Source organism: Amycolatopsis sp. 2-15 (assembly GCF_030285625.1).
Classification (GTDB): Bacteria; Actinomycetota; Actinomycetes; order Mycobacteriales; family Pseudonocardiaceae; genus Amycolatopsis; species Amycolatopsis carbonis.
In genome coordinates this window covers 1,277,003-1,501,916 of sequence record NZ_CP127294.1, presented here as the reverse complement: position 1 = coordinate 1,501,916, position 224,914 = coordinate 1,277,003, and the positions used below count along the sequence as shown (strand labels likewise).

221 protein-coding genes, 4 tRNA genes and 2 pseudogenes (2 of these 227 cut by a window edge) are annotated in these 224,914 nt (G+C 69.8%); 122 read left to right on the top strand and 105 right to left on the bottom strand.

The genetic code is table 11. The features are described from left to right. Nucleotides 1-603 carry the 5' portion of a hypothetical protein gene (locus tag QRX50_RS07465; protein ID WP_285971224.1) on the bottom strand. 588 nt of this gene lie to the left of the window's left edge, so 603 of the gene's 1,191 nt are visible here — the first part of the coding sequence; the start codon lies at nt 601-603; its stop codon lies beyond the left edge, outside the window. A 135-nt stretch (nt 604-738) separates the two neighbouring features. Further along, complete coding sequence (locus QRX50_RS07460) at nt 739-2,052, bottom strand: hypothetical protein (RefSeq protein WP_285971223.1); 1,314 nt, start codon at nt 2,050-2,052, stop codon at nt 739-741. A 154-nt stretch (nt 2,053-2,206) separates the two neighbouring features. Here QRX50_RS07460 and QRX50_RS07455 point away from each other — a divergent pair, with 154 nt between their 5' ends. From QRX50_RS07455 to QRX50_RS07440, 4 genes are all read left to right on the top strand, one after another. Beyond that, nucleotides 2,207-2,506: a hypothetical protein gene (locus QRX50_RS07455; protein ID WP_285971222.1), complete on the top strand. Its 300-nt coding sequence runs from the start codon at nt 2,207-2,209 to the stop codon at nt 2,504-2,506. 88 nt (nt 2,507-2,594) lie between these two features. Further along, the gene (locus tag QRX50_RS07450; RefSeq protein WP_285971221.1) at nt 2,595-3,254 is read left to right on the top strand and encodes a hypothetical protein; all 660 of its coding nucleotides are present in this window, start codon (nt 2,595-2,597) and stop codon (nt 3,252-3,254) included. A gap of 181 nt (nt 3,255-3,435) precedes the next feature. Continuing rightward, nucleotides 3,436-3,978 (top strand): DUF2716 domain-containing protein, encoded by a 543-nt coding sequence (locus QRX50_RS07445; RefSeq protein WP_285971220.1) that lies wholly within the window; start codon nt 3,436-3,438, stop codon nt 3,976-3,978. Nucleotides 3,979-4,063: 85 nt separating this feature from the next. Then, a complete protein-coding gene (locus QRX50_RS07440; RefSeq protein WP_285971219.1) occupies nt 4,064-4,465 on the top strand; it encodes an immunity 7 family protein in 402 nt (133 codons plus the stop codon). Nucleotides 4,466-4,568: 103 nt separating this feature from the next. Here the strand turns inward: QRX50_RS07440 and QRX50_RS07435 are convergent, their stop codons facing one another. After that, nucleotides 4,569-6,041: a phosphocholine-specific phospholipase C gene (locus QRX50_RS07435; RefSeq protein ID WP_285971218.1), complete on the bottom strand. Its 1,473-nt coding sequence runs from the start codon at nt 6,039-6,041 to the stop codon at nt 4,569-4,571. A gap of 1,133 nt (nt 6,042-7,174) precedes the next feature. After that, nucleotides 7,175-7,247, bottom strand: a tRNA-Gly gene (locus QRX50_RS07430). A 219-nt stretch (nt 7,248-7,466) separates the two neighbouring features. Here QRX50_RS07430 and QRX50_RS07425 point away from each other — a divergent pair. The 11 genes from QRX50_RS07425 (at nt 7,467) to QRX50_RS07375 (ending at nt 18,547) form a co-directional block, all read left to right on the top strand. After that, a complete protein-coding gene (locus QRX50_RS07425; RefSeq protein WP_285971217.1) occupies nt 7,467-9,083 on the top strand; it encodes a sigma-70 family RNA polymerase sigma factor in 1,617 nt (538 codons plus the stop codon). Nucleotides 9,084-9,191: 108 nt separating this feature from the next. Further along, nucleotides 9,192-9,632 carry a DUF983 domain-containing protein gene (locus QRX50_RS07420; protein WP_220245532.1) on the top strand — a complete coding sequence of 147 codons (441 nt, stop codon included), beginning with the start codon at nt 9,192-9,194 and terminating at the stop codon, nt 9,630-9,632. Nucleotides 9,633-9,674: 42 nt separating this feature from the next. Further along, on the top strand, nt 9,675-10,535 hold the full coding sequence (locus QRX50_RS07415; RefSeq protein WP_285971216.1) for an Fpg/Nei family DNA glycosylase: 861 nt from the start codon (nt 9,675-9,677) through the stop codon (nt 10,533-10,535). A 213-nt stretch (nt 10,536-10,748) separates the two neighbouring features. Beyond that, entirely contained in the window at nt 10,749-12,050 is a 1,302-nt protein-coding gene (locus QRX50_RS07410; RefSeq protein WP_285971215.1) for a sensor histidine kinase, read from the top strand. Nucleotides 12,051-12,068: 18 nt separating this feature from the next. Beyond that, entirely contained in the window at nt 12,069-12,914 is an 846-nt protein-coding gene (locus QRX50_RS07405) for a S49 family peptidase (RefSeq protein WP_285971214.1), read from the top strand. A gap of 173 nt (nt 12,915-13,087) precedes the next feature. Then, the gene (locus QRX50_RS07400; RefSeq protein ID WP_285971213.1) at nt 13,088-13,921 is read left to right on the top strand and encodes a LytR/AlgR family response regulator transcription factor; all 834 of its coding nucleotides are present in this window, start codon (nt 13,088-13,090) and stop codon (nt 13,919-13,921) included. Between the two features lie 10 nt (nt 13,922-13,931). Beyond that, a complete protein-coding gene (locus tag QRX50_RS07395) occupies nt 13,932-14,432 on the top strand; it encodes a hypothetical protein (RefSeq protein WP_220245537.1) in 501 nt (166 codons plus the stop codon). A 69-nt stretch (nt 14,433-14,501) separates the two neighbouring features. Beyond that, the gene (locus QRX50_RS07390) at nt 14,502-16,289 is read left to right on the top strand and encodes a sodium/solute symporter (protein WP_285971212.1); all 1,788 of its coding nucleotides are present in this window, start codon (nt 14,502-14,504) and stop codon (nt 16,287-16,289) included. A 109-nt stretch (nt 16,290-16,398) separates the two neighbouring features. Beyond that, entirely contained in the window at nt 16,399-16,716 is a 318-nt protein-coding gene (locus tag QRX50_RS07385; protein WP_285971211.1) for a DUF485 domain-containing protein, read from the top strand. A 50-nt stretch (nt 16,717-16,766) separates the two neighbouring features. Continuing rightward, complete coding sequence (locus tag QRX50_RS07380) at nt 16,767-17,117, top strand: rhodanese-like domain-containing protein (RefSeq protein ID WP_285971210.1); 351 nt, start codon at nt 16,767-16,769, stop codon at nt 17,115-17,117. A gap of 497 nt (nt 17,118-17,614) precedes the next feature. Continuing rightward, a complete protein-coding gene (locus QRX50_RS07375; RefSeq protein ID WP_285974388.1) occupies nt 17,615-18,547 on the top strand; it encodes a DUF4328 domain-containing protein in 933 nt (310 codons plus the stop codon). A 317-nt stretch (nt 18,548-18,864) separates the two neighbouring features. On the opposite strand, the gene QRX50_RS07370 is transcribed toward QRX50_RS07375, so the two are convergent. Continuing rightward, nucleotides 18,865-19,458: a TetR/AcrR family transcriptional regulator gene (locus QRX50_RS07370; RefSeq protein ID WP_285971209.1), complete on the bottom strand. Its 594-nt coding sequence runs from the start codon at nt 19,456-19,458 to the stop codon at nt 18,865-18,867. Nucleotides 19,459-19,558: 100 nt separating this feature from the next. Here QRX50_RS07370 and mca point away from each other — a divergent pair, with 100 nt between their 5' ends. Next, complete coding sequence (gene mca / locus QRX50_RS07365) at nt 19,559-20,356, top strand: mycothiol conjugate amidase Mca (protein ID WP_285971208.1); 798 nt, start codon at nt 19,559-19,561, stop codon at nt 20,354-20,356. Between the two features lie 40 nt (nt 20,357-20,396). Here mca and QRX50_RS07360 read toward each other — a convergent pair whose 3' ends face one another. Next, nucleotides 20,397-21,551 carry a cytochrome P450 gene (locus tag QRX50_RS07360; protein WP_285971207.1) on the bottom strand — a complete coding sequence of 385 codons (1,155 nt, stop codon included), beginning with the start codon at nt 21,549-21,551 and terminating at the stop codon, nt 20,397-20,399. Between the two features lie 178 nt (nt 21,552-21,729). On the opposite strand from QRX50_RS07360, the gene QRX50_RS07355 reads away from it, so the two are divergent. The 4 genes from QRX50_RS07355 to QRX50_RS07340 all read left to right on the top strand — a co-directional run bounded on the left by QRX50_RS07355 (nt 21,730) and on the right by QRX50_RS07340 (nt 24,596). Then, a complete protein-coding gene (locus QRX50_RS07355) occupies nt 21,730-22,605 on the top strand; it encodes a DUF5926 family protein (protein ID WP_285971206.1) in 876 nt (291 codons plus the stop codon). 122 nt (nt 22,606-22,727) lie between these two features. Next, nucleotides 22,728-23,090: a DUF952 domain-containing protein gene (locus QRX50_RS07350; protein ID WP_285971205.1), complete on the top strand. Its 363-nt coding sequence runs from the start codon at nt 22,728-22,730 to the stop codon at nt 23,088-23,090. Nucleotides 23,091-23,202: 112 nt separating this feature from the next. Next, nucleotides 23,203-23,772 carry a SigE family RNA polymerase sigma factor gene (locus tag QRX50_RS07345; protein WP_434533326.1) on the top strand — a complete coding sequence of 190 codons (570 nt, stop codon included), beginning with the start codon at nt 23,203-23,205 and terminating at the stop codon, nt 23,770-23,772. Next, the gene (locus QRX50_RS07340; protein ID WP_285971203.1) at nt 23,769-24,596 is read left to right on the top strand and encodes a hypothetical protein; all 828 of its coding nucleotides are present in this window, start codon (nt 23,769-23,771) and stop codon (nt 24,594-24,596) included. The genes QRX50_RS07345 and QRX50_RS07340 overlap by 4 nt, the downstream gene beginning before the upstream one ends. 246 nt (nt 24,597-24,842) lie before the next feature. Here the strand turns inward: QRX50_RS07340 and QRX50_RS07335 are convergent, their stop codons facing one another. The 3 genes from QRX50_RS07335 to QRX50_RS07325 form a co-directional block, all read right to left on the bottom strand. Beyond that, nucleotides 24,843-25,394, bottom strand: coding sequence for a ferritin (locus QRX50_RS07335; protein WP_285971202.1), 552 nt, complete (start codon nt 25,392-25,394; stop codon nt 24,843-24,845). 150 nt (nt 25,395-25,544) lie between these two features. Beyond that, on the bottom strand, nt 25,545-26,729 hold the full coding sequence (locus tag QRX50_RS07330) for an arginine deiminase (RefSeq protein ID WP_285974387.1): 1,185 nt from the start codon (nt 26,727-26,729) through the stop codon (nt 25,545-25,547). Nucleotides 26,730-26,780: 51 nt separating this feature from the next. Then, the gene (locus QRX50_RS07325; RefSeq protein ID WP_285971201.1) at nt 26,781-27,605 is read right to left on the bottom strand and encodes a CPBP family intramembrane glutamic endopeptidase; all 825 of its coding nucleotides are present in this window, start codon (nt 27,603-27,605) and stop codon (nt 26,781-26,783) included. A gap of 22 nt (nt 27,606-27,627) precedes the next feature. Between QRX50_RS07325 and QRX50_RS07320 the strand changes: the two genes are divergently transcribed. After that, entirely contained in the window at nt 27,628-28,095 is a 468-nt protein-coding gene (locus QRX50_RS07320; RefSeq protein ID WP_285971200.1) for a PPOX class F420-dependent oxidoreductase, read from the top strand. Nucleotides 28,096-28,221: 126 nt separating this feature from the next. Here the strand turns inward: QRX50_RS07320 and QRX50_RS07315 are convergent, their stop codons facing one another. After that, nucleotides 28,222-29,022, bottom strand: a complete 801-nt coding sequence (locus QRX50_RS07315) for a DUF2470 domain-containing protein (RefSeq protein WP_285971199.1) — start codon at nt 29,020-29,022, stop codon at nt 28,222-28,224. A 121-nt stretch (nt 29,023-29,143) separates the two neighbouring features. Here QRX50_RS07315 and QRX50_RS07310 point away from each other — a divergent pair, with 121 nt between their 5' ends. Both QRX50_RS07310 and QRX50_RS07305 read left to right on the top strand, forming a co-directional pair. Next, entirely contained in the window at nt 29,144-30,187 is a 1,044-nt protein-coding gene (locus QRX50_RS07310) for a hypothetical protein (RefSeq protein ID WP_285971198.1), read from the top strand. Continuing rightward, a complete protein-coding gene (locus QRX50_RS07305) occupies nt 30,184-31,185 on the top strand; it encodes a hypothetical protein (protein WP_285971197.1) in 1,002 nt (333 codons plus the stop codon). The genes QRX50_RS07310 and QRX50_RS07305 overlap by 4 nt, the downstream gene beginning before the upstream one ends. Here QRX50_RS07305 and QRX50_RS07300 read toward each other — a convergent pair. Beyond that, nucleotides 31,146-32,318 (bottom strand): homogentisate 1,2-dioxygenase, encoded by a 1,173-nt coding sequence (locus QRX50_RS07300; RefSeq protein ID WP_285971196.1) that lies wholly within the window; start codon nt 32,316-32,318, stop codon nt 31,146-31,148. The genes QRX50_RS07305 and QRX50_RS07300 overlap by 40 nt on opposite strands. Before the next feature lie 85 nt (nt 32,319-32,403). Between QRX50_RS07300 and QRX50_RS07295 the strand changes: the two genes are divergently transcribed. The 3 genes from QRX50_RS07295 (at nt 32,404) to QRX50_RS07285 (ending at nt 34,353) form a co-directional block, all read left to right on the top strand. Beyond that, complete coding sequence (locus QRX50_RS07295; protein WP_285974386.1) at nt 32,404-33,258, top strand: hypothetical protein; 855 nt, start codon at nt 32,404-32,406, stop codon at nt 33,256-33,258. Further along, nucleotides 33,255-33,893 carry an IclR family transcriptional regulator gene (locus QRX50_RS07290; protein ID WP_285971195.1) on the top strand — a complete coding sequence of 213 codons (639 nt, stop codon included), beginning with the start codon at nt 33,255-33,257 and terminating at the stop codon, nt 33,891-33,893. Before QRX50_RS07295 ends, QRX50_RS07290 begins: the two co-directional genes overlap by 4 nt. 79 nt (nt 33,894-33,972) lie before the next feature. Next, nucleotides 33,973-34,353, top strand: a complete 381-nt coding sequence (locus QRX50_RS07285) for a DUF6188 family protein (RefSeq protein ID WP_285971194.1) — start codon at nt 33,973-33,975, stop codon at nt 34,351-34,353. Here the strand turns inward: QRX50_RS07285 and QRX50_RS07280 are convergent. Next, a complete protein-coding gene (locus QRX50_RS07280) occupies nt 34,350-35,006 on the bottom strand; it encodes a DUF998 domain-containing protein (protein WP_285971193.1) in 657 nt (218 codons plus the stop codon). The two genes, QRX50_RS07285 and QRX50_RS07280, sit on opposite strands and share 4 nt — an antisense overlap. A 128-nt stretch (nt 35,007-35,134) precedes the next feature. After that, on the bottom strand, nt 35,135-35,734 hold the full coding sequence (locus QRX50_RS07275) for a TMEM165/GDT1 family protein (protein ID WP_285971192.1): 600 nt from the start codon (nt 35,732-35,734) through the stop codon (nt 35,135-35,137). 172 nt (nt 35,735-35,906) lie between these two features. Here QRX50_RS07275 and cutA point away from each other — a divergent pair, with 172 nt between their 5' ends. The 5 genes from cutA to QRX50_RS07250 all read left to right on the top strand — a co-directional run bounded on the left by cutA (nt 35,907) and on the right by QRX50_RS07250 (nt 43,743). Next, nucleotides 35,907-36,227, top strand: coding sequence for a divalent-cation tolerance protein CutA (cutA, locus tag QRX50_RS07270; RefSeq protein WP_285971191.1), 321 nt, complete (start codon nt 35,907-35,909; stop codon nt 36,225-36,227). Between the two features lie 138 nt (nt 36,228-36,365). Further along, nucleotides 36,366-37,862, top strand: a complete 1,497-nt coding sequence (locus QRX50_RS07265) for a cytochrome ubiquinol oxidase subunit I (RefSeq protein WP_285971190.1) — start codon at nt 36,366-36,368, stop codon at nt 37,860-37,862. A gap of 129 nt (nt 37,863-37,991) precedes the next feature. Then, on the top strand, nt 37,992-38,999 hold the full coding sequence (gene cydB, locus QRX50_RS07260) for a cytochrome d ubiquinol oxidase subunit II (RefSeq protein ID WP_285971189.1): 1,008 nt from the start codon (nt 37,992-37,994) through the stop codon (nt 38,997-38,999). Further along, nucleotides 38,996-42,547 (top strand): thiol reductant ABC exporter subunit CydC, encoded by a 3,552-nt coding sequence (gene cydC, locus QRX50_RS07255; protein WP_285971188.1) that lies wholly within the window; start codon nt 38,996-38,998, stop codon nt 42,545-42,547. The genes cydB and cydC overlap by 4 nt, the downstream gene beginning before the upstream one ends. A 53-nt stretch (nt 42,548-42,600) precedes the next feature. Beyond that, nucleotides 42,601-43,743, top strand: coding sequence for a GAF domain-containing sensor histidine kinase (locus QRX50_RS07250; protein WP_285971187.1), 1,143 nt, complete (start codon nt 42,601-42,603; stop codon nt 43,741-43,743). A gap of 462 nt (nt 43,744-44,205) precedes the next feature. Here QRX50_RS07250 and QRX50_RS07245 read toward each other — a convergent pair whose 3' ends face one another. Both QRX50_RS07245 and QRX50_RS07240 read right to left on the bottom strand, forming a co-directional pair. Next, nucleotides 44,206-44,943, bottom strand: coding sequence for a hypothetical protein (locus QRX50_RS07245; RefSeq protein ID WP_285971186.1), 738 nt, complete (start codon nt 44,941-44,943; stop codon nt 44,206-44,208). A 249-nt stretch (nt 44,944-45,192) separates the two neighbouring features. Then, nucleotides 45,193-45,447: a hypothetical protein gene (locus QRX50_RS07240; RefSeq protein ID WP_285971185.1), complete on the bottom strand. Its 255-nt coding sequence runs from the start codon at nt 45,445-45,447 to the stop codon at nt 45,193-45,195. A 109-nt stretch (nt 45,448-45,556) separates the two neighbouring features. Between QRX50_RS07240 and QRX50_RS07235 the strand changes: the two genes are divergently transcribed. After that, nucleotides 45,557-46,330 carry a hypothetical protein gene (locus QRX50_RS07235; protein WP_285971184.1) on the top strand — a complete coding sequence of 258 codons (774 nt, stop codon included), beginning with the start codon at nt 45,557-45,559 and terminating at the stop codon, nt 46,328-46,330. On the opposite strand, the gene QRX50_RS07230 is transcribed toward QRX50_RS07235, so the two are convergent. The 3 genes from QRX50_RS07230 to QRX50_RS07220 form a co-directional block, all read right to left on the bottom strand. Then, a complete protein-coding gene (locus QRX50_RS07230; RefSeq protein WP_285971183.1) occupies nt 46,293-47,786 on the bottom strand; it encodes a hypothetical protein in 1,494 nt (497 codons plus the stop codon). The two genes, QRX50_RS07235 and QRX50_RS07230, sit on opposite strands and share 38 nt — an antisense overlap. A 104-nt stretch (nt 47,787-47,890) precedes the next feature. Beyond that, complete coding sequence (locus tag QRX50_RS07225) at nt 47,891-49,096, bottom strand: IS110 family RNA-guided transposase (protein ID WP_285966028.1); 1,206 nt, start codon at nt 49,094-49,096, stop codon at nt 47,891-47,893. 249 nt (nt 49,097-49,345) lie between these two features. After that, complete coding sequence (locus QRX50_RS07220) at nt 49,346-49,972, bottom strand: response regulator (RefSeq protein ID WP_285971182.1); 627 nt, start codon at nt 49,970-49,972, stop codon at nt 49,346-49,348. A gap of 64 nt (nt 49,973-50,036) precedes the next feature. Here QRX50_RS07220 and QRX50_RS07215 point away from each other — a divergent pair, with 64 nt between their 5' ends. The 4 genes from QRX50_RS07215 to QRX50_RS07200 all read left to right on the top strand — a co-directional run bounded on the left by QRX50_RS07215 (nt 50,037) and on the right by QRX50_RS07200 (nt 55,692). Beyond that, on the top strand, nt 50,037-50,414 hold the full coding sequence (locus tag QRX50_RS07215) for a hypothetical protein (RefSeq protein ID WP_285971181.1): 378 nt from the start codon (nt 50,037-50,039) through the stop codon (nt 50,412-50,414). Beyond that, nucleotides 50,414-50,554 carry a hypothetical protein gene (locus QRX50_RS07210; RefSeq protein ID WP_285971180.1) on the top strand — a complete coding sequence of 47 codons (141 nt, stop codon included), beginning with the start codon at nt 50,414-50,416 and terminating at the stop codon, nt 50,552-50,554. The genes QRX50_RS07215 and QRX50_RS07210 overlap by 1 nt, the downstream gene beginning before the upstream one ends. A 246-nt stretch (nt 50,555-50,800) precedes the next feature. Next, complete coding sequence (locus tag QRX50_RS07205) at nt 50,801-54,838, top strand: PDDEXK-like endonuclease domain-containing protein (RefSeq protein ID WP_285971179.1); 4,038 nt, start codon at nt 50,801-50,803, stop codon at nt 54,836-54,838. Then, a complete protein-coding gene (locus QRX50_RS07200; RefSeq protein ID WP_285971178.1) occupies nt 54,838-55,692 on the top strand; it encodes a hypothetical protein in 855 nt (284 codons plus the stop codon). The genes QRX50_RS07205 and QRX50_RS07200 overlap by 1 nt, the downstream gene beginning before the upstream one ends. 51 nt (nt 55,693-55,743) lie before the next feature. Here QRX50_RS07200 and QRX50_RS07195 read toward each other — a convergent pair whose 3' ends face one another. Next, nucleotides 55,744-56,550 carry a thermonuclease family protein gene (locus QRX50_RS07195; RefSeq protein WP_285971177.1) on the bottom strand — a complete coding sequence of 269 codons (807 nt, stop codon included), beginning with the start codon at nt 56,548-56,550 and terminating at the stop codon, nt 55,744-55,746. A 220-nt stretch (nt 56,551-56,770) separates the two neighbouring features. On the opposite strand from QRX50_RS07195, the gene QRX50_RS07190 reads away from it, so the two are divergent. Continuing rightward, nucleotides 56,771-58,348: a 3'-5' exonuclease gene (locus tag QRX50_RS07190; RefSeq protein WP_285971176.1), complete on the top strand. Its 1,578-nt coding sequence runs from the start codon at nt 56,771-56,773 to the stop codon at nt 58,346-58,348. Between the two features lie 8 nt (nt 58,349-58,356). On the opposite strand, the gene QRX50_RS07185 is transcribed toward QRX50_RS07190, so the two are convergent. From QRX50_RS07185 to QRX50_RS07165, 5 genes are all read right to left on the bottom strand, one after another. Then, nucleotides 58,357-59,337, bottom strand: coding sequence for a hypothetical protein (locus tag QRX50_RS07185; RefSeq protein WP_285971175.1), 981 nt, complete (start codon nt 59,335-59,337; stop codon nt 58,357-58,359). A 1-nt stretch (nt 59,338) separates the two neighbouring features. Then, nucleotides 59,339-61,351, bottom strand: coding sequence for a hypothetical protein (locus tag QRX50_RS07180; protein ID WP_285971174.1), 2,013 nt, complete (start codon nt 61,349-61,351; stop codon nt 59,339-59,341). Continuing rightward, nucleotides 61,348-62,109 carry a hypothetical protein gene (locus QRX50_RS07175; protein WP_285971173.1) on the bottom strand — a complete coding sequence of 254 codons (762 nt, stop codon included), beginning with the start codon at nt 62,107-62,109 and terminating at the stop codon, nt 61,348-61,350. The genes QRX50_RS07180 and QRX50_RS07175 overlap by 4 nt, the downstream gene beginning before the upstream one ends. 96 nt (nt 62,110-62,205) lie before the next feature. Continuing rightward, nucleotides 62,206-62,880: a Crp/Fnr family transcriptional regulator gene (locus QRX50_RS07170; RefSeq protein WP_285971172.1), complete on the bottom strand. Its 675-nt coding sequence runs from the start codon at nt 62,878-62,880 to the stop codon at nt 62,206-62,208. A gap of 67 nt (nt 62,881-62,947) precedes the next feature. Continuing rightward, nucleotides 62,948-63,268: a nucleotide pyrophosphohydrolase gene (locus tag QRX50_RS07165; RefSeq protein ID WP_285971171.1), complete on the bottom strand. Its 321-nt coding sequence runs from the start codon at nt 63,266-63,268 to the stop codon at nt 62,948-62,950. A 123-nt stretch (nt 63,269-63,391) separates the two neighbouring features. On the opposite strand from QRX50_RS07165, the gene QRX50_RS07160 reads away from it, so the two are divergent. The 3 genes from QRX50_RS07160 (at nt 63,392) to QRX50_RS07150 (ending at nt 67,688) form a co-directional block, all read left to right on the top strand. Further along, complete coding sequence (locus QRX50_RS07160; protein ID WP_285971170.1) at nt 63,392-64,360, top strand: nitrate- and nitrite sensing domain-containing protein; 969 nt, start codon at nt 63,392-63,394, stop codon at nt 64,358-64,360. Between the two features lie 319 nt (nt 64,361-64,679). Continuing rightward, on the top strand, nt 64,680-65,969 hold the full coding sequence (locus QRX50_RS07155; protein WP_353074100.1) for a DUF6880 family protein: 1,290 nt from the start codon (nt 64,680-64,682) through the stop codon (nt 65,967-65,969). 150 nt (nt 65,970-66,119) lie between these two features. Beyond that, the gene (locus QRX50_RS07150; protein ID WP_285971169.1) at nt 66,120-67,688 is read left to right on the top strand and encodes a hypothetical protein; all 1,569 of its coding nucleotides are present in this window, start codon (nt 66,120-66,122) and stop codon (nt 67,686-67,688) included. Between the two features lie 292 nt (nt 67,689-67,980). Here the strand turns inward: QRX50_RS07150 and QRX50_RS07145 are convergent, their stop codons facing one another. The 3 genes from QRX50_RS07145 to QRX50_RS07135 form a co-directional block, all read right to left on the bottom strand. Further along, entirely contained in the window at nt 67,981-68,163 is a 183-nt protein-coding gene (locus QRX50_RS07145; RefSeq protein ID WP_285971168.1) for a hypothetical protein, read from the bottom strand. 192 nt (nt 68,164-68,355) lie between these two features. After that, entirely contained in the window at nt 68,356-69,288 is a 933-nt protein-coding gene (gene coaA / locus QRX50_RS07140) for a type I pantothenate kinase (protein WP_285971167.1), read from the bottom strand. Nucleotides 69,289-69,427: 139 nt separating this feature from the next. Beyond that, nucleotides 69,428-70,060: a macro domain-containing protein gene (locus QRX50_RS07135; RefSeq protein ID WP_285971166.1), complete on the bottom strand. Its 633-nt coding sequence runs from the start codon at nt 70,058-70,060 to the stop codon at nt 69,428-69,430. Between the two features lie 98 nt (nt 70,061-70,158). On the opposite strand from QRX50_RS07135, the gene pheA reads away from it, so the two are divergent. Beyond that, on the top strand, nt 70,159-71,064 hold the full coding sequence (gene pheA, locus QRX50_RS07130) for a prephenate dehydratase (RefSeq protein WP_285971165.1): 906 nt from the start codon (nt 70,159-70,161) through the stop codon (nt 71,062-71,064). Continuing rightward, complete coding sequence (locus QRX50_RS07125; protein ID WP_285971164.1) at nt 71,061-71,678, top strand: histidine phosphatase family protein; 618 nt, start codon at nt 71,061-71,063, stop codon at nt 71,676-71,678. The genes pheA and QRX50_RS07125 overlap by 4 nt, the downstream gene beginning before the upstream one ends. Before the next feature lie 77 nt (nt 71,679-71,755). On the opposite strand, the gene tenA is transcribed toward QRX50_RS07125, so the two are convergent. Continuing rightward, nucleotides 71,756-72,769, bottom strand: coding sequence for a thiaminase II (gene tenA / locus QRX50_RS49435; protein WP_353074099.1), 1,014 nt, complete (start codon nt 72,767-72,769; stop codon nt 71,756-71,758). Between tenA and QRX50_RS07115 the strand changes: the two genes are divergently transcribed. Continuing rightward, complete coding sequence (locus QRX50_RS07115; RefSeq protein WP_353074098.1) at nt 72,762-73,193, top strand: DUF4232 domain-containing protein; 432 nt, start codon at nt 72,762-72,764, stop codon at nt 73,191-73,193. The genes tenA and QRX50_RS07115 overlap by 8 nt on opposite strands. Nucleotides 73,194-73,197: 4 nt before the next feature. Here the strand turns inward: QRX50_RS07115 and QRX50_RS07110 are convergent, their stop codons facing one another. From QRX50_RS07110 to QRX50_RS07100, 3 genes are all read right to left on the bottom strand, one after another. Next, complete coding sequence (locus QRX50_RS07110) at nt 73,198-73,692, bottom strand: hypothetical protein (RefSeq protein ID WP_285971161.1); 495 nt, start codon at nt 73,690-73,692, stop codon at nt 73,198-73,200. A gap of 127 nt (nt 73,693-73,819) precedes the next feature. Next, nucleotides 73,820-74,170, bottom strand: coding sequence for a metallopeptidase family protein (locus QRX50_RS07105; RefSeq protein ID WP_285971160.1), 351 nt, complete (start codon nt 74,168-74,170; stop codon nt 73,820-73,822). A gap of 1 nt (nt 74,171) precedes the next feature. Then, entirely contained in the window at nt 74,172-75,173 is a 1,002-nt protein-coding gene (locus QRX50_RS07100; protein ID WP_285971159.1) for a septum formation family protein, read from the bottom strand. Between the two features lie 167 nt (nt 75,174-75,340). On the opposite strand from QRX50_RS07100, the gene QRX50_RS07095 reads away from it, so the two are divergent. From QRX50_RS07095 to QRX50_RS07080, 4 genes are read left to right on the top strand one after another with little or no spacing between them, the layout of a single operon-like run. Next, nucleotides 75,341-75,901: a hypothetical protein gene (locus QRX50_RS07095; RefSeq protein WP_285974384.1), complete on the top strand. Its 561-nt coding sequence runs from the start codon at nt 75,341-75,343 to the stop codon at nt 75,899-75,901. Continuing rightward, a complete protein-coding gene (locus tag QRX50_RS07090) occupies nt 75,902-77,068 on the top strand; it encodes a glutathionylspermidine synthase family protein (RefSeq protein WP_285971158.1) in 1,167 nt (388 codons plus the stop codon). Between the two features lie 55 nt (nt 77,069-77,123). Next, nucleotides 77,124-77,576, top strand: a complete 453-nt coding sequence (locus tag QRX50_RS07085; RefSeq protein WP_285971157.1) for a DUF350 domain-containing protein — start codon at nt 77,124-77,126, stop codon at nt 77,574-77,576. 38 nt (nt 77,577-77,614) lie between these two features. Further along, complete coding sequence (locus tag QRX50_RS07080; RefSeq protein WP_285971156.1) at nt 77,615-78,520, top strand: haloalkane dehalogenase; 906 nt, start codon at nt 77,615-77,617, stop codon at nt 78,518-78,520. 96 nt (nt 78,521-78,616) lie between these two features. Here QRX50_RS07080 and QRX50_RS07075 read toward each other — a convergent pair whose 3' ends face one another. Beyond that, complete coding sequence (locus QRX50_RS07075) at nt 78,617-79,909, bottom strand: aspartate aminotransferase family protein (protein WP_285971155.1); 1,293 nt, start codon at nt 79,907-79,909, stop codon at nt 78,617-78,619. Between the two features lie 166 nt (nt 79,910-80,075). Between QRX50_RS07075 and serS the strand changes: the two genes are divergently transcribed. Together serS and QRX50_RS07065 are read left to right on the top strand one after the other, a co-directional pair. Next, entirely contained in the window at nt 80,076-81,347 is a 1,272-nt protein-coding gene (serS, locus tag QRX50_RS07070; protein ID WP_285971154.1) for a serine--tRNA ligase, read from the top strand. Between the two features lie 115 nt (nt 81,348-81,462). Further along, nucleotides 81,463-82,470, top strand: a complete 1,008-nt coding sequence (locus tag QRX50_RS07065; RefSeq protein ID WP_285971153.1) for a DUF3558 family protein — start codon at nt 81,463-81,465, stop codon at nt 82,468-82,470. Between the two features lie 22 nt (nt 82,471-82,492). Here QRX50_RS07065 and QRX50_RS07060 read toward each other — a convergent pair whose 3' ends face one another. The 4 genes from QRX50_RS07060 to QRX50_RS07045 all read right to left on the bottom strand — a co-directional run bounded on the left by QRX50_RS07060 (nt 82,493) and on the right by QRX50_RS07045 (nt 90,566). Further along, nucleotides 82,493-84,181 carry a hypothetical protein gene (locus QRX50_RS07060; RefSeq protein ID WP_285971152.1) on the bottom strand — a complete coding sequence of 563 codons (1,689 nt, stop codon included), beginning with the start codon at nt 84,179-84,181 and terminating at the stop codon, nt 82,493-82,495. A gap of 109 nt (nt 84,182-84,290) precedes the next feature. Continuing rightward, entirely contained in the window at nt 84,291-85,475 is a 1,185-nt protein-coding gene (gene lhgO / locus QRX50_RS07055; protein WP_285971151.1) for an L-2-hydroxyglutarate oxidase, read from the bottom strand. Nucleotides 85,476-85,611: 136 nt separating this feature from the next. Further along, nucleotides 85,612-87,141 (bottom strand): MFS transporter, encoded by a 1,530-nt coding sequence (locus tag QRX50_RS07050; RefSeq protein ID WP_353074097.1) that lies wholly within the window; start codon nt 87,139-87,141, stop codon nt 85,612-85,614. 311 nt (nt 87,142-87,452) lie between these two features. Continuing rightward, nucleotides 87,453-90,566, bottom strand: coding sequence for an AfsR/SARP family transcriptional regulator (locus tag QRX50_RS07045; protein ID WP_285971150.1), 3,114 nt, complete (start codon nt 90,564-90,566; stop codon nt 87,453-87,455). 135 nt (nt 90,567-90,701) lie between these two features. On the opposite strand from QRX50_RS07045, the gene QRX50_RS07040 reads away from it, so the two are divergent. The 7 genes from QRX50_RS07040 to QRX50_RS07010 all read left to right on the top strand — a co-directional run bounded on the left by QRX50_RS07040 (nt 90,702) and on the right by QRX50_RS07010 (nt 96,736). Then, entirely contained in the window at nt 90,702-91,847 is a 1,146-nt protein-coding gene (locus QRX50_RS07040) for a DegT/DnrJ/EryC1/StrS family aminotransferase (protein ID WP_285971149.1), read from the top strand. A gap of 54 nt (nt 91,848-91,901) precedes the next feature. After that, nucleotides 91,902-92,831: an NAD-dependent epimerase/dehydratase family protein gene (locus QRX50_RS07035; protein ID WP_285971148.1), complete on the top strand. Its 930-nt coding sequence runs from the start codon at nt 91,902-91,904 to the stop codon at nt 92,829-92,831. A 146-nt stretch (nt 92,832-92,977) separates the two neighbouring features. Beyond that, nucleotides 92,978-94,174, top strand: a complete 1,197-nt coding sequence (locus QRX50_RS07030; protein WP_285974382.1) for a glycosyltransferase family 4 protein — start codon at nt 92,978-92,980, stop codon at nt 94,172-94,174. Continuing rightward, entirely contained in the window at nt 94,161-94,775 is a 615-nt protein-coding gene (locus QRX50_RS07025) for an acyltransferase (RefSeq protein WP_285971147.1), read from the top strand. The genes QRX50_RS07030 and QRX50_RS07025 overlap by 14 nt, the downstream gene beginning before the upstream one ends. Nucleotides 94,776-94,848: 73 nt before the next feature. After that, nucleotides 94,849-95,424, top strand: a complete 576-nt coding sequence (locus tag QRX50_RS07020) for a Uma2 family endonuclease (RefSeq protein ID WP_285971146.1) — start codon at nt 94,849-94,851, stop codon at nt 95,422-95,424. 59 nt (nt 95,425-95,483) lie between these two features. After that, nucleotides 95,484-95,993 carry a SigE family RNA polymerase sigma factor gene (locus QRX50_RS07015; RefSeq protein WP_285974381.1) on the top strand — a complete coding sequence of 170 codons (510 nt, stop codon included), beginning with the start codon at nt 95,484-95,486 and terminating at the stop codon, nt 95,991-95,993. Further along, complete coding sequence (locus QRX50_RS07010; protein ID WP_285971145.1) at nt 95,990-96,736, top strand: hypothetical protein; 747 nt, start codon at nt 95,990-95,992, stop codon at nt 96,734-96,736. Before QRX50_RS07015 ends, QRX50_RS07010 begins: the two co-directional genes overlap by 4 nt. Here the strand turns inward: QRX50_RS07010 and QRX50_RS07005 are convergent, their stop codons facing one another. Both QRX50_RS07005 and QRX50_RS07000 read right to left on the bottom strand, forming a co-directional pair. Further along, on the bottom strand, nt 96,737-97,693 hold the full coding sequence (locus QRX50_RS07005) for a Gfo/Idh/MocA family protein (RefSeq protein WP_285971144.1): 957 nt from the start codon (nt 97,691-97,693) through the stop codon (nt 96,737-96,739). Beyond that, complete coding sequence (locus QRX50_RS07000) at nt 97,690-98,793, bottom strand: DegT/DnrJ/EryC1/StrS family aminotransferase (RefSeq protein WP_285971143.1); 1,104 nt, start codon at nt 98,791-98,793, stop codon at nt 97,690-97,692. The genes QRX50_RS07005 and QRX50_RS07000 overlap by 4 nt, the downstream gene beginning before the upstream one ends. A gap of 200 nt (nt 98,794-98,993) precedes the next feature. Between QRX50_RS07000 and QRX50_RS06995 the strand changes: the two genes are divergently transcribed. Genes QRX50_RS06995 through QRX50_RS06965 form a run of 7 tightly spaced genes read left to right on the top strand, consistent with a single transcriptional unit; the run spans nt 98,994 to nt 105,455 of the window. After that, a complete protein-coding gene (locus QRX50_RS06995) occupies nt 98,994-99,713 on the top strand; it encodes an acyl-ACP--UDP-N-acetylglucosamine O-acyltransferase family protein (protein WP_285971142.1) in 720 nt (239 codons plus the stop codon). Nucleotides 99,714-99,723: 10 nt separating this feature from the next. Continuing rightward, entirely contained in the window at nt 99,724-99,996 is a 273-nt protein-coding gene (locus tag QRX50_RS06990; RefSeq protein WP_285971141.1) for an acyl carrier protein, read from the top strand. Further along, nucleotides 99,989-100,720 carry an SDR family NAD(P)-dependent oxidoreductase gene (locus QRX50_RS06985; RefSeq protein WP_285971140.1) on the top strand — a complete coding sequence of 244 codons (732 nt, stop codon included), beginning with the start codon at nt 99,989-99,991 and terminating at the stop codon, nt 100,718-100,720. The genes QRX50_RS06990 and QRX50_RS06985 overlap by 8 nt, the downstream gene beginning before the upstream one ends. Beyond that, a complete protein-coding gene (locus QRX50_RS06980; protein ID WP_285971139.1) occupies nt 100,717-102,126 on the top strand; it encodes an AMP-binding protein in 1,410 nt (469 codons plus the stop codon). The genes QRX50_RS06985 and QRX50_RS06980 overlap by 4 nt, the downstream gene beginning before the upstream one ends. Continuing rightward, complete coding sequence (locus QRX50_RS06975) at nt 102,123-103,175, top strand: LuxE/PaaK family acyltransferase (RefSeq protein WP_285971138.1); 1,053 nt, start codon at nt 102,123-102,125, stop codon at nt 103,173-103,175. The genes QRX50_RS06980 and QRX50_RS06975 overlap by 4 nt, the downstream gene beginning before the upstream one ends. Continuing rightward, nucleotides 103,172-104,416, top strand: a complete 1,245-nt coding sequence (locus QRX50_RS06970; protein WP_285971137.1) for an acyl-CoA reductase — start codon at nt 103,172-103,174, stop codon at nt 104,414-104,416. The genes QRX50_RS06975 and QRX50_RS06970 overlap by 4 nt, the downstream gene beginning before the upstream one ends. 43 nt (nt 104,417-104,459) lie before the next feature. Further along, nucleotides 104,460-105,455 carry a lysylphosphatidylglycerol synthase transmembrane domain-containing protein gene (locus QRX50_RS06965; protein WP_285971136.1) on the top strand — a complete coding sequence of 332 codons (996 nt, stop codon included), beginning with the start codon at nt 104,460-104,462 and terminating at the stop codon, nt 105,453-105,455. 13 nt (nt 105,456-105,468) lie between these two features. Here the strand turns inward: QRX50_RS06965 and QRX50_RS06960 are convergent, their stop codons facing one another. Then, nucleotides 105,469-107,397 carry a DUF6541 family protein gene (locus tag QRX50_RS06960; protein ID WP_285971135.1) on the bottom strand — a complete coding sequence of 643 codons (1,929 nt, stop codon included), beginning with the start codon at nt 107,395-107,397 and terminating at the stop codon, nt 105,469-105,471. Between the two features lie 303 nt (nt 107,398-107,700). On the opposite strand from QRX50_RS06960, the gene QRX50_RS06955 reads away from it, so the two are divergent. Then, nucleotides 107,701-109,239 (top strand): hypothetical protein, encoded by a 1,539-nt coding sequence (locus QRX50_RS06955; RefSeq protein WP_285974380.1) that lies wholly within the window; start codon nt 107,701-107,703, stop codon nt 109,237-109,239. Between the two features lie 2 nt (nt 109,240-109,241). Beyond that, nucleotides 109,242-110,627: a glycan biosynthesis hexose transferase WsfD gene (gene wsfD, locus QRX50_RS06950; RefSeq protein ID WP_434533325.1), complete on the top strand. Its 1,386-nt coding sequence runs from the start codon at nt 109,242-109,244 to the stop codon at nt 110,625-110,627. On the opposite strand, the gene QRX50_RS06945 is transcribed toward wsfD, so the two are convergent. Further along, entirely contained in the window at nt 110,569-111,831 is a 1,263-nt protein-coding gene (locus QRX50_RS06945; RefSeq protein WP_285971133.1) for a hypothetical protein, read from the bottom strand. The genes wsfD and QRX50_RS06945 overlap by 59 nt on opposite strands. A 125-nt stretch (nt 111,832-111,956) precedes the next feature. On the opposite strand from QRX50_RS06945, the gene QRX50_RS06940 reads away from it, so the two are divergent. Beyond that, a complete protein-coding gene (locus QRX50_RS06940; protein WP_285971132.1) occupies nt 111,957-112,697 on the top strand; it encodes a lysophospholipid acyltransferase family protein in 741 nt (246 codons plus the stop codon). A gap of 762 nt (nt 112,698-113,459) precedes the next feature. On the opposite strand, the gene QRX50_RS06935 is transcribed toward QRX50_RS06940, so the two are convergent. Continuing rightward, nucleotides 113,460-114,245, bottom strand: a complete 786-nt coding sequence (locus QRX50_RS06935; protein ID WP_285974379.1) for an HAD family hydrolase — start codon at nt 114,243-114,245, stop codon at nt 113,460-113,462. Between the two features lie 93 nt (nt 114,246-114,338). Here QRX50_RS06935 and QRX50_RS06930 point away from each other — a divergent pair, with 93 nt between their 5' ends. Further along, complete coding sequence (locus QRX50_RS06930) at nt 114,339-115,226, top strand: LLM class flavin-dependent oxidoreductase (RefSeq protein ID WP_285971131.1); 888 nt, start codon at nt 114,339-114,341, stop codon at nt 115,224-115,226. 199 nt (nt 115,227-115,425) lie between these two features. On the opposite strand, the gene QRX50_RS06925 is transcribed toward QRX50_RS06930, so the two are convergent. Then, nucleotides 115,426-117,438 (bottom strand): DUF6541 family protein, encoded by a 2,013-nt coding sequence (locus QRX50_RS06925; RefSeq protein ID WP_285971130.1) that lies wholly within the window; start codon nt 117,436-117,438, stop codon nt 115,426-115,428. An 88-nt stretch (nt 117,439-117,526) separates the two neighbouring features. On the opposite strand from QRX50_RS06925, the gene glf reads away from it, so the two are divergent. The 4 genes from glf to QRX50_RS06905 all read left to right on the top strand — a co-directional run bounded on the left by glf (nt 117,527) and on the right by QRX50_RS06905 (nt 122,535). Continuing rightward, entirely contained in the window at nt 117,527-118,750 is a 1,224-nt protein-coding gene (gene glf / locus QRX50_RS06920) for a UDP-galactopyranose mutase (protein ID WP_285971129.1), read from the top strand. Further along, a complete protein-coding gene (locus tag QRX50_RS06915) occupies nt 118,743-119,303 on the top strand; it encodes a phosphatase PAP2 family protein (protein WP_285971128.1) in 561 nt (186 codons plus the stop codon). Before glf ends, QRX50_RS06915 begins: the two co-directional genes overlap by 8 nt. Before the next feature lie 68 nt (nt 119,304-119,371). Further along, a complete protein-coding gene (locus QRX50_RS06910) occupies nt 119,372-120,349 on the top strand; it encodes a decaprenyl-phosphate phosphoribosyltransferase (RefSeq protein ID WP_434533324.1) in 978 nt (325 codons plus the stop codon). An 800-nt stretch (nt 120,350-121,149) separates the two neighbouring features. Continuing rightward, nucleotides 121,150-122,535, top strand: a complete 1,386-nt coding sequence (locus QRX50_RS06905; protein WP_285971126.1) for a hypothetical protein — start codon at nt 121,150-121,152, stop codon at nt 122,533-122,535. Here QRX50_RS06905 and QRX50_RS06900 read toward each other — a convergent pair. The 10 genes from QRX50_RS06900 to dprE1 all read right to left on the bottom strand — a co-directional run bounded on the left by QRX50_RS06900 (nt 122,532) and on the right by dprE1 (nt 131,541). Then, entirely contained in the window at nt 122,532-124,016 is a 1,485-nt protein-coding gene (locus QRX50_RS06900; RefSeq protein ID WP_285971125.1) for a YncE family protein, read from the bottom strand. The two genes, QRX50_RS06905 and QRX50_RS06900, sit on opposite strands and share 4 nt — an antisense overlap. A gap of 23 nt (nt 124,017-124,039) precedes the next feature. Beyond that, the gene (locus tag QRX50_RS06895) at nt 124,040-124,648 is read right to left on the bottom strand and encodes a hypothetical protein (RefSeq protein ID WP_285971124.1); all 609 of its coding nucleotides are present in this window, start codon (nt 124,646-124,648) and stop codon (nt 124,040-124,042) included. Next, nucleotides 124,645-125,181: a sigma-70 family RNA polymerase sigma factor gene (locus QRX50_RS06890; protein ID WP_285971123.1), complete on the bottom strand. Its 537-nt coding sequence runs from the start codon at nt 125,179-125,181 to the stop codon at nt 124,645-124,647. The genes QRX50_RS06895 and QRX50_RS06890 overlap by 4 nt, the downstream gene beginning before the upstream one ends. A gap of 99 nt (nt 125,182-125,280) precedes the next feature. Continuing rightward, on the bottom strand, nt 125,281-125,916 hold the full coding sequence (locus tag QRX50_RS06885; protein WP_285971122.1) for a VC0807 family protein: 636 nt from the start codon (nt 125,914-125,916) through the stop codon (nt 125,281-125,283). A gap of 81 nt (nt 125,917-125,997) precedes the next feature. Further along, nucleotides 125,998-126,594 (bottom strand): hypothetical protein, encoded by a 597-nt coding sequence (locus QRX50_RS06880; protein WP_285971121.1) that lies wholly within the window; start codon nt 126,592-126,594, stop codon nt 125,998-126,000. Further along, nucleotides 126,594-127,298 carry a hypothetical protein gene (locus tag QRX50_RS06875; RefSeq protein ID WP_285971120.1) on the bottom strand — a complete coding sequence of 235 codons (705 nt, stop codon included), beginning with the start codon at nt 127,296-127,298 and terminating at the stop codon, nt 126,594-126,596. Before QRX50_RS06875 ends, QRX50_RS06880 begins: the two co-directional genes overlap by 1 nt. Then, complete coding sequence (locus QRX50_RS06870) at nt 127,295-128,818, bottom strand: WXG100 family type VII secretion target (RefSeq protein WP_285971119.1); 1,524 nt, start codon at nt 128,816-128,818, stop codon at nt 127,295-127,297. The genes QRX50_RS06875 and QRX50_RS06870 overlap by 4 nt, the downstream gene beginning before the upstream one ends. Nucleotides 128,819-128,820: 2 nt before the next feature. Further along, a complete protein-coding gene (locus tag QRX50_RS06865) occupies nt 128,821-129,342 on the bottom strand; it encodes a YbaB/EbfC family nucleoid-associated protein (RefSeq protein WP_285971118.1) in 522 nt (173 codons plus the stop codon). Nucleotides 129,343-129,415: 73 nt separating this feature from the next. Continuing rightward, complete coding sequence (gene dprE2 / locus QRX50_RS06860) at nt 129,416-130,171, bottom strand: decaprenylphospho-beta-D-erythro-pentofuranosid-2-ulose 2-reductase (protein WP_285971117.1); 756 nt, start codon at nt 130,169-130,171, stop codon at nt 129,416-129,418. Beyond that, entirely contained in the window at nt 130,168-131,541 is a 1,374-nt protein-coding gene (gene dprE1 / locus QRX50_RS06855) for a decaprenylphosphoryl-beta-D-ribose oxidase (protein WP_285971116.1), read from the bottom strand. The genes dprE2 and dprE1 overlap by 4 nt, the downstream gene beginning before the upstream one ends. A gap of 155 nt (nt 131,542-131,696) precedes the next feature. Here dprE1 and QRX50_RS06850 point away from each other — a divergent pair, with 155 nt between their 5' ends. The 3 genes from QRX50_RS06850 (at nt 131,697) to QRX50_RS06840 (ending at nt 135,183) form a co-directional block, all read left to right on the top strand. Then, nucleotides 131,697-132,164, top strand: a complete 468-nt coding sequence (locus QRX50_RS06850) for a GtrA family protein (protein ID WP_285971115.1) — start codon at nt 131,697-131,699, stop codon at nt 132,162-132,164. Between the two features lie 5 nt (nt 132,165-132,169). Next, nucleotides 132,170-134,080, top strand: a complete 1,911-nt coding sequence (locus QRX50_RS06845) for a glycosyltransferase (protein ID WP_285971114.1) — start codon at nt 132,170-132,172, stop codon at nt 134,078-134,080. Nucleotides 134,081-134,169: 89 nt separating this feature from the next. After that, nucleotides 134,170-135,183, top strand: coding sequence for an acyl-CoA dehydrogenase family protein (locus QRX50_RS06840; RefSeq protein ID WP_285971113.1), 1,014 nt, complete (start codon nt 134,170-134,172; stop codon nt 135,181-135,183). On the opposite strand, the gene QRX50_RS06835 is transcribed toward QRX50_RS06840, so the two are convergent. The 6 genes and pseudogenes from QRX50_RS06835 to QRX50_RS06810 form a co-directional block, all read right to left on the bottom strand. Next, on the bottom strand, nt 135,180-136,376 hold the full coding sequence (locus QRX50_RS06835; RefSeq protein ID WP_285971112.1) for a cytochrome P450: 1,197 nt from the start codon (nt 136,374-136,376) through the stop codon (nt 135,180-135,182). The two genes, QRX50_RS06840 and QRX50_RS06835, sit on opposite strands and share 4 nt — an antisense overlap. A gap of 17 nt (nt 136,377-136,393) precedes the next feature. Further along, nucleotides 136,394-137,197, bottom strand: coding sequence for an ABC transporter permease (locus tag QRX50_RS06830; RefSeq protein WP_285971111.1), 804 nt, complete (start codon nt 137,195-137,197; stop codon nt 136,394-136,396). After that, nucleotides 137,194-138,153, bottom strand: coding sequence for an ATP-binding cassette domain-containing protein (locus QRX50_RS06825; RefSeq protein WP_285971110.1), 960 nt, complete (start codon nt 138,151-138,153; stop codon nt 137,194-137,196). The genes QRX50_RS06830 and QRX50_RS06825 overlap by 4 nt, the downstream gene beginning before the upstream one ends. Before the next feature lie 27 nt (nt 138,154-138,180). Continuing rightward, entirely contained in the window at nt 138,181-139,023 is an 843-nt protein-coding gene (locus tag QRX50_RS06820; protein WP_285971109.1) for a DUF4097 family beta strand repeat-containing protein, read from the bottom strand. Nucleotides 139,024-139,098: 75 nt separating this feature from the next. Continuing rightward, complete coding sequence (locus tag QRX50_RS06815; RefSeq protein ID WP_285971108.1) at nt 139,099-139,626, bottom strand: ribbon-helix-helix protein, CopG family; 528 nt, start codon at nt 139,624-139,626, stop codon at nt 139,099-139,101. Between the two features lie 164 nt (nt 139,627-139,790). Then, nucleotides 139,791-140,032: pseudogene (locus QRX50_RS06810) on the bottom strand (hypothetical protein). 135 nt (nt 140,033-140,167) lie between these two features. Between QRX50_RS06810 and QRX50_RS06805 the strand changes: the two are divergent. From QRX50_RS06805 to QRX50_RS06795, 3 genes are read left to right on the top strand one after another with little or no spacing between them, the layout of a single operon-like run. Then, nucleotides 140,168-140,899 (top strand): ESX secretion-associated protein EspG, encoded by a 732-nt coding sequence (locus QRX50_RS06805; RefSeq protein ID WP_285971107.1) that lies wholly within the window; start codon nt 140,168-140,170, stop codon nt 140,897-140,899. 32 nt (nt 140,900-140,931) lie between these two features. Then, nucleotides 140,932-141,360, top strand: coding sequence for a hypothetical protein (locus QRX50_RS06800; protein ID WP_285971106.1), 429 nt, complete (start codon nt 140,932-140,934; stop codon nt 141,358-141,360). Further along, nucleotides 141,357-142,466 (top strand): hypothetical protein, encoded by a 1,110-nt coding sequence (locus QRX50_RS06795; RefSeq protein ID WP_285971105.1) that lies wholly within the window; start codon nt 141,357-141,359, stop codon nt 142,464-142,466. Before QRX50_RS06800 ends, QRX50_RS06795 begins: the two co-directional genes overlap by 4 nt. A gap of 57 nt (nt 142,467-142,523) precedes the next feature. On the opposite strand, the gene glfT1 is transcribed toward QRX50_RS06795, so the two are convergent. Genes glfT1 through wzm form a run of 3 tightly spaced genes read right to left on the bottom strand, consistent with a single transcriptional unit; the run spans nt 142,524 to nt 145,204 of the window. After that, complete coding sequence (gene glfT1, locus QRX50_RS06790) at nt 142,524-143,432, bottom strand: galactofuranosyltransferase GlfT1 (protein ID WP_285974378.1); 909 nt, start codon at nt 143,430-143,432, stop codon at nt 142,524-142,526. Next, a complete protein-coding gene (wzt, locus tag QRX50_RS06785; RefSeq protein ID WP_285971104.1) occupies nt 143,432-144,247 on the bottom strand; it encodes a galactan export ABC transporter ATP-binding subunit Wzt/RfbE in 816 nt (271 codons plus the stop codon). Before wzt ends, glfT1 begins: the two co-directional genes overlap by 1 nt. Nucleotides 144,248-144,250: 3 nt before the next feature. Next, complete coding sequence (gene wzm, locus QRX50_RS06780; protein ID WP_285971103.1) at nt 144,251-145,204, bottom strand: galactan export ABC transporter permease subunit Wzm/RfbD; 954 nt, start codon at nt 145,202-145,204, stop codon at nt 144,251-144,253. 144 nt (nt 145,205-145,348) lie between these two features. Here wzm and QRX50_RS06775 point away from each other — a divergent pair, with 144 nt between their 5' ends. Genes QRX50_RS06775 through QRX50_RS06755 form a run of 5 tightly spaced genes read left to right on the top strand, consistent with a single transcriptional unit; the run spans nt 145,349 to nt 148,531 of the window. Beyond that, nucleotides 145,349-145,978, top strand: coding sequence for a hypothetical protein (locus QRX50_RS06775; RefSeq protein WP_285974377.1), 630 nt, complete (start codon nt 145,349-145,351; stop codon nt 145,976-145,978). A 34-nt stretch (nt 145,979-146,012) separates the two neighbouring features. Beyond that, nucleotides 146,013-146,459: a hypothetical protein gene (locus tag QRX50_RS06770; protein WP_285971102.1), complete on the top strand. Its 447-nt coding sequence runs from the start codon at nt 146,013-146,015 to the stop codon at nt 146,457-146,459. Continuing rightward, nucleotides 146,456-146,917 (top strand): GNAT family N-acetyltransferase, encoded by a 462-nt coding sequence (locus QRX50_RS06765; protein ID WP_285971101.1) that lies wholly within the window; start codon nt 146,456-146,458, stop codon nt 146,915-146,917. The genes QRX50_RS06770 and QRX50_RS06765 overlap by 4 nt, the downstream gene beginning before the upstream one ends. Nucleotides 146,918-146,949: 32 nt before the next feature. After that, entirely contained in the window at nt 146,950-147,999 is a 1,050-nt protein-coding gene (gene pseI / locus QRX50_RS06760; protein ID WP_285971100.1) for a pseudaminic acid synthase, read from the top strand. A 10-nt stretch (nt 148,000-148,009) separates the two neighbouring features. Beyond that, nucleotides 148,010-148,531: a DUF4345 domain-containing protein gene (locus QRX50_RS06755; RefSeq protein ID WP_285971099.1), complete on the top strand. Its 522-nt coding sequence runs from the start codon at nt 148,010-148,012 to the stop codon at nt 148,529-148,531. 172 nt (nt 148,532-148,703) lie between these two features. On the opposite strand, the gene QRX50_RS06750 is transcribed toward QRX50_RS06755, so the two are convergent. Together QRX50_RS06750 and pseB are read right to left on the bottom strand one after the other, a co-directional pair. Continuing rightward, complete coding sequence (locus QRX50_RS06750) at nt 148,704-149,840, bottom strand: DegT/DnrJ/EryC1/StrS family aminotransferase (RefSeq protein WP_285971098.1); 1,137 nt, start codon at nt 149,838-149,840, stop codon at nt 148,704-148,706. Next, a complete protein-coding gene (gene pseB, locus QRX50_RS06745; protein WP_285971097.1) occupies nt 149,833-150,816 on the bottom strand; it encodes a UDP-N-acetylglucosamine 4,6-dehydratase (inverting) in 984 nt (327 codons plus the stop codon). The genes QRX50_RS06750 and pseB overlap by 8 nt, the downstream gene beginning before the upstream one ends. A gap of 53 nt (nt 150,817-150,869) precedes the next feature. On the opposite strand from pseB, the gene QRX50_RS06740 reads away from it, so the two are divergent. Genes QRX50_RS06740 through QRX50_RS06725 form a run of 4 tightly spaced genes read left to right on the top strand, consistent with a single transcriptional unit; the run spans nt 150,870 to nt 154,067 of the window. Further along, complete coding sequence (locus QRX50_RS06740) at nt 150,870-151,616, top strand: cytidylyltransferase domain-containing protein (RefSeq protein ID WP_434533244.1); 747 nt, start codon at nt 150,870-150,872, stop codon at nt 151,614-151,616. Beyond that, nucleotides 151,613-152,584, top strand: coding sequence for a spore coat protein (locus tag QRX50_RS06735; RefSeq protein WP_285971095.1), 972 nt, complete (start codon nt 151,613-151,615; stop codon nt 152,582-152,584). The genes QRX50_RS06740 and QRX50_RS06735 overlap by 4 nt, the downstream gene beginning before the upstream one ends. A 13-nt stretch (nt 152,585-152,597) precedes the next feature. Further along, nucleotides 152,598-152,885, top strand: a complete 288-nt coding sequence (locus tag QRX50_RS06730) for a zinc ribbon-containing protein (protein ID WP_285971094.1) — start codon at nt 152,598-152,600, stop codon at nt 152,883-152,885. A gap of 39 nt (nt 152,886-152,924) precedes the next feature. Next, nucleotides 152,925-154,067, top strand: a complete 1,143-nt coding sequence (locus QRX50_RS06725) for an epoxide hydrolase family protein (RefSeq protein ID WP_285971093.1) — start codon at nt 152,925-152,927, stop codon at nt 154,065-154,067. 121 nt (nt 154,068-154,188) lie between these two features. On the opposite strand, the gene QRX50_RS06720 is transcribed toward QRX50_RS06725, so the two are convergent. After that, entirely contained in the window at nt 154,189-154,764 is a 576-nt protein-coding gene (locus QRX50_RS06720) for a bacterial proteasome activator family protein (RefSeq protein ID WP_285971092.1), read from the bottom strand. A 90-nt stretch (nt 154,765-154,854) separates the two neighbouring features. On the opposite strand from QRX50_RS06720, the gene QRX50_RS06715 reads away from it, so the two are divergent. Further along, the gene (locus QRX50_RS06715; protein WP_220245647.1) at nt 154,855-156,054 is read left to right on the top strand and encodes a cysteine desulfurase-like protein; all 1,200 of its coding nucleotides are present in this window, start codon (nt 154,855-154,857) and stop codon (nt 156,052-156,054) included. Between the two features lie 27 nt (nt 156,055-156,081). Here QRX50_RS06715 and QRX50_RS06710 read toward each other — a convergent pair whose 3' ends face one another. Further along, nucleotides 156,082-157,059 carry an NAD(P)H-quinone oxidoreductase gene (locus QRX50_RS06710; protein ID WP_285971091.1) on the bottom strand — a complete coding sequence of 326 codons (978 nt, stop codon included), beginning with the start codon at nt 157,057-157,059 and terminating at the stop codon, nt 156,082-156,084. Between the two features lie 84 nt (nt 157,060-157,143). Between QRX50_RS06710 and QRX50_RS06705 the strand changes: the two genes are divergently transcribed. Beyond that, nucleotides 157,144-158,640: a M28 family metallopeptidase gene (locus QRX50_RS06705; protein ID WP_285971090.1), complete on the top strand. Its 1,497-nt coding sequence runs from the start codon at nt 157,144-157,146 to the stop codon at nt 158,638-158,640. Between the two features lie 64 nt (nt 158,641-158,704). Here the strand turns inward: QRX50_RS06705 and ypfJ are convergent, their stop codons facing one another. Further along, nucleotides 158,705-159,637 (bottom strand): KPN_02809 family neutral zinc metallopeptidase, encoded by a 933-nt coding sequence (ypfJ, locus tag QRX50_RS06700; protein ID WP_285971089.1) that lies wholly within the window; start codon nt 159,635-159,637, stop codon nt 158,705-158,707. 575 nt (nt 159,638-160,212) lie between these two features. Here ypfJ and QRX50_RS06695 point away from each other — a divergent pair. Then, nucleotides 160,213-160,743 carry a MarR family winged helix-turn-helix transcriptional regulator gene (locus QRX50_RS06695; RefSeq protein WP_285971088.1) on the top strand — a complete coding sequence of 177 codons (531 nt, stop codon included), beginning with the start codon at nt 160,213-160,215 and terminating at the stop codon, nt 160,741-160,743. After that, a tRNA-Ser gene (locus QRX50_RS06690) sits at nt 160,707-160,791 on the top strand. The genes QRX50_RS06695 and QRX50_RS06690 overlap by 37 nt, the downstream gene beginning before the upstream one ends. Here the strand turns inward: QRX50_RS06690 and QRX50_RS06685 are convergent. Together QRX50_RS06685 and QRX50_RS06680 are read right to left on the bottom strand one after the other, a co-directional pair. Next, nucleotides 160,762-161,835, bottom strand: coding sequence for an alpha/beta hydrolase family protein (locus QRX50_RS06685; RefSeq protein WP_285971087.1), 1,074 nt, complete (start codon nt 161,833-161,835; stop codon nt 160,762-160,764). The genes QRX50_RS06690 and QRX50_RS06685 overlap by 30 nt on opposite strands. Nucleotides 161,836-161,961: 126 nt before the next feature. Further along, a complete protein-coding gene (locus QRX50_RS06680; protein WP_285971086.1) occupies nt 161,962-162,243 on the bottom strand; it encodes a DUF2277 domain-containing protein in 282 nt (93 codons plus the stop codon). Between the two features lie 74 nt (nt 162,244-162,317). Here QRX50_RS06680 and QRX50_RS06675 point away from each other — a divergent pair, with 74 nt between their 5' ends. Next, a complete protein-coding gene (locus tag QRX50_RS06675; RefSeq protein ID WP_285971085.1) occupies nt 162,318-163,277 on the top strand; it encodes an Ldh family oxidoreductase in 960 nt (319 codons plus the stop codon). On the opposite strand, the gene QRX50_RS06670 is transcribed toward QRX50_RS06675, so the two are convergent. Continuing rightward, nucleotides 163,274-163,501 (bottom strand): RNA-binding S4 domain-containing protein, encoded by a 228-nt coding sequence (locus QRX50_RS06670; RefSeq protein WP_285971084.1) that lies wholly within the window; start codon nt 163,499-163,501, stop codon nt 163,274-163,276. The two genes, QRX50_RS06675 and QRX50_RS06670, sit on opposite strands and share 4 nt — an antisense overlap. Nucleotides 163,502-163,526: 25 nt before the next feature. Continuing rightward, nucleotides 163,527-164,279: a trypsin-like serine peptidase gene (locus tag QRX50_RS06665; RefSeq protein WP_285971083.1), complete on the bottom strand. Its 753-nt coding sequence runs from the start codon at nt 164,277-164,279 to the stop codon at nt 163,527-163,529. A 68-nt stretch (nt 164,280-164,347) separates the two neighbouring features. On the opposite strand from QRX50_RS06665, the gene QRX50_RS06660 reads away from it, so the two are divergent. Further along, complete coding sequence (locus QRX50_RS06660) at nt 164,348-165,181, top strand: SDR family NAD(P)-dependent oxidoreductase (RefSeq protein ID WP_285974376.1); 834 nt, start codon at nt 164,348-164,350, stop codon at nt 165,179-165,181. A 138-nt stretch (nt 165,182-165,319) separates the two neighbouring features. Then, entirely contained in the window at nt 165,320-166,006 is a 687-nt protein-coding gene (locus QRX50_RS06655; RefSeq protein ID WP_285971082.1) for a hypothetical protein, read from the top strand. A gap of 28 nt (nt 166,007-166,034) precedes the next feature. Here the strand turns inward: QRX50_RS06655 and QRX50_RS06650 are convergent, their stop codons facing one another. Genes QRX50_RS06650 through QRX50_RS06640 form a run of 3 tightly spaced genes read right to left on the bottom strand, consistent with a single transcriptional unit; the run spans nt 166,035 to nt 168,297 of the window. After that, on the bottom strand, nt 166,035-166,691 hold the full coding sequence (locus QRX50_RS06650) for a response regulator (RefSeq protein WP_285971081.1): 657 nt from the start codon (nt 166,689-166,691) through the stop codon (nt 166,035-166,037). Further along, on the bottom strand, nt 166,688-167,704 hold the full coding sequence (locus tag QRX50_RS06645; protein WP_285971080.1) for a sensor histidine kinase: 1,017 nt from the start codon (nt 167,702-167,704) through the stop codon (nt 166,688-166,690). The genes QRX50_RS06650 and QRX50_RS06645 overlap by 4 nt, the downstream gene beginning before the upstream one ends. An 8-nt stretch (nt 167,705-167,712) precedes the next feature. Beyond that, nucleotides 167,713-168,297: a sensor histidine kinase gene (locus QRX50_RS06640; protein ID WP_285971079.1), complete on the bottom strand. Its 585-nt coding sequence runs from the start codon at nt 168,295-168,297 to the stop codon at nt 167,713-167,715. A gap of 154 nt (nt 168,298-168,451) precedes the next feature. On the opposite strand from QRX50_RS06640, the gene QRX50_RS06635 reads away from it, so the two are divergent. The 4 genes from QRX50_RS06635 to QRX50_RS06620 all read left to right on the top strand — a co-directional run bounded on the left by QRX50_RS06635 (nt 168,452) and on the right by QRX50_RS06620 (nt 172,153). Beyond that, the gene (locus tag QRX50_RS06635; protein ID WP_285971078.1) at nt 168,452-169,258 is read left to right on the top strand and encodes an ABC transporter ATP-binding protein; all 807 of its coding nucleotides are present in this window, start codon (nt 168,452-168,454) and stop codon (nt 169,256-169,258) included. 52 nt (nt 169,259-169,310) lie between these two features. Further along, nucleotides 169,311-170,132 (top strand): ABC transporter permease, encoded by an 822-nt coding sequence (locus tag QRX50_RS06630; protein WP_434533323.1) that lies wholly within the window; start codon nt 169,311-169,313, stop codon nt 170,130-170,132. Next, nucleotides 170,132-171,184, top strand: coding sequence for an ABC transporter substrate-binding protein (locus QRX50_RS06625; protein WP_285971076.1), 1,053 nt, complete (start codon nt 170,132-170,134; stop codon nt 171,182-171,184). Before QRX50_RS06630 ends, QRX50_RS06625 begins: the two co-directional genes overlap by 1 nt. A 246-nt stretch (nt 171,185-171,430) precedes the next feature. Then, nucleotides 171,431-172,153, top strand: a complete 723-nt coding sequence (locus QRX50_RS06620; RefSeq protein WP_285971075.1) for a G1 family glutamic endopeptidase — start codon at nt 171,431-171,433, stop codon at nt 172,151-172,153. Nucleotides 172,154-172,192: 39 nt separating this feature from the next. Here the strand turns inward: QRX50_RS06620 and QRX50_RS06615 are convergent, their stop codons facing one another. The 4 genes from QRX50_RS06615 to QRX50_RS06600 all read right to left on the bottom strand — a co-directional run bounded on the left by QRX50_RS06615 (nt 172,193) and on the right by QRX50_RS06600 (nt 176,904). Continuing rightward, nucleotides 172,193-172,501, bottom strand: a complete 309-nt coding sequence (locus QRX50_RS06615; protein WP_285971074.1) for an antibiotic biosynthesis monooxygenase family protein — start codon at nt 172,499-172,501, stop codon at nt 172,193-172,195. A 42-nt stretch (nt 172,502-172,543) separates the two neighbouring features. Continuing rightward, entirely contained in the window at nt 172,544-173,149 is a 606-nt protein-coding gene (locus tag QRX50_RS06610; protein ID WP_285974375.1) for a DUF1345 domain-containing protein, read from the bottom strand. Between the two features lie 353 nt (nt 173,150-173,502). After that, entirely contained in the window at nt 173,503-174,012 is a 510-nt protein-coding gene (locus QRX50_RS06605; protein ID WP_285971073.1) for an O-acetyl-ADP-ribose deacetylase, read from the bottom strand. 12 nt (nt 174,013-174,024) lie between these two features. Further along, nucleotides 174,025-176,904 (bottom strand): AAA family ATPase, encoded by a 2,880-nt coding sequence (locus QRX50_RS06600; protein ID WP_285971072.1) that lies wholly within the window; start codon nt 176,902-176,904, stop codon nt 174,025-174,027. Nucleotides 176,905-177,350: 446 nt separating this feature from the next. Between QRX50_RS06600 and QRX50_RS06595 the strand changes: the two genes are divergently transcribed. Continuing rightward, on the top strand, nt 177,351-178,454 hold the full coding sequence (locus QRX50_RS06595) for a S1 family peptidase (RefSeq protein WP_285971071.1): 1,104 nt from the start codon (nt 177,351-177,353) through the stop codon (nt 178,452-178,454). Nucleotides 178,455-178,545: 91 nt separating this feature from the next. Here the strand turns inward: QRX50_RS06595 and QRX50_RS06590 are convergent, their stop codons facing one another. Together QRX50_RS06590 and QRX50_RS06585 are read right to left on the bottom strand one after the other, a co-directional pair. Continuing rightward, nucleotides 178,546-178,950 carry an SsgA family sporulation/cell division regulator gene (locus tag QRX50_RS06590; protein ID WP_285971070.1) on the bottom strand — a complete coding sequence of 135 codons (405 nt, stop codon included), beginning with the start codon at nt 178,948-178,950 and terminating at the stop codon, nt 178,546-178,548. 264 nt (nt 178,951-179,214) lie between these two features. After that, nucleotides 179,215-179,685, bottom strand: a complete 471-nt coding sequence (locus QRX50_RS06585) for an Lrp/AsnC family transcriptional regulator (RefSeq protein ID WP_285971069.1) — start codon at nt 179,683-179,685, stop codon at nt 179,215-179,217. A 215-nt stretch (nt 179,686-179,900) separates the two neighbouring features. On the opposite strand from QRX50_RS06585, the gene QRX50_RS06580 reads away from it, so the two are divergent. Together QRX50_RS06580 and QRX50_RS06575 are read left to right on the top strand one after the other, a co-directional pair. Next, nucleotides 179,901-180,899, top strand: coding sequence for a beta-ketoacyl-ACP synthase III (locus tag QRX50_RS06580; RefSeq protein ID WP_491700784.1), 999 nt, complete (start codon nt 179,901-179,903; stop codon nt 180,897-180,899). Nucleotides 180,900-181,126: 227 nt separating this feature from the next. Next, entirely contained in the window at nt 181,127-181,699 is a 573-nt protein-coding gene (locus tag QRX50_RS06575) for a hypothetical protein (RefSeq protein WP_285971068.1), read from the top strand. Nucleotides 181,700-181,775: 76 nt separating this feature from the next. Here QRX50_RS06575 and QRX50_RS06570 read toward each other — a convergent pair whose 3' ends face one another. Then, nucleotides 181,776-183,254, bottom strand: a complete 1,479-nt coding sequence (locus QRX50_RS06570; protein WP_285971067.1) for an adenylate/guanylate cyclase domain-containing protein — start codon at nt 183,252-183,254, stop codon at nt 181,776-181,778. A gap of 82 nt (nt 183,255-183,336) precedes the next feature. On the opposite strand from QRX50_RS06570, the gene QRX50_RS06565 reads away from it, so the two are divergent. After that, nucleotides 183,337-183,825: an FBP domain-containing protein gene (locus QRX50_RS06565; protein WP_285971066.1), complete on the top strand. Its 489-nt coding sequence runs from the start codon at nt 183,337-183,339 to the stop codon at nt 183,823-183,825. 404 nt (nt 183,826-184,229) lie between these two features. On the opposite strand, the gene QRX50_RS06560 is transcribed toward QRX50_RS06565, so the two are convergent. Further along, entirely contained in the window at nt 184,230-184,874 is a 645-nt protein-coding gene (locus QRX50_RS06560; protein ID WP_285974373.1) for a FadR/GntR family transcriptional regulator, read from the bottom strand. A gap of 119 nt (nt 184,875-184,993) precedes the next feature. Between QRX50_RS06560 and QRX50_RS06555 the strand changes: the two genes are divergently transcribed. Beyond that, nucleotides 184,994-185,332 (top strand): VOC family protein, encoded by a 339-nt coding sequence (locus QRX50_RS06555; protein ID WP_285971065.1) that lies wholly within the window; start codon nt 184,994-184,996, stop codon nt 185,330-185,332. 208 nt (nt 185,333-185,540) lie between these two features. Here the strand turns inward: QRX50_RS06555 and QRX50_RS06550 are convergent, their stop codons facing one another. Next, complete coding sequence (locus tag QRX50_RS06550; protein ID WP_285971064.1) at nt 185,541-186,437, bottom strand: SDR family NAD(P)-dependent oxidoreductase; 897 nt, start codon at nt 186,435-186,437, stop codon at nt 185,541-185,543. 78 nt (nt 186,438-186,515) lie between these two features. Here QRX50_RS06550 and QRX50_RS06545 point away from each other — a divergent pair, with 78 nt between their 5' ends. Then, nucleotides 186,516-187,160, top strand: coding sequence for a TetR/AcrR family transcriptional regulator (locus QRX50_RS06545; protein WP_285971063.1), 645 nt, complete (start codon nt 186,516-186,518; stop codon nt 187,158-187,160). On the opposite strand, the gene QRX50_RS06540 is transcribed toward QRX50_RS06545, so the two are convergent. The 4 genes from QRX50_RS06540 to QRX50_RS06525 are packed head-to-tail and all read right to left on the bottom strand — an operon-like array spanning nt 187,157 to nt 190,414. Continuing rightward, entirely contained in the window at nt 187,157-187,921 is a 765-nt protein-coding gene (locus QRX50_RS06540) for an ESX secretion-associated protein EspG (RefSeq protein WP_285971062.1), read from the bottom strand. The two genes, QRX50_RS06545 and QRX50_RS06540, sit on opposite strands and share 4 nt — an antisense overlap. A gap of 8 nt (nt 187,922-187,929) precedes the next feature. After that, nucleotides 187,930-189,321, bottom strand: coding sequence for a hypothetical protein (locus QRX50_RS06535; RefSeq protein ID WP_285971061.1), 1,392 nt, complete (start codon nt 189,319-189,321; stop codon nt 187,930-187,932). Then, on the bottom strand, nt 189,321-189,944 hold the full coding sequence (locus QRX50_RS06530; RefSeq protein ID WP_285971060.1) for a DUF3558 domain-containing protein: 624 nt from the start codon (nt 189,942-189,944) through the stop codon (nt 189,321-189,323). Before QRX50_RS06530 ends, QRX50_RS06535 begins: the two co-directional genes overlap by 1 nt. Next, nucleotides 189,941-190,414, bottom strand: coding sequence for a hypothetical protein (locus QRX50_RS06525; protein WP_285971059.1), 474 nt, complete (start codon nt 190,412-190,414; stop codon nt 189,941-189,943). The genes QRX50_RS06530 and QRX50_RS06525 overlap by 4 nt, the downstream gene beginning before the upstream one ends. A gap of 276 nt (nt 190,415-190,690) precedes the next feature. Here QRX50_RS06525 and QRX50_RS06520 point away from each other — a divergent pair. Beyond that, nucleotides 190,691-191,451: pseudogene (locus tag QRX50_RS06520) on the top strand (sulfite exporter TauE/SafE family protein). Here QRX50_RS06520 and QRX50_RS06515 read toward each other — a convergent pair. The 3 genes from QRX50_RS06515 to hisC form a co-directional block, all read right to left on the bottom strand. Beyond that, nucleotides 191,437-191,616: a DUF397 domain-containing protein gene (locus QRX50_RS06515; protein WP_285971058.1), complete on the bottom strand. Its 180-nt coding sequence runs from the start codon at nt 191,614-191,616 to the stop codon at nt 191,437-191,439. The pseudogene QRX50_RS06520 and the gene QRX50_RS06515 sit on opposite strands and share 15 nt — an antisense overlap. Then, on the bottom strand, nt 191,603-192,415 hold the full coding sequence (locus QRX50_RS06510; RefSeq protein ID WP_285971057.1) for a helix-turn-helix domain-containing protein: 813 nt from the start codon (nt 192,413-192,415) through the stop codon (nt 191,603-191,605). The genes QRX50_RS06515 and QRX50_RS06510 overlap by 14 nt, the downstream gene beginning before the upstream one ends. A gap of 165 nt (nt 192,416-192,580) precedes the next feature. Then, a complete protein-coding gene (hisC, locus tag QRX50_RS06505) occupies nt 192,581-193,636 on the bottom strand; it encodes a histidinol-phosphate transaminase (protein WP_285971056.1) in 1,056 nt (351 codons plus the stop codon). Nucleotides 193,637-193,740: 104 nt separating this feature from the next. Here hisC and QRX50_RS06500 point away from each other — a divergent pair, with 104 nt between their 5' ends. The 5 genes from QRX50_RS06500 to QRX50_RS06480 all read left to right on the top strand — a co-directional run bounded on the left by QRX50_RS06500 (nt 193,741) and on the right by QRX50_RS06480 (nt 198,438). Further along, nucleotides 193,741-194,373 (top strand): dienelactone hydrolase family protein, encoded by a 633-nt coding sequence (locus QRX50_RS06500; RefSeq protein ID WP_285971055.1) that lies wholly within the window; start codon nt 193,741-193,743, stop codon nt 194,371-194,373. 40 nt (nt 194,374-194,413) lie between these two features. Next, nucleotides 194,414-196,405, top strand: a complete 1,992-nt coding sequence (locus QRX50_RS06495; RefSeq protein ID WP_285971054.1) for an acetoacetate--CoA ligase — start codon at nt 194,414-194,416, stop codon at nt 196,403-196,405. A gap of 42 nt (nt 196,406-196,447) precedes the next feature. Then, entirely contained in the window at nt 196,448-198,157 is a 1,710-nt protein-coding gene (locus tag QRX50_RS06490; RefSeq protein ID WP_285971053.1) for a phosphatidylglycerol lysyltransferase domain-containing protein, read from the top strand. 75 nt (nt 198,158-198,232) lie between these two features. Then, nucleotides 198,233-198,322 (top strand) — tRNA-Ser (locus QRX50_RS06485). A 42-nt stretch (nt 198,323-198,364) separates the two neighbouring features. Further along, nucleotides 198,365-198,438 (top strand) — tRNA-Arg (locus tag QRX50_RS06480). A gap of 190 nt (nt 198,439-198,628) precedes the next feature. Here the strand turns inward: QRX50_RS06480 and QRX50_RS06475 are convergent. The 3 genes from QRX50_RS06475 to hxlA form a co-directional block, all read right to left on the bottom strand. Then, a complete protein-coding gene (locus QRX50_RS06475) occupies nt 198,629-199,249 on the bottom strand; it encodes a GPR1/FUN34/YaaH family transporter (RefSeq protein WP_285971052.1) in 621 nt (206 codons plus the stop codon). 504 nt (nt 199,250-199,753) lie between these two features. Beyond that, nucleotides 199,754-200,047 (bottom strand): hypothetical protein, encoded by a 294-nt coding sequence (locus tag QRX50_RS06470; protein WP_285971051.1) that lies wholly within the window; start codon nt 200,045-200,047, stop codon nt 199,754-199,756. Nucleotides 200,048-200,087: 40 nt separating this feature from the next. Continuing rightward, a complete protein-coding gene (gene hxlA, locus QRX50_RS06465; protein WP_285971050.1) occupies nt 200,088-200,717 on the bottom strand; it encodes a 3-hexulose-6-phosphate synthase in 630 nt (209 codons plus the stop codon). A gap of 612 nt (nt 200,718-201,329) precedes the next feature. On the opposite strand from hxlA, the gene pqqB reads away from it, so the two are divergent. The 10 genes from pqqB (at nt 201,330) to QRX50_RS06415 (ending at nt 212,069) form a co-directional block, all read left to right on the top strand. Further along, nucleotides 201,330-202,262: a pyrroloquinoline quinone biosynthesis protein PqqB gene (pqqB, locus tag QRX50_RS06460; RefSeq protein ID WP_285971049.1), complete on the top strand. Its 933-nt coding sequence runs from the start codon at nt 201,330-201,332 to the stop codon at nt 202,260-202,262. Then, nucleotides 202,259-202,954, top strand: a complete 696-nt coding sequence (gene pqqC / locus QRX50_RS06455) for a pyrroloquinoline-quinone synthase PqqC (RefSeq protein WP_285971048.1) — start codon at nt 202,259-202,261, stop codon at nt 202,952-202,954. The genes pqqB and pqqC overlap by 4 nt, the downstream gene beginning before the upstream one ends. Further along, nucleotides 202,954-203,229 (top strand): pyrroloquinoline quinone biosynthesis peptide chaperone PqqD, encoded by a 276-nt coding sequence (gene pqqD / locus QRX50_RS06450; protein ID WP_285971047.1) that lies wholly within the window; start codon nt 202,954-202,956, stop codon nt 203,227-203,229. The genes pqqC and pqqD overlap by 1 nt, the downstream gene beginning before the upstream one ends. Next, nucleotides 203,226-204,350 carry a pyrroloquinoline quinone biosynthesis protein PqqE gene (gene pqqE, locus QRX50_RS06445; protein ID WP_285971046.1) on the top strand — a complete coding sequence of 375 codons (1,125 nt, stop codon included), beginning with the start codon at nt 203,226-203,228 and terminating at the stop codon, nt 204,348-204,350. The genes pqqD and pqqE overlap by 4 nt, the downstream gene beginning before the upstream one ends. A 3-nt stretch (nt 204,351-204,353) precedes the next feature. Beyond that, entirely contained in the window at nt 204,354-205,724 is a 1,371-nt protein-coding gene (locus tag QRX50_RS06440; protein ID WP_285971045.1) for a M1 family metallopeptidase, read from the top strand. Between the two features lie 16 nt (nt 205,725-205,740). After that, nucleotides 205,741-206,268, top strand: coding sequence for an ERAP1-like C-terminal domain-containing protein (locus QRX50_RS06435; RefSeq protein WP_285971044.1), 528 nt, complete (start codon nt 205,741-205,743; stop codon nt 206,266-206,268). Continuing rightward, the gene (locus tag QRX50_RS06430) at nt 206,199-207,350 is read left to right on the top strand and encodes a CoA transferase (RefSeq protein ID WP_285971043.1); all 1,152 of its coding nucleotides are present in this window, start codon (nt 206,199-206,201) and stop codon (nt 207,348-207,350) included. Before QRX50_RS06435 ends, QRX50_RS06430 begins: the two co-directional genes overlap by 70 nt. Continuing rightward, the gene (locus tag QRX50_RS06425) at nt 207,350-209,428 is read left to right on the top strand and encodes an acetate--CoA ligase family protein (protein WP_285971042.1); all 2,079 of its coding nucleotides are present in this window, start codon (nt 207,350-207,352) and stop codon (nt 209,426-209,428) included. The genes QRX50_RS06430 and QRX50_RS06425 overlap by 1 nt, the downstream gene beginning before the upstream one ends. Before the next feature lie 113 nt (nt 209,429-209,541). Next, complete coding sequence (locus QRX50_RS06420) at nt 209,542-210,876, top strand: MFS transporter (RefSeq protein ID WP_285971041.1); 1,335 nt, start codon at nt 209,542-209,544, stop codon at nt 210,874-210,876. Continuing rightward, complete coding sequence (locus tag QRX50_RS06415; RefSeq protein ID WP_285971040.1) at nt 210,873-212,069, top strand: acyl-CoA dehydrogenase family protein; 1,197 nt, start codon at nt 210,873-210,875, stop codon at nt 212,067-212,069. The genes QRX50_RS06420 and QRX50_RS06415 overlap by 4 nt, the downstream gene beginning before the upstream one ends. 54 nt (nt 212,070-212,123) lie before the next feature. Here QRX50_RS06415 and QRX50_RS06410 read toward each other — a convergent pair whose 3' ends face one another. Both QRX50_RS06410 and QRX50_RS06405 read right to left on the bottom strand, forming a co-directional pair. Beyond that, nucleotides 212,124-212,834: a flavin reductase family protein gene (locus tag QRX50_RS06410; RefSeq protein WP_285971039.1), complete on the bottom strand. Its 711-nt coding sequence runs from the start codon at nt 212,832-212,834 to the stop codon at nt 212,124-212,126. Further along, on the bottom strand, nt 212,831-213,679 hold the full coding sequence (locus tag QRX50_RS06405; protein ID WP_285971038.1) for an MBL fold metallo-hydrolase: 849 nt from the start codon (nt 213,677-213,679) through the stop codon (nt 212,831-212,833). The genes QRX50_RS06410 and QRX50_RS06405 overlap by 4 nt, the downstream gene beginning before the upstream one ends. Nucleotides 213,680-213,844: 165 nt before the next feature. Here QRX50_RS06405 and QRX50_RS06400 point away from each other — a divergent pair, with 165 nt between their 5' ends. Beyond that, nucleotides 213,845-214,453 carry an MBL fold metallo-hydrolase gene (locus tag QRX50_RS06400; protein ID WP_285971037.1) on the top strand — a complete coding sequence of 203 codons (609 nt, stop codon included), beginning with the start codon at nt 213,845-213,847 and terminating at the stop codon, nt 214,451-214,453. Nucleotides 214,454-214,471: 18 nt separating this feature from the next. On the opposite strand, the gene QRX50_RS06395 is transcribed toward QRX50_RS06400, so the two are convergent. From QRX50_RS06395 to QRX50_RS06370, 6 genes are all read right to left on the bottom strand, one after another. Next, nucleotides 214,472-214,726 carry a YciI family protein gene (locus QRX50_RS06395; protein ID WP_285971036.1) on the bottom strand — a complete coding sequence of 85 codons (255 nt, stop codon included), beginning with the start codon at nt 214,724-214,726 and terminating at the stop codon, nt 214,472-214,474. A 13-nt stretch (nt 214,727-214,739) separates the two neighbouring features. Then, entirely contained in the window at nt 214,740-214,847 is a 108-nt protein-coding gene (locus tag QRX50_RS06390) for a CGNR zinc finger domain-containing protein (protein ID WP_285971035.1), read from the bottom strand. Between the two features lie 447 nt (nt 214,848-215,294). Then, nucleotides 215,295-215,942, bottom strand: coding sequence for a hypothetical protein (locus tag QRX50_RS06385; RefSeq protein WP_285971034.1), 648 nt, complete (start codon nt 215,940-215,942; stop codon nt 215,295-215,297). Next, nucleotides 215,939-216,475, bottom strand: coding sequence for a sigma-70 family RNA polymerase sigma factor (locus QRX50_RS06380; RefSeq protein ID WP_285971033.1), 537 nt, complete (start codon nt 216,473-216,475; stop codon nt 215,939-215,941). Before QRX50_RS06380 ends, QRX50_RS06385 begins: the two co-directional genes overlap by 4 nt. 74 nt (nt 216,476-216,549) lie before the next feature. Continuing rightward, nucleotides 216,550-216,720, bottom strand: a complete 171-nt coding sequence (locus QRX50_RS06375) for a TrmO family methyltransferase domain-containing protein (protein WP_285971032.1) — start codon at nt 216,718-216,720, stop codon at nt 216,550-216,552. A 384-nt stretch (nt 216,721-217,104) separates the two neighbouring features. Then, the gene (locus QRX50_RS06370; protein ID WP_285971031.1) at nt 217,105-218,115 is read right to left on the bottom strand and encodes a carbon-nitrogen hydrolase family protein; all 1,011 of its coding nucleotides are present in this window, start codon (nt 218,113-218,115) and stop codon (nt 217,105-217,107) included. 153 nt (nt 218,116-218,268) lie between these two features. On the opposite strand from QRX50_RS06370, the gene QRX50_RS06365 reads away from it, so the two are divergent. Together QRX50_RS06365 and hypF are read left to right on the top strand one after the other, a co-directional pair. Continuing rightward, nucleotides 218,269-219,198, top strand: coding sequence for an AraC-like ligand-binding domain-containing protein (locus tag QRX50_RS06365; RefSeq protein WP_285971030.1), 930 nt, complete (start codon nt 218,269-218,271; stop codon nt 219,196-219,198). Between the two features lie 4 nt (nt 219,199-219,202). After that, nucleotides 219,203-221,455 (top strand): carbamoyltransferase HypF, encoded by a 2,253-nt coding sequence (hypF, locus tag QRX50_RS06360; RefSeq protein ID WP_285971029.1) that lies wholly within the window; start codon nt 219,203-219,205, stop codon nt 221,453-221,455. Here the strand turns inward: hypF and hypB are convergent. The 5 genes in view from hypB to QRX50_RS06335 are tightly spaced (at most 8 nt apart) and all read right to left on the bottom strand, a layout consistent with a single transcriptional unit that may run on beyond the window. Beyond that, the gene (hypB, locus tag QRX50_RS06355) at nt 221,385-222,113 is read right to left on the bottom strand and encodes a hydrogenase nickel incorporation protein HypB (RefSeq protein WP_434533243.1); all 729 of its coding nucleotides are present in this window, start codon (nt 222,111-222,113) and stop codon (nt 221,385-221,387) included. The genes hypF and hypB overlap by 71 nt on opposite strands. Nucleotide 222,114: 1 nt before the next feature. After that, a complete protein-coding gene (locus QRX50_RS06350) occupies nt 222,115-222,444 on the bottom strand; it encodes a hydrogenase maturation nickel metallochaperone HypA/HybF (protein WP_285971027.1) in 330 nt (109 codons plus the stop codon). Beyond that, nucleotides 222,444-223,520 carry a hydrogenase expression/formation protein HypE gene (gene hypE / locus QRX50_RS06345; protein ID WP_285971026.1) on the bottom strand — a complete coding sequence of 359 codons (1,077 nt, stop codon included), beginning with the start codon at nt 223,518-223,520 and terminating at the stop codon, nt 222,444-222,446. Before hypE ends, QRX50_RS06350 begins: the two co-directional genes overlap by 1 nt. Further along, entirely contained in the window at nt 223,517-224,644 is a 1,128-nt protein-coding gene (gene hypD, locus QRX50_RS06340) for a hydrogenase formation protein HypD (RefSeq protein ID WP_285971025.1), read from the bottom strand. The genes hypE and hypD overlap by 4 nt, the downstream gene beginning before the upstream one ends. 8 nt (nt 224,645-224,652) lie before the next feature. After that, nucleotides 224,653-224,914, bottom strand: partial view of a HypC/HybG/HupF family hydrogenase formation chaperone gene (locus QRX50_RS06335; protein WP_220245723.1) — the 3' portion only. 11 nt of this gene lie beyond the right edge of the window; only the last 262 of its 273 coding nucleotides appear in the window; the start codon falls outside the window, past its right edge; its stop codon occupies nt 224,653-224,655.

Below are 224,914 nucleotides of genomic sequence, written 5' to 3'. Positions count from 1 at the left end.
CACGACCACGGCGCCGACGATCGCGCCGACCTTCTTGCCGTTGCCCGACTTGGGCTTGTCGGCGAAGAACTCGGGGCCTTGTCGGAAGGAGTCGTTTCCGGTGGGGCCGAGCGGCGGCAGGTCGCCACCGCCCCACGGCGGGCTCTGGTCACCCTCGGGCGCGTTCCACGGCTGCTGCTGCGGGAAACCGCCGGCCGGGGAAGCCGGCTGCTGGAACCCACCGGGCGGGGAGTACTGCGCCTGCGGCGGCTGCTGCTGGGGCTGCACGTACTCGGTGCGCGCGGGGTCGGCGTGCTGCTGCATCTGCCAGGACTGCACGGCCTGGGTGCGCTCCGCGCTCGGGTCACCGGCGGGCTGCTGCGGCGCGGCCGGGGGCTGCTGCTGCGGGGCCGGCTGCTGCTGGGGCATGCCCTGCGGCGGGCTGACCGGCGTGATGATCTGCGTCGAGTCCGCGCTCGGGGCGGCCTGCTGCGGCGCCGGCTGATCCTGCTGGCCGACGGCCGAGGACAGCACCTGGTCGCGCCGAATCCGGTAGTCGTCCGCGGACAGTCGCCCTGACGCGAGCTCCTCGTCCAGCCGCCGCAGCTCCTCCTGCCAGGACACCAGGGCCCCCCTTATCTGTCGGCAAGGCGACGATCAGTGCGCCACCGCGACCCGATGTGTGTGACGACGTGGACATTGTGCACGGCTGTGACCCCGCGCGACCCCGCGGGTCGACTTCCGTGGCCGGGGCTCGCGTCAGCGGGCGGGCAGGGCCGCCGCGACCTTCGTGCGGATCTGTTCGATCCGCGACCGGAGCACCACCGCGTCGTCCGTGAGCGGCTGCGACACGCCGATGCCGATCGCCACCGGACCGGAGGTGTACCAGAACGCGAGCACGCGTCCGGCCGGGCTGCTGCCGGAGTAGAGCAGGTCCGTCGGCGCGGGTCCGAGCGGTGTGCTGCCGAAGCCACCGGCCGTGAGGTTCTGCTTCAGCCCCTTCACGAGCTGCGCGGCCTGCACGGGCGAGGGCGTCGGCACGGCGAGCAGGATCGTGCCGTTGTCGGTGTGCGTGGTGTCGGCGTACGCGTGGTAGACGAGCTCGGTCGCGGTGGCGCCCTTCATCAGGTCCGCGTCGGCCTGCGACACGACCTTCAGCTGCACGGCCTTGTCCGGCGACATCGTCGAGTTGTCGGGGCTCGGCCTGCCGGCCAGCGCCGGCAGCTTGTCCTCCAGCGCGGCCGACGGGTCCTGGCCGCCGGTGGCCGAGGGAACCGGCGGCGGCGAGACGGTGTCGGTGCTGTCACTCTGGTCCGGCCGGTTGCCGATGTACCAGATCCCGCCGACGACCAGCGCCAGCACGACCAGCACTCCGAGCGACAGGAACAGCCACGTCGGCTTCTTCTTGCGCGGCGGCGCTTCCTCCCAGAGGCGGCGCAGCTCGGGCGTTTGCTGCCGGCCCAGGTCACCCGTGTCGCCGCTGACGGGCAGGTAGCCGGTCGGTCTCGTGTCGGCCGGGCTCGGCGCGGTCGCGAACGACGGCTCACCGTCCTTCGGGCTCCACCGCGGCTTCCGGGTCAGCGACGACCGCGGCGGCCGCTGCGGCTTGGCCTTCTTCTTGTCCTGCTTGTCCGGCTCGGGCTGCGGCTCCGCGGGCACCGGCTCGGTGACCTGCTGCTGGACGGGGTGCCAGACCGGCTGGGGCTGGGGTTGCTGAGTCTGGGGTTGCTGGGTTTGGGGTTGCTGCGGCTGGATCGCCGGATTGGCGCTGGCCCACGTGTTCGCCGTACTCGGAGTGGCCGGCGCGATCGGCGTGGTCGGTGCCCAGCCCGGCTGGGGTTGCTTCCACGAAACCGGCTCGGCGTTCCACGTCCCCGCGGCCGGGCTCGGCTCCGTGACCTGGGCCGGGAGCTCACCCGCGCCCGCCCGCAACGGCGACGCCACCGGCGAGGCCGCGCCCCCACCCGACGCCTCCGCGAGCAGCTCCTCGCGCCGGTGTCGGTGCTCGGCGTGCCCGATCCGGCCCGCGGCCAGGTCGGAGTCCAGCCGCCGAAGCTCTTCCTGCCAGCTCATCGCCATCCCTCTGCCACTGGTCGGGGCCGTAGTTTTTCATGCACCCGGACCTGCGGGGGTACCGGTTTGTCGACTCGTGATCGATTCGTCGGCGAGATCATTTCGCGCCAGTCGCGTGGCGTCCAGGGTCCAGGGCTGTCCGTAGGATCGGTGTATGTCCTCGAACCGCGGTGAGGTCCCCGCCGACACCGCGACAGTGCGCTGGGAACGGCTCGGCGAAACGCTGGGCGCGATGGTGCGCGGTGAGACGCCGGTCGGCGCCGCCAGCCGCAGCGTGCGCGAGCAGTCGGAACGGCTCGGGTCACCCGAGGTCTTGCGCGACCTCCAGCGGTGGATCGCGATGCTCGACTCCTGGATTCCCACCGATGTCACCCCCGTCAGCTTCTGCGAGGACCAGATCCTGCAGCAGGCCCGTGAACTTCTCGCCGGAACCTGGCCGCCCGTCACCCGTTGAGCGGCAAAAACTGTCGTACACATGTTCTAAAATTGGCCGTGTCCAGGGGAGATGCCGCTCGCCAGTTTGTCACGCACTGTGTAACGCAATGCGTGACGGGGGCGGCATCGGCGAAGAGTTCGGACCGGAAGGCGGCTGTCCCATGGCCTACATCACCCTGCCCACGTTCGTCGGCTACAGCGCGAGCACGGGTCCCACGCGGTCGTCGTTCGTGCGGCGCCAGCGGCGGCTGTACGAGGACCCGGCGCGGGCGGCGTTCAACTACTACCGGCGGGCGGCCAACGCGGTGCGGGCCGGGCGCGCGGCGCGGCAGGACGAGGTGGCGATGCGTTCGCTGGTCCACCACGCCGACGACCGCACGCGGCCGCACTACTCGGCCATCGCCGAGGGCTGGTTGCGCTACCTGGGCCGGCGCGACCCGAAGCTGATCGAGGTCGGGCGGGCGCGCGTGCCACTGGGGGAGCTGGAAGTGGGCCTCAGCCCGCAGCTGGGCCTGCGCAAGAGCAACGGCCGGCGCTACGCGACTTGGCTCTACTTCAAGGAGGAACCGCTCACTCGCGACGTCGCGCAGCTCGCGCTGTGGCTGCTCACCCAGGGCATGTCCGATCTCCTGCCGGGCGGAGAGGCGCTGGTCGTCGACGTGCGGCGCGCGAAGGAGTTCACGCTCACGGCGCGCGACCGCGAGCGGCTGCGGCCGTGGGCGTTCAGCGAGGCGTCGGCGTTCATGACCCTGTGGGAAGCCGCGTGAGGTGACGGTCGGTGACCGGGCGCTCCGGCTGCGCTCGGTCACCGATCCCCAGGCCACGGGCCCGGGACACACCCACTCGGGTGACGCATTTGGCACTGGGCGGCTGTGGACTGGACAATCTCGCCCCCGGACACGAAGCTTTCGTCAGTTTTGAGCCGGCCGATGACTTCGAGGTCGATAAGTGAACGCAGCAGCCTGGGAGCCGCTCTCCAGAGTGGCCGACGAGCCCGCCTGGTACTGGGTCTACAACAAGCTCGGCTTCTGGCCGAGCACCTTCGCGCACGACTGGCCCGGCTTCCGCGAGCCCGCGCCGTCGCGCACGTGGGACCTGTCGGCGGGTGACTTCGACCGCGCGTCGGCGGAGTTCCGGCTGGGGCCGTACGCGGTGGAGGAGCCCGACGTCGCGCGGATCGTGCTGGCGGCGCTGAAGGAGAGCGTGCGCCAGGATGAGTGGCTGTGGGTGCTGCACTGGCAGCACCAGTCGTTCAAGTTCTGGCCGCACCGCATGCTCGAGGGCGCGGCGTGGCCGGTGCCCGTGTTCCCGCGCGGCGACTACCACCTGTTCCTCGCCGAGGACTTCAGCTTCGGCACGCTCGGGCACCCGTGGGAACGCACGTTGTGCGCGTTCGGCGATCGGCTGCTGCCTGCCGTGGAGAAGCACGGTGAGGGTGTGCTGACCAAGGTCCTGCGCCGCGACGGCCGCCCGAGCGCCCTGGCGCGCTGACCGCCCGTCCCGCCTGGGGAACCGCCCGTCGCGGCGGGCCGACCGGCGCATCGGCGCAGCTTGTGGCGCTGCTACCGTTCGCGACGTGTACGAATACCACGGCTGGGTGACCATCGCCGCGACCACGAGCGGCGACGACGACGCTGCTCTGCTGGAGCGCCTCGTCGATCGTGTCCACCGAGCCGTGCGTGACGCCGGCACGCTGGACCTCGTCGACCTCCGCTGGAGCGCGGGCATGCCGATGCTGCACCTCGGCGGTCTGGACAAGCACGGCGGCGCGATCGCGCCCGAGCTGCTGGAGACGTTCACGCGCGTCGGTGAGCTGGCGCCCGGCTCCTACGGGCTGCTGCACGTGTGGGACGACCAGGATCCCGACCACGACAACGAGTTCCGCGTGTTCCGCATGGCGCGCGGGGTCGTCTGCGAGCACGCCGACGCGCACTTGACGCCGGTCGCCCCGACCGTGCTGGACGTCTACGAGCTGTAGGACTGTGCTGTAGCTAAAACGGCACGAACGGCCCCTTCGCGCTTGTGGCACAAAGGGGCCGTTCGCTTTTTCTGCCCGCGGGAGGGCGTCGTGGAGACAGGCGTCAGTGGTGGTGCTGCCCCGTCTGCGGGCGGCTGCCTGGCTCCTGGCGCGGCGGCTTCTGGTCCGTGCCCGGGAACACCGGGGCGGGCAGGTTCGCGGCCTCGTAGCGCGACAGCGTGAGCGGGCCCGAGGTGTCGGGCAGCGTCGGCGGCTGCGCCTTGTGGTCGTTGAAGCGGAACGCCGAGGTCAGGTCACCGAAGGTCTTGCGGCGCCAGTCGGAGATGTTCGTCTCGCGCACGCCGGTGACCTGCTCGAGGAACTGCAGCGTCGACGTGTGGTCGAACGGCTCGCTGCACACCCAGCCACCCGCGGTCCACGGCGAGATCACGATCGCCGGCACGCGGTAGCCCGCGCCGACCGCGAGGCCGTTGCCCTTGGTGCCGCCGTGCGAGGTGCCGTTGACGAACTCGTGCGGGGTGCCGGCGGGCGGCATCGGCGGGACGACGTGGTCGAACAGGCCGTCGTTCTCGTCGTAGTTGAGGATGAACACGGTCTTGGCCCACACGTCCGGGTTGGACGCGATGGCGTCGATCTTCGAGGCGACGAACGCCGCGCCCTCGGCGGGCGTGTAGTTCGGGTGCTCCGAGGCCGTGGAGGTGCAGATGATCCACGAGACGGTGGGCAGCTTGTCGTTGCGCGCGTCGTACTCGAACTGGCCCTCGGGGCGGTGGGTCAGGCCGTTGACGGCGAGCGGCGAGTCGGCCGGCGCGTTCTTGAAGTTGGCGAAGTTCTCGAGCATGTTGCAGCCGTAGGTGTCGCTCTGCTCGTAGACCTTCCAGCTCACGCCCGCGGCCTGGAGGCGCTCCGCGTACGTGGTCCAGGTGTAGCCGCCGGCGGGGGCGGTGTTGTCGAGGATGGGGCCGCCGTTCTCGCCGTCGGGGTCGACGGTGCCGGTCATCCACATCATGCGGTTGGGCCACGTCGGGCCGAGCACCGAGCAGAAGTAGCTGTCGCACACGGTGAACGACTCGGCGAGCGCGAACTGGAACGGCAGGTCGGCGCGCGTGTGGTAGCCCATCACGTACGGGCCGTTCTTGCCGTCGGCCTTGCGGTGGGCGGGGAGCCAGTTGTCCATCTTGCCGCCGTTGAGGGCGTCGTGCTGGACCTGCCAGGCGTGGGAGGTCGAGGGGATCTTCTGGGCGTTGGTGGCGTGCGTGTCGAGGTGGAACGGCAGTGCGTAGCCGGCGGGGTTCTCGGCGTCGGGCTGGTAGAACACGGACTTGCCGTTCGGCAGCTTCGCCGCGTGCGGGTCGCCGAACCCGCGGACGCCGCGCATGGTGCCGAAGTAGTGGTCGAACGACCGGTTTTCCTGCATCAGCAGCACAACGTGCTCGATGTCCTTGATCGAGCCGTGCTTGGGCGCCCCCTGGGCGAGCGCTTTCTGCACACTCGGCGGCAACAACGTGGCGGCCGCCGCGGCGGCGGCCGCCCCGGCGGTGGATCCGAGAAGACGGCGACGAGTCAGTTCGGTCATGGGTGACACCCTGCAGCTACGCCGTCACCCAAAAAGGTGGTTATCTGGGAACGAGTGACTAACACATGATGAAAACAACTTCCGAACCGGTCTTACGGGCCGAGTCACCACTTTGGCTGGTAGACAAGTTACGCCGCACGGCGGATTGCTTCGGCCTGCCCCACGGCCTTGCCTCCCGCTAGCCCGGCGCTAACCCCCCGCTTGCCTTCGACCGCGCCGTCCGGCTCGCGTTTCGGTGTTGCGGGGTCGCCTGAGTGGGTGGTTTGCGGGTGCCGCTGGGACGCACCCCGATCATCGATTGTCACGGACGGTCAAAGCTGCGGATCGAGGAGCTGGGAGGGGTCTGGGCGGTCCCACGCCCTACGTTGTCGGCCGTCTGCCGCCTGGGTGGAGTCGCCGCCCCTTGGCCGGATGGTCGGCCGCTGTGCTCGACCTCCGCGCGTGCCCGCCGGTCTACGACCTCACCCGCGCCCCGCAAGCCGGCGGCGCAGCTGTCTCACCACTCAACTCGCCGGCGCAGCGCGCCTCGCCCCGGTAACTGGGCGGCGCAGCTGTCTCACCACTCAACTCGCCGGCGCAGCGCGCCTCGCCCCGGTAACTGGGCGGCGCAGCTGTCTCACCACTCAACTCGCCGGCGCAGCGCGCCTCGCCCCGGTAACTGGGCGGCGCAGCTGTCTCACCACTCAACTCGCCGGCGCAGCGCGCCTCGCCCCCGGTAACTGGGCGGCGCAGCTGTCTCACCACTCAACTCGCCGGCGCAGCGCGCCTCGCCCCCGGTAACTGGGCGGCGCAGCTGTCTCACCACTCAACTCGCCGGCGCAGCGCGCCTCGCCCCGGTAACTGGGCGGCGCAGCTGTCTCACCACTCAACTCGCCGGCGCAGCGCGCCTCGCCCCGGTCACTGGGCGGCGCAGGTCTCTCACCACTCAACTCACCCGCGCAACACATCTCACCCGCACCTAAACAACGCATCTGTCCCACCACGAGCACTGCGCCCCGCGCAGTAGCTCCCCAACCCAGCCATGCAGGAATGGTCACCGATGGCACCGTGGGGGTCCGGGGGCTCGGCCCCCGGGAGATATGGCGAGGGCCACCGGGTCTGCGCATTCCGCAGACACAGTGGCCCCTGGACCGAGCGGATGACGGGATTCGAACCCGCGACCCTCACCTTGGCAAGGTGATGCGCTACCAGCTGCGCTACATCCGCGTTGACCGCTTGTTGCTCGGTGTTGGCGTAACTCTATACCGGGGGGTGAGAGCCACTTTCGGGGGGTCCGTCTTGGCCCGGCCCGGCCTGTGACGTGCTTCGACTCGGTGCTTCGTTGTCACATCGGGCGTACAAGGGGTGACGACGGGCATTTCGCTCCGTATGGTGTCCCCATTCGACCGAGTGGTGAGTCCTTCGGGGGAGGAGGTGCCTTGCCGGATGACCGAGCTGGGCACGGCGCCGCCACCAGCGGCCTCGGAATCCGACGAGCGGGCACTTCTTCAGCGGCTCCGCAATGGGGAAGACGCCGCGTTCGGGGAGCTGTTCGAGCTCCACGCCGCGGCGGTGCGCAGATTGGCGCAGAGCCTCGCGTCGGACAGTTCCGAGGCCGAGGACATCACGGCGGAGACGTTCTTCCGGGTTCTGCAGGCGCTGCGGCGCGGCGCGGGCCCGCGTGACTACGTCCGCGCGTATCTGCTGACCGTCGCCCGCCGGGTGTCGTGGGAGTGGCACGGGGCGCGCCGCGACGTGCCGGTGACCGACGACGAGCTGACGTTCCGTGCCGGCGCGGGTGCCGACACCAACGCGCGCACCGCCGAGCACACGCTGATCACCACGGCGTTCACCAGCTTGCCCGAGCGCTGGCGCACGGTGTTGTGGCAGACCGAGGTCGAGGGCGAGCAGCCGGCCATGGTCGCGCCGCATTTCGGGCTTTCGGCCAACGCGACGGCGGCGCTCGCCCGCCGCGCTCGCCAAGGTCTCAGGGCGGCCTACCTGCAGGCGCATCTTTCGGTGAACCGTGGGCCGGAGACGTGCCGCTCGGTCGTCGAGAAGATGGGCGGCTTCACTGCCGGCAGCGTCACGGGTGCCGAAGCCGAGCGGATCAAGGCGCACCTGCTGGGGTGCGCTTCGTGTCGCGCGACGCAGGACGAGCTGCGCGACGTCTGTTCTTCGCTGCGGGCGCACGCCGAGGTGATCGTGGTCGCGGTGCCCGCGCTGGTGGGCATCGGCAAAACAACGGGTGTGGTCACCGCCGTGAAGAGCGTGCTGTTCGGCTCGAAGGTGAAGGTGGGCCTTGCGCTCGCGTCGACGGCCGCCGCGGGCGTCGCCGGGTTCACGACCGGTCCGCTCGTGTTCGGTTCGCACCCGGTGCAGGACGTCGGGCTCCAGGGTGGCGCGCCGGAGCTGGCGTTGCAGCCGCCCGCGCCGCCGGCTCAGCAGCCGCCGCCGCAGGTGCAGCACCCCCCGCGCGTGGTGACCGGCCAGTTGCACGGCGCGGCGCGGCCGCAGCACCCGTCGACCCACACCATTGGCTCGCACCTGGGCACCAACGACGTGCCGAAGTTCCCGGGCGGGCCCGTCGCCGGAGCCGGTGCCGGTGCCGGGCAGCCGTCCGACGGTTCGGCGCGGGACGACCTGCCGGCAGGTGGCCCGTCGCAGTCCCCGATGTCGAGCGAGAACTCCACGGACTCGCGCGCGGACACCGAGCCGGACCTGACGTCGTCGGGCGACCCGTGCGACGACCCGACGATCGACGGCCCGTACAGCACCACGCGGACCTCGTACCCGCCGTCGTTCGTGCCGCCGCCGTCGTTCACCTACGTGCCGCCGCCCGAGACCTACCTGCCGCCGACGGTCACGACCACGCCGACGCCGGGCGACACCGTTCCGGAGAAGCCCGGTTCGAGCGCGAAGTCCACGCCGACCAAGTCCACGCAGTCCGAATCGGAGTCCCTCACGCGGTCCGACACCGATACGGCGTCCCAGGACTCGGGAGACGTGACCCCCTCGGATGTCACCGGTTCGGCCGATTCCGATTCACCGCCGGCTCCCTGAGCAGCGAAAACCGGGCAAACCTCACGCCACGCTCCGTGACCACCTCGCGCTGACAGGCGCCGTCACGGTAGCGTTGACCGACTCGAGCGTCGCCCGGGAGGCAACAGGATGAACCGGCTGGTGCGCGGCGAAGACGGCCGCGACTGGGTGGTCCGAGCCCAGATGGAGTGGCGTGCGCCCGCCACCGCGGACGATTTCGAACACGACGTGGCCGGCAGCTACACGCCGGGCATCGCCATGCTCCTGGTCACCGCGTTCCTGGCCGTGGTGCTCGTGATCTGGACGCCGGACCAGGTGCGCGTGCCGGCGTGGGTGTTCCTCGCGATCCTGCTGGTGCTGCTGTTCTTCCCGTTGCGCTGGATCCTGCGGCGGCCGTGGACGGTCGTGGCCGAGACCGAGGGCGACGTGGCGGGCGATCGGCCCTCGGAGCGCTGGGTCGGCACGATCCGGGGCATGTTCACGGTGTCGGGCGAGGTCAAGCGGATCACGAAGACGATCCAGAAGCACTCGCTGCCCGATTTCGACGGTCCCCTGCACCCGGTCGAATAACGGCACCTGGCCGATTCGGGCAGCACGAGCAAGACTGGTGCCATGCCCGAGCTGCCCGAGGTCGAAGCACTGGCCCACCACCTGCGCGAACACGCCGTGGGCTCCACGGTGTTCCGGCTCGACGTCGCCTCGCTCAGCGTCCTGAAGACGGCCGTGCCGCCCTACACCGAGCTGCACGGCCGCGAAATCACCGGCGCCACCCGCCACGGTAAGCACCTCGACGTGGTCCTCGGTGACCTGCACCTCGTCGTCCACTTGGCGCGCGCCGGCTGGCTGCGCTGGTACGACCAGCTTTCGCCGACGCCGTTGAAGCCCGGCAAGGGCCCGATCTCGCTGCGCGTGCACCTCAACGCAGCGGCCGGCCCGGGCTTCGACCTCACCGAGGCCGGCACGAAGAAGGGCCTCGCCGTCTGGATCGTCCACGACCCGAGCGAGATCCCGAGCGTCGCCCGCCTGGGGCCGGACGCGTTGTCGCTCGACGCGTCGCAGCTGCGCGAGCTGTTCGCCGGGAAGGGCACGCGGCTCAAGTGGGCGCTCACCGACCAGTCGCTCATCGCCGGCATCGGCAACGCCTACTCCGACGAGATCATGCACAAGGCCAAGCTTTCGCCCTACGCCACCGTCGGCAAGCTCGACGAGGGCGCGCTGGAGACGCTGGCCGCCGCCATCCACGACATCGAGTCCGACGCCGTGCAGCGCTCCGTCGGCCAGAAAGCCGCGATGCTCAAGGGCGAGAAGCGCTCGGGCCTGCGCGTGCACGCCCGCACCGGCCTGCCCTGCCCGGTCTGCGGCGACACCATCCGCGAGATCTCCTTCGCCGACAAGTCCTTCCAGTACTGCCCCACCTGCCAGACGGGCGGCAAACCCCTGGCCGACCGCCGGATGTCGCGGCTGCTCAAGTAACACCGGGCCCCGGCTTCGCGAACCCCCGCACGACGGGTCCGTTCGCGCCGGGAGAGCGCTGGGCCGAACGGGAAAAAACCAGGCCGTCGTCCGTCGCAGGGAGTGACCATGCGGCCTTGGCACGCCGCTCGGTAGGGTTCAGCCACCCTCGGTCGTCACAACTGGACAGAAAGTGGGGAGCAAGCCTTGCACCCGGTCGGTCGAGCGCAGAGCATGGACGTCGTGTCCGCCTTCCCCCTCGCGCAGGTCGTCCCGTGGACGCTGGCCGGTGTGCTCGCGGTCATCGTTCTCGTGCTGCTCTTCAAGGTGCGCCGGCCCAAAGGCGTGATCCAGGACGCCGTGCTGCAGGCCGTGCACCGGATGTCGAAGGCCACGCCGAACCTGCGCGCCGGCCTCGACGAGGAGGCCGCCAACCGCATGACGGCCGAGCTGCTCGAAGTGCTCGACTGCCTCGCCGTGGGGATCACCGACAGTGAGGGCACGCTCCTGTCCTGGGCCGGCGAGGCCACCGACCACTACCTCGACCTCGTCGACGACATCGGCACCGCGCTGCGCAAGCACCGCCGCGCCGTCGCCGACCACAACAAGATGCCGTGCAACCACCGCGGCACCTGCAAGATGAAAACCGCTGCCATCGTGCCGATCCTGGTCGAGGGCACGGCGGAGGCCACGCTGATCGTCGTCGGGCGCACGCGCGGCAAGCTCGTGCAGATGGCCGAGGCCGTGGCGCAGTTCGTCTGCACGCAGTTCGAGCTGGCCCGCCTCGAGGAGTCGCGCAACCAGCTGAACCAGGCCGAGATCAAGGCCCTGCGCGCGCAGATCTCGCCGCACTTCGTCTACAACGCGCTGAACACGATCTCCGCCCTCATCCGCACGGACCCCGAAGAGGCGCGCGAGCTGCTTCAGGACTTCGCCGACTTCACGCGCTACTCGTTCCGCACCTCCGGCATGTACACCACGCTGGCCGAGGAGCTGCGCAACATCGACCGCTACCTCACGATCGAGAACGCCAGCTTCGGCGGCCGCCTCGAGGTGCGCATGAAGATCGCGCCCGAGGTGCTGAGCGTGGTCGTGCCGTTCCTGATCATCCAGCCGCTGGTGGAGAACGCGGTGAAACACGGCCTGGCCAGCAAGCCCAGCGGCGGCTGCGTCACCGTGATCGCGCAGGACTACGGCACCGAGGCCCTGATCAGCGTCGAGGACGACGGCATCGGCATGGACCCGCGCGCGCTCACCGACCTGAAGAACGCGCACCGCACCGGCGCACACGTCGGCCTCGGCAACATCAACCAGCGCATGCGCCAGGTGTTTGGCGAGGACTACGCGCTCACCGTCGACACCGCGCCCGGCGCGGGCATGAAGGTGACGCTGCGGGTGCCGAAGTTCAAGCTCGGCGTGCGGCCGAACATGCCCGACTACTCGGCCGACGTGCCGTCGCAGGGCGGGCCCGAGGACGACGAGGTCGAGCACAACGGTGTGAACGGATCGCGTTCGGGCATGCTGCCCGCCCACTGACATGGCTAGCCTGGCGGCATGAGCGTTACCGAAAAGCTGACGTCCCGCCTGCCCGTGCTCGGCGACCGCGTCGAGCGCAAGGACGTGGTCGCAGTGGTGAAGCTGCACGGCGTGATCACGCCTTCGCCTTCGCCGCTGGCGCGCGGCTCGATCAACCTGGCGACCGTCGAGTCGGCGCTGACCAGGGCGTTCGGCCACGACCGGCTCAAGGCGGTGGCGTTGCTGATCAACTCGCCGGGCGGCGCGCCGACGCAGTCGGGCCTGGTCGCGGAGCGCATCCGCCAGCTGGCCGACGAGAAGAACGTGCCCGTGCTGGCCTTCGCCGAGGACGTCGCGGCGTCCGGCGGCTACTGGCTCGCGTGCGCGGCCGACGAGATCTTCGCCCACCGCACGTCGATGGTCGGCTCCATCGGCGTGATCAGCGGCGGCTTCGGGTTCACCGGCCTGCTGGAGCGCTTCGGCATCGAGCGCCGGCTGCACACGGCGGGCGCGAACAAGTCGCGGCTCGACCCGTTCAGCCCGGAGAAGCCCGAGGACGTCGAGTGGCTCAAGAAGATGCACAGCCAGCTCCACGAGCTGTTCGTCGACTGGGTCAAGGAGCGCCGCGGCGGCCGGCTCACCGACACCGACGACCTGTTCACCGGTGACGTCTGGCTCGGGCAGAAGGCGATGGACCTCGGGCTGATCGACGGTCTCGGCTCGCTGCGCCAGATCGTCACCGAGCGGTATCCGGACGCCGAGATCTTCGTAGCGGAGCCGAAGAAGCCGCTGCTGGCCCGGCTCGGGATCGGCGCGCCCGCGGCGGCGAGCGCGGTGCTCGACGCGGTGACCACCAAGGCCGCGTGGGCCCGCTTCGGTTTGTGACCGCCGGACACCCGTGCGGCGTCCGGTACTCGCCCGGTTGGCCGTACCGACGTGCCACGCTGTCCCGCGCCGTGCCGCGCCCGTGACCAGGAATGGGGCAAAGGGGGCGTCGGCTTTCCCCGACGGGCGGATGAGCGGGACGGGGCTGGACATTGCACTCGGCAATCGGCAGGATGCGACTCACTGTGAGTGCTCATGAAGACACCCGGAAACTCATCGTCCTGGCAGTGGACGACGAGGTCAACGGCCTTGACGAACTGATTCACGGCCTGAAGAACAACCCGCACATCCACCGCGTCTTCAAGGCGCTGGACGCCTCCGACGCGCTGCGGTTGTTCTCCCACGACGACCCCGAGCTGGTCGCCCGGCGCGCCCAGGGTCTGCCGACGGTCGACGCCGTGTTCGCCGACATCGACATGCCCGGCCTGTCCGGTATGGAGATGTCGCGCGTGATCGCGGCGATGAACCCGTCGCCGATCCTGGTGTTCGTCACGGGCCACGCCGAGGAAGCGGTGAACGCGTTCGACCTCGGTGCCGTCGACTACGTGCTCAAGCCGTTTCAGCGGGACCGCCTCGACCGGGCCGTCTCGCGCGTGCGCGAGAAGCTGGCCGCGGCCGCGTCGCCGCCGCCAGGGCAGCGCGCGGGGGAGCCGGTGAAGAACGACGACGAGGTGATTCCCGTCGAGCTCGCCGGCACCACCAAGCTCATCCCGCGTTCGTCGGTGCGCTGGGTGGAGGCCCAGGGCGACTACGCGCGGCTGTTCACCACCGAGGGCAGCCACCTGGTGCGCATCCCGCTGGCCCAGCTCGAGGAACGCTGGGAGAAGGCCGGTTTCGTGCGCATCCACCGCTCGTTTCTGGTCGCGTTGCCGCTGATCACGGAGCTGCGGATGGGCCAGGGCGGCTACCAGGTCGTGATCGGCAACGAGGAGAAGGTGCTGCCGGTCAGTCGCCGGCACACGCGGGCGCTGAAGGACCGGCTCGTCGGCTCCGGCCGCGGCGGCTGAGCCCGTGTCCGTGCCCGACGACCCGTACCACCGCCTGGCCAACGGGGTCCGCGAACCGGACCCGACGCTGGGCCGCGTGCCCGAGGACAGCGCGGTCGTGGAGCCGGTGCCGCCGGCGCCCGAACCGCTGCGCCCGGCCGAGCCCGCGCACGAGAAGCCGAAGCGCCAGCGCGTGGTCCTGGCCGACCCGCGCCAGTCGGCGGGCCGGATGCGGGCGCGCGTCGAGCTGGAGGAGCAGACCAGCTGGGGCAAGCTGCTGGTCCGCGACCTGGTGAAGGTGCAGCTGCGCACGGCCGTGCTGCTCGCGTTGCTCGTGCTGCTGGTGCTCGGCGCGATGCCGGTGCTGTTCTACCTGCTGCCCGCCGTCGCGCGGTTCACGGTGATCGGCATCCCGATCCCGTGGCTCGTGCTCGGGCTGCTGCCGTTCCCGTTCCTGTTCGCGGTGGGCCTTTGGTACAACCGGCTCGCCGAGCGTCACGAGCGCGACTTCGTGGACATGATCGAAAACTGACCGCCGCGGACGGGAAAGCCCCGGTGGCGGGGCATCACCGGCCCGCGGGCTCGTGCGAGGATTCCAGCCGTGCAGCTGAACCCGTGGGCGTTGACCGGCATCGTGCTGGTCGCCCTCGCGACGTACTACCTCGGGTACCGCTCGTCGCGTTCGGCCACCAGCACACACGATTTCCTCGTCGCCAGGCGAACGGTCCGTTCGCGCCGCAACGCCGCGGCCATCTCGGGTGAGTACCTGTCGGCGGCGTCGTTCCTCGGCGTCGCGGGCATCGTGCTCAAGGAAGGCGCCGACGCCACCTGGTATCCGATCGGCTTCACCGCCGGTTACCTCGCGCTGATGCTGTTCGTCGCCGCGCCGCTGCGCCGCTCGGGTGCGTACACGCTGCCGGACTTCGTGGAGATGCGCCTCGGTTCGCTGGGGCTGCGCCGCTTCGCGACGGCGTTCGTGGTGTTCATCGGCATCCTCTACATGGTCCCGCAGCTGCAGGGTGCGGGGCTCACGCTCGCGTCGGTCCTGCCCGTGCCCGCGTGGGTGGGCGCGGTCGTGGTCACGGTGCTGGTCGGGATCAACGTGATCGCCGGCGGCATGCGCGCGATCACGGTGGTCCAGGCCTTCCAGTACTGGCTCAAGCTGTTCGCGATCTCCGTGCCGACTTTCGTGCTGTGCATGGTGTTCTTCTCCGGCGGCGGCCCCGGCGGCGTGCGCTCGCTCGGCTCGCCGGCCCCGCCCGTGTTCACCCAGGACACCACGGTTTCGGTCCAGACCGACGTGACGGTGAAGGTCACCACCGAGACCTACTTCTACGCCGACGGCCGCATCGACGGCGGCCCCGCCCGCGGTGTGGCGCGCTGGTCGCCGCTGATCCCGCACACGGTCGAGAAGGGCACCACGCTCAAGTTCGCCGCGGGCACGCCGGTGCCGGTGATCAGCGACGCGCCGGCGACCAACGACGCGTGGCTGCACCCCGCGTCCGGCAAGATCACCGACCTGCTGCAGACGTATTCGCTGATCTTCGCGCTGTTCCTCGGCACCATGGGCCTGCCCCACGTGCTGGTGCGCTTCTACACCAACCCCGACGGCAAGGCCGCGCGCCGCACGACCGTCCACGTGCTGTTGCTGCTGGGACTGTTCTACCTGTTCCCGACGATGCTGGGCGCGCTGTCGCGGATGTACGTGCCGCAGCTGCTCGTCACCGGCAACACCGACGCGGCCGTGCTGATGCTGCCGTCGGCGATGGTGCCGGGCGTGGCGGGCCAGATCCTCGCGGCGATCGTGGCGGCGGGCGCGTTCGCGGCGTTCCTGTCGAGCTCGTCGGGGCTGCTGGTGAGCGTGGCCGGCGTGGTGTCCACGGACCTGCTTCCGGGGCGGGTCAAGGACTTCAGGGTGGGTACGGCCATCGTCGCGCTGTGTCCGCTCGGCCTCGCGTTCCTGCTGCGCACGGAGGACATCTCGCTGTCGATCGGGCTGACGTTCGCGTTGGCGGCCTCGACGTTCAGCCCGCTGCTGCTGCTCGGCATCTGGTGGCGCAAGCTCAGCTGGCCGGGCGCGCTGGCGGGCATGCTGGTCGGCGGCGGGCTGGTGCTGGCCGCGCTGGGCGTCGACATCGCGGCGGGCTACGCGAGCTTCGAAGCGCCTTGGTACACGAGCCAGCCGGGCCTGATCTCGGTGCCGGCGGCGTTCCTCACGACGTACGTGGTCAGTCGCCTGACCCGCTACGGGCGCCCGGAGCTGGTCAACGACATCATGCTGCGCCTGCACGCCCCCGACCCGCTCGGCCTCATGCGGGACCGGGCCGTCGCGCGGTTCGGCCAGGCGGAGGACAAGGCGCGCGCCGGGCGGGGCCGGCACCGCAAGTAGGTCACTCGCGGTTACTCCGTAATCACCCGATTCGACGAGGTCGCATCAGCCTTTCCGGGGCGCAAGATCTTCGTGTCGGTTGTGTGGGTGTTTGTCGGGAAGGGGCGCCGTGGAACGCACCGAAGCGGACGTCGACTGGGAGCACGTGCAGGCGACGCCCGAGTTCCAGCAGCTGCGCCGGCGCCGGCGCCGGTTCGTGTTCCCGATGTCGGCGGCATTCCTGGCCTGGTACCTGCTCTACGTGCTCCTGGCCGACTACGCGCACGCGTTCATGAGCGCGCGCCTGTGGGGCAACATCACCGTGGGCCTGGTGCTGGGCCTGGCGCAGTTCCTCACGACGCTCGTCATCACCGCGCTGTATGTGCGCTTCGCGAACCGCAAGCTGGATCCCCTGGCCGCGGAGCTGCGCGCCGAGTACGGGGGCTAGCGTCTGGTTCCTCACACGCGTACAACGCCTGGACATGGGAGCATGGAACTGTGGTGAGCCCCGCTGAACTGCCGACCGCCGAGGTCCGTGACCTGCCGAAGGACGGCGTCCCCCTGCTCGACGTCCGCGAGGACGACGAGTGGGCCGCCGGCCACGCGCCCGGCGCCGTCCACATCCCGCTCGGCGAGCTGCCCGCGCGCGTCGACGAGCTTTCCGAGCTCCCCGACGACCAGCCCGTCTACGTCATCTGCCGCAGCGGCGGCCGCTCCGCCCGCGCCACCGCCTGGCTGAACGCCAGCGGCTGGGACGCGGTCAACGTCGCCGGCGGTATGGGCGCATGGGCCCGCGAGAGCCGCCCCATGGTGAGCGAAAACGCGGGCGCCGAACCCGAGGTCATCTGACGGATGCCGCCAGCCCAGCCCCCCGTCCCCCGGGACCCGCGCACCCCACGGGCCCCCAGGGCGGCGCGGGCTGGCCCCAGTACCCGCCTTGGCCGGGTGAGTCGTCCCCTGACGGCTGGGTGCCGGGCTTCGGTGCGCCGGCGGCTGATGGTGGTGGTTCACCGTCGGGCGCCTCGGATCCGCGCGCGGGGGCGCCTGGCTTTGGTGCTCCGTCGGCCGGTGTTCCTGGTTCACCGGGCGCCTCGGCCCCGGACTTCGCCTCGCACGCCGGGGTGCCTTACTCCGCGCCCGGCGGCGCTGGTCCTGCTTCTTCGCACACGGCCCATGCCGGCGGGTACTCGCCGGCGGGCAGCTACCCAGCTGCTCCTGGCGCCTACCCGACCGCGGCTGGCCAGCACCCTGGATTCACCGCACCCGCACAGCAAGCCGGTGCCCAGCCGCAGTACCCGCCGTTCGCTGCCGCGGCCCGGCCGTTCACCGCGGCCCCCCAGGGCCAGGTGCAGCGAACCGCGCCGGAGCATCCGTCGCACCCGAGGCAACGTCCTCGCCTGAAGTGGGTCGCCTCGCCCCCACCCGGCTCGGTCACGCGCCGGCGCGCGGTGGCGACCACGCCGTACACCGGCCCTCCGTCCTATCCCGCCCCGCCGCGCTGGGGCTTCCCGAACCTCGTCTGGCGCCGCCCGACGACCGTGCCCGGCACCGCGTCCGGCGCGGTGCGCGCGATCGACCGCATCCCGGTCCTGGCGCAGAGCCTCAACACCATCCTGTGGACGTTCGTGTTCCTCGCGCTCGCCGCCGCAGGCTCCGAGATCTGGCGCTACGTCCTGCTGGTGCAGAGCCGCGACTCCGCGCTGAGCACGTCGGTGGTCGGCTTCTCCGACGCGTTCGTGGTCACCGTCGGCCTGCTCACCACCATTCTTTCGCTGCTCCCGGCGGGCCTGGCCGTGTGGTGGCTGCTCGTCGCCCGCCACGCCGCCGCCGACGAGGCCGGCGTCGAGCCCGCGCGGCCGGTGTGGCAGGTGCTCGTGGGCGTGCTGGTGCCGGTGGCGAACCTGCCCATGGCGCTGTCCGTGGTGGGCGAACTGGAACACGCCGTGCTCCGCCGCCCCCGCGACGAACGCCCCCGGCCCTCCCGCCTCGTCCTCATCTGGTGGGCCACCTGGCTGGCCAACTGGGTGCTCCTCGCGGTCACGATCATCTGGCGCCTGCGCCCGGGCGTCCAGGCGATGGCGGACAGCGTCGTCCTCGTCGCCCTCACCGACCTCACGGCCGCCGCCCTCGCGATCGCCACGGCCCTCGTCATCCGCCGCTTCTCCGAACTCCTGATGCCCATCGCCCCCGGCCGCCTGCGCACCCTTCGCGTCCTCAAGATCGACGGCGCCCCCGAACCGGAGCTGCGCAACGCCCGCCCGGTCGGCGCTGCCCGCTGAGCCTCGCTGGGGCTCAGCCTCAGTGCGGGGGTTCGCTGCTGCGGTTGCTGACAGACCACCGGCGCTGCTCGCTGAACCTCAACTTCGGCTGTGCCGAGCTGCGCGGAGGCAGGCCTTCGCGGCCGCGTTGAGCACGCATCGTTTGCCAGTGCTCCCGAGCCAAAATCATGCGGTCCGGCCGATCGGCGCTGCCCGGCCGAGTCGCCGCCGAGCGCGGGGCCGAGCTGCGCGGAGGCCGTCGAGCGCCTCGCCGGCCCGGTCGTCAGCGCTCCTGATCCCCGGCCCCGCCGGTTCCGGTCGGGGCTGCTCGCTGAGCCTCAGCCCAGCGCCGGTTCGAGCTGCCCGAACGCCTTCGCCGCCGCGTCGCGCACCTTGGGGACCAGGTCGTCGTCGCCGGCGTAGGTGAGGTTCCAGGTCTCGTCGAAGAGCAGGCGCAGCACTGAAGTCAGGTGGGCCGCCGCCGCGCGCGCGAGGATTTCGTCGCCGGGGGTCTCGGGCTCCAGCAGGGCGGTGACGAGCTGCTGCTCCCGGTCGAGGTGCATCTGCGTGAGCGCGGCCATCAGCGTCACGCTGCCCCGCACCATCCCGACGAACTCGATCCCCGCGAACCCCAGCAGCGCACTTCGCTCGTCGAGGGCCGCGAAGTACCCGTCGCGCACGGCCGCGAACGGTGTGCTCGAAGGCGCCTGCTGCACGAGCTTCGCCGGCCAGTCGACGAAGTCGTCGCGGATGTCGAAGACCAGGTCTTCCTTGCGTCCGAAGTGGTTGGTCACGGTCATCTTCGCGACGCGCGCGGCCTCCGCGACCTCGGCGATCGTCACCCCCTCGAACCCTCGCGCGATGAACAGCCGTGTCGCCGCGTGCGAGATGTTCTGCCTGGTCTCGAGTTTCTTCTGCTCCCTGAGGCTCACCCGGGCAGCATACTAGGTCCGACCTAAGTTTGTGCTTGACCCAATGAGTCGCCTGTACCTAATCTTAGGTCCGACCTAACCAACTCGGAAAGGGACCTCGATGACCCTGCGCCTGCTCGCCGTCCACGCCCACCCCGACGACGAATCCAGCAAGGGCGCCGCCACGCTCGCCCGCTACGCCGCCGAGGGCGTCGACGTCCTCGTGGCCACCTGCACCGGCGGCGAACGCGGCGATGTGCTCAACCCGGCGCTGGACACCCCGGCCATCCACCGGGACCTGCCCGCCATCCGCAGACGCGAGATGGCCGCCGCCGCGGAGATTCTCCGGGTGCGCCAGCAGTTCCTTGGCTACGTCGACTCCGGTCTCGAGCAGCCGCTACCCGAAGGCTGCTTCGCAAAACTGTCCATTGAGGACGCCGCCAAGCCCCTCGAAGACCTGCTCCGCGAATTCCGTCCACAGGTCGTGATCACCTACGACGAGACCGGCGGTTATCCACACCCCGACCACATCCGCACCCACGAAGTCACCCGCGCCGCCTTCGCCGCGACCGACGACGGCACTCCGCGCAAGCTCTACTACCAAGCCACCCTCAGCCGCGCGTGGTTCCAGGCCATGCACGACGCCACCCTCGCCGCCGGCCTCGAGTCACAGATGGGTCCGGTTCTCGACGAGCTCCCGCCCGACCGCCTCCGCGCCACGACCAGAATCCGCTGCGAGCAGTACTTCGACACCCGCGACCGCGCCCTCAAAGCCCACGCCACCCAGGCCGACCCGGCCCACCCGTTTTTCCACCACTCCCGCGACGTCGAACGCGCCGCCTGGCCCTGGGAGGAGTACCACCTCGTCGGCAACACCCCGGACACCCACGAAGCCGACCTCTTCGCCGGCCTCCTCTGACCGGCCGGCCCAACCCGACGGCCGACCTGCCAAGAACCGATCAAACCGTCACCGGCAACGTCCTCAACCCCCTGATCACGAACTCCGGCCGCCTCTCCGGCTCCGCCGCCAGCCGCAACCCCGGCAGCCGCGTGGAAAGCGCCGACAACGCCGCCGCGATCTCCACCCGAGCCAGCGGCGCCCCCACGCAGTAATGGATCCCCATCCCGAAACCGAGGTGCGCGTTGGGCGAGCGCCCGATGTCCAGCACGTCCGGCGATTCGAACACCCGAGGATCCCGCGCCGCCGCGCCCAGCAGCGCGCCGATCTTCGCGCCCTTCACGACGCGATACCCGGCGATCTCCACGTCCTCCGTCGCCGTGCGCTCGAACAGCTGCAGCGGCGCGTCGAACCGGATCAGTTCTTCCACAGCCGAGTCGAGCAAACTCGGGTCCGACCCAAGTCGTTCCCACTCGGATCGGTAGGTCAGCAGCGCGAGCACGCCGTTGCCGATCACGTTCACCGTCGCCTCGTGCCCCGCCATCAGGAGCAGCACGGCCGTGGCCACGACTTCGTCCGGCGTGAGCTCGCTGGCCACCAGGTCGGCGACGATCCCGCCCGGCGTCCCGCTGACCACCGAGCGCAGGTATGAGACGAAGTCGGCCGCGGCCTGCTCGGCGGCGTCGCGGCCGGCTTCGGGCAGGCCGAACTCGTACATCTTCACGATGGCGTTGCTCCACGCCACCAGCCGCGGCCCGTCCTCGACCGGAATGCCGAGCAGCTCCGCGATCACCGCCACCGGCAACGGCTGCGCGAGGTGTTCCAGCAGGTCAGCGCTGCCGTCGGCCTCGATCTTGCCCGCCAGTGTGTCCACCATGGACGAAGCGAGCCGCGCGACCATCGGCCGCAGCCGCTGCACGTGGCCGCGCCCGAACTCGCCCGCGATCACGCGCCGCAGCCGCGTGTGGGCGGGCGGTTCGTTCTCCAGCAGCGAGTTGCGGTGCAGCAGGTTGAACGACGCGAACCGCTCGAGCGGCTGCGCGTCCGTCCAGATCCGGCCCAGCCCGCGGTGGCGCAGCACGGCGGCCGACGCGGCGTGCGAAACCGTGATCGCCAGGTCGAGCCCGTCGTGGTGGTGCACCTCGCCCTCGGCGCGCAGCGCGGCGAACGCGGGGTACGGGTCGGCGAGGAAGGCGGGATCGGAAGCGTCGAACACGAGCCGACTCTACTGTGCCGATTGTTACCAATCCGACCACAGTCACGGCCGAATGGCTTCGTAGCAACGGTTACGTGCCGCGTGGGGATCGGCCTACTTTTGGCCGGATTAGTAACCCGGGCGCCCCTCGCGGCCCCCGCTTCGATAGCGTCTGGCGTCGAGCTCTGAGGAGGCTGAAGTGGGTAAGGGCGCGCGGAAGAAGGGTCCCAAGCCGGACCGCAAACCGAAGGTGCGCGACGTTTTCGTCGGGCAGCCCTTCGAAGGTCTGGCCGCGGAGCCGGAGCTGATCGCGTTGCGCGAGTTCGTGCCGTCGGCCACGGCGAAGCTCACGCTCGCCGACGGCGGTGACGTCACCCTCGGCACCGTGCTGCCCATGGCGGCCGCGGCGTTCGTCCGTTCCGACGGGCAGCGCTACCTCGGCCTGCAGGTGCAGACGCGGTCGTCGGACATCAGCCGCGACCTCGGCCGGTCGCTGCGCTGGGTGCTCGACGCGAAGCCGGGTGACGTCCTGTCCGTGCCGGACACGACCACGCCGACCGACCCGGACGAGCACAACCGCCTGCAGGACCTGCTCGCGCCCGCCGCCGAGCTGGAGCTCACGCTCCACAGCGACTTCGGCTGGTGGCTGCCCGAGGACGCGGACGCGAGCGGCGACGTCGCGGTGTCCCTCGAGCGCGCGAACGCCGCCATCATGCCCACCGAGCGCCTCGGCGCCGGTGCGTACTGGGTGCTCGCCGGCGAGAAGGCGCACCTGCGCTGGGTCCGTCCCGAACCGGAGAACCTGCTGCTGCAAGCGCTTGCGCGCCTGTCCGCGGCCGGCACGCTGGGCCTCGGTGAGGGCACGCGGTACGCGGGTTCGTTCCGCGCCCACGGCCTGCTCGTCCCGGTGTGGGATCTCGACCCCGAGGCGCACGCGCGGGAATGGGCCGAGCCCAAGGACCAGCTCGGTGCCCGGCTCGAGGAGGCGCTGAAGTCGCTCGACGCCGAGCCGCTCAACGCCGCCGAGCGCCGCGCCCGCGACGGCCTCATCGGCCGCCAGCTCACGATTCGCTAGTGAACAACGCTGTGGAAGTTCGACACCGAACTTCCACAGCGTTGATCGCAGCGCCGAAGTCACACCCGCTCACCGGGTAAACCCGTACCTCGACGCACCTTCGCGGTGGCACGATCGTCGGGGTGATCCTGCACATCTGCACCCGCGACGAGTGGGCCGCCGTCTCCGAAGACGCCGAGTACCGCGCGCCTTCGCTCGCCGAAATCGGGTTCATCCACTGCTCCGACCCCGGCACCGTCAGCGTGCCCGCGAACGCCGTCTACCCCGGCCGCACCGACCTCGTGCTGCTCGAGATCGACCCGTCGCGGGTCGACGCGCGCGTGGTCTGGGAAGCCGGCGCGCCGCCGCACCCCGACGGGATCCTCTTCCCGCACATCTACGGGCCGCTCCCGCGAAACGCTGTGGTCGCGGTACACGATTTCCCAGCAGGCGCGGACGGTTCGTTGAAGCTGCCAGTGTCACTCTCCGTGCGCGGAAACGCGTGAACTTTCACGAAAAGTAGTCGTGAGAGCTGGACAACCTGCGGGGGCTGCCATGCGTGTGGGGGATGACGAGGACGCGATGCGCGGCGATCTCATCCGGGGAGGGGGCGATTTGGTGACGGCAGCGGCACCTGTCATCTCGGGGGGAGAATCGACGTGGGTCGCGGGCGCGCGGGTGGCGGCCGAGCCCAGGGTGTTCGCCGAGTTCGGTGACTTCGTCGCGGCCAGCCTGCCCGGCTTGCTGCGCTACGGCCACGCGCTCACCGGCAACCCGCACGACGCCGCGGACCTGGTGCAGACCGTGCTCGAGAAGATCGGCTCACGCTGGTCCTACGTCCAGCAGAAGACGGGCGACCCGCTCGCGTACGTGCGGCGCTCGATGGCCAACGCGCACGTCAGCCGGTGGAGACGCACGCGCCGGGAGAACCTCGTCGCGGACCTGCCGGACACGAGCCTGTGCGCGCCGGACGACCCGTTCGAGCACGAGCCGCTGTGGCAGGCGCTGCGAAATCTGCCGCCGAGGCAACGCGCGGTGGTGGTGCTGCGTTACTACGAAGGACTGTCCGAGGCTGAGATCGCGGAAGCGCTCGGCGTCAGCCAGGGGACGGTGAAGAGCCAGGCCAGCAAGGCCATCGCTTCGTTGCGGACGAAGCTGAAGCACGGAGAAGGGAGCGAAGCGGGTTGAACGTCTCCGAGGACGAGCTCGAACAGCGGCTGCGCGCGCTCTTTTCCGACGACCGGCTCGGCGTCGCACCGCCGGCCGACGCGGCTCCGGCGATCATGGCCGGCGCGCGACGGCGTCGGCAGCGGCGCAAGGTGCTGATGTCGGCGTCCGGGGCGGTGTGCGCGCTCGCGCTGGTGTCGGGCGGGCTGGTGGTGTTCAAGTTCCAGGCCACGACCGGCACGGCCGACCTGACGGCCTCGCGGTTGACGGTGTCGAACGTGTCCGCTCCGCCGCCCGTCGCGCCGGTTGCTTCGGCATCGCCGCCGGCCGCTGAAGATCCGCCGGTCGCCCCGCCGGTCGCACCGTCGCACGTCTCGTCCGCTCCGCCGAAGCGGCATTCACCACCGCCCGCGACGCGGGGTGACGCGCCGGCGGAGGTCACGAAGGGACCGTTGCTGACGGCGGACGGTCTCGGGGTCCTGAAGCTCGGGATGACCGAGGAGCAGCTGGCCGATTCGGGCCTGACGTTGACGGCGGTCAAGGAATCGGCCGGCTGCACGTACTACGACGTCGCCGGCGAGGGCGTCTCCGCCGCGACCGCCGTGGTTTCGCCGGACGCCGGCGTGGTGGTCGTCAAGCCGGACGGCGCCGCCCACACGCCGGAGGGCGTCGGTGAGGGCTCGGCGAGGGAAGACGTGACCGCCGCGTACCCGGGAACATCCCAGGCCTCCGACGAGCTGGTGGCCCCGACCGGCGACGAGGGCGCCTACCACTTCACCCTCGCCGACGACGGCTCCGTCTCGAGCCTCGACGTCCGCTCCGCCAACCAGACCTGCGCCGGCTGAGCCCGGCGCCGACCGAGGAACCCGGGCTGTCCACAGGGGGAGAGCCCGGGTTCCTTTTTGTCCGGGGTCCTGTGGATGAGCGGGCGACTGGCCAGGTCCGACCTGGCGACGCTCAAGCACGCCCCCAGGTGGTCGGGAGCCCACAAACGACGGAGCCCGGGTTGTCCACAAGGGGACAACCCGGGCTCCGCGATGGCTGGCCTGATGGTGACAGCGCCCGCTGGCTTACCGGTTGGACCGGCAGTCTTACAGGGCGCCGCCCGCGATGGGGGGCATGCCGGCGTCGGCGGCGGACGTGCCGACGGACTCGCGGTGGAGGAACTTCTCGATCTCGTACACGTTGTCACCCGCGCGGCGCGCGACGGTGAGCAGCGTGGACATCTGGGAGATCTCCTCGACCTGCTCCTTGAGGAACCACTGCGTGAACTGCTCGCTGATGTAGTCCTCTTCGGCCCGCGCGGCCTTCGCCAGCGCGGAGATGTCGGCGGCGACCTCCTTCTCCTGCTCCAGCGCGAGCTCGAGGAGCTCGATCGCGGCGGAGAACTCGTTGCGGACGTCCTTGACGCCCGGCACCTCCACGTGGTGGTCGCGGTCGAGCATGTACTGCACGAGCGCCATCGCGTGGTTCCGCTCTTCCACCGACTGCTTGTAGAAGTGCTTTGCGAGCTGTGGCAGGTCCTCGTTGTCGAACCAGACCGCCAGCGCGATGTACTGCTGGGACGCGTGGAACTCGTTGTGGATCTGCGCCTGCAGCAGTTCGTAGAACTTCGAGCGCGGTTCTTTCTTCGTGAGGGCCATGCCAATGACAGTACGACAAATCTCGATTAATTTCCAGTTTTACCTGGTGATCTCCACCCTATTAGGGTTACCATTCCTAAAGAAATCTTCCCTTATTTTGGTTAGCCTTCCCTTAAAAGATTCCGCAATTTAGGGAAGGCTAACTTCGCTTTATATCGTGTCTCGTACGATCGGGCACGACATGCAGCGCGGGCCGCCGCGACCCGAACCCAGCTCGGATCCGGCGATGGCCAGTACCTCGATCCCGGCGTCGGCCAGGCGTTCGTTCGTCTCGAAGTTGCGCTCGTATCCGACGACGACGCCGGGGGCCAGCGCGAGGGTGTTGTTGCCGTCGTCCCATTGCTCGCGTTCGGCGGTCACCGGGTCGAGCCCGGTGTCGATCACGCGCAGGCGGTCGATGCCCATCGCCTCGGCGGCGGCGCTCAGGAACGGGGCCGGCCCCGCGACTTTCACTCCGCCGTCGCCGGTCGGACGCACGGTGAACGCGGTGAGCGAATCGCGTGCGAGCGGGTACATCACGACGGCGTCGGCTGCGACCATCGTGCACACCGTGTCCAGGTGCATCGTCGCGCGGGACTGCTCGATGGGCACGGCGAGCACGGTGTGCGCGAGGCCGTCGGCGAACACCGAGCGGGCGAGCGACTCCGCGCCCGCCGGCGTGGTGCGCTCGCCGACGCCGATGGCCAGCACGCCCGGGGCCAGCAGCATCACGTCGCCGCCCTCGATGGGCGCGGAGTGAGCGCCGTACGCGCGCGCCGCGTGGCGGAAGCGCGGGTGGTAGGCGTACACGAGGTCGAGCACGGCCGTTTCGCGCCGCCGCGCGGGCATGGTCAGCGACGAGATCGCCACGCGGTCGCCGATCCACGCCGACGAGTCGCGCGTGAACAGCAGGTTCGGCAGCGGGTCGACGGCGAACTCGTGCGGGTCGCGCATCATCCGCACCAGCGACGAGCCCTCCGACGACGGCAGCTCCTCGAACGTCATGCCCGCCATGAGGACTTCGGCGAGCGTGCTCGCGTCGACGCCGCTCAGGTGCGAGCGCAGCGAATCCGCGAGGTCGGCACCGAGGCGCAGTTCATCCACAGCCGCGTGGACGCCCGCGGTGTGCGCGCGTTGGTCCTCCAGCGCCGTGCGCAAGGTGTCCGCCAGCAGGAGCACTTCGACGCCGCGGCCGCGAAGCACTTCCGCGAACGCGTCGTGCTCTTGCTGGGCCCGGTCCACCCACGGGATGGAGTCGAAGAGGAGCTGGTCGTTGTTGCGGGGCGTCAGCCTTTTGAGCTCGTTTCCCGGCCGGTGCAGGAGAACTGCACGAAGGGGTCCGACTTCGCTGTCCACCCTGGGCGGTGCCGTCACGTCGTTCACGAGGTCGAGCCTAATGAGCGCGCGTCAGGGGAGCCAGGAAAGATGACCTTTCAGGAGTGAATATCCGACGAAAGACACCACGTCAAAAAGGGTGTGCGCGGCGACCAGTGGCCACAGCCGGTTGGTGCGCTGCCAGAGGCGGCCGAACACCAGGCCCATCACGAAGTTGCCGACGAACCCGCCGAACCCCTGGTACAGGTGGTACGAGCCGCGGAGCACCGCGGCGCCGACGAGCGAATTGTTCTCGCGCACCCCGAGCTGGCGCAGCCGCGTGAGCAGGTAGCCGATCACGAGCACCTCTTCGGCGAACGCGTTGCCGAACGCCGAGAGCGTGAGCGCGATCGGGCGCCACCACGTGTCGCCCAATGTGGACGGTTGCACCGCGAGGCTGAAGCCGAGGTGGTAGGAGAGGAAGTACAGGCCCAGCCCGGGAATCCCGATCACGGCGGCGAGGCCGAGGGTGATCAGTGCGTCGGACCCGGGGGAGCGGCGGTCGAGGCCGATGTCGCGGATCTTGAGGCCGGCGCGCCACAGCAGGTACAGGCCGAGCCCACCCCAGCCGACGAGCTGCAGGGCGTTGAGCAGCTGCTGCAGCAGGTCGAGCAGGCTGGCGGCGGCCTGCGGGACGTTGAGCTGCACTTGTTGCTGCGCCAGTGGGACCGGGCGCAACAGGGAGTCCACAAGGGACAGGAGGCTGTGCGCGCCGGAGAGGCCGAGCGTGATGCCGAACACGAGCACCAGCTCGAACTTGACGGCCCGGCGCTCCTTCTCGTCCACGATCGGGGCGGGCGAATCGGGCGGAAGGGGCAGCAGCCAGGACCTGATGCCCGATCGCTCTGTCGTGCTCATGAGCGCACGCTACCTTCGGGGTATGCCTCGGACTATCGCCACCAACACGAAGGTCGACCGCGACGCGCTGGTCGAGTTCCTCAAGCCCCGCCACCACGCGATCCTCGTCACCACCCGCGCCGACGGGCGGCCCCAGCTCTCCCCGAACACGTGCGGCGTCGACGCGGAGGGGCGGATCGTGATCGCGACCTACCCGAAGCGGGCGAAGGTCGCGAACCTCCGCCGGGATTCGAAGGTGTCCGTCTGCGTGCTGTCCGACGAGTGGAACGGCCCCTGGGTCCAGGTCGACGGCACCGCCGAGGTCCTCGACCTGCCCGACTCCGTCGAGCCGCTCGTCGACTACTTCCGCAGCATCTCCGGCGAACACCCTGACTGGGACGAGTACCGCGAAGCCATGCGGAAGCAGGGCAAGAGCCTCATCCGCATCACCATCGACCGCTGGGGTCCCATCGCCACGGGCGGCTTCCCGCCGGAACTGGCGGACGACTGAGGTTTCGCGCTTGCCGCGACCGGGCCGGCTCCACTGAGGTGGGGCCGGCCTTCGTCGTGTGCAGGCCCGGGTTGGCGCGCTCGCCGGCCGGGGGATGGCCGACGAACCATCCCTGCGGGGTGGGCCTCAGTCGGAGCGGTGCTGCTGGCGGAGAAACGGGCAGCCGACCAGCCGGCGGAGCTCGGCGGCCAGCTTGGGCGGGCTGTCGATCGACTGGGAGAACGCCAGGCGCACGTCGTGGTCGCCGGTGTCGGACTCGACGCGCAGGCGCAGGCCGTAGCGGTCGAGGCCGAGCGGGCGGATGCGCCCGTGCTGCAGGCCCGGCGGCAGGTGCTGCGCGAGCTGTTCCACGACGTCCGAGTGGTCGCTCTCCAGGTGCCGCAGCCACTCGGCCTCGTAGCTGTGGAACGGATCCGGCGGCGCCGCGCTGAACATGTGCGGCCGCAGCGAGTGCGTGCCCTCCGCGTCGGCCAGGACGAGGGACGCAGGGGTCAGGCGCAGGAGCGTCAGGCCGTGGCCGACGTCCAGGAGCCGCTCGTCCGGCCGCTGCTCGGCGATCGACACGGCGCGGGCGCGCGCCGAAACCGCCGAGAGCGGCCGGAGCCACCCGGTTATCCACAGCAGGCCGCGGATGGGTTCACGCAGCTCCACCGGGGCGTGGTCGGCGAGCTCGACCATGACGGCGAGCTCGCCGCGCTGAGTCTGCCGCGACGTGCGCACCATCGGGTGCTCGTCGGGCAGAAGGATGCTGACGCTGCCGCTGTGGTGCACGTGGTGCAGCACGGGCACCACGCGCTCGGCCTCGCAATCGGCGCGCTCGACGGTCGGCATGATCGTCGCCGGTCCGTTGCGCGTCGCGATCGTCTTGGCCCGCTCGGCGGGGTTCGGCGCGGGCGGGCGTCGGACGGATGTCGGGGCCTCGGTCACGGGTCACCTCCTACTTAGGTGAGCCTAACCTGAGTCCGGCCGAGAAGGGAAGACCCGATCCGTAACGCACCACGCACGAGTGGCGAATAGCCGGTGATCCATACCGCCAGCTGGGGAGAATATGGCCGACAAAACGGACACCATCCGCGTCTGGGAACCCGACCCGAAGATGCCCGCCGCACAGTTGAGGGTCCGCAAGATCCACAAGGCGCAGGGGATCGCCCTGCTCGGCGTCCTGTTGATCGGCGGCGGTATCGCCCTTTTCTTCGCACACGTCGGCCCCGCCGTACCACTGCTCCTGATCTACCTGGGTCTCGCCATCGCGGTGCAGTGGGGGCGAGGTGCCGTTGCCGCACTCGGCTGGGCCTTGAAATGGCGCTGGCACACCGATCTCGCCCTCGAGCAGGTCGCCATCCCGGCGGACGGCCTCGTCGCCCGCCGCAAAACGGTCGCCGTGCGGCTCCCCGATGGCCGGTGGCTGCGCGCTCGCCCCGGCGCCGGTGTGCAGGCGCAGCTCGCCGGGCAGCGAAGCCTGTGGCTCGCGCGCAGCGGCGACCAGGCGCTGGCCATCGTGGCGGGCCACCCTTCGGCGTGGCTGGCGCGCATCCACGACGAGCCCCCGTCCGGCGCGCGCGAGCTCCGCGTGCTCTCGCGTGAGCAGGTCCCGCCCTGCCAAGATCCCGTCCTCAATGCGGACCGCGATGCCCGCGTCCGCGGTGCCTGGCTGATCGTCGCGGTGTCACTCGGCGCCTGTGCCCTCGCCGTCTGGGCCGTCCTTGAGATCCTCGCGAACCGCAGCGACGGCGGGACCGCCGCTTTTGTCCAGACGCTGGTCCTCGCCCCGATCGCGGGCGGGGCGATCATCGCCTTCCTCCACGCACTCGGCAGCGGTATCGACGCACTCGGGCTCGCGAAGGCCCACCGAGCAGACACCTGGACCGAGCTCGCGGTGACCCGGAGCGAGGCGCAGCTGCCCGACGGCCGCACCGTCCGCATCAGACTGTCGAAACAGCCGGCGTCCCTCGCGCTCAACGTCACCGCGGCCCGAACGCTGTGGACGTTCGGCCCGGCCAAACCCGGCAACGTACGCGTCGGGGTGCCCGGCTACCCCGTCTCGGGCCGAGCGCGGTTGAAAATCGTCGACGCTCGAGCAGGAGCGCAGTGAACAGCTGGCTTCCCGACCCCGCCGTCCCGGCCGCGCAGCTGCCGTTCTTCGGCTCGGTGGCGGGCACTGCCCGCCGCCGGTTCCTCAAACGTCTGGTGGCCCGCCTTGCGATCGCGGCCGGCCTGGTGGCGCTGATCGCCGCCGACGGACGCGTTGACGTCGCGGACCTCGTGCTGCTCGTGTACTACGTCGGCACGGTCCTTGCGCTCGGCGGCCGTACGCTGCGCTACAAACGGCTGTTCGACCGCATGTTCGCGACACCGTTCGAAACCGTCGACGCCACCGAGAAAACCACAGCCGGACGACGGTTCGCGGTCAGGCTTGCCGACGGACGCTGGGCGCACTTCAAGCTGGGCCGGTACGCGACCGACCTGCTTTCGCGGTGCCGGTATCTCCACGTGCTCCGGATCGGCGACCACGCGGTCGTACTCGTGCCCGGCGTCGGATGGCGCCCGGGCCGGGTCCGCGACCTGCCCCTGTCCACGGCACTCCCGCTCGCGGTCCCCGCGACGCAACCCGACCCCCGGCCGATGCGGACGCTGAGGCGGCGCAGGGCACGCTTCACCGCCGCCTGGTACGTCGGCCTCGGCGCCCTGTTCGTCTGGGCACGCCTGAGCCTGCCGCGCGGCGACCAGTCGGCGTGGGGCACTGTCGCGGGGTTCCTGGTCGCCGTCGCCGCGCTGTTCGCGGTCAGGGCGGTGCGGCGCGCGGTGCGTCGCGCGCCGGTCATCGGCGAATGGACCCAGCTCGACGTCACGTCCGAGCCCGTCATCACCCGTACCCGCCGCGGCTTCAGCCTCGACGGCCACGCGCTTCACCCCGACGGCACCACAGCCGTCTTCCGCATCCCCAGCACGAGTCTTCTCACCGCCCTCGACATCGCCGCCACGAGGAAGCTGTGGGTGGCCGGTCGGCGCGCCGGTCTACCCGGCCACGTCTGGACCGGCCTCGTCCGGTTTCACGCCCCCGGCCCCCTCCCCGACCACGACCACGCATAACCCTCATCCTCCGAAGCGACCGCCGCCTCCCCGAGCTCCAGCGGCGCGAACGTATCCACCATCACCGCCGTCTCGTCGAAGAACTCCGCGCCGATCGAGGCCTCGGCGGCGCCCGGCTGGGGGCCGTGCGTGAAGCCCGACGGGTGCAGCGACAGGGAGCCGATGCCGATGCCCGAGCCGCGGCGGGCTTCGTAGTTGCCGCGGACGTAGAACATGAGCTCGTCGGAGTCGACGTTCGCGTGGTTGTACGGCACGGAGATCGAGTCCTCGTGGTAGTCGACCTTGCGGGGGCAGAAGGAGCACACCACGAAGTTCGGCCCCTCGAACGTCTGGTGCACGGGCGGGGGCTGGTGCACGCGGCCGGTGATGGGCTCGAAGTCGTCGATGTTGAACGCCCACGGGTACAGGCAGCCGTCCCAGCCGACGACGTCGAAGGGGTGCGTCGCGTAGGTGTAGCGGGTCAGGCCGGCGCGGTGGCGCACGAGCACGTCGACGTCGGAACCATCCACGAGCAGTGGCGCGACCGGTCCCCGGACGTCGCGCTCGCAGTACGGCGAGTGCTCCAGGAACTGCCCCTTCGTCGACAGATAGCGCTTCGGCGGGCCGATGTGCCCGCGGGCCTCCAGCACGTACAGGCGGACCTCGCCGCGCGGCACCACGCGGTAGGTGCACGACGTCGGGATCACCACGTAGTCGCCGTCCGAGACCTCCAGCGCCCCGTAGATCGTCTCGAAGACAGCCGAGCCGCCCTGGACGTAGAACAGCTCGTCGCCCGCCGCGTTGCGGTACAGGGGCGAGGGGGCCGTCGCGACGACGAAGCCGATGGTCACGTCGGCGTTGCCGAAGAGCCGTCGCCGGTCGGTCACGGCGTCGGCGGAGGCGCCGAACTTCAGCTCCGGCGTCTTGAAGTGCCGTGGCTTCAGCGGGTGGTTGGGCACGAGGGTGCCGCGGTCGTCGGGCACGGCCACCGCGTCGACGATCGCCGTCGGCAGGCCGCGGTGGTACAGCAGCGCCGAGTCGGCGGAGAAGCCCTCGACGCCCATCAGCTCCTCGGCGTAGAGGCCGCCGTCGGGCTTGCGGAAGGCGGTGTGCCGCTTGTGGGGGACCTCGCCTACTCGCCGGTAGAAGGGCATGGCTGACTCCTCCGGAGGTGTCCGCAGAACGAACGATTTTGTCCTGTTGTCGTACGCTACTAGCGTGTCATTCGTGTCAAGCGCTGTGGAACTCACGCCCCCCGGCCCCCGTGGAATTCCTCCCCTGTTCGCGCGGCTCGTCGACGACTCGGCGCTCTTTCCGCCCGCGGACGGGGCCATGCCCGAAGCGCTGCGAGCGCACTACGAGTCCAGGGCGGGTGAACACGCCGGTGTACTGGGCGTTTTCCTCTGCCAGGCCTCCCGGCTGCCGGAGCTGATCACCGAGTTGATCAAGATCAAGCCGAAGGAGCCGCTGCCCCTGTCACTGATCATCGACACCGGGCTCGGCGGCGTGCCCAAGGCCATCTCGATCGTCGAGTCGCGCAGCGAGCTGCTGTCGCTGCGGATGGTCGAGATGCCGGCGCCGTCGGACGTCGACGAGGTGTGGCTGGAGCGCGTCTCGGAGTTCGTGCCCGAGGACGTGATCCGCGTGGTCGAGCCGCGCCGCGGCGTCGGCTGGCTCGACGGCGTGCGCAAGGTGATCGAGCACGGCAGCTGGCCGAAGATCCGCTGCGGCGGCCCGGCGGAGGAGAACTTCCCCAGCGTCGACGAGGTCGCCGACTTCCTGTCGGTGGTCAGCGGCGCGCCCGGCGCGTCGTTCAAGGCCACCAACAGCCTGCACCGCGCCGTCCGCCACACCGATCCGGAGACGGGCTTCACGCACCACGGGTTCCTGAACCTGATCGTCGCGTCGGCGCGCTGCCTCTCGGGCGGCGACGTCCGCGAGGCGCTGGAGTCCACCGACGGCAAGGCGCTGGCCGACGAGGCCCGCGCGTTGTCCGAGCCGGCCGCCAAGGCCGTGCGGGAGCTCTTCGCGTCGTACGCGGCGGCGTCGTTCGCCGAGCCGGTGGCCGACCTGGGTGAGCTCGAGCTGCTGTGAGCAGGGAGGGGTCGCTGACCCTCGACCGCGGCCTGGCGCTGCTGCAGGCGGTGGCCGACGCGGGCGAGGAGGCGGCGACCATCTCCGAGCTGGCGGTGACGATCGGCGCGAGCCGCGCGGCCGTCTACCGGCTGCTGGTGCCGCTCTCCGAACGCGGCCTGATCTGGCGGGACGGCACGAAGGTGCGCCTCGGCGTCGGTCTGCTGCGGCTGGCGGGGCAGGTGCTGCCGCAGCTGCGCGAGGCCGCGCGGCCGGTGCTGCGCGAGCTGGCGGAGAAGGTCGGGGCCACGGCGCACCTCACCGTGGCGCAGGGCGATCAGGCGCAGGCCGTGGCGGTGGTGGAGCCGTCGTGGACGAGCTACCACGTGGCGTACCGCGTGGGCAGCCGTCATCCGCTCAGCGCGGGCGCGGCGGGCCGGGCGATGGCGCTGCGGCCCGGGGGCGACGGCTGGGTCGCGTCCACGGGCGAGCTGGAGGCCGGTGCGTCCGGTGTGGCCGCGCCGGTGCGCGGGGTGCCGGGGCTGCGGGCGAGCGTCGGGGTGGTGTCGCTGGAGCCGTTGGACGCGGCCGCGGTGGGTCCCCAGGTCGTCGCGGCGGCCGGAAAGCTGACCGAGGTGCTCCGAACCGACGCGTAGTGCGGCGTGGCGTGCTGGAATATGGTCTCGTGGCGCAAAGGGGACGGCATGCCGAGGAGCCGTCGCGGAGGTGCCCCAGGTGAACGTTCCGAGTGAGCTCGTCGGTTGCGAGGTGCGCCGGACGTCGTTCGACTACCAGGTGCGCCTCTCGCTGGTCGACCAGCCGGACCCGGCCGACGAGCCGAGGGTGGACGCCGAGCTGGTGCTCGAGACGTCGTTCGTGCTGCGAGACGTGGAGGGCGTGAGCCACGAGCTGGAGCCCGGCAGCGGTGCGGCCCTGGCGCCGGTGCTCGCGCTGTTCGGGCAACGCGTGACGGAGGTGGCGGTGCCCGAGGGGGGCACGCTGGCAGTGGTCTTCGACGGCGGCGCCGAGCTGCGCGTGGGGCCGGACCGGCAGTACGAGTCCTGGTGGCTCACCGGCCACGGCGTCGAGCCGATCCTGGTGGGCCCGGACGCCTAGCGGCGCGCGGCCGCCAGCAGCGGTCGCACCATGGTGAGCAGCAGAGCCAGGTCCACGCAGAACAGCAGCCGCTCGAACAGCCCCAGCGTCACTTCCTGCGCGGGGCCGGTGATGAGCGTGAAGACGAAGCCGCCGAGCACGATCAGCACGCTGGCGAAGCTCGCGACGGCCAGGCCGCGGATCGTGGTGCGCCGCGGTTCCCAAGGACATTTCGGCGCGCCGCGGCGGGTGAGCAGCCAAGCGGCGGCCGGCAGGGCGAGGAACGCGGTGAGGGCGGCCGCGTTGTGGAGCTGGCCGTCTAACGTGCGGGCCTGGCCGTCGGGGTCGACGGGGACGGTCGCGCAGATCGTGAGGCCCGCGCACCACACGCCGAGCAGCACGACGACCGCGGGCGAGCGCCGGGCCTTCACGAGCCCGGCCAGCAGCGCCACGGAACCGAGCGCCAGCGCCAGGCACATCGCGCTGAACAGCGGCGCGGCCGAGCGGCCGCCGAGGTGGCCGTAGACGTACTCCGACAGCGTCTGCCACACCGGGCTGACCTGCGCCGACAGTCGCAGGTGCAGGTCAGCCGCGATGGCCACCGCGAGCGCCATGCCGGCCAGCGCGAGCCGGCCGTGCACGGGGGACACGGCGGCGGGCACGGCCTTCGGCATGGGTGGACTCCTCGGTGGTCATGGCGAAGGGCAAGGCTTCCCGCGTCATCGCGGGTTCACCTTGCCCTCATCCACTGGTTCCGAAGAGGCTACCTCGTGTTCCTGTGAAGTCTCTGTGGTCAACTCGCTCAGAAGGCGAGCTGGACCAGGGCGAACGCGGCGAATCCGGCGAACAGGAACCCCGCCGTGCGCTGGATGAGCTTCGGCCGGATGCGGCTGCGGATCTTCGCGCCGACGAACACCGCGAGCCCCGCGACGGAGACCAGCGCGACGAACGCGCCCAGTCCGACCGCGAACGGGTTGCCGAGCCGCGCGACGAGCCCCGCCGTCGCCAGCTGCGACGCGTCGCCCCACTCGGCGGCGAAGAGCACGCCGAACGACGTCAGCGCGGAGCGCAGGAAGGACTTCGGCGCCGCGCCGAGACGTGCGGCGTCGTCGGCCGCTTCGTCGGCTTCGCTGAATCCTTCGCGCAGGAGCATGAAGGCGCCGATACCGAACATCGCGGCCACGAGCAGGGAAACCACGGTTTCCGGAAGAAGGGTGAGCACACTGCCGAACGCGACGGCTATAACACACTGGATCGCGAATGCCACGCACACCCCGGCGAATACCGGCCACGCGCGGAAACGCGTGGTCAGCACCAGCGTTGCGACCAGGGTCTTGTCGGGCAGTTCCACTGCCAGGACCAGGCCGAACGCGCTGATGAGAGTGATGAGTGCGGGAGACATGAGCTGGTGGACACCCCTTTCACTTCAACGATAAAGGAGGTGTTCAGAAAGCTGCAAGTTGATGGGTTTTGCGAATTGCCCGGTGAGGTTTGTTGAATAGCTTTCGCCGGGACTCCTGAATATAGTTTTCGGTGTGCCGAATTCTGTTTTGGGGATGCGGTACGGTGCGGTCATGCCTGCTGACCACGTGGTCGTGTCCACCACTGTCGACAAAGAAGCGACCGCTCGGAACATCGCCACGAGCGCCGTCGAGGCGCGGCTCGCTGCCTGCGCCCAGATTGTGGGGCCGATCACGAGCGTGTACCGCTGGGAGGGCAAGGTGCGCACCGACTACGAGTGGCGCGTCGAGTGCAAGACGGCGGCCGACCGCGCGGGCGCGCTGGAGGAGTTCCTGAACGTGCGCCACACCTACGCCCTGCCGGAGATCGTGGTGACCCCGATCGTCGGCGGGAGCCCGCGGTACCTGTCGTGGGTGGTGGAGCAGACCCGGTAGGTCCCTTTCGGGTACACAGTGGACGGATGGGCCCGGAACGCCTGACGTGGGCGTTTCCCGGGTTCAGGACGTTGGTCCCTCGTTTTTCGGGACGTGTTGAACTGGTTGGTGCCGCGCCGGCGGAGTTAGCTCGGATACGTGGACGTCCTTGAGCTCGCGCGGTGGCAGTTCGGCATCACCACCGTGTACCACTTCCTGATGGTCCCGCTGACCATCGGACTTTCGGTGCTCGTCGCGGGGATGCAGACCGCCTGGGTGCGTACGGGCAACGAGCGCTACTTCAAGATGACCAAGTTCTGGGGGAAGCTCCTCCTGGTCAACTTCGCCATGGGCGTGGTGACCGGGATCGTGCAGGAGTTCCAGTTCGGGATGACCTGGAGCGCCTACTCCCGCTTCGTCGGCGACGTGTTCGGCGCGCCGCTGGCGATGGAGGGGCTCGTCGCGTTCTTCGTGGAGTCGACCTTCCTCGGCCTGTGGATCTTCGGCTGGGACCGGCTGCCGAAACGCGTGCACCTGGCGTGCGCCTGGGCGTTCGCCCTGGCGACGATGGCCTCGGCCTACTTCATCCTGGCCGCGAACTCGTGGATGCAGCACCCGGTCGGGGTGGAGTTCGTGAACGGCAAGCCGACGATGAACTCGATCTTCGCGGTGCTGGGCAACAACACGGCGCTGGCGGCGATCCCGCACACGCTGGCCGGGGCGTTCTCGGTGGCGGCTGCGTTCCTCGTCGGGGTGGCAGGCTGGCACCTGTGGCGGCGCCGTTCGGCTTCGGACTCGGACGCCGGCGTGCACCGGGACGTCTGGCGGGCGTCGCTGCGGCTCGGTGCCTGGGTCGGGATCGCCGCGTTCGCGGTGCTGGCCATCACGGGTGACACGCAGGGCAAGCTGATGTTCCAGCAGCAGCCGATGAAGATGGCGTCGGCGGAAGCGTTGTGCCACACGGAGAAGCCGGCGAGCTTCTCGATCCTGGCGATCGGCGACGTCGCGGGGGCCAACTGCGAGGACGTGAAGACGTTCACCGTGCCGGCGCTGCTCTCGTTCCTCGCGCACAACGACTTTTCCACCGAGGTGCCGGGGGTGGAAAACCTGATCGGCCAGTACCAGGCGAAGTACGGCACCAACTACCCGAACGACCCCGACCTGGGGCCGCTGGCGGGCAAGCCGATCGATTACGTGCCCAACCTGCCGGTGACCTACTGGGGATTCCGCGCCATGATCGGCTTCGGCGCGATCGGGGCGGGGATCGGTCTGCTGGCCCTGTGGCTCACGCGCCGCGGCCGGATCCCGAGTGGGCGCTTGTTCCCGTTGCTGCTGGTCGCGGGCATCGCGACGCCGTTCATCGGCAACAGCGCGGGCTGGATCTTCACGGAGATGGGGCGTCAGCCGTTCGTGGTGGCGCCGAACCCGACGGGCGTCGAGGGCATGTGGATGTTCACGGCGCAGGCGGTGTCGAAGCTGTCGGTCGGTGAGGTGTGGACGTCGCTGATCTCGCTCACGGTGCTCTACCTGGGGTTGGGCGTGGTGGAGCTGTTCCTGATGCGCAAGTACGTGCGCGGTGGGATCGAAGGGGTTCTGCCGCCGCCTGCGCACGGTGGGGAGGCGGGTTCGGATGACAAGTTGTCGTTCGCTTACTGAGCCGGTGGTGGGTGCTTCGGCGGGTTGGACCCAGAGTGTTCGCCCGATCACCCACGAGAGTTACCCACAGCTGATCTGTGGACAACTCGATGGGTTGTGGATAACTCAGGGCGATCTTGGGGATGAGTCATGACGCTGCAGCTGGTGTGGTTCGGGATCATCGCGCTGTTCTGGCTCGGGTACCTGTTCCTCGAGGGCTTCGACTTCGGTGTCGGGATGCTGCTGCCCGTGCTCGGGCGCGACAACACCGAGCGGCGCGTCATGGTCAACACCATCGGGCCGGTGTGGGACGGCAACGAGGTGTGGCTGATCGTCGCGGCCGGCGCCACGTTCGCGGCGTTCCCCGATTGGTACGCGACGCTGTTCTCGGGCGCCTACCTGCCGTTGCTGCTCGTGCTGCTGGCGTTGATCGGCCGCGGGGTCGCGTTCGAGTACCGCGGCAAGGTCGACTCCGAGCGCTGGCGGCGTACGTGGGACCGCGTGCTCATGGTCGGCTCGTGGATCCCGCCGCTTGGCGTCGGGCTGCTGCTCGCGACGACCGTGCTCGGCCTGCCGCTCGACACCACCGGCAACCGCGTCGGCTCACCGTTCGAGGCCGTGCGGTGGGACACCCTGCTGGGCGCGCTCGCCGTGGTCGGGTTCTCGCTGGTGCACGGGGCGGCGTTCCTGGCGCTGAAGACGTCGGGCGCGGTGCGGGAACGGGCGCGCGCGCTGGCGTTGCGGCTGCTGCCGGTGGCGCTGCTGCCGATGGTCGCGTTCCTCATCGTGGTGCAGGTGCGCGCGGGGCAGGTGTGGACGTTGGTCGCGCTTGTGGTCAGCGTGGTTGCCGCAATCGTCGCGTGGCTGCGGCTGCGCGCCGACCGTGACGGGCAGGCGTTCGCCGCGCTGGGCGTGGTGATCGCGGCCGCCGCGGTGACGATGTTCGGGGCGCTGTACCCGAACGTGCTGCCGTCGACGGGCGACCCGGCCAACTCGCTGACGATCGCGCAGGCCGCCGCGAGCCCGTACGCGCTGAAGGTGATCACGTGGGTCGCGGCGTTCGGCGCGCCGGCTGTGCTCGTCTACCAAGGTTGGACCTACTGGGTTTTCCGCAAGCGCATCGGCGTCCAGCACATCCCGGCGGTGCACGCACCGTGATCACGCTTCCCGGCCGCACCACCCTTTCCGCCCCGAGGTCCACAGTGGACCAGGTGCGGCCGGGCAAGGGGCCGCTCGGCGCGCTCTCGGCTCTCGGGCCGGCCGCGCGCCGGGCGCTGCTCCTCGTGGCGGTGCTCTCGTTCATCAACGCGGTTTTCCTTGTGGCGCAAGCTTTTCTTTTGGCCGACGTACTCGCGTCTATCGTCTCCACGGGGATCGGGGGCCGCACCGCCCAGCTGGCCGCTCTGTTCGCGCTCGTCGCGGGCAGGGCGCTCGCCGGCTGGGCGGTGCGGGTGGTCTCCGCGCGCGCCGCGGCGACGGCGCAGCAGGACCTGCGCGCCCGCGTCGTCTCCCACAGCCTGCGGCTCGGCCCGGAGTGGCTGGCCCGCCGCGGCGACGGCTCGTTGACGGAGCTGGTCACCCGCGGCTTGGACGCGCTCGACGCCTACTTCCGCGAATACCTGCCCGCCTTGGTGACGGCCGCGGTGGTCCCCCTTGCGGCGGGCGCGGCGATCCTGTGGATGGATTGGCCGTCGGCGGTGATCGTGCTGGTGACCGTCCCGCTGCTGCCGGTTTTCGCGGTGCTGGTCGGCAAGTTCACGGCCGACCGCGTGGCCGGCGCGACGGACGCCGTGCACCGGATGTCGGGCCTCCTGCTGGAACTGGTGCGCGCTCTGCCGGTGCTCACGGCGTTCCGCCGCGCCGACGCGCAGTCGGCCACCGTGGCCCGCGTCTCGGACCGCCACCGCCGTGCGACTTTGAAGACTTTGCGGGTCGCGTTCTCTTCGGCTTTCGTGCTCGAACTGGTCGCCACGTTGTCCGTGGCGCTGGTCGCCGTCGTGATCGGCGTGCGGCTGGTCTCCGGCTCGTTGCCCCTGGCCATCGGGCTGGGCGTGCTGATCCTGGTCCCCGAGTGCTACCAGCCGTTGCGCGCGGTGGGCGCGGCCTTCCACGCGAGCGAAGACGGCGTCGAGGCGGTCCGCCGCGTCACCGACGTCCTCGCCGAGCCGGCCTCGCACTTCGGCACGCGCCTCCCGCCCCGTGGACAACTCACCGTGTCCAACCTGAGCATCGCCCGCCGCGGCGGCTTCGCCCCCGATGGCTCCTCGTTCTCCGCCCGCCGCGGCCAAACGACCTGGCTCCGCGCCCCCAGCGGCGGCGGCAAATCCACCACCCTCGCCGCCCTCCTCGGCTTCCTCCCGACCTACGACGGCACCATCACCCTCGGCGACGTCCCCCTCGCTTCGGTGGACATCGATCGCTGGCGTGCGGATGTGGCGTGGGTGCCGCAGTCGCCGGTGTTCAGCGGTGGGACGGTTCGCGAGGAGGTGTCGGGCTCGGCTGCTGTTGCTTCGGTCGCCGGCTCGGGCACGGCTGGCCGCAGGCCCGCGACCGCGGCTTCCGGCCTGGCCTCGGCCGGCTCCGACGGTGTCGACGAGACCGATGCAGTCGGGACTGCCTCTGCTGCCTTCAACCTGCCTGTGGGTGACTTCGTTGCCGACTCGGGTGGGTTTGGCTCTGGTGCCGTCGGCGCGGTCGGCGTTCGAGAGGGCGTCGCCGGTGAGGCGGATGTTGTCGAGGAGGTGCTGGCGGAGCTGGGGTTGTCGGGGTCGGGGGAGCGGCCCGTCGGGCAGCTGTCGTTGGGGCAGCGGCAGCGGGTGGCTGTCGCGCGGGCGTTGGTGAAGGTGCGGGCGGGCGCTTGGCTGCTGTTGCTCGACGAGCCGACGGCCCACCTCGACGAGGTCAACGCGCGGCGCGTCATGGGCGCCGTCGAGCGGGCCGTGGCAGGTGGGGCGGCGGCGATCATCGCGGCGCACGAGCGGTCGGCGGCGGTGGCGGTGGTGGATGAGAAGCCGTTGTCCGGCAAGACTTCAGCCGACACCGTGGGGGCTGGGCGGCCGTTGCCGTGGCGGTTCCTGCTTGACCGTCGGCTGTTTTCCGGAGCCGTGCTCGGTGCGGTGGCGCTGTTGGCGGGCGTCGCGCTGACGGCGACGTCGGGGTGGCTGATCGCGAAGGCGTCGTTGCAGCCGCCGATCCTGACGTTGACCGTCGCGGTGGTGGGGGTTCGCGCGTTCGGGCTCGGGCGCGCGGCGCTGCGCTACGCCGAACGTCTCGTCACGCACGACGCCGCGTTCCGCATCGCCGGGCGGCTGCGCGTTCGGCTGTGGGACTCGCTGGTCCGCCTCGGCCCGGCGCGCGCTTTGGCGGCCGGCGAGGGGCAGCGTCGGCTGGTCACCGATGTCGACACCGTCCGCGATCTGCTGCCGCGGGTGGTCTCGCCGCCGGTCGTCGTCGGGCTCGTCGCGGCGGGTGCGATCGCGGTGCAGACGGTCGTTCTTCCGTCCGCTGGCCTGCTTCTCGCCGCTGCCGTGGTGGTCAGTCTCGCGGCACCCCGGCTCGCGCTCCTGACCGAGCGCCACGCGACGGCTGCCCTCGCCGCCGGACGCCGCGACGTCGCCGCGCGGGTCCTCGTGCTCTTCACCTCCGCGGCCGAGCTCATCGCTTACGGCACCGCGCCCGCGCGCCGCCGTTCGCTGCTCGCGATCGACGCACAGCTGACCGCCACCACCCGTCGTCAAGCCTTCGGCGCCGGTGCGGCTGATGCCCTGATCGTCCTCGCCACGGGCATCGCCGCCGTGGGTAGCACGCTTCTCGCCGCGCCGGCTGTCGCGTCCGGCCAAATGGCGGGCGTCATGGCTCCGCTGCTGGCGCTGGTCCCCTTGGCCCTCGCCGAAGTTCTCTCCCTGCTGCCCCCGGCGGCCACCCACTGGGACCCGCTCCGCGCTGCCCGTGTCCGTCTGGGTGACCTCGACTCCGCTGCCGGAGCAGAGCCGGCGCTGCCTGGCGAAGCGGCGCCGGTGGCGCGACTTGCCAAGGGGCACGAGCGCGCAGCGGAGCCCGAACCGGGACCGAGCGCCGTGCGGCTTCGTGGCGCCGACCTGGGCTGGCCCGGCGGCGAAACCGTGCTCACCGACGTCACCCTCGACATCGAGCCCGGAACCTACGTCGCCGTCGTGGGCCCGAGCGGGGCGGGAAAGTCGACGCTGGTGGCGGCGTTGCTGGGGTTCCTGGAGCCCCGCGTGGGGGAGGTCGCGGTGCCCGGGCGGGTGTCGTGGGCGCCGCAGGAGGCGATGCTGGTGTCGACGAGCGTGGCGGAGAACCTGCGCCTCGCGGACCCCCGGGCGACCGACGACGACGTTCGCCGGGTGCTCGACCTCGCGCAGCTGCCGGAGCTCGACGCGGCGACCGTCCTCGACAGCGCCGGCACCGGGCTTTCCGGTGGCCAGGCCCAGCGCGTCGCACTGGCGCGGGCGTTGCTGGCGGCGCCGACGGCCGACCTCGTGCTGCTCGACGAGCCCACCGCGCACCTCGACGAACGGACCGCTCGCGCCCTGCGCGCCACGTTGCGTACCGAGCTCGCCGGCCGCACCGTCGTGCACGTCACCCACAGCCTCGACGAGCAGCTCGACGCCGACGTCGTGCTGGAGGTCCGCGGCGGCCAGGTGCTCGAACGGCAAGCGGTACCAGCCGCGAGGGGTGATTGGTGACGGTCACGATTCCGGGTCCGGGCCGCAAGCACGCGCTAGGGTCGGTGTTGCTCATGGACCCGACACTTGCCGCGCGGGCGTTGTCCGCTGCCACCGAGATCACCAGCACCGCGTTGTCCGGGGACGACCCGGAGGCCGTGCTGGACACCGTCGTGATCCGCGCCGCCGAGCTGGCCGACGCCGACCTCGGGCTGGCCATGGTCAGTGCCGACGACGGACACGTCGTGGTGGAGGCCGCCGTCGACCCGGGCGGCGCCGGCCGCGCGCTGCAGGGCCTGACCTTGCCCGCCGATTCCGCCGCCGGCCGCGTCGCGCGTGGCGGCGAGCCGGTGGTCAGCGACAACTTCGTCGTCGACCCGCGCACCGCACCCTTCGTGCCCGACGAACTCCGCGGCTTCGGCCCCTTCGCCGCCGCGCCGTTCGGCTCCGGCGGCCGGGTCCTCGGCGCGCTCACGGTCTACCGCCTGCAGGGCCGCGAGCCGTTCTCCGCGGGGACCGTCGAGATGCTCGTGGCGTTCGCCGCGCAGGCAGGCGTCGTGCTCGCACTCGCCGAGGGCGCCAACGCCCGCCACCGCGTGACGCTCTACCAAGAGCGCGAACGCATCGCCCGCGAGCTGCACGACGTGATCGTGCAGCGCCTCTACGGCGCCGGCATGCAGCTCGACCGCGTGCGCCGCAACATGCGCAAGCGCTTCGCCCAAGCCGACGGCGCGCGGCTGTCCGATGCCATCGACCAGCTCGACCAGACCATCGAGGAAATCCGCGGCACCGTGCGAGCCCTGCGCTCACCCGAACCACGCCACGACACCGGCACACCGACCGACCTCGCCGAGTCGGCCCGCGGCGAAGTCCGCATCGCCGGCGAACTCCTCGGCTACCCGCCGACCCTCGAGCTCTCCGGCGAGTTCGCCGACATCCCCGCCGCAAGCGCCGACCACATCCGCGCGGCACTGCGCGAAGCACTGTCCAATGTGGTCCGCCACTCCGGCGCGAGCGAGACGCGCGTGTCGCTGACCCGCGACCGCGACGGTGTGAAACTCCGTGTGCGCGACAACGGATCCGGTGTACCCCAAGGCGTCGCCACCCGGGGCCTGCGTCACCTCGCCGAACGTGCCGACACCGCCGGCGGGAAGTTCTTCATCAACTCCTCACCGAGCCTCGGCACACTCGTCGCCTTCGATCTCCCTCTGGACTAGTCGCACGTGCGCGACCGTCACCCACAGCGCGTTGATCCGGCTTCAGCCTTCACGCGTCATGTGAGCCGCTCCTTCCTCTCCGACGGGCACGTACGGCTTCCCGTTCGACATCGACCAACACCCCAGAACTACGAGTCGCTGCTCGCTTTCACCTGGTGACGAGTCTACCGGGAAATCGAACACCCATTCGACTCACGATGGGGTGAATCCGAAAGGTCCTTGCCGAATTCCCCGTGGCCGACCGTGATCTCACACGCGCGAGAAACCTCCGAACGGCCTAGCCGGTTTCCGAGTGGCGGTACCCAGCGATCACCGGAAAATCGAGGTCACCGGTTCTGTCGGCGGTGGCTGTTAGGGTCGCCATGATCAGTCCCAGGGGGTCGCTTCAGGTGGGAAGCCGTGGCGGCGGAGGTCGTCAAAGCGATGGCTGTGGCCGCGCTCGGTGGGGTGAAACAGTTGGTGTCACGCAAACTCGAACAACGCCGCAGCGCCGCCGACGTGGAGGCGATCCTGGGCGACAAAGCCCGCGCCGCAACGGCGATCGCCGAGCTGCTCACGACCGATCCCGAATTCGCCGAACAGCTCGAATCGCTGTTGCCCCGGTCGAAGGGAACCGGCAGCAGCAGCGACTTTCCCGCGTCGGCCGAACCATTTGTCGACCGCGACAGCGAACGCGCGCTCGTCGCCGGCCCCGGCGCCCGCCTCGTCACCGGGCCGCGCGGCGCGGGCAAAACGGCGCTGCTGAGCCGGCTCGCCGTCGATCTGCGCTCGCACCTCCCGAAACAGATCTACGTCGATCTCGCCGATTACCGGTCCGGTTCGCTGGTGCGCCGCACCGAGGTGGCCGCGCGAGTGGTGCGAGCGCTCGACGTCGACAACGACCTGACCGCCACCGAGACACCTCAGCTCTGGGAGCAGTACCGCTCCGTCACCGTCCGCCACCGTTTCCTGCTCGCCCTCGACAACGCCGAAGCGGCCACCGACCTCCACGGCCTCATCCCGCCGTCGCCGCACAGCGTCGTTCTCGTAACCGCGATCAAGGCCGGCGACGACCTCCGCAAGGAGTTCGCGGCCCCGCCGATCGAGGTCGGCCGGCTCGCGCGGCAAGACGCGCTCGCCCTGCTGAGCCGCCTCTCCCACCCGAGTGTGATCGCCGCCGAACCCGGCGCGGCCGAGGAACTCGTGGACCTGTGCGACCACATGCCCTTCGCGATCCGGCTCGCTGCCTTCCGCGTCACGCGGCGCATGCAGCGCGGTCCCGGCGCTGTCGCGTCGGTGCTGGAAGGATTCCGGGCCACGGGCAAGCTCGGCGGCGAGGACGTGATCGCCGAGGCCTTCGAAGAGTCGTTCGCGGAGCTGACTCCCGACGCGGCCGAGCTGTGCCGCCTCCTCGCGGCGCGCCCCGGACCCGACTTCACGACGGCCGGCGCGGCCGCGGTCTTCGGCCGCTCACCCGAAGACGCCCTCGACGAGCTGGCCGACGCCGGTTTCCTCACGCGCACAGGCACTTCCCGGCAGCGGCTGTACAACCTGATCCGCGAAGGAGCCCGCCGCCGAGGCTCGGCCGAGGTGGCTGTCGAACGCGCGCTCGAGTTCCACTGCGACCAAGCGGTGGCCGCGGACCTGCACAACGGCAAGGATCGCCTCCGGCTGTACGCGCCGGCGGCCGGCGGCCGAAGCGAACGCGAACTTCGAAGGCTGCAAGCCACTCGACTGGGTCGAAGACGCCCGCGAGACCTACGGCGCCCTCGCCCGGGAGGCCTACCTGCGCGAGCGCGACGTCGAGCTGGGCCAGATCTGCGGGGCGCTCGAAGTGCTCATGCTCAACCGCGGGTACCACCGGCTGTTCGCCGACATCAACAACTGGGGCATCCGCGGCGCGCGCCGGCTCGGCGACCGGCCGTTGCTCAGCCGCGTGCTGAGCCAGCAGGGCCGCACCCACCTGCTGATGCACGAGTTCACCACGGCGAAGCCGTTCCTCGACGAGGCACTGACGTTGGCGCGCGAGCTCGCGTTGCCCGGTCTGCTGTCGTCGGTTTTGGAGTTCTGCGGCCGGTTCCGCGATGAAGAACCCCGGCAGTACCCGCAGCAGGCACCAGGGCTGATGACTGAGGCGGTGACGCTGCTGGACGAAGCGATCCGCATCGACCGCGCCGCGGGGCCGGAAGCCGCACGGAGCCTGGGCATCCATACCCGGATGCTGGCCAACGTCCTCGTCGGGCTCGCGCGATGGGACCAGGTTTTCGCGCTGCTCGGCGAATCGGCGCAGCACACCGCCGACGACCGCAACCGTTCTCGGATCCTGCTGGTCAAGGCAAAGGCGGAGACCGGACTGGGCTATTTCGACGCCGCCGCCGGCACCCTGGGCCAGGCTTGGCAGCTCGCGGACACCTCGGGCGCAACTCGATACGCGACCGAGTTCGACGCCGCGTTCGCCACCCTCGCCGAGGCCCGCGGCGACCTGCCGGCCGCGCTCGAAGCGTGGCGACGGGCGTGGCAGGTCTACTTCACCGCCGGGCACCCACGGCATGCGGAGTTCGCGGCGAAGTTCAGTGCCGTCGAAGAGCGGATACGGCGGCGCCGTTGAGATCACCGGCGAACGGCCGGCCCGTCGTGAGCCGCACGTAGGCGAAAGCGCTCAGCAGCACGGGATCCGCGTCGGCCGTCAGCTCGTGCGTCTCGCCGGTCGAGTCGCGCACGACGCAGCCGCCGTCGATCGGCGCGGCCGCCAGCCGAGCGGCGGGCCAGTGGTCGAGCAGGCCGGCGAGTCGTTCGGGCTCGTCCGCGTAGACGACGGTGGCGGCGTCGAGTTCCCGCCGCTCGGCGTTGTCGGCGTGGGCGAGCACGTGGCGGTACTCGAGGTCCGGCGACTTCTCCGCGACGAGCGGGAACCGGACGAGCTCACCTGACGCGTCGACGCCGGCCACGAACGCGGCAGCGGGCGAGGTCAGTGGTTCAGGATCCGCGACGGGCGGGAAAACCGGGTCGTCGGGCGGGTTCAGGCCGAGCAGCGCATAGAGCAGGCCGGCGAGCAGTGCCGCGCCTGAATCTTCGACGGCTTCCTCGAGGATCGGCGCGTGTGAGCCGGGCCGGTGGCGAGCGATCGCGCCGTCGATCTGGTCGCGCAGGCCGAGCTCGGTCACGAGTTTGGGCACGCTTCGCGCGAGGGCGGCGAGCGGCGAATCCGTGACCGTCGTCGGTGATCCCGGTGTCGTGAGCAGCACTGGTTTGTCGACGGCGGCCGCGTACAGAGCCGCGGATCCTTCGTCGGACAACACACAATCCGCGGCGAGCACGGCCGCCTGCCAGCCGTGGTCGGGCGGGACGAGCGCGAGCCCCGCGGCGATGGCCGGCCGCAGCCACGTCTGTACTTGCCATGGCCCGTACGCCGCCCACACCCCCGGGTGCAACGTCAGCACGACGCGGTAGCCGTCGAACGGCAGGCACCCCAGCAGCTCGACGGGCAGCTCCGGACGACGGCCGAACAGGGAGTGCTTGCCCCAGGTCGACGCGAGCGTCACGACCGTGCGGCCGCCCGCGTCGAGCGCCCTGCGGTAGCGAGAGGTGCGGTGCCGGCTCATCGCCATGCGGTCGAGGCACGGGTCGCCGATGACCACGGCCCGTTCGGCAGCGGGCGGGCACGACCGGATCAGCTGCGCGCGCTGGCTTTCGTGCGACAGCGCGATGGCCGCCGGCACCACCTCACCGTGGCGGACCAGCTTTTCCGGGTCGAGGCCGGACGTGACGCGGCTGCCCGGGTAGTACTTCTGGTAGCCGATTCCGTGGGGCACCAGCAAAATCGGGGCGTCGAGCTCGGTCAGCGCGTCGTTCTCGCTGGCCGTGATCGCGAGGTCGAACCGCGTTGCCGTGGCCTGCTCCCAGCCGATGACAGGCGGCCCGAGCCGACGCAGCGCTTCCGGTACGCCGGCGGAGAGGATGCCCGGCCGTCGCTCGTCGTGGGTGAAGACGAGCTGGATCCGCCGGTCGCCGCCGAACAATGAGACGACGCCGAGCAGCCGCGTGAGCGTGGTCAGGGTGCGCACGACCACGAGCACCTTGCGGTCGAACTCCGTGGTCAGCCAGCGGTCGTACGCCGGATCGGCGGGGACCTTCGGCCAAAACGACGGGGGGTGTCCCTATGTGGTTGTCAAGCCGCGGTTGTGGTGGGAGCGGGTTCGGGGTGGCGGTAGTGGGTGCCGTTGCGCAGCATGGCGTAGAGGACGTCGCAGCGGCGGCGGGCCAGGCAGATGAGTGCTGCGTTGTGTTTCTTGCCCTCGGCGCGTTTGCGGTCGTAGTAGGTCCTGCTGGTCGGGTCTGCCAGGGCGGCGAACGCGGCGAGGAAAAAGGCGCGTTTGAGCTTGCGGTTGCCGGTTCGCGCGGGATGTTCGCCCTTGATCGAAGACCCAGAACTGCGGGTGACAGGGGCGATGCCCGCGTAGGCGGCCAAGTGCCCGGAGGACTTGAAGTTCGAGGCGTCACCGATCTCCAGCAGGATGCGGGCTGCGGTCCTGACCCCGATGCCGGGCATCGAGATCAGGACCCCGGCAAGAGGGTGCGCATCGAGTATCCCCTCGACCTGCTCGGCGACGGCTTTGCGTTGCTGAAGCACGGTTTTCAGGCTGTCCGCGAGCCGGGGCAGCACGGTGTCTGCGGCTGCGGTGCCTGGAACGGTGACGGGTTGCTCGTCGAGAGCGGTCATGATTGCGTCGACGAGTGCGTCGCCCATGCGGGGTGCGTGGACTTTGGCGATCGCGGCGAGTTTGCGGCGGCCCGCTTTGGCGATGCCGGCCGGTCCGCCGCAGCGGGAGAGGAGTTCCAGAACGGCCGGGTGGCTGATCCGTGGTCCGATGGCGCGTTCGAGGGCGGGGTGGATACCGGTGAGCAGACCACGGATCCGGTTGGCGATGCGGGTGGCCTCGCCGGCCAGGTCGTCATCGAACCCGACCAGCACATCCAGCTCGGCCAAGGCGTCGTCGCCGACGTCGACCGGCCGCAGCGTGTGCGGCAGCGAGCGAGCAGCATCGGCGATGACGAACGCGTCCCGGGCATCGGTCTTCGCCCGGCCCGGGTAGAGATCGGCAATGCGGCGCATCGCCAGTCCGGGCAGGTAGGCCACCTGATGCCCTGCCGCGCGTGCGACCGCGACCGGCAGCGCCCCGATCGTGGCCGGCTGGTCCACCACGACCAGCAGCGTTCCGTGCTGGGCGAGCTTGGCGAACAGCGCCCGCAGCTTCGGTTCGGTGTTGGGCAGCGGCCCGTCATGCAGCCGCTTCCCGTCCGGGTCCAGGCCGACCGCGTGGTGGCCACCTTTGCCGACATCCAGGCCGAGGAACACCCCGAAACTGCTGCTCATCCACCATGCCGTTCGTTCGCCGCGACGTGGTCACCGGTCTGGCATCGATGGCCGGCACCCACGTTACGACGAGACCTACCCTGCGGCGGCCGTGTCCCTATCAGCGGTCCCTCGATGCCACCAGGCCCGGTGACACCACCCCCCGGATCATGCCTACGACTGGGGGCGTCAGTCATGCCGAACCCGGCGACCACAACTCCCTGATCGAGAGCCACGAAAAAAGGTAACGGGGGTATGCGTTTTCGGGCATCACTTGCCGCGGCGGGCGATCCAGGCGGCGGCTTGGGTGCGGCGTTGCATGCCGAGCTTGGCGAGGACCGAGGTGACGTAGTTCTTGACCGTTTTTTCGGCCAGGAACAGGCGTTCGGCGATTTCGCGGTTGGACATGCCCTGGCCGATGAGCTCCAGCACGTCGCGTTCGCGGTCAGTGAGGGCGGCGAGGTCGTCGGTGGGCGGGTGGCGGAGTTTGTCGAGCACGCGGGCCGTGGAGACGGGGTCGAGCAGGGAGTGACCGGCGGCGACCTCGCGGACGGCGTTGACCACGTCCTGGCCGCGCACCTGCTTGAGCAGGTAGCCCGACGCGCCCGCCATGATCGCGCCGACCATGGCTTCCTCGTCGTCGAACGCGGTGAGCATGAGGCAGGCCGGCGGGTTGGGCTTGGAGCGCAGCTCACGGCACAGGGTGATGCCGTCGCCGTCGCCGAGGCGGACGTCGACCACCGCGACGTCCGGCTCCACGTGCATCGCGACGGCCAGCGCCTCCTCGACACCCCCGGCCTCGGCGACCACCTCGATGTCCGCCTCGTCGCCCAGCAGGTCGCGCAGGCCACGGCGGACCAGTTCGTGGTCGTCGACGAGCAGCACCTGGATCGGCATACCCCGAGGTTACGGCGTCGCGCGGCCGGTCGCCGGTGCTGGTGCCGGAGGACACGTCGGCGGCGTGGCGGCGGTGCGGCGGAGACGCGGCGGAAAATCGCCGGATGCACCCGATCAGGTTGCCGCAGGAAATCGCACGGAATTGATCCGTAACGGTTCCGGCGGCACGGCGATATGCCCGGCATCGCTTCGCCGAACTCTTCGGGAGGTTTTCCTGTTGACTCTCTTTCGCCGGGTCGCCGCTACGTTCGCCCTGGTCGGGTGGCTCTTCACGGTCGGGCCCGCCGCAGCGCAGGCGGAACCGGAAAATCCGGCGGGCGCAATTCCGGAAACGTCGATATCCGAATCCAGCGGCTATCCGTTCCTGGTCGCCGCCGGCGCTTTGCTCGCGGCCGCTGCCTCCGGCGGCATGGTCTTCTACCTGCGCCGCCGGCCGGCCTGATGCGGATCGTCGTGGTCGCGGCCCTGGCGGTGACCGTCGCGGCTCTGCTCCTGGTCGCGTTCCTGCGCCCGCCGGAGCCGGTGCCGATGCAGCAGGTGGTGACGACGAGCAAGCCGTCGATTAGCAGTGGGTCTACATAACTCGTTGTCCCGCAGACAAAGTTGCCCGATCGAGACGAAAAGCAGCCGAATGGGTGGTTCACCGCCGGCACCCGACACGAATCCCCGCGCCAACGCGATCTTCCTGTCCGGTGACGGACGATGGCACGCCCACGGGCCTCTTCCGCCGGGCCTGATCTTCTGCCATTCTGTACGGCTCGTCGCAGAACGTCGGGCCCTGTGCCACAACAGGTCCGAAGAACCGTTCTGCTGAGGAGACGAAGCGGTATGACCGCTCAGATCGACCCGCAACGGCTTGAGCTGGTCGCGGCGCAGGCCGACAAGTGGCGAAACCGGCTGATCGACGTCAGCCACAACAACACGATGGTCGTCTTCAAGAACACGAAGACGGGCAGCCTCAACCTGGCGACCGCCGACCCGGAAGCGCTCACCACCGTGACGGGTGGTGGCAAACTCACCCTGCGGGCGCTGTTCCCCGATCCCGAGCGCCACCGGGCTGCCTGCGGCAGTGCGCAGAGCCTGGCCCGCCGGATCCTGCTGTTCGAGGAAGAGCAGGGCGTGGAGGTCGGCCGGATCGCGATGGGCTTTGTGGTTACGGATCCCCAGCAGCACAAGGGGTCCAAGCCCGTGCCGACGTTGCGCGCTCCGCTGCTGCTGCGGCCGATGACGCTCAAGCCGCGAACCTCGGCGGAGAGCGACTTCACCGTCGAGCCCGGCGAGGACGTCGAGATCAATCCGGTGCTGCTGTACGTCCTCGACGAGCACTACGGCATCACCATCCCGGAGAATTTCGCGGCGCACGTGGAAAACGTGCTCACCTCAGGTGCTGGGCACGCGGAGCAGGTCGAAGCCGTGTTCGGCGAGCTCGCCGCCGTGGCCGCCGCGCAGAACGTGAAGCTCACGCTGCAGAACGAGGTCGTGCTCGGCACGTTCAACTACGTCAAGCTCCCCATGGTCGAGGACCTCGCGAACGCCACTGAGCTGCTGGCGAGCCACGACCTCGTCGCCGCGATCGCCGGTTACCAGCCGGCCGCGGCCGAGCTCGCCGGCGAGGCGTCCGGGTTCGCGCCGCCGCCCGTGGACCAGCTCCAGCCCACCGAGGAGTTCCTGGTGCAGGACGCGGACTCGTCGCAACACCGCGCGATCATGACCGCGCTGGCCGGGCAGCACCTGTTCATCGAAGGTCCGCCGGGCACCGGCAAGAGCCAGACGATCGCCAACATCATCGCCGGGGCGGCCGCGATCGGGAAGAAGGTGCTATTCGTCGCCGAGAAGCGCGCGGCGATCGAAGCGGTGCTCAACCGCCTGGCCGACGTACAGCTCGGCGGCCTCGTCCTCGACCTGCACCAGCAGAAGATCAGCAAGCGCGACGTCGCCAAGCAGCTTTCGGACAGCCTCGAAGCTGTCACGAAGCAGCCGCCGGTCGTTGCCGAGCCGCTGCACGGCCGCCTTTCCGGCGCTCGACAGCGGTTGCTGGACCAGTCGCGCGAACTGCACGCGGTGCGCGAGCCGTGGGGACTGAGCGCGTACGAGGTCCGTGACCGGCTGCTTTCCCTTCCGCTCGGCGATCGTCTGCCTGGCGCGTTCCGCGGCGCTCAGCTGCACGCCCTCAACGCCACCGTGGTCCGGAAGCTCGAACAGGAGCTGCGCGACTTCGTCGAGCTGGGCGGTCCGCGCCTGGTACGCCGGGAAACCCCGTGGTGCAACGCCGAAGTCCGCACGACGGACGACGCTCGGCGGGTGCTGGCCGAGCTCGACCAGCTGGCCGACAAGACGCTCAAGCGCGGGCAGGATGGCATGCACGCGCTGCTGAGCCAGACCGGGCTCATGCCGCCGCGCGACATCGCGGGCTGGCAGGACGTGCTTGAGCTGCTGGACCAGGTTTCGTCAAGCGTGCAAGCCTTCGGCCCGGACATCTTCGGCACCCATCTCGACGCGTTCTGCTACGCGACGGCCGATCGCGGCACCCGCGCCCGTTACCCGCAACAGCTGCCGTGGAAGCAGCGGCGCGAGCTCGTCAAGCAGATCCGCGGGATGTCCACGCAACACGTCACGAAGAAGCCCCAGCTGCACGCGCAGCTCATGCGCATCGCCGGGCAACGCGACCAGTGGCAGGCACTTGGAGGCCGGCACACGCAGCCCGCGCACGTCACGGGCTTGGACCAGATGATGAAGGACTACGCCGAGCTGCGTCGTCAGCTCGCCGCGGTGGCGCTCTCGGCCCGGCGTCCGGACTTGGAGAACGGGCCGGCGCCCCAGATCGAGCAGCGCCTGGGTGAACTGCGCGCCGACCAGGACACATTGTTCAGGATGCCAACGTTGATCGCCCTGCAGGGCCGGTTCCGGCAACTCGGGCTGGGCCGGCTCGTGGAGGAGATCGCGGCCCGGAAGCTGGACGCGGACGGCGCTTGGGTCGCGTTCACCCGCATCTGGCTGGCTTCCATCGAAGACGAGCTGAAGCTGACCGTGCCGGAGCTCGCGCAGTTCGTTGCCGAGCGGCAGACGCGCGCGGCCGAGGAGTTCCGAACCCAGGATGTCGAGCACCGCGCGACCTCGGCCGCGCGGGTGCGCCGGGCAGTGGCTCGCCAGGTCAAGGAGGCGAAGGAGCAGCACCCGGAGCAGGCGAGTGTGCTGAAGAAGCAGGCGAGCCTGAAGACCCGGCACATGCCGACTCGCAAGCTGGTGGAGCAGGCGTCGGACGTGTTGCTCGCGCTGCGGCCGTGCTGGGCGATGTCGCCGCTGGTCGTGAGCCGGATGTTGCCGGCTGCGAGGCTGTTCGACCTGGTCGTGTTCGACGAGGCGAGCCAGATCCGCCCGCACGACGCCATCACGTCGATCATGCGCGGCCACCGGCTGGTGGTCGCCGGCGACGAGAAGCAGCTGCCGCCGTCGGCGTTCTTCGATCGCGCCGTGACCGACGACGAAGAGGATGAAGAAGACTTCTCCGGTGAGCTCTCGGACTTCGAGTCCATCCTGACGGCGCTGCGGCCCGTGGTGCCCAACACCGAGATGCTGAGCTGGCACTACCGCAGCGCCGACGAGCGACTGATCTCGTTCTCCAACCGCGAGATCTACCGCAACGGCCTGGTCACCTTCCCCGGCGCCCACCAGGAAAGCCCGGTAACGCTGGAGGTCGTGCACGGCGAAGCGTCGCCGGGGCAGAACGGCTCGGCGCCTGCCGAGGTCGCCCGCGTGGTCGAGTTGGTGCTGGAGCACGCACGGCTTCGCCCCGACGAGAGCCTCGGCGTGATCACGCCCGGCATGAAGCACCAGGCACGGGTCGAGCGGGCGCTGCGCGAAGCCCGGCGGGTCCACCCTGAGCTGGAGGACTTCTCCTCAGGCGAGGTCGAGCTCGGCCGGCGGTTCTTCGTAAAGAACCTGGAGAACGTGCAGGGCGACGAGCGCGACGCGATCATCCTCAGCGTCGGCGTTGCCCGCGACGCGGCGGGGAAGATCAACTACACGGCGTTCGGCATCCTCAACCAGCAGGGCAGCGAGCGACGGCTGAACGTCGCGGTCACGCGTGCGAAGCGGCGGATGACGGTGGTTGCGTCCTTCACCGCCGCAGATCTGCGGCCGTCCGAACGTGTGACGGGGACGGAGCTGTTGCGCCGCTACCTCGAGTTCGTCGAGCGGCGAAGTTCGATCGACGCGGTCGGCCGGCAGGTCGCCTCCGAGCTGAACGGCTTCGAGCGAGCCATCGACGTCGCGCTGAAAGGCCGCGGCGTGCCGGTGTACGCCCAGTGGGGTTTCTCCGACTACCGGATCGACTTCGCGCTCGCGCACCGTGACGACCCAGGCCGCATGGTGCTCGCCGTCGAGGCCGACGGGCACAAGTACCACAGTTCGCACAGCGCGCGGGACCGCGACCGGCTTCGGCAGACGCACCTCGAGACGCTCGGCTGGCGGTTCCACCGGCTGTGGTCGTCGGCGTGGTTCGCGGACCCCGTCGGGGAGACGGACAGGATCGTGGCGGCGTGGGAGAAGGCGATGGCCGACGCGGATGCCGAGCCCGCAGCCGTTGAGCGGATCGTGCCGGCGGCACCGGCTGTCGCCGCTGTTCCGGTGACGCGGGGCCCGAGGCCCGATGTGCCGCGGGGCTTGAAGATCAAGGAGTACACCGAACGGCAGCTCATCGGGATCTGCTACTGGCTGATGAGCGACGGGCTCCTGCTCGATCGCGACGACCGGCTCCAGCAGGCCATGACCGAGCTGGGGTTCTTCAAGCGCGGCTCCGTAATCGTCGAGCGCTTGAGCCGGGCGATCGAGATCGCCCAGCAGCTCGCAGACAAGGAGGAGAACTGATGTTCCCGCTGGACTCCAAGACCGTCGAACGGCTCGCCGAGGTGGTCGTGGACATGGGCGGCCCGTACGAGCGCAAGGGTTACCGGCTCGCCGAGCTGCTGGCCGCCGCGGGCTGGGCCGATCCGCCTGAGTACGACGGCTCGCCGCGCATCCCGTGGCTGACCGAGCAGCTCGAGGAGCGCCGGGAGAACCGCGCGGACGTCGAGCGGTTCCTGTGCCGCGTGTGCGATCCGATCGAATACGACGAGGGTGCGGTGATCGCGGACGAGTTCCGCGCGATCGTCAACGAGAAGCTGGCGCCGGAGGGCCTGGTGGTGACGGTGGTGTCCGGCCGTCCCGTGGTCGGGCGCCTGGGCCCCGACGGGAAGCAGCCGACGTTCTCCGAGCCCGCCGACTTCCGCCGCCGGCTGGAGAAGCTGCTGGCCGATCCGGTGACCATCGACATGCTGATGGGGCGGCTGGAGGAGACCCGGATCTGCGAGAGCGGCGGGGCTTACACGATGGCGGTGATCGGGATCGGGAGCATCGTCGAGGGGCTGTTGCTGCAGCTGCTGCTGGAGCGTGATGAGGAGCTGCGGGAGAAGGGGTTCCCGAACCCTCGCGATCCGGGGCGGCGTAACAAACCGGATCGAGTCACACTGCAGCAGATGATCGACATCGCCCACGGCAAGGACTGGATTCAACTCGACGCGACCAAGTTCGTGCACACCGTTCGCGATTTTCGTAACTTCGTGCACCCGCGTAAGGAATTGGCGGAGCAGCCGAGGTTCGACCAGGACAGTGTCATGTTGTGCTGGGCGCCGGTACACGCCTTGCTCAACGATCTTGAGGAAAACGTTCCGACGATTTCCTGACATGCGAACAAGTGCGCGGACGGCCTCAGCCATCCGCGCACTTCATCGTGTCTATTCGCAGGCGACGCCGTCGCCGTCTCGGTCGAGCTTTCGGCTGTATCCGGGGTCGCCGACGTGCAGCGGCGTGACGCCCGCAGCCCTGGCTTCGGTGCAATTCTGGTAGTAGGCCGACGAGGTATCCGGCTCTTCAACGGGCGGCGGGTCTTCGTGCGTGCGAGGCGGCGCCGGAGCTTCCTTTTGTTTTGTCGCCGGCGGTGCCGGCGGGGCGGGAGCCTGAGGCGTCGGGGCGTCGATCGCGCCCTTGCACGGCGCCGCCCACAGGCCCGTGGCTGCCTGGCGCGCGGTTGTTTCCGCTGCTTGCAGGGCTGTTGACGTCGCGTCGACGGCGAACTTGGCGTAGCCGTTCTGCACCGCGGCCGTCGCGTAGTCGGAGCCGTCCGCGAGGGCGAGCGCGACGCCGGTGGTTGTGTCCGTGGTCAGCTTGACCGCGGCACCGGCGAGCTTACTGGTCGCCCAGGTCAGCGTTTCCGTTGCGTAGCAGTTGCTCCCGGTCGCCACGGTGACGCCGAGGACGTGCACGGTCCGGTGGGTGCCGTCGCTGGCCGCGAGCTCGACGGTGGCACCGTCCACGACCTTGTCCACGGTGTACGTGACGGGCGGCGGCGTAGAGGTGGTGGGCGTGGCCGGCGTGGTTGTTGTGGGGGCCGCGGGTGCCGCGACAGGCTGCGTCGGCGTTTCGGGGGCCTTGCCGAAAATGGCGCCCAGGACAAACAGAACAACGAAGACGCCGAGCGTGACCATCAGCCACTTCGGAAAACGCTTCCGGGGGCGCGCGGCAGGCGCCGGGGTGGGATGCATTCGGGAATTCCTCGATCCTGGCTGCGATGTGCTGACTGGTTCTCGTCGGAAAACCCGTCGGCGTTACGCCCGTGACGCGCAACTGACCATCATCACCTGAACGGCCCCGAGTTGATATCACGAAATTGTCACGAATTCGGGAATTCGGGAAAAGGCTGTCACGATCAACTGCGCGTGAGCGATCCTCCGCGGAACCCTCCCAGAAGAAAGTGCGGACTCGATGGTCGACTTGATCGAATTCCTGCCGCTCACCCGCAGTGGACGGCTGTCCGGTCGTGGGGTCGATTTCACGGCGATCGACGTGAAGACCACCGGCCTGCGCACAGGCCGGATCGTCGAGCTGGGAGCGGTACGAGTGCGGGGTGATGGCGTCGTGCTGGGGGAGCTGGCGACGCTGATCGACCCCGGCCGGTCGCTACCGGCGAGTTGGAGCGGGCCGCACCGGATCACCGCCGGAGACCTGGCCGGTGCGCCGTCGTTCGCGGACGTCCTCGGGCCGCTGCTGGACCTGTGCCGTGGCGCGGTGGTGGTGGCGCACGACTTGCCGCTGGTACAAGGATTTCTCGCCGAGGAGGTGGCCCGCGTGGGCGTGCGGCTGCCGGCGCTCCCGGGCGTCTCGACGGCGATCGCGGCGCAGGAAGCGCTGCGGCTGCCGAACTACCGGCTGGCCACGATCGCGCGGGCGCTCGGTATCGGTGACTTCGCGCCGTACCTCGCGTCGGCGTCGGCTCGCGCGTGCGCCCAGGTGGTGTCGGCGCTCGTCGGCACGCACGGGCTGCGGTTCGCCGCGCCGCCTCGGTATCCCGAGCTCCCGCGCTATGCCCCGGGCGGGCGCATCCTCCGTCGCCCGGACGTCGAGGTGGCCGAGCGCGGCTGGATGTCCGGCGTCGTCGACCGGGTCGTGACCTCGCCGTCGACCGCGGACTCCGCCGGCGCGGCGTACCTGGATCTGCTGGCCGAGGCTGTCGCCGACGAGTACCTGTCCGGCGAAGAGGTGTGGGCGCTCGCCGGGCTGGCTGCCGAAGCCGGCCTGCCGGAGCCCGACGTCCGGCACATCCACGCCGAGTTCGTCTCGGCGCTGCGCGCGGTCGCGGAGGCCGACGGCGTGGTGACCGTCGACGAGGACCGCGCCCTTCGCCAGGTCGCCACGGCGCTCGACGTCCCCGGTGTCCTCGCCGACCTCCGCCCGACCACCACCGACCGCAAGGCCCCACGCGTGCTGGTACTCGGCACCACCGCCGAGGCCGACCAGCTTCGTGCCCGCGTGCTCGACGAGGGCGTGCAACTCGCCAAGAAGCTCACGGCGACCGTCACCCACCTCGCGTACGACGCGAGTGTGCCGCCGACCGAGCCCCGCCTGACCCGGGCGGCGGACCTGGGTGCCGAGGTCGTCGACGTCGCCACGGCTCCGGTGGCCCTTGGCTTCGACCGGCCTCCTTCGACGCCGTCTCCCACTCACGAGGTACCGGCGCCGCCCGCTGCGCGGTATGAGCCAGCGCCGGACTGGCCCGTCGAGGAAGATTCGTTTGCCGCGCCACCGCAGCCGACTCGGCAGTTCGCTCCGGCCCTGCCGTCCGTGCCGGCACACTCCGCGCCGAAGCCAGCCGGACGCCTGTCCGCAGTCGTCGGCGGCCGCGCGATGATGGCCGTCGGTTTGCTGCTCATGCTCATCACCGTGATCAGCCTGTTCGGCGGCCTGGCGCTGGGCGGTGGGTTCTTCTTCGGTGTGCTTGGCGTCGGCCTACTTGTGGGTGGCTGGTACGTAACCGAAACCGGCAAAGCTGCCACGGCCGCTTGATCCGAGGGTCAGTAGGTTGTCGATCCGTTGGTTCTCGGCCCCGACCCATTTCGGCCTTCGTGGGTGAGCGTCTCCTCCAGGGATTCCCGCAACCGGGCGAGCTCACTTTCCCGTCCCCGCGACGTGACGGTGTTCAACCAGTCCATCCGCATTTCGTGCAGATCGAAGTCGTCAGCTTCGCTCATCAGCCGACTGACCGCGTTGCGGAACGGGTCGTCAATGCCAGGCAGGGTGCGGCCGATGGGGATGTCGTGGGTGTGAATGTAGTTGAGGACTTGCTGGACCTTTTCCTTGTCCTGGCTCAGCATCATGGCCAACAGGCTGACTTTTCCGGAGTCGATCACTTCACCGTAGAAGCTGATGCGCTCTTGGTCCATGGCCCGCTGCTCGCGATCGACGATCCGAGCGCGGCGGATGGTCTCGAGCGCGTGCCGATGCAGTGCGCCCATTCCGTTGAGATGAAAGAGGGTGTCGCCCTTTCCCCAGGAGATCGGTCCCTCGCGGAGCGCGACCATCGGTGCGAGCGTGCGGTCCGCGACTTCGGCCAGCTGCTCGACGTCTTCGAGGGCTGTTCGCAGGACGATCGGGCGCAGCTTGTCTTCGACGGCGTTGCGGATGGCATCGAAGTGATCGAACTTCGGCTGCCGGATCAGCGCGACAGGGTCGGTGACCTGCCAGGACACTGAGACTGTGCCGTCGATGATGCCGCCCTCCTTCTCAGTCTCGAAAACGCTCGAGAAAGTCATGCTGTTCGACGAAACGCCCACCTCGTACAGGTTCTTGATGTGCTTCGCCATGCTCAGACCCAACTTCTGCACGCCCGTGGTCGTGCCGAGGTGAAGGTTGGAACTCGCCCACATCCCATCATGGAGTTGGGCTACCAGCACGGTGTTGCGCTTCTTCCGGGATTGATGGCGCAAGATCGCGCCGAAGTGCCGCGGGTGCCGGCGAACATCATGCCAGGACTGGTAGGGCGTCTCGGCGTCCATGTCAAATATCCTTCAATGTCAGGGCGAGCTGCCGAGCCAGATGTTTGGAGCCTTCTTCGTTCCGTTCGATATATTTGCGCAGGTCGTAGCCGAGTCTGCGCATGAGACTCGGATCGCCGGTGAGCAGGATCCTCAACAGCGCTTGGTTCGCCACGGTGTGTGGACCACTGCTGGACCATGAGGACCAGGCTGCGAGATGTTTGATCACGGCGGGCCGGTAGGACGTGTTGGTCATCAACGCTGCGAAGATCATCCGAATCGCCGACTCTTCGCGGGACGCGAAAGTCACGGGCGCCTGGTTGAGCGACAACGCGTCGATGGAACACTTGTACGCCATGGCCCTGGCCTGGGCGCCACCGCCGGCGAGCCAGAAGGCGAGACTGCTCAGAACCAGGCTGCGGTTGCTCGGTTCCTGGAGGAGCTCTCGGACAGCGGGTGGGATCAGAGCCCGCAGACGTGAATCGCAGTTCTTGGTCAATCTGCCCAGCTGCTTCATGGCGAACTCGGGGTAGGCCTTCCCGAACTCGGCCCGGCAGGCGATGGCAACTGCGTGCCGGTAGCGGGTGCGGGCGGTGGGTCTCGCCCACCAGTTGAGGTGGTCCTTGACGGTCTGGACATAGCTGGCGTTGGTGCACAGTGCACCGAGCGTGATTGCCGCGATCTGGTGGTGGTGTCCCGATCCGTAGGTTTCCAACCACGGACGAACCCATTGCAACGGTCCAGGTTCCGCCGACGCGGCGATCAATTTGCCGAAGCGGGTGAACACCTCACGCTGGGCGTCCGAATCCTCCGGCAATTCTTCGGATAATCCTCCGAGCCATTCGTGCAGCAAAGGACGGATGCGATCGAACTCCTTCCATGCGTAACGGAGGAGCCGCATGCCCCAGCCGGGGCGGGTGAAGCGCACCCGTTCGGGGTTCGTGAGACCGTCGTCGGCACCGAGTCGTGGCGATATGGTGGCGTGGACGTTGTTCAGTTGTTCTTCCCGGGTACGTTCGAATAGGTCCGGTGGCGTATAGGGCCAGATCTCCTTGTTCTCGGGGTTGGTGAGGACATCTTCGAGCTTTTTCGCGGCTGACGCGATTTCGTTGTACGGGCACCCTTCCAACAGGGCGACGGTGATGCCCAAGGCCCTGGTTGCCGTGTTGGTGTTCTCGGTGAACCAGTCTTGAACGTCGTGGTCTTTATTCCGGTAGAGGGTCTGCGCGACCTCGTCGAACGAGTACTGTCCCGCCTCGACTTCCGCAAGGAGACGCGCGACCTCCGCGCCGCGCCGAGGTTTGCTATATCCCGGCAGCACTTCAGAGAGCTTGATCTGAGTCAGTAGTTCGTGGCAGCGCTCGGGCGATATGCCCTTGGCCTTCAGATGCGCGTGCGCGACGTCGGAAGTAGGCGGTGGACTCAGCTCAGTGACATACTCCTGCACCGTTTTCAGGCTCACATCGCTGTTGAAAGCGACGACGAGGTAAGCATCCATCGCGCGCAGAGTGTGCTCGAGCTGGCCGAGAGTGCGTTCTCCGTCGGGGTCCGCCCAGCCGGTGCCGGTGTGGTCGTCCCACAGGTAGCCGACGAGGCCGGATCGGCGTTTGACTGAGGAGACGAAGTCTTTGAGCGAACGCGCGGGGTCGAGCCGCTGGAGGGTGCCGACGTTGCGGTCGATGAGGAGCCGGACTCCGGCCAGCGACCTCCCACTGGATCGTCCACTGAGCACCACGAGCCGGCGCTTTCGGAGGATCAGGGCAGCTCGGCTGAACCGTTCCGGATGGCAGAAAGCCCTGGTCGCGTGGGTGATCAGATCGTCCGTCACGGGGCCTTCGACGAGATTGGCCCTGACCTCCTTCTCAGGCGCGAACTGGTTGATCACGGTGCCGTTGTTGTCGCCGCCCACCGAGGTGCCTGTGACCGAGAGTTGTTCGGGGCCGTCCTGCAACGGGGCAGACTGCTGCTCGTCCGGCTCGGCGGTGGGGTCGGTCGCCTTCTCGCCCGCCGGCGCGATCTCTGGCGCGACCGTCACCGCTGGCCGCCGGGGTACCCGATGTTGGAGGTGATCGACCCGCTGTTGTTTCCGCCAATAGCAACGCCGTAAACCGATCCGCCGATGTGCTGCGAGCTCGTCCCGGACGGGATTTCGCCCTGAGGCCGGGTGGCTGCGGGTGCGGCAGTCGGCGACGGGTCGATTTCGGGTAACGCGTCGGGGTCGAGGCCGGGGGCCCAGACCCAGCAGTGGGCGCTGAACTCCTTGTTCTCGACCTCAAGCCGGGCGAAGTCGTGCGGCGTCAGCTTTTTGGTATGCCTGCCTTTGACAGCATCGCGGTAGGCCTGGTCCGAGATGATCAGGGCGGCGGTGACCGCGAGTCGTGCGTTGAGGGCCTTCACCAACGCTTTGAACTCCTTGGCGTCGAGTAGCCGGGCGAGGTCGATCGTCGGGCGTTGGAAGTGTTCGCGGTCGGAGACCACGACGGGGCCGGAGTGTGCGGCGAGCCGCACCTGGATCGTCGGCAGGTGACGGCGGTTGTGGTTGTAGAGCAAGCAGTGCAGCTCGTACGCGGTGTCGATGAGGGCCGGCAGGTCGGGCTCGGAGAACGCGGACAGCGAGCCGTCGCCGGTGCCCGAGTAGTTCCGCTGCGTGGCAAGGTCGATCCCGGCCTTGTCCAAGGCGGCCTCGACCAGCTCCTTGGCGTCGCTGCGGAGGGTTTCGAGCTGATCGTCTTCGACGCTGGAGGATCCGATCACGTCGTATCCGAAGACGGCCTTCGAGCTGGGCATAACCATGGTGTCTCCCCTTCCCGGTTTCCGGTCCCGAGAGTTTTCGGCACCACCGGGGCGCGTGACTACCGTCCAGCAGGTAGACAGCGGGAACAAACCGTGCTAATTGTCGCCGCTTCCCAAGGCCCGCAAGCGAGGGAGATCACTCAAGACGAAACGCAGCCGGCCGGTTCGCAGAGCACCGTTGGCGGTCAACGCGGCCAGCGCTTCGTCGACCGACTTGGGTGATGCGCCGACGGTCTGGGCCAGTTCGCGGCGCGAGAACCCGCTGATTGTCACCTGACCGCCGGCGTGAGTGCCGAACGACTCCGCCCATGCCAGCAGGGTGCGCACGACCCGGCCCAGTACGTCGACGGAAAGGTAGGACAGCCGTTCACGCTCGGCTCTGCGCAGGCGCAGCCGGACCGCTGTCAGGATGTAGCGCATGGCCTCGGGATGGCGAGCCACGAACGCCCGAAAGGCGAGGCCGGAGATCTCTGTGACGGCACCGGCGGTCCGGCCGCGCCCCGAGGCGGACCGAGGCGTTTGCTCCAGCGCGCTTACCTCACACAACAGGTGGCCACGGCCGTAGATGCCGAGGATCAGCTCGGTGCCGACGTTCGCCGTCGCGTACACGGTGATCAGGCCGGATTCGATGAGGAGCACGTTTCCGGGCGCGCTGTCCTCCATGAAGAGCAGCTCGCCGGCGTCGAACTCGCGGTGTACCCCGACCTGTCTGAACTCGTCGAGGGTGGTCTGCCCGATCCAGGTCGAAAACGCCGGAGGGGAACCGTCCACTTGACCAGTTTCTCCCAGGTCGGAATGCGGCGGTATCAACCAAAGGTTGGGTGTGTGTGACGGCGCGTCAGCGCTGCATGGGCGGGAAGCGGGTCTCATTGCGGTCGACCTTCGCGTTGCCCACTTCGAGGAGGTCGATGTCGAGGGAGTCGGCCAGTTGGATCAGGTAAAGGAGGACGTCGGCGATTTCGTCGCGGACGTTGGTGGTCAGGGTGGAATCGGAGCGGTATTCGCGGGCTTCTTCGGGCGTGAGCCACTGGAAGAGGGAGATGAGCTCGCCGACTTCGCCGGAGAGGGCCATGACGAGGTTCTTCGGGTGGTGGAACGGTTCCCAGCCGCGGGCGGAGGCGAAGTCGCGGAGGCGTTGGGTGAGCGCGTCGAGAGTCACGGGAGATTGCGTACCACGGGGGTCACGGTGGGCTAACGGCCGTATGGCGGACTTTCGTTGACCCTGGCGCCGCGGTCTCCCTAGCGTGGTTGGCCGGGTTGGGGAAAAGCGGAAGGAACGGCCGTGGAGTACCTGCGCAGCCGCGTGGTCCTGATCGCGTTCGTGCCCGGTGCGGCGCTGGTGCTGGTGGCGTTGGTGATCGGGATTTTCCTGGTGCAGCAGGCGAATCACGTGCGCGGGCTGGCGGACGAGACGGCGCGGGCGTCGAACGACGTGACGCGGACCGCGGTCGGGTTGCAGGAGTGGCGCGGCAACGCGCTGCTCGCGGGCGACCGGCTGGCTGAGTACACGAGTTACACGCAGCGTATCGACGACGCGATTGCCAGCCTGCGCGAACTCACCCGGGCGGCGCCGGACGCGGAGACGGCCTACCAGCAGAACACGGCCGTGGACCTGCTGGCGGCGACGGAAGGGTTGTACCGAGCGGATTCTCTCGCGCTGGCGGGGTTGGATGAGACTACGCGGCGGCTGTTCACGGACGCCGTGGGCGCGTACCGGACGACACTGACGAGCGCGGCGGGCAGGCTCACGCAGAGTGACCGGGCGCGGTACGAAGCGCTCGTTCGCGGGGAGGACTGGAGCACGCTGACGGCGGTCGAGAACGCCTTCGCGGACGCGGCGCCGCTGCCGGTCGCCCTACCGACGTGGCGCGCGGCGACGGCGGTGGCAGGGCGTGGGCTGGGAGAGCTCTTCGCTCAGCAGAACAACTTCGCGGTGCAGATGACGATTGATCACGCTCACCGCACCTTGGGCGGGGCGCTCGCCGGAGGGGTGGCGATCGTGGTGTTCGCCGGCGTGGTGATGGCGGTGGCGGTTCGGCTCGCCGATCGACTCACGGACCCAGGGCGGTTGGCGCTGGTGGCGCGGAAGGATGCAGCGCTGGGGTCGGCCGAGGTGCAGGAAGAGACAGGGCTGCGGCGGAACACGGTGGCGCAGCAATCCCCGGAGACCGGGCGAGCGACGGACCTGCGGCAACGCTCAGCGCCGCGGCACCGGGCCGCGGCAGCACGCAGCGGCGCGACGACTCGCTGAGCTGAGGCAGGACATAGACCTGCGGCCGCGGCGTGGGACCAACCCCGCGGCGGGAGGCGCGAGGCGCGAGCGCACCGTGGGTTGGTTGGGGACCGGTCGCGACGGCCCCCAACCAACCCACGAGACGCCACCTCGTCGAGCCCCACGCACCAGCCCGCCACAGCCCCAACCGGCCAGAACCACAGGTCACCCCCGGTGCGTGGTTAGGCCGGAAAGAGCACGCAGTTGGCCCACACGCGCGGCGAACGGCATGGGGCAGACTGGTGCGCGTGAGTGCTCCCCGGATCTGCGGCCCTACCTGCGTACGTTGGACGCGGAAATGTTGGTGGACCTGCTGTACGCCCAGGCGCGGCGTGACCCTGAGTTACGGCATTCGCTGGAATTGCGGTGCGCCACTCAATCGGGTGAGGTGGCGGAGGCGCATCGGCTGTTGGATACGGCGGTGCAGGACGGCAATGTCGAGTACACGGCCAAGGTGGGCGCCGTGCTGGACACGCTGGAGCGGTTGCTCGATGCGGGCAGCCCGGCGGATCTGGCGCCGCTCGCGCGGCGGACGGTGGATGACATCGGCGAGGTGCTGGAGCAGTCCGGGGATCCCTCCGGTGACCTCGGGGACAAGCTGGACTTCGCCGTCGAGCTGTATGCGCGGGCGTGTGCGGCGCGGCCGCCGGACCCCGAGCAGTTGGCCGAGTGGCTGCTGGAAGTGGAGTTCGACGGGCCGGGGAGGCCGGCGATCGCGCTGGCGGATTTCGCCGAGGCGCTGGGGGAAAAGGGACTTGAGCGGGTCAAGTCTACTGTGGACGAAATACTGAAAGCCGGGCCGACGGGGTATCGCCGGGACGTCGCGGAGCGTCTGCTGGAGGAGCTCGCCGAGGTGCGCGGGGACGTGGACGCGCTGGTTGCAATCCTCTCCGCCAAGCCGCCGCGGGTGGATGTGAGCCTGAAGATCGTGCGGGTGCTGCGGGCGGCCGGGCGGCACAGCGAGGCCATCGCGCACGCGGCCCGTGCGCTGACGCCGCACAAGACGCAAGCCTCGAGGCCCGAGCCTGAAGACGAGACGGTCGCCTTGCGGCGCAAGGAGTTCGACGAGGCGCCGGGCAACGTCACGTACACGGCGTTGCGCGAGGCGGCTGTCGAAGCTGGTGTGTGGTCGGTGCAGCGCGTCGCGGCCCTCGCGCGGCTGAGGGAGCGCGCGGCCGACAGCGAGGAAGGCGCCGAAGAGCTCGCCCGGGCGCTGCTCGCCGAGGAGCGGCCCGACGAGGCGTGGCGCGCGTGCGTGCGGTTCGGCGGGTCGCTGGCGCTGCGCGTGGAGCTGGCGGCGTCGCGCGAGGTCGCGCACCCGGCCGAGACGATCCCGGTCTACCGCAGCCAGATCGAGCACCTCATCGAGCAGAAGGACCCGCAGGCCTACCGTGAAGCGGCGAAGCACCTGAAGAAGCTGCGCACGCTGCACAAACGCGCCGGCACGGCGGAGGAGTTCACCGGGTACCTGGCCGACTTGGTGAGCGTTCACCGGCGCAAGACGCGCCTGATCGCGGAAGTGCGCGCGGCGCGGATCGCGTTGCCGAAACCGCGTAACCTTCCGGCTTCTGGCTCGTTGACCAGCTGAAACACCTCGCACGTAGCTCTTTTCCGCGACGTCGCGGTGGTCCCTCTTCGCAGCCGGCTCCCTGGCCGGTCGCGGATACCGCGCCCGGGGCCACCGCGGCCGCGCGTCCCGCGGATCCGCGCCCGCACCAGCGATGCAACGATGTTCCGCATGAGTCCGGTGAGCCGCGCCCGCAAGAAGACCCCCCAGCCCGCCACGCCCAGCGTGAACGGCCTGTTCAAGGACGTCCTCCGGGACTTCTCCGCCGTCGCGGCGGAGCCCGGCCCGTTCGACGTCGAGCTCCTCGCCTCCGAGGTGCTCGGGCAGTGGTGGGACCTCACGATCGAGGGCGAGCCCGAGGGTGGCGAGCAGCTGGGCCTGGAGCTCATCGCGTTCGCGCAGCGCAAGATCACGCCCGGCGCCGCGGCGCTGCTGGCCGCGCTGAAGGTGCTGGCCGAGACCGACGAGGAGCGCACGGCGGCCGCCGAGGCGCTCGCCGTGGTGCTCTCCCGCGGCATCCCCGAGCCCGAGTGGGCCGGTGAGGTCGGCCGCGTGACAGTCGGTGAGATCTGGCGGACCGGCGACGTCTACGGCGACGAGTCCTCACTGCTCTGCACGTTCTCCCGCGGCGACGCGACGCTCGGCCTGCTGGCGCTGCTCGACTTCACCGAGCTCGGCCGCGTCCGCGACCTCGTGGTGATCGACGAGCCGCACGAGGTCCTCGCGGAGATGCGCACGCAGATCACCGACGATGGTGAGCTCGTGGTGCTCGAGAAGGTCGAGCCGGCCGACGCGCACCGCCTGCTACTCGACGGCATCGCCGCCACCGACGGCATGGACGAGCCCGACGTCGGCGAGGACTACACGCGCTTCCACGCCGTGGCGATGGCGTGGCTGCGGGCGTTGCCGGAGCCGTCGGCCGGTCGCGGTGTGGAGGAGTGGCCGGACGCGCGGCGCGACGCGATCGTGGACGAGTTCCTCGCGGAGATTTCGTTCGCCGATGTCGAGGCGGCGCGGTCGGTGGCGCGGCTGCTGGTGGACCACGGGTGCCGGACGGAGCCGGCGGATCCGCTGCGCGTCGGGCCGGAGAAGCTGGCGCGGTTCCTGGAGTCGTTGCTGGGTGGGGAGTACGAGGTCGAGGACGAGGATCTCGTGCCGCCGGTGGTGCTGGCGTGGGCTTCGTGGGCTGCGGGTCGGGGTGGGTTGTCGGAGGTTGCCTCGGCTGCGCTTGTCGAGGATGTGAAGGAGTATCTGGCGGAGTATCTGTCCGATGAAGATGAGTCCGAAGAGGATGAGGTTTCGGATTATCTGGATGGGACGGAGTCCGCTGAAGAAGTCTTGGGGGTTGTGGAGCGGCGACGGTTTGCGGTGCCGGAGTTGTCCACGGTGATCGGGGATGAGGAGTTGACGGATTTGGACCCGTCGGATCCCGAGCAGCGGCGGATGCTGGTAATCGGTGGGCATCCGGAGTATCACGAATCGTTGGCGAATGACGAGTTCGATGGTGCTGACGGGTTGAGGCTGGCGTTGGAGACGTCGGTGGTGGATCAGCTTTGGGAGGACTCGCCGGAAGAGGTCTGGGTGGCGGCTCAGAAGCTGATCGAGAAGGGGTTGACGAGGGAAGAGGTGCTGGGGGAGCTGGTGGCTGTGCTGGAGGGGCAGCTGGAAGAGGCTGAGGATGAGGATCGGTTGGATTATGATTTGGAAGGGTATCGGGAGGCGTTGACTGCGGTTGAGTGATCGCAGGCGGCTCGATCCCAGGTGAGTTGGGCGGCTCGGCGCGCGGAGCGCACCATTGCGCCGGGATGGTGAGTGGGGGCACCCCGATTTTTTAGTGTCACTACGGGCTGGACTATTTGTCAAGGCAGGAAAGAGTACCTTGACAAATAGTCCAGACCGCGTGGAAGGCGAGGTGCAGGGCCGGGTCTGGGTGCACTGGTGAGTGTGTGGATCTGGTGCGGTTGTGTGGGTGATGGAAAGACAAAAGCAGCATAAAAGAATGCCCCGGCCGGTGTGGCTGGGGCATTGTTGTTTATGCCGTTGGGGTGTGGCCTGGGACCGCGGGGACAGGGACGGTGGCGGCTGCGGTGGCGGCCTTGCGGCGGCGTTCGCGCCAGGCTTCGTCCAGGTCGACCAGGAAGGTGCTGGCGGCCATGGCGACGAAGAGGGCCAGCCCGAGTACTGCGCCGACCCACGTGAGGACGATTGAGAACACCGGGGCCTCCTTCCCAGGTCAGTTGCGAATTTCCCTTCTGTTCAGGGTCGCTTTCACGAGGCTCGCCCGGTATCGGCCAACTGGTTACGAAGCCGCCCCCCGAACTGGCCGATCGGCCGAGGTCGGGGGGCGGAGGGTGAGGATGTGGGGCTGGTGAGGGCTATGTGGGTGAAAGAGCGGTCGAACACACCGTCAGAGCTTGCGCAGGCGCACGCGGTTGATGGAGTGGTCGGCGTCCTTGCGCAGCACCAGCGTGGCCCGCGGGCGCGTCGGTTTGATGTTCTCCATGAGGTTCGGTTCGTTGATCGTGGTCCACAGATGCCGGGCTTCTTCGCGGGCCTCGTCGTCGTCCAGGCCGGCGAAGTGGTGGAAGTGCGAAGCCGGGTCGGAGAACGCGGTGTGGCGGAGCTTGAGGAAGCGCTCGACGTACCAGCGTTCGATGTCGTCGGTGTGCGCGTCGACGTAGATGGAGAAGTCGAACAGGTCCGACACGGTGAGGCGGGGGCCGGGCTGCAGGACGTTCAGGCCCTCGATGATGAGGATGTCCGGGCGCTCCACGACCTGTTCCTCGCCGGGCAGGATGTCGTACGCGAGGTGCGAGTACACGGGCGCCGACACGTGCTCGGCGCCGGACTTCACCTCGGTGACGAAGCGCAGCAGGGCGCGCCGGTCGTAGCTCTCCGGGAAGCCCTTGCGGTGCATGATGCCGCGGCGGGTCAGCTCGTCGCGGGAGTACAGGAACCCGTCGGTGGTCACGAGGTCCACGCGCGGGTGGTCGGGCCAGCGGGCGAGCAGCGTGCGCAGGATGCGGGCCGTGGTCGACTTGCCGACCGCGACGCTGCCGGCGACGCCGATCACGTACGGCACCTTCGTGCTGACGCACTCTTCGCCGAGGAACGTGGTGGTGGCCTCGTACAGCTGTTGCCGGGCTTTCACCTGCAGGTTGATCAGCCGCGAGAGCGGCAGGTAGACGTCGGCCACCTCGGCCAGGTCGATCTGCTCACCGAGACCCCGCAGCCGAACCAGCTCATCGGCGGTCAGGGGCAGTGGAGTCGAGCTGCGCAGCTCGCGCCACTGTTCCCGGTGAAGCTCGACGTAGGGACTGAGTTCACGGACCCGTGGCATCGCACACTCCTCGGCCGTCGCCTGCGCTGGCTCCGTACTGGGCACTACCTTGCGAGTAACGCTCCATCAACGGTAGGGCCTACCGCGCGTGAACGCGCTGTGATGTGCTGCACGCGGTCCGAACCGTTGCCCACCACGATCACCGAGGGTTACGGCGACGGCCGAAAACTTCCTCCCACGCCGCGGCCACCTGGCGCGCGCACGTGGCCGGGTCGACGCCGCCGACGCCGGTGCCCAAGCCGGGCATCGCGATGGTGTCCACGACCTCGCGCACGGGCCCTTCCTCGAGCATCCCGTGCTGCCACTGCAGGAACACCGCGCGCGCCGCGAGGTACGGGTGCACGGTGTCCGCGGGCAGGCGTTCGCCGGGCTCGCGCATGGTCGGCGCGCTGATCAGCCACGCCGGTTCGGCCTCGCCCGTGGGCACGATCACTGCCTCGCCGATGGGCAGCTCTCCGCCGTACGAAGCCAAGACCGCACTGCGCACGCTCTGCTCCACGCCCGGGAACGCGCGCGCGTAAACGGCGTCGATCCCGCCGCGCATCCAGCCGTAGGAGTTGGCGGGGCTCACCACGGCCTGGGCGACGACGTCCAGCACCGAACCGCGGTGCACCCGGACCGAGGCGGCCTCGGTTTCGAGGCGGCCGAGGGCGTGGGTCCACGCGGCGGCGAGCGGTTCATCGACGGCGCACAACACGAGTTCCGGCGTCCGGGACGAAACCGGCGGGCCGATGTCCTCGCGCCCGGTGTGTGTGCCCGATTCGGCGGTCACGGTTCAAGCATGGCAAAAAAAGCCACCCGGCGTAACCATTTGGCGTACCGGCTGTCCGAGTGAAAACCGACACGTGTGCGGTAAGTAGCCTGGCGGTCGTGTTGCGGATCGCGTATTTCGGCCCTCAGGGCACGTTCACCGAACAGGCCGCCCGTGCGCTCGCGCCGGGCGAGGACCTGACTCCCTACGAGACCGTCCGGATGGCGCTCACGGCCGTCCGCGAAGGCGCCGCCGACGCGGCGTGCGTACCGATCGAGAACTCCGTGGAGGGCGTCGTACCGACGACGCTCGACGGGCTCAGCGACGGAGACCCCCTGGTCGCCGTCGCGGAGACCATCCTGCCCATCCACTTCAGCGTCCTGACTCGTCCCGGTGGCGGCGAGATCCGCACCGTCGCGAGCCACCCGCACGCGCTCGCGCAGGTGCGTGAGTGGCTCGAGGCGAACCTGCCCGGCGCGACCGTGGTGGCGTCCTCGTCCACGGCGTCGGCCGCTGTCGGCGTGGTCGAGGGCACCTACGACGCGGCCGTGTCCGCGCCGGTCGCCATCGAGCACTACGCGCTGGAGGAGCTGGCCACGGGCGTCGCCGACGTCCACGACGCGCAGACGCGCTTCCTGCTGGTCCGTCGCCCCGGCGAGCTGCCCGAGCCGACGGGCGCCGACCGTACGTCGATCGTCGCGGCGGCCGTGAACCGCACCGGCACGCTGGCCGAGCTGCTCGCCGAGCTCGCGAGCCGCGGCATCAACCTCACGCGGCTCGACGCGCGCCCGACCCGCAACAACTTCGGCGAGTACCGCTTCTTCATCGACTTCGAGGGGCACGTCGCCGAGCCGCGGATCGTCTCCGCGATGGCCGCGCTGCGCCGCCGCTGCCACCTGCGGTTCCTCGGCTCGCACCCGAGGGCCGACGACGTCGCCGCCACCGTCGAGCCCGGCGCGGGCAACCAGGACTTCGTCGAGGCCCAGGCCTGGGTCGACGCCGTGTTGAAGGGAGAAGGCGCGTGAGGCTGTTCCTCGTCCGCCATGGCCAGACCGACGGCAACGTGCGGGGTGCGCTCGACACGGCGCTGCCCGGCCCGCCGCTCACCGAGCTGGGGCAGGAGCAGGCGAAGGCGCTCGCGGGCCGGCTCGCCGCGGAGGCGATCGTGGCCGTGTACGCGTCGCAGGCCACACGCGCGCAGCAGACGGCCGCGCCGCTGGCCGAGGTGCTCGGCCTCGAGGTGCAGGTGATCGAGGGCGTGAAGGAGGTCGACGCGGGTGACCTCGAAGGCGCCACCGACGCCGAGTCGATCCGGACCTACCTCGAGACGGCCAAGCGCTGGACCGAGGGCGACCTCGACGTCGCCATCCCCGGCGGCGAATCGGGCGCCCAGGTGCGCGCCCGCATGGTCGGCGCCGCTGACGACCTGCGGGCGAAACACGAACAGACCGACCCGGACGGCATCGTCGTGCTGGTCAGCCATGGCGGCGCCATCCGGCTCGGTGCGGAGTTCCTGGCGCCGAACGTCCCCGCCGACCTGGCGAGCAGCGCGCTCATCCCGAACACGGGCGTCGTCGAACTCCTCGCGGAACCCGACGGCACCTGGCGCTGCCTCACCTGGGTGGATGCTGTGTTGTAGGCCTCGGCTCCGCCGAGGCGCGCGATCTCGCGGTCGTGGCTGAGCGAGCCCCCGCTGACGGTGTTGGCCGGTCCCCGCTACCTCACGGCAGCGGTTGGCCAGCCTTCCTGGCGGTAGGCGCTGTCCCAGAACATCCACTCGTACTCACACGCCCGGGTGAAAGCGGCGAGCATTTTTTCGCGCGTCGCCTCGCCCGCGGCGTCGGCGGCGCGGTCGAGGGCGTCGCGGCCCTTGCGGACGGTCGCTTCGAACTCGTCGCCCGCGTACGTGTCGATCCACGGTCTGTACGGATTGTCGGTTTCGGGCGACTGCCGCGCGAGGATTCCGGCGCCCACGCTCTGGTACACCCAGAAGCACGGCAGCAGCGCCGCGAGGAGCTCGCCGTAGCTGCCCGTGTGGGCCGTGGCCAGCAGAAACGATGAGTACGCGACGCACGTCGGCGAGGTCTCGATGTCGGCCAGATCGGTCTCCGAGAGCCGGAACCACTTGAAGTAGCTCTCGTGCATCTCGCGCTCGATCACGATGGCGTCGCGCGCCGCTCCGGCGAGGAAGGCGACGTCGTCGACCTCCGGTGCCTTGGCCGCCGCGGCGGCCAGCGCACGGCCGAAGCCGACGAGGTAACGCGCGTCCTGGACCAGGTAAAACTGGAACCGCTCGCGCGACAAAGTGCCGGTCGCGAGCTCTTCGTTGAACGGGTGGACCGACATGGCGTGTTGTAGTTTCACCGTGTGTTGCCATGCCTGGTGAGAAAAGCCCGTCATGATCGCCTTCCGTCTGGTGAAGAGTTCACGATGCCGGCGCAACCCGGTGCGGAGGTCGCACGTCCACTGAACGGTGGTTACCCAGCACGGGGAGGCAAGTGAGATGGTAAGCACGACAAAACCACGGATTCCCTTGGTCTTTCTTGCTGCGCTGGGCGCGTCCGGCGCCCTGCTGTTGTCGGCTTGTGGTAGCGGAACCACGCCGACCGCGAGCAACACGCCAAGTTCCGACACGTCGGCCAGCACGTCCGACACGTCATCGGCACCCACGGCCAGCTCGTCCGAGTCCGCTCCGGACAGCCCGCCGGCGTCCGGCCAGCCGGTGGACAACGGCCTGTGCAAGGCCGGCGACGTCACGCTCTCCCTCGGCCAGGGCGACGCGGGCGCGGGCTCGGTCTACCGGCCGATCCTGATCAAGAACTCCAGCAGCAAGCCCTGCTCGATCCAGGGCTTCCCCGGCGTCTCCTACGTGACCGGTGACGACGGGCACCAGGTCGGTCCGGCCGCGTTCCGCGAGGGCACCAAGGGCAACGCGATCAAGCTGCAGCCGGGCCAGTCGGCCGCCGCGGACGTGCAGTTCGCGCAGGTCGCGAACTTCGACCCGGCGGTGTGCAAGCCGACTTCGGTGAAGGGCCTGCGCGTGTACCTGCCGCAGGAGACGGCGTCGAAATTCCTGCCGGACCCGGGGACGGGTTGTGCCGGGGACAAGCTGCCGGGCAACCAGCTCGCGGTGAAGACGGTGCGGCCGGCCTGAGTTCCTAGCCTCTGGCGCAGAGTTGCTGGATGCGGATGATGTCGTCCTGTCCGGATCGGCTGTCGAAGCGGCCGGACAGGACCATGCCGTTGACGCCGGCGAGGCTCTGCGCCAGGGGCTGGTACTGGCCGTCGAAAGCCGCTGCGGCCTGGGCCAGTTCGTAGGCCGCGGTGATGCGGTGGGCGGCGTCGTCGGACAGGCGGGTGAAGGCGGCGGGGTCGTAGCCGCTCGTCGTGTCCGGGAGGTGGCCGGCGCGGTCGAAGGCGTCGCAGGCGGCTACCGCGTCGACGTTGGCGCCGCCGCGTTGGCCGGAAAGGCCCCACAGCAGGCCCGTCACGCAGATCCCGATGGCGAACCCGGCGGCCGCGGCCAGGACCAGGGGTCTTCGGGACCTCTCGGCCGGCGCCGGGTCACCGGGGGTGTCGACGCTGTCGGCGGTGTCCCCGAGGGGAGCCTGCCGGTCGTCGTCCGGCAGCGGTGGGGTGTCGAGCGCGGTCATTCACGTCCTCCCGGCGGCCGGGTGATGTGCTATTTCAGCACCAAAACCCCCGCCGGGCACTGCTCTCGATGGAGTACTTCGGCCGTTGACGCCGATTCGTCATCTGGACTGCGCCGGAACGACCCGCTCAGCCCCAGCCGAGTTCGTGGAGGCGGTCGTCGTCGAGGCCGAAGTAATGGCCCAGTTCGTGCATGACGGTGATGAGGACCTGTTCGACGACCTCGGCCTCCGTGGCGCACATCCACAGGATGGGGCGGCGGTAGATGGAGATGCGGTCGGGCAGGACGCCCGCGTAGTTCGTGGTGCGGCGGGTGAGGGCGACGCCGTGGTAAAGGCCCAGGATGGTGGGGGACTCGTCGTTGAACTCTTCGACCAGGACGACCACGTTGTCCATCGCGTCGGCGAACTTGGGCGGGACCTGGTCCAGGGCCTCGGACACGAGCTCTTCGAAGCGCGCGCGGGTCATTTCGACCGGCATGTCAGCGCGACCCGGTGGTGGGTGCGGGGCTGCTCTGGCCGCCGCCGTTGTCGGAGGGAGGGCCGTCGGCGTCGGGCTGGCCGGCGTTGTCCTTGACGCTGCCGGTGACGGCCTGGAACCCGCTGCTGTCGGAGAGGGGGGCGGCGACCTTGCAGTTGACCTTGGTGGAGCCGGCGTCCCAGCTCTCCTGCTCACGCAGGTCCCAGCCGAGGACGAGCTTCTTGGCGCTGAGGTCCGCCTTGCCGGTGTAGTCGTCGGCGGCCTTGTGGCACTCGGTGTCGAGCCACTTCTCCTGCTTGTCCTGGGCCGGGTAGCCGTCCTTGAACTGCGTGGCCAGGTCGAGCGTCGCGATGATCTCGTAGGAGTGGGGGCGGCTGCAGTCGATCGGGTCGCCCACGCCCTTGCCCGCGAGTGCCAGGCACGTGCCGGGCGCCCAGACGGCCGACTGGTCCTGCGTCTTCGCCGGGCCGGTGGTGGGCTGCAGGCTGCCACCGGGGCCGGCCCACTGCAGGCCGCAGCGGAGCCGGCGATCGCCGTCGGCCCACTGGTCGGCGCTGGGGCGCAGCAGGTTGGTGGTGAGCTTGCCGTACGGGTCGAGCGGGTGCCCGAGGTACGGCGTGACGTCGGCGTTGCACTTCGCCTGCGCGATCTGCTGCCACTGGTCGAGGTTCGGGAACGGCGCGTCGGCGTTGTACTGCGCGCCGACGTCGGCCAGGCCCGTCACCTCGAACAGGTGCGCCTGGGTACAGGGGACCTTGCGCACGTCGGACGCGTCCGGTGCGTTCCAGGTCAGGCAGCTGCCTGGTGGCGACTGGAACGCCTCCTGCGCCGCGGCCGACAGCTTGCCCTCGCCGCCGCCGGCCCCTCCCGCGAAGGAGTCCGTCCACGAGAACGCGACGGACAGCCCCAGCGCGATCACGGCGCCCACGAACACCCCGGCCATCACCACACGGGTGGTCAGGGTCTGCAAGGGCGAGCGGAACCGCTCGGCGTCGGGAGACATCGATACCCATGATGCCCGCGCCGCACGAGCCGTGCGCGTCCCGGGTCGTTAGTGTGGGAAGAGACTTCGCGGTGCCGGGGGATTACGGAGCGCAGATGACGCAGGACGACAACAACGGGGCCCAGCCACCCCAAGAGCCACCACGGGAGCCGACCCAGCGCGGTTCGATGCGGTTCCAGAACGAGAGCACAACGCCGAAGGAGCCCTCGCTCGCCGAGCAGCGGGCCCGCCGGCAGGCGATCGCCGACCAGGAACGCCAGGAGGCCGAGGCCGCCGAGGCCGCGCGCAAGGCCGACCAGAAGGCCGCGACCAAGCGCAAGATCCTCATCGGCAGCGGTGTCACGGTCGGCCTGGCCGGGCTGGTCGCGACGTTCTACACGGTCGCCAAGCCGACCAACGAGACCGCCGTGTGCACGGACGCCAACGGCGTGATCCAGAACGACCAGTTCTGCGATGAGAGCTACGTCACCAGCCAGCACGGCTACCAGAGCGGCGGCTTCTGGTTCATCCCGATCGTCGGCGGCGGTTTCCAGCAGTACCGCTACAACTACGGCGGCACCGGCACCATCGGCCAGCGCGTGTCCGGTGGCACGTTCACCGCGCCGTCGGGGAACACGAACGTCTCGACGAAGTCGGGCAAATCGGTGCAACGCGGCGGTTTCGGCATCAGCGGCAAGACGGGGACGTCCGGCGGCACGGGCGGCACCGGCAAGAGCGGGGGCTCGTAGGTGTACCGGGACAGGTCCGAGCCGCGGCGCGACTGGCAGCGGATCGTCGAGGAGCAGGGCCTCGTCTACGGCACGCCGGCGCGCGACGGCGCCGGCAAGGCGCGTCCGTACTGGGACGAGTCGGTGCACTACGTCTTCGACATGGACGAGGTGCTCTCGCTCGAAGCCGACGTCGAACTGCTGCACTCGATGTGCCTCGAGGCCGTGGACAACGTCGTGACCACCGAGGGCTACCGCCGCTTCGGCATCCCGGAGTGGGTGTGGCCGCACATCGCCGAGTCGTGGAAGCGGCAGGACCCGCACGTCTACGGCCGCTTCGACCTGCGCTACGACGGCAAGTCGCCGGCCAAGCTGCTGGAGTACAACGCCGACACGCCCACCACGCTGCTCGAGGCGTCGGTGCTGCAGTGGCAGTGGAAGACCGACGTCTTCGAGAACGACGACCAGTGGAACTCCATCCACGAGAAGCTCGTCGAGCGGTGGCGCGAGATCGGCGACAAGCTGCCGTCCAACGAGCTGCACTTCACGTGGTCGTCGGCCGATCCTTCCGGTGAGGACCACGTGACCACCGCGTACCTGCAGGAGACGGCTGCGGAGGCCGGGCTCGACACCGTGGGGCTCTCGATCGAGGAGATCGGCTGGGACCCGGTGCTCAAGCGGTTCGTGGACCTCGAAGAGGCCCAGATGTCCACGGTCGTGAAGCTCTACCCGTGGGAATGGGTGGTCGACGAGGAGTTCGGCCGCTTCGCCGTGGAGACGATGCCGCGCACGCTGTGGGTCGAGCCGCTGTGGAAGATGCTGCTCTCGAACAAGGCGCTGCTGGCCGTGCTGTGGGAGAACTATCCCGGGCACCCGAACCTGCTGCCCGCGTTCACCGACGACCCGGGCCTGCTCACGGAGTACGTGCGCAAGCCGAAGCTGGGCCGGGAGGGCGCCAACGTGCAGATCGTCGCCACCGGTTACGAGACCCAGACCGACGGCGTCTACGGCGCCGAGGGCTACGTCTACCAGGCGTTCGACCCGCTGCCCGAGTTCGACGGCTACCGGCCGGCGCTCGGCGCGTGGATCGTCGGGGACTCGTCGGCGGGGCTGGGGATCCGCGAGACGAGCGGGCTGGTCACCGACGACGGTGCGGCGTTCGTCCCGCACCGCATCCCCGAGTCGTGATACAACCTCCCCGCCTGATCTGCACGGTTCGCTCTGATCGTTCTGGGAGACCCCTGTGACCACGACCCTTGCGCTGTCCGACACGTTCGGCTCCGACCTCCTGCGCGGAGTCGGTGCGATCCTGTTGTACGGCGTCGTCGGCCTCCTGCTGATGTTCGCCGGCTTCTGGGCGATCGACTGGACGACCCCGGGCAAGCTCTCGCAGCTCGTGCACCGCGGCCTGCCCAACGCGGTGATCGTGACCGCGTCCGGGCTGCTGTCGATGGCGTTCATCGTGGTCGTCGCGATCTTCAACTCGGCCAGCGACCTCACCGAGGGCCTGATCACGTCGCTGGTCTACGGCCTGCTCGGCATCATCGTGCAGGTGATCGCCGTGCGGCTGCTCGAGTGGGCCACCCGCATCGACGTCGGCTCCACGATCGAGAGCGAGAAGTTCGCGCCGGCGAGCATCGTCGTCGCCGCGGCGCACATCGGTCTTGGCCTCGTGGTGGCGGTCGGTATTTCCTGAGTACTGCTTTGCGGTCCGGTTCCTACTAGCGTGGAACCGTGCGACTGCTCAGGACGCCGGAAGACCGGTTCGCGGACCTGCCCGAGTTCCCCTACGAGCCGCGGTACGCGGAGCTCGCCGACCCCGACGGTGGCCTGATCAGAGTCGGGTACGTCGAGGCCGGCCCCGCCGACGGACCACCCGTGCTGCTCCTGCACGGCGAGCCCAGCTGGTCGTACCTGTACCGCAAGATGCTGCCGGTTCTCGCCGCGGCGGGCCTGCGCGCGATCGCGCCGGATCTTGTGGGGTTCGGCCGATCGGACAAGCCGGGCGACATCGTGGACCACACGTATGCGCGGCACGTGTCGTGGATGCGGGGGTTCGCCTTCGACGCGTTGGGGCTGTCCGGTGTCACGTTGGTCGGCCAGGACTGGGGCGGCCTGATCGGGCTGCGGCTGGTGGCGGAGAACCCTTCGCGGTTCGCCGGCGTGGTCGCGGCGAACACCGGGCTGCCGACGGGTGATCAGGACATGCCTGAGGTGTGGCACCAGTTCCGGGCCGCGGTGGAGAACGCGCAGGTGCTGGACATCGGGCGCTTCATCCAGTCGGGCTGCCGGTCGGTGCTGCCCGCCGAGGTTCGCGCGGCGTATGACGCGCCGTTCCCGAACGAGATGTACAAGGCCGGGCCGCGGGCCATGCCGGGGCTGGTTCCGTATCGGCCGGACAACCCGGCTTCGGACGCCAACCGGGCCGCGTGGAAGACGTTGTCTTCGCTGGACCTGCCGTTCCTGGTCGCCTTCTCCGACGGCGACCCGATCACGGGGGCGATGGGGCCGATCCTGCAGCGAACCATGCCGGGCGCGGCCGGCCGGACGCATCCGGTGATCGCCGGGGCGGGGCATTTTCTGCAGGAAGACGCGGGTGAGGAGCTGGCGGAGCAGGTGGCGAGGTTCGTGCGCGGCTGAGACGGAGCACCCCAATGTGGCGTTGGTTGCGTTGAGCGCACCCAATGCGGCGTTCGGTGCGTTGAGCGCAACGAACGCCACATTGGGGCGCTTGGGTCAGGAGAGAGCGGCGTGGGTGGCCGCCAGTGCGTCCACCAGGATGTCCAGGCCCTCCTGCGCCTCGGCTTCCGTGAGGGTCATCGGGGGGCCCAGGCGGAGGACGTTGTTGTGCAGCCCGCCCTTGCCGATGAGGACGCCGCGGGCGCGGGTTTCCTCCAGCATCTGCTTGGCGGCCGCCGGGTGCGGGGTGGTGGTGCCGGGCTCGACGAGTTCGATGCCGACCATCAGGCCCTTGCCGCGGACCTCGCCGATCAACGGGTTCGAAGCGGCGCGCAGGCCGGAGAGCAGCTGCGAACCTCGAGCGGCGCAGTTGGCCTGCAGGTCGTGGTCCTTGATGTAGTCCAGTACCGCCGTCGCGCCGGCCATGGCGACGGGGTTGCCGCCGAACGTCGAGATGGACTGGGCGTTGATGGCGTCCACGACGTCGCCGCGGCCGACGACGCCGCCGATGGCCAGGCCGTTGCCGAGGCCCTTCGCGAAGGTCATGAGGTCGGGCACGACGTCGTGGGACTGGATGCCCCAGAAGTGCGAGCCCGTGCGGCCCCAGCCCGTCTGGACTTCGTCGGAGACGAACAGGATGCCGTAGGAATCCAGCACCTCCTTCATGGCCTTGAACAGGCCGTCCGGCGGCAGCGAGAAGCCGCCGACGCCCTGGATCGGCTCGGCGACCAGGCAGGCGACGTCGCCGGAGGTGGCCGTCTCGAGGATGTCGACGAGGTCGGCCACGCAGGCGTCGATGTAGGCCGCGTCCGACAGGTCGCGGAACGGGCTGCGGTAGCGGTAGCCGCCGTGTACGTAGTTGACCTTCACCGGCGAAAGCGACGACGCGGACCACCCGCGGTTGCCCGTGATGGCGATCGTGCCGAAGGACCGGCCGTGGTACGAGTTGCGCATCGCCAGGACCTGGTTGCTGCCGCGGTACTGCGTGGCGAGCATCAGCGCGGTGTCGTTGGCTTCGCTGCCGGAGTTGGTGAAGAAGACCTTCGCGTCCGGGATGCCCGACAGCGCGGCGATCCGCTCGGCGAGCTCCACCTGCGAACGGATCAGGTACAGCGTGGACGTGTGCAGCACGCCGGTGTCGAGCTGCTTGCGCACGGCGTCGCTGATCTCGGCGACGTCGTAGCCCATGGAGTTGGTGAGCACGCCGGCGAAGAAGTCGAGGTACGTGCGGCCGCTGGAGTCGGTCACGCGCCGGTCCTGCGCGTGGACGATCTCGATCGGCTCGTCGTAGAACAGCGCCATCCAGGACGGCAACACCGCTCGGTGCCGGGCGAGCAGCTCGTCGGTCATGTCGTTCTCCATCCGTCTCGGCCTCTTCGGAGTATGGGCAGCGCCGGAAACGGGCGACAACGATCAGACTGCTCCGTCCTCGGACGAGGGCCGCACAGTTTGTCCGTGGACGGCCAACCCGAAACCGCGTCGAGCGGCGGCCCGGCCTGCGACTACCCTTTCTTCCGTGATTGACCCCAGGACTCTGCGCGAAGACCCGGAAGCCGTGCGCGCGTCGCAGCGTGCCCGTGGTGAGGACGAAGGAGTGGTCGACAAGCTGCTCGGCTTCGACTCCCGCCGCCGCTCCGCGATCGCCAACGCCGACAAGCTGCGGGCCGAGCAGAAGTCCGTGAGCAAGCTCGTCCCGAAGGCCGCCCCCGACGAGAAGGCTTCGCTGCTCACGCGCGCAAAGGAGCTGTCCGCCCAGGTCAAGGCCGCCGAAGTCGAGCAGACGGAGGCATCGGAGGAGTTCGACCAGCTCTTCCGCACCGTGCCGAACCTGGTGCACCCCGACGCGCCCGTCGGCGGCGAAGACGACTTCACCGTGCTCAAGACCGTCGGCGAGCCCACGAAGTTCGACTTCGAGCCGCGCGACCACCTGGACCTCATGGAGGGCCTCGGCGCCGTCGACATGGAGCGCGGCGTCAAGGTGTCGGGCTCGCGGTTCTACTTCCTCAGCGGTGTCGGCGCGCAGTTGCAGCTCGGGCTGCTCAACATGGCCATCGCGCAGGCGCTCGAAAACGGCTTCACGCCGATGATCACGCCCTCGCTGGTGCGCCCGGAGATCATGGCCGGCACCGGTTTCCTCGGCGCCCACGACTCCGAGGTCTACCGCCTGCGCGACGACGACCTGTACCTCGTCGGCACCTCCGAGGTCCCCCTCGCCGGCTTCCACGCCGACGAGATCCTCGAGCTCGGCGACGGCGCGCGCCGCTACGCCGGCTGGTCGTCGTGCTACCGCCGCGAGGCCGGCTCGTACGGCAAGGACACCCGCGGCATCATCCGCGTGCACCAGTTCGACAAGGTCGAGATGTTCGTCTACACGACGCCCGCCGAGGCCGAGGCCGAACACCAGCGCCTGCTCGGCTGGGAAGAGCAGATGCTCGCCAAGATCGAGGTGCCCTACCGCGTCATCGACACGGCCACGGGCGACCTCGGCACGTCCGCCCACCGCAAGTTCGACTGCGAGGCCTGGGTGCCCACGCAGGAGACCTACCGAGAGCTGACGTCCACCTCCAACTGCACCACCTTCCAGGCCCGCCGCCTGTCCGTGCGCTACCGCGACGACAACGGCAAGCCCCAGATCGCCGCCACCCTCAACGGCACGCTGGCCACCACGCGCTGGATCGTCGCGATCGTGGAGAACCACCAGCAGGCCGACGGCTCGGTGCGCGTGCCCGAGGCCCTGCGTCCCTTCGTCGGCGGGCGCGAGGTGCTGGAGCCTATGAAGAAGCGCTGATCGGAGTGTTTTACGCGGCCGGGGCCCTGTGGGGTCCCGGCCGCTGCCGTTTCCGCGGATAGCCGGTGCGAGCCCGGTGCGCCCGCTAGGGTTCGGGCGCGAGGAGGAAACGCCGATGGGGTTCAGGGGAGTCCGGGCGGCCGTGGCCGGGGCCGGAGTGGCCGCGGTGGTGGCCGGGTGCACGGTGCGGGTCGGGGGCGTCGCGGAGCCGGTGCCCGGGCAGGGGCCCGTGCAGCAGGTCGTGGACGCGTGTTCGCTGGTCGACCAGCAGCAGGCCGACGCGCTGGGCTACCGCGGGCCCGGGAAGGGGCAGGCGGCGAGCGAGAAGCTGCGCACGCCCGCGATGTGCCTGTGGAGCAGCAAGGACGACAGCGCGGCGTTGACCATCCTCACCGTCGGCTGGGCGGTGGACCAGTCGCTGGACGACTACCTCCAGGGCGCCGTGGTGAAGGCCCCGCCCTTCGCGTCCGGCGGGTTCCAGTGGACGCGCTACGGCTCGTTCATCCCCGGCAGCTGCGACCTCTACACCACGCTCGGCCCGAAGTCCTACGCGTTCGTGAGCGTGTCCAACCCGGACGAGACCAAGGCGTGCGACGCGGCGAAGCAGGCGGTGCCGCAGGTTGCCGCGCACCTGCCGGGTGGGCAGCCCGCGCCGCAGATCACGCCGACGGCTCCGAGCAGTGCGGCGCCGCCGAGCGGGCCGCTGGTGGGCCTGGACCCGTGCACGCTGCTGAAGCCCGACCAAGCCGCGTCGCTGCACGTGGCGCCGCAGGGTGAGAAGCAGAACTCCAGCGTTGTGCCCAACGCGGTGTTCTGCCTGTGGGACGACACCGACGGCGATCGCGGCCAGAAGGCCTTCGAGGTGTGGCTCGGCCCCGACCTGCCGATGACGCAGTGGCCGGGCATGGACGTGCCGCCGGTCTCGACCATCGAGGCCGACGGTCACCACTGGTCGATCTTCGGCAACTTCAACGACTCCGGCGGCGTCAACTGCGGAGCCGGGTTGGCCGTCACGCCGACGTCGTCGATCCAGATCGTGTCGGGTTATCTCGACGACCCCTCGAAGGCGTGCGACGCCGTCAAGGCGGGAGTTCCCCTGGTGTCGGGGAACCTCCCGGACTGACCATCGTTAGTGGACTGTCGCGTCAGGACACACCGGCCGGGCGGCGCGGCCCGGCCGGGCCGGTGCGCGCCACCGGGATGTTGCGCGACGCGGGGCGGGCCGGGCGCTGGGGCGACGGGGCGCGGCGCGTCGGCTCCGAGGCGTTGGTGTCGGCCGGCGCCACCTCGATGTTCACCGCCACTTCGTCGCCGCCGATCTCGCGGGTGATCCAGGCGCCGGACTCGACCATCACGCCCAGCGTCTTCACGTCGAGCGAGTTGATGCGCGAGCGGTACCAAGCGTCGTCGGCCAACGCGCCCATGCGGCCCTCCAGCCGGGACTTCACGGCCAGCAGCCGCTTGTACAGCGTGTCGGCCAGCGCCTGGCGGTCTTCCTTGCTGGTGAGGCCGGCGCGGATGCGGTCCTCGATCCCGCGCGGCAGGCCGTTCTCGTCGGGGATCAGCATCGTCGTCCAGGCGCGCGACTTCTCGCGGTACTGCAGCTGCTGCATCAGGCCCTCGTGCGGGGCGAAGTCGGCGGCGCGGAACGCCCGCCCGGCCCAGCGGGACGCGAGGTTCGCGGCGAGCGACTGCACGCTCTTCACGCCGGTGTTGAGGCCGCGGCCCGGCCAGAAGTGCAGCGAGTTGGCGGCGTCGCCGAGCAGGAACGCGTACGTGGAGGGCGCGAGCTGCGCGGTGAACTTCGGGTTCTGCTGCATGCCCAGCTTGAACGACGTGATGCCCACGATGTCGCCCATCGTCGCACCGAAGAACTTGACCCCGTCGGCGATGCGCGGCCACAGGAACGACAGCTTGTCCACCGACGGCTTGAACACCGAGCGGTGGCGGTCGCACACGAACTTGTCGCCGTCCGGGCGCATGGTGCAGCCGAACTTGCCGATGCACGGCACAGGGCCGTTTTCGCCGTAGGCCAGGACTTCCGAGGCCTCCTCGGCGGTGAGGCGCATGTTGATGAAGCCGCCGCCGAGGGAGTTGAACAGGAAGCGGTTCTGGCACACGGTGAGCGGCACGGTGTGCTCGTCGGGCACCTTCCCCTTGATGCGGATGCCGAGCACGGTCTCGTCGAGCGGCGTGCCGCCCACGGAGTAGAGGTCGCGGCTCGACGGGCCGAAGGCCTCCTTCAGGTCCTCACGCGTCTTCGACCGGGCGCCGTCGCAGATGGCGAGCACGTCGAGGCCGTCCCAGGACTTCGGCTGCGCGTACGGCTCGGGGACGAGCTCGATGCCGTAGAAGTCCTGCGCCATCTCCAGCAGGCAGTCTTCGATCCAGCGGACCTTGATGTTGCGCGGGCGGCCGCGGTGCGTGGGGGAGTCGGGGCCGAGCGGCCACATCTCCGAGTAGTTGCCGGGGGTGAACAGGCGGCGCCGCACGAGCATCGGCAGCTGGCCCCACACGTTGCTCTGCAGCGTGACGACCTGCTCGCGGCGGTTGTTGCCCTCCGCTGTGCCCTGCCAGGCGATCCGGCCGTCGCGCCGCATCCAGCGGCGGTCGAACACGCGGATCTTGACCTTGTCGCCCAGCATCGACCGCAGCGTGCACGCGAAGATCAGCCCGACCGGGCCACCACCGGCCACGTCGACCCGCAGCGGCCGGGGCGCACCGGGGCGAGCGACCGCCTGAACCACCCGGCCCAGGTCCACGGGGCCCTGGCCGCTGTGCGGCTTCAGGAACGTCGTGGCCGGCTCACCGAAGTGCGAGGCGTTCTGGTTCATGGCGTCCGGGACCTCCAGCGTGATCTTCCGCGTGCGGCCAACACACGGAACGCCGGCCTGGACGGTTCACGGAAATCCCAGAAATTTTTCGCGAACTTGTTTGCGCAGCTCAGGCGGCTACTTGATCGGCGATGTGCTTCGCGATCTCCAGCGCGCTCGTCGCCGCGGGGCTCGGTGCGTTGAGCACGTGGACCTGGTCGCGCGCGGTCTCGATGAGGAAGTCGTCGACGAGCGAGCCGTCGGGACGCAGCGCCTGGGCCCGCACGCCGGAGCCGTGGCGGACGATGTCGTCGTCCGCCACGGCGGGCACCAGCCGGGCGAGGCTCGCGGCGAAGCGCTTCTTCGAGAACGAGCGCAGCACTTCTTCCAGCCCCGTCGGGTACGCGTACTTGCGCGCCAGCCGCCACGCGCCGGGGAAGCGGGCGACGTCGGCGAGGTCCTTCACGGAAACGTCGGCCCAGCGGTAGCCCTCGCGGCGCAGCGCGAGCACGGCGTTGGGGCCGGCGTGCACACTGCCGTCGAGCATCCGCGTGAGGTGCACGCCGAGGAACGGCAGCGTCGGGTCGGGCACGGGGTAGATGAGGCCGCGCACGAGGTGGCGGCGCTCGGGCTTGAGCTCGTAGTACTCGCCGCGGAAGGGCACGATGCGCGCGCTCGGGGTGACGCCGGCCAGCTCGGCCACGCGGTCGGACTGCAGGCCGGCGCAGTTCACGAGCGCGTCGGCCTGGATGACCTCCGTGCCGGTGGCGACTTCCACACCACCGTGGGCGCCGGGGCGGATGCCGAGGACCTCGGTGTCGAGCCGCAGGTCCGCGTCGGCCTCGTCGAGCAGGCGCACGAGCGCGGCGCAGACGGCCGGGAAGTCGATGATGCCCGTGGACTCCACGCGCAGCGCGCCGACGCACGCCACCTCGGGCTCGTACTCGCGCGCCTCGGCGGGGGTGACCTTCTTGGCCGGCACGCCGTTGGCCTCGGCGCGCTCGGCGAGGATGTTCAGGGCCGGCAGCTCCGCGTCGCTCGTGGCCACCACGAGCTTCCCGCACACCTCCACAGGCACGCCGTACTGTCGGGCGAAGTCCACAATGGACCGATTGCCGGCCACGGACATCCGCGCCTTGAACGAGCCCGGTTTGTAGTAGAGGCCGGCGTGGACCACGTTGGAGTTGTGCCCCGTCTGGTGTGCCGCCCAGCGGCTCTCCTTCTCGAGCACCGTGACGTCCTGCCCCCGCTGCGACAGCTCCCAGGCCACGGCCAGGCCGACGATTCCGCCACCGATCACCACCACGTTGCGCACGGACGGAAAGGCTACGCGACCTCGGCGTCGGTTGCGTAGCCCAAGTGGTCTGAAGTGCGGTTTTTCACGGATCAGGTGACTTGTTGACGAACTCCGGTCCGAAGTGGACTTCCGCCCACCGCGGACCGGAGCGCGGTCACTCGGCCGGATCTTCGAGCACCTTCGGCACCCCGCGCAGCGCGAACCACGCCACGCCCGCGACCAGCACCATCAGGCCCGCGGCGCCGAGCATCGTCACCTGCAGGCCACCGATGAACGCGTGCTGCGCGGTGTGCAGCAGCTGCGCGCCGGGACCGGCCGGGAGCTGCGCGGACACCTGCGCGGCGCCGGCCAGCGTCTCGCGGGCCGGCGCCGGGACGTCCGCGGGCAGGCCCTGGCGGTACAGCGAGCCGAGCACGCTGCCGAGCACCGCGATGCCGAGCGCGCCGCCGAGCTCCGTGGCCGTCTCGGAGACGGCCGACGCGGCGCCGGCGCGGTGCTTCGGGACCACGCCGAGCACGGTGTCCGTCGCGACGGTGAGGATCAGCGCGAGCCCGATGCCGAAGACCACCATCGTCACCACGAGGTACGCATACGCGGTGCCGACGTCTGTGCGGCTGTAGAGCACGAACCCGATCGCCGACGACAGGCAGCCGAGCGTGACCGTGCCGGCGCGGCCGAGCGACTTGATCAGCACGGCGCCGAGCGTGCCGCCGATCAGCGCGCCGCCCATGCCCGGCAGGCCCGCCAGGCCCGACTTCAGGGGCGACCACCCGTTGACGAGCTGGAAGTACTGCGTGGAGATCACGCTCACGGCCAGCTGCGCGAACATGGCGAGCACGGTGGTCACGACCGTCGCGGAGAAGGCGCGGTTGCGGAACAGCCGCAGGTCCATCAGCGGCTCGGCCAGCCGCGGCTGGCGCAGCACGAACGCGAGCAGGCTGCCGGCGCCGAGGACCGCCGCCGCGTAGACGTCCCAATGGTTCAGGCCCTCGTACGCGATCTCCTTGATGGTGTAGACCACGCCGAGGATGCCCACGAGCGACAGCGCGACACTGAGGCCGTCCAGCCGCCCGGGCACGGGGTTGCGCGACTCCGGCAGCACGAAGATCCCGACCGCGATCACCACGACGACCACGGGCACGTTGATCAGGAACACCGAACCCCACCAGAAGTGGCTCAGCAGTGCGCCGCCGATGAGCGGGCCGAGGCCGAACCCGAGGATCGTCAGCCCGCTCGACACGCCGATCGCCGCCGTGCGCTCCTTGCCGGTGAAAGTGTTGCGCAGGATCGACAACGTCGACGGTATCAGCGTCGCTGCGCTCGCCCCGAGCAGGATCCGCAACACGATGAGCAGCTCGGCACTCGGCGCGTACGCCGTGGCCACCGAAACCAGCCCGAACACGGCCGCGCCGGCCAGCAACAGCCGTTTGCGCCCGATGCGGTCGCCGATGTTGCCCGCCGTGATGAGCAGCCCGGCCAGCGCGAACCCGTACCCGTCGGCGATCCAGAGCGCCTGCGTAGTCGTCGGCCGCAGCGACTCGGACAACGCCGGGATCGCCAGGTGGAGCACCGTCATGTCGACGGCCGTGAGGATCTGCACGAGCACGCAGACGCCGATGATGGCAGCTTTGCGCGCCGGCGTCAGGGCTCTGTCCGGGGTGGTTGGTGCGTCGGTCATGGTCATGGTGGGCCTCCGTGGTTCGCTCTGGCCCTCACGCTCCCGGGCCCCGCTGACGACCTACGCACGAACGACGCACGATGGCTGACAGTGCAGGTCAGTGGGGGTGTTGCGATGTCGCTGCTTGCTGATCGACCGCCAGGCCCACTCTCCGCGCGCAGGTGACCCGCCGGCTCGGAGGCGTCGGAAGAAGCTGTTGTTTCCAGAGCCGGCCGAAGGTTTCGGAACGTTCGCTCGTCCCAGGCGATGGTGTGGTGCAGCCGGCCCCGCCGAGAGTGACCCGCGGCTGGTCCAAGCCATGGACTCCGGAACGTGGACTACGGAGCGATCCCCGCCGCCGTCAATGCCTTCTGCACCGTCAGCTCCCGCCCGTTGGCGTAGTACCGGTCGTAGCCCGCGCCCAGCAGAGCGCGGGCGCGGTCGGCGACCTCGGCGACGTCCGGTTGGCCCGCGACCTCCGTGCCGCGGGCGGCGACGGCGGCGCCGAGCAGCATGGCGGCTTCCTCGGCGTGGTCCTCCAGTAGCGCGGCGCCCGCGACGCACTCCAGGGCCGAGGCCAGCACGGTGCTGTCCTGCCACTGGTGCGCCGCCTCCACGGCTTCGCGCATGAGCGCGCGGGCTTCGGAAGCGTTGCCCGATGCGACGGAGACCCAGCCCAGCGCGATGGTCGCGGCACCGCGGACCGCGGCGACCGAGAAGGAGCCGCTGGTGCATTCCGCCAGGGCGCGTTCGGCCAGAGTTCGAGCGTCCGCCAAGTCCCCGTTGCGGCGTGCCAGGGCCGCCAAGCCGACGTAGCCCGAGGCGCGCGTTTCCGGCATGCCTGACCGTCGAGCCAACGAGATCACGCGCGAGTAGTCCTCGCGGGCGACCGCGACGTCGCCGCGGAGGGCGCGGCTGTCGGCGCGGCGGCAGAGCAGGTCGGCGTAGTCGTCGGCGGCGCCGAGTTGCTGCATGAGGTCCATGGACTCGGTCATGGCGGCCATAGCCTCGTCCCAGTGGCCGCGCCACGTGAGCAGCTGCGACAGGTGGTCGAGCGACATCGACAGGCCCCAGCGTTCGCCGAGGGCGCGGTAGCGGGACTCGCCCTCGCGCAGCTTCGTCTCGGCCAAGTCGAGGTCGCCGGTGAGCATCGCGCGCAGGCCCGTGCCCATGGGGACGAGCGCGCTGCTCCACGGGTCGCCGCCGGCCATGATGCTGCTGCGGGTGAAGAGCGTCGCCTCGTCGGCCGGCGGGCCGATCACCACGCCCAGCAGCAGGCTCAGCGTCGGATGCCTTGGTGCCCAGGCGACATCGAGCGCGTAATGCTCCACTGTGGACTGGTACGGCAGTGTCGCGTCGTGGCCGGGGGCGCCGGACATCGCGTTGAGCACGCACATCAGGAACTGCTCCTCGTACCCCTCGGGAGCAACCGGGCCGCAGCGCTTCACGACCTCCAGCGACAGCATCGCGCCCTCGTAGCGCCGGCCGCGCATCCACCAGTACGTGGCCAGCGCGGCCGTCAGCCGCAACGCCGTGGGCAGGTCCGCGTCCGTCGACCACCGCAGCGCGGCGACGAGGTTGTCGTACTCCGCGTCGAGCCGGTCGAGCCAGCGCAGCTGGTCGGCGGTGCGCAGCAACGGGTCGGCTTCCTCGGCCAGCCGCAGGAACTCCGCAGCATGCGCCGACATGAACCGCGCCGTTTCGCCCGCGCCCTCGAGCTTCTCCGCGCAGAACGCGCGGATCGTCTCCAGCATGCGGTAACGATCGCCCGTGGTCTCGACCAGTGACTTGTCCGCCAGGCCCGGCAACAGGTCGACGGTGTCCGGCACATCGCAGACGAGCTCGGCCGCCGCCAGCGTCGCCCCGCCGGAGAACACGGTGAGCCGGCGCGCGAGGCGGCGTTCGTCGTCGTCCAGCAGCTCCCAGCTCCACTCCACGACGCCACGCAGCGAGCGGTGCCGCGTCTCCGCCGTGCGGCTGCCCCGCGCGAGCAGGTGGAAGCGGTTGTCCAGCCGCGCGGCGATCTCGCCGACCGGCAGCGTCCGCACGCGCGCCGCCGCCAGCTCCAGCGCGAGCGGCAGGCCGTCGAGCGCGGCGCAGATGTGCTGGACGTCGCCGATCGTGTCCTCGTCCACGCGGAACGCCGGGTCGCTCGCGGCCGCGCGGTCGGCGAACAACCGCACGGCCGGGAACCCCAGCGCCTCGGCCGCGGGCGTGCCCGGCGGCGGCACCGCGAGCCGCGGCACGGGCGCCAGCTGCTCACCGGTGATGCCGAGCGGCTCCCGGCTCGTCGCGAGCACCCGCAGGCCGGGGCACGCGGGCAGCAGGCGCGCGAGCAGCCGCGCGGCCGCGTCGACCACGTGCTCGCAGTTGTCCAGCACCAGCAACGTCGATTGGTCACGCAGCGCCGACACCAGCCGTTCCACCGGGTCCTGCACCCCCGAACCGCGCAGCGGCGACGCACCTTCACGCAGCCCCAGCGCACTCAGCACGGCCTGCCCCACGTCGTCCGCGACGTGCGGCGCCAACTCCACGAACGCCGCCGACCCGGCATGAGCCGTCGCGACCTCCACGGCCAGCCGCGTCTTCCCGGTGCCACCAGGCCCCAGCAACGTCACCAGCCGCGCGCGCCGCAGCAGCTCGCCGACCTGCCGCAGCTCACCGTCGCGGCCGACGAAGCTGGTCAGCTGCGCGGGCAACGGCGAAGACGCGGACGCCGGCTCGCTGCGCAGCGCGGCCAGATGCGCCTCGGCCAGCTCGGGCCCGGGGTCGGCGCCGAGCTCGTCGGCCAGCGTGCGGCGCGCGTCCTCGAACGCCGCCAACGCCTCGGCCGAACGGCCTGCCGCGTGCAGCGCGCGCACGAGCTGGGTGCGCGACCGTTCCCGCAAGGGCGCGGCGACGACGGCCGCCCGCAGCTCGTCGAGCACCTCCGCGGCGCGGCCGAGCGTGATCTCCGCGTCGACGCGGTCGCTCGCCGCATCCGCGTGCAGCTCGTCGAGACGGGTTGCCTGTGTTGCGGCGAAGGGCGCTTCGGTCACGTCGGCGAAGGCCGGCCCGCGCCACAACGCCAACGCTTCGCCGAGCAGGTCGCTCGCGTGGGTGGCGTCGGCCGCCGCGAGCTCGCGCCGCCCGTCGCCGGCCAGCCGCTCGAACCGGTGGACGTCGACCTCGTCGGGTTCGACCACGAGCCGGTAGCCCGCGCCCGTGAACTCCACCGGCGCCACCGTCTTCAATGCGCTGCGCAGCCGCGAGACCTGTGACTGCAGCGCGTTGGCCGCGCCGTCCGGCGGTTCCTCGCCGTAGAGGCCGTCGATGAGCCGCTCCGCCGGCACGAACCGGCCCGCCTCCAGCGCGAGCTGCGCCAGCAGCGCCCGCACCCGGGGACCGCCCACGACGACCGGCTCGCCCGCCGCGTCCCACGCCGTGACCGTCCCCAGAACCCCGATCCGCATGCGGCAAGACTAGGCGCTCCGCCCGCCCGTTACCGGCAGGTTTCGTCCCCACGCCCGGCTCGGCGGAGCGCGTCTCTACACTTCGGGGCGAGCTAGCGCAACGTGTGGTGGTGCGAGGAACAAACTGGAGTGGGGATGTCTGGACAACCGGCCGACCAACAGGTGCTGCTCGGACGGCCGACGGTCGGCGAGGAGGAGCTGGCGGCCGTCGCCGAGGTGTTCCGCTCCGGCTGGCTCGCCGGCGCCGGTCCCGCGTGCCGCCGCTTCGAGGAACGGTTCGCTCAGGTCACGGGCACCGCGCACGCCCTGACCACCAGCAGCTGCGGCGCCGCGCTGTTCCTCGGCCTCAAGGTGCTGGGCGTGCGGCCCGGCGACGAGGTCATCGTCGGCGACTACACGTTCCCCGCCACCGGCCACGCCGTGCTGCAGGCCGGCGCGAAGCCCGTGTTCGCCGACATCCGGCCTGACATTTTCAGCGCCGACCCGGCCGCGATCGAAGCCCTGATCACGCCGCGCACGGTCGGCATCCTCGCCGTCGACGTCGCCGGTCTGCCGGGTGACTTCGACGAGTACCGCGCCATCGCTGACAAGCACGGCCTGTGGCTGTTCGAGGACGCCGCCTGCTCGTCCGGCGCCACCTACAAGACGCGCCCGGCCGGCAGCCTCGCCGACCTCGCCGCGTTCTCCTTCCACGGCCGCAAGGGCATCACCGCGGGCGAGGGCGGCGCGCTCGTCTCGAACCGCGAAGACCTCATCGCCCACGCGCGCAAGCTGCACACCTACGGCATCGAGCCGGCCATCAGCCGCGAGGGCTCGGGCACGCTGCCGATCCCCGAGTTCCACGAGCTGGGCTGGAACTTCCGCCTGTCGGACATCCAGGCCGCCATCATGGGCGTGCAGCTCGACCGGCTGCCCGACCTGCTCGCCGCCCGCCGCTCCGTGGCGAAGCGCTACCACGAGGCCTTCGCCGACGTCGACCAGCTCACCGCGCCCGTCGAGCTGCCCGACCGTGAGCACCCGTGGCAGGCCTACCTGCTCACCGTCGCGCCAGAGGTCAGCCGCGACGCGCTGGCGCTGCGCATTCGCGAACAGGGCGTGCAGTGCAACTTCGGGACGTACGCTTCACACCTTCAGCCGGTGTACGGCGAGCAGCAGCCGCTGCCCGTCTCGGCTGACGCGTTCCGCCGGCAGCTGGCGATTCCGATGCACGCGGAGTTGACCGAAGCCGAGGTGGACCGCGTGGTGACGACCGTGCGCGAAGCCGTCAACGCCCTGGCCTGAAGCCCGAAGACCGTGACCGCCGAAGACACCGCCGACCGAGGAGAGACCGCGACCATGTCCGAGAAGAAGGTGTTCTTCACCGGCGGCGGTGGATTCATCGCCGCGCACGTCATCCCGCTGCTGCTGGACGGCGGGTACACCGTCCGCATCTTCGACAACATGACCCGCGGCGACCGGGCTCGCGTGAACGACTTCGTGGCCACCGGCAAGGTCGAGCTGGTCGAGAAGGACGTGCGGTACGGCGGCGCGGTGCGCGAGGCCATCCGCGGCTGCTCGCACGTGATCCACTTCGCCACGGTCTCGATCAACAAGTCGATCGCCGACCCGCACGAGTCGATCGACATCAACATGACCGGCAACCACAACGTCTTCGCCGCGGCGGCCGACGAGGGCGTCGAGCGCCTGGTGTTCGCGTCCACCGCTTCGGTTTACGGCGAGCCCAAGCGCCTGCCGATGCACGAGGACGACGAGTTGCGCCCGCTCACGCCGTACTGCATCTCCAAGCGCGCCGGCGAGGACCTGCTCGGCTTCTACGAGCGCACCAAGGGCCTGTCTTGGAACGCGCTGCGCTTCTTCAACGTGTACGGCCCGGGCCAGAAGATCGAGGCCTACTACACGTCGGTGATCAACCACTTCATCCAGCGCCTGCGCGCCGGCCAGCCGCCGATCATCGACGGCCGCGGCGACCAGTCGATGGACTTCGTGCACGTGAGCGACCTGGCCCGGTCGGTCGTCGCCGCGCTGGAGTCGGAGCAGTCGAACCTGCCGATCAACATCGGCACCGGCGTCGACACCTCCATCGCCACGCTGGCGAAGATCCTCATCGAGGCCGTGGGCGTCGACGTGCAGCCGCAGTTCAACGAGCGCGATGTGCTGGTGTCGCGGCGCGCCGCGGACATCACGCGGGCGCGGGAGATGCTCGGCTGGGAGCCGACCATCACGGTCGAAGAGGGCATGCGGGCGCTGGTCAGGGATTCCGAGTGAGCTCCGCCGACGCACTCTTTCCCGTGGAGGCGGCATGAGCTCCGCCGACGCACTCTTTCCCGTGGAGGCGGCATGAGCTCCGCCGACGCACTCTTTCCCGTGGAGGCGGCATGAGCTCCGCCGCGGGCCCGGCCCAAGGACGTGCGATGCGCATCGCGGTGGTGAACAACTTCTTCCCGCCCCGGGTGGGCGGCAGCGCCCACATGTCGGCGTCGCTGGCGGGCGAGTACGCGGCGGCCGGCCACGAGGTCCTCGCGATCACGGCGGCCTACGGCGACGCGCCGGCCGACGAGCAGCGCGACGGCTACCGCATCGTGCGGCTGCCCGCGGCGAAGATGCCGCAGCTCGGCCTGTCCATCGACTTCGACCTGAGCTTCGCGTCGCTCAAGCCAGGAAACTGGCGGCGGCTGCGGAGGCTGCTGGACGAGTTCAAGCCCGACGCGGTGCACCTGCACGGCCAGTTCTTCGACCTGTCGTGGCTGGCCGGGTTCTACGCGCGGCGCCACAAGCTGCCCGTGCTACTGACCATCCACACGCTCCTGATCAGCGACAACAAGCTGTACTCGCGCGTGTTCCGGATGCTCGACGCGGTGCTGGTCAAGCCGGTGCTCAAGTACATCCGGCCGCGCTACGTCATCCTCGACAAGCTCGGCGTGGACTACTGCGTCGAGCGCTACGGCACGAGCGACGCGAACTCCGAGTACTTCCCGATCGCCGTGGACACGGGCAACTTCGCCAAGCCGGTCACGAAGGACGTGCGAGCGGAGCTGGAGCTGGGTGACGGGCCCGTCATCGTGTCTCTCGGCCACGTGATCCCGCTGCGCAACCGGCTGCCGCTGATCGAGGCCTTGCCGGCGATCCTCGAACGGCACCCAGGTGTGCGCGTGGTGATCGTCGGGCGCGTCTACCACGACGCGTTCCTCAAGCGCGCCGAAGAGCTCGGGGTGGCCGAAGCCCTGGTCGTGACGGGTGCGGTGCCGAAGGAAGACGTGCCGGCGTACTTCGCGGCGGCCGACATCGTGACCCACGACCTCAACGGCGGCTGTGGCACCGCGTCGCTCGAAGCGATGCTGTCCGGCACGGCCACCATCGCGTCGGTCACGGAGGACAACTACCCGGGCATCGAGCTGCGCAACGGCGAGAACATCCTGCTGGTGCGCCCGGACGACGCCCAGGCGGTGCAGGAGACCGTGTTGTCGCTGCTGGACGACCCGGAGCTCCGTTCGCGGCTCGCGCAGCGCGAAAGTGCCATGGTCCAGGCCAACTTCGGCCTCGATGTCGTGGCCGAGGAGCACCTGCGCGTATTCTCGAAACTGGTGGCGGATCACGATGTTCTTCGATGACGACCGCAGCAACCGCCTGCGGCCGATGATCCTGAACGACCTTGTCTCGCAGTACATGAACGACGCCGAGCGGGCCCGCTTCTTCGGGCTGCCCGAGTCGTGCCGCGTGCGCGAGCGCGTGAAGATCGTGAGCCCCGAGAACCTCACCATGGGCGAGCACTGCTGGATCGGCGAAGGCGCGACCCTCGACGCGAGCGGCGGCCTGGAGATCGGCGAGCACACCAGCATCGGCCTCAACACGCTCATCTTCACGCACTCGAGCTGGCTCGCGAACATGACGCTGCAGAACCACTCCGGCAGCGATCTGATCGAGCGCAAACCCGTGAAGATCGGCAAGGGCTGCTTCATCGGCGGCCTGGTCGTCATCATGGCCGGCGTGACGATCGGCGACTTCGCCACCGTGCAGCCCAACTCGGTGGTGGCCAAGGACGTCCCGCCGCGCACCTTGGTGGCCGGCAACCCCGCGCGCGTCTTCCAGCGCTACGACGAGGAGTACATCCAGTCCGAAGTGGAACGCGTCCGGACGGAGAACGCCCGCCGCCGCGCGCTGTCGGACGACCCCTCCGGCTGGGGCTCCCCGGCGGGGGACTTCGGCGGGTAACCTTTGAGAGGGCCGGTGAACGCGGACGGTAACTCTCGACACTGTTCCGGTCACTGAAAGTGAAGGAGTTTTCATGAGTGCCCTCGAGTGGCCTCACCACCTCCTGACCCTCGACGACTGGGCGGAACTTCCGGAGACCTCGGAGTTCCATGTCGAAGTCGTCGAAGGGGTCCTCGCTGTGTCGCCGCGCCCGATGTCGTTGCACCAACTGGCCATTGGGTGCTTGCCGTTCGTCCTCAACTCGCAGCTTCCGAAAAATCTGCGCGCGGTGCCTGAGATGGAGATGGTGGTCGAATCGTCGCCGCTGACGGTCCGAGTGCCGGACGTCTTGGTGGGGTCGGCCGAAGTCATCCGGGCCAACGTTCCGAGGATCGCAGCCTCGGATGTGTCACTGGCCATCGAAATCCTTTCCGAAGGCACCAAGCGCACCGACCAGGTCACCAAGCACTTCGAGTATGCCGATGCCGGCATCGAGCATTACTGGATCATCGACCTCGACGCACCCGTCAGCATGATCACCTATCGTCTTGTCGACGGCGACTACGAGAACTTCGGCGAGCACTCCGGCAAAGTGGAGCTCGAAGTCGCGGGCGCGCCCGTCGTGCTCGACCTGGACGTGCTCGCAGAGGACGGCGTGCAAAAGCTCTAGCGGCGGCAACCTCGCGTGCACCCAGCCGTCCCGTAGACGTGGAGATCGGGGGCACGCGGGTGGCGCGCAGTGACGACGAGTTCGCCGAGTTCGTGCAGGCCTCGTCGAACCGGCTCACGCACGCGGCGTACCTGCTGACCGGCGACCGCCACCAGGCCGAGGACGCCGCGCAGACCGCCTTCACCCGCACGTACGCCGCGTGGTCGCGCGTGCGTCGCAAGGACGCTTACGCGTACGCCCGGACTGTGCTGGTCAACCACGTGATCGACGGCTGGCGCCGCCCGCTGCGCGAGTACGCGTCCGAGGAAGTGCCAGAGCGGCCGACGAGCCAGGACGTCGCGCAGGCCGTGACGCAGCGCGAGTGGCTGACGTCCGCGCTGGCGCGGCTGACGGGCCGCGAGCGGGCCGTGGTGGTACTCCGGCACTTCTTCGACCTGCCGGAACAGGCGGTGGCCGATGAACTGGGCGTGTCAGTGGGTACCGTCAAGAGCACGAACTCGCGGGCGCTCGCGAAGCTGCGGGTGGACGCCGGGCCGGAAGACGTGCTGATCGGAGGGAGCGGGCGGTGAACGACCTCGACAAGCTGCGCTCCGCGTTGCGCGAACAGCCCGACCAGCCGTTCGCCGCGCCCGACCTGGGGCGGATCATCACCGAAGGCCGGCGCATCCGTCGGCGCCGGAGGATCGCCACGGGCGCGGGAGCGGCCGCCGCGGTGGCCGCCGTCGTCGGGATCGTGTTCGGGGCCGTCGCCCTGCGTGCGCCGGCCGAGCCGAGGCCGGTGCCCGTCGCCGCGCCGCCGTCCGGCAACCCGGTGACGTCGAGCGCGACACCGCCGCAGACAACGATGGACCAGCCGCCGAAGTCGGTGACCCAGCCCTACGGCGACGTCATCCACACCGGAATCAAGACCGCCAACGGCGAGCTCGTCTTCTACGCGACCAAGATCGACGACAACGCGGCCCTGCCTGACGTGCACTTCGGCATCATGGCCGCGGTCCAGACCAAGACCGGCTACCTGTCGCTCTACGCCGGCAACGAGATCCGCGGCGCAGACCGCTCGTTCGGCTTCCACGCCACCGCGGGCGGCATCGACGCCGGCGGCACCTGGGTGCCCGTGTACGGCTATTTCTCCGGGCCCGCCGTGAAGATCGTCAGTACCGTGCACGGCAAGCCGGTGCAGGCACGGACCGCGTTGTGGAGCGTGGACCCCAGCGTGGTCGTGTTCTGGTTCGACCAGCGCGAAGTGCCCGACCCCGCCGTACTGACCCCGTTGGTCGCGTACGGCAAGGACGGCACCCGTCTCACGAAATGACTAAGCGGCAGCCTGCGTGAGCACCTGCGCCACCACGTGGTGCGACGGCAGGATGAGGTCGCGCTCCACGTCGGCGTCGATCTTGCCTTCCAGCAGGTCGAGGAACCGCTCCAGCTGCGTGGCCAGCGGCTCGCGCGCGGTGACCAGCTCGGGAATCTCGATCACGGTCTGCTGCCGGTAGCCGAGGCCGTCCGGCGTCACGGAGTCGTGCGACACGTGCCGATAGATCGTCACGTCACGGCGCAGCAGGTCGATCTCGATCAGCCGGTCCAGCTCGGACACGACCAGCGACCGCACCTTGCGCTGTCCCAGCCGCGACGCCGAGACCGTGGCCAGGCCGGTCGGGAACGACAGCACCGTCTCGATGGTGTCCTCCGCGCCTTCCACCGAGTTCGGGTGGAAGTAGCCCGCGCCTGAGGTGACGCGGGCCGGCGTGGCGCCGCCGAAGAACTGGATCGCCAGGTCGACGTCGTGCACCAGCAGGTCCCACGCGACGCCGGTCTTGATGCGCGGCGCGTACGGGCCGTGGCGGCGCGCCATGAGGTGCACCGGCTCGTTGATCAGCGCCCGGGCCGTCATCACGGCCGGGTTGTAGCGCTCGAGCAGGCCGCACATCAGCGGCACGTCCTTCTGCTCCGAGAGCGCCACGATCTCCTGCGACAGCTCGAGGCTGTTGCACACGGGCTTCTCGACGAGCATCGGCTTGCCCTGGCCGAGGATCTCCTGCGCGAGGTCGTAGTGCACCTCGGTGGCCGACGCGAGCACCACGGCGTCCACATCGGACAGGGAGCCGAGCTCCGGCGTCCACTGCGTCTCATAGCGCTCGGCGACGGCGCGGCCGGCTTCCTCGCGCGGGTCGATCACGCGGACGAGGTCCACGCGCTCGTTGGCCGCCAGCACGCGGGCGTGCAGCGAACCCATGTTGCCCGTGCCGATGAGGGCGATGCGGTGGGTCATGCGCCGAGCACCTCGCGAACCGTCTCGATGATCTTGTCGAGCTGCCCGTCGGTCAGGTGCGGGTGCACCGGCAGCGAAAGCGCCTGCGCCGCGACGGCCGAGGCCACCGGGAAGTCGTTCACGTCGGCGCCCGGGATCAGCGGGTGGCCGCGGTAGCAGTCGTAGTCGAACACGATCTTGGGGTAGTAGATCCCGTTGCCGATGCCGCGCTCGGTGAGCGAGGCGGCCAGCTCGTCGCGCGAGAGCATCGCGTGCGGGCCCACGAGCACGGTGTACTGGTGCCACACGTGCTCACGGCCGGGCAGGACCTGCGGGATCTCGAGGCCCGGCGTGCCTGCCAGCCCCTCCGACAGCCGCTTCGCGTTGGCCTGGCGGGCCGCGGTGAGCTGGTCGAGCTTCTCCAGCTGCGGGATGCCGACGGCCGCGTGCAGGTCCGTCATCCGGTAGTTGTGGCCGGCCATCTCGTACTGGTAGCGGGCGCGCATGCCCTGGTTGCGCAGCACGCGCAGCTTGTCGGCCAGCACGTCGTCGTCGGTGGTGATCACGCCGCCCTCGGCGGTGGTCACGTTCTTCGTCGCGTAGAGCGAGAAGCAGCCGATGCCGTACGAGCCGGCGGCGCGGCCCTCGAAGGAAGCGCCGACGGCCTGGGCCGAGTCCTCGATGATCCGCAGCTCGCGCTCGGCGGCGAGCGGGGCGAGCTTGCCCATGTCCGCCGTCTGGCCATACAGGTGCACCGGCATCAGGACCTTGGTGCGGTCGGTGATGGCCGCGGCGGCGTCGGGGTCGATCGCGAAGTCGTCGCGCCGGATGTCGGCGAACCGGACGGTGGCGCCGGCCTCGAGGATGGCGTTCAGCGTCGCGACGAACGTGAACGGCGAGGTGATCACCTCGTCACCCGGTGCCAGGTCCAGCGCCTGCAGTGAGGCGACCAACGCGGTGGTGCCGTTGTTCACGGCGATGGCGTGCTTCGTGCCCGCGACGTGCGCGAAGGCGTCCTCGAAGCGCTTGACCATCGGCCCCTGTGCGATGGCGCCGGATCGCAGCACCTCGACGACGAGGTCTTCCGCGTCACGGACGTCGACCACGGTAATGGGGATCATCGGCAGTCTCTCTCGGCAGGCGATTTCGATGCGTCCGGTACAGTGCAGTGCGCTCAGGCCGCGAGGCCGGAGAGCCGCCGGTTCTGCGCCCGGCCGCCCTGCGTGAACGCGGGCCACACGTTACCGGGCGCCGCCGCCTGCCCCAGACCCCAGGCCGCTCGGACCCGACAGCGGCTTACGAAACGGAACGGATCACCAGCGTGGCCAACCGGATCCACCCCACCGCAGTCATCGGCGAAGGCGTCGAGCTCGGCGACGACAACGTGATCGGACCGTACACGGTGATCGTCGGCCCGACCAGGATCGGCGACGGCAACTGGATCGGTCCGCACGTGACCATCGGCACGCCGGGCGAGGACCGCGGCGGCCCGCACCCCGTCGCGTGGGAGAGCGCCCCGGCGGGTGACCCGGCCGCGGACGGCCACGGCGTGGTGATCGGCAGCCGCAACCGCATTCGCGAGTACACGAGCATCCAGCAGGGCACCTGGCGGGCTTCCGCGCTCGGAGACGACTGCTACGTGCTGCGCGGCAGCCACATCGGGCACGACGTCGTGGTCGACGACCAGGTCACGCTCGCGTGCAACGTGCTGCTCGGCGGGCACACCCACGTGTGGTCGTTCGCGAACCTCGGCATGAGCACGGTGGTGCACCAGGGCGGCAGCATCGGACCCGGCGCGATGGTCGGCATGGGTTCGGCGGTCCGCCGCGAGGTGGGTGCGTTCACGATCACCGTAGGCAACCCGGCTCGCGCGACAGGCGTCAACGTCGTGGGCCTGTCCCGGCGCGGCCTGGACGAGGCCGCCGTCGAAGCCCTCTCGCCGTGGGTGAAGGGCAAGGGCGACCTCCCGGCCGACGGCCTGCCCGATGACCTCTCTACCTTGGTCAAAGCGTGGGATGCCCGCCCGCGCGACGAACACTAGGAGCTGTGAAATGTCTGTGTCAGACGCTCAGGCCGCGGGGCCGGGAATCGCCCCCAAACTGCGCGAGGTCTTCGTCGAGGCGCTCGACCTCGACGGCGACGTGGACGTGGAGAACCTGAAGTACCGCGACATCGAGGCGTGGGACTCGGTCGGCCACATGGCACTCGTCGCCGCCATCGAGGACGAGTTCGACGTCGAGTTCGACACCGATCAGGTCATCGACATGTCGAGCTTCAAGGTCGCGGTGGACATGGTCACCGACCTGCGGTCGAAGAATGACTGACCTGACCGGTCGCGTCGCGCTCGTCACGGGTGGCACGCGGGGGATCGGGCTGGCCACGGTGCGCGCGCTCGTCGAAGCCGGCGCGACGGTGGTACTGACCGGCCGCGACGAGGCCCGGGCGAAGGAGATCGCCGCCGAGGCCGGCGCCGCCGCCGGCCTCGCGCTCGACGTCACCGACGCCAAGGCGGTCTCGTCGCTGGTGCGGGGCGTGGCCAAGGAGCACGGCGCCCTCGATGCCGTGGTCGCCAACGCCGGCATCCTCGAGGACGCGCTGCTGGGCATGATCAGCGAAGACCTGGTCGACCGCATGCTGCGCACGAACGTCGGCGGCACGATCAACACCGTGCAGGCGGCGTCGCGGGTGATGAGCCGGCGCAAGTCCGGTGCGATCGTCGTGCTGGCCTCGATCGTCGGCGAGAACGGCAGCGCCGGCCAGACGGCGTACGCCGCGTCGAAAGCGGCTGTGGGCAACATCGCGAGGTCCGCGGCGAAGGAACTGGGCCGGCACAACATCCGGGTCAACGCCGTCGCGCCCGGCGTCATCGAGACCGACATGACGTCCCACCTCGGCGAGAAGGTCATCGCCGAGCGCATCGAGGACACGGCGCTGTGCCGGCTCGGCAAGCCGGAAGAGGTCGCGAAGGCGATCCGCTTCCTGGTCAGCGACGAGGCGTCCTTCATCACCGGACAGGTGCTGGGGATCGACGGAGGCTTGGTGCTGTGACGCTGTGGGGTGCGGGTGCCCGGCTGGTCGACGCGGCCGGGGGCCGCACACTGGCGGGCGACGAGCTGGACGCGGAGGTCGCGCGCGTCGCGGTCGCCCTCGGTGAGCTGCCGGCGGGTGTGCTGTTCGCGCGGATGTCCGTCGACGTGGCGAGCGTGCTGCGGTACCTCGGCGCCGTCGAGGCCCACCGCGCGGTGGCGCTGATCGACCCGGCGCTCGACGCCGACGTGCTCGCGGGCCTGATCACGCGCTTCCGGCCCGCCGCCGTGCTGGCCGCGCCGGACGCCCCGGCGCCCGAGGGCTACACGGCGTCCGGTGAGAACTGGCTGCGCGAGTCGGCCGACGGCGTGAAGCCGCACCCCGACCTCGCCGTGCTGCTGCCGACCAGTGGTTCCACCGGCAACCCCAAGCTCGTGCGCCTGTCGCGCAACGGTTTGCTCGCCAACGCCGAGGCCATCGCCGAAGTGCTGGACGTCGACGCCGACGAGATCGCCCCCACCTGCCTGCCGCTGCACTACAGCTACGGCCTTTCGGTGCTGAATTCGCACCTTGTGCGTGGCGCGACTGTGGTGATCGAAGCGTCGGGCGTGCTCGGCCGCGGATTCTGGGACGCGGTGAACGAGTACGGCATCACGTCGCTGTCCGGCGTGCCGTACCACTACGAAATGTTGCGGCGCCTCAAGTTCGACCCCGCGAAGTACCCGACCCTGCGCACGCTCACGCAGGCCGGCGGCAAGCTGCGCGACGAACTCGTGGTGGAGTTCAACGACAAGATGCGCGCGGTCGGCGGCCGGATGTACGTGATGTACGGCCAGACCGAGGCCTCGCCGCGCATGACCACCGTGCCCGCCGAGCGTCTCGCCGACAAGATCGGCTCCGCCGGCCCGGCGCTGCCCGGCGGCGCGTTCTCCGTCCGCCGCGACGACGGAGTCGAGACCACGCACCCCAAGATCGTCGGTGAGATCGTCTACCGTGGACCCAACGTGATGATGGGTTACGCCGACGACGAGGCCGGCCTGGCCGCGGGCGACGAGTGCGGCGGGCTGCTCGCCACCGGTGACCTCGGGTACCTCGACGAAGAGGGGTACCTGTTCATCACCGGGCGGCTCAAGCGCATCGGCAAGGTGTTCGGCAACCGCGTGAGCCTCGACGACCTGGAGCAGGCCGTGCGCCAGGCCGCGGTGGGCATCGACGTGGTGGCGGCCGTGCCGGCTGGCGACAAGGTCGTGCTGTGGGCCGAGCTGCCCGAGGGCGACGGCGCGAAGGCGATCTGCAAGGACGCGTCGCGCGCGTTGTCGGAGCGGCTGCACCTGCACACCAGCGGGTTCGACGTGCGGCCGATCGACACGGTGCCGCTGCTGGCCAGCGGGAAGATCGACTACCGGTCGTTGGAAGGACGGGTATGAGTGTGTTCACGCGCTCGCAGGCCGAGCGGGAGGCACAGCTGCTTCCCGAGCTCGCGGAGCTGACCGCGCACCACCGCGCGAGCTCCGAGGGCTACGACCGGATCCTGACGTCGCTCGGAATCGCGCCGAACGCGCCGTTCGCCACGATCGCGGATCTGCCGTGGCTGCCGGTGCGGATGTTCAAGACCCACGACCTCAAGTCCATTCCGGATGACGAGGTGTTCAAGACCCTCACGTCTTCGGGCACCACCGGCGCCGGCGCGTCGCGCATCTACCTGGACAAGGACGCGGCGGGCGCGCAGACCAAGCAGCTCGGCGCGACGCTGCAGGAGGTCCTCGGCGGCGAGCGGCTGCCGATGCTGATGGTCGACACCATCGGCATCATCAAGAACCGCCGCTCGTTCTCCGCGCGCGGCGCCGGTGTGCTCGGCATGGCCAACTTCGGCCGCAAGCACACGTACGTGCTCGACGAGAACGACCAGCCCGATGTCGAGGCCGTGAAGAAGTTCCTCGCCGAGTACGGGGACAAGCCGTTCCTGATCTTCGGGTTCACGTTCATGGTGTGGCTCTACCTCTACGAGGTGGCGCGCGACCACGGTTTGGACCTGTCCAACGGCATCCTCATCCACTCCGGCGGCTGGAAGAAGCTGATCGACCGCGCCGTGGACAACACCGAGTTCCGCCGTCGGTTCAAAGAGGACACCGGGCTCACGCGGATCCACAACTACTACGGGATGATCGAGCAGATCGGCACCGTGTTCCTCGAAGGGCCGTCGGGAAACTCCCTGTACTGCCCGGATTTCGCCGACGTCGTGATCCGTGACCCGGAGACGTGGCAGGAGCAGCCGGTGGGCAAGCCGGGCGTGATCGAGGTCGTCTCGACGTTGCCGCGGTCGTACCCGGGCCACGTGCTGCTGACCGAGGATCTCGGTGTGTACAACGGCATCGACGACGGTGACTGGCCCGGCAAGCACTTCTCCGTGCTGGGGCGCCTGCCGAAGGCCGAGGCGCGCGGGTGTTCGGACACGTTCTCGGGGGCCGCCGCATGACCTCCTTGGAGCAGCGGTTCCCGGTCGCGGAGCCGGTCGAGGTCGGTTCGCTGCTGGACGAGGTGCGCGCCGAACCGTCCGGTGGCCGGCTCACCGTGGGTGACCCGCGCGTGGTCGAGTTCGTCACGAAGTTCGCGCGCAAGCTCCTCGCGCCCGCTCTCGCGCGGCGTTACCCGGAGCTGGCCTCGCTGGGTTTCTTCCTGCGAAAGGGAGAACTGGCGAAGGCACTGTCCACTTTGGAGACCTCCGGCGACTCGCTGCGGTTCCCGCGCGGGCTCGTGTTCCACGTGCCGCCGGCCAACGTCGACACGATCTTCGTGTACTCGTGGGCGCTTTCGGCGCTGGCGGGGAACTCGAACGTCGTGCGGGTGTCGTCGCGTTCGGCCGGGGCGGCCGAGGCCGTGCTGGAAGCGCTGAACGCGGCGCTCGACGACGTCTCGCCCGAGGCCGCCGACGTCATCCGCGCGACCCAGCGCATGGTCACCTACGACCGCAGCGACGAGGTCAGCGGCGCGTTGTCGCTGGCCGCCGACCTGCGCGTGATCTGGGGCGGCGATGGTTCCGTCGCCGCGCTGCGCAAGTACCCGCTGGCGCCGCACGCGCGTGACCTCACGTTCCCGGACCGCTCGTCGTTCGCCGTCGCGTCGGTGCGCGGCTGGCAGGAGGCCACGCCGGAGCAGCGGCGAGGCGCGGCCGAGGGGTTCTACAACGACTCGTACTGGTTCGACCAGGCGGCGTGCTCGTCGCCGCGGGCGGTGTTCTGGGTCGGCGACGCGGCCGGCGCGCGCGTGGCAGGCGAGGAGTTCCGGGCGCTGCTGGCGTCGGTGCTCGAGGCCAAGCAGCACGTGACCGAGCCGGCGATGGCCGTGCAGAAGCGCGTGTCGGCCTACGGCGCGGCCGTCGACGGGCTCGTGTCCGCGATCTCGTTCGACGGGAATTCCCTGGCCACGCTGGAGCTCACCGACGCCACCGTGATGCCGCGCGAGTGGCTCGGCGCGGGCACTTTCGCCAACGCGCACCTCGCCTCGTTGGGTGAACTCGTGCCGCTGGTTCTGCGCAAGGACCAGACCGTGGCCCAGTTCGGATTTACCCGCGACGAGCTGGTGGAGTTCGTGACTGAGCTGGCCGGGCGCGGGGTCGATCGGGTGGTGCCGTTCGGTTCGGCCTTGACGTTCGCGGGCGTCTGGGACGGTTACGATCTGCTTGCCGAGTTCAGCCGTCTGGTCACGGTGCAGTCCTGACCAGCGGTGACGAGTCAGTGTTGCGTTGTGAGGAGACTGGTCAGTGACGACCGTTCGAACGCCTGAGGAGGACTCGCCGGCTGCATCGAAGCCGAAGAAGGCGGCGAAGTCGACCAAGGCCAAGATCCTCGACGTGGCGCGGTGGCTCGCGATCGTGCTCGTGGTGGTCTTCGCGGCCAAGGCGCTCACCGACAACTGGACCGAGTTCTGGCACACGCTGTCCGATGTGGCCTGGCAGTCGTCGGTGCTCAGCCTCGTCGCGCTCGTACTGGCGATCATGGTGTCGACCTGGGGCTGGCAGGTTCTGGTCGACGACCTCGGCAAACCCGTCGGCTACATCCGCGGCGCGCAGATCTGCCTGGTCGGCTCGCTCGGCAAATACGTGCCGGGTTCCGTGTGGGCGTACCTGCTGCAGATGGAGCTCGGCCGAAAGGCCGGACTCGCCCGGGCCCGCATTTTCACGGGCTCGCTGATCCAGCTCGGCGTCGGCGTCGTGTCGGCGCTGGTCGTGTCGCTGCTGGCCGCGCCGGCGGTGTTCAGCAACAGCCCCCGTGCGATGTGGCTGTTCGTGCTGATTCCCGTCGGTTTGGCGCTGCTGCACCCGCGCGTGCTGACCTGGGGCACCTCACTGGTGCTTCGCTTGCTCCGCCGTCCGCCCCTCGAACGCCCCCTGAGCTGGGGTGTCGTGCTCAAGACCTTCGGCGCCTCGACGCTGGCCTGGGTCCTGCAGGGCGTTCACCTGTGGCTCCTGGCCAACTCCGTCGGCGCGCCGGGCTTCAACGGCTTCGTGCTCTGCGTCGGCGCCATGGCCGTCGCGATGACCGTGGGCACCTTCGCCTTCATCCTGCCCAGCGGCATCGGCGTGCGCGAGGTGGCCCAGGTCGCCGTCCTCACGGCCAGCGGCCTCACCGTCGGCCAGGCCACCGCCTTCGCCGTGGCCTCGCGGGTCATGTTCACCGTCGCGGACCTGCTCACGGCAGGCGGCACCGCGGGTGGCGCCTGGCTGGCCGGTCGCCGCCTGAAGGTCGCCGCCGGCTGAGGCCGGTCGGCGCTCAGCGCTTGATCCGGTAGATCACCGCGTCCGAATTTCGGTACACCTGCTGCAAGAACGGCAGCTCGGCGATCCCCACGAGGCCAGGCGACGTGTACGGCGGGTCCGGCGGCGCCGCCGCCTTGCCCAGGAACACCCAGTGGATGTTCAACCGGGCCACGGCGGCGCGGACCTGCGGGTTCGTCTCGTACTCCTTGAAGTGACGGGCCAGCAGCAGGGCGTCCGAGGGCGGCGCGGTGCCGTCGTCGTGGGCGGCGACCGTGCGGACACCCGAGAGCGCGTAGGTCCAGACCGAGCCGTCGAGCCGGTCGTTCATGACCCACTCGCCCGCGGGCACGAGGTGGCCGAGCTCGACCATCCCGGCTTCCTCGCCCGGCGTGATGTTCTGGTTGCGGGGGTCGGGGGAGCGGTAACCCACCGCGAGCCGATCGCCGTTCGTGGTCGCGTACAGGCCCTTCGTGACGCCCACGAAGCCCAGCAGCACCAGAACCGCCAGAATCACCGCGGGTACGCGCGGCGGCAGGTGCTCACTGACCCACGCCTGCAGCGACGCGACACCGTGGCCCGCGATGAACGCCAACGGCACGATCGCCATGGAGATGAACCGGTACGGGTCGTCCCACCACGGCCGGGCCAACGCCATCACCAGCGGCGCGTTCGACGATGAGACGGCGGCGTACGCGAGGCCGCTGATCAGCGCCGTCACGCCGACCCACCGCAGGTCACCGAGGCGGCGGAAGAAGACGAAGCCCAGGAGCAGCGCGGCCGAGAGCCACAGCTGCGGGTGCGGCTCCCAGTGCTGGAACCCGAGCAACGCGCCGATCGCGTTGGTCGCGCGCCACTCACTCGGCCAGCCGAGGTAGGGCAGGTCGCCGCTGGCCAGGCCGAGGGCGCCGAACAGCTGCAGCCACGCCACCAGCACGGAGGCCACCGCGATCGGCAGCAGTGCGAGCAAGTCGCGGCCGAACCGCCGCCAGCGCGCGCCGGGCGAAACCCAGCGCTGAAGCAGCAGTGGCCCGGCGAACAGGACCGCACCGAACAACGTCGACGAGTGGATGCACAACAGCCCGACGGCGCACACGAGCAGCAGGAAACCCGTGTCCGGCGCGACGCGATCGAGGTAGCGCCGCAGCACCACGGCTGCCAGCGGCGTGAGTGCCAGCCCCAGCAAGAACGGGTACAGCGGCCCGCGGCTCATCGACTCGTACATGCTCATCACCGGCGCCACCGACGTGAGAGCCGCGGCGCCGGCCAGCACCGCGCGGCCGCGGAACTCGCGGACCAGCACGACCAGCGACAGAGCCAAAAGCCCCGGTAGCAGCACGGTGTTCACGTCGAGCGTCTGCGGGATCGATCCGCCGCTGAGCGTGTACTGGAGGGCCGCGAGCAGGTGGTACGCGTTGGGGTAGAACGGTGGCTTGCCGTCGCCGTACCAGTTGAGCGTGCCCATGCCGAACAGGCTGCCGTCGCCGGTGGTCGCGATGTAGCGCACGCCGTTGGCCGCATACGGCGCGTCGCCGCCCTGCGCGATCGCGCCTAGGTGGCCCATACCGCGCACGGCGGCGTAGAACCCGAGTGCGGTCGCCAGCAGCAGGCACACGATCACGCCCCACTGCCCGCGCGCGGACCACACCCGCGGTTCCGCCACAGGGGGCCACCGCCGCACCGTCAGCCGCCTCAGTCCGAACGCGACCGCCACGAAGACCACAGTGGTCACGCAGAACGTGAGCGTGTTGAACGGCAGCCCCATCGCCGCGGTCCACGGCCCCGCGAGGCCGGCGATCGCGTAGCTCAGCAGCGGCGTGAGCCCGGCGAGCACCCAGCCACGCAGGCCCGCGGCGAGGCCGGTGAGCACCCCTGGGAGGCCGAGCACGAGCAGCAGGACGGCAAGACTCGCCACATCGGACAGCAGCGTGGGTTCGCTCGGCAACAGACTTCCTCGGCTGTGACGGATCCGCTCGGTACCCCCGGGTGGCGGATCGGAATCGGAGTCACAGATTAGCGGGCCCGATATACACCCGAACGGCTTATGTCCGGGAAGCGTAGTGAAGCGATTGACTGGACTGTGTGAAGTGACGGCCGGAACCGCCCGACAACGCTGGTGCATTCCGGCCAATCTCTCACTCGAAAGCGAGGTTTCGTCACGGGGATTCACCGTGGCAGCGGGTGACAGCGGGTGACAGCGGGGTGGCGGCCGGTGGGGACCGGCCGGGGGCTGGAGGCAGGGGGTCGCGTGGTCTACGCGGTCGTGGGGGGCTGGCTGGTGCTGGGCGCGCTGGTCGTCGTGACCTGGCGCCGGATCGCCACCGATGCCGGGTGGCGGGCGTTCGTGATGGTGCTCGTGCTCGCGTTTTCGCTGGTGCACCAGCTGTTGTTCGCCACCGTGACCGAAGACGCGCTCGTCACCTTCCGTTATGCGCAGAACATCGCCGACGGCAACGGTCCCGTGTTCAATCCCGGTGACCGGAACGAGGGTTACGCGAATTTCCTGTGGCTCGTGGTGATCGCGTTGCCGCGCGCGGCATTCGGCGCGGATATCGCGACGGCGGCCGTTGTGCTGGGTGTTGTCGCGGCGTTGGGGAGCGTTCTCCTCGCGTACTTCCTCACCAATCGCATCGTGCGCCTCGCGCTGCCGGAAGGCGCCCAGGTGCAGCCCGCGATCGGTGTCGCCGCCGCCGTGCTGACGGCGGGCGCGAGCGGCCTCGCCGTGTACGGGCCGTCGGGCACCGAGCTGCCGATCTTCGTGTTGCTGGTGCTGGCCGTGGCCAACGCACTGGTCGCCGGCCGGTCCGTGGTGGCGGGTGTGCTCGCGGCGGGCGCGGTGATGACGCGGCCGGAAGGCTTGGTGCTCGCCGTCGTCGCGGGGCTGTGGCTGGCGCTCGCCGCCGCGCGCGGCCGGTACAACTGGTGGACGCCGGCCGGGTACGTGCTGGGCGCGCTGGTTTTCCTCGTGCCGTGGACAGCCTGGCGTGTCACGTACTACCACCACTTCCTGTCCGATCCCGCGGTGCGCGTGCTCGGCCCCGACTGGCGTTACCTCGCGGGATTTTCCTTGGCGCACCTGGGTTTTCTGATCCTCGCCGTCGCCGCCGTGGTGGGTTTGCTCGCGCTGCGCACGCCCGAACGCGCGGCCGAATCGCGCTCGGCGCTGTGGCTGCTGTTCGCGTTGGCCTTGTGCTTCACGGTTTTCGTGGTCGTGCTCGACGGTGACACCGGCCCGTCGTGGCGGCTGCTCGTGCCCGTGCCGCCGCTGCTGGCCGTGGCTTCGGTGGGCGCCTACGGCGTGCTGACGGCCGCGAACCCGTCGCCGAAGCCGCGCACGGTGTCGCTGCTGGTGCCGGTGGTCGCGGCCGTGCTGACCGGGTTCGCGGTGCTCGCTTCGGTGGTGAGCCCGGACGTGCTCAAGAGCGTGCGGGCCTGGCACACGGACAGCGCGCAGCTCGCGGAAGTCGGCGATTGGCTGGCTTCGTACCTGCCGCCGGGTTCCGTGGTGAGTGCCGCCGCGCCGGGCGCCATCGCCAGCCGCGCGGGCTCGCGGCTGCTGGTGGGCACCGACCTGAGGCGCGCGACGGTGGCCGTGCCCGAGGAATCCGGCTACGGCAAGAGCCAGGACTGCGCCGACGACACCCGGGCCTGGTACCGCGTCGCGACGTTCCGCCGTATCGGCACGCCGTTCTGGATCTCCGTGTACCCGCGCGCCGACGAGACCGGTCTGCTCATCGATTACCTCGATCGAGCCCCGGACTTCCAGTACGTATCGTGCCCGGGATGAGGATGGCGCGCCGGTCCACGGCCCTCGGGTTCGGGGTCTTCGGCGTGTCGTTGGCCGTGTTGCTGGTGCGGTTCCTCGTGCCGCGCCCCGTGTCCATGTCCGACAACGGCGACGGTTTCCGCGTTCTGTGCGGCGCCGGCATCAAATGGATCAGCAAGCCGGAAAAGTACGTCCACCTGGTGTACGAGGCCACTCCCGGCGGCTGCGACCCGACGTACCCGCTGAGCCAGAGCTGGCTCGCCCGCCTGGCGGTGGTGGTCGGGTCGGATTCGGACCTGAACCTCGTGGTGCTCGGCGTGATTTCTTCGGTTCTCGCCGCGGCCGCGGTGGCCGTGGTGGTGGTCGGGTTGCCGTACAGCTTGCGGGTGCGGTTGCCCGTGGCCGTGGGGCTGTTGCTGGTGATGGCGGATTCGGCGTTCTTCGGCTATTTCTCGTCGACATTGGGCGAGGGGACGGCTTTTCTCGGCATTTTGCTGGCCGTCGGCGGCCTGCTGCTGATGGGGCGGCGGTGGCTCGGGGTCGGCGCGGCGGTGACCGTTGTCGGCGGGTTGATGGCGGTCAACGCCAAGGTGCAGACGCTGATGATCTTGCCGTTGCTGATCATCGCGGTGCTGCTGGTGACGCGTTCGCGTTGGCTGCCGGGGGTTCTCGTGGTTCTCGCTCTGGCCGGCGGGACGTGGTGGGCCCAGACGGCGGTCACCCCGGCCGTCGCGCCCGACGGCACGGCGTCCGCGCGTCCCGGCGACGACTCGCGCGAGATCAACATGGTGAACACGGTGTTCCTCAACATCATCGACGGCCACCACGACACGGTCGCAGACCTGGCGTCGCTCGGCCTGCCGGCGTCCTTCGGCCAGTACGCGGGAAACGGCTGGTGGCACCCGCATCCCGTGACGCTGGATCCGCACTACGCGCAGTACCGGGACCGCTTGAGCCGGCGCAACGTCGTGAAGTGGTTCGCCACGCACCCGGACCGCACCCTGGGCATTTTGAACCGCGCGGCCGGCGATCTGCTCACGGCGCGGCCCCCGTACCTGGCCTCGTTCGACGCTGCGGCCGGCTTGCCACCGGCGGCGCAGGAGTACCGGGTGCCGCTGTGGTCCGGGTTGAGCGCGTTGCTGGCGCCCCTGGGCTTGTTCGCCTTGCTGCCCCTCTGGCTCTTCACGGCCTGGCGCGCCTGGCGACACCGGCAGGCCGCGCTGGGTGTGGCTCTCGCGTTCTTGCTGACGACTTTGGTGGGTCAGTTCGTCCTGGCCGCGCTGGGTGACGGGATCGAGAACGTGAAGCACCAGGTCGTCGCGTTGTTCTGCCTGCTGGTGGCGGTGATCCTCAGTTTTTGTCCGCGACCGAAGTCTCCGGCAGCGGCGGTAGGAGAAACTCCTCGGTGACCGCGTCCCGGGGCATCGGCCGGCTCGGCGCGGAAGGCCACCTCGGCGGGAACGTCAGCAGCGCGAACACGACGAGCGCGCCGGCGTCGAGCGCGAACGAAGCCGGCCACGGCACCCAGCGGAAGTTGATCGCCAGGTAGAGGAACGCGAGCACGCTCACCCACAGGCGGGCCGCGTCGCTGCGGTGCCGGTCGAGCACCACGGCGAACATCCCGAGCACCAGCGGCGCCATCATCACGAACACGCGGGTGGTGTCCGTCGCGACGAACCGGCCGGCGAGGCAGCACAGGAACAGCCACAGGCTCGCGACGAGCAGCGGGCTGCGGGCGCCGTGCTTGCGGTACTGGAGGAACAGGCCGTAGCCGAAGATCAGCCACACGAAGTGGAACGTGTCCCAGAGAACGGCCTGCTCGGTGCCCTTGTGCGACGACAGCGAGAACCGGATGTTCTCCAGCAGGCTCGAGTTGCCCTGGCCGGAGCCGAATCCGTAGCTGCCGCCGATGAAGTGCTGCGCCCACACGCGGTAAGCGAAGTAGCCCGCCGCGGCGACGACCATCGCGATGACACCACCGATGAAGCCCTTGTCACGCAGCGACCGGGTGCGCGTCCAGGCGAGCAGCGGGTACAGCGGGGCGAGCAGGAGCGTCGTCTCCTTGTTGACCGTGCCCACGAGGACCACGACCGCGAAGAGCACCAGCCTGCGCCGGAACGCGAGCCAGATCGCGACGACGTAGAGCAGGTTGTTCAACGGGTCGACCAGGTAGGGGTCGCTGAAGTTGTACTGGACGTACCAGAACGTGCAGACCAGCAGCACGGCGGCGACGAACGCGGTGAAAAGCCGGACCTTGAGGTGGGACCGCAGGAACTCGAAGAAGACGACCGCCGTGGCGACGGTGACGAGGTAGGTGAAGGCGAGCCACAGCACGTCGAGGGACAGGCCCGTGAGGTTGTGGGCGAAGTGCACCAGCCACGGGCTGAGCATCCGCAGCGCGAATGGGTTCTCCACCGGGGCGCCGGTGTGCTCCGACATCGCGTAGTACTGCAGCGCGTCGCCCCACGCGTGCAGGTGAGCGTCCTTCTGCAGGGGTGCGCTGGAGATCAGGTTGACGAGGGAAACGGTGGCGAGGGCGAGCCACACCCAGGTTCGTTGCCCCGCGCTCGTCTGCCACGACCGGCGGACGTGCGCGTCGGTCGCGGAAGTCACCGGTTCATGGTATCCGGGCTGACGATCACCTTCGGTGGAGCGGCGAAAGTTCCCGAATGACGGGTTTCGTGCCGACGATCACTTTGAGTAGCCGGGAGAAACCTACGGTCCCGTAGCCTCGCGGTATGGCTGACTTCGTGTACCCGCCCGTGCTGGTTGCCGCGCGGACGATGTTCCGGGTGCTGGACAACCGCATCCGCATCGAGGGCGCGCAGCACGTGCCGGCGCGCGGCGGGGCGGTGATCGCGTGCACGCACGTCAGCTACCTGGACTTCATCTATTGCGGCCTGGGCGCCCGGCCGGCCAAGCGGCTGGTGCGGTTCATGGCCAAGCACGAGATCTTCGCCAACCGCGTGGCGGGACCGTTGATGCGGGGGATGCACCACATTCCCGTCGACCGGTCCGCCGGCCAGGCTTCATACGACGAGGCCGTGGCTCGGCTTCGCGCGGGGGAGGTCGTCGGCGTGTTCCCGGAGGCGACGATCAGCCGTTCGTTCACGGTGAAGGCCTTGAAGACGGGTGCCGTGCGGATGGCCGCGGAGGCCGGGGTGCCCATCGTGCCGATGGCGCTGTGGGGCACCCAGCGCCTGTGGACCAAGGGCCAGCCCAAGAACCTCGCTCGGCGCCACGTGCCCATCTCGATCCTGCTCGGCGCCCCGCTGCACCCCGCCCTCGGCGACGACTGCGAGGCGGGAACCGCCGAACTCCGCTCTCGCCTGTCGGAGCTTCTCGGCCGCGCCCAGGCGGACTACCCGGAATCCCCCACGCCCTCCGAACGCTGGTGGCTCCCCGCCCACCTCGGCGGCACCGCCCCCACGCCGGAGGACGCCGCCGCTTTGGATGCCCGCCCTGCCACTCGGGACTGACTTGCCACTGTGGCTGGCAAGTCGCCATGGCGATTCGCAAGTCGCCGATCCAACGGCAATCCGCCGCTCGATCGGCAACCGGGATGCTGGCAAGTTGCCACTTAAGCCGGACATTTGCTCCAATGAACGGCAAGCCTCCGGTCGACCTGGCATGTCCCACCGACCTGCGCAAGCCAGAGCGCTGAATGGCAACCCCATCCGCGAAATGGCAAGCCACCGCCCTGCCGGCAAGACCGGCAACTCCCGCTCAAGAACGGCAAGCTGCCGCCCGGGCTGGCGCGCGTGCCCGAGCTGCGGCAAGCCAGACCCTGAATGGCAAGCCCATCTGCGAATGGCAAGCCACCGTCCCTCGGCAAGGCCGGCAACCCCCGCTCAAGAACGGCAAGCTCGCTAGTTGATTGGCAAGCCGCGACGTCGACTGGCAAGCAGGTGGCCGATGGGCAAGGCCGCAACCCCTGCGTGCGGGGGGCGACCTTGCCGGTTCGGCTGGCAAGTTGCCGTGGCGATTGGCGCTGGGAGCGTTGAGAGGCAAGTCGCCGTTGTGGTGGCAAGCCGGGCGATGGCGGCAAAGGCCCGTGTCGTGGCAAGTGCGCCGGTGAGCGGCAAGTCGACCTGCCTATTGGCAAGTCAGATCGCCGAGTGGCAAGAAGCCGTCAGCGATGGCAAGTGCAGAAGCGAGCGGCAAGATGCCAACCCACCTGGTTAGGCCGCCCAAACCACGGCCTAAAACCACGGCCTAAAACCACGGCCCAAAACCACGGCCTAAAACCACCGCTCCAAAACCTGCGCCACCCCATCCTCCGCAGCCGGCCCCGTCACCTCGTCCGCCACTTCCAGCACCGCGCGGTGACCGTTCGCCATCGCCACCCCGTGCCCGGCCCACTGCAGCATCTCCACGTCGTTCGGCATGTCACCGAAAGCGATCACCCGCTCCGCCGGCACCGAAAACCGCTCAGCGACATCCGCCAACCCAGTCGCCTTCGTGACCCCGTGCGCCGACAGCTCGATCAACCCGCCCGACGACGAGTACGTGATGTCCACCGCCCCATCGAGCACCGCCCGCGCCGCCGACGCCATTTCCTCCGACCCGAGGCCTCGGTGGCTGATCAGCAGCTTGATCGCCGAATGCCCCAAAACCTCGGCGCGCGGCGCGGTCCGGCCCTCGCCGTCGCCCCACGGGTTGCGGTACTCGGGCTCGATCACGAAGCTCCGAACGTCCGTGCTGATCCGCTCGGCGGCCAGCCGGCATCCCGGCAGGGCCTTGTCCAGCGCCGAAGCCAGATCGTGCAGCAGGGTCGGCTCCAGCAACCCGTGCACTGCCACGACCGACGAAGTGGCGATATCCAGCAGCACCGCGCCGTTCGCACACACCGCAAATCCCGTCAGCCCCAGCGGGCCCGCGATCGGCGGGATCCACCGCGGCGGCCGGCCGGTGCACAGCACAAAGGGGACTCCGTCGGCGCGCACCCGCTGCACGACCTCGGTCGTGCGGGCGGAAGGGACCTCGGTGGGGCCGAGCAGGGTGCCGTCGACGTCGGACGCGATCAAGCGGGGTTTCTCCACGCGCCCATTGTCCCCGAACCGGGCACGGGCACCGCCCGTTCGAGCGAATGTCGGTGGTTGCCGATACCGTCCACCCTCGTGCGAGCAGGCATCGTGATCCTTCCGGAAGATCGTTGGTGGGCGGCCGAGCCCAAGTGGCGGGCCGCCGAGGAGTACGGCTTCGACCACGCGTGGACATACGACCACCTGGGCTGGAGATCCCTGGTCGACGGCCCGTGGTTCTCCGCCGTGCCCACCCTCACGGCCGCCGCCATGGTCACGTCCACCATCCGGCTGGGCACGTTCGTCGCCTCGCCCGTGGCGCGGCACCCGGTGCCGTTCGCGCGCGAGCTGATCACCCTCGACGACGTGTCCGACGGCCGTTTCGTGCTGGGCGTCGGCGCCGGGGTGGACGCGAAGAACTACGACGTGCAGGTGCTCGGAGGCCCTGACTACACGCCGAAGCAGCGCGCGGACCGCTTCACCGAGTTCGTCGAGTCGCTCGACGGCCTGCTGATGACCGACCGCTTCGACTTCGAGGGCGAGTACTACCAGGCCCACGGCGCCCGCAACCTCCCCGGCACCGTGCAGCGGCCACGGCTGCCGTTCGTCGTAGCGGCCAACGGGCCGCGCACGATGACGCTGGCCGCCCGCTTCGGCGCCGGCTGGGCCACCACCGGCCGCGGCGGCGCGACCACCGACGAGTGGTGGCAGGGCATCGCCGAGCTCAGCCGCGTGTTCGACGAGCGGCTCGACGCCGCCGGCCGTGAACGCGACTCCGTGCACCGCTACCTGAGCCTCGACGCGGCGCCGGTCTTCTCGCTGAGCAGCGTCGAAGCCTTCCGTGAAGCCGTCGAACGCTCCCGCGAGCTGGGTTTCACCGACGTCATCGCGCACTGGCCGCGTTCGAGCGGCCCGTACGAGGGCCACGAGTCCGTGCTGGAGCAGGTCGTGGAGAACGTGCTGCCCACGCTCAAGGACAGCTAGGCCGTTCAGGTGACTTCACCCCCGCCGGGAAACCGATTTCCCGACCCGGGCGTCAAGCAGGTGAGAAGAGGGGGAGACGGCCCTTCACCGGGCCGCTCTTCTCACTCGTGAGCACCCCGGGGGTGCTGGGGAATGGGAGGTCCTCGTGGCCGCGGCCGGGGCAGCCGCGGCTACGAGGCTCCGCAACCTCCACAAGAAATCACTTCACGATCGTGTAGATCACCGCACCGGGATTCCGGTAGTCGACCCGCAGGAAATCGCGCCCGTCCAGCCCCTGCAGCCCGGGCGCGATCGGCGTGTCCTTCCGGATCGTGCCGCTGCCCACCAGCACGTGGTGCACGTCGAGCCGCCGCGCGGCGTCGCGCACGCGCGGGTCCGTGTCGTAGTCGCGGAAGTGCAGGGCCAGGTACACGGCGTCGGGTGACACGCGGCCACCGCCGTCGTAGTGGCCGGCCACCGGGTGCACGCCGGCGATCGCGTACATCCACGCGGTGCCGTCCATGCGGTCGTTGAGCACCTTCTCCTGCGCGGGGATCCCCATGGTGCCGAGGTGTTCCATGGCGGTGATCTCGTCGGCGCTCACCGGCGGCGTCACCTCGCCCTCGGGCCCGTTGTAGTACAGGTACGACACGGCCGTCGCGTTCGCGTTGCGGTAGAACCCGCCGGTCAGCACGGCCATCGCGGCCACCACGACCACGGCCGCCACCAGGCCGAGCCGCGCCAGCACCTGCGGTCGCGAGCGCACCCACGAGCCGCTGCGGGCCAGGCGCGCGATCCACCGCTGCAGCTCCGCCATGCCGTGGCCCGCAAGCAGGCACAGCGGGATCGCGGCCAGCGCCATCAGCCGGTAGCGGTCGTTCCACCACGGCCGCGACAGCGACACCACCCACGGCAGGTAGCCGTAGCAGGTGACCAGCACGAAGAATCCCGAAAGGCCGATCGCCGAGAGCAGCACCCAGCGCATGCGCCGCAGCGTGAAAAACGTGAGCGTGCCCAGCGCGAGCAGCACCGTCAGCCAGATCTGTGGCCGGCTGAGCACCTGCTGGAACGTCACGAGCAGCTTCAGCGCCAGCGGGATCGGCAGGTTCGAGTTCCACGAGTAGTACGGGTACGCGCCGGAGGTGAACCCGATCGCGCCCAGGATCTGCGGCGCCGCCAGCACGCCGCTGACCACCAGCACCGGCAGCATCCGCAGCACGTCGCCCAGGATCACGCGCCACGCCGGCGTCTCGGGAGCCACGCCGTCCACACGCTTGCGCCGCAGCGACCGGTACCAGCGCTGCACCGCCAGCGGCAGCGCGAACAGCACCGCGCCGAACAGCGCGCTCGAGTGCGCCGCGAGCAGCCCGTCGGCCGTCAGCGCCAGGATCAGGCCCGTGTCGACGCCGGGGCGCACCAGGAACCGCTGCAGCGCGACCACGGTCAGCGGCGTGAGCACAATGCCCAGCGCGTACGGCAGCAGCCCGCTCGACACGGACTCGTACGCCCCCGTCGTGGCGGCCGCCGCGACCAGCGCCGTGCAGCCCGCGTAGACCGCGCGGCCGCCGAGCTGGCGGATCAGCGCCACCATCGACAACGCGAACAGGCCCGCGACCGGCATCGTGATGGCGTTGAGCGTGACCGGGACGCTCGTGCCCGAGATCTGGTAGACCAGCGCGCCGACCAGGTGATACGCGTTCGGGTAGAACGAGCCGTCGGGGTACCAGTTGATGGTGCTCATGCCGGTGAGCGAGCCGTCGCCGGTGTCGGCGATGTAGCGGATGCCGTTCGCGTGGAACACGGTGTCCCAGCGCTGGAAGACGGCCGTCGTGCCGCCGCGAGCCGAGAGCACCACGGCGATCGACAGGCCCACGGCCACGACCAGGCACCCGGCCACGGCCCAGTGCGCGCGTTTGCTCCACTCGACCGGCGGCTCCTCCGCGCCCGGCCGGAGCCGGCCACGGGCCATCAGCAGCCGCCGGACGCCGTAGGTGACGGCCGCCAGGCCCACGGTGCACAGGGCGGCGGATCCGGCGTTGTACGGGAGCCCGGCGTCGCCGAGCCACGGGCCGGCCAGACCCATCACGGCGTAGCTGACCAGCGGCGCGAGGCCGGCCAGCGCCCAGCCGCGCACTCCGGCGGCCCAGCCCACCAAGCCGCCGGGTATCGCCAGCACGGCCAGGTAGGTGACGACCGCTACCAAGTAGCTCCCCAAGGTGTCCGGTGCAGGCATGCTTCTCACGTGTGTCGGTGCGGTACGGCCGGCGGTATGCCGAGGTCGGTTCGGGCCACGGTGTCAGGACTGCGTACCCTGGGCGCCCGTGAGCGAGCACACGAACCCCGCCAAGATTACTGAACACGAGTTCGCCGGCTACGACCTCGTCGTCGTCGGGTCCGGTTTCTTCGGGCTGACCGTCGCCGAGCGGGCCGCGGCCGAGCTCGGCAAGAAGGTTCTGGTGCTCGAGCGCCGGAGTCACCTCGGCGGCAACGCCTACTCCGAGGCCGAGCCCGAGACCGGCATCGAGGTGCACAAGTACGGCGCGCACCTGTTCCACACCTCGAACAAGCGCGTGTGGGAGTACGTCAACCGCTTCACCGAGTTCACCGGCTACCAGCACCGGGTGTTCGCCAAGGTCAAGGACCAGGTCTACTCGTTCCCGATGAACCTGGGCCTGATCAACCAGTTCTTCGGCAAGTCCCACACCCCGGACGAGGCCCGCGAGCTCATCGCCAAGCAGGCGTCGGAGTTCCAGACCGACGCCGCCGAGAACCTCGAGGAAAAGGCCATCTCGCTGGTCGGCCGTCCGCTGTACGAGGCGTTCATCCGCGGGTACACCGCGAAGCAGTGGGAGAACGACCCCAAGAACCTGGGCGCGAACATCATCACGCGCCTGCCGGTCCGCTACACGTTCGACAACCGGTACTTCAACGACACCTACGAGGGCCTGCCCGTCGACGGGTACACCGCGTGGCTCGAGAAGATGGCCGAGCACGAGAACATCGAGATCCGCCTGAACGTCGACTACTTCGACGTGCGCGACCAGATCCCCGCGGGCACCCCGACCGTGTACACCGGTCCGCTGGACCGCTACTTCGACTACTCGGCGGGCCGGTTCACCTGGCGCACCGTCGACTTCGAGTCCGAGGTCGCGGAGACCGGCGACTTTCAGGGCGCCCCGGTCGTGAACTACAACGACCAGGAAGTGCCCTACACCCGCATCATCGAGTTCCGCCACTTCCACCCGGAGCGGGACTACCCGAAGAACAAGACGGTCATCTTCCGGGAGTTCTCGCGCTTCGCGACGGACGACGATGAGCCGTACTACCCGATCAACACGCCGGAGAACCGCGAGAAGCTCGAGAGCTACCGCGAGCTGGCCAAGGCCGAGGCGCGCGAGAAGAACGTGCTGTTCGGCGGCCGGCTGGGCACGTACAAGTACCTCGACATGCACATGGCGATCGGCTCGGCACTGTCGATGTTCGACAACAAGATCGCGCCGCACCTCACCGACGGTGCGCCGCTCGACGGGTCGATCGATGCTTGAGCAGACCGCGGCGCCGGTTGACGCCGGCGCTCCCGTCGCTCCGCCCGCAGGCCCGGCGACCGGTGAAGTCGCCGTGTTGTCCCAGGCCCAGCGCTTCCTGAAGAGGCCGGGCACGGTGCAGGTCGCGCGCGGGATGTCGCTGTTCGGCGAGCACAGCGCGGGCTGGTTCGCGCTCGGCCTGATCGGCGCCGCGGTGGACAAGCCGCGGCGCAAGGACTGGCTCGTCGCGTCCGCCGGCGTCGTCGGCGCGCACGCCGCCTCGATCGCGGTGAAACGTGTGGTCAGGCGGCGTCGTCCGGACCACCCGAGCGTCGAGGTCCTCGTCGGCACGCCGAGCAAACTGAGCTTCCCGTCTTCGCACGCGACGTCCACGACGGCGGCGGCGGTGCTCTACTCGGGACTCACCGGGCGTAACCTGGTCCCCGCCCTCGTACCGCCGATGCTGGCCTCGCGGCTGTTGCTCGGCGTCCACTATCCGACCGACGTACTGGCCGGTGCGGCCCTGGGAGGCCTCGTCGGTGGTCTGATCCGACGGAAGCTGAAGAGACGATGAGCGAAACGACCGACGAGCGTGCCGAGAACTCGACCGACCCGGCTGAATCCGCGAAGGCGGAGGAAGCCGTGAAGGTCGAGACGGAGGAAGCTGCCGCCGACGCGGCCGCGTCCTCCGCTGCCGTTCCGGAACCGGCGACCCCGGCTCCCGCTTCGGCCGGTACGAACCCCGTGGCGCTGCTGCTGGGCGTGATCAAGACTGCGCGCCCGAAGCAGTGGGTGAAGAACGTGCTGGTGTTCGCCGCGCCGTTCTTCGCGTTCTCGAAGGCGACCAACCGCACCGAGCTGGTCATCGACGCGCTGATCGCGTTCGTCGCCTTCTCGCTGACGGCCTCGTCGGTCTACCTCATCAACGACGCCGTCGACGTAGAAGCCGACCGCGCCCACCCGACGAAGCGCAACCGGCCCATCGCGGCCGGCATCGTGCCGGTGCCGGTGGCCTACGCCGCCGCGGTGGTGTTCTTCCTGGCCGGTATCGCGGTGTCGTTCACCGCGAGCTGGGAGCTGGCCGTGGTGCTCGGCGTGTATGAAGCCGTGCAGCTCGGGTACTGCTTCGGGCTCAAGCACCAGCCGGTGGTGGACCTCGCGATCGTCGGCTCGGGCTTCCTGATGCGCTCCATCGCCGGTGGGGTCGCCGGCGGGATCGCCATGTCGCAGTGGTTCCTGCTGGTCACGGCGTTCGGCTCGCTGTTCATGGTGGCGGGCAAGCGCTACGCGGAGATCATGCTGTTCGAACGCACGGGCGCGAAGATCCGGTCGTCGCTGAAGAAGTACTCGGCGAGTTACCTGCGGTTCGTGTGGGCGACGTCCGCGGCCATCCTGATCATGTCGTACTGCCTGTGGGCCTTCGAGATCCGGCAGGCGGAGCACGATTCGCTCTGGGCGGTCGTGTCGATGGTGCCGTTCGTGATCGCCGTGCTGCGGTACGCGGTGGACGTCGACGGCGGCAACGCCGGGGCGCCGGACGAGATCGCGTTGCGGGACCGGGTGCTGCAGGTGCTCGGGTTGACCTGGGTCGTGACGTTGTTCTTGTCGTTCTACCTGTGAGCCGTCTTTTTTACCTGTGAATCGCGCTGGAATTTAGACAGCTGAGTATCAGGCTGCGCACAGAAATACCGGTCATCCTCGGACGTGGGGGCGGGCAGGACGCCCGTTCCCACTTCAGCCGGAGGAGCCGAAGATGAGTGACCAGGTCCCGCCGGAGCAGTCCGGTGATGGTGGTTCGCCGCAGGATGCGACGGTGGAGAGTTCGCAGCCTGGCGTCGGTGGTTCTGGGGAAGAGGCGCGGGTCGCTGCAGAGAACCAGCAGGTCCCGCCGGGACAGCAGCAAGTGCCGCCGGGGCAGCCGCAGGCCGGGGCGCCGCAGCCCGGCGCGCAGCAGCCAGGAATGCCACAGTCTGGAATGCCGCAGCAGCCGTACGGTCAGCAGCCTCCGCCTGGTGCGTGGGGTGGGCCGCAGCCGGTTCGGCAGCCGGGCGGATTCCGCCGGTTCGTCGGCAACCGCGTGACCCAACTGGTCGGGGTCGGTGTCCTCGGGCTGCTCATCGGTGGCGGCATTGTCGGCGGTGTCATGGCCGCGACCCAGCACGATGGGCGGCCGGGGATGTCGCACTTCCGTGATGGCGGTGGCGGCGGATACCGCGAGTTCCGTGGTGGGCCTGGGTTCGGGCAGGGCGGGCCTGGTGGTCCCGGTGGGACGGGTACCGGCGACGGAACGGGTACCGGAACCGGGACTGGCTACGGGATCTGACCGCTCGGTGCCGGGCGAGCTCGTGCGCGGCTGAGGGGGCCGTTGACCGGGGAGTAGGTCACAGGAAGATCACGGTCGTTGTGTACGGTGTCGCGTGATGCGAAGCGACACCGTTGTCCGGCCGGCCATCGACAGGTGGCTGCCGTTCGGTGTCGCGGTCGTGTCTGCCGCGATGTTCCTGCTGGCCAGCCGGCATTTGGTGGACGACGCCTACGTCACGCTGTCCTACGCCCGCAACCTCGCCCTGCACGGCCACTGGGGTCTCGTCGAGCAGGGCACGGCCAACACGGCCACCTCACCCCTGCACGTGGCAGCTGTGGCCGCCGTGACGGTTGTCGTGCGCGATGCCGTGGTGGGGGCCGGTGTGGTGTTCGTGGTGTGCCAGGTCGTGCTGGCGATGGGGCTCAAGCGGCTGGCCGAACGCACGGAAATCCCCCGCCACTTCGTGCCCCTCGCCTTCGCGGGGTTGCTGCTCAACCCGCTGCTCGTGTCGGCGGTGGGCCTCGAAGTGTTGCCGGCGGCGGCCGGTGCGGTGTGGGTGTTGGTGTTCGCGGTGGAACGGCGGCCGGCGGCGCTCGGCTTCGCCGCCGGCGCGCTCGTGCTCGTGCGCGTCGACCTGGTGCTGGTTGCGCTCGTGGTGTTCGTGGTGCGGCCGAGGTTTTGGGAGGGGATCTGGCGGACGACGTTCGCCGCCCTCGTCGTAGCGGTGCCGTGGTTGGCGTTCAGCTGGTTCGTGCTCGGGTCGGCCGTGCCGGACACCGTGGTGTTTCAGCAGCCGACGGTGCCGTGGCTCGACTTTCCCGCCGCCGCGCTGATCGCGTTCCTGCCGGTGCCGCTCGCGGTGATCGCGGCGCTGGTTCGCCGCGACGAAGATACTCGGCCGTTCGCCGTACTCACAGGCGCCGGCGTCGTGCACGCGGTGGTCGTGGCGTCGCCGAATCCGTGGTCGTATGCGCCTGCGATTGTCGGGGCGACGGTGTTTCTCGCGGCGTGGGTTTGCGTGACGCTGCACCGTATCCCGGCGACGGCGGCGGCCGGGTTGGTGCTCGCCGCCGCCGTCGCCGTCTACGCGGCTCCCGGGTTGCCCCGGCGCTTCGCGCCCATCACCGGCAACCTCGCCGCGACGGACGAATACCGTGAGATCGGCCCGCAGCTCGCCACGCTGGCGAAGGGGCGCGCAGTGGAGAGCCCTGGCGAAGCGGGCGCGCTGGCGTACGCGTGCGATTGTCACCTCGTCGACGAGTTCTCCGACCGCGGCGCCGTCGATCCGGCCATCACCGAGACGAAGCTGCGCAGCAACGAACTCGGCCGCGCCCTGATCGAAGCCAACTTCCACCACTTCGACCACGGCGTCGCGCCCACGACGCCGGATCTGGTGCTCGAAACGACGACGCACGCGCCGCCGCCGACGGCACTCGCGACCTGGACCATCGACTCACCGCGCGCCGGCACCCAGCACCTCTACCTCGCGCCCGCGCGCTAGCAGCAGCAACAGCCGCCGGCGTCGTCCATCGCCGGCTGCACCGCGCCCGTCGCGCCGGTGCTCAGGGCCACGCTCTGGCCGGTGAACACGGCGAAGGCCAGCACCTGTGGCGCGTTGCCCATCGCGTCGGTGCGGAAGCTGACCAGTGTCGTCCGTGCGCCGTGAGTGTCCACACTGGACGCTGTGTAGGCCGTGTTCGGTGCCAGGCCGCGGGCCTGCAGGCCGATGCTGTCGAGACCGGCGATCGGCCGCACGGTGACCTCCAGCCGGCGCCCGGTGACCAGGTCGAGTGTGGTGCCGTCCGAGCCGTCCGGAAGTGTCGCGGCGACGTCGTGGCCCTGCTGGTTCAGGCCCTGTGTGCCGAGGTTCGGCGCGCCGCCGCCCGGCGCCGCGTTCGGGACGTACACCAGGGCCTGCGGCTCCTGCCCGACACCGAACGAGCTGACCACCCGTTGCGTGCGCGTGTCGATCACGTCGACGCGGTCGGACTTCTCCATGCCCACGTACATGCGCGAACCGTCGCCGCTGGGCCAGATTCCGTGCGGAGCGTGACCGGTGTCGTGGACGGTCGCCACCAGCTCGGGCGTGCCGGGGGAGCGGCGGTACACGAGCGTCTCGTCGAGGCCACCCACGGTGAGGTACGCGAAGTCGCCCGCGAAGTTGGGGTGGTTGGTGTCCGGCCCGGTGGTCAGCACGGCCTGCACGCGGCGGTGCACCAGGTCGACCACGCTCGTCTTGCCGGCGCGCTTGTGCGGCACCCACAGCTCGCGGCCGTCCGGCGAGATCGCCAGGTCGGACGAGAACACGTCGCCCAGGCCCGTGATGTGCCCGGTGATGCGCCGCGAAGCCACGTCGACCACGGTGATCTCCGGCAGCGCGATGTGGTTCACGTACGCGGTGCGCCCGTCGGGGCTCATGACCACTTTGGACGGTCCGGTCCCCACCGGCAGGTTCTCGATCACCCCGCCGTGCAAGGCGTCGACGATGGTCACCGTGTCCCGGCCGCGGTCAGCGACCCAGAACTCGCGGCCGTCGTGCGTGAACGAGCCCTCGTGCGAAGCGCGGCCGACGTCGGTGCGGCTGAGCACCTTGTTCGTGGTGGTGTCGATGATGTCCACGGTGTTGCTGCCGATGCTCACCACACCGAGGCGCTGCCGGTTCGGGGAGTAGGCGAGGCCGTGCACGTTCTCGTCGTCGAGGTACTGCGGGTTCAGCGTGTTCGACAGCCGCGGCGCGCCGAGCGCGATCGTCCCCAGCACCTTGTTCGTCGACGGATCGATCACGGTCACCGTGTTCGACGTCTGGTCGGCGGTGTAGACGCGGTCGTGCGACGTGACGGGGACGGGGACCGACGGCGCAGCGATGTTCGAAAATGCTGCGACCTCGTCGGTCGCCGACGCCGCACTGCTCGCCACCGCCACCGCGCCACCTGCCGCCGCGACGATCGCGAGCGCGAAGGAGATCCGGCGTTTCCAGGGCATGGTTTGCCTTTCCGTAGGGACTTCTACCGAGGAGCGACCGCGAGCTGCGCGACGCTGTGGCCGGCGTCGTCGCGCACCAGCAGCGCGACGATGGTGTCGCGGCTCATCGCCGTGACCATGCGGGTGCGTACGGCGCCGGTCCCGTCGGCCCGGACGCTGCCCGCGGGCAGGCTCCGCCCACCCGACCCGACCGTGACCAGCTGGTAGGTCTCGCCGTCGCGCAGGCCGCTGAGCGTGATCGGCACCTCGGTGCCCCAGGGGTGCGGGACCATCAGGCCGTCGCGGGCCAGCGCGACCGGCTGCGGTGGCTCGCCGGACGACAGCACCACGGCTCCCGTGACGACCGCAGCCACCACGGCCGCCGCGGCGGCCAGCACGAGCCGTCGCGTGCGGCGCGCCCCGCCCGCCGCGCGCACGCGGGCGCCGATGCGCGGTCCCAGCTCCGGCGGCGCGGGCAGCCGCGGCCCGCCCTCGGTGTAGGCGAACGTGGCCGCGACCTCGCGGATCTCGGCGGTGTCGCGGGTGCAGCCGGCGCACGTCGCCAGGTGGCGAGCGAGGGGCTCGGGCAGGGACCGGCCCAGCATCAGGGCCTCGGCGACCTCGCCGCGGACCCGCACGCACTCGTCGGTCATCGCACGAGCCCTCCGTTCTCGTCCAGGATCAGCCGCAGGGCGCGGATGCCGTAGTAGAGCCGGCTGCGCGCGGTCGACGCGGAGATCCCCAGCTCGGCCGCGTAGTCCGCGCAGGTGCGGCCCTCCACGTGCACGGCGTGGACCACGTCGCGGTGCTCGTCGCTGAGCCGGCGCATGGCCTCGTCGAGCTGGATGCTCACGAGCAGCCGGTCGAACGGGTCGTCGGCCCGGTCCGGTTCGCCGAGCGAGGGTGCCGGCGCCGGCCGGGTCGCACGGCGGCGCGTGGCGTCGACGACGAGGTTGCGCAGGATGCCGAAGAGCCAGGTCCGCAAGCTGCCGCGCGCCGGGTCGAAGCGGCGGCCGGCGCGCCACGCCCGCACGAACGTCTCCTGCACCACGTCCTCGGCCAGGTGCCGGTCGGCGAGCGCGTTGAGGGCGAAGCCGAACAGCTCACCGCCATAGCGCGTGTACGCGGCCTGCACGTCGCCTTCGCTGCGCATCGCCTCGGTGTCCGCCGACCGTTTCAGCCGCACCGCCCACCCCGTTCCGTCGTGCCGCGAGGGGATACGCGCGCCGGAGCCGGAGTGTTGAAGCGGAACGCGATCTTGTTCAGTGCAGCACGGCGGGGCCCCTCAGCGCACGGGAGCCGGGCGCCGGATCACCGCGCGCATCGAGCCCTCGCGCACGAGCAGCACCTGCGTCACGACCTGCAAGAGCACGAAGAACGCGATCGACACCACCGTGTCCAGCGCGGGTACGTCGTCGATGGGCAGCGTGTACGCCATGGCGATGCTCACGCCGCTGTGCAGCAGCCCGCCGACGCCCCAGACCACGGCGAGCACCCGCCACAGGCGCCGGAACGACGACCGCTGCTCCCACGCGTCGTCGAGCTGCGCGCCCTTGCCCGGCAGGAGCGCGCGGGCGGCCTCGTAGGTGACCGGCCGGCGGCCGACGACCAGGCTCGCCAGCAGCCAGACGCCCGCGAGCGAGCTGAACCACGCGTTGCGCACCAGCAGCAGCCGCGCGTCGCCGGTGAGCAGCGTCGTCACCACGCTCACGGCGACGATCGCCAGCACGAACAAGCCCATCCCGTCCACGCGCCGCCGCGTGACGGCGGTGTAGAGCACGCGCAGCGCCGGTGGCAGGCCGCTCAGCACCAGCGCCCACACGGGCACCACGCCGAACGCGCGCAGCAGGTAGTAACCCCCGACGGGTGCGCCGACGTCGATGACCAGGGCGAACGCGGACGAACGGAAGTCTTTACCCATACGTCCGAGTCTTCGGCGGAACGCGGGCCGGAACCATCGTCGGTCCGGCCACCCGGCATCCACCGATCGGTTGATGCCGGGTCAGCGTCGCGAGAGGGCCCTTCGCACTTTCATCGGTGCCAGCAGGTCACGCTGGGTCAGCATGGAGCCGTCGGCGAAGGTGAACCGGATCCCCGGCTCGGGTGGGAAGCTGCGGCCGGGCGTGACGGCATCGAGCCGCGCCACGACGTCGGCCGGGAGCTCCTCGGCCGTCACGAAGAAATCCTTCGTGTCCGGTTCGGCCACGAACTTCGTCGGGTACACGAGCGCGAGCCGACGATCGGTCCAGGTCAGGCGGGCGGCGCCGGCCGAGAACGCCAGGTGGTCGGCGATCCGCGCGGCCAGGTCCGCAGTCGTTGAAGCTTCCACGCGGTAGGCCAGCGACGGGTCGTCGGTCCAGTCCTCGTCGGGCAGCCCGGCGGGCGTCGGCCAGCGGCCCGGCGCCGTCGTGACCTTCACCGGCTCGCGCGCCGGCGCGTACGGCAGGTGCAGCGTGCCGCCGACCCACGCGACGACGTGGCCGTGCGCGGGCGGGCAGCCCAGCAGTAGCTTTTCCTTACGCCGCAGCCACACCTTCGCGTAGTCGCGCTCGATGATCTCGTCGACCTCGCCCGCCTGCTTCAGCTCGGCAGCACGCATCACACGGCTCCGTTCGTGCGGGCCAGCAGCCACTCGAACGCCTCCGGCTCCTCGGCGCCGAACCGCAGCTCGAAGCCGGAACCGTCCACAAGAGACATCCGCAACCCACGGCGGTCCACGGCGAACCCGGCAATCTGCTCACGCGGCAACGACGCCGCTTCCTCGAACTCCCGCAACGCCACCGGCTCGCCCTCGCGGTTCTCGCCGTACGTCTTGCGCCGGTCCGTGACGATCTCCGCCACGTCCTTGCCGAACTTCGCCATCCCGCGCCCGAACCCGATCGCCTTGCCCAGCAACGACTTCTCCGGTTCTGCGGCCGGCTCTTCCGGTACGACGACCCGTAGCAGCAGCAGTCGCGAGGTGGTCAGCACCCACAACGCGGGCCGCGCGCCTCGCACCAGCTGCTCGGCGAGCAGCCCGGACCGGTCACCGAAAACGACCACGGCGGGTTTCGGCTTGGGGCCGGTCCCGCCGCTGCCACTGTCCTCGTCACCGGACAACGCCGCGTCTACCACCCCGCCCGCGAAATCCGCCAGCCCCGAGCCGACTTTGCGCATGAGGCTCTTGGCGGGATTGCCGAACTCGTCGAGGCCACGGACGTCGTACCCGGTGACACCGCCGAAGGCAGCCCACAACAACCGCTCGTCAGCACGCAGGTGCGGCCGGGCCTGTGTGGCGGCACCCAGGGGATCGGCGAGATTCATTCTTCGAGTGAGAACCCTCGGTCGGTCGCCTCGCGGCGGTCTTCTTCACTGTCGGTCTGCGACTGGTGGTAACCGTACTTCACGCCCTGCTCGATGCCCTGCTCGACGATGTTGCCTTTGGCCCCGCGCCACGCCGCCTTGCCGACACTTGATGTGCCGCTCATGCCGGCCAGTCGCAAGCCGGTCTCGGTCAGGTTGTGGGTCAGCGCGTCGCTGCCTTCGGTGAGAGCATCGCCGATCACGTTGCCGTCGTCGTCGAGCATCCGCCGGACGTTCGCGAAGTGGTTGGTCGTTCGCGACATGCCGGTTGCGGAGTCGGCCTTGGTGAGGATCTTCGCGAGCGGGTTCTTGTCGATCATGTCCGCCACGCGCTTTTCGAGGAAGTTGCCGCCCCGCAGGCCTTCCATGCGCTCCACGACCTTCTTCAACGGCCCCGTGCGCAGCTTCTGCAGGATCTTCTCCAGCTCCTCGATCAACGGCCGCAGCTTGCCCAGCAGCTGCTTGACCTTCATCCCGAGCCGCCCACCGGTCACTGCGACCTCGCCCGTGGTCGCCGCCCCCGCGGCCCCCACCGAGGCGCCCGCCGTGATCCACGACGCCGCCAGCGCCGCGAGCCACTCGATGATCAGGCCCATCACCAGCTCTTGCAGGATGTCGATCACGATCTCCACGAACGCGTCGAACAGGTCCGCGGCCAGCTCCAGGATCTGCTGCAGCCCGCGCACCTCGTCGGCGAACGCTCCTGCGCCCTCGGAGAACTCGCCCATCTGCTTGCGGAACGCGTCGCCGCCGGAGCCTTCCCACGGCTCCTTCGTGAGGTCCGCGCGCTTCTGCTCGTGTGCACCGACGCCGTCGAGCCACTGCGCCACCTGCGCCCAGCCCTGCGCGGTGCTGCGCATCTGCTCGGGGTCGCCGATCGCCGGCTCCAGCACGAACTCCACGAGCGGGCTGATCACGATGCCGATGAGGAACCCGAGCCCGTTGTCCAGCAGCGACTGCCCAGGGCTCGTCACCAGCTGGATCTGCTCCATGCGCGTGTGCACGGCCGCGATCGCCACGTCGGGCGGGCTGCTCGCCTGCGAGACCTCGGTCGACGTGGAGAGCCACGAGCTGCCGTAGCCGCCGTTCTGCTCCAGGTAGCTCTTGCGGCCCGCGTCGCCCGCGTGGTTCACGTCCGACAGCGAGCCGGCGCCGCTGCCGCCGTCGGCGAGCTCCTTGCCGAGCCCGGTGACGGCGTCGGTGGTCGCGTCCTCGTGGTCCTGGTACGCCTGCGCGGCCAGCGTGGTCTTGTCGGCGATGGCGTCCAGGAACGTTTTCGCCTGGTCGGCGAGGTCCTGGCACTCCTGCAGCGAGTCGAAGTACTTGTACGCCATCAGCTCGCCGAGCGGGCCGAAGCAGTCGTCGCTCACGCGTGCCTGTTGCAGCAGCTGGGCGAGGCTGCCGAAGTGCCCGGCCGCTTCCTTCGAACCGCTCGCGTGCGCGTTCAGCGCCGCCGGCTCGATCTTGAACCCACTGGTCACGATCACTCCCGCCGAAGAATGGGACCCCCGAAGTCGTCGTCTTCGACGGCTCGCGGGTTCGTCCGGTTCCGAGCGTTCTGCAGCGTTTGTGGCATTTGAGGCGGCTGCCCAGGTCGTTCAGGATGCCCCGGTTGTCCTGGCGCGGCCAGCGAGCTCGCCGGCGGCGGCGCACTCGGCCCGAGCGGCTCGACGTGCGCGTTGAACGCCTCCCGGAACTGCTCCGCCCGCTCACCCAGCACCGGCTCCACGGTCTGGTTCAGCGCGGCCGCGGCCTGCTGGGTCGCCGAGCGGATGGCGCCCAGGATCTCCTGCTGCAGCGCGGTGTGCGAGCGCCGCATCGCCTGCGGGCTGAGCTGCAGCCCGAGCACGGCACCCGACGGGGCGACGGTGACCGTCACCGAGCCGTCGGCGTTGCGGGCGTGCCCGCGCAGGTTCGCGATCTGGTCCTTGAGCTCGGCGGCGCGGGCGGCCTGCTCCTGGAACCGCTTGAGCACGGCGTCGAGCCGCGCTGCCTGGTCCGGCATGGTGGAACCCCCAGAAAGGTGAAAGACCTTCGTCCGCCATATGCGACGAAGGTCCCGCCTCGGGAGTTCCCGGTCAGATCGGCAGTTTCCGGAAAATCGGACGCGGCACGTGCCGCAGCACCGACATGACCAGCCGGAACTGCGCCGGCGCCCAGACCAGATCCTTGCCGGCGCGCGCCGCGGTCACGGCGATGTCGGCCACCTGCTCGGCCGTCTGCGCCAGCGGGGCGTCCTTCAGCCCGGCCGTCATCTTCGTCTTAACGTGACCCGGGCGGACGACGGTGACCTGCACGCCGTGGTCGGCGAGCGCCTCGCCGAGGCCCAGGTAGAAGCCGTCGAAGCCGGCCTTGGTGGAGCCGTAGACGAAGTTCGAGCGCCGCACGCGCTCACCGGCCACCGACGACAACGCGATGATCGAGCCGTGGCCCTGCGTCTTGAGCTTCTCCGACAGCGCCACCCCCACCGACACGGCGGCCGCGTAGTTCACCGTCGCCAGCTCCACGGCCTTGGCGTGGTCCTGCCAGACCTCCTCGGGGTCGCCGAGCAGGCCGAACGCGACCACGGCCACGTCGATGTCGCCGCCGGCGAACGCGCGGTCGAGCACGGCGGGGTGCGAGGCCGTGTCCTTCGCGTCGAAGTCCACTGTGGACACCTCGGCGCCGCGGTCCTTCAGGCGCTGCGCCGCGGCGTCGAGCCGGGGCGACGGACGCGCGGCCAGCACGACCCGCAGCGGCTTCTCCGCGAGGTACTTCTCCGCGATGGCCAGCGCGATGTCGGACGTGCCGCCGAGCAGCAGCAGGGACTGGGGGTTGCCAACGGCGTCGATCACAGTGCGAGCCTCCGGCTCATGTCAGAGGCGAAAACGCCTTCGGGGTCAACGGCGGCGCGGACCTTGCGCCACTCCTCGAGCCGCGGGTACATCTTCGCGAACGTCTCGGCCGTGGTCCGCGAGTCTTTCGCGGTGTAGAGGCGGCCGCCCGCGGCGAGTACCTCGTCGTCGAGCTCGAGGCAGAATCGGCTCAGGCCGGTCTTGATCGGGAAGTCCACGCTCAGCATCCAGCCGGGCGAGGGCCACGACATCGGCGCCGGGTTGGCGTCACCCATGCGCTTGAAGACGTTGAGGAACGAGTAGTGCCCCGACGTCGCGATCCGGCGGCAGATGGCCTTGAGCTGGTCTTCCGCGCCGAACGGCACCGAGAACTGGTACTGCAGGAAGCCCTTGGAGCCATACGCGCGGTTCCACTCCGAGATCATGTCCAGCGGGTGGTAGAACTGCGTGAGGTTCTGGACCTTGCCGCGCACGCCCTTCTTGGGCACGGTCTTCTGCCACAGCTCGTTGATCAGGCCGAAGGTGACCTTGTTGCCCAGGCCGTTGGGGAACACGTCGGGCAGCGTCGCGAGCTTCGGCGCATCGAATTTCAGCGGTTCGCTGCGCAGCTTCGCGGGCAGCTGGTCCAGGGTGGCGAGCGAGCCGCGCGAGAACGTGGCCCGCCCAAGCCGCGAGTCCGACGAGATCAGGTCCGGGACCGACATCGAGTAGTCGTAGTTCAGGTCCGAACCGTCGGTGAACAGCGCGAGTGTCTCGTCGAGGCTCGACGTGCGGTCGGCGTCCACGTAGAAGTACGCCGACTCCGTCTTCTTCATCCGCACGGTGGCGCGCGTGATGATGCCGGTGAGGCCGATGCCGGCCACCGTCGCCCAGAACAGGTCCGCCTCGTCGCCCTCCGGAGTGAGCGTGCGGACGCGGCCGTCGGCCGTGAGCAGGTCCATCGACACCACGTGGTTGCCGAAGCTGCCGGCCGAGTGGTGGTTCTTGCCGTGGATGTCGTTGGCGATCGCGCCGCCGATCGTCACCTGGCGCGTGCCCGGGAGCACCGGCACCCAGAGGCCGTGGGGGAGCGCCTCGCGCATCAGCTTGTCGAGGCTCACGCCGGCGTCGAGGTCGACCAGCCCGGAGTCGGGGTCGATCGAGTGGATGCGGTCGAGCACGGTCATGTCGACCACGAGCCCGCCGGCGTTCTGCGCCGGGTCGCCGTAGGAGCGGCCGAGGCCGCGCGCGATGACCCCGCGGGGGCCCGCCGACGCGACGGCGGCCGCGATGGTCTCGACATCAGGGGTGCTCAGGACGTCTGCGACTGTCCCGGCGGTGCGGCCCCAGCCGGTGAGCGTGCGTCGCTGTGTCTCGGGTGTCTGGGTCACCCGACCAGCGTAGCCACGCCGAACACCGCCCGGAACGTGGCCCTGAAGTGACCGCTTCTACACTTTGCGCATCAAGGCACAAGCGTCCGCGCGTCAAAGTCGACACGGACAGGGCTTCCCGAGACGACGACGCATCGAGCCGAGAAGGTATTCCAGTGGTGGCTACGGAACCGCAGAGTGAGACGACGGTGACAACACCGGCGGGCCCCGGTCTGCTCGGTCAGCTCATCCGCTTCGGGCTGATCGGCGGGTTCTGCGCGCTGCTGGACCTGGGTACGTACTCGCTGCTCAGGGCCATCGGCATGGACGCGGTGCCGTGGGTCGACATCGCTCGCGCGATCAGCTTCGTCGTGGGCACGACCACGGCGTTCTTCCTGAATCGCCGGTTCACCTTCGCCGGCGGCCGTCGCGATGGCGGCACGCAGATCGGCAGCTTCATCTTGCTCTACGCCGTCACGTTCCTCGTGGCGGTCGGTGTGAACCAGTGGATGCTGCATCTGCTCCCGGAGTCGACGTGGAAGGCCACGCTCGGCTGGGTCGTGTCGCAGGCGACGGCGACCGTGATCAATTTCGTCATGCTCAAGTGGGTCGTGTTTCGTGAGCGGCCGGTAAAGGAGAACTGAGTTCGATGCCCGGTAAAGCAGCCCCGGTCGCGGAGGCGGCCCCCGAAGGCGAGACCCGGTTCGCGGAGCACGCGCCCGAGGGGAGGCTGACGGCTCAGCGCGGGCTGTACGCCGGCCCGGCGCCGATCGTCAGCAAGGACCTCTACGCCGAGCTCGAGTGGGGCTCCGCGGTGCGCGACCGCGACGCACTCACCGTCGAACCGTCGTCGAAGGTCACCGGCAACACCTACTTCGGCCGCTTCCCGGCCAGCTACTGGCAGCGCTGGACCACGGTCACCTCGGTCACTGTGGAAGCCCTGGTCAGCGGCGACGGCCTGCTCTCGGTCGGTGCGTCCGACCTGCAGGGTGACGCGCGCGTGGTCAACGCCGAGCAGGTCTCCGGCGCCAAGGCCCGCAAGGTCACGATGACCGCGAGCCTCGACAAGTTCTACGACGGCGGCGCGCTGTGGCTCGACCTCGAGACCGAGGGCGGGCAGACGCTGCGCGTCGAGCAGGTCCGCTGGACCGTGGAGGCGCCGGAGAAGATCCGCCCGACCGCGGTCACCATCTGCACGATGAACCGCGCGGACGACTGCCTGAAAAACCTGCAGGCGCTCGCCGCCGACGTGTCGTCGCTGCACACGCTCGACGCCATCTACGTCGCCGACCAGGGCACCGACCTCGTCGAGTCGCGTGACGGCTTCGAGCAGGTCGCGAAAGACCTCGGCGACAAGCTGCACTACATCAAGCAGCCCAACCTCGGCGGCGCCGGCGGCTTCACCCGCGGCCTGTACGAGGTGGCCGGTCACACCGCCACCGAGCACGCCAACGTGCTGTTCATGGACGACGACGTGCTCCTGGAGCCGGACCTCGTCGTGCGCATGACGGCGTTCTCCAACCGCGCGGCCAACCCGATCATCGTCGGCGGCCAGATGCTGAACCTGCTGCACCCGAACCAGCTGCACGTCGGCGCCGAGTACGCGCGCCTGAACACGCTGGAGCCGGGCCAGCCGGTCACGCACTCGCTGTCCACGGCCGACCTGCTGGGCGTCGACGAGGAGACCCTCAAGCCCAACCGCCAGGAGCGCCGCCTCGACGCCGGGTACAACGGCTGGTGGTCGTGCCTGATCCCCTACGAGGTCGTGAAGGCCATCGGCTACCCGATGCCGTTCTTCTTCCAGTGGGACGACGCGGAGTACTCCTACCGCGCCCGCGAGTACGGCTTCCCGACGGTGACGCTGCCGGGCGCCGGCGTGTGGCACGCGGACTTCCACTGGAAGGACTGGGACGAGTGGCACCGGTACTTCAACCTGCGCAACTCGATCATCACCGCCGCGCTGCACTCGCCGTTCAACCTGAACCTGCTCTCGCGCGTGCTCATGGCGCAGCTCGTGCGCTACCTGCTGGGCATGCAGTACGGCCTGTCGGCCACGCTGATCAAGGCCGTCGAGGACTTCCTCGAGGGCCCGGAGGTCCTGCGTGACGGCGGTGTCGCCGCGATGAAGGAGATCCGCCGGATCCGCGGGGAGTACCCGGAGACCAAGCGGCACAAGGCCACCGACGTGCCGGGCATCGCGTCCAACGACATCGGCATCATCAACAGCGCGCCGCGGCCCAGCATGCAGCGTTTGGTGCTGATCAAGCGCATCCTCGACCGCGTGCTCGGCCGCAGCCGGTTCGGCCTCGGCGCGGTGCCGATCGACGAGGCGCACTGGTGGCACATCGCGCTGTTCGACACGGCCGTGGTCACGGACGCTTCGCAGGAAGGCGTGCGCGTGCGCACGTACGACAAGGTGAAGATGTTCGACCTCGCCCGTCGTGGCGCGAAGGTGATCCAGCGGCTGCGCAAGGAAGGCGCGGGCGTGCAGGAGCGGTACAAGCGCGCGATGCCGGAGCTCACCTCGCGGGAGAACTGGAAGCGGCTGTACGAGCTCTGATGCTTTCCTGTGTTGAGGGCCGCCACGAATCCTCGTGGCGGCCCTCGGCGTCTCTGGTGTTTTGTCGAAGTTAGGTTACCCTAATTTCTGTGTCGAACCTCGTCGCCCGAGCGCGGGCCCTCGCCGATGACGTGCTGTTCCCCGCCGCCGCGCAGGTCGACCTGCGCGGCGAGGTGCCGCGGTCGCACTTCGACGCGCTGGCCGAAGCGGGGCTTTACGGCCTCGCCGCGCCCCCGGACGCCGGTGGCCCCGGCGCGGGCCTGGCCGAGCTCGTCGAGGTCATCGAGACGCTGGCCGGTGGTTGCCTGAGCACCACGTTCACCTGGATCCAGCACCACGGTCTCGTCGCCGGCCTGTCCGCTTCGGCCAACCAGGCACTGCGGTCGCTGTACCTCGCCGACCTGGTCAAGGGCACCGTCCGCGCCGGAGTCGCCTACGCGGGAGTGATCCCGACGCCGCCGCGCACCCGCGCCCGGCGGGTCAGCGACGGCTTCCGCTTCGACGGCGAGGCCCCGTTCGTGAGCGGCTGGGGCGGGATCGATCTGCTGATGCTCTCGGGCCGGACCCCCGAGGATAGGGTCGTCACCACCGTGGTCACCCCGGTGGCGGGCCACGGACTCGACGCCCACCCCCTGCAACTGATTGCCGCACAAGGGACCTCGACCGTCCGAATCGGACTGGACGACTACTTCGTGCCAGCCGAACGCGTGCTCTCCGAGGTCTCGCGCGCCGACTTCGTCGCGGGGAACACCTTCGCGTCACGGCTCAACGGCTGCGCTCCCCTCGGCCTGGCCGAACGCTGCGCCCGCCTGCTCGACGACCTGGGCCGGACTGAGACGGCCACCGCCCTGCGCGCCGAACAGGAACAAATCCGCATCCGCCTCGACTCGGGCCTCACCGACCCCACCTCGCTCCCCGCCGCCCGCGCGGCCGGCGCCGAGCTGGCCTACCGCAGCGCCGGCGCCCTCGTGGCCGCCAACGGCAGCCGCTCGGTGCTCGCAGGCGAACCCGCGGGCCGGCTGGTGCGGGAAGCCACGTTCCTCCTGGTGGCCGCCAGCCGCCCGGAAATCCGCGACGGTTTGCTGGCGTTGGCTCGCCGCTAGTCCTGGTCCCAGGTAACCGGCAGGCGCTGCACGCCGTAGATGTTCTGGTGCCCGGGCCGCAGCGCCACGTCTTCGGCCGCGAGGGCCAGCCGCAGCGTCGGGAGCCGCCTGACCAGCGCCGGCAGCGCGACGCGCAGCTCGACCCGGGCCAGCTGCTGGCCGAGGCACTGGTGGATGCCGTGCCCGAACGTCAGGTGCCCGGGTGCACCCCGGCTGAGGTCGAGCTTGTCGGGCTCCGCGAACCGCCGCGGGTCGCGGTTGCCGGCCTGTACGGACAGCGTGACCGACTCACCCGCCTTGATCAGCTGCCCGTCGAGCTCGACGTCCTCCAGCGCCGCCCGCACCCCGGTGTGCGTGATGCTCAGGTACCGCAGCAGCTCCTCGACGGCGTTGTCGGCGAGCTCCGGGTCGGCGCGCAACGCGTCGAGCTGCTCGGGGTGCTGGAGCAGGGCGAACGTGCCGAGCGCCAGCATGTTCGCGGTCGTGTCGAGACCGGCCCCCAGCAGGAAGGTGGCGAGGCCGGCCAGCTCTTCGTCGGTGAGGTCGCTGGTGGTCAGCTCGCTGAGGATGTCGTCGGTCGGCTCGGCGCGTTTGGCCGGGACCAGCCGGCCGACGTACTCCTGCAGCTTGCCGTATGCGGCGAAGCGTTCCTCGGGAGCGGCGTCCACATCGGACACCGCGGCGGCGTGGCCCTGGAACGAATCGCGGTCGGCGTAGGGCACCCCCAGCAGCTCGCAGATCATCACGGCGGGCACAGGGTGGGCGAAGGCCTGGACCAGGTCCACCACGGGCCCCTGCCGAGCCATCGCGTCGAGGTGCTCGGCGGTGACCTGCTCGACGCGTTCGGTCAACTGCCGCATCCGCCGGACGGTGAACCGGCCGGTCAGGAGCTTGCGGTAGCGGGAATGCTCCGGGTCGTCGACGCCGGTCAGGTCGCCGGGCGCCGCGGCCGGCACCTCGATGCCCTCCAGACCCGGCATCGGGTAGTGCGCGAGTTCGTAGCGGGAGCTGAAGCGCTGGTCGGCCAGCACCCCGCGGACCTGCGCGTAGCCGGTGACGAGCCAGCCCTCGTGGCCGTCGGGGTAGGTCAGGCGGACCACCGGGTGCCGCTCTCGGATCGGGCCCAGCTCAGTGGGCGGGTCGAACGGACAGCCGGCGGGCCGGTCGGTCGGCAGCTCGGACAGGTGCGTCATCTCGGACCCCTTCCGGTTCAGTGAGCGTATTCGCGGTTGAACAGGCGCTTCGACCACAGGTAGCCACCCAGCGTGATCACCGCACACCACCCCAGCGCGAACCACACGTTGTCACCGACCGGCTTGTCCATCAGCAGCCCGCGCAGGGTCTCGATGATCGGTGTGAACGGCTGGTACTCGGCGAACCAGCGCAGCCCGGCCGGCATCGAGTCGGTGGGCACGAAGCCGCTGCCGAGGAAGGGCAGGAGGATCAGGGGCATCGGCAGGTTGCTCGCTGTCTCGACGCTCTTGCTCACCTGGCCGAGGGCGACCGACAGCCACACGAGCGCAAACGTCACCACCAGCAGGAACCCGGCCGTCGCCAGCCAGCCGCCGAGGCCCGCCGTGGGGCGGAAGCCGACCAGCAGGGCCACGCCGATCACGATGGCGAGGGTGAACGCGGCCTGGATGACGCTGCCCAGCACGTGTCCGGTCAGCACGGAGACGCGGGCGATGTGCATGGTCCGGAACCGCGCGATCACGCCTTCGGTCATGTCCATGGCGACCGAGATCGCCGTGCCCTGGACGGTGGCCGTCACGGTCATCAGGATGATCGCCGGCGCCACGTAGTTCACGTAGGTCTCGCGGCCTCCGCCGATCCCGGCGCCCATGGTGCCGCCGAAGACGTAGACGAACAGGAGCAGGAAGACCACGGGCATCCCGACGAGCATCAGCGTCATCGACGGGTAGCGCAGCATGTGCTTGAGGTTGCGGCGCAGCATCGTCGCCGAGTCGCGCAGCGGCTGGAACTTCAGGCCGGCCGGGGCCGTGAGAGTACTCATCGGGTCGTCACCTTCTCGTTCGCGGGGTTGCCGGTGAGGGCGAGGAAAACGTCGTCGAGGTCGGGGGTGAGCACGGACAGCTCGTCGACCTCGATGGCCTGGTCGTCGAGGCGGCCGATGAGGGCCTTGAGCGAGCGCAGGCTGCCGTCGCTGGGCACGCGCAGGGTGAGCGAGTCGCTGTCGCGCGAGGCGTCGTCGAGCGTGGTCACGGCGGTGTCGAGGCCGCGTGGGTCGGCGAAGCGCAGCCGGACGTGCCCGCCGGGGATGCGGCGCTTGAGCTCGTCGGCGGTGCCCTCGGCGACGATCCGGCCGTGGTCGAGCACCGCGATGCGGTCGGCGAGCTCGTCGGCCTCGTCGAGGTACTGGGTGGTCAGGAAGATCGTGACGCCGTCGGCCACCAGGCCGCGGACGATCTGCCACATGTTACGGCGGCTGCGCGGGTCCAGACCGGTGGTCGGCTCGTCGAGGAAGATCAGCCGCGGGCTGCCGACGAGCGTCATGGCCAGGTCGAGGCGCCGCCGCATGCCGCCGGAGTACGTCGACGCCGGCTTCTTGCCCGCCTCGGCGAGGTCGAACTGCTCCAGCAGCTGCGCGGTGCGGCGGCGCCGGTTGGCCCGGCCGAGGTGGTTGAGGTCCGCCATCAGCAGCAGGTTCTCCTCGCCGGTGAGCAGGTTGTCCACGGCGGAGAACTGGCCGGTGACGCCGATCGCGGCGCGCACCGCGTCGGGTTCGCGGACGAGGTCGTGCCCGGCCACCCGCACGTCGCCGGCGTCGGCGTTGATCAGCGTGGACAGGATCTTCACGGCGGTGGTCTTGCCGGCGCCGTTCGCGCCGAGGAGCGAGAACACCGTGCCCTCGTCAACGGTGAGGTCGAGGCCGTCGAGCACGACGTGGTCGCCGTAGGACTTGCGCAGTCCGGTCGCGGCGATCGCGGGCCGGGAGTGGTGACTGGTCATGGTTTCCCCTTCGCTGGAAAGAAAAAGTCAGGCGCGGCGGATGATCACGTCGCCGTAGGAGGTGCGGCCGCGCACCTCGACGGTCTCGTCGGCTTCCTCGGGGCGGGTGGCGTTCTCCATCAGGTTGCGCACGTGGCCGAAGCCGGTGGTCACGGAAAGCCAGGCCGCGGTGCCCTCGGCGACGCCGATTTCCAGGTCCCCCATGGAGGTTTCGAGCGTCACCGCGCCGCGCACGATCTCGCCGAGGCGGATGAGCCCGGCCGACGTCTTCGCGTCGACCCCGGCGCCCGCGCGCTCGACGGTGATGTCGCCGTTGGCCGACCGCACCCGCGCGTCGCCGCCGATGGAGGCGATCGTGGTCTCGCCGTTGGAGTTCTTGACCACCGCGGTGCCCGCGATCTCGCCGATCCGGATCTTGCCGGTGCCGGTGGAGATCTCGGCGTTGCCCGCGACGCCGTCGACGGTCACGTGACCGGCCGAAGTGGACAGGTGCAGCGGGCCGGCGCGGTCGATCCGCGCGTTGCCGGCGGCGGTCTTGAACCGGCTCTCGCCGAGGACGCCGGTAGTGCGGAAGTCGCCCGCCTGCAGTTCGGCGTTCACCGCGGACCCGGTGGGCAGTTCGATGGTCACGTCGACCGCGCGGGTCTTGCGGGAGAAGTCGAACGTGCGCTTCGGGCCGGTGACCGTGAGCGTGCCGTTGCGGTAGTCGACGCGGACCTGCTGCGCGGCCTTCACGTCGGACTCGTCGTTCTCGTCGCTCGGGCGGACCTCGACGACGGTGTCGAGCCGGTCGCTCGCGGAGACCTGCACGTCGCCGACGCTGAGGTCGACGGTGACGGAGATCGGGTCGGGGGTCTCGAATTTGGGCATGGCTGTCTCCACAACTTGTGTCGGTGAACCGTCCCCGCAGGTCAGGGACGTGAGGTGAAGTGGTGCGGAAAGGTGTTAGCGGACCCAGCCGGTGAAGCTCTGCTTCGTCCGCTTGCCGCTGCTCGGCGGGTCGACGCGCTGGTCGCGGTCGGTGCGCTGCAGGGCCGTGGCGGCCGCCCGGACGAGCCAGGCGTTGACGGAGCGCCCCTCCTTGCCCGCGGCCTCCTCGACGGCGGCCTTGAGCTGTTCGGGCAGGCGCACGTTGATGCGTGCGGCGGGACCGTCTTCGGAGATGAGCAGCTCGCTCTCCGGGGCGGCGGCCGTGGTCGTGTCTTCGGCCGCGAGCTCGAGCGGCTCGGCCGGCGGCGTGGTCACGACGAACTGCGGATCGCGGCCACGCAGGCGCAGCTCCACCGAACCCGGAGCCAGGTCGCGGGTGATCTCGTCGGTGGCGGCCGACAGCGCGTCCAGCAGTGTCATCCGGATCGCCGACTCGAGCGACCCGGTCAGCCGCTCGACCAGCTCGCGCGACTCCTCGCCACCGGCTTCGGCCAGTGTGGCGAACTCTCGCCCGAGGTTGCTGACGTACGTGGTCAAGTCCATGGCACAACTATGGCACACGAGTGGCACCATCGCAATGCCAAATTGGCTCAGGAATGTGCCAGGGATGGCACCGCGTGGCACTCGGCTGGCTCAAGGGTGAAAAAGCGCAGGTCAGGGCCGTTTCGACCCTGACCCGGATACGGCGCGTCCCCCAGAACGGCGCGCTAAACCGACAGCCCGAACTTCCCCTTCCGGCTCAGATCGTCGACGTACGCGGCGGCCACGTGGACGAAGTTCACCGACACGGTGTTGCCGTCGCGCGTCCGCACGGAGTGGACCCCGCCGTGCTTGAGCAGGTCGGGGATCTTCTCCTCCACGCCGGCGGATTCGTCGGCCGTGAGGGGAAGAGCAGCGGTTCGCCACCGGAGGACAGGTGCAGCACGAGCGCGAGTTTCGGATCAGCCATGACTCCATGCCACCAGCGCGCGATCACCGGCGGCAAGCGGGTTCGCGCTCAGCGGAGCACTTCACCGGTCCGGGTGCGGCGCCCATGCGGCGTCGGCTAGCGTTTCGTCGCGGAAACCCGACCTAGGGACGGACGATGCCGTACTCGTTCACGTTGTCACCCGCGGCGGTCGACCTGCTGCTGGAGCGGCAGGGTCTCGGCCGCACGCCGGCGCCGTTCTCGGTGGCGCACATCGGCATCACCGGCCAGGAACGCGCGGGCGTGCGCGACGCCGTGCTGCGCGACCTCGACAACCGGGGCCTGGTGCACCGCGGTTACCTCGACGACGACCTGGAGCTGGCGCTCACCACGTTCGCCCGCGCCCGTCTCGTCGTCACCGCGACGGCGCAGCTGGACGACGGGCAGCTCTTCGCCCGCGTCGCGTCGACCGGCGACCAGGCCGTGCTGGTGAAGCAGGACAACGGCATGTTCGTCTTCGAGCAGATCCGCCCGACCGGTCTCGTGTCGGCGCTGGTCGACCTGCTGCCGCCCGGGGCCGCCGCGCCCGGCCAGTCCGTGACGATCGCGCGTCCGGCGAAGCAGCCCCGTCGCGACGGGTACGACCCGTTCGCCGCGTCGAACGCCCCGCGAAACCCGCAGCTCAGGTCCGTCGAGCGGATCTTCGAGAAGCCGCGGCTCCGGGTCGGGCAGTTCACGATCGGCGCGCAGCCGCCGCTCGTCTGGTTCGACACGGAGCTGGGCCGCTACCTGCTCAGCACCCGCGTCGCCGACGATGGGCAGCGCTGGCTCACCTACGCGCCGGCCGACAACAACCGCCTCGCCCAGCAGCTGTTCACGCAGCTGGAGGCGTATTCCGCAAACGCCTGACCGCGGCCGTTGTCGTCAGTAGACTTCCGGTCATGACCTTGGTGGAGCCGGGACAGGTCGCGGGCCTGGACCCGAAGGCCGTCGCTGCTGCCGCGGCCGAGACGACGAAACTCGTGAATGCCGCGAAGTCGGGCAGCTTCACCATCTCCGGTGAAGCACTCGAGGACCTGCGCCAGGCGCTGTCCGACATGGTGACGCGCGTGGACCGGCTGACCGGTTCCACGGCCGCGCTGGACCAGGCCCCGCAGCTCGGGAGCCACCCGTACGGGCACGCGGTCGCGGCCCACGACCTCAAGGCCGCCTCGCAGGACACCGGGTCCGTCCGGTCGGTGCTGGGCCAGTTCCGCGACGTGCTGACGCAGGCCGACGAGGCCCTCGCCCGCGCCGGCGGTGTGTACCGCACCGGTGAGGACAGCGCCGTCGACGCGCACGCCGCCCACAAGACGGGGGACCTCGCATGACCGCGCCGCAGCCGGGGCTCGAGCCGTCCGACGCCGACTACCTCGGCCACACCCACGAGCAGCTCCAGCAGTTCGTGACTACGAACCTTGACCCGAAGCAGGTCGCCGACGTATCCGCGGCCTACACCGAGGTCACGAAGGCCTTCGACGACTTCGCGACGCAGCTGACCGAGGCCGTGAACAAGTCCAAGGGCTCGTGGGAGGGCACCGCGGCCGAGAGTGCGCAGGCCTACTTCGCCACGCTCGGCTCGTGGGCCGACGCCACGGCGCAGAACGCGAAGTTCGCCGCGCAGACCGTCGACGACCAGGGCACGGCCGCGCAGAACGCGCGCAACGCGATGACCGAGCCGATCCCGTTCGACTGGACCGACGAGATGGCCCACTGGACCTCGGCCGGCCCGTTCGATCTGGGCGACACCGTCGACCAGTCGCTGAAGAAGCAGCAGGCCAGCCAGTCGGCGCACGAGCAGGCCGCGCAGACGATGTCGGACTACGACCACTCGCTGTACTCGGCCGCGTCGAAGCAGCCGGTGTTCGCGGACCCGCCGAAGTTCGGCGTGGGCAGCGTGTCCACGGCCTCGGCCGTCCTCCCCGCGGCGTCGACCTCCACCGACCACCACGGCGGCGGCGGCTCCGATTCCGGCGGCCAGGTTTCGGCCGCGCCGAGCCAGATCACGGGCTCCGGCCACGTGCCACCCGCCGCCAACACCGCCACCACGGCGTCGAGCTTCGAGCCCGCGGCGGGCCAGCAGCAGGCCGGTGCCGGAGGCGCTTCGGGCGCCGGCGGCATGCCCATGGGCGCGATGCCGATGGGCGGCGGCATGGGCGCCGGTGGTGGCGGCGGCTTCGGCGCCGACGAGGAGTACCAGTCCAAGTTCAGCCGCGGCGGCAGCTTCGGCCCGGGTGAAGGCGCCGCGCCGGGTGCCGCGGGTGGCCTGAGCGGCGCGCCCGCGCGGGCCGGCATGGGCATGGGCATGGGAATGGGCGGCGGTGCCGCTCGCTACGAAGAGGACGAAGAGGACGGGTCGCGCTTCTTCTCCCATGTGGACGAAGACAACGAGTACGGCGCCGACCTGCGTGCCGCCCCGCCGGTGATCGGGGAGTAGCAGCTCAGAGACGAAAACGGGCCCTCGAACTGGTCGAGGGCCCGTTTTTCGTGAGTCTCAGTAGCGGTAGAACTTCTCCGCCCGGCCTTGCCGCACCAGCTTCAGCCACTGCAGGAACGCCTTCGGGTCGCGCTTCACGCCCACGAAGTACAGGCCGAAACGGATCACTTCCAGGGCACCGATCTTGCGCATGCCCGGCTGCGACAGCAGGTAGCCGCGGTTGCGGTAGGTGTAGTAGCGCTTGACCTCGTTCTCCGGGTCCTGCGCGTGGAACTTCCCGCCCAGCATGGGTTTGAACTCGTCCGAGCCGTCGGGGTGCAGGTAGGTCGTGCGCAGCGACGTGCCGAACGGCAGGCCGGAGCGCACGAGTCGGCGGTGCAGCTCCACCTCGTCGCCACGGAAGAACAGGCGCAGGTCCGGCACGCCAGTGACGTCCAAAGTGGACGCACGGAACAACGCGCCGTTCATGAGCGACGCGATGCCCGGCAGGAAGTCCGTGCCCAGCTCCGCCGACGAGCGCTTCCACGTGAGCCCGCGCCGCAACGGGAACGCGAGCTTGGCCGGCGCGTTGATGTTCGCCACCACCGGCGAGATCTCCGCGAGGCCGCGCTTTTCGGCTTCCTCCAACAGGATCTGCAGCACGTGCTCGTCGGCGGGCCGGCCGTCGTCGTCGGCGAGCCAGACCCACTCGGCGCCGAGCGCCAGCGCGTGGAGCATGCCGAGCGCGAACCCGCCCGCGCCACCGAGGTTCCGGTGCGAAGGCAGGTACGTGTAGGGCAGCGGGTACGCCTCGACGACGTCCCGCGCCGACTGGTCCGGACCGTTGTCGACCACCACGAGGTGGTCGACCGGCCGCGTCTGCGCGGCGATGATCTTCAGCGAGTCCGCGAGCAGCTCACGACGGTGGCGCGTCACCACCACGCCGACGACGGCGCCCTCGGGCAGCTGCTGGGTCTCGCTGGTCATCATTCCCCGCCGTTCTTCGTGCCCACGGGCTCGATGCCGAGCCGCTCCAGGCCTTCCTGGCTCATGTTCTCGAACGGGTCGCGGCCCTTGTAGCCGGTGAGGACCTCGCGCAGCGAACCCTGCTGCTTGAGGTGGCCCTCGTCCATCCAGATCGCGGAGTCGCAGAGTTCGAAGAGGAACTCGTCGGAGTGGCTCGCGAACACCAGGATGCCGGAGCGCTTCACCAGGTCCTTGAGGCGGTCGCGGGCCTTGTTGAGGAACGCCGCGTCGACCGCGCCGATGCCCTCGTCGAGGATGAGGATCTCGGGGTCGATCGAGGTGACGACACCCAGCGCGAGCCGCACGCGCATACCCGTGGAGTACGTGCGCAGCGGCATCTGCAGGTAGTCGCCGAGCTCGGTGAACTCCGCGATGTCGTCGACCCGCTTCTCCATCTCCTTGGCGGTCATACCGAGGAAGAGGCCGCGGATGATGATGTTCTCGACGCCGGAGATCTCCGGGTCCATGCCGATGCCGAGGTCGAAGACCGGGGCGATCTTGCCGGAGATCCGGGCCGAACCGCGGGTGGGCTCGTAGATGCCGGCGAGCAGGCGCAGCAGCGTGGACTTGCCGGCGCCGTTGTGGCCGACCAGTCCGACGCGGTCGCCGTCGCTCAGCTTGAGCGTGACGTCGTGCAGGGCCTCGATGATCGGCACCTTCTGCTCGGTGCCGATCTTGCCGCCGACCTTGCCGAGCACGCGCTTCTTCATCGACCGCGTCTTCGCGTCGAAGATGGGGAAATCCACGAACGCGTTGTGGACGTCAATGCTGACCATGTGTCACACCCAATACGAGACGCGAGAGCGGTAGTTGCGCATGGCGACGAGCGCGAGTCCCCAGCCGACGATCGTGAGCCCGCCGACCACGACCCAGCTGGTCCAGCTCACGGCCTGCCCGAGCAGCGGGGCCCGGGTCACCTGCATGTAGTGGTACAACGGGTTCGCCTTGATGAACGGCAACGCCCAGGACACGCCGTCGCGCGCACCGCCGGCCTCCAGCTGGTCGACCGGCCAGACGATCGGCGTGCCGTAGAACATCAGCTGGATCAGGGAGTTGATCACCTGCGGGATGTCGCGGAAGCGCGTCGAGATGATCCCGAGCAGCAGCGCGGCCCAGCACGCGGTGAGTCCCAGCAGCAGGAAGCCCGGGATGGCGAGGAGAATGTTCCAGCTCAGGCCCGGGTGGCAGAACTTGTCCGGCACGCAGGCGCCGTCCTTCGTGCCGAGCGAGTACTGGTCGTCAAGTGCGTTGAAGAAGATGATCAGCAGCACGAAGTACACAACCATGTTGTGCGCGAGCATCAGGGTCTGGCGCCAGACCGTGCGGAGCACGTAGACGCTCAGCGGCGCGGGGAGCTGCTTGATCATCCCCTCGTTCGCGATGAACGTCTCCATGCCCTCGGACAGGCAGCCCTGGATGAAGCCCCAGATGATGAACCCGGTGGAGATGTAGGGCAGGAACACCTGGATGGGCAGGTTGAACAGCTGTGAGTACAGCAGGCCCAGCCCCAGCGCGATGACCGCCTGGCTGATCGTGATCCAGAACGGACCGATCACGGACCGGCGGTACCGCTGCTTGATGTCCTGCCAACCCAGGTGGGTCCACAGCTCGCGGGCTGCGAGACCCTCCTTGATGTCGGCGATCGCCCTGGAGAACGTCTTGCGGTCCGACGCAGGGGGCATCGGCATCGAGACCTCGGGTTCGGCTACGTGAACCGTGCTGGTGGCATGCACGTGGACGAGGGTACCGATCGGAGGTCTCGTCCTCGGGACGCCCCGGCCCAGGCGTGCGCCCGACCTGTCGATGCCGCACCGAACACGCGGTGTGTCCTGGTAGTTTCTTGCCCCATGACTGCTGCTCTCGGTGCGGCGAGCTTGATGGTCGATCTCCTCGCGGCGTACGCCGATCGTCCCGACCCCAAGTCGGTCGCGGTTGTCGGCAACCAGCCCCTGGGCCCGGACCCGGCTCGGGCCAAGGCCGTGGACGACTGCGATCTCGTGATCCGCGTCAACGGTTTCGTCGTCGACGAGCCGGAAGGCCCGGAGGTGACCGGGAGCAAGTGCCACGCGGTGGTCTTCAACCGCGCCGTGCGCGCCACTCGCCACGTTTTCCGCGACTACCGCAGCAGGCTGTACCTGCTGGTGGAGCCGGGCCGGCTGCATTGGGAACCGGAGGCGCTGCCGGGCTGGTGGCCCGCCGACCTGGGGTTTGTGCCGGTGCCCAACCGTGAGGTCGTGCTGCCGCTGTCCGACGCGCTCGGCCTGCCGACGCGCACGGAGTCGACGTGGTCGACCACGGGCACGCTCGCGGCCTGGATCGCGCGCACGTCGTTCCCAGACGCGCAATTGGTCCTCACCGGGTTCTCCTTCATCGACAACCCGAACCAGACTTCGTGGGAGCACGCCGCCGGCGATTCCTGCATCGTGGGTCCCGAGCACCAGATCGCCGCCGAGGGCAGGCTGCTGGACTCGTGGACCCGGACCGGCGACACCGTGCTGATGCGCTGACCCAGTTTTTCCGAATCCCGAAGGAACCGTCCCCATGGCAGTCCAGAAACTCCGCTCCGGCTTCATCAACCGGATCGCTCGGCTGATCGACTTCCGCATCGAAGAGCGCATGCGCGACACGGTCCGCGACCTGAACCACCGCGTGAACGAACTCGAGCACGCGACCGCCGACCACCGGCGCCGGCTCGACGCGGCGGAGTCGGGCCTCGAGCACGCCCGCGGCGACCTGCTCTGGACGCGCGCCGAGCTCGACCGGATCATCCCGCACATCGCCGCGCAGGAAGCGCAGCTCGAGACGCTGCGGGAGTCGATGGTGCTCACCCCGCGCGCCGACAGCGCCGAGATCGCCGAGTCGCGGTCGCTGATCGAGGAGATCCAGCGCCAGCACGCGCAGATCCGCGTCCGGCTCGCCGGTATCGCGCGTTACGAGGACCGGCTACGCCGCCTCGAGGACAACCGCCTGGCGCCGTCGGCCCAGTGAGCCCGCTCGCGGCTCGCGAGGCCACCGAGGCCGACGCGGAGCTGCTGCTGGCCTGGCGCAACGACCCGCGCACGCGGGAGGCGTCGCGGTCCAGCGGCGTGATCGCACTGGCCGACCACCTGCGGTGGCTGCGCGGCGTGCTGGCTTCGCCGGACCGGCTGCTGCTGGTCGTTTCCGACGACGGCGGGCCCGTGGGGACCGTGCGGTTCGACCGGGAACGGCCGGGGGAGTGGGAAGTCAGCATCACGCTCGCTCCGGCGAGCCGTGGTCGGGGACTTTCCCGCGCGGTGCTGACACTCGGCGAACGCGTGCTCATCGAGCGTGAGGACGTGCGCGCGATCCTGGCCGCTGTGCACCAGGACAACGCGGCTTCGGCGGCGTTGTTCGAGCGCGCCGGATACGTCGAGTCGGCGCCCGCCGAGGACGGCTTCCGGTGGCTGCGCAAGACTCGGGGGTGACCCGCACGCGCACCACCGGGAGGACGCCACCCATGTCCGAAGTCCGCATCGGCGCCCACACGCTCGGCCCGGACCGGCCGCCGTTCGTCATCGCCGAGATGTCCGGCAACCACAACGGCGACCTCGGCCGCGCGCTCGCGATCGTCGACGCGATCGCCGACGCCGGCGCGCAGGCGGTGAAGCTGCAGACCTACCGCCCCGACACGATCACGATCGACGTCGACGGCCCCGCCTTCCGCATCGGCGACGGACATTCCTTGTGGGGCGGGGAAAACCTGTACAAGCTGTACGAAAAGGCCCACACGCCGTGGGAGTGGCACGAACCGATTTTCGAGCGGGCTCGCTCGCGTGGCCTGGAGGCGTTCTCCAGCCCGTTCGACCCGACGGCGGTGGAGCTGCTGGAGTCGCTCGGCGCGCCCGCGTACAAGATCGCGTCTTCGGAGATCGTCGATCTGCCGTTGATTGATCTGTGCGCCCGCACCGGCAAGCCGCTCGTCATCTCGACGGGCATGGCGAGCGTCGCGGAGATCGACGCGGCCGTGCGGACCGCTCGCGATGCCGGCAACGACCAGCTCGTAGTACTCGGCTGCACCGCCAGCTACCCGGCCTCGCCGTCCGAAAGCAACCTGCGCGGGCTGCCGGTTCTGGCCGGCGTCACGGGCACGCTCGTCGGCCTGTCGGACCACACGCCCGGCATCGGCGCGCCGCTGGCCGCCGTGGCGCTGGGCGCGGTCGCGATCGAGAAGCACGTGACGCTCGCCCGCGCCGACGGCGGTGTGGACTCGGAGTTCTCGCTGGAGCCCGCCGAGCTGGCTGCTTTGGTGACCGAGAGCCACCGTGCGTGGGAAGCGCTCGGCCGGCCGGTGATCGGCCCGCGCGAGAGCGAGAAGGAAGGTCTGCGCCTGCGCCGTTCGCTGTACGTCGTGGAAGACGTGCGAGCAGGCGACGAGGTGACGTCTTCGAATGTTCGCTCCATCCGGCCCGCCGGAGGCCTGGCGCCGGCCGAGATCACGACCGTGCTGGGCCGCACCTTCCGCGTGGACGCGGCCAAAGGCACGGCTTTGACCTGGGACCTGATCTAGTCTCGGCCGCATGGCACGAGCGAAATCCCGCAAGGCGCTGCTGACCGTCCTCGGCGTCCTCGGGGCGATCCCCGTCGCCAGCGGCCTCACCGCCATCCTGGGCGGCCCCGAACGCGCCCCGGGCGGCGCCCCCGCCGCCCCCAGCGTCGACAGCGAATACCGCTTCGTGAACACATTCTGGACCGCGGCCGGCCTCGCGCTCTGGTGGTCGCTCCGCCGCCCCGAGAAACGCGCGGCGACAACCCGGCTCGTCCTCGGCACCGCGGCCCTCGGCGGCGTGCCCCGGCTCATCTCGGCGCGCCGCACCGGCGCGCCCCACCCGGTGTTCCGGGCGGCGATCGTGCTGGAGCTGCTCGTGGTGCCACTGGTGCTGGTGTGGCACGCGGTGGTGATGCGCGATGATGCTGAGGCGGGGAAGAAGCCTGACGCCCAGGTGAGGTGGACGTCGGCTCGCGTGGTCGGGTCGTGCCACCTGCGATCAACTGCTCGTAAACGAGGCGCACTCCGAGATCACTGGGGTCGGGACCGGTGATCCGGCTTCAGATTGCACGGGAACGTGATCGGTGGCTCGCGCGGGACGGCCGAGGACCCCTGGGAATTCTGAGGTGGCCACAAGAGATGTCGGCCACCACTGACGCGCTGACCCGAACCGGACTAGCTCGCGAGGCGAGGATGCCGGTTCCCCCGAGCCGTCCGGCTTACCGTCAGATCCCGAAGAAGCTCCGCACCCCATCGACAACCCGGTCCACATCCGCGTCCGTCAGGGAGGGGAAGAGCGGCAGCGACAGCTCCTGCTCGTAGTACGCCTCGGCGTTCGGGCACAGGCCGCGGCGGTAGCCGAGGTCCTCGAAGACCGGGTGCCAGTAGGCGGGGATGTAGTTGACCTGCACGCCGATGCCGAGCCCACGCAGGTGGTCGAACAGCGCGCGGCGCCGGCCGTCGAGGACGCGCAGCGGGTAGAGGTGCCACACCGGGTCCGCGCCGGGGCGGGACGGCGGGGTCAGCACGCCCGAAACGTCGGCGAGGGCGGCGTTGTAGCGCGCGTGGATTTCGGCGCGGCGCTTCTTGAACTCCGCCAGCCGCGTGAGCTGGCTGCTGCCCAGGGCGCACAGGACGTCGGGCAAGCGGTAGTTCAGGCCGAACTCGTGCACCTCCTGGTGCCAGCCGCCTTCGTCCGGGTAGCGCTGCAGGGCCTTGTCGCGGACCAGGCCGTGATTGCGGAACGCCTGGGCGCGCTGCAGCAGCTCCGGGGACGCGGTGACGACGGCGCCGCCCTCGGCCGTGGTGAGGTTTTTGGTGGGGAAGAAGGAGAACGTGGTCAGGTCGGCGAGCGACCCGACCGCGCGGCCCTGCCAGCTGCCGCCGACGGAATGCGCGGCGTCCTCCAGCAGGAGCGCGCCCGCGTGGTGCGCGACGTCTGCCAGCGCGTCCAGCTCCGCGGGGTGGCCGGCGTAGTCGACGGCCGCGACGACCTTCGTGCGCTCGGTGACAGCAGCGGCCGCGGCCTCGACGGCGAGGTTGCCGGTGTCCGGTTCGACGTCGGCGAAGACCACCTTCGCGCCGTGCAGCGCGGCGGTGGCGGCCGTGGCGACGAACGTCATCGGCGACGCCACGACTTCGTCGCCCGGCACCAGAGCCGCCGCTGCGTACGCGACGTGCAGCGCCGCCGTGCCCGAAGTGACGGCGACGGCCGGGACCCCTCCGGTGTGCAGAGCGAGATCGGCCTCGAAGCGCGCGACGGCGGGACCGGTCGTGAGCCAGTCACCCCGCAGGACCTCAGTGACGGCGGCGACGTCCTCGTCGGTCACGGACTGGCGGCCGTAGGGCAAGAACTCAGGCATACTGCTCGACCAGCTTGCGAAGTTCGTCGGCTTCGAGCCACAGGTCGTTGGTGTCGGAGCGGTACGCGAACCCTTCGGGCATCGGCTTGCCGTCGGCAGGGGGCTCGTAACCCCAGCCCGCGAGGTGGGGCTGCACGACGTAGCGGTCGGGCAGCTGCACGGTCCGGCGCGCGTCGTCGGGGGCGATCATCTCCTCGTGCAGCTTCTCGCCCGGGCGCACGCCCACCTCGTGCATCGGCGAACCCGGCGCGATGGCCTGCGCGAGGTCGACGAGCCGCATGCTCGGGATCCGCGGCACGTACAGCTCGCCGCCGTGCATCTGGTCGAACGAGTCCACCACGAACTTCACGGCCTGCGGCAGCGTGATCCAGAACCGCGTCATGTCCTTGTGCGTGATCGGCAGCGACTCGCCCTGCTCGGCGAGCTTGCGGAAGAACGGGATCACGCTGCCGCGCGAGCCCATCACGTTGCCGTAGCGCACCACGGAGAACCGCGTGACGTGCGCGGCCGCGTAGTGGTTGCCGCTGATGAACATCCGGTCGGCGCACAGCTTGGTGGCGCCGTAGAGGTTGATCGGGCTCGACGCCTTGTCGGTCGACAGCGCGACGACCTTCTTCACGCCGGTGTCGATCGCGGCCTCGATCACGTTCTGCGAGCCCATCACATTGGTCTGGACGAACTCGAACGGGTTGTACTCACCCGTGTCCACCTGCTTGAGCGCCGCGGCGTGCACGACGTAGTCGACACCGTGCATGGCGCGCTCGAGGCGGCGACGGTCGCGGACGTCACCGATGAACCAGCGCAGCCGCGGGTCGTCGTTGAACAGCTGCCGGGCTTCGTACTGCTTGAGCTCATCGCGGGAGAGCACGACCAGCCGGCTGGGGTTCAGCTCGGCGAGGGCGTGGGTGATGAACGCCTTGCCGAACGAGCCGGTCCCGCCGGTGAGCAGGATGCTGGAACCATCCAGCTCGGACATCGACGACCTCCGCGGTTGGGGTTCTTGGTTCTGGCGCGTTGCCGCAGGCCATCATGTCACCCATGCGTGAAGGCCTCGGCGTCAACGCCGTGATCCAGGCCCGGTCCTCCTCGACGCGCCTGCCGGGCAAGGTGCTGCGTCCCCTGGCCGGGCGCAGTGTGCTCGGCTGGGTCGTCCGCGCGGCAGCCGCCGCTCCCGGTGTGGACCAGGTGGTGGTCGCCACCTCGGATGCGCCCGACGACGACGCCGTGGCCCTCGAAGCCGAGCGCTGCGGCGCGCTGGTCGCACGCGGCCCGCTCGACGACGTGGTGGCTCGCTTCGGCGTGGCGCTCTCGTCGTACCCGGCCGACGCGGTGGTCCGGCTCACCGCCGACTGCCCCCTGCTCGACCCCGCACTGGTCGGCCGGCTGGCGGCGGTGTGGCGCGCGGAACCGTCGCTGGACTACGTGAGCACCACGCTCGTGCGGACGCTGCCGCGGGGATTCGACGCGGAGCTGGTGCGGGCCGAGGTGCTCGTCGAGCAGGTTTCGACGGCGTCGGGCCCGGACCGCGAGCACGTGACGTCGGCGATCTACCGGCAGCCTTCGCGGTACTCGTGCACGGGCGTGGTGGTGAGCCCGGCCGCCGACGACTTGCGCGTCACCCTCGACACCCCGGAGGACTGGGACCTGATCTCGGCGGTTGTCGACTCGCTGGGCGACCAGCCGGCTTCCTGGCGTTCGGTGGTCGCCCTGCTGCGTTCACGGCCGGACCTGGTGGCGCTCAACGCGCACGTCGAGCAGAAGAAGCTCGGCCAGTGAAGCTCCTGCTGCGCGCCGACGCGTCCCCGGTGATCGGCGCGGGCCACATCTCGCGCGTCGTGGCCTACGCCGAGCGCGCCGTCGCCCGCGGCTGGGACGTCTCCTTCGCGGGCGCCACGGACAACGCGGAATGGCTGGCTTCGCGCTTCGACGAGCTGTCGGTGCCGCGCTTGCCCGTCTCCGACTGGCCGTCCTTGGCTGCCGGTTTCGACACGGTCCTCGTGGACCACTACGGCCTCGGCGACCTGCGCGGCGAGGTCAACGCCGCCGGCGCGCTGCTGGTGTCCCTGGAGGATGACACCTTCGGCCGTCGCCCCGCGGATGTCGTGGTCGACGCGGGGTTTACGCCTTCGTCTCGCCCTGCGGATGGTTCGGGCGTGCTGCTGCGGGGCGTGGCGTACACGGCGCTGCGCTCGGGGGTGCTGGCTGCTCGGGCCCGTCGGTCTGCTGTCGCTTCCGCCTCGCTCCGTGTCACCGTCGTCCTGGGCGGCGGCGCCGAGTGGTCGGGGACGGTCGGCGTGTTGCTCCGCGCCCTCGCGGCCACGGGGTTGCCATTTTCAGCCGATGCGCTGGTCCGGGGTGAGCCCGCGTTGCCTGTTCTGTCGGACGACCAGTCGATCCGGGTCGCCGCCCCGCACCCGGGCCTGCTTGATCTTCTGGCCACCACGGACGTCGCCGTGAGCGCCACCGGCGTCACCTTCCTGGAACTCTGCTGCCTCGGCATCCCGACGGCGGCGGTGCAGCTGGTGGACAACCAGGGGCCGGGTTACCGGGCGGCTCTTGACCTCGGCTTGGCGGTGGGCCTGGGTGACGCCGGTTCGCTGGCGGATCGTTTGCCCGCCGTGGTTTCCGCGCTCGGCGAGCTGCTGTCGGATCCCGGCCTGCGGTCCTCGTTGTCCACTGCAGCCGCGTCTACTGTGGACGGACTCGGTGCGGACCGGGTCCTGGACGTCATCGCCTCGCTGTGATCGGATGCGCGGAATGAACCTCGAAGCCGAGGAGCAACGGTTGGTGGCGGACGTCGCGGCCGTGCTTCGCCGGACGGACGGCGTGGTCGACGCCATCGACGATGTCTTCCGCGACCGGCTGGCGTCGGGCCTCACTCGTGACTGGATCGAGGGCGTCGTCGCGCGGGTGGCGGTTTCGCTGGAGGAAGCGGGCAGGACCGCGGACGCCGAACTGGTGGCGGAGGCGCTCGACGACCTCGTCGGCTGGGGCCCTCCCGGGTCCGCCATTCGCCACGACCCGGACGACCGCGTGGGCGATTGAGGTCCGAATCTGTCCTTGATGGCTTTTAGTGTGGGGTCCATGAACCTCACTCCGTTCCGAGTTCACGTTCCGCAGGCCGACCTCGACGACCTCCACGCGAGGCTCGCGCACACGCGCTGGCCGGACCAGCCCGAGGGCGTCGAGTGGGAGCTGGGGATTCCGGTGGACGCCGTGCAGGAGCTGGCGGAGTACTGGCGCCTGGGTTTCGACTGGCGGGCGGCCGAGGAGCGGATCAACGCGTTTCCGCAGTTCACGACCACCATCGACGGCGCGAACGTGCACTTCCTCCACGTCCGCTCGCCCGAGGAGGGGGCCACGCCGCTGCTGCTGACGCACGGCTGGCCGGGGTCGATCGTCGAGTTCCTGGACGTGATCGGGCCACTGACCGACCCGCGGGCGTACGGCGGGGACCCCGCGGAAGCGTTCCACGTGGTCGCGCCGTCGATACCCGGGTTCGCGTTCTCGGGGCCGACGAAGGACCGCGGCTGGGGGCCGGCGCGCGGGGCGCGGGCGTGGGCTTCGTTGATGACGCGCCTCGGCTACGAGCGCTTCGGCACGCACGGCGGCGACTGGGGCGCCCTGATCTCCCGCGAGCTGGGTGTGCAGTTCCCGTCGCGGGTGCTGGGCGTGCACGTGACGATGCTGCCCACCGCCGTCGCGCGTGAGGAGGGGGATCTGGACGGGCCGGCGGGTGCCGAGCTGGCGACGGCGGAGCGGTCGCTGCAGAAGTCGCGGGCTTTCCAGTACGCCGGCACGGGCTACGCGATGATCCAATCCACCAAGCCGCAAACGCTTGCGTACGGCCTCACCGACTCACCGGCCGGCCAGCTGGCGTGGATCGCGGAGAAATTCCGGTCCTTCTCGAACACCGACCACGACCTCATCGACCGCGACGATCTGCTCACCGACGTGTCGATCTACTGGTTCACCGGCACGGCCAACTCGTCGGCCCGGATCTACGCCGCTTTGGAAGGCCCGTGGGGCGCACCGCTGCCCGACTGCACGGTCCCGGTGGGCGTCGCCGTCTTCCCCGACGACATCGGCCTGCCGGTCCGACCGCTGGCCGAGAGCGCGAACAACGTCGTCCACTGGTCGGAGTTCCCGCGCGGCGGCCACTTCCCGGCGCTCGAAGAGCCGGACGCGTTGATCGGCGACATCCGGAAGTTCTTCGGGAGCCTCTGAACGTCGCCCGAAGAGTCCGGCCACCCCGAAACGGTGCGAGGGGACCGTTCGCGCCACAGCCAGCGCGCGAAGGGTCCCCTCGAAACCTCAGTCGGCTCACGTACTCAAAGCCGGCACAACCTCAGAGATACTGCCCAGTCCCACTGATCCCGGGCCGCTGCCCCTCACCACCAGGACCGCCCGGCATCACCGCGCCCGACGACCCGGCCGGCAGCCCGCGTCGCATCTGCTCCAGCTGGACCCGGGCCGCCATCTGCTGGGCGAACAGGGCCGTCTGGATGCCGTGGAACAGTCCCTCCAGCCAGCCCACAAGCTGGGCCTGCGCGATCCGCAGCTCGGCGTCCGACGGAGTCGAGTCGTCGGTGAACGGGTGCACCAAGCGCTGCAGCTCCTCGCGCAGCTCGGGCGCCAGGGCCTCCTGCAGCTCGCGCACCGAGTTCTGGTGGATCTCGCGCACCCGGTTCCGGCTGGCGTCGTCCAGCGGTGCGGCCCGGACCTCCTCCAGGAGCTGCTTGATCATCGTCCCGATGCGCATGACCTTGGCCGGCTCTTCGACCAGCTCGCCGACGGCTTCGTCGCCTTCAAGAGAAGGCGCGGGGGAGCCGACCGGGACCCCGTCGGGGCCGACGACCACCACGTGAGGGGTCGATTCGGCGTCGGAAGCCTGCCGGAAGTTCGGCTCGCTCATATGCTCCATCCCATCAGAAACGCCAGCGTCGCCTCCGAGCGTAGCCGTATGAGCCAACCCCGCGGTAACCGCTAAACCGCACGTCCGTACGGTGTCACCATGGCGTTCGACGTCGCTCGTATCCGTGGGTTGTTCCCCGCGCTGGGTGATGGCTGGATTCACTTCGACGGCGCCGCCGGAATGCTGGTCCCGGAACAGGTCGCTTCGGCCGTTTCGACGGCCATGCGTGCCCCGGTGTCCGGGCCGGGCGGAGCGTTTCCGGCCTCTCAGCGCGCGGAGAGCATTGTCACCGCGGCCCGGCGGGCAGTGGCAGATCTGGTCGGGGCGGACCCGGCCGCCGTCGTGCTCGGACCGAGCGCGCCGGTGATGCTGCGCCGTCTCGTCGACGCGCTCGCCGAGCGCTGGACGATCGGCGACGAGGTCGTCGTGTCCCGGCTCGACGAGGAGGCGAACCTCGCGCCGTGGCAGCGCGCCGCGAAGCGCGTGGGCGCAGTCGTGCGCTGGGGCGAGATCGACATCGAGACGTGCGAGCTGCCCGCGTGGCAGTACGAGAACCTCGTGTCCGCCCGCACCAAAGCCGTCACGGTCACGCTCGCGTCGGGCTCGGTCGGCACACGCCCCGACGTTCCCACCGTCATCGAGTTCGCCAAGCGCGTCGGCGCGCTCGTGGTGGTGGACGCGACGTACGCGGCCCCCTTCGTGCCGCTCGACCTCGCCGAGCTGGGCGCTGACGTCATGGTCGTCTCCGCGCAGGCGTGGGGCGGCCCGTCGGTGGGCGCGCTCGTGTTCCGCGACCCCGAGATGCTCGAACGCATCCCGTCCGCCTCGCTCGACCCGGCCGCGCGCGGCGCCGCGCGCCTCGAGCTCGGCCCCCACGCATACCCGCTGCTCGCGGGCCTCGTCGCGTCGATCGACTACCTCGCCGGTCTCGACGACGCCGCGTCCGGCTCGCGCCGCGAAAGACTCGTGACGTCGCTCGGCTCCGCCAAGTCGTACCACGCGGGCCTGCTCGCGCAGCTGTCCACGGAGCTTCGCTCGCTGCGCCACGTGATGGTGATCGGCGACGCCATGCGCCGCATCCCCGCGCTCGCATTCGCCGTGCAGGGCAAGAAATCACCGGAAGTCGCGGAGTACCTGGCGTCGCAAGGCCTCTGCGCCTTCGCCGACGACGGATCGGCCGGCGTCTTCGCGTCGCTCGGCGTCGGCGAGGTGGGCGGAGCGGTGCGCATCGGACTCGCGCACTACTCCAACGTCTTCGAGATCAACCAGCTGGTGCGCGTCCTGGAAGAGCTGCGCTGACCGGAAAAGCCGGCGCAGCCCTCCGGTTCAGGACTTCGCGGTCAGCAGGATCTTCCCGAACACCGAGCCCTCTTCGAGCATGCGGTGCGCCGAAGCCGCCTCGGCCATCGGCACGACCTGGCCGATGATCGGCTTCACGGAACCGTCCTCGACCAGCGGCCACAGGCGTTCACGCACGTCGGCGACGATGGCGGCCTTCTGGTCCAGCGGACGGAACCGCAGCCCGGCGGCGAAAACGCTCGCGCGCTTGCCCAGCAGGCTGCCGATGTTCAGCTCGCCCTTGACCCCGCCCTGCATGCCGATGATCACGAGCCGGCCGTCGGTGCGCAGCGCGTCGACGTTGCGCTGCAGGTACTTCGCGCCCATGTTGTCGAGGATGACGTCGGCGCCCTTGGTCTCGGCGCGCAGCACCTCGACGAAGTCCTGCTCCTTGTAGTTGATCGTGATGTCGGCGCCGAGCTGGCGGCAGCGTTCGAGCCGCTCGGGCGAACCCGCGGTGACGGCGACCGTCGCGCCCAGCGCCTTGCCCACCTGGATCGCGTGGGTGCCGATGCCGCCCGCGCCACCGTGGACCAGCAGCGTCTGGCCTTCGGTGAGCTTCGCGTGCATCACGACGTTGGCCCACACCGTGCACGCGACCTCCGGCAGCCCGGCCGCCGCGAGCAGCTCGACCTCGCCGGGCACGGGCAGCAGCTGGCCGGCAGGCACGACCACGCGCTCGGCGTAGCCACCGCCCGCGAGCAGCGCACACACCTCGTCGCCGACCTGCCAGCCTTCGACGCCCTCGCCCAGCTCCGCGATCGTGCCGGAGCACTCGAGGCCGATCGTCCCGCTCGACCCGGGCGGCGGCGGATAGTTGCCCTGGCGCTGCAGCAGGTCCGCTCGGTTGACCGCGCTGGCGGCCACGTCGAGCAGCACTTCACCGGGGCCGGGGCTGGGGTCGGGGACTTCGGTCCACTCGAGAACCTCGGGACCGCCGGGTTCGCGGGTCGTGATCGCGTACATGCGCCCGACTGTATCCCCCACCTCGCGGGTCTCCGCCGAATGCCGCATTGACGTTCCGGACACAGGGCACAAAGGTGAGCAAACATGTCATTCACCCGTAAAAGACTCATCCCGCCGGTGATCCTGGCGGCCTGCGCGACCCTGGCGCTGGGCACCACCCCGGCCGTGGCCGCGAAGAGCGACGACCTCGCGAAGCAGCTGACGAAGAAGGTGACCCTCGACGGCGTCAACCGGCACCTGATCGCGTTGCAACGCATCGCCGACGCCAACGGCGGCACACGCGCGGCGAGCACCGACGGGCACAAGAAGTCCGCCGAGTACATCGCCGGCAAGCTCGAAGCCGCGGGCTTCAGCGTCACGCGGCAGGAGTTCCCCTTCACCTACAACGAAACCCTCGCCGAAACGCTCACCGTCGACGGTGCCGGCGTGCCCGTGATCGCGATGGAGTACACGCCGTCGACGCCGGTCGGGGGCATCACCGCGCAGCTCGCCGTGGTCCCCGCCGACGCCACCCCGGGCTGCGAAGCGAGCGACTACACCGGCGTGACCGGCAAGATCGTGCTCGTGCCGCGCGGTGCGTGCCCGTTCGCGCAGAAGCAGCAGGCCGCGGCCGACGCGGGGGCGATCGGCGCGCTCATCTCCAACAACGAACCCGGCCCGCTCAACGGGACACTCGGCACCCCGGCCGACGCGCGTATCCCCACCGGCGGCCTGTCCCAGGCCGACGGCCAGGCGCTCGCCGCGAAGGACGGCGCCACCGTGCAGCTGGAGCTGCGCACCTTCCAGGAGGCACGCACCAGCTACAACGTGATCGCCGAGACGAAGACCGGTCGCAAGGACAACGTCGTGATGCTCGGCTCGCACCTCGACAGCGTCCCGGCGGGCCCGGGGATCAACGACAACGGCACGGGCTCCGCGGCTCTGCTCGAAACCGCGCTGCAGCTGGGCGCGAAGCCGAAGGTGAACAACGCTGTGCGCTTCGGCTTCTGGAGTGCCGAGGAGTTCGGGCTCGTCGGGTCCACTCACTACGTCGATTCGCTGAGCTTCGAGCAGCAGCTCGACCTCGCGCTGTACCTCAACTTCGACATGATCGGCTCGCCCAACGCCGGCTACTTCGCCTACGACGGCGACGATTCCGACCACGTCGGCGCCGGCCCCGGCCCGTACGGTTCGGCGCAGATCGAGAAGACCTTCGTCGACTACCTGACGGGCCGCGGCGTCGCCGTCGAGGGCACCGACTTCACGGGCCGCTCGGACTACGGCGAGTTCATCGCCGTCGGCATCCCGGCGGGCGGCCTCGACACCGGCGCCGAGGTGCTCAAGACCGAGGCCCAGGCCGCGAAGTGGGGCGGCACGGCGGGCATCGCGTTCGACCCGTGTTACCACCAGGCGTGCGACAACCTGGGCAATGTCGACCGCGTCGCCCTCGACCGCAACGCCGACGGGCTCGCGTGGGCGCTGGGCGTGTACGCGACCAGCACGGAGTCGGTGAACGGCGTCGCGCCGGGCAAGCCGGGCAAGGCGGCGAAGAAGCACTCCGCGCACAAGCTCGCCGCCGCCGGAGACACGGCGGCCGCTTAGGCTCCAAGCGCCCCAATGTGGCGTTCGTTGCGCTCAACGCACCGAACGCCGCATTGGGGCGCTGTCAGCCCAGGTTGTTGGTGCTGAAGGTGTTGCAGCGCGCGGGCTGACCCGAGGTGAAGCCGGTGGTGAACCACTTCTCCCGCTGCGCCGACGTCCCGTGCGTGAAGCTCGACGGGTCCGCCTGCCCGCTGCCGAGCTTCGTCTGGATGTAGTCGTCGCCGATGCGGGATGCCGTGTCGAGGGCGCTGGCGATGTCGTCCTGCGTGATGTTCTGGACCAGCGGTTTGCCGGATTCCGTCGGCGTCGTGGAGGCGTGGTTGGCCCAGACGCCGGCGTAGCAGTCGGCCTGGAGCTCGAGGCGGACGGAGCCCGACGTCGGCCCGGTGCCGGTGCCGCGCTGGGACGTGCCGGTGAGGTTCTGCACGTGGTGGCCGTATTCGTGGGCCAGCACGTACGCCTCGGTGAACAGCCCGCCCTGCGCGCCGAAGCGGGTCTTGAGCTCGTCGAAGAACGAGAGGTCGATGTACACGTCGGAGTCGGCGGGGCAGTAGAACGGGCCGGTGTCCGACGTCGCGCTGCCGCAGCCCGTGCGCACACCGCCGGTGAAGAAGCGCGTCGGCGCCTTGCGGTAGGTCTGGCCGCTGCGCGCGAACTCCTGCGACCAGTAGTCCTGCACGGAGTTGATGATCGCGACGATCGCGCAGTCGTGGTCGCGGTTCGCGTCCGCGCCGGTGTGGCACTTCTGCGAGAGCGTGGTGCTTTCCAGCTGCTGTCCGGAGCCCACGTTGTCGAGCCCCAGCCCGCTCGACGCGCTGTTGGTTCCGAGGCTCGCCCCGCCGAACTGCGAGATCAGGAAGTAGATGATCAGGCCCACCACGCCGATCCCGCCGCCCCCGATCGCCACGCGGCCGCCGATGCCACCGCCGCCACCACCGCTGCCGCGGAGGTCCTGGACCTCCGACGTGTCCAGCCCCGCGTCGTCGTCGAATTGCACAGCGGCAGCGTAACGGGCGACCCGGACAGAAGCCTGTCTGCGGGCCGTACCCCGGACACAAGCCTGGGTGCGGCCCATGCGCTGCGGGCCGCACCCAGGAACTACCGAGGTTCTTCTGTTGACGGCGGTTGGCCACCGGCCGGGCCGGCGTCCGGCGGTGCCGTCGCGGTGCCGAGGCCGCGAGGAGAGAACAACGCCAGATCGACGCCGGATGCGCGAGAAGAATGCCGAGCGCACCGTAGATGCCCACTCGTGCTGTTCACAGTCGCGACCGGTCCGTATTCAGGCCGTGCCGGCCGCGGGGACACAGCGGGCGGTCAACCGCGGGAATCACCTGCCATGCAACCACCTGGCCTTCCCGGTGGGAGGTCGGTTCGACGGTGCCCTGGCGGCCCGCCTAATACCCGATCAGCCCATCCGCTGACAAGTAGAATGCGCTTCTTCGGCCCGAGTCTCAACCGTTTCGTAACCCACCTTCGAGGGAAGCTTCCCGAGTTTTTCACCTGACCCGTCGGTTGGGTCTCGACCTGGTGCCAGGACGCGCAGCAGGTCGACCCGCCTTCTACCCTTTTGCGATGACCGACGAGCAGGCCTCGCGCTGGCTGACCGGCGTCGAGCAGCAGGCGTGGCAGATGTACATCGTCGCCTCGCTTCGGCTGCGTCAGCGCCTGCACCGCGAGCTCACCGAGGCTCACGGGGTCTCGCTCGCGGATTATGAGGTGCTCGTCTGCCTCGCCATTTACCCCGACAAACGCGTCCGGATGTCCGAGCTCGCCTACCAGCTGGGCTCCACGAAGAGCCGCCTGTCGCACCAGATCAGCAAGCTGGAGGTCGGCGGCCTCGTCCGGCGCGGCCCCGACCCGGACGACAAGCGCGGTGTCATCACCGAGCTCACCGGGGCCGGCCAGGCCCTGCTCGACGCCGCCGCCCCCACCCACGTGCGCGGCGCCCGCGAGCACCTCATCGACCTGCTCACCCCCGAGGAACAGTCCACGGTCGGCGCGGTCTTCGGCCGCGTCCTCGAACACCTGGACGACCTGGACAACCGGCGCGATACCCTGACCGACAGGGAAGCGTGGCAGAGCGGCCGAATGCAGACGCCTTGAAAGCGTCCGTAGGGAAACCTACCGGGGGTTCAAATCCCTCCGCTTCCGCAAGTGCGAGTCGAAAAAGCCGCTGAGTGCGGCTTTTTCCTTGCGCAGCATGGTCTCCGGGTCCACGTCGCCGATCACGGCGCGGACTTTCGCCGGGTCGGCGCCGAGTTGCGGCAGCCACGCTTCGTAGTCGGTGAACGAGCCGTGCTCGCCCGCAGGCTCGTGGATGTCGACGAGCGGGCCCCGCTGGGTGCTGGCGAACGAAGCCCACGAAGGGTCGGTCGCGCTGCTGTGGTCACCCGCGCTCATCAGCAGGAACGGCCGGTCCAGCCCCTCGGTCGCGGCTCGGCCGAAGCGGCCCGCGGCCGCGTTGAACACCATGCTGCCGTCGAGGTTCGCGCCGGCCACCACACGCGGGTCGGCGGCCATGACCTCGGCCGCGGTGAAGCCGCCGGCGGAGTGGCCGAACATGCCGACCCGATCGAGCCCCAGCCGGTCCAGCACGAACTCCACGTCGGCCACGCGGGTCGCGATCAGCTTCCGGTTCACCTCCTCCGAGGAAGGCGGCAGCGTGCTCGGCTCGACGCGTCCGCCGGGCAGGTCGACTGCGAGCGCGTCGTGGGTGTGGTCGAGGCTGACCACGACGTAACCCTCGCTGGCCAGCTGTTCGACCAGCACGGTGCCGAGCAGGCGCGAGCTCTGCGCGCCGGGTGAGTAGAGGAGCACGGGGTGCCGGCCGGGCAGCATCGGCGCGCCCGCGCGGGCGGGCGTCGTGAAGCCGAAGTCGAACGGACCGGCGCCCAGGGCCGAGCCGGCCTGCGCGTTCACGGCCGCGGCGATGCCGCCGGGCAGGTACGGCGCCGGTCGTCCGCCGGGCAGCGCCGGGTAGGTGAGCGTGATCATCAGTTCGCGTGGGCCGCCGGCCCACGGGTCTTCGCGCGTCCGGTCCACGAGGTAGCGGTCCTGCGTGCCGACGGCGTAGCGCCCGGTCGGCGCGGGCAGGTGCAGCCGCGGGGTGGCCGTCGCGGAGGCCGCCGTCGCAGAGACAGAGCCGAGTAAGCACAGCGCGGCGACGAAAACGGCGATCAGGGATCTTTTACGCATGCCACCGACGCTAGGGAGACAGCCGGCCCGCGCGGATCAGGAACGTCCCCGAGTCCGACCCTGAACCTGTCACCCTGGCGGACCCGCAGGTCGCACCGCGAACGCCGCAAGCGTTCCCAGGCGGAGTCAGGGCTTCTTCAGTTCCTTCAACGCCATCCGCGCCCGCACTTCCGGGCGGCGCAGCGGCGGCACGGTCGCCGGGGGCTGGCGGCGGTCCGGGAGCTCGTCCAGCAGCCGCGCGGTGATCGTCGCGATTTCCGCCACGGCCGCCTCGAACGGGTCGCGCGTGGCGTCCGAAAGCGACTGCACACCGGTCACCTTGCGGACGTACTGGCGTGCTGCCGCTTCGATCTCTTCGGTTGTCGCGGACGGTTGGAGTCCGCGCAGCGTCGTGATGTTTCGGCACATGCGTGACAGGGTACGTCCCTTTGGGAGCCCTCATCACACTGTCGGGCCATCCTCGTTGACTCCGCCAGACGCGCTTGGGCAGTCTCGATGAAGTGCCCCTCAGACCACGTTCGCTGCGTCCCGCCCGCCCCGCCGCCACTCAAGAAGTCCCTGAAGACACACCGATTCCCGAACAGGTCTGGCAGCGCGTGCCCGCCGATGAACTGGTCACGCTCGTTTCCTCGATTCTCGTGGCACACGATTTTGCCGACGATCGCGCGCGAATGGCCGCGGAAGCCTTGTGCCACGGCGATCTCACGGGATCGCCCGACACCGGCGTCGTGGAGTTGCTGCGAATTCACCTGCCCGCTTTGGAAAACGGTGAGGTCGCCCCGCGCGCCGAGCCGTTGATGATCGCCGACCGCGGTGCCGCCGCGCTGATCGACTATCGCCGAGCGACGGGCCTGTGGGCCGTCGGCGACGCGATGGACCGCGCCGTGACGCGGGCCGGGCGCTTCGGCGTCGGGCTGATTTCGATGCGGGGCGTGGGGCCGTTCGGTCGCGTCGGGCACTACGCCGCGCGCGCGTTGCCCCACGGGATGATCGGCCTGGTGATGGCCGCCGGCGAGGTCGGCGCGGGCCACCCGCTCGGCATGGCCGCGCCTGCCGGCGCCTACCCGGAGTTCGTGCTCGACGTCGACCTGGGCGACGCCTCGCGCAACCCGCAGTTCGCGGGCTTCGCGCTGCTCGTGGACGTGCTGGCGGGCGTGCTCTCCGGCGTCGCCGACCACGAGAACGACACGGGCCTGCTCGTGCTGGCAATCGCGCCCACGACGCTGCGCAGCGCCGACGGCTTCTACCGCGCGGCCAGCGCGTTGTTCGGCAGCATGCTCGGCTGGGAAGGCGGCAAGCCGATCCGCTACCCGGGCTGGCGCGAGGCCCAGTACCTCGAACAATGTCGCGCGCTCGGCGTCCCGCTCAGCGCGCCGGTGCGGCGTCAGCTCGATTCGCTGGCGCTCGGGCTGGGCCTGCCGCCGATGACCAGCATGGGCTAGCGCGCGAGCGTCACCCGTCCGCGGTCGCCACCGACGGCCACCACGTCGCCGTCGGAGAGCTGGCGGCCGCGGCGGGTCTCGACCTCGTCGTTCACGGTGACCTCTTCGTTCTCGATGAGGTCCTTGGCGTGGGCGCCGTCCTCGGCGAGGCCGGCCAGCTTCAGGAACTGGCCGAGCCGGATCGGTTCGCCGGTGATGGGCACGTCACGCACGGGCTCGCTCATACGCCGCATCATCCGCCATCGGCGCTCACGGGCGCGAAGTGGCTTGCCGGTACAGCGCGGTGACGTCGTCGTCGAAGTAGCTGGAGTACGACACGTCGTCGGTGTCGCCGCCGGTCTCGAAGCCGCCGACCACGCCGACGACGGTGCCGAGCTTCGTGTGCGGGTCGGCGTCGGCCACGAACGGGCCGCCGCTGGTACCGGTGGCGAAGCCGCCGCAGTCCACGCGCAGCTGGAAGGTGTCCTGCTTCGACGTGGTCGTGGTGCAGACGGCGGGGACGTCGGAGCCGTCGGGGTAGCCGGTGACCGTCACGGCGCGCGCGAACGGACCGTTCGTGCCGAGCCGGTTCGCGCCCGTCACGGTCTCGAGCGGTCCGCTCGCGCCAGTCTGGTGCGCGGTGGCGAAGCCGACGTCGAGGTCGGGGTCGGAGTCGCCGGCCCAGCCTTGAGCCACGAGCTCGTCGCGGACGGCCCAGAAGCCGAAGGGGGCCACGCCGTCGTGGAAGCCGGGGGCGAAGGTGACGCCGGTGAAGTACGTGCCGCCCGCACCATCGTGGAGGCAGTGGGCGGCGGTGAGGAGCTCGTCGCCGCGGTCGCTGTGGACGACGCTCGCGGTGCAGTAGTGGGAGCCGTCGAGGAACAGCGCGCCGACGGCCGCGTCGTCGGGCCGCGCGGGCGTTTGCGCTGGTGACACGCGGTGTCCGGCGATGGCCACGACGGTCCCCGTCGCGCCGAGCAGCACGACCGCGCCCAGCGCGAGCACCACCGGTGCCCGCCGCATCCATCCTCCCGAAGATCGCTCCCGCCACTAGTATCCAAAACCTGGAGCACCGGACGAGGGGAGCGGCGATGAAGGAGTTCACCGACAAGGTCGCGGTCATCACCGGAGCGGGCTCGGGCATCGGCCGCGCGCTCGCGCTCGGGCTGGGCCTGCGCGGCGCGCGCCTGGCACTGTCCGATGTGGACGCCGAGGGCCTGGAGAGCACGGTCGAGGCGGCGAAGGCTCAGGGTGCGGACGTGCGGGGCTACTCGCTCGACGTCTCCGACCGTGCCGCCGTGCTCGCGCACGCGGACGAGGTGGCCAGTGCGTTCGGCCGGGTCAACGTCGTGGTCAACAACGCGGGTGTCGCGCTGGGCGCCACCGTGGAGGACATGACGTTCGAGGACTACGACTGGCTGATGGGAATCAACCTCGGTGGTGTCGTCAACGGGACCAAAGCGTTCCTGCCGCACCTCATCGGCTCCGGCGACGGACACCTGGTGAACATTTCGAGCGTGTTCGGATTCGTCGGTGTGCCCACTCAGAGTGCGTACAACGCGGCGAAGTTCGCCGTTCGCGGATTCACCGAGGCGTTGCGGGAAGAAATGCTTGCGGCGCGTCATCCGGTGGCTGTGAGCTGCGTGCACCCGGGCGGCATCAAGACCAACATCGCCCGCCACGCGCGCGGCGGCGGCGACGGCGACCAGGAGGCCGCGGCGGCGGGCTTCGAGAAAATTGCCCTGACCACACCGAAGAAGGCCGCCGAAACGATCATCCGCGGGGTGGAACGGCGGTCGGCCAGGATCCTCATCGGACCCGACGCGTACGTCATCGACGCCATCCCGCGCGTGCTCGGGTCGGCGTATCAGCGGCCGCTCGCGACTATGGCGCGGCTCGGCTTCAAACGGATGGGCAAGAACTGAATCACGCCCGACGTGCGGGAGTTCGGCCGGCGCTTATAGTTGCCGTCACCCAATGGAGTTGCCTTTCTGACAAACCCGTCGGAAATGCATCAGAATGCTGACGTCCATCCGAGTGCCCGTACCCCGGAGGTACCTCCCATGCTGCGCACCGCCGAGCGACGCGCGACCTCGCCCGCCGATGAGCTGCTCGACCGCACGGGCATCCTCGCGGCGAGCGTGCCGCGCGGGCGCCGCAGCCCGGAGGACACCCAGCCGATCCCCGTGGTGCCCGCCCTCCTGCCCATCGCCGGCGACGGGGCCAGCGCCACCGTGCTCGCGCCTCTCGCCACTGCTCCTTTGCGCCCGCGCGCCGTCGCCCGCCGCCGCACGCGCGGCTGGGTTGCCGGCACCGCGGCCCTGGCCCTGCTCGCCCTCGGCTGGTTTGCCGGCGGCCTGTTCTCGGGCTCTTTCATCGGCCGCACCACCGACGACGTCGCCGTCCCGACCGACCAGCACGAACTCGTCGCCCCGGCGGCCCCTCCGGCTCCCGCCTCGACGCCTGCCGCGCCCGTCGCGCCCCCGGCCGCCCCGGTGACCGTGTACGTCCCGGTCCCCGACCACAAGGCCGCCACCCCCGCGAAACAGCACGTCGCCAGCCGTCCCACCACTCCCCGAACCTCCGGCAGCGGCTCCGACCACCGCCCCACCTCCACCCCGGACGACGAAGACCTCCGCTCCGACACCAAGTCCACCCCGGCCAAGTCGCCGGCCGCCACGAAGTTCGACCAGTACATGTCGCAGTGGCAGCCGTGGATCGACCTGGCGGACCGGATGTCGCGTCGCTGACCAGCGGTTTCCTTCTCTCCAGTCGGGGTCAGCCGATCCAGACGTATTCGTGTTCCGGGCGCCCCGTCGCGCCGTAGCGGAGGCGCATTTCCACCGCGCCCGAGTCGGCCAACGCGGTGAGGTAGCGCTGAGCCGTGGCGCGCGCCATGCCGAGCTCGCCTGCGACCTCCGCGGCCGACAGGGGCGCGCCCGACGTTCGCAGTTGCTCCGAGACCAGCCGGGCCGTCGTGGTGGACTGGCCCTTCGGGGTGGTCGCGCGGTCTTGGTCGTGCAGGGCGCGGTAGGCGCGGTCGACGTCGTCCTGGGTGAAGGGGCGCTCGGTGGTCACCTGAGTGCGAAAGCGGGCGTACGCCGTGAGCCGTTCGGCCAGCTGGCGCGTAGTGAAGGGCTTGATCAGGTAGTTCAGGGCGCCGGCGCGGATGGCGGCGGTGATGGACGCCGCGTCGGTCGCGGCGGAGAGGACGATGGTGTCCGTGGCGAGGTCCGGGAGAACGGACAGGCCGGGCTCGTCGGGCAGGTAAACGTCGAGCAGCACGAGATCCGGCGTCAGCTCGCGCACGCGAGCGCGCGCCTCCGCGGCGGTATGCGCGATGCCCGCGACGGTGAAGCCCGGCACCTCCGCCACGAACCCCGCGTGGACGCCCGCCACGCGGAAGTCGTCGTCGACGATCAACGTGCGGATCATTCCGAAGCCTCCACGAGCAGATCGGGCAGTTTCGCGACGAACAGGGCGCCCGCCGCCTCGCCGCCGGCGTCGGCGAGCCAGACGTCCCCGCCGCGAGCGCCGGCCGCCTGGTGCGCGAGGGCGAGGCCCAGCCCGTGGCCGGGCGTGAGTTTCGTCGACACGCCTTCGTCGAACAGTGTGTCACGCAACGGCTCCGGCACACCCAGGCCACTGTCCACAACGGACACATGCAATGCCGCACCCTCCGCGAACAGCCCGACCTCCACCGTCGCCGGCCGCCGCGGCCCCATGCGGGCGGCGTGCAGGGCGTTGTCCACGAGGTTGCCGATCACGGTCCCCGTCGCGACGGGGTCGGTCACCGAGCCGCGTACGAACGAGTCGTCCGCCAGCTTGAGCTCCACGCCCTTTTCCAGCCCCTGTTCGGATTTCGCCACCAGCAACGCCTGCAGGTACGGGTCGCGCACCGCGTCACCACCCAGCGGCGCCGAGCGCGCCGTCGTCGTCTCGGTCAGCGTCTGCAGGTACTCCTCGGCCTCGGTGTGGTGCCCGAGCTGCAACAACCCCGACAACGTGTGCAGCCGGTTCGCGAACTCGTGCCGCTGCGCGCGCAGGCCGTCGGACAGTGAGCGGATGCCGTCGAGCTCACGGCTGAGCGTGTCGAGGTCGGTGCGGTCGCGGAACGTCAACACGGTCCCCAGCGCCCGATCCTCCCGCCGCACCGCACGCGAGTTCATCACCAGCACACGATTTCCTGCCACGGCAAGGAGATTGTCCACCGGCAGGCCCTCGGCTACCGCTCTGTGCAGCCGCGGAGAAAGGTCGAGGTCGGCCAGGTCGGCACCCACCGGCAGTTCCGTGTCGAGCAGGCGCGCGGCCTCCTCATTGCGCACGGTGACCCGCCCTCGCGCGTCCACCGCGAGCACTCCCTCGCTGATGCCGTGCAGCACCGCTTCGCGCTCGTAGAGCAGTTCGGTCAGTTCATGCGGTTCGAGCCCGTGGGTGACCCGGCGCAACCGGCGGTTCAGCAGCGCTGAGGCGCCGGCCCAAGCAATAGCGCGAAACCGGCGAAGCCCAGGGTCAGCACCAGCAACCGGTTGAAGTCGCTGGTCAGTTCGTCCACATCGAAGCCGACGCTTACTTCGCCAACAACTCGTGAACCCTGCCAGATCGGCGTTTTGCTGCGCACCGAAACACCGAGCTTGCCGCGCTGAACTGCGCTGACCACGTCGTTCCCGGCCAGAGCCTCGTCGGCGGAGGTACTCACCTTTTGCCCGATCAGCCCCGGCGTGGGGTGCGCCAGGCGGATCCCACGATCGTCGGTGATCACCACGAAAAGCGCGTCGTTGGTGTCAACGGTGTCCAGCACCAGCTGTTCCAGCGGTCCGCCTTGTTTGCGGGCCGCCGCGGCTTCGACCACGTCCGGATCAACCGCGACTGACTTCGCGATCGCCAGAGCCCGCTGGCCGTACTGCTCGGCCGTTGTCGTGCGCAGGAGCCAAGTCACGAGCGCGACGCCGAGCCCCACCACCAGCACCACCACCCCGATCTGCAACAGCAGGACCTGGCGGGTGAACCGCATGCGTTCGAACAACGCCCACTTCGGCATGCCAGGCAACATACCTCCAGCTCAGGGCCGTGCGCGAAATGAGCAAAACGTGGAGAACGAGCAGAGCGCACGCAGAACGTCGACAAGCTTCCCGGGCTCTTGATGCGCACTTAACCTGCGTCGCAGTCCCCACCGTGACGAAGGAGTCACCACGATGGCGCCACCCCTCATCGAACTCGAGCACGCGACCAAGAGGTTCCCCAGCGGCTCCGGATCCGTGCACACCGCGGTCCGCGACCTGACCATGACCGTGCAGCCGGGCGAGTTCGTCGCGGTCGTCGGTCCCACCGGCTGCGGCAAGTCGACCACGTTGTCCCTGGTCAGCGGCCTGCAGCCCGCGTCGGCCGGCAGCGTCCGCGTGAACGGCGCCGAGGTGCGGTCCATTCCGGACGGTGTCGGCTACATGTTCCAGACCGACGCCGTGATGCCGTGGCGCTCGGTGCTCGACAACGTCGCCTCCGGCCCGCGCTTCCGCGGAGTGTCCAAAGCGGACGCTCGCGAAAAGGCCCGCGACTGGATCGGCCGAGTGGGGCTCGAAGGCTTCGAGAAGTACTACCCGCACCAGCTTTCCGGCGGCATGCGCAAGCGCGTCGCCCTCGCGCAGACACTGGTCACCGACCCGAAGATCCTGCTGATGGACGAGCCGTTCTCCGCGCTCGACGTGCAGACCCGCGCCCTCATGCAGGACGAGCTGCTGCGCCTGTGGTCCGGTTCCGGCGCCGCGGTGATCTTCGTGACGCACGACCTCGACGAGGCCATCGCGCTCGCCGACAAGGTCGTGGTCCTGACCACGAGCCCGGCCACGGTGAAGGACGTCTTCGAGATCCCGCTGGAGCGCCCGCGCAAGGTCGAGGACCTGCGCCTCACCGAGGAGTTCCGCTCGATCTACTCCGACATCTGGGAATCGCTGCGCGGCGAGGTCGACAAGGCCCGCCAGAAGGGGGCGACCAGTGTCGCTTGATCTGATCGTCCCGCCGTCCAACCCGAACCCGCGGATCGAAAACGAAGCGAGCATCATCGCGCGCCAGAAGCTCAAAACCAAGGCGCGCCGGCGCAACATCTGGTTGCTGCGCCTGGCGATCGTCGTGGTGTGGCTCGGCAGCTGGGAGCTCGCCGGCCGCTACTGGATCGACCCGTTCTTCTACTCGATGCCGTCGAAGATCTGGGAACGGCTCGTGGAGTGGTTCACGACCGGCACCGACTTCGGCTCCATCTGGTACCAGATCCTGGTGACGGTCGAGGAAGCCGTGCTCGGGTTCGTGCTCGGCGCGATCCTAGGCGTGGTATTCGGGGTCGTGCTGGGCCGCAGCCAGTATCTCGCCGACGTGCTGGCCCCGTTCATCAAGGCCGCCAACGCTTTGCCACGCATCGTGCTCGCGGCGCTGTTCGTGATCTGGTTCGGCCTCGGCATGTCGTCGAAGGTCGCGACGGTCGTGGTGCTCGTGTTCTTCGCGGTGTTCTTCAACGCCTTCACCGGCGCCCGCGAGGTCGACCGCAACCTGATCGACAACGCCCGCATCCTCGGTGCTTCGCGCTGGGCCGTGCTGCGCTCGATCGTGCTGCCGAGCGCGACGTCGTGGATCCTCTCTTCGCTGCACGTCGCGTTCGGTTTCGCGCTGATCGGTGCGGTCGTCGGCGAGTACACCGGCGCGAAGGCCGGCATGGGCTTTCTGATCGCCAATGCGCAGGGCACCTTCGACACCGCCGGCGTCTACGCGGGCATGCTGATCGTCACCGTCGTCGCACTGCTGGCGGAATGGGGCATCGGCACGGCGGAATCGCGGCTGCTGCGCTGGCGCCCGCAGATCACCACCCAGGCCGGCGCGGTGATCTGATGCGTCTGAAAAGGACACTCGCGGTCGCCACCGCGTTGCTCACCCTCGCCGGGGTCACGGCGTGCCGCGACTCGCGCCAGATCGACCTCGGCAGCGGCGGCAAACCGCACCTGAAGATCATGATCGGCGGTATCTCCAAGGTCATCTACCTGCCGGGCCAGCTCGCGCAGCAGCTCGGCGAGTACCAGAAGCAGGGCCTCGACGTCGAGCTGTTCGACCAGCCGTCGGGCGCGAACGCGGAGACGTCGCTCCTGGCCGGCGAGGTGCAGGCCGTGGTCGGGTTCTACGACCACACGATCGACCTCCAGGCCAAGGAGCAGTGCCTCACGAGCGTGGTGCAGTTCTCGAACGTGCCGGGTGAGGCCGAGATGGTCGCGTCGGCCAAGGCGCCGCAGATCCAGTCCGGAAAGGACTTCCGCGGCAAGAACCTCGGCGTGACGTCGCTGGGTTCGTCCACGGACTTCCTCACCAAGGCGCTCGCGAGCCGCGGCGGTGTCGATAGTAAGGACTACACGCCGGTCAAGGTCGGCGCCGGGCAGACGTTCATCTCCGCGCTGCAGCAGGGTTCCATCGACGCCGGCATGACCACCGACCCGACGATCGCGCAGCTCACCAACACCGGCCAGGCCAAGATCCTCTACGACATGCGCACGGTGGAGGGCACGCGCGCCGCGCTCGGCGGGCTCTACCCGGCCAGCTCGCTCTACATGAGCTGCGAGATCGTGAAGCGCTACCCGGACATCGTGCAGAAGCTGGCCAACGCGTACGTGGATTCGCTGCGGTGGCTCAAGAACCACACGGCGGAGCAGGTCGCCGACGTGATGCCGCCGTCGTTCGCGGGCGGGGACAAGGCGTTGTACGTGAAATCGCTCAAGGACAGCCTGCCGATGTTCACTTCGGACGGACGCATGGACCCGGCGGGGGCGCGGAACGTGCTCAACGTGCTCGGCGCGTCGTCGAGCAACGTGAAACCGAAGAAGGACCAGATCGACCTCTCGAAGACCTACACCACCCAGTTCGTGGCCGCCGCGCTCACGCGCTCGGCGCGGTAGTCCACTCGTGTCCGTCCTTCGGCGCGGAGGACGGGCACACCGTGGCGGCCGCCTCGCCTTCCCGGGGCGGCCGTCACGGACTTCGGTGCACAGAAGGGAAATTCGGGACATATTGGTGAAGTTTTCCCGAGCTGTGAAGACCCTTCGAAAGTAGCTACCCACCTGCTCACGCGAATCCAACACTTGTTACCGGTGCGCACCGCCTGTAACACCCCGAGTCCCCATCGGTGATCAGATTGGATCCGCATGAACTCCCTCCTCTCCTCACGGACCGCGCGGATGCTGGCCGTTACTGCGGCCGCCGCGGCGAGCATCGCGGCCGCGGCCGGCGTCGCCACGGTCAGCACGCCGTCGTTCGGCTCGTTCCACGGCCAGAGCTTCTCGGGTGGCAACTGGGGCGGCTACGTGAGCTTCGGCAGCTTCACGACCGCGACCGCGAGCTGGACGGAACCGTCGGTGACCTGCCGATCCAGCAACGACCTGTTCGCCCCGTGGGTCGGCATCGACGGTGACGGATCGTCCACTGTGGAGCAGACAGGCGTGGCCACGGACTGCTCCAGCGGCCGCCCCGTCTACCAGGCCTGGTACGAGATGTACCCGGCGGCGCCGGTGTACTACTCGTCCTCGACCGCCCCGGTCAGCGCCGGTGACCACATCTCCGCGACGGTCACGCGCACGGGGACGAACACTTACAAGCTGGACATCAGCGACACCACCAAGGGCTGGTCGAAAACGATCAGCAAGTCGCTGAGCTCCCAGCACGCGTCGGCGGAAGCCATCATCGAGTCGCCCACCGACTCGTACCCGTCGATCTCGGGTGGGATCTCGTTCACCGGCGTGAAGTTCAACGGGCAGAGCCTCGCGTCGACCAGCCCCGAGGGCCTGGACGCCGACGACCGCGGTTCCGGCACGTTCAGCCCGGGCGCCATCGGCTCGGACGGCCAGAGCTTCACGATGACGCGCCACTGACGTCCGGTCCGGTCCGCGGGGGTCGCTCCGCGGACCGGGTCAGCGCGTGAACCCGTACGACCGCTCGACGCGCGCCACCTGCACTTCGAACTCCTCGTACCAGTCGGCGCGGCCCCGCCGGCGGCTCTCGGTGTGCTCGAGGTTCCTCCGCCAGCCGACGATGGCCTCCTCGTCCCGCCAGTACGACACGGTGATGCCGAGGCCATCGTCGCGTGCAGACTGCTCTCCCAGATAGCCGTCCTGCTCCGCCGCGAGTTTTGACATCTCGGCGGCGCGCTCGGCGTAGCCATTGTCGCCTTCGGTGCGGCGGGACGTGAAGATGACCGCGTAGTACGGGGGCTCGGGCATGCTCGGTGTATACCCGGTTTTCGGCGTGTGCCGCGAGGGCTTTTACCCCTGTAGCGCACCGACCGCCCACGCGAACACCATCACGGCGAGCAGCAGCGACACTCCGGCCTGCACCATCATCGTCAGCTTCGCCCAGATCCGCAGCGGCATGACGTCGGTGGGGCTGAAGGCCGTGGAGTTCGTGAAGGAGAGGTACAGGTAGTCGGCGTAACGCGGCTCCCAGTCCTCGCTCGCGAGCTCCGGGCTGTCCATCTGCGGGAACTGCAGATCGGGGAACTCGGACCGCCCCTTCGCCCGGCGCGCCGGCCCGCCGCGGTCGAACTCCCAGTACCAGAGTGAAAAGACGACGATGTTCGTCCAGTACACGATCGCGCCACTCACCAGCACCTGCGGCGCGTGCCCACTGAACGACCCCTGCACGATCCCCAGCACCAGCCGCACCGCCGACGCCGCCGTGGTCGCGCTCACCACCGCCAGCAGCACCAACGACACGATCCGCTCGACCCGGCTGAACTCACCCATCCGCCCGGGGTTGATGAGCAACAACGCGACGAGCAACAGCACCGACACCGCGGGCAACACCCACCACGGCCTCAACACCACCCGGTCCGGCAATGCCAACTGTAACGCGAGCGTCCCCACCACCACCGCGGCCGCCGGCCAGCGCGTCTCCCCGGCGGTCACCCTCCGCCACGCCGGCAGGGCACCGGCTCCATGTGAGTCCACGGGGGTCACGGTAGGGCGGTGGGGGTGGTGGTGCAGCACGTGGTGGTGGATGCCTGAAGTGTCTTGCCGGGCTGGTTGTCCAGTTGTCCACAGCCAGGCCGAGTTGTGGACAACTGGGGCCCCTGGCCCCCAATTTGCGTTTTCTGTCCCACTCCGCCGGTAGAATTGGCATGGGGACGCCCCCCTCGGGAGGGCGGGGGCTGTGTCTCGGGCGGCCGGAGGCGGGGCAACAAAGCGCGCAGGCTGGCAGCACCGCGGCGTCTCAGTGCCGAGAGCTACAGCACCGCCGCGAAAGCGTCATACGCCCGCTGATCAAACAACACAAACCGCACAAACTCGAACGCCGACGTATCGGCATCCCGAACCGTCGACACGGCGATCCGCGCCGCGTCCTCGAGCGGCCATTGGTACACGCCCGTCGAGATGGCGGGAAAAGCGATCGTCCGGGCGCCGAGGGAGGCGGCCACCGCGAGGGAGTTGCGGTGGCAGTCCACCAGCAGAGAAGACCGGTCTTCCGCGGCAGACCACACCGGTCCCACCGTGTGCACCACCCACCGGGCCGGCAGCCGGCCCGCGGTAGTCGCCACGGCTTGGCCCGTCCGAAGGCCCTTCCCATAATGGCCGGCGCGCAAAGCCCGGCACTCGGCCAGGATTTCCGGGCCGCCCTTGCGGTGGATGGCGCCGTCGACTCCGCCGCCGCCCAGGAGGGAGGAGTTGGCGGCGTTGACGATGGCGTCGACGGGTTGTTCGGTGAGGTCGCCGAGGGTCAGTTCGAGGGGGGCCATCCGAAGACCCTGTCACGAAACCGCCGCGTCGCCCGACGGGAGGTGGCGGCCGACGTCCGCCCGCCCCCGTGCGCCCAGTTTGCGGAGGACCTTCGCCACGTGTTGTTCCACCGTGCGTGGCGACAGGAACAAGCCGTCGGCGATTTCGCGGTTCGTGCGGCCCTCGGCGAGCATGCGGGCGACCTCGCGTTCGCGCGGGGAGAGTTCGCGGCCGTAGCCGCGGCGGCCGCGTGACGAAGGGGCCCAGGCGCCGTGCTCGCGGAGCAGGTGGTGGCAGCGGCCGGCGTCGCGGGTGGCGCCGAGGCGTTCGTAGGCGCGGGCGGCGGCGGAGAGCGCGTCGACGGCTGGGCGTTGGCCCGCCAGCAGGCGCAGGCAGGCGGCGCGCTCGACCATCGACGTCGCCAGATAGGGCATCGGCAGGCGCGCGTACGCGGCGGCCGCGGCGTCGAAGCCTGCCGCCGCGGCCAAGTGTTTGCCGCGGGCGCCCGTCAAGATCGCGCGGCCCGCGGGCAGGGCGGCCGCGGCCAGTGGCGCGTCGCGGCCGGTGATGCCGCGTGCGAACTCCTCCACGAGAGCGTCGGCGTCCGACCAGCGGCCCGCCCGCGCGAACGCCTCGGCCGCCGCCGGCACCAGCGACGCCGCCCACACCCACACGCCCTTGCGCCGTGCCGCGTCCACGGCGACCTCGGCGACGGCACAAGCGCCCGCCACGTCGTCGCTCGCCAGCAGGATCCCGATCCGCACCGACGCGGCCGAAAGCACCACGGGGATCGGCCCGTCGGCCGGAACCGAAGCACGCGCCAAATGTTCCGCGGCCGCGGCGAACTCGCCTCGCACGGCCGCCAAACCGCCGAGCACCAGCGAAGTCTCCATCACGATCCGCCTCAGCTCCGGGTACCGCGAACGCACGTCCTCCGCCGTCTCCGCGAGCCCGTCCCACTCGCCGCGGAACCACGCCAGCCGCGCGTGTGTGCCCTGGATCAGGCCGATCGCGTACAGTGCGCCCGCGTCCGAAGCGCGCCGCGCGCCCTCCTCGACGAGCCGCGTGGCCCGGTCGAGATGCCCGGCCCACGACTGCGCGTCGGCCAGGTTGCACCACAGCCGCGCCAGCTGCACGCGCTCGGCCACGCTGTCGCCGACGTCCGGCAGCGTCTCGAACTCCGGCCACGCCGAGCCGTCGCCGAGGTGCGAAGCGTTGGTGATCCGGTCGACGGTCAACGCCAGCCGCAGCTCCGGGTCCGTCAGTCCGGAGTGGACTTCCCGCGCCCGCCGCATCCAGCCTTCGTGCCACGACAGGGGAGTGAGCCCGTCGATGGGCTGCGCCAGCAGGTTGATGCCGCGCGCCTCAAGCTCCGGCCGGTCCACGAGCTCGGCGACGGCGCGCTCCACCTCCTCGCGCCCGCGTTCCAGCCGCCCGATCGTGCGTACCAGCAGCAGGCCGAGCGACAGCCGGATCGTCCCGCGCACGGTCGGCGGCAGCGGCCGGTCCTCCAGTACGCGTTCCAGCGTCTCGATCACGTCCGGCCGAAAACCGCGCAGGGCCACCTGGCTCAGCTTCGTGGCGAGCCGCCCGACGTCGTCCGAAGCCGACAGCACAGCCTGCAGCAGGTCGATCGCGCGCGAGGTCTCGCCGTGGACGATGGCCTCGTCGGCGGCCACTTCCGCGTAACGAAGCCATTTCTCCGTGCGTCCGGCCGCGAAAGCGTGCTGCGCCAGCAGCAATGGCGACGGTGCCGGCAACGCGCCCAGCACCCGCATCGATTCGGTGTGCAGCAACGTCCGCTCCGGGCCGCTCACCGTGTCGTACACGGCCTTGCGCGCCAGCGGATGCCGGAAGCCGTAGCGGTTTTCACCCAGCTCGGCCACCAAACCGCCGGCCAACGCGGCCAGCAACGCCGCCCGGAGTGACTCCTCACCGAGCCCCGCGACCTCGGCCAACGTCGCCGGCTCCGCGGGTTCCGCCAGCACCGCCGCGGCCCGCGTCAGCTGCGCCGCCTCCGCCGGCAGCGCGGCCAGCCGCTCCATCACGGACTCCCGCAACGGCGCCGGCACTTCCAGGTTCTCCAGCAGCCGATCCGACAGCCCCTCGCCGGCCGGCAGCGGCACGTCCCGCAACGCCCGCAACGTTTCCTCGACCACGAACGGGATCCCACCCGTGCATTCGTGCAGCTTCGTCGCGAACTCGTCACTCACGCGTGGCAGCTCGAGCACGTGCACGGCCATCGCCCGCACTGCAGCGACGTCCAGCGGCCCGAGTGTGACGCGTGCCGTGTGGACACTCGGCGCCGCCCGCACCGGCGCGCCCAGCGGCCCCGGCCACGGCTGCGCGCCCGTGCGGTAAGCGGCCACCACGGCCAGCTCCGGCGGCAGGTCGGCGGCGAGGAACCGCATCAGGTCGCAGGTGCCCTCATCGGCCCACTGCAGGTCGTCGACCAGCAGGATCGTCGGTCCACAAGCGACGAACAGCTCCCGCACGGCGCGGAACACGCGGTGCCGCTGCGCGCCCGGGTCGTCCAGCGGCTCGGGCGTCGGCGGCAGCCGGTCGGCCAGCTCCGGCAGCAGCGGCCGCAGCACGCCGGCCACGGGGCTCAGCGGTCCCAGTGGACGCTCGCCCGCCGCATGCAACGCCTCCAGCACCGGTCCGTACGGAAACGGCTCACGCAGCGGCTGGCAAACGCCCCGCAGCACGCGGCCGTCGGCGAACTCGGGCCGTCGCGCCAGCTCCGCCAGCAAGCGCGAGCGGCCCATCCCGGGTTCACCCTCCACCAGCACGGCGGCCGGTCGGTGGGTGAGTACCTCGGCCACCGCGGCGAGCTCCTCGCCCCGGCCCGCGAAAGCCGTCGGCCCAGTGCGCACGGTGACCGAGGTCGGACGGGGGACGGCCTGCCACATGTCGACCTCCCTGCACGCTTGTCCGTTTCGCCGGGAGCCTAAGCAGCGTTCGGCCACCCGTAAACCAGCCGACGACCTGCATCTGCGCACCCGGCTCACACGTCTGCGTACACAGCGTCACCGGTTGGCAGACGGATCTTCGGCCCAGGATCACCATGCGTACGAAACTTCGGGCATCCCCTCGTTCCAGGGGTGCATGACCCGTTCCGGCCGCTGAAAGAGCTACGGAAAGTAGTTGCCGGAATCCCTACTTATGGACGGTGCCGCGAGTGAAAATGGTGCCGATACGGCGTCTGGAGCAGGGCGTTCGGCCAAGGGGATTGCGTATACCTATCCGCGCCGAGCCCTTATTGCAGTGGACTGGACCACCCTGCACGCTCTCACCCCGGGGGAAGGGATGCGCCGCGTGGCCGCACCGGTGCCGCGCGTAATCACGAGGGAGAAGCATGAAGATCATCAGATTCCTCGGTATCGCCGCCGTCGCCGCCGCGACGGCGGGCACGATGGCCGCGGTCACGAGCCCGGTCGCGGGCGCCACCTTGTTGAACCCCGACATGGTGCCGGCGATGCAGCGTGACCTCGGTCTGACCCACGACCAGGCCGTCGCCCGGCTCGCCGCCGAGGACTCCGCCACGAAGGTGGGCCAGGCGCTGGAAACCGCGCTCGGCGACAGCTTCGGCGGCGCGAGCTACGACGCGGCCACGGGCAAGGCGCGCGTCGGCGTGACGGACGCTTCGCTCGTGGAGAAGGTGCGCGCGGCGGGCGCGGAGGCGCAGGTCGTGCGCTTCAGCGAGCGGCAGCTCGACTCCAGCGTGGCCAAGCTCAACGCGGGCGAGAAGACCGCTCCGCAGTCGGTCACGGCGTGGGGTGTGGACCCGGCGTCGAACCGCGTGACGATCACCGTCCTCAAGGGACAGCGGGCCGCGGCGGAGAAGTTCGCCCGCCAGTCCGGTGTGGACACTTCCTCGCTGGAGGTGACGGAGACCGCCGCCAAGCCACAGCTGCACTACAACGTGCTCGGCGGTGACGCGTACTACATCGGCGGTTCGTCGCGCTGCTCCGTCGGCTTCTCCGTGAACGGCGGCTTCCTCACCGCCGGCCACTGCGCTGCGCTCACCGGCGGGGGCGCGCTAACCGGCTACAACCGTGTGTCGATGGGCTCGTTCTCCAGCTACCGCTTCCCGGGCAGCGACTACGCGTTCGCGCGGGTCAACAGCAGCTGGACCCCGGTCGGCCAGATCAACAACGGCACCCGCGTGACGGGCTCGACGGCCGCCGCCGTGGGTGCGTCGATCTGCAAGTCGGGCTCCACCACGGGCTGGACCTGTGGCACGATCCGCGCCAAGAACCAGACCGTGCGCTACCCCGAGGGCACTGTCAGCGGCATGGTGCTCACCAACGCCCGCTCCGACCACGGCGACTCGGGCGGCTCGTTCATCTCCGGCAACCAGGCGCAGGGCCTGCTTTCCGGCGGTGACACGGTGAACACGTACTACTACCCCGTCACCAGCGCCCTTTCCGCGACCGGCACAACGCTCGTGCGCGGCTGACCCTGAAACAGAAGAAGGGCGGATCGAGTGCCTCCAGAGCACTCGAGCCGCCCTTCTCCCTTTACCGCCGCGGGATCGGCAGTTTGTGGGGTCAGACGTTGCTGATCTCCTCGATCAGTCCGTCGATGTCGAAGTTCTCGCTCTCGGTGCCGAGCGGAACCAGTTCGTAGGAGGACTCCAGGAAGTTCTCGATGTCCTCGCGCTCCAGCTCGAACGACGCGTACCCGTCGGGTGACTCGATCTCCAGCGTGAGCATCGCCGGGTCCTCGGACAGATCGGGTCGGATGCGCACATCGCCCAGCCCGGCCGGCTCCTCGAGCCCGGTCACGAGCAGGTCACGTGCGAACGTCCACTCGATCCACCGGCCGCGCTCGGTCCGGAACGCGACGGTGACCGCGAACGGCTCCGCGCAGTGGTAGGACAGGCGGGACAGCACCGGCGTGGTGCTCTCGTTCAGCAACACGAACTGGGTCTGGTGTACGGCGTCGGTGTGCACGGCTGCTCCTGGTGTTTCCTCCGGTGGTTCGCGCCCTGCGAACTGGTCGGCAAGGAGATGATCAGCTTCGGCTCTCGTGACGCCGGTTTCCCGCCATTCACGCGATCGGCTGCATCCGTCCTCTGTGGCGTAACACGGACCACATACCCCTTGCGTTCGACCACTGACCGCCCGTCACCCGATTTCGCCCGGGCGGGCAGGCGGCAGGAGACTTTCGCGCATGGTCACGGGATTGTCACGGACGGTCCGATGTAGACCGTGGCGTTACGCCAGCGGCAGCGTGAGGCCGACCTTCACCCGGTCCATGGCCACGCTCGTGGTGAAGTGCCGGACGTTGGGGTTGTCGAAGAACATCCGCCGTGTGAACGCCTCGAACCCCGCCATGTCCGGACAGGTCACGATCAACACGAAATCCGCCGTGCCCGTGACGTAGTAACACTGCTGCACGCAGTCGTCGCCCAGCACCTGCCGGCGGAACGCGTCCAGCACGGCCAGGTTCTCCCGCTCCATCTCCACCATGACGACGAACGTCATCGACAGCCCGAGGGCGCCGGGGGACAGCACGGCGACCTCCTTCTCGATCACGCCCGTCTCGCGCAGGCGCTTGATGCGGCGCTGCACGGCGGCGGCGGACAGGCCCACCTTCGCACCGATGACCTCGGCGATCGTGCGCGAGTCGGCCTGCAGGCAGGCGAGGATGGCGAGGTCCAGCCGGTCGAGGTCGGGAGTGAGCACGCTTCAGGCTAACCGGGTGCACCGACTCGACGCCTCGTCTTTACCGAGGCTCACCCACTGATCAAGAACAGGTTTGCCCAATACCTCCTATCGAGCGAACGTGAAAGAGGAGGATTAGTGACGTGCACCACAACTGACCGGTCTACCCAGGGGTAGCCCATAGAAGTGGAGCGAGCCGGTGGAACCGCCACCCATCGGCCGGGGAGGTAATAGCTGTGAGTCCTGTCGGGTTCCCACCTGGTCGTACCGCCGTCGTGACCGCGCTCGGCCGCGCGCTGCCCGAACGGGTCGTGACCAACGACGAGCTCGCGCAGACCCTCGACACCTCCGACGAGTGGATCCGCACCCGCACCGGTATCCGCGAGCGCCGCATGGCCGCCCCCGGCGAGTCCACAGTGGATCTCGCTGTCGCCGCGGGCCGCGAAGCGCTCGGTGACAGCTCCGTCGACGCCGTGGTGCTCGCCACGTCCACCGCCGACCAGCTCTGCCCCGCCAGTGCGCCCCAGGTCGCCGCGCGGCTCGGGCTCGGCACGGCTGCCGCGTTCGACGTGAACGCCGTGTGTAGCGGCTTCGTCTACGCCCTGGCCACCGCGCAGGGCTTCATCGCCGGCGGCATCGCCAATCGTGTGCTGGTGATCGGCGCCGATGTCTTCACCTCGCTGGTCGACCCGACGGACCGCACCACAGTGCCCATCTTCGGCGACGGTGCGGGCGCGGTCGTCCTGCGCGCCGGCGACTCGGACGAGCCAGGCGCCATCGGTCCGTTCGACCTGCACAGCGAGGGCGAGCTGGCCGACCTGCTGTGGGTCGAGGCGGGCGGCTCGAAACACCGCTTTTCCGAGGACCAGCGCGACCACCACCTCGTCATGCAGGGCACCGCGGTGTTCCGCCACGCGTGCGCACGCATGGCGGAGTCCTCGCGCGCCGTGCTGGAGCAGGCGGGCTGGATGGTCGGCGACGTCGACCGGTTCGTGGGGCACCAGGCGAACATCCGCATCCTCCAGGCGACGGCCAAGCATCTCGGGCTGCCCGCGGACGCGGTGGTGGCCAACATCGACCGCGTGGGCAACACGAGCGCCGCGTCGATCCCGCTGGCGCTGGCGGACGCGGTGGACGACGGGACGTTGGTACCCGGCCACCGGGTGCTGCTGACGGCGTTCGGGGCGGGTTTGACCTGGGGCTCGACGTTGCTGACCTGGCCCGAGCTGGGCTGACACCGGCTACGGCCGGATCTTGGTGCCCCTCGGCGGATACGTGGCTGTGGGGTCTGCGCGGAGCAGTATCTCGCCCGCGATCGTCTTGAGCTGCCGGGTCTGGTCTTCGTCCAGGGCATCCAGCACCAGTGATCGCGCCAGCTCCAGATGGATCGGCGCGCGGCTTCGACCACCAGCGCGACCCAGGCATCGGTTTCGACCGGGTTCAGTCAGCGGGGTTCCCGGCGGTGGCCGCCGCCGCGCCGCGAGTGCCGGATCCCGAGCTCGAGTCCGATCACGCGTCGGCGCGCGTCGTCGAACTGGTCACCGGCCTGTTCAAGGACAAGACGAGCCGTTCCGTGGACCGCACCATGGCGCATTTCGCGCGGAAACCGATGTACTACACCGGGAGCTTCGCGTCCCACCCACGCAGTTTCCGCAGACCTACGGCGAGGACGTCGTCGCTGAGCAGTCTTCGCCGGTGCCGCGCCGCGGCTCGGCTCAACGCGGCTCTCGGTCGCGGCGACACCACCGGGCTGTTCGCCGAGGACGCCGTGTTCGAGGACTTGGCCCTGCGCAGCAGGATCGTGGGCCGGCAGGCCATCGACGCCTGCGTTGCCCGGGCGTCGGACCGGCTGCCCTACGGGCGCGGCGCGACGATCCGGCACACCGTCGGCAGCCATCTCGGCGGCGGCTACGAGTGGACCAACGCGAGCGCGAGGGCCGACCACGGGATCATCGCCATCGAGCTCGACGGAGACCAGCGGATCAGCCGGTCACGACCACCTGGGACGGATCGCAGGTGGACGACGGTGCCTTGACGGAGCTGCTGACGACCACGATCGAACGCTGATCGGTCCAAGCCCTGGTTGGTTCAGGCCTCAGTTGGTCCAAGCCCTAGTTTGTCCAAGCCTCAGTGGCCTGCTGACGGCCGCGCAGCAGGAGTGAGCCGTGCGGCTGCCAGAACTCGCGCTCGCCGCCGAGCGCGGCCTTCACAGCGCCCTCGCTGGCCAGGATGCGTGACGGCACCGATTTCGCGTGCTCCGTGAGCCGCGCGGCCTCGTTCACGGCGTCGCCGATCACGGTGTACTCAAGCCGGCTCGACGCGCCCAGCTGACCCGCGAACACCTGCCCGCACGCGACGCCGATGCCCAGGTCGAGCTCGCCGTCCGCCACCACGGCGTCGCGGATCGCGCGGGCGGCGGCCAGTGCCATGGTCGGGGCGTCGGACAGGCGGGTGGGGGCGCCGAAGATGCACAGCGCCGCGTCACCCTGGAACTTGTTGACCAGGCCGCCGCGGGCGTCGACGGCCGAGACCACGCTGGCGAAGAAGCGGTTCAGCTTGGCCACGAGCTCCTCCGGCGGTGTCCGCGACGCGAGCGCGGTGGAGTCGACGACGTCGACGAACAGGGCCGTGACCTCGCGCACGTCGCCGGACAGCGAGGCGCCGTACTCGAGGGCGTGGCGCGCGACGTCCGTGCCGACGTGCCGGCCGAACAGGTCCCGCATCCGCTCCTGCTCGCGCAGGCCGGCGGCGAGCTCGTTCACCGACGTCTGGAGCATGCCGATCTCGCTGGAGTCGTCGACGTCCACGGACACGTCGGTGGTCCCGCGCGCGATCCGGTCCAGCGCCACGCGCAGGCGGTGCAGTGGCGCGGCGACGGCGCGGGCGAGCAGCGCCGTGCCGATGGCGCCCGTGGTGAGGCCGATCACTGACAGCGTGATCAGGCTCGCCGTCGGGTTGGCGCGGCTGACGTCGGGCGGCGTCGCGACCAGCAGCACGCCGACGAGCGGCACGCCGCTGGCCAGCGCCCACGTGACGATCAGCCTGGTCAGCACGGTGACCGGTAGAGAGCCGTGGGGCGGTGTCACGTCGAGCGCGATCGTCATCACCGGCCGCGCCACCCACTCCGCGGCAAGGTACATCAGGCCGACGGTGGTCAGCCCGCCGAGGCCGATCGTCAGCGCCATGCCGGACGCGTCGTCGAACGAGCCGAGCACGCCGGCCAGCGTGCCCAGCGCGAGGGTGCCGATGAGCCACAGCGTGCCGCTGACCACGGCCATGTCCACGGGCAGCCGCAGCGCGCGCTTGGCCTCGTCCTCCGTAGGCGGGCGGCCCATCGTGAACCACACCACCGTGCGTCGCTGCAGGTAGGCGGTCCAGAGCGTGCCCACGAGCAGGCTCACGGCCACGATCCCGCCCGCCGTCAGCCCGAGGATCCACCCGCGATCGCCGACGTCCCCGGGCAGCCCCTGCAGGAACAGCAGCAACGCGACGACCGCCGACCCGGCGACACTCGACCCGATGCCGAGCGCGGCGAAGCCCAGGCTGGTGCGCAGAACCAGCCGGAACCGCCCCGCCGTTCGCTTGCGCACGCCGCCGATCGTATGGGCTGGCGGGTCTGTCGGCGAGAAAAGGCGTGGCAGCTCTCGCGGCCACGTCGCTACCGTGCTGCCCATGCAACCCCTCGACGCCGACGCGATCCGCGCCTCCTTCGTGAACTGCTCCCGCGGCGAGGCCAAGTCCGTCACCCTCCCCGCCGACGTCCCCTGGGCCACCCGCGACTTCCTCGGCTGGCGCGACCCCAAGGCCCCCGGCCGCGCCTACCTCGTGGTGCCCCGCGACGGCAGCGTCGTGGGTTTGTCCCTGCGCGCTGCGCCCCCCGCTTCGTCGCGTTCGCGCAGCAACATGTGCGCCTTCTGCTCCACAACCCACGCCACGTCCGACATCACCCTCTTCACCGGCCGCCGCGCCGGTAAGGCCGGCCGCGAGGGCAACACCCTCGGCACGTACGTCTGCGCCAACCTGTCCTGCAGCGCGTACGTCCGCGGGGAACTCAAGCCGGACGTCCCGCAACCCGTGGAGACCCTGACCCTCGACCAACGCGTGGCGCGCATGGAGGACAACGTGCGGCGGTTCGTGGACCGGATCCTGGAACCGCACTAGTGCGGGTGCGCATCACCGCGCTTTGGCTTCTGCCCGGCACCTGCACGTGACCGGCGCCGCGTCAACCGCAATTCCGTAGTTGTCCACACCTATCCCGCGCGAGACTGCATTTGTCCACAGATCTCGCGACGCCCGCTTTTCGAGGCCTGGTAACGATAAACTGGGACGGGGACGCCCCCCTTGGGTGGGCGGGGGCTTTGTCGCGGCCTCGCCGGAGTGCTGGCAAAGTCCTGCGGTGTATGAGAAGAGCGGGCGAAATCACGGCCGGTAGCACACCGTGGCCGAGGCGAACCAAGGCGAGTAGTGCCGTGACCCGGCAGTCGTGCCGTGGGTAGTAGCCGGCGGGACGGGATCGGGGTTCCCGGCGGTGGAAACCTGCGGAGTCTCAGAGATCCATCGACGTTTTACAGGGCCGAGTCGTTGCCCGCCGCGTAATCGTGGGCGTAGGACTTCGCGTCCAGCAAATGCTTCAACGTGATCTCCCGTGCGGCAGGTCCGTCGGAGGCCTTCAAAGCCGACAGGATCGCCCGGTGCTCATCCACCGCCTTGCGGATCTGGCCCGGCAACCGCAGCGCGGCCCGGCGCTCCTCGCCGACCAGGGCCAGGACGGAGCGCAGGAGGTCGGCCACGTCGTCGTTGCCGGCGTTGCCCGCCATGACGCGGTGGAACTCGGCGTCCGTCGCGATGACGCGCAGCATGTCGCCCTCGGCGGCGGCGGCTTCCATTTCGGCGACGTTGTCCTCGAGCGTCTGGATCGTCCGCGGTGAGTGGTTGCCGGCGAGGCGTTCGGCCAGCGTCGGCTCGACGGTCGCGCGCAGGTCGAACAGCTTCTCCACCAGCTGTTCGTGCTCGGAGAACCAGCTGCTCAGCGGTGCTTCGGTCTGCTCGCGGACGTAGGTGCCGGAGCCTGCGCGGATCTGGACGTAGCCGATCGAGTCCAGGACCCGCAGCGCCTGCCGCAGCGACCCGCGGCTGATGCCGAGCTGTTCGCAGAGGGCGCGTTCCGCGGGCAGCCTCGAGCCCGGCGGGAGCTCGCCGCTGTCGATCATCGCGCGCAGGCGGTCGACGGTGGCGCTCCAGACCTGTTCGGATTCGTGGGCCACCCACCCATCCTGGCAGGTCGCGGCGGGTGGCGGAAAATGTCGGTGGTGCGTGCCACGCTGAGGTCGTGACCGCGAAGTTCAAGGACTTGGCCCTCGACGCCCAGGACCACCAGAAGCTGGCCGACTGGTGGTGCGTAGTGCTGGGCTACACGCGGCGCGACGGAACCCGCGCGGCCGAGGACCCGGTGCCGATCGTCGACGTCGCCGGGGTGGGGCCGTTGATCTGGGTCAATCCGGTGCCTGAGGTGAAGACGGTGAAGAACCGGATGCACCTCGACGTGTTCGGGGACGTGGGGGAGTTGGTGTCGTTGGGGGCGGTGTTGGTGAGGAACAAAGGTCGGGATATCGATTGGTGGGTGATGGCGGATCCGGAGGGGAATGAGTTTTGTGTGTTTGAGCCATAGTGAATGGGCGGCTCGACCCGCTGTGCAGATCATTGCGCCCTGGTGGTGAAGATTGGCACCCCGATCTTTAATCGTCACTACGGTCTGGATTATTTGTCAAGGCGGGAAAGAGTACCTTGACAAATAATCCAGACCGTGTGGAAGGCGGGGATCGAGGTGCAGGGCCAGGGCTGGGTGCACTGGCTGTTGGGCGGGCCCGTTGCGGGTGTCAGTTGCTGACTGTTGGAAGACTGTTGCCCCGTTGCGCGTGCCAATTCTCGCCGGCATCCGGGTGATCCGTTGAAAGGCTCAGTTCCGCGTATTTTTCGTCCACAGCCAACCGGTTGCGCCAGACTTCGCGGCCGTATTCGTACGCGTCGCTGCCGGCCAGCAGCCGCAGCGGAGGGTCCGGAAGCTCCGCGACCCGGAGCACCAGGTCGGCGACAAGAGCCGGATCGCTGGTCGCGGTCTTCTCAAAGCCCGCCATCGCGCGGGCCGAGGCGCCGACCGTCGGCTCGTAGGGCGTGCTGATCGGTGGCGTCGTCATGGACGAGCCGGCCCAGTCCGTGCGCATGCCGCCGGGTTCGAGCACGGTGACCTTGATGCCAAGCGGTGCGACCTCGGCGGCAAGAGCCTCGCTGAACCCGCCGACGGCCCACTTCGCCGACTGGTACGCCGTCATCCCCGGGCTCCCGATCCGTCCGCCCACCGAGGAAATCTGGATGATCCGCCCGCCGCCCTGCCGGCGAAGCACCGGAACGGCCGCCTTGGTGACGTAGACCGTACCCAGGAAATTGGTCTCCACCTGGCGCCGGAAGACGTCCAGCGACGTGTCCTCGAGGGCTGCGCGGTCGCCTTGGCCGGCGTTGTTCACGACGACGTCGAGCCGGCCGAAAGCGCGCACGCCACCTGCGACGGCGGCTTCCGCGGCGGCAGGATCGGTCACGTCCAGGGCCTCGACGTGCACCTGCGACCCGAAGCGTTCCCGCAGGTCATCGAGCGAACGCGGGTCCCGGGCGGTCGCCACGACCTGGTGTCCGGCGGACAGGGCGCTCCACGATCTGGCGGCCCAGGCCGCGCGAAGCGCCGGTGACGAAGAAGACCACAACAACCTCCGAGGTTCCATTAACGCAATTCGATTGCGTTATTGAGACCGTAGCACCCCGAGGCGAGGTAACGCACCCAACTTGCGTTAAGATGTGGTGTGCATCGCCGAGCACGTTCCGAGGAAGCCAAGCTGCAGCGCGCCGAGGACCTCCTCGCCGCGGCCCGCAGGCTGGCCGTCGAGCTGGGCGGGGTGCGGCACGTGACGCTCGCGGCCGTCACGGAGGCGGCGGGGCTGCACGCGTCGGCGGTGCGGCGGTACTTCGCCAGCCGCGAGGAGCTGTTCCTCGAGCTCGCCGAACGCGGGTGGGAGGAGTGGCGTGACGTCCTCACCGCCCGCCTCGCCGGCGCCCGCGGCCTGCCGCCGGGCGAGCTCGCCGAGGCGCTCAGCGCGACGATCGTCACGCTCCCGCTCTTCTGCGACCTGCTCACGCACGTGTCGCTCAGCCTCGAAGGTGACGTCTCCGTCGAGCGCGCGCGGCAGTACAAAACGCGGTCCTTCAAGGCGTACGACGTGATCGTCGAGACCCTCGTCAACGCCGGAACCCTGACCGCACAACAGGTCCACGACGTCATCGCCGCCCTGCTCGGCACCACGTCGTACTTCTGGCAGCTCTCGCACCCGACGGCAACCCTCGCCGAGCTCTACCGCCAGGAACCCCGCTGGTCCCACACGGCGCTCGACTTCGAGCCCCGCCTCACGCGGCTGCTGAAAGCCACCGCGGAAGGCCTGGCCGAGCGTTAACCGAGCGCGTTCGACGCGAGGTGCAGCGCCTCGATGAGGTGCGCGCGGTGTCCGGGGTGGAGGTTGATGCGCGCCTCGCCGTTGGTGTTGCCGACGAACGTCAGCACGCGGCCGCGCCCGGTGAGGTCCAGGACGGACATCGGGGTGCTGCGCGTCCGCCGGCCGGCGTCGTCGCGCGTCGCGACGTAGAGCTGGTGCGCGGCATCGCGACCGGCGCGCATGAGGCGGCGGAGCTCGTCGGCTTCGTGGGACATCTCGGTCAGTGGATTGTCGGACTCGTAGTCGCGCCCCACGTCCTCGAAGTGGGCCTTCGGCACGCTCATCGCCGCCAGCCGCGCCGGCGGGCGGGTGGGCAGCGCGTCCACCAGGTGTTCCGCGGCCTCGCGCGCCGGGATCGGGTCGAGCTGGACCACCCGGTGGTCGGTGATCAGGCGCACGGCGTCACGGCCTGACTCGGCCACGAGGATCGCGCCGTCGTCCTCGCCGTCGCGGAAGTTGCTCCACGAGTACATCTCGCGCGCGGGGTTGGCCAGGACCTCCAACGTCGCGCGCCACTGCGCGGTGAGCTCCCCGGCGGACGTGGCCAACCCCAAGTCGTACAACGCATCCAGCGCACGCCGGCGCAACGTCGCGTCGGCCTCGTCGGTGCGGTAAGTCTGGTCCGGCCCGACCACGATCGGCGGCTCCCCGAGCTCGGCGACGGTCCACGCAACCAGGAACACCGGCCGGGGCAACCGCACCGGCCTGTCGATGATCTTCATCGGTCTGCTCAGGCTCCGATGGTCGGGGGCGTCGGCGGAAGGCCGGTGTGGGGATCGAGGAGCCTGCCGTCCTCGTCGTCGAGGAGCGAGAAGGCCGAGTCGTCGTCGATGCCGTACTTGCGCTGGTGCTCGGCGTCTTCCTCGCCTTTGCCCTTGCTGCCGGCCGCGCCCATGCCGCCCATCCCGGGCGAACCCTTGGCGCCGGCCGCACCGCCGGCTGCTCCGCGACCGGCCAACGCGCCACCACGGCCGCCTTCTTCGCCGAACACCCCGGACCCGGCACCACCACTGAGCCGCGACCCGGTTCCGGTCCCGGCCCCTGACCCGCCGCGTCCGCCGAACGCCCCGGACCCACCTGCGCCGCCGGCGCCCGCGCCGGCCCCGGCGCCTACGCCGAAACCGCCAGGCCCGAAACCGTCCCCGCCACCCGTCGCCGACCACGACGGATTCCCACTGCCGACCGGGAACCGCTGCCCGGGCGGCGGGACCCGCGGATCGTCCAGATCACTGGACGTGTGCGTGTCGTCGTCATCCGTCGTCTTACCAGGCGGATAAACGTCCCGCGGCGGCCTGTGCTCCGGCGGCGTGATCGGCCGCCCCGTCGGCGGCGGCAACACCGTCGGCGGCGGAATATTGGGCGGCGGCGTGGTCGGCGGGGGCGTCGTCGGCGGAGGGGTCGTGATGTGCCGGGTGTCGACCTCGGACTGTGAGGTGGACGTCTTGTCGTCGTCGGTCGTGTTCTTGCGGGGGTGGTTCTGCTCGATGATCTTCTTCTGCTGGGTGAGCGCCACGGTGTCGTCGAAGGGGTTCAGCTGGCCATAGTCCGCCTTGAGGCCTTGGCCGCTGGTCTGTGCCTGCTGCGCGTACCCGTTGTAGCGCTGCAGGTTCTGCTGGGCGAGCTGGTTGTACTGGTTGATCTTGTCTTCGGTATCCGTGTCCCACGGCGTCGCCACATCAACGAAATCCTTGTGTGGCGGCGTTCCCGGCATCGGCTGCAGGGCCTTCTTCATCTCGTCGAACCCGTGCGCCAGTCCGGTCAGGTTCTGGCTGTTCGTGGTGTACGTCTGCGCCGCCGAGGTGGTGGCTTCGGAGAACATCTTGATCCGGGACTGCGCGGCGTCGGCTCCGTTTCCGGTCCACACGGATTCGAGGCCGGTGCTGAGCCGCTGAATGTCCGAGCTGAGATTGTGGTGATCGGTTGCCAGCTGAGTGGCCTTGCCACCTCCATCGTGCCAGCTCGAGGCGCCACCGCTGCCGAGGATCTTCTGCACCAGCTCGGGGGCGGGGACGGACTGCGTGCCGACGTTGCCGTGCCAGACGTCGCTCGCCCAGTGCCCAGCGTCGCTGAACCGGTCGCCCACCCACTTCGCGCTGTCGCCGACCATGTCGAAGAAGCCCACTACGCACCCGCTTTCTGGCGCAGGTTGGTGACGACCATGTCAGCCACTTGCGCGGCAATATCGCAAGGATTGACTTTGCCGACGTTGGCTGTGCTCAGAGTCAGCGATGTGTCGAACGACAGATCGTCGCGGATTCCGGTGCTGACCTGGCAGAAGACGTGCATCGAGTCAGGACTCTCGGACGAATGTGCTGCGGCCGGGAAACCTTGGATAGGAGAAAGTTCTTTCCACAAGCTGACCTGCGGTTTTGTGTTCTGGTAGACACCGCTGAGTCCCTGGCGCGTCTGCGTGACGTAGTTGACGTCGACGGCGGCACCGGTGTTGGTGTTGTTCCAGTGACAGTCAGGGCCGAGGCCGGACGTGTCATCGCGCTTGCCTTGCGTCGTTGTGCCGAAAATTTCCTTGAGCTGGTCCGAGGTCAACGCTTCCTGGCACGGGTCGCCGGACAACACCGACGCGGGCAACGGCCGCTCGACCTTGGGGGCACCGCTGTGCGGCAGCGCCTCGACCGGCGACGGCGAAGTGCTCGCCGGAGGCGGGACGGCTCCACCCGAGCATCCTGCGACGACCGCGAAGGTCGCCGCCGCGCTCGTGAAAGTCAAAAGCAGTCGCTTGGTCGTCACGCGAGCCCCTCGCTCTGGTTTCCACTTGCTGCGGCCTTGACCGCATCCGCTGACGCCGCGTCTGTGGCGACGGTGATCCCCAGCGCGTCCTGCAGCTTCTTGACCAGCTGAATCGAGTAGGTGAGTTCGCGGTTGACCTGCTCGGCGCCCTTGTTGAACGCGCCGCCACCGCCGTTGCCGACGAGCATCTGGTTGTAGCCGGCACTACCAGGGTCATCTGTTGGAGGACGGACCTGAAGTAACCCTTGTGCCGTCCGGTTCATCATTTGGAGACTGTCGCGGACGCGTTGGGCCACCGTGAGCATGCTCTGGGCTTCCTCACGGCTCAGGCTGAACCGGCCGCCCGGTGGTGGGCCGCCGTTGGGTACGTCGCCGGCGCCGCTGGGCGCTGCGGCGCCGCCGGCGGGTGCGTCCGTGATGACGAAGTCGAGCCCGGTGAGCCAGCTTGGCTCCGAGGCAGTCTCAGCCACTGCCTTCCCCCTCTTGATGACGCGTCGGCCCGACCGCGGGCCCTCCCCAGCGGTAAAGGTAATGGACCGATCACCCTCGGGTGGGCATTTTGCCGGAGTCGGTCGAACCGCACCAGGGTGGTGTCGCCGATCGGGTGGTCGGGGATGACGGCGCGCAGGCTTTTTGGCCGAGTGCCAGCCTGGATCCGGCGGAAGTCCCGGAGTCGGGCTGTTCCTCCTGACACATCGCGTCGCGGGGGTGGGGCGGGGTGCTTAGGGTGCCGGGGTGGGTGAGTTATGACGTGGTGGCATGCGGTGATCATCTTCGTCGCCGGGGTGTGGGCGGGGACGATCAACGCGGTGGTCGGGTCGGGGACGTTGGTGACGTTTCCGGTGCTCGTCGCGTTGGGGTATCCGCCCATCACGGCGACGACGTCGAACGCCGTGGGGCTGGCGCCCGGGACGATCAGTGGGGCGTACGGGTACCGGGCCGAGTTGGAGGGGTATTGGCCGCAGATCGTCAGGTTCTCGATCGCGTCGTTTTTCGGGGCGATCGGGGGACGATTCTGCTGCTGACGTTGCCCAAGGACGCCTTCGAGACGATCGTGCCGGTGCTGGTGGGGCTGGCGGTGGTGTTGGTGATCGTGCAGCCGAAGGTGTCGAAGTGGGTGCAGAAGCGGCGTGACGCCAACGGGACCGAGCACAAGCCCGGGCCGTTGCTGCTCGGGTTGCTGTTCGTCATCGGGATTTACGGCGGTTACTTCACCGCCGCGCAGGGCGTGATGATGATGGCCGTGATGGGGATGCTGCTGTCCGAGCCGCTGCAACGGCTCAACGGAGTCAAGAACGTCCTCGCCGCAGTTGTCAACGTCGTCGCCGGCCTCATCTACGCCGTCGTCGCCCCGGTGAGCTGGCCGGTGATCGGGTTGCTCGCCGTCGGGTCGACGATCGGGGGGCAGATCGGGGCGAAGGTCGGGCGGAAGATGTCGCCGACGGTGTTGAGGGCCGTGATCGTGGTGATCGGCGTGGCGGCGGTGGTGGAACTAGTCGTGAAGTGAGACGAAGGCCTGCCACGCTTCGGCCGGTACCCGCAGCTCGCCCGCCGAACGAGCCTTGGTGTCTCGCACGCTGACGGTCTCAGTGCTCAGCGCGACCTCGACACAGTCCCCGTTGGTGTTGCCGCTGTAGCTGCTCTTGCGCCACACGAGGTCACGGGAGTTCATCCGGGCCGTCCTTCACTTGGTCGTACTCGCTTGCCAGCGCGGCAAGCCACTCGCGCGATTGTGCTCCATCCAACGCGAAATTCGCTACTTGCGCCAGCACTCGGCGGTACTCCTCGATGTCCTCCGGCTTCTCGAAGAACAGGCTCGAGGTCTGATTCTCGGTGTAGATGATGGGCCGCTGACCGTTGTAGCGCATGACCCGGAAGCCGGTCCCCATCACGCCGTTCTGGCAAGTCTTATCGAGGACTATTCGAACAGCGCAGCGCTCCATGGATGACGTAAGCAGTAGATGCAGGATTTGTTCATGCATAATCGCGCGGTCGGCGACTGGTGCACGCAAGACTTGCTCGTGGATGTAGAAGGTGAAGAACGGCGAATCCTTGCGCCGCAGCAATGTTTGCCGGGCGAGTCGGGTCTGAACGCGGAGGTTCACACCTTCCTCGTCGTAGTAGCCGCCCCAGCGGAAGAGCGCTCGGATGTATTCCTCGGTCTGCAGGATCCCCGGGATCACCAGCGGTTCGAACTGGATGATCTCGCTGGAACCGGTCTCAGCGACGATGAGCGAAGGAAGTTCGTCCGAGAGTCGCTCCTCATGCGGGCGCAGTCGATACCCGTCGTCGGCCTCGCGCACGAGTCCGACCAGGTTCAGCACCTCTTTGCGAGAAGCGCCGCAGTTCGCCGCGAACAGGGTCGCGTCGATCTCGGTCACCCCGCGGGCGCCGCTCTCCATGCGGGAAATCTTGCTCGCCGAGAAGCCCACGCGCTTCGAAAGGTCGGCCGCAGTCAAGTCCGCGCGCACGCGAAGGCGCTTCATCTCGTCGCCGATTTCGCGTTCACGCGCAGTGGTGTCTCGTTCGGTTGTCCCCGCCGTCGGGCAAAACTATGCCCGCCCTCACCAAAGCAGGGAGAGTGACGCGGCAAGATCAGCGGAACGGATGCCGTCCCGCTGATTCTTGCCACCCCGTCACGCCAGGTACTCCCGCGCGGCAGCCAGGAACTGGTCGTTCTCCTCCGGCGTCCCGATGGTCACCCGGGCCCCGTCGCCGGCGAAGGGGCGCACGATGAGCTTGCGGTCGAGCATGTGCTCGGCGAAGGCGACCGTCCGCTCGCCGAGGGGGAACCACACGAAGTTCGCCTGGGTCGGCGGGATCTCGTAGCCCATTTCGAGCAACGCGGTCCGCACACGTTCGCGCTCGACGACGATTTCCCGGCAGCGCTCCAGTAGTTCGTCGGCGGCGTCGAGCGATGCCATGGCGGCCACCTGCGCGATGGCGTTCACCGAGAACGTGACGCAGACCTGCCGAAGCGCTTCGGCGATGGCGGGCGACGCCACGGCGTACCCCACGCGGAGGCCGGCGAGCCCGTACGCCTTGGAAAAAGTGCGCAGTACCGCCACGTTGTCGTGCGTGCGCGTGAACTCGATGCCGTCGGGGACATCCGCGTCCGTCACGAACTCCTTGTACGCCTCGTCGAGCACGACCAGCACGTGCGACGGCACGGCGTCGATGAAGCGCGCGATCTCGTCACGCGTCAGCACGGTGCCGGTGGGGTTGTTGGGGTTGCAGACGAACACGAGTTTCGTGCGGTCCGTGATCGCGGCGAGCATCGCGTCGAGGTCCAGGCCGTGGCCGGAGGTCAGCGGCACCTTCACCGACTCGGCGTGCGCGACCTGCACGACGATCGGGTAGGCCTCGAAGGAGCGCCACGCATACATCGCTTCGTCGCCTGGGCCGCAGACGGCCTGCACCAGCTGCTGGCACAGGGCGACCGAGCCGCAGCCGATCGCGACCTGGTCGACGGTTACGTCGAGGTCGGCGGCGAGCCGCTGGCGCAGGGCGAGCGAACCCGCGTCCGGATAACGGTTGACGTCGGCCATCGCGTCGGTGATGGCGGCGCGCACGCTGGGCAGCGGGCCGCCCGGCACCTCATTGCTCGCGAGCTTGATCGCGCCTTGGATCGTCCGGCCGGGGACGTACTTCGGCAACGAATCAAGGTCGGGGCGCGGTGCGAGGGACGGCATCGTCGGTACTCCTCGGGTCAAACGGGACGGCCTGGCCACCGTATCTCGCGACGACGGATCCACAAAGGTTCCCAATGTTCACCCGGAGGTGATTGCATGAGGTGATGACGTCGACGAGCACCGTGGATTATCAGCGTACCGACGGCCGCGCTCTGCGCCTCACCTTCGCGGAGCCTGACGGTGCCATCCGCGGCGGCCTCGTTGTCCTGCACGAAGGCGACGGGGTCACCGACGGGGTGGTGCTGCTCGTCGCGAGCCTGGCGAACGAAGGCTGGCTCACCGTCACGCCCCACATCGACGGCGGCGAAAAGCTCACGCAGCAGGACCTCCTCGACGCGACGGACATCACACTCGACTGGCTGGTCGAGCACGGGGTGGAGGCCGATCTGCGCGGCGTCGTCGGCTTCGACCTGGGTGGCACGGCGGCGCTCGTGGTCGCGTCGCACCGGCGGCTCGGCGCGGCGGTGAGCGTGGGCGGCCAGCGCGTGACGGAGCTGCCGCGGCTGCTGGACATCGCGGGTCACGTGACCAGCCCGTGGCTCGGCATGTACGGCGACGCCGGTGACGAGGCCGGGGGCGCCGAAGTGGAGCAGCTGCGCGAAGCGGCGGCGTCGGCGAAGGTGGCCACGAACGTCGTGCGCTACCCGGGCGCCAACCACCGCTTCGACGCCGACCCGGGCGCGGCCGAGGAAGCCTGGCAGCGCACGTTGGACTGGTTCGACGCGCACCTGCGGTAAGACAGTGGCGGGGGTGGTTAGCCGCAGTTAACCTCGGCGGGTGACCCAGATTGCCGATGTTCCCGAAGTGCTCTGGCGACCCGACCCGAGCCGCGTGTCCGACACCCGTATCGAAGCGTTCCGCAGGTGGCTGCGGGAAGAACGCGGCGTGGAGGTCGGCGACTACGACTCGCTCTGGCGCTACTCCGTGGAACATGTGCCCGACTTCTGGGCGGCCGTCGCCGAGTTCTCCGGCGTGCGCTGGCACGAGAAGCCACGAGAGGTCCTCTCGGGCACGATGCCGAACGCGAAGTGGTTCGACGGCGGCACGCTGAACTACGCGGAGCACGCGCTCAGCCCGGGCGTCGCGGGCGCGGCGAAGGGCGACGACGAGCTCGCCGTGATCTTCCACCGCGAAGACGGCTTCGCCGAGCAGCTCACGTACGGAGACCTTCGCGCGCAGGTCGCCGCGGCGCGGGGAGCGTTGAAGGCGCTGGGCGTCGCGAAGGGCGACCGCGTGGTGGCGCTGGCGCCGAACTGCCCGCAGACGCTCGTCGCGTTCCTGGCGGCGGCGTCGCTGGGCGCGATCTGGTCGTCGTGCTCACCCGACTTCGGCGTGCGCGCGATTTCCGACCGCTTCACGCAGATCGAGCCGAAGGTGCTCATCGCGGTCAACGGCTACGCCTACAACGGCCGCGAGTTCGACGTCACCCCCACGGTCGAGCGGTTGCGCGCCGACATCCCGTCGCTGAACGCGACCGTTCTCGTGAAATACGTGGGCGGCGGGACCGTCGACGGCGCATTCGACTGGAACGCGCTGCTCGCCGAGCACTCCGGCACTCAGCTGGCCTACGAGCCGGTGGAGTTCGGGCACCCGCTGTGGGTGCTGTACTCGTCGGGCACGACGGGCCTGCCGAAGGGGATTGTGCAGGGCCACGGCGGGATCGTCATCGAGCACCTCAAAGCCCTTTCGCTGCAAGCGGATCTCGGGCCGGGCGAACGGTTCTTCTGGTTCACCACCACCGGCTGGATGATGTGGAACTTCCTCATCTCGGGCCTGCTCGTGGGGTCGACGATCGTGCTCTACGACGGCAGCCCCGGCCACCCGGACCTCGACGTGCTGTGGCACCTCGCCGAACAACACCGCATCACGTACTTCGGCACGTCGGCGCCGTTCATCCAGAGCTGCCTCAAGGCGGGGCTCGAACCGTCGGCGCGCTACGACCTGAGTGCGTTGCGCGCCTTGGGTTCCACGGGTGCGCCGCTGTCGGTCGAGGGCTTCCGGTGGATCGCCGACAAGATCGGGAAGTCGGTGCAGATCTGCTCGGTTTCGGGCGGCACGGACCTGTGCGCGGCGTTCGTGGCGGCGTCGCCGGACGTGCCGGTGTGGCTGGGCGAGCTGTCGTGCCGGGCGCTGGGCGCGGCCGTCGCGTCGTACGACGAGGCCGGCAACCCGCTGGTCGACCAGGTCGGCGAGCTGGTGATCACCGAGCCCATGCCGTCGATGCCGGTGTTCTTCTGGAACGACCCCGACGGCACCCGGCTGCACGAGGCGTACTTCGACATGTACCCCGGCGTCTGGCGCCACGGCGACTGGATCCGCGTGACCCCGCGCGGCTCCGCCGTGATCTACGGCCGCAGCGACTCCACACTCAACCGCGGCGGCGTGCGCATGGGCACGGCGGAGTTCTACCGCGTGGTGGAGGGCTTCGACGAGGTGGCCGACTCCCTGGTCGTGGACACCTCCGCGGCCGGCAACGACGACGGGCAGCTGCTGTGTTTCCTCGTGCTCGCGCCGGGGGTGGATCTTGCTGCCGTGGAGCCGAAGCTGCGGAAGGAGCTTCGTAGCGCTCTGTCACCGCGACACGTTCCCGACCGGTTCGTGGTGGTCGGTGAGATCCCCCGTACCTTGAACGGTAAGAAATGTGAGGTACCGGTGAAAAAGATACTCTCCGGAGTCGCGCCGGAGAGGGCTGTGAGCAGGGACGCGCTGGCCAACCCGGCCGCGTTGGCCCCGTTCACGGAGCTCGCGGGGGAGCTCGCCGGGCGGTGACGAAGCAGGGGGAAGCATGGCTGGGCCGTACGTGTTGCACGCGTGGTGACGGGGACACGCGCGCAGCACACCTGGCAGGTGGCGGGCGTGACGTCCGTCAAGGCGATCACCTGGGTGACCAGGCTCGCCGGGCTGTTGACGTTACTTTCCGTGTTGGTGCCGTCCGGTCGTAGCCTGCGCGGTCATCTGGCCGAGTGGCTGGAGCTGCCTCAGGAAGCGACCGTCGCGGCGGCGACCGTGCCTGTCGTCGCGGGCGTGTTTCTGATCATGCTCGCGGCGGGACTTCGGCGGCGGAAGCGGCGGGCGTGGCAGCTCGCGGTCGGGTTCGCGGTGTTGTTGACCTTGTCACACCTGGGGCTGCGGCACGCGTTCGGTGCGGGCGTGGTGTCGGTGGTGCTGCTGGTCGGGCTGATCGTGAACCGGCGCTACTTCGTCGCGGAGCCGGACCCGACGACGGGCCGCTGGCGCGCGGTGCGGGTGTTCCTGCAGCTGGTGCTGGCGGGGTTCGTGATCAACGTGGTGCTGCTGTCGGTGGCGTCCGGGCGGATGCTCGAGCCGCTGAGCTTCCCCGCCCGGCTTTCGCAGTCCGGGCTGGCGCTGGTGGGTGTGAGCGGTCCCGCCGTGTTCCACGGGCTGTGGCTGGAGGACCTGTCGGCGGCGATCGGGCTGCTCTTCAGCATCGCGGCGGTGCTCGTGTCGGCGTACTTCCTGCTGCGCTCGGCTGAGCCCGCGCCGGGGCTGTCGGACGAAGAGCTGGCGCGCCTGCAGGTCCTGCTGATCGAGCACGGCGACCGCGACTCGCTGGGCTACTTCGCGCTGCGGCGCGACAAGTTCGCGGTGTTCTCGAAGACGGGCAAGGCGGCCGTGACGTACCGCGTGATCGCCGGCGTCGCGCTGACGTCGGCCGATCCGCTGGGCGACCACGAGGCGTGGCCGGGCGCGATCGAGGAGTACCTGGAGATCTGCAAGCGCAACGCCTGGGTGCCGGCGGCGATGGGCGCGTCCGAGCTCGGGGCGACGGTGTGGGCGCGCTTCGGGCTGGAGGTGCTGGAGATCGGCGACGAGGCCATCGTCGACACGGCCGGCTTCACGCTGGACGGCCGCATCATGCGCGGCGTCCGCCAAGCGGCTTCGCGGACACGCCGGGCGGGGTACAAGGTGCTGGTGCGGCGCGCGGAGGACCTGCGGCCGGACGAGCTGGACGAGCTGGTGCTGCTGGCCGCGGCGTGGCGGGGCACCGAGACCGAACGCGGCTTCTCGATGGCCCTGGGCCGGATGGGCGACCCGGGCGCCGTGATCGTGACGGCCGAACAGGGCGGACGCGTGCGCGGCGTTCTGCAGTTCGTGCCGTGGGGCGCGCGCGGCCTGTCGCTGGACGTGATGCGACGGGACCGGTCGGCCGACAACGGCGTGAACGAGCTGATGATCTCCGAGCTGCTGGCCTATTCGCGTGAGCACGACATCGACCACGTCTCACTGAACTTCGCCGCGTTCCGGTCACTGATGGAACAGGGCCAACGCATCGGCGCGGGACCCGTGGCGCGTATCTCGGCGAAAGTCCTGCACTTCTTCTCGCGCTGGATCCAGATCGAGAGCCTGTACCGCTTCAACGCCAAGTTCCAGCCGCGGTGGGTCCCGCGGTACCTCGTGTATCCCGGCGTGCGCGAACTCCCGCGCGTCGGCGTGGCCACCTTCGAAGCCGAGGGCCTCGGCGGCCGTTCCCCCTGGTTGCGGCGCCTGCTGCAACGCTGATCTTCACTTTCGGGGGGTGCCTTCGGGGGGTTTCGGGGGTGTGTAAGCTATCTGGGCAGTGGTCGTTAAGGCCCAGGAGGCTTCGCCTAGTCTGGTCTATGGCGCCGCACTGCTAATGCGGTTGGGGGTAACCCCCCCTCCCGGGTTCAAATCCCGGAGCCTCCGCTGGTGCCTGTTTCGGCAGGTGCTAGATTAACAACTGAACAAGCGCCCGTAGCTCAGCTGGATAGAGCATCTGACTACGGATCAGAAGGTCAGGGGTTCGAATCCCTTCGGGCGCACGTCTGGTTGAGACAGCAGTACCAAGAAACCCGCCGGAGACGGCGGGTTTCTTGCTGTCCGGACATTGTCCGGGACCCCGTGGAATACAGCAGACCCCGCCCGGGGCCGTGTCGGGGCGGGGTCTGCTCGGGGTGGTCCGTCGACCACCGCCGGGTGGGCGGTGAAGAGTCACGCCCACCCGGGGTCACGTCAGGTCAGCACCGGGCGGCCCAGCGGCAGCCCCCGGCCGCCCGTGGCGGCGGACATCGCGCCGAGGTACAGGTAGATGCCGACCGCGGTGAAGGCGAACGTGACGTAGCCGCCGGCGGTGGAGGCGCCCGGGGCGTTGCCGACCGTGCCGTACAGCACGAGGGCGAGCGCGAGGTCGATCAGCACGAACAGCACCGTGAAGGCCGCGGGCAGCCGCAGGGTGCCCAGGGTCAGCAGGATGATCGTGAGCAGCCAGGCGATCAGGAACACGCCCTGGGTGGCGACCGCGGCGTCCGGCGTGATGCCGAACCAGTTGTGGGTCAGGCCGAGCACCAGTGCCGAGTAGCTGAGCCAGAACCCGGCGAAGATGCCGAACACGGAGGCAACGGCGTTCTGGCCCAGCGACAGCGCCCACACCGCCGCGACGAGCTGGCCGAGGCCGGTCGCGGGCAGGATGACCGCAATCGACGCGCCGACGGCACTCGCCGGGACGAACCCGGTCAGCACCAGGCCGAGCGCGGTCGTGCCGACGATGAAGGTGGGCACGCCGATCATGGACGGGTCGCCCGCCGGCGCGGGCTGGGGCGGGGCTTCGACTTCGGTGGCAACGGCAGTGGACATCGTGTACTCCTCGTTGAGCTGCGAATGATCCTCGAGTGCGGTCAGGTTGGGCGGCGGTCCGGGATCGGCCGGGTGGGGCGACGTCGCGGCGCCGCCCGGTTTCCGCGCCGAGCCGGGTTGCCGGCGCCAGGCCGGAGGGGTGCACCGGTCGGCGATCGGCCGGACAAGGCGACCCGGTGGTACCGCCTGCTTTCCGGGCCGAGCCGGGTTGCCGGCGCCGGGCCGGAGTGGTGCGTCCGGTTGGCGATTGGTCGGGCCGGGCGATGTGGTGCCACCGCCCGCTTTCTCGCCAAGTTGGGCCAGCGGCGCCGGGCCGGAGTGGTGCACCGGTCGGCGATCGGTCGGACGGGTCGACCCGGTGCTACCGCCTGCTTTCCGGGCCGAGCCGGGTTGCCGGCGCCGGGTCGAAGGGGCGGCCCGTCGGCGTCGGCTCGAACTGCGCCTTGGCGACCGCCCGCGGCCGAGCGGGCCGGGGCGGGCGATCTCCCCGAAGGGAGGACCGCGTCACCGGGTCTTGGGCCACATTCCGGACAGTTCAGGGTGGTCGTCGTCGATCAGGCGGTGTGCCAGGGCGATCGCCTCTTTGGGATCGATCTGGTCGAAGTCGGGATGGCCCTTGGCGATGCCCTCGAAGACGGCCGCCAGCTCGCTCGCCGCGGTGGGGGACAGGCTGGTGTCCTGACTGCACTGCACGTAGCGCAGGCGCAGCACCTCCGAGGCCTGCATGAGCAAGGCGCAGTAAGTGTTCTGTGCGGCTGGTGCCTGACTGGATCGAGTACCTGACTCTTTGCCCTTCACGCCGACTCCTTTCTCTCGTCAAGTCTCCCGACGCGTTCGGTCAGGCGGTGGCGCGTTTTTTGAGTTCCTTCGCCGCGGCACCCGGGTCGGCGGCGTTGTAGATCGCACCCCCCGCAACCGCGACCGTCGCACCCGCTTCACGCACCGCGCCGATCGTGTCGATCTTGATGCCGCCCGCGATCGAGAACGGCACACCCGCCAGCCGACCGTCTTCCAGGAGAGTGTCGATCGTGTAACCGGGACGAGCCTGCTCGTCCAGACCCGCGTGGATCTCCACAAAGGACACACCCAGCTTCGAGACCTCCCGGATCCGCGCGACCCGCCCCTCGACCACCGTGATCATGTCCGCGACAACCTGCTTGCCGTACTTACGGCCCGCCGCCACCGCACCCCGCACCGTGTCATCATCAGCCGCGCCCATCACCGTCACCAGATCCGCGCCGGCCTCGAACGCCAACGCCGCCTCCAGCTCACCCGCGTCCGCCGTCTTCAAATCCACGAACACCAGCTTGTCCGGATGAGCCGCCTTGATCGCCGACACCGCCGCGATCCCCGCCGACTTCACCAACGGCGTCCCCAACTCCAAAATATCCACATGCTCAGCCACCTGACCCGCCAACGTCAACGCCGACGGCAGATCCAACACATCCAACGCCACCTGCAACCGCACAACGAACTCCTCATCATCAACGACGGATCACCCGCCGGCCGACGGGTCAGTGAATAGCCCATACAACAGTTCCCCACCCACCCGAAAACCGGCAACACCCCACGGCATGCAAAAACACAATCCCCCGATGCGCACTACAAATACCCACCTTTGCCGACCCGGCGCGGTTCGGGCGCGTCGCCGGTCGTCGTCGGACGAGACCGGCTGTCGGCGGCGGTCGCCGTCGACCTCGGGTCTCGGCTTCGTGTCGTGCAACCGCCGGCCCGATCGTTGAATAACTGCAGGTCAACTGGTATTTCTGGCAGGGTTCTCGGCACCCGGCGGCACGGCCGTGGGCGCGGCGATCCGCTCGTGGTGGCGCGGCGGCCGTTCGTCAGTGATTCGGTGCCGGTCGTTCGCGATTGGTTGCCAGGCGAGGCGAGGGCGAAGAAGCTGGAAAAAGACAAGCCGAGTTCAGGGCGACGTTACCAGAAAGCCGCCCTGGCTGAACCCTCGACGGGCAACGGTGCCTGATTTTGGCCGGCCGTTGCCGGGGGTTAATGTGAGGGAGGACGCCATGAGGTGGCAAACGCCTTATTGCGCGCTGCTCGAGGCGTGCTCCGAAGCCGGCCCGTGCCGGTATTGACGGATCGATTTCGTACTGTGCTCATACATTGCCTCGGAGCCGCGGCTGGTGGCGGTTATCCGCAGTGGAATTGCGCTTGCGCCGGCTGCCGAAAGGCCCGGGCCAAGCCTGAAGCGGCGACGACCCACGCCGGGATCGCGGTCTCCGGAGACGGCGAGCAGTGGTTCCTGCTGAACGCGACCCCGGACGTCCACCACCAGATCGCGGCGGATCCCTCGTTGCACCCCGGTCCGGAGATCAGGAAGACGCCGGTCGCAGGTGTGTTGCTGACGGACTCGGAGTTCGACCACACAATCGGCCTGCTGATGCTGCGTGAGGGGTCTTCGCTGACGGTGTACGGGACCTACCCCGTGCTGGAGGCGCTGACCCTGTGGTTCCCGGTCCGCGAACTGCTGAGCGACTACGCGGACTTCACCTGGTCCCTGGTCGAAGTCGGCAAGCCGCTGGATCTGGACGATCGGCTGCGCGCCACCCCTTTCCTGACCGGATCCAAGGCGCCGCGCTACGTCGGGGAGTCCCGGCTTCGCAGCCCGTCGGCGGAGTGGGAGGTGGGCTACCGCCTGGAAGACAAGGTGACCGGCGGGACCGCGGTGTACGCGCCGACCTTGCCCCGGTGGGACGACAAGTTCGCCGAGCAGGTGGCGTCGGCCGACTGTGTGTTCGTGGACGGCACCTTCTGGACGGACGACGAAATGTCCAGCCAGGGCGCGGGAAGCCGGACCGGGCGCTCCATGGGGCACATGCCCGTCAGCGGTGACGACGGTTCGGCCCGCGCGCTGGCCGCGCTGGCGGCGAAGCGAAAGATCTATACCCACATCAACAACACGAACCCGATTCTCGACGAAGAGTCCCCGGAACGGCGTTGGGTGACGGACCTGGGCATCGAGATCGGGCGAGCCGGCTTGGAGGTGGAAGTATGAACCCGTGGTCTGCCAATGAGTTCGAGGCGCACCTGCGGTCCATCGGAGAAAAGCGGTACCACCATCTGCACCCGTTCAACGAGCGGATGCACTCGGGCACGCTGACCGAGGAGGAGTTCCGGGGTTGGGTGCGCAACCGCTTCTACTACCAGATGAACCTGCCGAAGAAGGACGCGTTCATCCTGACCAAGCTCCCCGGCCGGGAGGATCGGCGCCAGTGGATCCAGCGCATCATCGACCATGACGGGCGAACGGGCGACGAGGGCGGTCTCGAGAAGTGGATCCGGCTCGGCGCGGCGGTCGGCCTGAGCCGCGAAGCGTTGTTCGACACCGACACGGTGCTGCCCGGAGTGCGGTTCGCCGTGGACGCCTACGTGGACTTCTGCCGCCAGAAGCCGTGGCTGGAGGCCGTGGCGTCGGCGCTGACTGAACTGTTCGCGCCGGACCTGCTCAGCCGGCGGATCACCGACGTGCAGCACCACTACCCGTGGATCGCCTCGGAAGGCCTGGAGTACTTCCGGGCGCGGCTCACGCAGCAGCCCAAAGACATCGCGCACCTTCTCGAGCTGGTGCTCACCCACGCGAAGTCGAGGGAACAGCAGGATGCGTGCGCGCGAGTCCTGGAGTTCAAGTGTGACGTCCTCTGGAGCCTGTTGGATGCCGTGGAACTCGCGTACAGCAAGAGTTCGTGATGGACGAATCCGACTTGAGGGCCATCCCGAAGCTGGCGACCAAGGCGATGCTCAAGCACGACAACGTCCGTGACGTGGAGCTGCTCCTGTTGCCGGAGCGGGTCGTGCTCCTGAACAAGTCCGGGGCGGCGATCTTGGGGCTGTGCGATGGCAGCCGAACCGTGCGGCAGCTGGTCGACCAGCTCGAGCAGGATTTCGAGGCCGCCGATCTCGCGAACGACGTGATGACGTTCCTCCAGGATGCCCGTGGACGAGGTTGGGTGGTGGTCTCATGAACGGCGCACCGCAGCCATACGGCCTGCTGGCCGAAGTCACTCACCAGTGCCCGTTGCACTGCGTCTACTGCTCGAACCCGTTGGAGCTGATCGACCGGCAGAACGAGCTCGGCACCGACGACTGGTTGCGGGTGATCAACGAGGCGGTCGCGCTCGGGGTGGTGCAGGTGCACTTCTCAGGTGGCGAACCCCTCGTCCGCAGCGACCTGGAGACACTGGTCGCCGAGTGCCGGCGGCTAGGCCTGTACACGAACCTGATCACCAGCGGCCTCGGGCTCACCGAGAGCCGGGCGAAGTCGCTCGTCGAAGCCGGTCTCAACAGCGCGCAGCTGAGCATCCAGGGCGACGCGGCCGAGTCGACGAACCTGGTCGCGGCGAGCAAACGCTTCGACAAGAAGGAAGCCGCCGCGCGCATCATCCGCGACGCCGGCCTGCCGTTGAACATGAACGTGGTCCTGCACCGGATGAACCTGCCCCGGCTCGACGCGATCATCGACGTCTGCGTGTCGTGGGGCGCCGAGCGGCTGGAGCTCGCGAACTCCCAATACTACGGCTGGGCCCTGCGCAACCGCGATCTGCTGATGCCGACGAAGGCCCAGCTCGACGACGCGGTCGGCGTCTACGAACGCCGGAAGGCCGAGCTGCGCGAAAGCATGGAACTGCTCTGGATCCTCCCGGACTACTACGAGCCCTACCCGAAGCCGTGCATGGGTGGCTGGGCGCAGAACGCGCTGACGGTCGCGCCGGACGGCACGGTGTACCCGTGCCCGGTGGCTGCGGAGATCACCACGATGACCTTCGCCTCGGTCCGCGATCACGACCTCGGGTGGATCTGGGCGAAGTCCGAGGCGTTCCAGGCCTACCGCGGAACGGAGTGGATGCCCGATCCGTGCCAGAGCTGTCCGCGCAAGGAGCTCGACTTCGGTGGCTGCCGGTGCCAGGCGTTCGCGTTGACCGGGGACGCGGCGCGCACCGATCCAGTGTGCATGCACTCACCCGACCACCACCTGGTGCAGGACGCTCTCGTTCGCGCCAACCAGGAGGAGGTCCCAACCGACGGGCAACGGCTGCGCGAAAAGCTGGTTTACCGCCGCCCGACGGTGTCGGCGCGCCAACCCTGACGGATGCCGTTCGACGGCCGGGCCGCCCCCGGTGACAAACTGACGGAACACGAGGCGGCAGCGCGTTCGGCCGAGATCTTCGACGTCCACTACGCGGTGGAGCTCGACTTGACCGTCGGTGCGCGGGAGTTCGCGACGAGCACGGTGGTCCGCTTCCAGGCTCGGTCCGGGGATGCGTTCGTCTTCCTCGACTTCGCGGGGCAGGTCGAGTCGGTCGAGTGCAATGGCCGTGAGCTGGGGCCGGACGCGCAGGAAGGAACGCGCGTCCGGCTGGCTGTGCGCCCCGGCGGAAACACGGTTCGCGTGGCCGGCTCCGCGGCGTATTCGCGCACCGGCGAGGGGCTGCACCGGTTCCAGGACCCGCTCGACGGCCAGGTTTACCTGCACACCAAGTTCGAACCGTTCGCGGCGCACCAGGTGTACGCGTGCTTCGACCAGCCCGACCTGAAGGCGACGGTCGAGCTGACCGTCACCGCCGAGGCCGGCTGGGTCGTGGTCGCCAACACCGATCCCGAGGAACCACCGACGGCCGGCGAGGGCTCGGCGTGGCGTTTCGGCCGCACTCCGCCGCTGCCGCCGTATCTGGTGGCGTTCGCCGCCGGTCCGTTCCGGTGCCTGCGGTCCAGCCACCGTGGCGTGCCGCTGACGTTGTACGCGCGCGGCTCGCTCTTCGAGGAGCTCACCCGCGACGCGCCCGAACTCTTCGACGTGATCGGGCGCGGGCTCGACTTCTACGGCCGGTTGTTCGACCTGCCGTACCCGTTCACCAAGTACGACCACGTCTTCGCGCCCGAGTACGCGTTCGGCGGGATGGAACACCCGGGCTGCGTGACGCTCAACGAGCGGTTCGTGTTCCGGCACCGGGTCACCGCGGAAGCGCGCCGAAAACGGGCCGAGGTCCTGCTGCACGAGATGGCGCACATGTGGTTCGGCGACTACGTGACGATGCGCTGGTGGGACGACCTGTGGCTGAACGAGGCCTTCGCGACGATGATGGCGGTCGTCGCGCAGGCGGACGCGACGCCGTACGGGGAAGGGTGGCCGGCCTTCGTCCACCACGCCCTGCCGGCGGCCAGGCACGCCGACCGGCTGCCCACCGGCCACGCGATCCGGGTGGAAACCGCCGACACCGACGCCGCGCGGTCGAACCTCGGTCCGATCGTCTACCTGCGGGGCGCGGCAGTGCTCCACGACCTCGCTTCGCGCGTGGGCTGGGAAACTTTCGTCGCCGGCGTGCGGACCTTCCTGCGGACGCACGCGTGGGGCAACGCCGGCCCTCGACGACTTCGTGGCCGCGCTGCGGGAGGTGTCGGACGAGGACGTGGCCCGGTGGGTCGACGAGTGGCTACTGCGGCGCGGGCTCAACACGGTTGAGGTGGTTCGCGGCCGGGTGGTCCAGCTTCCCGATCCGGAGGTTCAGCCGCGGCACCTGACGGTGCGGGTCGCCGCGTTCGACGAACGCGAGGGTGAGCTGGTACTGCGGCACCGCGAGCACGTGTCGCTCGGTCCGCGCGAACGTGGCCGTGACCTCGCCGGGTTCGCCGACCTGCTCGTGCCCAACGACGACGCGGTGCGCCACGTCAAGGTCAGGCTGGACCCCCGGTCCCGGTGGACAGCCCTGCGAAATCTGTCCAAATTGGATGATCGACGGGCGCGAGCGGTCGTCTGGGGAGCGTTGTGGGACGACGTGCTCGACGCCCGCCTGCCGGCCCGCAGCTACGCGGCGGCCGTGCTCACCCACGGAGTCCGGGAGAACGATATCGGTGTCCTGCAGTTGCTTCTGGAGCGTGCGGTGCGGGCGGTCGAGCTCTACGGGAACCCGGAAGACCGTTGCTGGGACAACGCGTCGTGGAGGTGGCGACCTACGTCGCCGCGCCGTCGGGCGGGCTCGCGCTCGCGCGCCTCGGCGCCGACGTGATCCGGATCGACCCCCTCGGCGGCGCGAGCGATCACCACCGATGGCCGCTCGCGCCCGGTGGCGGCAGCCTGTACTGGACCGGGCTCAACAAGGGCAAACGATCCGTCGCGGTGGACCTGCGTTCGCCTCGCGGACAAGAGCTCGTGACCGCCCTCGTCACGGAACGCGGGACGCTGCTGGACAACACCGTCGGCTGGGGCTGGCTCGCCGACGAGCGGTTGCGGGCGTCGAGGCCCGACCTGGTCCACGTCCGTGTGCAGGGCCGGCCGGACGGTGGCCCCGCTCTGGACTACACGGTCAACGCCGCGGTGGGTGTGCCGGACCTGACCGGGCCGGCCGGGCTCAGCGGGCCGGTGAATCACCAGTTGCCGGCCTGGGACCTGCTGACCGGCAGCCAGGCGGTGAACGCCGTGCTCGCCGGCCTGCTGCACCGCGCCGCCACGGGAGAAGGCAGCTACGCGGAGGTCGCGCTGTCCGACGTGGCGCTCGGCGCGGTCGCCGACCTGGGGTGGCTCGGTGAGGCCCAGCTGAGGGGGCAGGACCGGCCCAAGCAGGGCAACCACATCTACGGCAGTTTCGGCACGTCGTTCCGCACCGCCGACGGTGGCCACGTGATCGTGGTGGCGATGACACGGCGGCAGTGGCGGGCCCTGCAGGAGGCCACCGGCACCGCCGAGGTGCTGGCCCGCCTCGGCGAGCGCGCTGGGCTCGACCTCGACCTCGAAGAGAACCGCTATCGGCTGCGTGACGAGCTGGTCGGCGTGCTGGCACCGTGGTTCGCCGAGCGGGACGTCGAAGCGGTCACCAAGGCGTTCGCGGACACCTCCGTGCTGTGGCAGCGGTATCGCTCGCTCACCGAGGTGGCCGCCGCCGGTGACGAGCCCTTGCTCGACGAGGTCGACCAGCCGGGCATCGGGCCGGTGGTCGCCGCCCGGAGCGCGGTGCGCTGGCCGGCCGCGGCGCCCGAAGCCGTTGAGTCCGCGCCCGCGCTGGGTGCGGACACCGAGGCGGTGCTGGCCGACGAGCTCGGTCTCGGGCAGGTCGAGATCGCCATTCTCGTGGACGAAGGGGTCATCCGCTGATGACGGTGAAGACCGACGAACTGGCCGGGGCACTCCTGTGGCCCCGCAGCGTGGCGCTGGTCGGCGCCTCCGACGATCCGGCGAAAACGAGTTCCCGTCCGCTGCGGTACCTGCGCGCATCGGGGTTCACCGGCCGCGTCTACCCGGTGAACCCGCGCCGCGAGTACGTGGGCGGCGAGCGGGCGTGGCCGTCGCTCGCGGACCTGCCCGAGGTTCCCGACCACGTTTACGTGATGACCGGCGCCGAGCAGGCGATCGAGGCGGTGGGCGAATGCGGGCGCCTCGGTGTGCCCGTCGCCACGGTGCTCGCGAGCGGCTTCGGCGAGGAAGGCGAGCAGGGGCGGGAGCGGGAAGCGCGGCTACGGGCGGCGGCCGGGACGACGCGCGTGCTCGGCCCGAGCAGCCTGGGCGTGGTCAACCCGCGCAACGGGATGCTGCTCACCGCCAACGCGGCGTTCGCCGAAACCGACCTCGCGCCCGGTGGCGTGTTCGTGGCCTCCCATTCCGGCAGCGTCATCGGCGCGCTGGTCTCCCGTGGCAAGCAGCGGGGGATCTCGTTCGCCGGCCTGGTGTCCACCGGTGGCGAGGCGAACCTGAGCCTCGGTGAGATCTGCCTGTCCACAGTGGACGACGAGGGCATCGGGTCGTACGCGCTGTTCCTGGAGTCGCTGCACCACAGTGACGAGCTCGCCGAGTTCGCGCTGGCGGCGGCCGAACGCGGCAAACCCGTGGTGGTCTACAAGCTCGGCCGCTCGGCGCAGGGCGCGCAGCTTTCGGTGTCGCACACGGGCGCGCTGGCCGGCTCCGACGAGGAGGCCGACGCGTTCTTCCGGGCCTGTGGCATCAGCCGCGTCGACAACCTGGAAGCACTGATCGAGGCGCCCGCCCTGCTGGAGCGCGTGCCGGCGGGCAAGGGGACCGCGGACTTCTCCGTCGCCGTGCTCACCACGACCGGCGGCGGCGCGGCGCTCATCGTCGACCAGCTGGGCTTGCGGGGCATCGAGGTGCGGGCGCCGTCGGCACCACTGCTGAGGCGGATCCAGGCGCTGGGTGCTCCGGTGACCGACAGCATCGTCATGGACCTCACCCTGGCCGGGGCGAAACACGAGATCGTGAGCGGTGCGCTCGACGAGCTGCAGCACAGCGGCGAGTTCGACCTCGTGGTGATGGTGGTCGGGTCCTCGGCCCGGTTCCACCCCGAGCTGGCGGTCAAAGCGGTGGCCGAGCGCGCCGGTGGGCCGACGCCCCTGGCCGCGTTCGCCGTGCCGGACGCACTCCAGGCGCTCGCCGCGCTCGCCGAGGCCGGGGTGCCGGCCTTCCGCACGCCGGAGGCGATCGTGGAGGCGATCACGGCGGCGGCTTCGCGTCCGGGCGCGCCCGCGTACCGGCCGTCGACCCGCGGCGCCGCCACCGGGACCCGGCAGGTGCTCGACGAGGTCGACTCCTACCGGGTGCTGGACAAGGTGGGCATCACCGCCCAGGCTCGCGTCGAGGTCTCGATCGACGAGGTGCTCGAGGGGCGGGTGCCCGCAGGCCTCCCGTATCCGGTGGCGGTCAAGGTGCTCTCGGCCGAGATCGCGCACAAGACCGACGCGGGCGGCGTGGTGCTCGGCGTCTCCGGCGAGCGGGAGCTGGTCGATGCCGCCCGCGCGATCGCCGCTGCGGTGAGCGAATCCGGGGGGACGGCCGAGCGCCTGCTGGTCACCGAGATGGCACCGTCCGGAGTGGACGCTTTGGTCGGTTACCGCGTCAGCGACGAAGTCGGACCGCTGATCATGGTGGCGGCGGGCGGCATCACCGCCGAGCTGTACCGCGATTCGAGCCTGCGGCTCGCACCGGTGGACCTCGCCACCGCCCACGAGATGATCCGCGAGGTCAAGGGACTCACCCCGGTGGTCGGCTACCGCGGCAGCAGCGGCGACGTGGACGCGCTCGCCTCGGCGATCGTCGCACTGTCCACTTTGGCCGAATCGGCGCCGGCGGTGCTGGAGGCCGAGGTCAACCCCCTGCGTGTCTTCGGCCCGGGTGAAGGTGCCACGGCACTCGATGCCCTGGTGTGCGTCACCGGGCACGGCTAGCTCCCGTCCCGCAGTTCTCCCACGTGTCTCAACGTCGAGCCGGAGGTAAGTTCGTGATGTCCGATTCTCGCCAGGCCCCGTCGCAAGTGGGGCAATACCTCGACCGCGCAAGAGTGGGGCGGCCGCATCTGAAGCAGCTCGCGCTGCTCGGCGGAGGCGGCTTCTTCGACGCCTTCGACATCTACCTGTCGGGCTCGGTGCTGGCCGCCATGCTGGCCACGAAGTTCTCGACGGTGGGCCAGAACGCACTGCTGCTCTCGGCGACGTCGTTCGGCCTGCTGATCGGGACCTTGGTCGCCGGCTACCTCGGCGACCGGTTCGGGCGCCGGTCGACCTACCTGTACTCCCTGGCGCTCTACAGCTTGGCCACGCTGCTCACCGCGATCGCGCCCAGCCACGGGCTGATCACGGTGCTGCGGGTCGCCACCGGCCTCGGGCTCGGCGCGGTGCTGATCACGGGCTACGGCACGTGGAACGAGTTCGTGCCCAACCACCGGCGAGCTTCGTGGGCCGGCGTGCTCGCGATGGTCGTGAACCTCGCGCTGCCGGCCTCGGCGATCGCCGGGCTGCTGGTGATCCCGTCGCTGGGCTGGCGTGCGATGTTCGTGGTGTGCGGTGTGCCCGCGGTGCTGATCTGGGTGCTGCAGCTGAAGTTCCTCGACGAGTCGCCCCGGTGGCTCGAGTCCCGGGGCCGCCACGAAGAGGCTTACCGGATCGCCCGCAAGTACAACCCCGACATGCCCGAGCACCCACCGGCCGACTTCGTGCCCCCGGCCGTGGTGTCGGCGCGGCCCGACTTCCGCGCCCTGTTCCGGAAGCCGCTGGGCCGGATCACGGCGGCGTGCATCCTGATCGCCGTCTGCAACCAGATCGCGTTCTACACGTTCCAGTCGTGGGTGCCGACCTACCTCGTCGGCCAGGGGCTTTCGGTGGAGAAGAGCCTCGGCATCACGGTGTTCATGCAGCTCGGCGCCGTGCCCGGCTGCCTGATCGGCGGGCTCATCGGTGACCGGCTCGGCCGCAAGTGGATCAACGCCGTGTTGTTCGTCCTCATGGGACTGGTCGGGATCTGGTACGGCTACTCGCATTCGACGACCGAGCTGATCATCTCGGGCATCGTCTGGGTGTTCCTCGCGAGTTTCGCGATCTCCGTGCAGATCGCGAGCTACATCCCCGAGCTGTTCCCGACCCAGCTGCGCATGCAGGGCTCGGCGCTGGCCAACGCCTGTGCGCGCGGTGCCGTGATCGTCACGCCGTTCCTGGTCAGCTCCACCTTCGCGAGCGCCGGCGTGCAGGGTGTGTTCTTCGGCGTGCTCGGGGTCTGCCTGATCGGCGCGATCGCCGTCGTGGTGCTGGCACCGGAAACCCGGCGGCGCAGCCTCGAGGACATCGCGCAGTCCGCCGTCGGCCGGGTGGCCGAAGCAGAACTGGAAAGGAAGATGTCGTGACCCGTCTGGCCCAGACCGCCGGCCTGTCCGATGTGCAGTCGGAGATTCTCGCGACGGTGCGTTCGTTCGTGGACAAGGAGGTGATTCCGCGTGCGCAGGAGTTGGAGCACGCGGACGTCTATCCGGTGGAGATCGTCGAGGGGATGAAGGCGCTGGGCTTGTTCGGGCTCACGATTCCCGAGGAGTACGGGGGTCTTGGTGAGTCGCTGCTGACGTATGCGTTGGTGGTGGAGGAGATCGCGCGGGGCTGGATGAGTGTGTCGGGTGTGATCAATACGCATTTCATCGTGGCGCACATGATTTCCCGGTATGGCACCGAAGAGCAGAAGCGGTATTTTCTGCCGCGGATGGCGACGGGGGAGGTGCGGGGTGCGTTTTCGATGTCGGAGCCGGATCTGGGTTCCGATGTCGCGGCGATCAAGACCCGTGCCCGTCGTGATGGTGAGGGTTATGTGATTGATGGCGCGAAGATGTGGCTGACCAACGGTGGCACGTCGAACCTCATCGCGTTGTTGGTGAGGACTGATGAGGGTGCGGAGAAGCCGCATCAGAACCTGACGGCGTTTCTGGTGGAGAAGCCTGAGGGGTATGGCGAGGTGGCGCCGGGTCTGACGATCCCGGGGAAGATCGAGAAGATGGGGTACAAGGGGGTCGATACGACGGAGGCGGTGTTCGACGGTTTCCGTATCGGTGCCGATCGGGTGCTTGGTGGTGCGCCGGGCGGGGGTTTCTCGTTCATGATGGACGGTGTCGAGGTCGGGCGGGTGAATGTGGCGGCGCGGGCGTGTGGGATCGCGATCCGGGCGTTTGAGCTGGCGGTGGAGTATGCGCAGCAGCGGCGGACGTTCGGGAAGCCGATCGCGCAGCATCAGGCGATCGCGTTCAAGCTGGCGGAGATGGCGACGAAGGTCGAGGCCGCGCACCTGATGATGGTGAACGCCGCGCGGTTGAAGGATTCCGGTGCCCGCAACGATGTCGGGGCGGGGATGGCGAAGTTGCTCGCGTCGGAGTTTTGCGCCGAGGTGACGCAGGACGCGTTCCGCATCCACGGCGGTTATGGCTATTCGAAGGAGTTCGAGATCGAGCGGTTGATGCGGGAGGCGCCGTTCCTGCTGATCGGTGAGGGCACCAGCGAGATCCAGAAGACGATCATCAGCCGCGGCCTGCTGCGCGAGTACAAGTCGAAATCCTGAGCGACCGTGCCTGGCATCCGCCGGTGGCCGAAGCGCGTGACCACCGGCGGCGCGCTACCCCTGCACGGAGCCCGACGCCGACCACCCCGAGGAATCCACGGTGGAGTACTCCTCGCCCTGACCGTCGAGGCGGCGCATGCGGCGAGAGGCACGTTCGGTGAGAACAGCGTCGTCCAGCGGCGGGACGAACGCGTTGTCCACCACCGTGTATTCGGCGGCGAGACGGGCGATCGGGGCGATGGCGCCGAAGTCGATGCGGCCGTTGATGTACAGATCGTCGCGGACGTAGAAGCTCACGACTTCGCCCCAGACGATGTGGTGGAGGCCGTCCGGAGCGGAGAAGGTCTGGTCCACTTTGCACTCGAGCGCGACGGGCGCGTCCTTGATGCGTGGGGGTTTCACCAGCGACGAAGCCACCTTCTCGACGCCCACCGCGTCGAACTCGTCGACGTCCGGCTCGTACTCCACGGCGCTGCGGTGCAGAGCGAACGCCTGCGGCAGCGTGGCCATGTTGGTGACGAACTCGCCGGTGTCGCGGATGTTGACGAAGCTGTCCTTGAGGGTCGCGCCGTCGGATTTCGGCTGGATGGACAGGGAAACCTTCGGCGGTTTGCGTCCGACACAGGTGAAGAACGACACGGGCGCCAGGTTGCCGACGCCGGACGTCGACTCCGTGCTGATCCACGCGATAGGGCGCGGAATGATGCTGCCGATGAGGAGTTTGTAGGCGGATTTCGCGTCGAGTCCGGCGGATTCGATGTTCATGCGTCACTCCCCAGCAGTGCCACGGCGCCGTACCAGACGGGGCCCGGGTTGAGCCGGTCCGGGTGCAGGCGCAGGATTTCGTCGTAGAACTCGCGTGCGGTCGGCTTTCCGTCGAGCAGGCGGATCACGTCGAGCAGGTAGGCGCGCGTCTGATCGATGGTCAGCGGGTCGTCGGGCAGCGCCTTGTTCTTGTGGCCCGCGACGACCGTGCGCGGCTGCAGCGCCTCGATCCGGTCGAGCGCGCGAAGCCATTCCTGCAGGCCGCCGGCGCCGCCTTCGAGGATGTACTGGTGGATTCCGTTGTAGACGGTGTCGCCGGCGACGACGAGGCCGAGGTCCGGCACGTGCAGCACGGACGTGGCGTCGGTGTCCGTGTGGCCGACGTCCACCGCGCGCAGCACGTGGCCCTCCAGCAGGAAACCCTCGTCGGGGATCGGCTCGGCCAGCACGGGTGACGGCGGGATGCGGCCGGGGAAGTCGAGGTCCCACATCTGCGCGCGGCCTTCGGTGGCCTGCTGGTGCATCACCTCGATCGTGCCGGGGGTGGCGTAGACCTGAGCGCCGGGGAACCGCTTGAGCAGCTCGGCGGTGCCGAACCAGTGGTCGCCGTGGCCGTGGGTGGCGAAGATGGCGCGCAACTGCTTGCCGCTGCGGGCGACCCAGTCGGCGACCTCGCGGATCTGGAAGTCGAGGAACGGCGGGTCCACGAGCACCGCGTCCTCGTCCCCGGTCACGAGCGTGGTCGACACCGGGGAGGAGATGATCGGCTCGCCCGTCGGGAGCGTCTGGCCGCGTTCGCGTCTCGCGCCGGCGGTGACCAGGACGTCGTAGGACAGGGTGGTCATGAGGTTCGCCTCTCAACATAGCCATAGCTCAGTTAGTTCTGTCTGAGACCAGTATGCGTCCAGGTGGACACGTCGGCATAATGGAGTGACTGAGGTAACTGGCGGCGTCAATGACATACCCCATTGAAAGACAGTTATGTCTTCGACTCGCGGAAGGAACCCGGTTTGCCGGCCGCGAGCTACGACGTTTTCCTCGCCGAGCAGCTGCCCACCACCGTCGCGGACCTGCCGCCCGACCTCGACCGGCGGATGTGGTCGCCCATCTCGGCGACGCTGGTGCAGGGCGAGCGCGACGCCGTGCTCGTCGACCCGCTGATGACCGTCGACCAAGCCGACGCCCTGGTCGAGTGGGTAGCCGCCAAGGGCAAGCGGCTCACGGCCGTCTACGTGACGCACGGCCACGGCGACCACTGGTTCGGGCTCGCCGCGGTACTGCGGCGGTTCCCCTTGGCGCGGGCGCTGGCGTTGCCCGCCGCGGTGGAGCACATGCGTGAGCAGGCCGCGGTCGCGAGCTCATTCTGGGAACCCCGGTTCCCCGGGCAGATCCCGGCCGACCTGGTGCTCGCGTCGCCGCTGGCCGGCGACACCTTCGAGCTCGCGGGCCACGTGCTGCGCGCCGTGCCGCTGGGTCACACCGACACCACGTGCCTGCACGTGCCCGACCTGGACCTCGTGATCGCCGGCGACGCTGCGTACGAGGCGATGGGTGCCCTCCACTCCGGACGCATCAACCGTGGCGCGCTCTGGGGTTCCGCCCGGTCGGCGAAGGGCTGAACGGTCTACAAAGGACGATCAGTGCCGCGTGACCTCCGCCAGCTCGAACTCCATCAAGCCGAGCGAGACGAACGGCAGCTGGGCGAGCTTGGCTTCGGCGTCTTCGCGTGAGGCGGCTTCGACGACGTTGACCACACCCGGGCCGGGCTGCAGGAAGAAGACTGCCTGGATGAAGCCCTCGGCGCGCAGGCGGTCGAACACGCGGACCTCTTCGGGCATGTGGGCGGCGGTGTCTTCGGGGCGGAGGATCCGGCCCGTCGCGAGGAAGTGCATGGGTTTCTCCTGGTCAGTGCTCGGACTTGCGGGCGCGGTGGCTCGCGACGTTGGCGCGGTTGCCGCAGAGTTCGTAGGAGTGCCAGCGGCGCGTGTGGCTGCGCGTGGTGTCTACAGGCATACGACCACATGATGACGGGCCACGCCCGGTTCCGGGTCGTGCTCGACCACGCCGCTTGACCGGCTGGTCGGGAGATCCCGGGGACGCCGGAGATTCCCGACCAGCGGTGCGGGCCGGCGGAGTGACCCGCACGGACCCGGCGTCGGCCGAGCGCCGGACCGCGCTGCCGCGCCGGTTGGATGCGACATCTGGGGACGCCCGGGGTTTCGGCCGGCGGAACGACCTGCGCGGGTGTGGTGCCGGGGAGCACCAGACGCGCCGCACAGCCCGCCGGCCGGGAAAGTCTGGGTACGCCAGGGGTTTCCCGGTCGGCGGCGTGGCAAGCCCTCGCGTGATGCGGGTCGGTGGTGGCCGTGACGTTGTCGGGTCGCTCCGCAGGTGCGACCGACCGTCGACCATCACCCGGCCCGCGAACCCGGTTCTCCGGCGGACTGCAACGAACCCCGTTCACACCCCGGTTCGCACGAACTCGTGGCCGGACATGTCCTCCAGGGTCACCGCGGCGACTTCCGAGGCGGGCATGCTGGCGGAGCCGTACAGCTCGGCGCCGTCGCCCGTGGCCGACGTCCAGAACCGCCAGCCGCCGGTGAGTTGGCGGGTGCCGTCCTTGCCGAGGACGACCAGGCGGCACTGGGTGCCGTTCGGGAGGCCGCGGACGTGGGCTTCCACGCGGACCCAGCCGCGGGCGGGGGTGACGGCGGCGGAGAGGTGGGTGGGGCCGGCGGAACCGGTCAGCATCATCGGGTCGGGCCGGGGCGCGACGGCCAGGTCCGGGTCGGGGGCGGCGGCGGGGAGCAGGGGCGGCGCGGTGCCGGTGTGGCCGAGCAGCGCGCCGAGGCCGAGCGCGGCGGCCGCCACGGCCACGGCGGCCGTGGCGGCCAGCGTTCTGCCGCGCCGGCGCGCGCCCGACGCTTCGGAGCGCACCTGTCGCAACGTGCGTTGCAGCAGCAGGTCCGCGTCGTCGGGTGGGCCGTCGAGGAGCAGTTCGGGCGGGATCGCCTCGAGGAACTCCTGCATCTCGCGCACTGATGCCACCTCCTTCCGGCAGTGCTCGCAGGTCAGCGCATGGGCGTGGTCGAGCGGGTCGTGGGTCACGCGGCACCCACCGGCTGCCGGTCGCCGAACGATTCGCGCAGCAGGCGCAGGGCGCGGTGCGAGCGGGACTTCACCGTGCCCGCCGGGATGCCCAGCTGCGCCGCGGCTTCCGGCACCGTGTGGCCGCGCAGGTACACCTGCTCCAGCACCTCACGGTGTTCGGGCGACAGGCCGTCGAGCGCCTCGCGCACCACGATCGAGTCGACCACCGCCGAGGAGTGGTCACGTGCGACCGGCACGGTCGTCGGCGATTCGGCGACCTCCGTGGGCCGGGCGGCGCGCGCCCGGACCTTGTCGACGACGAGGTTGCGCACCACCGTGAGCAGCCACGCCCGCACGGAACCCTTGCCGTTGACCAGGCTGTCCGGGTTGCGCCACGCGCGGACCAGCGCCTCCTGCACCACGTCCTCCGCCGCCGCGCGGTCGCCGAGCAGCCGCGTGGCGTAGCCGAGCATCGCCTTGCCGTGTTCGGCGAACAACGTCCGCACGAGTGCCTCGTCGGCCACCTGCCGGCGGGCTCGCATCCCGGTCATCCGTCACCACCCTCTCGTCCGATGCTCTGAAAACGGACGCCGACCTGGGGTTGGTTCACCGATCGCGAAGATTTCTACCCGTCGTCCGGTGAGCGCACCGGCTTCACGTCAACCACGGGGGTCCCGTCGATCGCTTCGAGGTGCGACACGAGCACCCGCAACCCGTCGACCTCGACGATCTCCACGCGGTGGAGCCCGATCGGATTCGGCCGCGCGGGCGAGCGCGTGCTGAACACCCCGGCCATCGCGCGCGTCGGATGCTGCGCGGGCGCACGGACAGCACCGAGCGGTCGGCCAGGTGCAGCCAGGTGAACACGAGCACCTGCTGGCCGGCTCGCAAATCGCGCAAGCCTTCGGCAAATGACGACGAAAACACGAGCCACGCCGAAGGCGCGCCCTCATCAGGTTGTTTCGGCGCCCCGTCAAGATCCTTCAACGAGGATTCGACACGGGCAATCGGCTGGAGCTCGAAGTGGGTCATGCCTGGGAAGCTACCGCCGCCATCCGACGACAACCGGCCCCGAAGCCGAACTGGACCAAGGTTGTCCACAACACTGAACGGCTGTGGACAACCTTGGGAACCCGGTGGTGACGGGGATGAGCGCGCCATCGCCGGGGGGTCGAAACGGTCAGACAGCCGCCGGCTCGGCGGGGATTTCTTCGATCTGCTCAGGCGCCGGCCGCGTTTCCTCCACCGGACGACGCCGGGTGCGGTTCAGTAGCAGCCGCGTCACATCGGGCCGCGAGTAGTGCCCGACGGGGTCCGCCGCCGCCTTCGCGAGCGGGATCGCCGAAAGATCGATGTCCGCGTACAGAATGCCTTCCTCGTCCTCCGTCAGCGGCTCGGCGAGCGGGCTGCCGTCCGGGCCGAAGATGCGCGCGAACCCGCCGCCGCGCTGCAGCAGCTGCTCCTTCATCGGGGTGTCGCAGAACAGCTCCATCCCGGCGTCGCCCACGAGCGCGCACGGAGCGATCACGAAACACTGCCCCTCCACCGCGTACATGCGCGAAGCCGACGTGTTCACCTCCGCCCCGAGCGCGTACGCCGCTCCCTTGTAGACGGAGAAGCTCGGCCACGAAGCGACGTGCACCTGCTCGTCCATGCCGTACATCGCGTACTTCGTGAGCGGCTGCAGGTGCTCCCAGCAGCACAGCGCGCCGACGCGGCCGATGCCGGCGACGTCGTGCACCACCAGGTCGGAGCCGTCGCCCTCGCCGTACACCGTGCGCTCCACGAACGTCGGCTTCAGCTTGCGACGCGCGCCCACCAGCTCACCTTCGGCGGAGATCGTCGCCTGCGCCATGTACAGGCTGCCGCCCGACTGCTCGGAAAAGCCCATCACCACGTTGATCCCGTGCCGGCGGGCGCCGTCGAGCAGCCGCTGGAAGCGCGGGCTGTCGAGGCTGATCGAGTTCTCGTGGTAGCGGCCCACGAACTGCATGCCCCACGCGGGCGAGTCGAGCCACAGCCACCACGGGTACCCCGGGACGAATGTCTCCGGGAACGTGATCAGACCGGCGCCGTTGCGCGAGGCCTCGGCCATGAGTGCGATCGACTTGTCGATGGTCGCGTCGGCGTCCAGCCACACCGGCTCCGCCTGCACGGCCGCCGCCTTGAAAGAGCCCGAGTAGGTGATCACGCGCTGTCCTTCCCTTCGCCTGCCGGTTCGGCCGAAGGTAGGAGCCCCCGAACCCAGTGGCTTGCCTCACAGCGCACCGGGGGTTGACGGAGAGCGCACGCCTGGTGTGTCGCGCCCGGATCTGCGCATACTTGCTGCTCAGGTGGTGGTGCGATGAGCATGGTGCTGACAACCGACACGCAGCCGGAGGCCGAACGCGTGGCCTTCTGGCACGAGGTCGTGTGCCGTTCGTTCGTGCCGCTGACCGTCGCCACTCCCGACGCCGAAGCGTTCTCCGGCTCCGTTGCCAACGACCGGCTCGGTCGCCTCCAACTCTCCACCGTGCACGCCGCCGCGCAGCGCGTCCGCCGGACGCCGCGGCTCGTGGCCGAGGCCGGCGACGAGTTCGTGCTCCTCGGGTTGCAGACGCTTGGCCCCGGCGTGGTCACCCAAGGCGGCCGCCGCGCCGTGATCCGCCCCGGCGACCTGGTGTTCTACGACGCCGCGCGCCCCTACGAGCTGTGGTTCCCCGGCGAGTTCGAGATGAAGGTCTTCATGGTGCCGCGCCGGTTCCTCGGCGTCGCAGACGCGGACCTGCACCGCGTCACGGCCACCACGCTGCGCCCCGACGCCGGCGTGCCTGCGCTCGCCTCGCCGTTCCTGGCGCGGCTCAACGCGGCCGAAGGCGCGGCGGGCGAACGGCTGGCCGCGTCGGCGTTGAACCTGCTCGAATCGCTGGTCCTCGACGGTGCCGAGGCGCCCGAGCCGACGCTGCTGCTGCGGATCCGCGCCTTCATCGCCGACCACCTCGGCGAGCCCGACCTGTCGCCGGCGACGATCGCTGCCGCACACCGGATTTCCGTGCGCTACCTGCACAAGCTCTTCTCGGCCGACGGCGTGTCCGTCGTGCGGTGGATCCAGCAGCAGCGGCTGGCCGAATCGCGCCGCGACCTGGGCGGCACCAGCGCGACCGTCGCCGCCATCGCCCACCGTTGGGGCTTCTCGGACGCGGCGCACTTCAGCCGTTCGTTCAAGGCGGCCTACGGGGTTTCACCACGGGAGTGGCGCATCACTTCCGCTCCCGGCCGGGGTGGCGCAGACTGAGCCGATGGCGCTCGGGCGCTTCGCGGTGCGGGTCGACGGAGTGGTGCAGGGCGTGGGGTTTCGGCCCTTCGTCCACGGGCTCGCGCGACGGCTCGGGCTCACCGGCTTCGTGGGCAACGACAGCCGTGGAGTGTTTGTCGAGGTCGAGGGCGCTTCGGACGACCTGAACGCCTTCGTGTCGGCGCTGCGGGCCGAGGCGCCGCCGTTGGCTGTGGTCGACGACGTGCGCGTGACCCGCGTGCCGGCCACCGGAGCAAGCGGCTTCGAGATCGTCGCCAGCCCGGCCGGCGGCGAGGCGGCGACGCTGGTGTCCGCGGACAGCGCGACCTGCGCGGACTGCCTGGCCGAACTGCGGGATCCGGGGGATCGGCGATACCGGTATCCGTTCGTCAACTGCACCAATTGCGGGCCGCGGTTCACGATCGTGCGCGGCGTGCCCTACGACCGGCCGTTGACGACGATGGCCGGGTTCGCGTTGTGCGCGGATTGCCGGCAGGAGTACGAAGATCCGGGTGACCGGAGGTTCCACGCACAGCCGGTGTGCTGCCCGGTTTGCGGGCCACGGCTGGTATTCTCGGGTGGCGGGGAGCCGATCGAGTCCACTGTGGACGCAATCGGGGCGGGCGCCGTGGTCGCGGTGAAGGGACTCGGCGGTTACCACCTCGCCGTGGACGCGGCCGACGAGCCGGCCGTGGCCGCGCTGCGCGGCAGGAAACACCGCGAGGACAAGCCGTTCGCCGTGATGGTCCCCGATCTCGCGGCGGCGCGAGCGATCGCGGAGGTCGACGACGTCTCCGCGGCCGTGCTGACCGGGCACCGGCGGCCGATCGTGCTGCTCCCGCGCGTCGCGAACGGACCGCTCGCGCCCTCGGTGGCGCCCGGCAACCGGCGGATCGGGGTCATGCTGCCGTACACGCCGCTGCACCACCTGCTGCTCTGCGATCTCGGCCGGCCGATCGTGCTGACCAGCGCGAACGTGTCCGACGAGCCCATCGTCTACCGCGACGAAGACGCCTTCGCGCGGCTGTCCGGGATCGCCGACGCGTTCCTCACGCACGACCGGGCCATCCACACCCGGACCGACGACTCCGTGGTGCGGGTGTGGCGCGACCGGGTGCAGCTGCAACGCCGTTCGCGTGGTTACGTGCCGGAGCCCGTGACGCTGCGTTCAAGGCTCACCGAGCACATCCTGGGCTGCGGCGCGGAGCTGAAGAACACGTTCTGCCTGGCCAAGGACACCCACGCCTTCCTCTCCCACCACATCGGTGACCTCGACAACTACGAGACGTTCAAGGCCTACGAGACCGGCATCGCGCACTTCCGCGAGCTGTTCGACGTCACGCCGACAGTCGTCGCCCACGACCTGCACCCCGAGTACCTGTCCACGAAACACGCGCTGGACCTCGAAGACGTCGAGCTCGTCGGCGTGCAGCACCACCACGCCCACATCGCCTCCTGCCTGGCCGACAACGGCGAAGCCGGCCCCGTCCTCGGCGTCGCGTTCGACGGCACCGGCTACGGAACCGACGGCACCCTCTGGGGCGGCGAGTTCCTGAACGCCGACCTCACCGGTTTCGAACGCCTGGCCCACCTCGCGCCGATCCGGCTGCCCGGCGGCGCCACGGCCATCCGCCAGCCCTGGCGCATGGCCGCCGCCTACCTCGATGCCGCGAACATCCGGTCGACAGCACTCCGCGCCCGTCACGAAGACCAGTGGGACGGCGTCCTCCACCTCGCCCGCACCGGCCTCGCTTCGCCGCTCACGTCCAGCGCCGGCCGGCTGTTCGACGCCGTCGCCGCCGTGCTCGGCGTCCGCGACGAGATCAACTACGAAGGCCAGGCCGCCGTTGAGCTGGAGCAACTCGCCGATCCGGCAGAACGCGCTGCTTACCGCTGCGAGCAGACCCCGACGGAAGTGTCCGGTGTGGACTTGCTCCGTGCCGTGGTCGAGGACCTCGACCACGGCACCCCACGCCCGGTCGTCGCCGCCCGCTTCCACAACGGCGTCGCCGAAGCCATCACCGAAACCTGCACCCGCCTGCGCGACACGACAGCGCTCACGACCGTCGTCCTGTCCGGCGGTGTCTTCCAGAACCTCCTGCTTCTGGAAAGAACCGCAGAGTCCTTGGCGCACCAGGGTTTCCGCGTCCTCACGCATTCCCGCGTGCCGACCAACGACGGCGGCATCAGCCTCGGTCAGGTCGCCGTCGCAGCCAGCCGTACCACTCGTCCAGGCCGTCACCCCGGGTCGCGCTGATCTCCACCACGCGCGCGTCCGGGTTGACGTGCCGCAGGTCGTGCAGGAACTCCGGCACCGAGAACGACACATACGGCAGCAGGTCGACCTTGTTGAGCAGCACCAGATCCGTCGACGCGAACATGTGCGGGTACTTCAGCGGCTTGCCCGGCCCTTCGGTCACGGACATGATCACCACCCGCGCCGCCTCGCCGAGGTCGAACAACGCGGGGCACACGAGGTTCCCGACGTTCTCCACGAACAGCACCGAACCCCGCGCCGGCGCCAGCGTGTCGAGCGCGCGCGAGAGCATCGTCGCGTCGAGGTGGCAGCCGGCGCCGGTGTTGATCTGCACGACGGGCGCGCCCGAAGCCTTGATGCGATCGGCGTCCAGCAGCGTTTCCTGATCACCTTCGACGACCGCGAGCGGCACCGACGCACCCAGCGCGTGCACAGTCTGTTCCAACAACGTCGTCTTGCCCGCCCCCGGTGAGCTCATCAGGTTGACCGCGAACACGCCCAGGTCGCGCAGCCGCGAGCGGTTGTGCCCGGCCAGGTGGTCGTTCTTGGCCAGCACGTCCTGCTCCAGCACCACCGTGTGAGAGCCCTCGGCGTGCGAATGATCATCGGCGTGGGAATGGACCGCCGCGTCATCCGAACAACCACACGTCGCACACACCTCAAACCACCTCCACGGACTTGATGCGCAGCTGCCGCCCCGCCAGCACCTCGACGTTCGCGCTGCCGCACGCACACAGCAGGATCGGGTCGTCGATCCCGAACTCCGCCCCGCAGTCACGGCACGCGGCCCGCCCGGGCGGCTCGTCGATCTCCAATTCCGCGCCCTGCAGCGACGTGCCGGCGCACACCACGTCGAAACAGAACCGCACGCTGTCCGGCACCACGCCGGACAGCCGCCCGATTTCCAGCCGTACGCTGCGCACCTCCGCGTCGCCGAGCCGCGAGACGATCGCGTCGACGACGCTCTGCGTGATCGACATCTCGTGCACTAGCAGATCCTCGGCAGCGGGTCGCCCACCAGCATGTCCACGATCCGCGTGCCGCCGAACGCGGTGTTCAGCAGCACCAGCCCCGGCGGGTCGTCGGCCACGCGGCCGATCACCGCCGCCTCCGCACCGAGCGGGTGCGACCGCAGCGCCGCCAGCGCGTCGTCGACCTGGGCGCCGTCGACGAACGCCACGATCCGGCCCTCGCACGCCACGTACAGCGGGTCGATGCCGAGCAGCTCCGACGCACCGCGCACCTCGTCGCGCACGGGCACGGCGTTCTCGTCGACGATCACCGAAACCTCGGCGGCCTTGGCGACCTCGTTGAGGATCGTCGCCACCCCGCCGCGGGTCGCGTCCCGCATCGCGCGCACGCCGGGCACCGCCGCGAGCAGCCCCGCCACCAGCCTGTGGACGGGCGCGGTGTCGGACTCGATGTCGGCGTCGATGTCCAGCTCGCCGCGCGCCAGCATGATCGTGACGCCGTGGTCGCCGATCGGCCCCGACACCAGCACCGCGTCGCCCGGCCGGACCGAGGCGACCCCCAGCCCCGAGCGGATCGAGACGCCGATGCCGGCCGTGTTGATATACACGCCGTCGCCCTTGCCGCGCTGCACGACCTTCGTGTCCCCGGTGACGATCTGCACGTCGGCCGCGAGCGCCGCCGCCTTCATCGAGTCGACGATCTTCAGCAGGTCCTCGACCGGGAAGCCTTCTTCGAGGATGAACCCGGCCGTGAGGTAGAGCGGCCGCGCGCCGGACACGGCGAGATCGTTGACCGTGCCGTTCACGGCCAGGTCGCCGATGTCGCCGCCGGGGAAGAACAGCGGCGACACCACGAACGAGTCCGTGGTGAGCGCCAGCTGCGCCCCGCCGATGGCGAGCGCGGCCGCGTCCTCCATCGGCTCCAGCAGCGGGTTGCGGAACGCGTCGAGGAACACCGCCTCGATCAGCGTGTGCGTCGCCTTGCCGCCCGAGCCGTGGGACAGGGTGATGCGCTCCTCGCGCACCTTCGCGCGCCGCCGCCGGGCGCGTTCGATGCGGTCGAGCACCTGCTGCTCGCGTTCCGTGGTGGTCATGCGTGGCTCGCCTCCCGCACGCGCTTGCGGCTGAACCGGCCGAAGTTGTAGTACGCCGCACACGCGCCTTCGGGCGAGACCATGCAGGTGCCGATGGGCGTCTCCGGCGTGCACGCCGTGCCGAACACCTTGCACTCCCACGGCTTCAGCACCCCCTTGAGCACCTCACCGCACTGGCACGCCTTGGGATCCGCCACGCGCACGCCCGGCACGTCGAAGAGGCGCTCGGCGTCGAACGCGGCGTACTTCTCCCGCACGCGCATCGCCGAGTGCGAGATGAACCCGAGGCCGCGCCACTCGAAGTACGGCCGCAGCTCCATCACCTCGTTGATCACCTTGAGCGCCACGAGGTTGCCGTCCCACGGCACCACGCGCGAGTACTGGTTCTCCACCTCGGCGCGGCCTTCGGACAGCTGCACCATCAACAGGTAGATCGACTGCAGGATGTCCAGCGGCTCGAACCCGGCGACCACCACGGGCTTGCCGTAGTCGCGCGAGATGAACTCGTACGGCCGGCAGCCGATCACCGTCGACACGTGGCCCGGGCCGAGGAACCCGTCGAGCCGCAGGTCGGGTGAGTCGAGGATGGCCTTGATGGCGGGCACGATCGTCACGTGGTTGGCGAAGATCGAGAAGTTCGGGATCCCTTCGTCGGCCGCGCGCAGCAGGGTCATCGCGGTCGACGGTGTGGTCGTCTCGAACCCGATGGCCATGAAGACCACCTGCAGGTCGGGGTTCTGCCGGGCGATCTTCAGCGAGTCGAGCGGCGAGTACACCATCCGGATGTTGGTGCCCTCGGCGTTGGAGTCGAAGAAGTTCCCGCCCGAGCCGGGCACGCGCATCATGTCGCCGAACGAGGTCATCAGCACCCCGGGCCGGCGCGCGATACTGATCGCGTCGTCGATGCGGCCCATCGGGATCACGCACACCGGGCAGCCCGGGCCGTGCACGAGCTCGACGCTCTCGGGCAGGTAGTCCTCGAGGCCGTGCTTGTAGATCGTGTGCGTGTGGCCGCCGCACACCTCCATGAACTTGTAGTGCCTGCCGGGCTCGCACAGCGCGGTGATCTTGGCGGACAACGCCCGTGCCTTGTCCGCGTCGCGGAACTCGTCGACGAACCGCATGAGCGCTCCTAATCGATTCTGGACTCGAGCAGGGCGGCCATCTCGTCCTCGTACGCCTTCCCGATGCTCTCCAGGAACTCCAGCGCCGCGGCGGCCTCCTCCTCGTCTATTTTGGACAGTGCGAACCCGACGTGGATGAGGATCCACTCACCGGGCTCGGGTGGGTCGTCGGCGAGCAGGCCGATGTTGATGGCCCGCTTCACCCCGCACACCGAGACTTTCGCGAGGTCCGGACGTTCCTCGCTGATCTCGATGATCTCGCCCGGAATG

Excerpts from the sequence above, each read along its gene's own strand:
- QRX50_RS06440 (WP_285971045.1), top strand. The coding sequence starts at position 204,354 with ATGCCGTTCGACGGCCGGGCCGCCCCCGGTGACAAACTGACGGAACAC.
- QRX50_RS06550 (WP_285971064.1), bottom strand. The coding sequence starts at position 186,437 with ATGGAACCTCGGAGGTTGTTGTGGTCTTCTTCGTCACCGGCGCTTCGC.
- QRX50_RS06770 (WP_285971102.1), top strand. The coding sequence starts at position 146,013 with ATGGCAGTCCAGAAACTCCGCTCCGGCTTCATCAACCGGATCGCTCGG.
- QRX50_RS07335 (WP_285971202.1), bottom strand. The coding sequence starts at position 25,394 with ATGGCCCTCACGAAGAAAGAACCGCGCTCGAAGTTCTACGAACTGCTG.
- QRX50_RS06390 (WP_285971035.1), bottom strand. The coding sequence starts at position 214,847 with ATGCCTGTAGACACCACGCGCAGCCACACGCGCCGCTGGCACTCCTAC.
- QRX50_RS07400 (WP_285971213.1), top strand. The coding sequence starts at position 13,088 with ATGCGACTCACTGTGAGTGCTCATGAAGACACCCGGAAACTCATCGTC.
- QRX50_RS06540 (WP_285971062.1), bottom strand. The coding sequence starts at position 187,921 with ATGAAGATCATCGACAGGCCGGTGCGGTTGCCCCGGCCGGTGTTCCTG.
- QRX50_RS06740 (WP_434533244.1), top strand. The coding sequence starts at position 150,870 with ATGTCACCCATGCGTGAAGGCCTCGGCGTCAACGCCGTGATCCAGGCC.
- QRX50_RS06615 (WP_285971074.1), bottom strand. The coding sequence starts at position 172,501 with ATGCCCGAGCCCCCGTACTACGCGGTCATCTTCACGTCCCGCCGCACC.
- QRX50_RS07455 (WP_285971222.1), top strand. The coding sequence starts at position 2,207 with ATGTCCTCGAACCGCGGTGAGGTCCCCGCCGACACCGCGACAGTGCGC.
- QRX50_RS06900 (WP_285971125.1), bottom strand. The coding sequence starts at position 124,016 with ATGCCCTGGAAACGCCGGATCTCCTTCGCGCTCGCGATCGTCGCGGCG.
- QRX50_RS06865 (WP_285971118.1), bottom strand. The coding sequence starts at position 129,342 with ATGCCGGACCAGGCAGCGCGGCTCGACGCCGTGCTCAAGCGGTTCCAG.
- QRX50_RS07325 (WP_285971201.1), bottom strand. The coding sequence starts at position 27,605 with ATGAGCACGACAGAGCGATCGGGCATCAGGTCCTGGCTGCTGCCCCTT.
- QRX50_RS07460 (WP_285971223.1), bottom strand. The coding sequence starts at position 2,052 with ATGAGCTGGCAGGAAGAGCTTCGGCGGCTGGACTCCGACCTGGCCGCG.
- QRX50_RS06875 (WP_285971120.1), bottom strand. The coding sequence starts at position 127,298 with ATGAATCTCGCCGATCCCCTGGGTGCCGCCACACAGGCCCGGCCGCAC.
- QRX50_RS07280 (WP_285971193.1), bottom strand. The coding sequence starts at position 35,006 with ATGCCGAAGGCCGTGCCCGCCGCCGTGTCCCCCGTGCACGGCCGGCTC.
- QRX50_RS06410 (WP_285971039.1), bottom strand. The coding sequence starts at position 212,834 with ATGAACATCGAATCCGCCGGACTCGACGCGAAATCCGCCTACAAACTC.
- QRX50_RS06880 (WP_285971121.1), bottom strand. The coding sequence starts at position 126,594 with ATGCGTGCTGCCGAGCTGAAGCAGGCGGGCGAGGTCGACGAGATCATC.
- hypF (WP_285971029.1), top strand. The coding sequence starts at position 219,203 with ATGGCGCTCGGGCGCTTCGCGGTGCGGGTCGACGGAGTGGTGCAGGGC.
- QRX50_RS07065 (WP_285971153.1), top strand. The coding sequence starts at position 81,463 with ATGGGGTTCAGGGGAGTCCGGGCGGCCGTGGCCGGGGCCGGAGTGGCC.
- QRX50_RS06620 (WP_285971075.1), top strand. The coding sequence starts at position 171,431 with ATGAACTCCCTCCTCTCCTCACGGACCGCGCGGATGCTGGCCGTTACT.
- QRX50_RS06640 (WP_285971079.1), bottom strand. The coding sequence starts at position 168,297 with ATGCCGAAGTGGGCGTTGTTCGAACGCATGCGGTTCACCCGCCAGGTC.
- QRX50_RS07020 (WP_285971146.1), top strand. The coding sequence starts at position 94,849 with ATGAGTGCCCTCGAGTGGCCTCACCACCTCCTGACCCTCGACGACTGG.
- QRX50_RS06685 (WP_285971087.1), bottom strand. The coding sequence starts at position 161,835 with ATGCGTAAAAGATCCCTGATCGCCGTTTTCGTCGCCGCGCTGTGCTTA.
- QRX50_RS06800 (WP_285971106.1), top strand. The coding sequence starts at position 140,932 with ATGACCTTGGTGGAGCCGGGACAGGTCGCGGGCCTGGACCCGAAGGCC.
- QRX50_RS06515 (WP_285971058.1), bottom strand. The coding sequence starts at position 191,616 with ATGAACTCCCGTGACCTCGTGTGGCGCAAGAGCAGCTACAGCGGCAAC.
- QRX50_RS06750 (WP_285971098.1), bottom strand. The coding sequence starts at position 149,840 with ATGCCTGAGTTCTTGCCCTACGGCCGCCAGTCCGTGACCGACGAGGAC.
- QRX50_RS07150 (WP_285971169.1), top strand. The coding sequence starts at position 66,120 with ATGAGTCCGGTGAGCCGCGCCCGCAAGAAGACCCCCCAGCCCGCCACG.
- QRX50_RS07220 (WP_285971182.1), bottom strand. The coding sequence starts at position 49,972 with ATGCCGATCCAGGTGCTGCTCGTCGACGACCACGAACTGGTCCGCCGT.
- QRX50_RS06985 (WP_285971140.1), top strand. The coding sequence starts at position 99,989 with ATGACTGACCTGACCGGTCGCGTCGCGCTCGTCACGGGTGGCACGCGG.
- wzt (WP_285971104.1), bottom strand. The coding sequence starts at position 144,247 with ATGGTCAGCATTGACGTCCACAACGCGTTCGTGGATTTCCCCATCTTC.
- QRX50_RS06670 (WP_285971084.1), bottom strand. The coding sequence starts at position 163,501 with ATGAGCGAGCCCGTGCGTGACGTGCCCATCACCGGCGAACCGATCCGG.
- QRX50_RS06795 (WP_285971105.1), top strand. The coding sequence starts at position 141,357 with ATGACCGCGCCGCAGCCGGGGCTCGAGCCGTCCGACGCCGACTACCTC.
- QRX50_RS06655 (WP_285971082.1), top strand. The coding sequence starts at position 165,320 with ATGCTGCGCACCGCCGAGCGACGCGCGACCTCGCCCGCCGATGAGCTG.
- QRX50_RS06775 (WP_285974377.1), top strand. The coding sequence starts at position 145,349 with ATGGTCGATCTCCTCGCGGCGTACGCCGATCGTCCCGACCCCAAGTCG.
- QRX50_RS07195 (WP_285971177.1), bottom strand. The coding sequence starts at position 56,550 with ATGCATCCCACCCCGGCGCCTGCCGCGCGCCCCCGGAAGCGTTTTCCG.
- QRX50_RS07030 (WP_285974382.1), top strand. The coding sequence starts at position 92,978 with ATGCGCATCGCGGTGGTGAACAACTTCTTCCCGCCCCGGGTGGGCGGC.
- QRX50_RS06705 (WP_285971090.1), top strand. The coding sequence starts at position 157,144 with ATGTCATTCACCCGTAAAAGACTCATCCCGCCGGTGATCCTGGCGGCC.
- QRX50_RS06695 (WP_285971088.1), top strand. The coding sequence starts at position 160,213 with ATGACCGACGAGCAGGCCTCGCGCTGGCTGACCGGCGTCGAGCAGCAG.
- QRX50_RS06755 (WP_285971099.1), top strand. The coding sequence starts at position 148,010 with ATGGCACGAGCGAAATCCCGCAAGGCGCTGCTGACCGTCCTCGGCGTC.
- QRX50_RS06990 (WP_285971141.1), top strand. The coding sequence starts at position 99,724 with ATGTCTGTGTCAGACGCTCAGGCCGCGGGGCCGGGAATCGCCCCCAAA.
- QRX50_RS07405 (WP_285971214.1), top strand. The coding sequence starts at position 12,069 with ATGAGCGTTACCGAAAAGCTGACGTCCCGCCTGCCCGTGCTCGGCGAC.
- QRX50_RS06595 (WP_285971071.1), top strand. The coding sequence starts at position 177,351 with ATGAAGATCATCAGATTCCTCGGTATCGCCGCCGTCGCCGCCGCGACG.
- QRX50_RS06815 (WP_285971108.1), bottom strand. The coding sequence starts at position 139,626 with ATGGACTTGACCACGTACGTCAGCAACCTCGGGCGAGAGTTCGCCACA.
- QRX50_RS07155 (WP_353074100.1), top strand. The coding sequence starts at position 64,680 with ATGTTGGTGGACCTGCTGTACGCCCAGGCGCGGCGTGACCCTGAGTTA.
- pqqD (WP_285971047.1), top strand. The coding sequence starts at position 202,954 with ATGGACGAATCCGACTTGAGGGCCATCCCGAAGCTGGCGACCAAGGCG.
- QRX50_RS07250 (WP_285971187.1), top strand. The coding sequence starts at position 42,601 with ATGGACCCGACACTTGCCGCGCGGGCGTTGTCCGCTGCCACCGAGATC.
- QRX50_RS06475 (WP_285971052.1), bottom strand. The coding sequence starts at position 199,249 with ATGTCCACTGCCGTTGCCACCGAAGTCGAAGCCCCGCCCCAGCCCGCG.
- QRX50_RS07025 (WP_285971147.1), top strand. The coding sequence starts at position 94,161 with ATGTTCTTCGATGACGACCGCAGCAACCGCCTGCGGCCGATGATCCTG.
- QRX50_RS06805 (WP_285971107.1), top strand. The coding sequence starts at position 140,168 with ATGCCGTACTCGTTCACGTTGTCACCCGCGGCGGTCGACCTGCTGCTG.
- QRX50_RS06710 (WP_285971091.1), bottom strand. The coding sequence starts at position 157,059 with ATGTACGCGATCACGACCCGCGAACCCGGCGGTCCCGAGGTTCTCGAG.
- QRX50_RS07300 (WP_285971196.1), bottom strand. The coding sequence starts at position 32,318 with ATGCCCTTCTACCGGCGAGTAGGCGAGGTCCCCCACAAGCGGCACACC.
- pseB (WP_285971097.1), bottom strand. The coding sequence starts at position 150,816 with ATGTCCGAGCTGGATGGTTCCAGCATCCTGCTCACCGGCGGGACCGGC.
- QRX50_RS06560 (WP_285974373.1), bottom strand. The coding sequence starts at position 184,874 with ATGATCGACAGCGGCGAGCTCCCGCCGGGCTCGAGGCTGCCCGCGGAA.
- QRX50_RS07425 (WP_285971217.1), top strand. The coding sequence starts at position 7,467 with ATGACCGAGCTGGGCACGGCGCCGCCACCAGCGGCCTCGGAATCCGAC.
- QRX50_RS06375 (WP_285971032.1), bottom strand. The coding sequence starts at position 216,720 with ATGGCCGGGGTGTTCAGCACGCGCTCGCCCGCGCGGCCGAATCCGATC.
- QRX50_RS06715 (WP_220245647.1), top strand. The coding sequence starts at position 154,855 with ATGGCGTTCGACGTCGCTCGTATCCGTGGGTTGTTCCCCGCGCTGGGT.
- QRX50_RS06725 (WP_285971093.1), top strand. The coding sequence starts at position 152,925 with ATGAACCTCACTCCGTTCCGAGTTCACGTTCCGCAGGCCGACCTCGAC.
- QRX50_RS06970 (WP_285971137.1), top strand. The coding sequence starts at position 103,172 with ATGACCTCCTTGGAGCAGCGGTTCCCGGTCGCGGAGCCGGTCGAGGTC.
- QRX50_RS07420 (WP_220245532.1), top strand. The coding sequence starts at position 9,192 with ATGAACCGGCTGGTGCGCGGCGAAGACGGCCGCGACTGGGTGGTCCGA.
- QRX50_RS07410 (WP_285971215.1), top strand. The coding sequence starts at position 10,749 with ATGGACGTCGTGTCCGCCTTCCCCCTCGCGCAGGTCGTCCCGTGGACG.
- QRX50_RS07000 (WP_285971143.1), bottom strand. The coding sequence starts at position 98,793 with ATGATCCCCATTACCGTGGTCGACGTCCGTGACGCGGAAGACCTCGTC.
- QRX50_RS07205 (WP_285971179.1), top strand. The coding sequence starts at position 50,801 with ATGACCGCTCAGATCGACCCGCAACGGCTTGAGCTGGTCGCGGCGCAG.
- QRX50_RS06940 (WP_285971132.1), top strand. The coding sequence starts at position 111,957 with ATGGCTGACTTCGTGTACCCGCCCGTGCTGGTTGCCGCGCGGACGATG.
- pqqE (WP_285971046.1), top strand. The coding sequence starts at position 203,226 with ATGAACGGCGCACCGCAGCCATACGGCCTGCTGGCCGAAGTCACTCAC.
- QRX50_RS07060 (WP_285971152.1), bottom strand. The coding sequence starts at position 84,181 with ATGAACCAGAACGCCTCGCACTTCGGTGAGCCGGCCACGACGTTCCTG.
- QRX50_RS07210 (WP_285971180.1), top strand. The coding sequence starts at position 50,414 with ATGCGGATCGTCGTGGTCGCGGCCCTGGCGGTGACCGTCGCGGCTCTG.
- coaA (WP_285971167.1), bottom strand. The coding sequence starts at position 69,288 with ATGCCACGGGTCCGTGAACTCAGTCCCTACGTCGAGCTTCACCGGGAA.
- QRX50_RS07040 (WP_285971149.1), top strand. The coding sequence starts at position 90,702 with ATGTCTGGACAACCGGCCGACCAACAGGTGCTGCTCGGACGGCCGACG.
- QRX50_RS06660 (WP_285974376.1), top strand. The coding sequence starts at position 164,348 with ATGAAGGAGTTCACCGACAAGGTCGCGGTCATCACCGGAGCGGGCTCG.
- QRX50_RS06720 (WP_285971092.1), bottom strand. The coding sequence starts at position 154,764 with ATGGAGCATATGAGCGAGCCGAACTTCCGGCAGGCTTCCGACGCCGAA.
- QRX50_RS06405 (WP_285971038.1), bottom strand. The coding sequence starts at position 213,679 with ATGACCACCCTGTCCTACGACGTCCTGGTCACCGCCGGCGCGAGACGC.
- pqqC (WP_285971048.1), top strand. The coding sequence starts at position 202,259 with ATGAACCCGTGGTCTGCCAATGAGTTCGAGGCGCACCTGCGGTCCATC.
- QRX50_RS07185 (WP_285971175.1), bottom strand. The coding sequence starts at position 59,337 with ATGGACGCCGAGACGCCCTACCAGTCCTGGCATGATGTTCGCCGGCAC.
- QRX50_RS06885 (WP_285971122.1), bottom strand. The coding sequence starts at position 125,916 with ATGGGTAAAGACTTCCGTTCGTCCGCGTTCGCCCTGGTCATCGACGTC.
- QRX50_RS06605 (WP_285971073.1), bottom strand. The coding sequence starts at position 174,012 with ATGGCCCCCCTCGAACTGACCCTCGGCGACCTCACCGAACAACCCGTC.
- QRX50_RS07310 (WP_285971198.1), top strand. The coding sequence starts at position 29,144 with ATGGCCGACAAAACGGACACCATCCGCGTCTGGGAACCCGACCCGAAG.
- QRX50_RS07105 (WP_285971160.1), bottom strand. The coding sequence starts at position 74,170 with ATGCCGGTCGAAATGACCCGCGCGCGCTTCGAAGAGCTCGTGTCCGAG.
- QRX50_RS06380 (WP_285971033.1), bottom strand. The coding sequence starts at position 216,475 with ATGACCGGGATGCGAGCCCGCCGGCAGGTGGCCGACGAGGCACTCGTG.
- QRX50_RS06365 (WP_285971030.1), top strand. The coding sequence starts at position 218,269 with ATGAGCATGGTGCTGACAACCGACACGCAGCCGGAGGCCGAACGCGTG.
- cydB (WP_285971189.1), top strand. The coding sequence starts at position 37,992 with ATGACGCTGCAGCTGGTGTGGTTCGGGATCATCGCGCTGTTCTGGCTC.
- QRX50_RS07275 (WP_285971192.1), bottom strand. The coding sequence starts at position 35,734 with ATGTCTCCCGCACTCATCACTCTCATCAGCGCGTTCGGCCTGGTCCTG.
- hisC (WP_285971056.1), bottom strand. The coding sequence starts at position 193,636 with ATGCCGTCCCTCGCACCGCGCCCCGACCTTGATTCGTTGCCGAAGTAC.
- QRX50_RS07050 (WP_353074097.1), bottom strand. The coding sequence starts at position 87,141 with ATGACCATGACCGACGCACCAACCACCCCGGACAGAGCCCTGACGCCG.
- QRX50_RS06565 (WP_285971066.1), top strand. The coding sequence starts at position 183,337 with ATGCAACCCCTCGACGCCGACGCGATCCGCGCCTCCTTCGTGAACTGC.
- QRX50_RS06730 (WP_285971094.1), top strand. The coding sequence starts at position 152,598 with ATGAACCTCGAAGCCGAGGAGCAACGGTTGGTGGCGGACGTCGCGGCC.
- QRX50_RS06845 (WP_285971114.1), top strand. The coding sequence starts at position 132,170 with ATGCCCGGTAAAGCAGCCCCGGTCGCGGAGGCGGCCCCCGAAGGCGAG.
- QRX50_RS06820 (WP_285971109.1), bottom strand. The coding sequence starts at position 139,023 with ATGCCCAAATTCGAGACCCCCGACCCGATCTCCGTCACCGTCGACCTC.
- QRX50_RS06665 (WP_285971083.1), bottom strand. The coding sequence starts at position 164,279 with ATGCGGCGGGCACCGGTGGTGCTCGCGCTGGGCGCGGTCGTGCTGCTC.
- QRX50_RS06600 (WP_285971072.1), bottom strand. The coding sequence starts at position 176,904 with ATGTGGCAGGCCGTCCCCCGTCCGACCTCGGTCACCGTGCGCACTGGG.
- QRX50_RS06915 (WP_285971128.1), top strand. The coding sequence starts at position 118,743 with ATGCTTGAGCAGACCGCGGCGCCGGTTGACGCCGGCGCTCCCGTCGCT.
- QRX50_RS06895 (WP_285971124.1), bottom strand. The coding sequence starts at position 124,648 with ATGACCGACGAGTGCGTGCGGGTCCGCGGCGAGGTCGCCGAGGCCCTG.
- QRX50_RS06680 (WP_285971086.1), bottom strand. The coding sequence starts at position 162,243 with ATGTGCCGAAACATCACGACGCTGCGCGGACTCCAACCGTCCGCGACA.
- QRX50_RS06905 (WP_285971126.1), top strand. The coding sequence starts at position 121,150 with ATGCGAAGCGACACCGTTGTCCGGCCGGCCATCGACAGGTGGCTGCCG.
- cutA (WP_285971191.1), top strand. The coding sequence starts at position 35,907 with ATGCCTGCTGACCACGTGGTCGTGTCCACCACTGTCGACAAAGAAGCG.
- QRX50_RS07110 (WP_285971161.1), bottom strand. The coding sequence starts at position 73,692 with ATGACCGCGCTCGACACCCCACCGCTGCCGGACGACGACCGGCAGGCT.
- QRX50_RS07190 (WP_285971176.1), top strand. The coding sequence starts at position 56,771 with ATGGTCGACTTGATCGAATTCCTGCCGCTCACCCGCAGTGGACGGCTG.
- QRX50_RS07415 (WP_285971216.1), top strand. The coding sequence starts at position 9,675 with ATGCCCGAGCTGCCCGAGGTCGAAGCACTGGCCCACCACCTGCGCGAA.
- QRX50_RS06625 (WP_285971076.1), top strand. The coding sequence starts at position 170,132 with ATGCGTCTGAAAAGGACACTCGCGGTCGCCACCGCGTTGCTCACCCTC.
- QRX50_RS06635 (WP_285971078.1), top strand. The coding sequence starts at position 168,452 with ATGGCGCCACCCCTCATCGAACTCGAGCACGCGACCAAGAGGTTCCCC.
- QRX50_RS06650 (WP_285971081.1), bottom strand. The coding sequence starts at position 166,691 with ATGATCCGCACGTTGATCGTCGACGACGACTTCCGCGTGGCGGGCGTC.
- QRX50_RS07005 (WP_285971144.1), bottom strand. The coding sequence starts at position 97,693 with ATGACCCACCGCATCGCCCTCATCGGCACGGGCAACATGGGTTCGCTG.
- hypD (WP_285971025.1), bottom strand. The coding sequence starts at position 224,644 with ATGCGGTTCGTCGACGAGTTCCGCGACGCGGACAAGGCACGGGCGTTG.
- QRX50_RS07435 (WP_285971218.1), bottom strand. The coding sequence starts at position 6,041 with ATGACCGAACTGACTCGTCGCCGTCTTCTCGGATCCACCGCCGGGGCG.
- QRX50_RS06835 (WP_285971112.1), bottom strand. The coding sequence starts at position 136,376 with ATGACGCACCTGTCCGAGCTGCCGACCGACCGGCCCGCCGGCTGTCCG.
- QRX50_RS07450 (WP_285971221.1), top strand. The coding sequence starts at position 2,595 with ATGCGTGACGGGGGCGGCATCGGCGAAGAGTTCGGACCGGAAGGCGGC.
- QRX50_RS06425 (WP_285971042.1), top strand. The coding sequence starts at position 207,350 with ATGACGGTGAAGACCGACGAACTGGCCGGGGCACTCCTGTGGCCCCGC.
- QRX50_RS07045 (WP_285971150.1), bottom strand. The coding sequence starts at position 90,566 with ATGCGGATCGGGGTTCTGGGGACGGTCACGGCGTGGGACGCGGCGGGC.
- QRX50_RS06825 (WP_285971110.1), bottom strand. The coding sequence starts at position 138,153 with ATGACCAGTCACCACTCCCGGCCCGCGATCGCCGCGACCGGACTGCGC.
- QRX50_RS07175 (WP_285971173.1), bottom strand. The coding sequence starts at position 62,109 with ATGGTTATGCCCAGCTCGAAGGCCGTCTTCGGATACGACGTGATCGGA.
- QRX50_RS06975 (WP_285971138.1), top strand. The coding sequence starts at position 102,123 with ATGAGTGTGTTCACGCGCTCGCAGGCCGAGCGGGAGGCACAGCTGCTT.
- mca (WP_285971208.1), top strand. The coding sequence starts at position 19,559 with ATGACCCTGCGCCTGCTCGCCGTCCACGCCCACCCCGACGACGAATCC.
- QRX50_RS06925 (WP_285971130.1), bottom strand. The coding sequence starts at position 117,438 with ATGCCTGCACCGGACACCTTGGGGAGCTACTTGGTAGCGGTCGTCACC.
- QRX50_RS07225 (WP_285966028.1), bottom strand. The coding sequence starts at position 49,096 with ATGAGCAGCAGTTTCGGGGTGTTCCTCGGCCTGGATGTCGGCAAAGGT.
- QRX50_RS07095 (WP_285974384.1), top strand. The coding sequence starts at position 75,341 with ATGCGGTTCCAGAACGAGAGCACAACGCCGAAGGAGCCCTCGCTCGCC.
- pseI (WP_285971100.1), top strand. The coding sequence starts at position 146,950 with ATGTCCGAAGTCCGCATCGGCGCCCACACGCTCGGCCCGGACCGGCCG.
- hypE (WP_285971026.1), bottom strand. The coding sequence starts at position 223,520 with ATGACCACCACGGAACGCGAGCAGCAGGTGCTCGACCGCATCGAACGC.
- QRX50_RS06500 (WP_285971055.1), top strand. The coding sequence starts at position 193,741 with ATGACGTCGACGAGCACCGTGGATTATCAGCGTACCGACGGCCGCGCT.
- QRX50_RS06395 (WP_285971036.1), bottom strand. The coding sequence starts at position 214,726 with ATGCACTTCCTCGCGACGGGCCGGATCCTCCGCCCCGAAGACACCGCC.
- QRX50_RS07200 (WP_285971178.1), top strand. The coding sequence starts at position 54,838 with ATGTTCCCGCTGGACTCCAAGACCGTCGAACGGCTCGCCGAGGTGGTC.
- QRX50_RS07075 (WP_285971155.1), bottom strand. The coding sequence starts at position 79,909 with ATGACCGACGAGCTGCTCGCCCGGCACCGAGCGGTGTTGCCGTCCTGG.
- QRX50_RS07035 (WP_285971148.1), top strand. The coding sequence starts at position 91,902 with ATGTCCGAGAAGAAGGTGTTCTTCACCGGCGGCGGTGGATTCATCGCC.
- QRX50_RS06830 (WP_285971111.1), bottom strand. The coding sequence starts at position 137,197 with ATGAGTACTCTCACGGCCCCGGCCGGCCTGAAGTTCCAGCCGCTGCGC.
- QRX50_RS07320 (WP_285971200.1), top strand. The coding sequence starts at position 27,628 with ATGCCTCGGACTATCGCCACCAACACGAAGGTCGACCGCGACGCGCTG.
- QRX50_RS07100 (WP_285971159.1), bottom strand. The coding sequence starts at position 75,173 with ATGTCTCCCGACGCCGAGCGGTTCCGCTCGCCCTTGCAGACCCTGACC.
- wsfD (WP_434533325.1), top strand. The coding sequence starts at position 109,242 with ATGGCGCGCCGGTCCACGGCCCTCGGGTTCGGGGTCTTCGGCGTGTCG.
- glfT1 (WP_285974378.1), bottom strand. The coding sequence starts at position 143,432 with ATGACCAGCGAGACCCAGCAGCTGCCCGAGGGCGCCGTCGTCGGCGTG.